Annotated in this window: 226 protein-coding genes, 5 tRNA genes, 5 pseudogenes and 1 riboswitch (1 of these 237 cut by a window edge); of the genes and pseudogenes, 136 read left to right on the top strand and 100 right to left on the bottom strand. The window is 66.6% G+C overall.

Annotation, left to right across the window (positions count from 1 at the left end; genetic code table 11):
• The 3 genes from A5759_RS14435 to A5759_RS14425 form a co-directional block, all read left to right on the top strand.
• Nucleotides 1-40 carry the end of a FadR/GntR family transcriptional regulator gene (locus tag A5759_RS14435; protein WP_064425111.1) on the top strand. 734 nt of this gene lie to the left of the window's left edge, so 40 of the gene's 774 nt are visible here — the last part of the coding sequence; its start codon lies beyond the left edge, outside the window; the stop codon is at nt 38-40.
• A 9-nt stretch (nt 41-49) separates the two neighbouring features.
• On the top strand, nt 50-955 hold the full coding sequence (locus A5759_RS14430) for an enoyl-CoA hydratase/isomerase family protein (RefSeq protein WP_068198813.1): 906 nt from the start codon (nt 50-52) through the stop codon (nt 953-955).
• A gap of 64 nt (nt 956-1,019) precedes the next feature.
• Complete coding sequence (locus A5759_RS14425) at nt 1,020-2,195, top strand: thiolase family protein (RefSeq protein ID WP_068198810.1); 1,176 nt, start codon at nt 1,020-1,022, stop codon at nt 2,193-2,195.
• Nucleotides 2,196-2,250: 55 nt separating this feature from the next.
• Here the strand turns inward: A5759_RS14425 and A5759_RS14420 are convergent, their stop codons facing one another.
• Nucleotides 2,251-2,988, bottom strand: a complete 738-nt coding sequence (locus A5759_RS14420) for a TetR/AcrR family transcriptional regulator (RefSeq protein ID WP_068198808.1) — start codon at nt 2,986-2,988, stop codon at nt 2,251-2,253.
• Between the two features lie 234 nt (nt 2,989-3,222).
• Here A5759_RS14420 and A5759_RS14415 point away from each other — a divergent pair, with 234 nt between their 5' ends.
• The 10 genes from A5759_RS14415 (at nt 3,223) to A5759_RS14370 (ending at nt 13,629) form a co-directional block, all read left to right on the top strand.
• Entirely contained in the window at nt 3,223-4,020 is a 798-nt protein-coding gene (locus A5759_RS14415) for an SDR family NAD(P)-dependent oxidoreductase (RefSeq protein WP_068198807.1), read from the top strand.
• Nucleotides 4,021-4,062: 42 nt separating this feature from the next.
• A complete protein-coding gene (locus tag A5759_RS14410) occupies nt 4,063-5,070 on the top strand; it encodes a dihydrodipicolinate synthase family protein (RefSeq protein WP_068198805.1) in 1,008 nt (335 codons plus the stop codon).
• Between the two features lie 85 nt (nt 5,071-5,155).
• Nucleotides 5,156-6,013: an enoyl-CoA hydratase gene (locus A5759_RS14405; RefSeq protein ID WP_068198803.1), complete on the top strand. Its 858-nt coding sequence runs from the start codon at nt 5,156-5,158 to the stop codon at nt 6,011-6,013.
• On the top strand, nt 6,010-7,227 hold the full coding sequence (locus A5759_RS14400; protein ID WP_068198800.1) for an amidohydrolase family protein: 1,218 nt from the start codon (nt 6,010-6,012) through the stop codon (nt 7,225-7,227). Before A5759_RS14405 ends, A5759_RS14400 begins: the two co-directional genes overlap by 4 nt.
• A gap of 103 nt (nt 7,228-7,330) precedes the next feature.
• On the top strand, nt 7,331-8,944 hold the full coding sequence (locus A5759_RS14395) for an acyl-CoA synthetase (RefSeq protein ID WP_068198798.1): 1,614 nt from the start codon (nt 7,331-7,333) through the stop codon (nt 8,942-8,944).
• Nucleotides 8,941-9,777, top strand: coding sequence for an amidohydrolase family protein (locus A5759_RS14390; RefSeq protein WP_068198796.1), 837 nt, complete (start codon nt 8,941-8,943; stop codon nt 9,775-9,777). The genes A5759_RS14395 and A5759_RS14390 overlap by 4 nt, the downstream gene beginning before the upstream one ends.
• Entirely contained in the window at nt 9,777-10,823 is a 1,047-nt protein-coding gene (locus tag A5759_RS14385) for an acyl-CoA dehydrogenase family protein (RefSeq protein WP_068198794.1), read from the top strand. Before A5759_RS14390 ends, A5759_RS14385 begins: the two co-directional genes overlap by 1 nt.
• Nucleotides 10,823-12,016 (top strand): acyl-CoA dehydrogenase family protein, encoded by a 1,194-nt coding sequence (locus A5759_RS14380; RefSeq protein WP_068198791.1) that lies wholly within the window; start codon nt 10,823-10,825, stop codon nt 12,014-12,016. The genes A5759_RS14385 and A5759_RS14380 overlap by 1 nt, the downstream gene beginning before the upstream one ends.
• 82 nt (nt 12,017-12,098) lie before the next feature.
• Nucleotides 12,099-13,133 (top strand): NAD-dependent epimerase/dehydratase family protein, encoded by a 1,035-nt coding sequence (locus tag A5759_RS14375; protein WP_068198948.1) that lies wholly within the window; start codon nt 12,099-12,101, stop codon nt 13,131-13,133.
• A gap of 7 nt (nt 13,134-13,140) precedes the next feature.
• Nucleotides 13,141-13,629: a nuclear transport factor 2 family protein gene (locus A5759_RS14370; protein ID WP_068198789.1), complete on the top strand. Its 489-nt coding sequence runs from the start codon at nt 13,141-13,143 to the stop codon at nt 13,627-13,629.
• 11 nt (nt 13,630-13,640) lie between these two features.
• Here A5759_RS14370 and A5759_RS14365 read toward each other — a convergent pair whose 3' ends face one another.
• The 3 genes from A5759_RS14365 to A5759_RS14355 all read right to left on the bottom strand — a co-directional run bounded on the left by A5759_RS14365 (nt 13,641) and on the right by A5759_RS14355 (nt 16,988).
• The gene (locus A5759_RS14365) at nt 13,641-14,465 is read right to left on the bottom strand and encodes an alpha/beta fold hydrolase (protein WP_068198944.1); all 825 of its coding nucleotides are present in this window, start codon (nt 14,463-14,465) and stop codon (nt 13,641-13,643) included.
• Between the two features lie 145 nt (nt 14,466-14,610).
• Entirely contained in the window at nt 14,611-15,840 is a 1,230-nt protein-coding gene (locus tag A5759_RS14360; RefSeq protein ID WP_068198787.1) for an amidohydrolase family protein, read from the bottom strand.
• Between the two features lie 2 nt (nt 15,841-15,842).
• Nucleotides 15,843-16,988 carry a thiolase family protein gene (locus A5759_RS14355; RefSeq protein ID WP_068198785.1) on the bottom strand — a complete coding sequence of 382 codons (1,146 nt, stop codon included), beginning with the start codon at nt 16,986-16,988 and terminating at the stop codon, nt 15,843-15,845.
• A gap of 126 nt (nt 16,989-17,114) precedes the next feature.
• Here A5759_RS14355 and A5759_RS14350 point away from each other — a divergent pair, with 126 nt between their 5' ends.
• Entirely contained in the window at nt 17,115-19,241 is a 2,127-nt protein-coding gene (locus A5759_RS14350; RefSeq protein WP_068198942.1) for a molybdopterin-dependent oxidoreductase, read from the top strand.
• 79 nt (nt 19,242-19,320) lie between these two features.
• Here the strand turns inward: A5759_RS14350 and A5759_RS14345 are convergent, their stop codons facing one another.
• Nucleotides 19,321-20,535, bottom strand: coding sequence for a CaiB/BaiF CoA-transferase family protein (locus A5759_RS14345; protein WP_066842966.1), 1,215 nt, complete (start codon nt 20,533-20,535; stop codon nt 19,321-19,323).
• Between the two features lie 192 nt (nt 20,536-20,727).
• On the opposite strand from A5759_RS14345, the gene A5759_RS14340 reads away from it, so the two are divergent.
• On the top strand, nt 20,728-22,206 hold the full coding sequence (locus tag A5759_RS14340) for an aldehyde dehydrogenase family protein (RefSeq protein WP_369816205.1): 1,479 nt from the start codon (nt 20,728-20,730) through the stop codon (nt 22,204-22,206).
• Here the strand turns inward: A5759_RS14340 and A5759_RS14335 are convergent.
• The 3 genes from A5759_RS14335 to A5759_RS14325 all read right to left on the bottom strand — a co-directional run bounded on the left by A5759_RS14335 (nt 22,190) and on the right by A5759_RS14325 (nt 24,917).
• The gene (locus A5759_RS14335) at nt 22,190-22,831 is read right to left on the bottom strand and encodes a TetR/AcrR family transcriptional regulator (RefSeq protein ID WP_068198781.1); all 642 of its coding nucleotides are present in this window, start codon (nt 22,829-22,831) and stop codon (nt 22,190-22,192) included. The two genes, A5759_RS14340 and A5759_RS14335, sit on opposite strands and share 17 nt — an antisense overlap.
• Nucleotides 22,832-22,834: 3 nt before the next feature.
• The gene (locus tag A5759_RS14330) at nt 22,835-24,043 is read right to left on the bottom strand and encodes a cytochrome P450 (RefSeq protein ID WP_068198779.1); all 1,209 of its coding nucleotides are present in this window, start codon (nt 24,041-24,043) and stop codon (nt 22,835-22,837) included.
• A 67-nt stretch (nt 24,044-24,110) separates the two neighbouring features.
• Nucleotides 24,111-24,917 (bottom strand): SDR family oxidoreductase, encoded by an 807-nt coding sequence (locus tag A5759_RS14325; RefSeq protein ID WP_068198777.1) that lies wholly within the window; start codon nt 24,915-24,917, stop codon nt 24,111-24,113.
• A 283-nt stretch (nt 24,918-25,200) separates the two neighbouring features.
• Here A5759_RS14325 and A5759_RS14320 point away from each other — a divergent pair.
• Nucleotides 25,201-25,557, top strand: a pseudogene (locus tag A5759_RS14320) (aldehyde dehydrogenase family protein); the annotation flags it as partial.
• Here the strand turns inward: A5759_RS14320 and A5759_RS14315 are convergent.
• Genes A5759_RS14315 through A5759_RS14305 form a run of 3 tightly spaced genes read right to left on the bottom strand, consistent with a single transcriptional unit; the run spans nt 25,541 to nt 28,837 of the window.
• Nucleotides 25,541-27,196 carry an acyl-CoA synthetase gene (locus tag A5759_RS14315; protein WP_068198772.1) on the bottom strand — a complete coding sequence of 552 codons (1,656 nt, stop codon included), beginning with the start codon at nt 27,194-27,196 and terminating at the stop codon, nt 25,541-25,543. The pseudogene A5759_RS14320 and the gene A5759_RS14315 sit on opposite strands and share 17 nt — an antisense overlap.
• An 8-nt stretch (nt 27,197-27,204) precedes the next feature.
• The gene (locus A5759_RS14310; RefSeq protein WP_068198770.1) at nt 27,205-27,819 is read right to left on the bottom strand and encodes a PaaI family thioesterase; all 615 of its coding nucleotides are present in this window, start codon (nt 27,817-27,819) and stop codon (nt 27,205-27,207) included.
• A 19-nt stretch (nt 27,820-27,838) separates the two neighbouring features.
• A complete protein-coding gene (locus A5759_RS14305) occupies nt 27,839-28,837 on the bottom strand; it encodes an aromatic ring-hydroxylating dioxygenase subunit alpha (RefSeq protein WP_068198767.1) in 999 nt (332 codons plus the stop codon).
• Between the two features lie 158 nt (nt 28,838-28,995).
• On the opposite strand from A5759_RS14305, the gene A5759_RS14300 reads away from it, so the two are divergent.
• Genes A5759_RS14300 through A5759_RS14280 form a run of 5 tightly spaced genes read left to right on the top strand, consistent with a single transcriptional unit; the run spans nt 28,996 to nt 34,244 of the window.
• Nucleotides 28,996-30,621 (top strand): NAD(P)/FAD-dependent oxidoreductase, encoded by a 1,626-nt coding sequence (locus A5759_RS14300; protein WP_068198764.1) that lies wholly within the window; start codon nt 28,996-28,998, stop codon nt 30,619-30,621.
• Nucleotides 30,618-31,727 carry an alpha/beta hydrolase gene (locus tag A5759_RS14295; RefSeq protein ID WP_068198762.1) on the top strand — a complete coding sequence of 370 codons (1,110 nt, stop codon included), beginning with the start codon at nt 30,618-30,620 and terminating at the stop codon, nt 31,725-31,727. The genes A5759_RS14300 and A5759_RS14295 overlap by 4 nt, the downstream gene beginning before the upstream one ends.
• Nucleotides 31,724-32,791, top strand: coding sequence for a phosphotransferase (locus A5759_RS14290; protein ID WP_068198759.1), 1,068 nt, complete (start codon nt 31,724-31,726; stop codon nt 32,789-32,791). Before A5759_RS14295 ends, A5759_RS14290 begins: the two co-directional genes overlap by 4 nt.
• A complete protein-coding gene (locus A5759_RS14285) occupies nt 32,788-33,165 on the top strand; it encodes a nuclear transport factor 2 family protein (RefSeq protein WP_064398356.1) in 378 nt (125 codons plus the stop codon). Before A5759_RS14290 ends, A5759_RS14285 begins: the two co-directional genes overlap by 4 nt.
• Nucleotides 33,166-33,197: 32 nt before the next feature.
• Nucleotides 33,198-34,244, top strand: coding sequence for a TIGR03857 family LLM class F420-dependent oxidoreductase (locus A5759_RS14280; RefSeq protein ID WP_068198754.1), 1,047 nt, complete (start codon nt 33,198-33,200; stop codon nt 34,242-34,244).
• A gap of 155 nt (nt 34,245-34,399) precedes the next feature.
• On the opposite strand, the gene A5759_RS14275 is transcribed toward A5759_RS14280, so the two are convergent.
• Complete coding sequence (locus A5759_RS14275) at nt 34,400-35,896, bottom strand: acyl-CoA carboxylase subunit beta (RefSeq protein WP_068198751.1); 1,497 nt, start codon at nt 35,894-35,896, stop codon at nt 34,400-34,402.
• Nucleotides 35,897-35,982: 86 nt separating this feature from the next.
• On the opposite strand from A5759_RS14275, the gene A5759_RS14270 reads away from it, so the two are divergent.
• From A5759_RS14270 to A5759_RS14260, 3 genes are all read left to right on the top strand, one after another.
• Nucleotides 35,983-37,011 (top strand): LLM class F420-dependent oxidoreductase, encoded by a 1,029-nt coding sequence (locus A5759_RS14270; RefSeq protein ID WP_068198748.1) that lies wholly within the window; start codon nt 35,983-35,985, stop codon nt 37,009-37,011.
• 36 nt (nt 37,012-37,047) lie between these two features.
• The gene (locus A5759_RS14265) at nt 37,048-38,271 is read left to right on the top strand and encodes a cytochrome P450 (RefSeq protein WP_068198746.1); all 1,224 of its coding nucleotides are present in this window, start codon (nt 37,048-37,050) and stop codon (nt 38,269-38,271) included.
• 116 nt (nt 38,272-38,387) lie between these two features.
• Nucleotides 38,388-38,969: a carboxymuconolactone decarboxylase family protein gene (locus A5759_RS14260; protein ID WP_068198744.1), complete on the top strand. Its 582-nt coding sequence runs from the start codon at nt 38,388-38,390 to the stop codon at nt 38,967-38,969.
• Nucleotides 38,970-38,990: 21 nt separating this feature from the next.
• Here A5759_RS14260 and A5759_RS25660 read toward each other — a convergent pair whose 3' ends face one another.
• The 4 genes from A5759_RS25660 to A5759_RS14245 all read right to left on the bottom strand — a co-directional run bounded on the left by A5759_RS25660 (nt 38,991) and on the right by A5759_RS14245 (nt 44,729).
• A complete protein-coding gene (locus A5759_RS25660; RefSeq protein WP_082962124.1) occupies nt 38,991-39,194 on the bottom strand; it encodes a YbdD/YjiX family protein in 204 nt (67 codons plus the stop codon).
• Nucleotides 39,137-41,431 carry a carbon starvation CstA family protein gene (locus tag A5759_RS14255; protein WP_068198741.1) on the bottom strand — a complete coding sequence of 765 codons (2,295 nt, stop codon included), beginning with the start codon at nt 41,429-41,431 and terminating at the stop codon, nt 39,137-39,139. The genes A5759_RS25660 and A5759_RS14255 overlap by 58 nt, the downstream gene beginning before the upstream one ends.
• 50 nt (nt 41,432-41,481) lie before the next feature.
• Nucleotides 41,482-43,056 (bottom strand): ATP-dependent DNA ligase, encoded by a 1,575-nt coding sequence (locus A5759_RS14250; RefSeq protein WP_068198738.1) that lies wholly within the window; start codon nt 43,054-43,056, stop codon nt 41,482-41,484.
• Between the two features lie 131 nt (nt 43,057-43,187).
• Nucleotides 43,188-44,729 (bottom strand): molybdopterin-dependent oxidoreductase, encoded by a 1,542-nt coding sequence (locus A5759_RS14245; protein ID WP_068198736.1) that lies wholly within the window; start codon nt 44,727-44,729, stop codon nt 43,188-43,190.
• A 103-nt stretch (nt 44,730-44,832) separates the two neighbouring features.
• On the opposite strand from A5759_RS14245, the gene A5759_RS14240 reads away from it, so the two are divergent.
• Together A5759_RS14240 and A5759_RS14235 are read left to right on the top strand one after the other, a co-directional pair.
• Nucleotides 44,833-45,600, top strand: a complete 768-nt coding sequence (locus tag A5759_RS14240; protein ID WP_064401607.1) for an SDR family NAD(P)-dependent oxidoreductase — start codon at nt 44,833-44,835, stop codon at nt 45,598-45,600.
• Between the two features lie 118 nt (nt 45,601-45,718).
• The gene (locus A5759_RS14235; protein ID WP_068198731.1) at nt 45,719-46,783 is read left to right on the top strand and encodes a phosphotransferase family protein; all 1,065 of its coding nucleotides are present in this window, start codon (nt 45,719-45,721) and stop codon (nt 46,781-46,783) included.
• Here A5759_RS14235 and A5759_RS14230 read toward each other — a convergent pair.
• Nucleotides 46,780-47,529 carry a sulfite exporter TauE/SafE family protein gene (locus tag A5759_RS14230; protein WP_082962123.1) on the bottom strand — a complete coding sequence of 250 codons (750 nt, stop codon included), beginning with the start codon at nt 47,527-47,529 and terminating at the stop codon, nt 46,780-46,782. The genes A5759_RS14235 and A5759_RS14230 overlap by 4 nt on opposite strands.
• Before the next feature lie 269 nt (nt 47,530-47,798).
• On the opposite strand from A5759_RS14230, the gene A5759_RS14225 reads away from it, so the two are divergent.
• The gene (locus tag A5759_RS14225) at nt 47,799-48,293 is read left to right on the top strand and encodes a homocitrate synthase (protein WP_068198730.1); all 495 of its coding nucleotides are present in this window, start codon (nt 47,799-47,801) and stop codon (nt 48,291-48,293) included.
• Between the two features lie 88 nt (nt 48,294-48,381).
• Here A5759_RS14225 and A5759_RS14220 read toward each other — a convergent pair whose 3' ends face one another.
• The gene (locus A5759_RS14220; RefSeq protein WP_068198727.1) at nt 48,382-49,866 is read right to left on the bottom strand and encodes a cytochrome P450; all 1,485 of its coding nucleotides are present in this window, start codon (nt 49,864-49,866) and stop codon (nt 48,382-48,384) included.
• Between the two features lie 117 nt (nt 49,867-49,983).
• Here A5759_RS14220 and A5759_RS14215 point away from each other — a divergent pair, with 117 nt between their 5' ends.
• Together A5759_RS14215 and A5759_RS14210 are read left to right on the top strand one after the other, a co-directional pair.
• Entirely contained in the window at nt 49,984-50,619 is a 636-nt protein-coding gene (locus tag A5759_RS14215; RefSeq protein WP_066842373.1) for a TetR/AcrR family transcriptional regulator, read from the top strand.
• Between the two features lie 24 nt (nt 50,620-50,643).
• On the top strand, nt 50,644-51,504 hold the full coding sequence (locus A5759_RS14210; RefSeq protein WP_068198724.1) for an SDR family oxidoreductase: 861 nt from the start codon (nt 50,644-50,646) through the stop codon (nt 51,502-51,504).
• Here the strand turns inward: A5759_RS14210 and A5759_RS14205 are convergent.
• The 3 genes from A5759_RS14205 to A5759_RS14195 form a co-directional block, all read right to left on the bottom strand.
• Nucleotides 51,501-52,691, bottom strand: coding sequence for an AAA family ATPase (locus tag A5759_RS14205; protein ID WP_068198938.1), 1,191 nt, complete (start codon nt 52,689-52,691; stop codon nt 51,501-51,503). The two genes, A5759_RS14210 and A5759_RS14205, sit on opposite strands and share 4 nt — an antisense overlap.
• A 1-nt stretch (nt 52,692) precedes the next feature.
• Nucleotides 52,693-53,763 (bottom strand): DNA polymerase IV, encoded by a 1,071-nt coding sequence (locus A5759_RS14200; RefSeq protein ID WP_068198722.1) that lies wholly within the window; start codon nt 53,761-53,763, stop codon nt 52,693-52,695.
• A gap of 92 nt (nt 53,764-53,855) precedes the next feature.
• Nucleotides 53,856-54,464, bottom strand: a complete 609-nt coding sequence (locus A5759_RS14195; RefSeq protein ID WP_068198719.1) for a TetR/AcrR family transcriptional regulator — start codon at nt 54,462-54,464, stop codon at nt 53,856-53,858.
• Nucleotides 54,465-54,550: 86 nt separating this feature from the next.
• On the opposite strand from A5759_RS14195, the gene A5759_RS14190 reads away from it, so the two are divergent.
• From A5759_RS14190 to nrdE, 4 genes are all read left to right on the top strand, one after another.
• On the top strand, nt 54,551-55,114 hold the full coding sequence (locus A5759_RS14190; RefSeq protein ID WP_068198716.1) for an NAD(P)H-dependent oxidoreductase: 564 nt from the start codon (nt 54,551-54,553) through the stop codon (nt 55,112-55,114).
• 494 nt (nt 55,115-55,608) lie between these two features.
• Nucleotides 55,609-55,857: a redoxin NrdH gene (locus A5759_RS14185; protein ID WP_064348903.1), complete on the top strand. Its 249-nt coding sequence runs from the start codon at nt 55,609-55,611 to the stop codon at nt 55,855-55,857.
• Nucleotides 55,858-55,907: 50 nt separating this feature from the next.
• Complete coding sequence (gene nrdI, locus A5759_RS14180; RefSeq protein WP_068198713.1) at nt 55,908-56,351, top strand: class Ib ribonucleoside-diphosphate reductase assembly flavoprotein NrdI; 444 nt, start codon at nt 55,908-55,910, stop codon at nt 56,349-56,351.
• Nucleotides 56,352-56,368: 17 nt separating this feature from the next.
• Complete coding sequence (gene nrdE / locus A5759_RS14175; protein WP_197506042.1) at nt 56,369-58,486, top strand: class 1b ribonucleoside-diphosphate reductase subunit alpha; 2,118 nt, start codon at nt 56,369-56,371, stop codon at nt 58,484-58,486.
• A gap of 78 nt (nt 58,487-58,564) precedes the next feature.
• Here nrdE and A5759_RS14170 read toward each other — a convergent pair whose 3' ends face one another.
• The gene (locus A5759_RS14170; protein WP_068198707.1) at nt 58,565-58,867 is read right to left on the bottom strand and encodes a hypothetical protein; all 303 of its coding nucleotides are present in this window, start codon (nt 58,865-58,867) and stop codon (nt 58,565-58,567) included.
• 251 nt (nt 58,868-59,118) lie between these two features.
• Here A5759_RS14170 and A5759_RS14165 point away from each other — a divergent pair, with 251 nt between their 5' ends.
• The 6 genes from A5759_RS14165 to A5759_RS14140 are packed head-to-tail and all read left to right on the top strand — an operon-like array spanning nt 59,119 to nt 62,913.
• Nucleotides 59,119-59,583: a hypothetical protein gene (locus A5759_RS14165; protein ID WP_068198704.1), complete on the top strand. Its 465-nt coding sequence runs from the start codon at nt 59,119-59,121 to the stop codon at nt 59,581-59,583.
• Nucleotides 59,584-59,590: 7 nt separating this feature from the next.
• Nucleotides 59,591-60,283: an ABC transporter ATP-binding protein gene (locus A5759_RS14160; RefSeq protein WP_068198702.1), complete on the top strand. Its 693-nt coding sequence runs from the start codon at nt 59,591-59,593 to the stop codon at nt 60,281-60,283.
• A complete protein-coding gene (locus A5759_RS14155) occupies nt 60,250-61,059 on the top strand; it encodes an ABC transporter (protein ID WP_068198699.1) in 810 nt (269 codons plus the stop codon). The genes A5759_RS14160 and A5759_RS14155 overlap by 34 nt, the downstream gene beginning before the upstream one ends.
• Nucleotides 61,056-61,859 carry a class I SAM-dependent methyltransferase gene (locus A5759_RS14150; RefSeq protein ID WP_068198696.1) on the top strand — a complete coding sequence of 268 codons (804 nt, stop codon included), beginning with the start codon at nt 61,056-61,058 and terminating at the stop codon, nt 61,857-61,859. Before A5759_RS14155 ends, A5759_RS14150 begins: the two co-directional genes overlap by 4 nt.
• A 12-nt stretch (nt 61,860-61,871) precedes the next feature.
• On the top strand, nt 61,872-62,546 hold the full coding sequence (locus tag A5759_RS14145; RefSeq protein WP_068198693.1) for a metalloregulator ArsR/SmtB family transcription factor: 675 nt from the start codon (nt 61,872-61,874) through the stop codon (nt 62,544-62,546).
• Between the two features lie 25 nt (nt 62,547-62,571).
• Entirely contained in the window at nt 62,572-62,913 is a 342-nt protein-coding gene (locus A5759_RS14140) for a cupin (protein ID WP_066842393.1), read from the top strand.
• 15 nt (nt 62,914-62,928) lie between these two features.
• On the opposite strand, the gene A5759_RS14135 is transcribed toward A5759_RS14140, so the two are convergent.
• Nucleotides 62,929-64,110 (bottom strand): NAD(P)/FAD-dependent oxidoreductase, encoded by a 1,182-nt coding sequence (locus A5759_RS14135; protein ID WP_064398415.1) that lies wholly within the window; start codon nt 64,108-64,110, stop codon nt 62,929-62,931.
• Between the two features lie 150 nt (nt 64,111-64,260).
• Between A5759_RS14135 and A5759_RS14130 the strand changes: the two genes are divergently transcribed.
• The 6 genes from A5759_RS14130 to A5759_RS26120 all read left to right on the top strand — a co-directional run bounded on the left by A5759_RS14130 (nt 64,261) and on the right by A5759_RS26120 (nt 70,656).
• Nucleotides 64,261-65,001: a TetR/AcrR family transcriptional regulator gene (locus tag A5759_RS14130; protein ID WP_068198691.1), complete on the top strand. Its 741-nt coding sequence runs from the start codon at nt 64,261-64,263 to the stop codon at nt 64,999-65,001.
• Between the two features lie 116 nt (nt 65,002-65,117).
• On the top strand, nt 65,118-66,644 hold the full coding sequence (locus A5759_RS14125; RefSeq protein ID WP_068198688.1) for an NAD(P)/FAD-dependent oxidoreductase: 1,527 nt from the start codon (nt 65,118-65,120) through the stop codon (nt 66,642-66,644).
• A gap of 217 nt (nt 66,645-66,861) precedes the next feature.
• Entirely contained in the window at nt 66,862-67,824 is a 963-nt protein-coding gene (gene nrdF / locus A5759_RS14120) for a class 1b ribonucleoside-diphosphate reductase subunit beta (protein WP_066809467.1), read from the top strand.
• Nucleotides 67,825-67,953: 129 nt separating this feature from the next.
• Complete coding sequence (locus tag A5759_RS14115) at nt 67,954-69,045, top strand: tyrosine-type recombinase/integrase (protein ID WP_066809465.1); 1,092 nt, start codon at nt 67,954-67,956, stop codon at nt 69,043-69,045.
• A gap of 257 nt (nt 69,046-69,302) precedes the next feature.
• Nucleotides 69,303-69,527, top strand: coding sequence for an AlpA family transcriptional regulator (locus A5759_RS26125; protein WP_066809463.1), 225 nt, complete (start codon nt 69,303-69,305; stop codon nt 69,525-69,527).
• A 232-nt stretch (nt 69,528-69,759) separates the two neighbouring features.
• The gene (locus A5759_RS26120) at nt 69,760-70,656 is read left to right on the top strand and encodes a protein rep (RefSeq protein WP_068198685.1); all 897 of its coding nucleotides are present in this window, start codon (nt 69,760-69,762) and stop codon (nt 70,654-70,656) included.
• Nucleotides 70,657-71,074: 418 nt separating this feature from the next.
• Here A5759_RS26120 and A5759_RS14100 read toward each other — a convergent pair whose 3' ends face one another.
• From A5759_RS14100 to A5759_RS14085, 4 genes are all read right to left on the bottom strand, one after another.
• Nucleotides 71,075-74,488 carry a DEAD/DEAH box helicase family protein gene (locus A5759_RS14100; protein ID WP_066809457.1) on the bottom strand — a complete coding sequence of 1,138 codons (3,414 nt, stop codon included), beginning with the start codon at nt 74,486-74,488 and terminating at the stop codon, nt 71,075-71,077.
• Nucleotides 74,489-74,499: 11 nt separating this feature from the next.
• Nucleotides 74,500-75,657: a restriction endonuclease subunit S gene (locus tag A5759_RS14095; protein ID WP_066809454.1), complete on the bottom strand. Its 1,158-nt coding sequence runs from the start codon at nt 75,655-75,657 to the stop codon at nt 74,500-74,502.
• Complete coding sequence (locus tag A5759_RS14090; protein ID WP_066810089.1) at nt 75,654-77,114, bottom strand: class I SAM-dependent DNA methyltransferase; 1,461 nt, start codon at nt 77,112-77,114, stop codon at nt 75,654-75,656. The genes A5759_RS14095 and A5759_RS14090 overlap by 4 nt, the downstream gene beginning before the upstream one ends.
• A 234-nt stretch (nt 77,115-77,348) precedes the next feature.
• Nucleotides 77,349-79,106, bottom strand: a complete 1,758-nt coding sequence (locus tag A5759_RS14085; RefSeq protein WP_066809451.1) for a hypothetical protein — start codon at nt 79,104-79,106, stop codon at nt 77,349-77,351.
• Nucleotides 79,107-79,387: 281 nt separating this feature from the next.
• On the opposite strand from A5759_RS14085, the gene A5759_RS14080 reads away from it, so the two are divergent.
• Nucleotides 79,388-79,942, top strand: a complete 555-nt coding sequence (locus tag A5759_RS14080; protein WP_068198683.1) for a recombinase family protein — start codon at nt 79,388-79,390, stop codon at nt 79,940-79,942.
• Between the two features lie 49 nt (nt 79,943-79,991).
• Here the strand turns inward: A5759_RS14080 and A5759_RS14075 are convergent, their stop codons facing one another.
• The gene (locus A5759_RS14075) at nt 79,992-80,810 is read right to left on the bottom strand and encodes a hypothetical protein (protein ID WP_066809445.1); all 819 of its coding nucleotides are present in this window, start codon (nt 80,808-80,810) and stop codon (nt 79,992-79,994) included.
• Between the two features lie 177 nt (nt 80,811-80,987).
• On the opposite strand from A5759_RS14075, the gene A5759_RS14070 reads away from it, so the two are divergent.
• Nucleotides 80,988-81,518: a hypothetical protein gene (locus tag A5759_RS14070; RefSeq protein ID WP_156616917.1), complete on the top strand. Its 531-nt coding sequence runs from the start codon at nt 80,988-80,990 to the stop codon at nt 81,516-81,518.
• Nucleotides 81,519-81,592: 74 nt separating this feature from the next.
• On the opposite strand, the gene A5759_RS14065 is transcribed toward A5759_RS14070, so the two are convergent.
• Nucleotides 81,593-82,009, bottom strand: a complete 417-nt coding sequence (locus A5759_RS14065; protein WP_083997598.1) for a hypothetical protein — start codon at nt 82,007-82,009, stop codon at nt 81,593-81,595.
• Nucleotides 82,010-82,286: 277 nt separating this feature from the next.
• On the opposite strand from A5759_RS14065, the pseudogene A5759_RS26575 reads away from it, so the two are divergent.
• Nucleotides 82,287-82,379: pseudogene (locus A5759_RS26575) on the top strand (hypothetical protein); the annotation flags it as partial.
• Nucleotides 82,380-82,391: 12 nt separating this feature from the next.
• On the opposite strand, the gene A5759_RS14060 reads toward A5759_RS26575, so the two are convergent.
• Nucleotides 82,392-83,108 carry a GAF domain-containing protein gene (locus A5759_RS14060; RefSeq protein ID WP_066845107.1) on the bottom strand — a complete coding sequence of 239 codons (717 nt, stop codon included), beginning with the start codon at nt 83,106-83,108 and terminating at the stop codon, nt 82,392-82,394.
• Between the two features lie 71 nt (nt 83,109-83,179).
• Here A5759_RS14060 and A5759_RS14055 point away from each other — a divergent pair, with 71 nt between their 5' ends.
• The 3 genes from A5759_RS14055 (at nt 83,180) to A5759_RS14045 (ending at nt 87,426) form a co-directional block, all read left to right on the top strand.
• The gene (locus tag A5759_RS14055; protein WP_369816203.1) at nt 83,180-86,353 is read left to right on the top strand and encodes a LuxR C-terminal-related transcriptional regulator; all 3,174 of its coding nucleotides are present in this window, start codon (nt 83,180-83,182) and stop codon (nt 86,351-86,353) included.
• A 27-nt stretch (nt 86,354-86,380) separates the two neighbouring features.
• Nucleotides 86,381-86,680: a hypothetical protein gene (locus A5759_RS14050; RefSeq protein WP_068198932.1), complete on the top strand. Its 300-nt coding sequence runs from the start codon at nt 86,381-86,383 to the stop codon at nt 86,678-86,680.
• Nucleotides 86,681-86,970: 290 nt separating this feature from the next.
• Nucleotides 86,971-87,426, top strand: a complete 456-nt coding sequence (locus A5759_RS14045; protein ID WP_064427337.1) for a hypothetical protein — start codon at nt 86,971-86,973, stop codon at nt 87,424-87,426.
• A 9-nt stretch (nt 87,427-87,435) separates the two neighbouring features.
• Here the strand turns inward: A5759_RS14045 and A5759_RS14040 are convergent, their stop codons facing one another.
• From A5759_RS14040 to A5759_RS14030, 3 genes are all read right to left on the bottom strand, one after another.
• Nucleotides 87,436-88,479, bottom strand: a complete 1,044-nt coding sequence (locus A5759_RS14040; RefSeq protein WP_068198681.1) for an NAD(P)-dependent alcohol dehydrogenase — start codon at nt 88,477-88,479, stop codon at nt 87,436-87,438.
• Between the two features lie 133 nt (nt 88,480-88,612).
• The gene (locus tag A5759_RS14035; RefSeq protein ID WP_066810082.1) at nt 88,613-88,888 is read right to left on the bottom strand and encodes a YciI family protein; all 276 of its coding nucleotides are present in this window, start codon (nt 88,886-88,888) and stop codon (nt 88,613-88,615) included.
• Nucleotides 88,889-88,898: 10 nt separating this feature from the next.
• Nucleotides 88,899-90,014, bottom strand: coding sequence for an iron-siderophore ABC transporter substrate-binding protein (locus tag A5759_RS14030; protein ID WP_068198678.1), 1,116 nt, complete (start codon nt 90,012-90,014; stop codon nt 88,899-88,901).
• 158 nt (nt 90,015-90,172) lie between these two features.
• Here A5759_RS14030 and ctaD point away from each other — a divergent pair, with 158 nt between their 5' ends.
• Nucleotides 90,173-91,921 carry a cytochrome c oxidase subunit I gene (gene ctaD, locus A5759_RS14025; RefSeq protein WP_197506040.1) on the top strand — a complete coding sequence of 583 codons (1,749 nt, stop codon included), beginning with the start codon at nt 90,173-90,175 and terminating at the stop codon, nt 91,919-91,921.
• A gap of 30 nt (nt 91,922-91,951) precedes the next feature.
• Here ctaD and A5759_RS14020 read toward each other — a convergent pair whose 3' ends face one another.
• From A5759_RS14020 to A5759_RS13995, 6 genes are all read right to left on the bottom strand, one after another.
• The gene (locus A5759_RS14020; protein ID WP_064419371.1) at nt 91,952-92,938 is read right to left on the bottom strand and encodes an NAD(P)-dependent oxidoreductase; all 987 of its coding nucleotides are present in this window, start codon (nt 92,936-92,938) and stop codon (nt 91,952-91,954) included.
• 76 nt (nt 92,939-93,014) lie between these two features.
• Nucleotides 93,015-93,485, bottom strand: coding sequence for a (2Fe-2S)-binding protein (locus A5759_RS14015; RefSeq protein ID WP_064399152.1), 471 nt, complete (start codon nt 93,483-93,485; stop codon nt 93,015-93,017).
• Entirely contained in the window at nt 93,478-94,353 is an 876-nt protein-coding gene (locus A5759_RS14010) for a xanthine dehydrogenase family protein subunit M (RefSeq protein WP_068198672.1), read from the bottom strand. The genes A5759_RS14015 and A5759_RS14010 overlap by 8 nt, the downstream gene beginning before the upstream one ends.
• The gene (locus A5759_RS14005) at nt 94,350-95,057 is read right to left on the bottom strand and encodes an SRPBCC family protein (RefSeq protein WP_064419373.1); all 708 of its coding nucleotides are present in this window, start codon (nt 95,055-95,057) and stop codon (nt 94,350-94,352) included. The genes A5759_RS14010 and A5759_RS14005 overlap by 4 nt, the downstream gene beginning before the upstream one ends.
• 14 nt (nt 95,058-95,071) lie before the next feature.
• Nucleotides 95,072-97,435, bottom strand: a complete 2,364-nt coding sequence (locus A5759_RS14000) for a xanthine dehydrogenase family protein molybdopterin-binding subunit (protein WP_064419374.1) — start codon at nt 97,433-97,435, stop codon at nt 95,072-95,074.
• 74 nt (nt 97,436-97,509) lie between these two features.
• The gene (locus A5759_RS13995) at nt 97,510-98,631 is read right to left on the bottom strand and encodes an XdhC family protein (protein WP_064419375.1); all 1,122 of its coding nucleotides are present in this window, start codon (nt 98,629-98,631) and stop codon (nt 97,510-97,512) included.
• Nucleotides 98,632-98,763: 132 nt separating this feature from the next.
• Between A5759_RS13995 and A5759_RS13990 the strand changes: the two genes are divergently transcribed.
• Both A5759_RS13990 and A5759_RS13985 read left to right on the top strand, forming a co-directional pair.
• Nucleotides 98,764-99,636 carry an alpha/beta fold hydrolase gene (locus tag A5759_RS13990; RefSeq protein WP_231984636.1) on the top strand — a complete coding sequence of 291 codons (873 nt, stop codon included), beginning with the start codon at nt 98,764-98,766 and terminating at the stop codon, nt 99,634-99,636.
• 4 nt (nt 99,637-99,640) lie between these two features.
• Nucleotides 99,641-101,104, top strand: coding sequence for a wax ester/triacylglycerol synthase family O-acyltransferase (locus A5759_RS13985; protein ID WP_068198669.1), 1,464 nt, complete (start codon nt 99,641-99,643; stop codon nt 101,102-101,104).
• Here A5759_RS13985 and A5759_RS13980 read toward each other — a convergent pair.
• On the bottom strand, nt 101,061-102,305 hold the full coding sequence (locus tag A5759_RS13980) for a cytochrome P450 (protein ID WP_068198667.1): 1,245 nt from the start codon (nt 102,303-102,305) through the stop codon (nt 101,061-101,063). The genes A5759_RS13985 and A5759_RS13980 overlap by 44 nt on opposite strands.
• A 94-nt stretch (nt 102,306-102,399) precedes the next feature.
• On the opposite strand from A5759_RS13980, the gene A5759_RS13975 reads away from it, so the two are divergent.
• Together A5759_RS13975 and A5759_RS13970 are read left to right on the top strand one after the other, a co-directional pair.
• Nucleotides 102,400-103,059, top strand: coding sequence for a M15 family metallopeptidase (locus tag A5759_RS13975; protein ID WP_068198664.1), 660 nt, complete (start codon nt 102,400-102,402; stop codon nt 103,057-103,059).
• 207 nt (nt 103,060-103,266) lie between these two features.
• Nucleotides 103,267-104,190: pseudogene (locus A5759_RS13970) on the top strand (spinster family MFS transporter); the annotation flags it as partial.
• A 33-nt stretch (nt 104,191-104,223) separates the two neighbouring features.
• Here the strand turns inward: A5759_RS13970 and A5759_RS13965 are convergent.
• Complete coding sequence (locus A5759_RS13965) at nt 104,224-105,900, bottom strand: alpha-amylase family protein (RefSeq protein WP_068198662.1); 1,677 nt, start codon at nt 105,898-105,900, stop codon at nt 104,224-104,226.
• Nucleotides 105,897-106,871 (bottom strand): TIGR03885 family FMN-dependent LLM class oxidoreductase, encoded by a 975-nt coding sequence (locus A5759_RS13960; protein ID WP_068198659.1) that lies wholly within the window; start codon nt 106,869-106,871, stop codon nt 105,897-105,899. Before A5759_RS13960 ends, A5759_RS13965 begins: the two co-directional genes overlap by 4 nt.
• 69 nt (nt 106,872-106,940) lie before the next feature.
• Here A5759_RS13960 and A5759_RS13955 point away from each other — a divergent pair, with 69 nt between their 5' ends.
• The 9 genes and pseudogenes from A5759_RS13955 to metE all read left to right on the top strand — a co-directional run bounded on the left by A5759_RS13955 (nt 106,941) and on the right by metE (nt 116,838).
• On the top strand, nt 106,941-107,975 hold the full coding sequence (locus tag A5759_RS13955; RefSeq protein WP_156616927.1) for an NADP-dependent oxidoreductase: 1,035 nt from the start codon (nt 106,941-106,943) through the stop codon (nt 107,973-107,975).
• A 76-nt stretch (nt 107,976-108,051) separates the two neighbouring features.
• Nucleotides 108,052-108,792: pseudogene (locus tag A5759_RS13950) on the top strand (cutinase family protein); the annotation flags it as partial.
• 192 nt (nt 108,793-108,984) lie between these two features.
• The gene (locus A5759_RS13945) at nt 108,985-109,365 is read left to right on the top strand and encodes a carboxymuconolactone decarboxylase family protein (RefSeq protein ID WP_068198929.1); all 381 of its coding nucleotides are present in this window, start codon (nt 108,985-108,987) and stop codon (nt 109,363-109,365) included.
• Nucleotides 109,366-109,373: 8 nt separating this feature from the next.
• Nucleotides 109,374-110,249, top strand: a complete 876-nt coding sequence (locus A5759_RS13940; RefSeq protein ID WP_068198650.1) for an NAD(P)-dependent oxidoreductase — start codon at nt 109,374-109,376, stop codon at nt 110,247-110,249.
• A gap of 30 nt (nt 110,250-110,279) precedes the next feature.
• Nucleotides 110,280-110,828 carry a hypothetical protein gene (locus tag A5759_RS13935; protein ID WP_068198926.1) on the top strand — a complete coding sequence of 183 codons (549 nt, stop codon included), beginning with the start codon at nt 110,280-110,282 and terminating at the stop codon, nt 110,826-110,828.
• 118 nt (nt 110,829-110,946) lie between these two features.
• Nucleotides 110,947-112,362, top strand: a complete 1,416-nt coding sequence (locus tag A5759_RS13930) for a PepSY domain-containing protein (RefSeq protein WP_068198647.1) — start codon at nt 110,947-110,949, stop codon at nt 112,360-112,362.
• Nucleotides 112,355-112,876, top strand: a complete 522-nt coding sequence (locus A5759_RS13925) for a copper chaperone PCu(A)C (RefSeq protein ID WP_068198644.1) — start codon at nt 112,355-112,357, stop codon at nt 112,874-112,876. Before A5759_RS13930 ends, A5759_RS13925 begins: the two co-directional genes overlap by 8 nt.
• On the top strand, nt 112,869-114,080 hold the full coding sequence (locus A5759_RS13920; protein ID WP_068198923.1) for a Dyp-type peroxidase: 1,212 nt from the start codon (nt 112,869-112,871) through the stop codon (nt 114,078-114,080). The genes A5759_RS13925 and A5759_RS13920 overlap by 8 nt, the downstream gene beginning before the upstream one ends.
• Before the next feature lie 158 nt (nt 114,081-114,238).
• Nucleotides 114,239-114,448: riboswitch (cobalamin riboswitch) on the top strand.
• Nucleotides 114,449-114,570: 122 nt separating this feature from the next.
• Complete coding sequence (gene metE / locus A5759_RS13915) at nt 114,571-116,838, top strand: 5-methyltetrahydropteroyltriglutamate--homocysteine S-methyltransferase (protein WP_197506032.1); 2,268 nt, start codon at nt 114,571-114,573, stop codon at nt 116,836-116,838.
• A gap of 40 nt (nt 116,839-116,878) precedes the next feature.
• Here metE and A5759_RS13910 read toward each other — a convergent pair whose 3' ends face one another.
• A complete protein-coding gene (locus A5759_RS13910) occupies nt 116,879-117,295 on the bottom strand; it encodes a DUF5313 domain-containing protein (RefSeq protein WP_068198640.1) in 417 nt (138 codons plus the stop codon).
• Nucleotides 117,296-117,314: 19 nt separating this feature from the next.
• Nucleotides 117,315-117,815, bottom strand: a complete 501-nt coding sequence (locus A5759_RS13905; protein WP_068198637.1) for a MarR family winged helix-turn-helix transcriptional regulator — start codon at nt 117,813-117,815, stop codon at nt 117,315-117,317.
• Nucleotides 117,816-117,906: 91 nt separating this feature from the next.
• On the opposite strand from A5759_RS13905, the gene A5759_RS26115 reads away from it, so the two are divergent.
• Nucleotides 117,907-118,062 carry a hypothetical protein gene (locus A5759_RS26115; RefSeq protein WP_165595971.1) on the top strand — a complete coding sequence of 52 codons (156 nt, stop codon included), beginning with the start codon at nt 117,907-117,909 and terminating at the stop codon, nt 118,060-118,062.
• On the opposite strand, the gene A5759_RS13900 is transcribed toward A5759_RS26115, so the two are convergent.
• Nucleotides 118,063-119,223, bottom strand: a complete 1,161-nt coding sequence (locus A5759_RS13900; RefSeq protein WP_068198634.1) for a SpoIIE family protein phosphatase — start codon at nt 119,221-119,223, stop codon at nt 118,063-118,065.
• The gene (locus tag A5759_RS13895) at nt 119,220-120,020 is read right to left on the bottom strand and encodes an alpha/beta fold hydrolase (protein ID WP_068198631.1); all 801 of its coding nucleotides are present in this window, start codon (nt 120,018-120,020) and stop codon (nt 119,220-119,222) included. Before A5759_RS13895 ends, A5759_RS13900 begins: the two co-directional genes overlap by 4 nt.
• Nucleotides 120,021-120,169: 149 nt before the next feature.
• Here A5759_RS13895 and A5759_RS13890 point away from each other — a divergent pair, with 149 nt between their 5' ends.
• From A5759_RS13890 to A5759_RS13880, 4 genes are all read left to right on the top strand, one after another.
• Nucleotides 120,170-120,955 carry a SigB/SigF/SigG family RNA polymerase sigma factor gene (locus A5759_RS13890; RefSeq protein WP_082962117.1) on the top strand — a complete coding sequence of 262 codons (786 nt, stop codon included), beginning with the start codon at nt 120,170-120,172 and terminating at the stop codon, nt 120,953-120,955.
• Nucleotides 120,956-121,090: 135 nt separating this feature from the next.
• Nucleotides 121,091-121,163 (top strand) — tRNA-Thr (locus A5759_RS13885).
• 33 nt (nt 121,164-121,196) lie between these two features.
• Nucleotides 121,197-121,604: an HNH endonuclease signature motif containing protein gene (locus tag A5759_RS25655; RefSeq protein ID WP_082962116.1), complete on the top strand. Its 408-nt coding sequence runs from the start codon at nt 121,197-121,199 to the stop codon at nt 121,602-121,604.
• 48 nt (nt 121,605-121,652) lie between these two features.
• Complete coding sequence (locus A5759_RS13880) at nt 121,653-121,979, top strand: hypothetical protein (RefSeq protein WP_068198627.1); 327 nt, start codon at nt 121,653-121,655, stop codon at nt 121,977-121,979.
• Between the two features lie 2 nt (nt 121,980-121,981).
• On the opposite strand, the gene A5759_RS13875 is transcribed toward A5759_RS13880, so the two are convergent.
• Complete coding sequence (locus A5759_RS13875; RefSeq protein WP_068198623.1) at nt 121,982-122,803, bottom strand: hypothetical protein; 822 nt, start codon at nt 122,801-122,803, stop codon at nt 121,982-121,984.
• Nucleotides 122,804-122,903: 100 nt separating this feature from the next.
• Between A5759_RS13875 and A5759_RS13870 the strand changes: the two genes are divergently transcribed.
• Complete coding sequence (locus tag A5759_RS13870) at nt 122,904-123,617, top strand: response regulator transcription factor (protein WP_197506038.1); 714 nt, start codon at nt 122,904-122,906, stop codon at nt 123,615-123,617.
• Between the two features lie 161 nt (nt 123,618-123,778).
• Nucleotides 123,779-125,197, top strand: a complete 1,419-nt coding sequence (locus A5759_RS13865; RefSeq protein WP_068198613.1) for a cell wall metabolism sensor histidine kinase WalK — start codon at nt 123,779-123,781, stop codon at nt 125,195-125,197.
• Here A5759_RS13865 and A5759_RS13860 read toward each other — a convergent pair.
• From A5759_RS13860 to A5759_RS13815, 10 genes are all read right to left on the bottom strand, one after another.
• Entirely contained in the window at nt 125,185-125,589 is a 405-nt protein-coding gene (locus tag A5759_RS13860; RefSeq protein ID WP_068198916.1) for an HIT family protein, read from the bottom strand. The genes A5759_RS13865 and A5759_RS13860 overlap by 13 nt on opposite strands.
• Before the next feature lie 59 nt (nt 125,590-125,648).
• A complete protein-coding gene (locus tag A5759_RS13855) occupies nt 125,649-126,527 on the bottom strand; it encodes an SDR family NAD(P)-dependent oxidoreductase (protein WP_068198611.1) in 879 nt (292 codons plus the stop codon).
• Nucleotides 126,517-126,963 (bottom strand): ketosteroid isomerase family protein, encoded by a 447-nt coding sequence (locus tag A5759_RS13850; protein ID WP_068198609.1) that lies wholly within the window; start codon nt 126,961-126,963, stop codon nt 126,517-126,519. Before A5759_RS13850 ends, A5759_RS13855 begins: the two co-directional genes overlap by 11 nt.
• A gap of 5 nt (nt 126,964-126,968) precedes the next feature.
• Entirely contained in the window at nt 126,969-128,096 is a 1,128-nt protein-coding gene (locus tag A5759_RS13845; RefSeq protein WP_064395181.1) for an NDMA-dependent alcohol dehydrogenase, read from the bottom strand.
• Between the two features lie 91 nt (nt 128,097-128,187).
• Complete coding sequence (locus A5759_RS13840) at nt 128,188-128,733, bottom strand: hypothetical protein (protein WP_068198606.1); 546 nt, start codon at nt 128,731-128,733, stop codon at nt 128,188-128,190.
• A 2-nt stretch (nt 128,734-128,735) separates the two neighbouring features.
• Complete coding sequence (locus tag A5759_RS13835) at nt 128,736-128,945, bottom strand: ferredoxin (RefSeq protein WP_068198604.1); 210 nt, start codon at nt 128,943-128,945, stop codon at nt 128,736-128,738.
• A 9-nt stretch (nt 128,946-128,954) separates the two neighbouring features.
• Nucleotides 128,955-130,307, bottom strand: coding sequence for a cytochrome P450 (locus tag A5759_RS13830; RefSeq protein ID WP_068198603.1), 1,353 nt, complete (start codon nt 130,305-130,307; stop codon nt 128,955-128,957).
• Entirely contained in the window at nt 130,304-131,131 is an 828-nt protein-coding gene (locus tag A5759_RS13825) for an SDR family oxidoreductase (RefSeq protein WP_064395185.1), read from the bottom strand. The genes A5759_RS13830 and A5759_RS13825 overlap by 4 nt, the downstream gene beginning before the upstream one ends.
• Nucleotides 131,131-132,339, bottom strand: coding sequence for a cytochrome P450 (locus tag A5759_RS13820; protein ID WP_066844393.1), 1,209 nt, complete (start codon nt 132,337-132,339; stop codon nt 131,131-131,133). The genes A5759_RS13825 and A5759_RS13820 overlap by 1 nt, the downstream gene beginning before the upstream one ends.
• On the bottom strand, nt 132,336-132,944 hold the full coding sequence (locus A5759_RS13815) for a TetR/AcrR family transcriptional regulator (RefSeq protein WP_068198602.1): 609 nt from the start codon (nt 132,942-132,944) through the stop codon (nt 132,336-132,338). The genes A5759_RS13820 and A5759_RS13815 overlap by 4 nt, the downstream gene beginning before the upstream one ends.
• Nucleotides 132,945-133,083: 139 nt before the next feature.
• On the opposite strand from A5759_RS13815, the gene A5759_RS13810 reads away from it, so the two are divergent.
• From A5759_RS13810 to A5759_RS13790, 5 genes are all read left to right on the top strand, one after another.
• Nucleotides 133,084-134,550: an aldehyde dehydrogenase gene (locus A5759_RS13810; RefSeq protein ID WP_068198914.1), complete on the top strand. Its 1,467-nt coding sequence runs from the start codon at nt 133,084-133,086 to the stop codon at nt 134,548-134,550.
• 85 nt (nt 134,551-134,635) lie between these two features.
• On the top strand, nt 134,636-135,397 hold the full coding sequence (locus A5759_RS13805) for an SDR family oxidoreductase (protein WP_066844387.1): 762 nt from the start codon (nt 134,636-134,638) through the stop codon (nt 135,395-135,397).
• Nucleotides 135,394-136,245, top strand: a complete 852-nt coding sequence (locus A5759_RS13800) for an NAD(P)-dependent oxidoreductase (RefSeq protein ID WP_082962115.1) — start codon at nt 135,394-135,396, stop codon at nt 136,243-136,245. Before A5759_RS13805 ends, A5759_RS13800 begins: the two co-directional genes overlap by 4 nt.
• Nucleotides 136,246-136,247: 2 nt before the next feature.
• On the top strand, nt 136,248-136,679 hold the full coding sequence (locus A5759_RS13795; RefSeq protein ID WP_068198597.1) for a carboxymuconolactone decarboxylase family protein: 432 nt from the start codon (nt 136,248-136,250) through the stop codon (nt 136,677-136,679).
• Nucleotides 136,669-137,895 carry a hypothetical protein gene (locus A5759_RS13790; RefSeq protein WP_068198586.1) on the top strand — a complete coding sequence of 409 codons (1,227 nt, stop codon included), beginning with the start codon at nt 136,669-136,671 and terminating at the stop codon, nt 137,893-137,895. The genes A5759_RS13795 and A5759_RS13790 overlap by 11 nt, the downstream gene beginning before the upstream one ends.
• A gap of 31 nt (nt 137,896-137,926) precedes the next feature.
• Here the strand turns inward: A5759_RS13790 and A5759_RS13785 are convergent, their stop codons facing one another.
• From A5759_RS13785 to A5759_RS13775, 3 genes are read right to left on the bottom strand one after another with little or no spacing between them, the layout of a single operon-like run.
• The gene (locus A5759_RS13785) at nt 137,927-138,427 is read right to left on the bottom strand and encodes an EspA/EspE family type VII secretion system effector (RefSeq protein WP_066844502.1); all 501 of its coding nucleotides are present in this window, start codon (nt 138,425-138,427) and stop codon (nt 137,927-137,929) included.
• A gap of 52 nt (nt 138,428-138,479) precedes the next feature.
• On the bottom strand, nt 138,480-139,088 hold the full coding sequence (locus tag A5759_RS13780; RefSeq protein ID WP_066844379.1) for a TetR/AcrR family transcriptional regulator: 609 nt from the start codon (nt 139,086-139,088) through the stop codon (nt 138,480-138,482).
• Between the two features lie 27 nt (nt 139,089-139,115).
• The gene (locus A5759_RS13775) at nt 139,116-140,405 is read right to left on the bottom strand and encodes a cytochrome P450 (RefSeq protein ID WP_369816198.1); all 1,290 of its coding nucleotides are present in this window, start codon (nt 140,403-140,405) and stop codon (nt 139,116-139,118) included.
• A 91-nt stretch (nt 140,406-140,496) separates the two neighbouring features.
• On the opposite strand from A5759_RS13775, the gene purD reads away from it, so the two are divergent.
• Entirely contained in the window at nt 140,497-141,765 is a 1,269-nt protein-coding gene (gene purD, locus A5759_RS13770) for a phosphoribosylamine--glycine ligase (protein ID WP_068198581.1), read from the top strand.
• On the opposite strand, the gene A5759_RS13765 is transcribed toward purD, so the two are convergent.
• Nucleotides 141,762-142,586: an alpha/beta hydrolase family protein gene (locus A5759_RS13765; protein WP_197506037.1), complete on the bottom strand. Its 825-nt coding sequence runs from the start codon at nt 142,584-142,586 to the stop codon at nt 141,762-141,764. The genes purD and A5759_RS13765 overlap by 4 nt on opposite strands.
• A 127-nt stretch (nt 142,587-142,713) precedes the next feature.
• Between A5759_RS13765 and A5759_RS13760 the strand changes: the two genes are divergently transcribed.
• Nucleotides 142,714-143,343: a TetR/AcrR family transcriptional regulator gene (locus A5759_RS13760; protein ID WP_064395196.1), complete on the top strand. Its 630-nt coding sequence runs from the start codon at nt 142,714-142,716 to the stop codon at nt 143,341-143,343.
• Nucleotides 143,344-143,422: 79 nt separating this feature from the next.
• Nucleotides 143,423-144,841: an APC family permease gene (locus tag A5759_RS13755; protein ID WP_066844366.1), complete on the top strand. Its 1,419-nt coding sequence runs from the start codon at nt 143,423-143,425 to the stop codon at nt 144,839-144,841.
• Here A5759_RS13755 and A5759_RS13750 read toward each other — a convergent pair.
• Nucleotides 144,838-145,701, bottom strand: coding sequence for a DUF429 domain-containing protein (locus A5759_RS13750; protein WP_068198573.1), 864 nt, complete (start codon nt 145,699-145,701; stop codon nt 144,838-144,840). The two genes, A5759_RS13755 and A5759_RS13750, sit on opposite strands and share 4 nt — an antisense overlap.
• Nucleotides 145,702-145,741: 40 nt before the next feature.
• On the opposite strand from A5759_RS13750, the gene purB reads away from it, so the two are divergent.
• From purB to A5759_RS13730, 4 genes are read left to right on the top strand one after another with little or no spacing between them, the layout of a single operon-like run.
• Nucleotides 145,742-147,160 carry an adenylosuccinate lyase gene (purB, locus tag A5759_RS13745; protein ID WP_068198570.1) on the top strand — a complete coding sequence of 473 codons (1,419 nt, stop codon included), beginning with the start codon at nt 145,742-145,744 and terminating at the stop codon, nt 147,158-147,160.
• A complete protein-coding gene (locus tag A5759_RS13740) occupies nt 147,157-148,401 on the top strand; it encodes a cytochrome P450 (protein WP_068198568.1) in 1,245 nt (414 codons plus the stop codon). Before purB ends, A5759_RS13740 begins: the two co-directional genes overlap by 4 nt.
• A gap of 10 nt (nt 148,402-148,411) precedes the next feature.
• Entirely contained in the window at nt 148,412-149,374 is a 963-nt protein-coding gene (locus A5759_RS13735; protein WP_369816197.1) for a tellurite resistance/C4-dicarboxylate transporter family protein, read from the top strand.
• Entirely contained in the window at nt 149,361-149,936 is a 576-nt protein-coding gene (locus A5759_RS13730; RefSeq protein WP_068198565.1) for a DUF1707 domain-containing protein, read from the top strand. The genes A5759_RS13735 and A5759_RS13730 overlap by 14 nt, the downstream gene beginning before the upstream one ends.
• Here A5759_RS13730 and A5759_RS13725 read toward each other — a convergent pair.
• Nucleotides 149,916-150,797 carry a type IV toxin-antitoxin system AbiEi family antitoxin domain-containing protein gene (locus tag A5759_RS13725; RefSeq protein ID WP_068198561.1) on the bottom strand — a complete coding sequence of 294 codons (882 nt, stop codon included), beginning with the start codon at nt 150,795-150,797 and terminating at the stop codon, nt 149,916-149,918. The genes A5759_RS13730 and A5759_RS13725 overlap by 21 nt on opposite strands.
• A 110-nt stretch (nt 150,798-150,907) precedes the next feature.
• Nucleotides 150,908-151,525, bottom strand: coding sequence for a hypothetical protein (locus A5759_RS13720; protein ID WP_064395203.1), 618 nt, complete (start codon nt 151,523-151,525; stop codon nt 150,908-150,910).
• A gap of 31 nt (nt 151,526-151,556) precedes the next feature.
• Here A5759_RS13720 and A5759_RS13715 point away from each other — a divergent pair, with 31 nt between their 5' ends.
• Both A5759_RS13715 and A5759_RS13710 read left to right on the top strand, forming a co-directional pair.
• On the top strand, nt 151,557-152,456 hold the full coding sequence (locus tag A5759_RS13715; RefSeq protein WP_068198557.1) for a phosphoribosylaminoimidazolesuccinocarboxamide synthase: 900 nt from the start codon (nt 151,557-151,559) through the stop codon (nt 152,454-152,456).
• Nucleotides 152,457-152,485: 29 nt separating this feature from the next.
• Nucleotides 152,486-154,591: a S9 family peptidase gene (locus tag A5759_RS13710; RefSeq protein WP_068198907.1), complete on the top strand. Its 2,106-nt coding sequence runs from the start codon at nt 152,486-152,488 to the stop codon at nt 154,589-154,591.
• Here A5759_RS13710 and A5759_RS13705 read toward each other — a convergent pair.
• Nucleotides 154,550-154,999, bottom strand: coding sequence for a DoxX family protein (locus A5759_RS13705; protein WP_068198555.1), 450 nt, complete (start codon nt 154,997-154,999; stop codon nt 154,550-154,552). The genes A5759_RS13710 and A5759_RS13705 overlap by 42 nt on opposite strands.
• An 83-nt stretch (nt 155,000-155,082) precedes the next feature.
• On the opposite strand from A5759_RS13705, the gene A5759_RS13700 reads away from it, so the two are divergent.
• The 4 genes from A5759_RS13700 to A5759_RS13685 all read left to right on the top strand — a co-directional run bounded on the left by A5759_RS13700 (nt 155,083) and on the right by A5759_RS13685 (nt 158,583).
• A complete protein-coding gene (locus A5759_RS13700) occupies nt 155,083-155,640 on the top strand; it encodes a TetR/AcrR family transcriptional regulator (RefSeq protein ID WP_068198552.1) in 558 nt (185 codons plus the stop codon).
• A gap of 9 nt (nt 155,641-155,649) precedes the next feature.
• Complete coding sequence (locus tag A5759_RS13695; RefSeq protein ID WP_068198549.1) at nt 155,650-156,147, top strand: glutathione peroxidase; 498 nt, start codon at nt 155,650-155,652, stop codon at nt 156,145-156,147.
• A 69-nt stretch (nt 156,148-156,216) separates the two neighbouring features.
• Nucleotides 156,217-156,921, top strand: coding sequence for a DUF2334 domain-containing protein (locus A5759_RS13690; protein ID WP_068198547.1), 705 nt, complete (start codon nt 156,217-156,219; stop codon nt 156,919-156,921).
• A gap of 24 nt (nt 156,922-156,945) precedes the next feature.
• A complete protein-coding gene (locus A5759_RS13685) occupies nt 156,946-158,583 on the top strand; it encodes an FAD-binding dehydrogenase (RefSeq protein ID WP_068198905.1) in 1,638 nt (545 codons plus the stop codon).
• A gap of 16 nt (nt 158,584-158,599) precedes the next feature.
• On the opposite strand, the gene A5759_RS13680 is transcribed toward A5759_RS13685, so the two are convergent.
• Nucleotides 158,600-159,253: an MBL fold metallo-hydrolase gene (locus A5759_RS13680; RefSeq protein ID WP_068198541.1), complete on the bottom strand. Its 654-nt coding sequence runs from the start codon at nt 159,251-159,253 to the stop codon at nt 158,600-158,602.
• 46 nt (nt 159,254-159,299) lie between these two features.
• On the opposite strand from A5759_RS13680, the gene A5759_RS13675 reads away from it, so the two are divergent.
• The 3 genes from A5759_RS13675 to purQ are packed head-to-tail and all read left to right on the top strand — an operon-like array spanning nt 159,300 to nt 160,923.
• Entirely contained in the window at nt 159,300-159,977 is a 678-nt protein-coding gene (locus A5759_RS13675; RefSeq protein ID WP_068198537.1) for an ATPase, read from the top strand.
• A gap of 35 nt (nt 159,978-160,012) precedes the next feature.
• Nucleotides 160,013-160,252 (top strand): phosphoribosylformylglycinamidine synthase subunit PurS, encoded by a 240-nt coding sequence (purS, locus tag A5759_RS13670; RefSeq protein WP_064348053.1) that lies wholly within the window; start codon nt 160,013-160,015, stop codon nt 160,250-160,252.
• Nucleotides 160,249-160,923 carry a phosphoribosylformylglycinamidine synthase subunit PurQ gene (purQ, locus tag A5759_RS13665; protein WP_068198534.1) on the top strand — a complete coding sequence of 225 codons (675 nt, stop codon included), beginning with the start codon at nt 160,249-160,251 and terminating at the stop codon, nt 160,921-160,923. The genes purS and purQ overlap by 4 nt, the downstream gene beginning before the upstream one ends.
• 14 nt (nt 160,924-160,937) lie before the next feature.
• Here purQ and A5759_RS13660 read toward each other — a convergent pair whose 3' ends face one another.
• Nucleotides 160,938-161,735 (bottom strand): family 1 encapsulin nanocompartment shell protein, encoded by a 798-nt coding sequence (locus A5759_RS13660; RefSeq protein ID WP_068198529.1) that lies wholly within the window; start codon nt 161,733-161,735, stop codon nt 160,938-160,940.
• Nucleotides 161,735-162,769, bottom strand: a complete 1,035-nt coding sequence (locus A5759_RS13655; RefSeq protein WP_068198525.1) for a Dyp-type peroxidase — start codon at nt 162,767-162,769, stop codon at nt 161,735-161,737. Before A5759_RS13655 ends, A5759_RS13660 begins: the two co-directional genes overlap by 1 nt.
• Nucleotides 162,770-162,818: 49 nt before the next feature.
• On the opposite strand from A5759_RS13655, the gene A5759_RS13650 reads away from it, so the two are divergent.
• From A5759_RS13650 to A5759_RS13620, 7 genes are all read left to right on the top strand, one after another.
• Nucleotides 162,819-164,090 carry a M18 family aminopeptidase gene (locus tag A5759_RS13650; RefSeq protein ID WP_068198523.1) on the top strand — a complete coding sequence of 424 codons (1,272 nt, stop codon included), beginning with the start codon at nt 162,819-162,821 and terminating at the stop codon, nt 164,088-164,090.
• Nucleotides 164,091-164,104: 14 nt separating this feature from the next.
• Nucleotides 164,105-164,461 (top strand): VOC family protein, encoded by a 357-nt coding sequence (locus A5759_RS13645; RefSeq protein ID WP_068198518.1) that lies wholly within the window; start codon nt 164,105-164,107, stop codon nt 164,459-164,461.
• A gap of 124 nt (nt 164,462-164,585) precedes the next feature.
• Entirely contained in the window at nt 164,586-165,620 is a 1,035-nt protein-coding gene (locus A5759_RS13640) for a serine hydrolase (protein ID WP_156616925.1), read from the top strand.
• Between the two features lie 69 nt (nt 165,621-165,689).
• Nucleotides 165,690-167,984, top strand: coding sequence for a phosphoribosylformylglycinamidine synthase subunit PurL (gene purL, locus A5759_RS13635; RefSeq protein ID WP_197506036.1), 2,295 nt, complete (start codon nt 165,690-165,692; stop codon nt 167,982-167,984).
• Entirely contained in the window at nt 167,981-169,705 is a 1,725-nt protein-coding gene (locus tag A5759_RS13630) for an alpha/beta-hydrolase family protein (RefSeq protein WP_068198509.1), read from the top strand. Before purL ends, A5759_RS13630 begins: the two co-directional genes overlap by 4 nt.
• Nucleotides 169,705-170,328 carry a CPBP family intramembrane glutamic endopeptidase gene (locus A5759_RS13625; protein ID WP_068198504.1) on the top strand — a complete coding sequence of 208 codons (624 nt, stop codon included), beginning with the start codon at nt 169,705-169,707 and terminating at the stop codon, nt 170,326-170,328. Before A5759_RS13630 ends, A5759_RS13625 begins: the two co-directional genes overlap by 1 nt.
• Nucleotides 170,325-171,116 carry an SDR family NAD(P)-dependent oxidoreductase gene (locus tag A5759_RS13620; protein WP_068198500.1) on the top strand — a complete coding sequence of 264 codons (792 nt, stop codon included), beginning with the start codon at nt 170,325-170,327 and terminating at the stop codon, nt 171,114-171,116. The genes A5759_RS13625 and A5759_RS13620 overlap by 4 nt, the downstream gene beginning before the upstream one ends.
• A 5-nt stretch (nt 171,117-171,121) precedes the next feature.
• Here the strand turns inward: A5759_RS13620 and A5759_RS13615 are convergent, their stop codons facing one another.
• Nucleotides 171,122-172,330 carry an MCE family protein gene (locus tag A5759_RS13615; RefSeq protein ID WP_068198498.1) on the bottom strand — a complete coding sequence of 403 codons (1,209 nt, stop codon included), beginning with the start codon at nt 172,328-172,330 and terminating at the stop codon, nt 171,122-171,124.
• A 16-nt stretch (nt 172,331-172,346) separates the two neighbouring features.
• Here A5759_RS13615 and A5759_RS13610 point away from each other — a divergent pair, with 16 nt between their 5' ends.
• A complete protein-coding gene (locus A5759_RS13610) occupies nt 172,347-172,778 on the top strand; it encodes a sterol carrier family protein (protein WP_068198495.1) in 432 nt (143 codons plus the stop codon).
• Here the strand turns inward: A5759_RS13610 and A5759_RS13605 are convergent.
• Complete coding sequence (locus tag A5759_RS13605) at nt 172,744-173,160, bottom strand: hypothetical protein (protein WP_068198493.1); 417 nt, start codon at nt 173,158-173,160, stop codon at nt 172,744-172,746. The genes A5759_RS13610 and A5759_RS13605 overlap by 35 nt on opposite strands.
• A 326-nt stretch (nt 173,161-173,486) precedes the next feature.
• On the opposite strand from A5759_RS13605, the gene purF reads away from it, so the two are divergent.
• Nucleotides 173,487-175,016 carry an amidophosphoribosyltransferase gene (gene purF, locus A5759_RS13600; RefSeq protein ID WP_064348064.1) on the top strand — a complete coding sequence of 510 codons (1,530 nt, stop codon included), beginning with the start codon at nt 173,487-173,489 and terminating at the stop codon, nt 175,014-175,016.
• A 19-nt stretch (nt 175,017-175,035) separates the two neighbouring features.
• On the opposite strand, the gene A5759_RS13595 is transcribed toward purF, so the two are convergent.
• The gene (locus A5759_RS13595) at nt 175,036-175,992 is read right to left on the bottom strand and encodes an NAD(P)H-binding protein (protein ID WP_068198490.1); all 957 of its coding nucleotides are present in this window, start codon (nt 175,990-175,992) and stop codon (nt 175,036-175,038) included.
• Nucleotides 175,993-176,017: 25 nt separating this feature from the next.
• On the bottom strand, nt 176,018-176,461 hold the full coding sequence (locus A5759_RS13590; protein WP_068198488.1) for a cupin: 444 nt from the start codon (nt 176,459-176,461) through the stop codon (nt 176,018-176,020).
• A 108-nt stretch (nt 176,462-176,569) separates the two neighbouring features.
• Here A5759_RS13590 and purM point away from each other — a divergent pair, with 108 nt between their 5' ends.
• Nucleotides 176,570-177,643 (top strand): phosphoribosylformylglycinamidine cyclo-ligase, encoded by a 1,074-nt coding sequence (purM, locus tag A5759_RS13585; RefSeq protein WP_064424988.1) that lies wholly within the window; start codon nt 176,570-176,572, stop codon nt 177,641-177,643.
• A gap of 3 nt (nt 177,644-177,646) precedes the next feature.
• On the opposite strand, the gene A5759_RS13580 is transcribed toward purM, so the two are convergent.
• Both A5759_RS13580 and A5759_RS13575 read right to left on the bottom strand, forming a co-directional pair.
• Nucleotides 177,647-177,826, bottom strand: a complete 180-nt coding sequence (locus tag A5759_RS13580) for a DUF3073 domain-containing protein (protein WP_064395225.1) — start codon at nt 177,824-177,826, stop codon at nt 177,647-177,649.
• 122 nt (nt 177,827-177,948) lie between these two features.
• Nucleotides 177,949-179,028: a folate-binding protein YgfZ gene (locus A5759_RS13575; protein ID WP_068198486.1), complete on the bottom strand. Its 1,080-nt coding sequence runs from the start codon at nt 179,026-179,028 to the stop codon at nt 177,949-177,951.
• A 51-nt stretch (nt 179,029-179,079) separates the two neighbouring features.
• On the opposite strand from A5759_RS13575, the gene A5759_RS13570 reads away from it, so the two are divergent.
• Both A5759_RS13570 and A5759_RS13565 read left to right on the top strand, forming a co-directional pair.
• The gene (locus A5759_RS13570; protein ID WP_068198484.1) at nt 179,080-179,967 is read left to right on the top strand and encodes an aminodeoxychorismate lyase; all 888 of its coding nucleotides are present in this window, start codon (nt 179,080-179,082) and stop codon (nt 179,965-179,967) included.
• Nucleotides 179,968-180,297: 330 nt separating this feature from the next.
• Complete coding sequence (locus A5759_RS13565) at nt 180,298-181,143, top strand: ABC transporter substrate-binding protein (protein WP_068198481.1); 846 nt, start codon at nt 180,298-180,300, stop codon at nt 181,141-181,143.
• On the opposite strand, the gene A5759_RS13560 is transcribed toward A5759_RS13565, so the two are convergent.
• From A5759_RS13560 to lmeA, 8 genes are all read right to left on the bottom strand, one after another.
• Complete coding sequence (locus A5759_RS13560; RefSeq protein ID WP_068198476.1) at nt 181,140-181,451, bottom strand: hypothetical protein; 312 nt, start codon at nt 181,449-181,451, stop codon at nt 181,140-181,142. The two genes, A5759_RS13565 and A5759_RS13560, sit on opposite strands and share 4 nt — an antisense overlap.
• A complete protein-coding gene (locus A5759_RS13555) occupies nt 181,451-182,080 on the bottom strand; it encodes an FABP family protein (protein ID WP_068198473.1) in 630 nt (209 codons plus the stop codon). Before A5759_RS13555 ends, A5759_RS13560 begins: the two co-directional genes overlap by 1 nt.
• 225 nt (nt 182,081-182,305) lie before the next feature.
• Nucleotides 182,306-182,608, bottom strand: coding sequence for a DUF1416 domain-containing protein (locus A5759_RS13550; RefSeq protein WP_068198470.1), 303 nt, complete (start codon nt 182,606-182,608; stop codon nt 182,306-182,308).
• 1 nt (nt 182,609) lies between these two features.
• The gene (locus A5759_RS13545) at nt 182,610-183,443 is read right to left on the bottom strand and encodes a sulfurtransferase (protein WP_066844278.1); all 834 of its coding nucleotides are present in this window, start codon (nt 183,441-183,443) and stop codon (nt 182,610-182,612) included.
• Nucleotides 183,444-183,479: 36 nt separating this feature from the next.
• Nucleotides 183,480-183,956 carry a DUF4395 domain-containing protein gene (locus A5759_RS13540; protein ID WP_156616924.1) on the bottom strand — a complete coding sequence of 159 codons (477 nt, stop codon included), beginning with the start codon at nt 183,954-183,956 and terminating at the stop codon, nt 183,480-183,482.
• Between the two features lie 107 nt (nt 183,957-184,063).
• Nucleotides 184,064-184,156: an Ms5788A family Cys-rich leader peptide gene (locus tag A5759_RS26570; RefSeq protein ID WP_369816201.1), complete on the bottom strand. Its 93-nt coding sequence runs from the start codon at nt 184,154-184,156 to the stop codon at nt 184,064-184,066.
• Nucleotides 184,157-184,185: 29 nt separating this feature from the next.
• Nucleotides 184,186-184,608 carry a thioredoxin family protein gene (locus A5759_RS13535; protein ID WP_068198464.1) on the bottom strand — a complete coding sequence of 141 codons (423 nt, stop codon included), beginning with the start codon at nt 184,606-184,608 and terminating at the stop codon, nt 184,186-184,188.
• A complete protein-coding gene (gene lmeA / locus A5759_RS13530; RefSeq protein ID WP_231984633.1) occupies nt 184,605-185,420 on the bottom strand; it encodes a mannan chain length control protein LmeA in 816 nt (271 codons plus the stop codon). Before lmeA ends, A5759_RS13535 begins: the two co-directional genes overlap by 4 nt.
• 160 nt (nt 185,421-185,580) lie before the next feature.
• Between lmeA and A5759_RS13525 the strand changes: the two genes are divergently transcribed.
• From A5759_RS13525 to pstB, 6 genes are all read left to right on the top strand, one after another.
• On the top strand, nt 185,581-186,360 hold the full coding sequence (locus A5759_RS13525) for a response regulator transcription factor (protein ID WP_068198899.1): 780 nt from the start codon (nt 185,581-185,583) through the stop codon (nt 186,358-186,360).
• The gene (mshD, locus tag A5759_RS13520; protein ID WP_068198461.1) at nt 186,357-187,250 is read left to right on the top strand and encodes a mycothiol synthase; all 894 of its coding nucleotides are present in this window, start codon (nt 186,357-186,359) and stop codon (nt 187,248-187,250) included. The genes A5759_RS13525 and mshD overlap by 4 nt, the downstream gene beginning before the upstream one ends.
• 124 nt (nt 187,251-187,374) lie before the next feature.
• Nucleotides 187,375-188,508, top strand: a complete 1,134-nt coding sequence (pstS, locus tag A5759_RS13515) for a phosphate ABC transporter substrate-binding protein PstS (protein ID WP_068198898.1) — start codon at nt 187,375-187,377, stop codon at nt 188,506-188,508.
• Between the two features lie 48 nt (nt 188,509-188,556).
• Complete coding sequence (gene pstC / locus A5759_RS13510; RefSeq protein ID WP_068198458.1) at nt 188,557-189,600, top strand: phosphate ABC transporter permease subunit PstC; 1,044 nt, start codon at nt 188,557-188,559, stop codon at nt 189,598-189,600.
• Complete coding sequence (gene pstA / locus A5759_RS26335) at nt 189,597-190,511, top strand: phosphate ABC transporter permease PstA (RefSeq protein WP_068198454.1); 915 nt, start codon at nt 189,597-189,599, stop codon at nt 190,509-190,511. Before pstC ends, pstA begins: the two co-directional genes overlap by 4 nt.
• Before the next feature lie 9 nt (nt 190,512-190,520).
• Nucleotides 190,521-191,297, top strand: coding sequence for a phosphate ABC transporter ATP-binding protein PstB (gene pstB / locus A5759_RS26330; protein WP_068198452.1), 777 nt, complete (start codon nt 190,521-190,523; stop codon nt 191,295-191,297).
• Between the two features lie 18 nt (nt 191,298-191,315).
• Here the strand turns inward: pstB and phoU are convergent, their stop codons facing one another.
• From phoU to A5759_RS13480, 4 genes are all read right to left on the bottom strand, one after another.
• Nucleotides 191,316-191,984, bottom strand: a complete 669-nt coding sequence (gene phoU / locus A5759_RS13495; protein WP_068198449.1) for a phosphate signaling complex protein PhoU — start codon at nt 191,982-191,984, stop codon at nt 191,316-191,318.
• A gap of 94 nt (nt 191,985-192,078) precedes the next feature.
• Entirely contained in the window at nt 192,079-194,196 is a 2,118-nt protein-coding gene (locus A5759_RS13490) for an LCP family protein (protein WP_068198445.1), read from the bottom strand.
• A gap of 185 nt (nt 194,197-194,381) precedes the next feature.
• Nucleotides 194,382-195,542, bottom strand: a complete 1,161-nt coding sequence (dusB, locus tag A5759_RS13485) for a tRNA dihydrouridine synthase DusB (RefSeq protein ID WP_068198442.1) — start codon at nt 195,540-195,542, stop codon at nt 194,382-194,384.
• Nucleotides 195,539-196,537 carry an acyl-ACP desaturase gene (locus tag A5759_RS13480; protein ID WP_064348081.1) on the bottom strand — a complete coding sequence of 333 codons (999 nt, stop codon included), beginning with the start codon at nt 196,535-196,537 and terminating at the stop codon, nt 195,539-195,541. The genes dusB and A5759_RS13480 overlap by 4 nt, the downstream gene beginning before the upstream one ends.
• A 212-nt stretch (nt 196,538-196,749) precedes the next feature.
• Between A5759_RS13480 and A5759_RS13475 the strand changes: the two genes are divergently transcribed.
• The 3 genes from A5759_RS13475 (at nt 196,750) to A5759_RS13465 (ending at nt 198,327) form a co-directional block, all read left to right on the top strand.
• The gene (locus A5759_RS13475) at nt 196,750-197,208 is read left to right on the top strand and encodes a hypothetical protein (RefSeq protein ID WP_231984632.1); all 459 of its coding nucleotides are present in this window, start codon (nt 196,750-196,752) and stop codon (nt 197,206-197,208) included.
• A gap of 122 nt (nt 197,209-197,330) precedes the next feature.
• Nucleotides 197,331-197,753, top strand: a complete 423-nt coding sequence (locus A5759_RS13470; protein WP_231984631.1) for a hypothetical protein — start codon at nt 197,331-197,333, stop codon at nt 197,751-197,753.
• Between the two features lie 157 nt (nt 197,754-197,910).
• The gene (locus tag A5759_RS13465) at nt 197,911-198,327 is read left to right on the top strand and encodes a hypothetical protein (protein ID WP_156616913.1); all 417 of its coding nucleotides are present in this window, start codon (nt 197,911-197,913) and stop codon (nt 198,325-198,327) included.
• Between the two features lie 6 nt (nt 198,328-198,333).
• Here A5759_RS13465 and A5759_RS13460 read toward each other — a convergent pair whose 3' ends face one another.
• Nucleotides 198,334-198,918 (bottom strand): TetR/AcrR family transcriptional regulator, encoded by a 585-nt coding sequence (locus tag A5759_RS13460; protein WP_068198437.1) that lies wholly within the window; start codon nt 198,916-198,918, stop codon nt 198,334-198,336.
• A gap of 70 nt (nt 198,919-198,988) precedes the next feature.
• Here A5759_RS13460 and A5759_RS13455 point away from each other — a divergent pair, with 70 nt between their 5' ends.
• Together A5759_RS13455 and A5759_RS13450 are read left to right on the top strand one after the other, a co-directional pair.
• The gene (locus A5759_RS13455) at nt 198,989-200,023 is read left to right on the top strand and encodes an oxygenase MpaB family protein (RefSeq protein ID WP_068198434.1); all 1,035 of its coding nucleotides are present in this window, start codon (nt 198,989-198,991) and stop codon (nt 200,021-200,023) included.
• A gap of 73 nt (nt 200,024-200,096) precedes the next feature.
• The gene (locus tag A5759_RS13450; protein WP_156616912.1) at nt 200,097-200,330 is read left to right on the top strand and encodes a hypothetical protein; all 234 of its coding nucleotides are present in this window, start codon (nt 200,097-200,099) and stop codon (nt 200,328-200,330) included.
• Between the two features lie 155 nt (nt 200,331-200,485).
• Here A5759_RS13450 and A5759_RS13445 read toward each other — a convergent pair.
• Nucleotides 200,486-200,558 (bottom strand) — tRNA-Lys (locus A5759_RS13445).
• Between the two features lie 122 nt (nt 200,559-200,680).
• Between A5759_RS13445 and A5759_RS13440 the strand changes: the two genes are divergently transcribed.
• The 4 genes from A5759_RS13440 to A5759_RS13425 all read left to right on the top strand — a co-directional run bounded on the left by A5759_RS13440 (nt 200,681) and on the right by A5759_RS13425 (nt 202,543).
• Nucleotides 200,681-200,753 (top strand) — tRNA-Glu (locus tag A5759_RS13440).
• A gap of 33 nt (nt 200,754-200,786) precedes the next feature.
• Nucleotides 200,787-200,863 (top strand) — tRNA-Asp (locus A5759_RS13435).
• Nucleotides 200,864-200,905: 42 nt separating this feature from the next.
• A tRNA-Phe gene (locus A5759_RS13430) sits at nt 200,906-200,979 on the top strand.
• Between the two features lie 724 nt (nt 200,980-201,703).
• On the top strand, nt 201,704-202,543 hold the full coding sequence (locus tag A5759_RS13425) for an SDR family oxidoreductase (RefSeq protein WP_068198431.1): 840 nt from the start codon (nt 201,704-201,706) through the stop codon (nt 202,541-202,543).
• Here the strand turns inward: A5759_RS13425 and A5759_RS13420 are convergent, their stop codons facing one another.
• Genes A5759_RS13420 through A5759_RS13410 form a run of 3 tightly spaced genes read right to left on the bottom strand, consistent with a single transcriptional unit; the run spans nt 202,544 to nt 204,307 of the window.
• Complete coding sequence (locus A5759_RS13420; RefSeq protein ID WP_068198429.1) at nt 202,544-203,332, bottom strand: MBL fold metallo-hydrolase; 789 nt, start codon at nt 203,330-203,332, stop codon at nt 202,544-202,546.
• A complete protein-coding gene (locus A5759_RS13415; protein WP_068198426.1) occupies nt 203,329-203,787 on the bottom strand; it encodes an ester cyclase in 459 nt (152 codons plus the stop codon). The genes A5759_RS13420 and A5759_RS13415 overlap by 4 nt, the downstream gene beginning before the upstream one ends.
• A gap of 25 nt (nt 203,788-203,812) precedes the next feature.
• Entirely contained in the window at nt 203,813-204,307 is a 495-nt protein-coding gene (locus A5759_RS13410; RefSeq protein ID WP_064397526.1) for a DUF2834 domain-containing protein, read from the bottom strand.
• A gap of 71 nt (nt 204,308-204,378) precedes the next feature.
• On the opposite strand from A5759_RS13410, the gene A5759_RS13405 reads away from it, so the two are divergent.
• From A5759_RS13405 to A5759_RS13395, 3 genes are read left to right on the top strand one after another with little or no spacing between them, the layout of a single operon-like run.
• Nucleotides 204,379-204,975: a TetR/AcrR family transcriptional regulator gene (locus tag A5759_RS13405; protein ID WP_068198424.1), complete on the top strand. Its 597-nt coding sequence runs from the start codon at nt 204,379-204,381 to the stop codon at nt 204,973-204,975.
• Between the two features lie 48 nt (nt 204,976-205,023).
• A complete protein-coding gene (locus A5759_RS13400; protein ID WP_068198421.1) occupies nt 205,024-206,586 on the top strand; it encodes an NAD(P)/FAD-dependent oxidoreductase in 1,563 nt (520 codons plus the stop codon).
• Nucleotides 206,587-206,625: 39 nt separating this feature from the next.
• Nucleotides 206,626-207,612 (top strand): NAD-dependent epimerase/dehydratase family protein, encoded by a 987-nt coding sequence (locus A5759_RS13395; protein ID WP_068198417.1) that lies wholly within the window; start codon nt 206,626-206,628, stop codon nt 207,610-207,612.
• A gap of 1 nt (nt 207,613) precedes the next feature.
• Here A5759_RS13395 and A5759_RS13390 read toward each other — a convergent pair whose 3' ends face one another.
• Together A5759_RS13390 and A5759_RS13385 are read right to left on the bottom strand one after the other, a co-directional pair.
• Nucleotides 207,614-207,802: a hypothetical protein gene (locus tag A5759_RS13390; protein WP_064397517.1), complete on the bottom strand. Its 189-nt coding sequence runs from the start codon at nt 207,800-207,802 to the stop codon at nt 207,614-207,616.
• Between the two features lie 248 nt (nt 207,803-208,050).
• Nucleotides 208,051-208,494, bottom strand: a complete 444-nt coding sequence (locus tag A5759_RS13385; protein ID WP_064397515.1) for a nuclear transport factor 2 family protein — start codon at nt 208,492-208,494, stop codon at nt 208,051-208,053.
• A 32-nt stretch (nt 208,495-208,526) separates the two neighbouring features.
• Between A5759_RS13385 and A5759_RS13380 the strand changes: the two genes are divergently transcribed.
• From A5759_RS13380 to A5759_RS13365, 4 genes are read left to right on the top strand one after another with little or no spacing between them, the layout of a single operon-like run.
• Nucleotides 208,527-208,967, top strand: coding sequence for an SRPBCC family protein (locus A5759_RS13380; RefSeq protein ID WP_064397513.1), 441 nt, complete (start codon nt 208,527-208,529; stop codon nt 208,965-208,967).
• Nucleotides 208,968-209,005: 38 nt separating this feature from the next.
• On the top strand, nt 209,006-209,449 hold the full coding sequence (locus A5759_RS13375; RefSeq protein ID WP_064397511.1) for an SRPBCC family protein: 444 nt from the start codon (nt 209,006-209,008) through the stop codon (nt 209,447-209,449).
• Between the two features lie 10 nt (nt 209,450-209,459).
• Complete coding sequence (locus A5759_RS13370) at nt 209,460-210,539, top strand: CaiB/BaiF CoA-transferase family protein (RefSeq protein WP_082962114.1); 1,080 nt, start codon at nt 209,460-209,462, stop codon at nt 210,537-210,539.
• 58 nt (nt 210,540-210,597) lie between these two features.
• Nucleotides 210,598-211,038 (top strand): SRPBCC family protein, encoded by a 441-nt coding sequence (locus A5759_RS13365; protein ID WP_064397507.1) that lies wholly within the window; start codon nt 210,598-210,600, stop codon nt 211,036-211,038.
• Here A5759_RS13365 and A5759_RS13360 read toward each other — a convergent pair.
• Nucleotides 211,031-212,227: a pyridoxal phosphate-dependent aminotransferase gene (locus A5759_RS13360; protein ID WP_068198412.1), complete on the bottom strand. Its 1,197-nt coding sequence runs from the start codon at nt 212,225-212,227 to the stop codon at nt 211,031-211,033. The genes A5759_RS13365 and A5759_RS13360 overlap by 8 nt on opposite strands.
• Nucleotides 212,228-212,423: 196 nt before the next feature.
• Between A5759_RS13360 and A5759_RS13355 the strand changes: the two genes are divergently transcribed.
• The 3 genes from A5759_RS13355 to A5759_RS13345 all read left to right on the top strand — a co-directional run bounded on the left by A5759_RS13355 (nt 212,424) and on the right by A5759_RS13345 (nt 217,392).
• On the top strand, nt 212,424-213,635 hold the full coding sequence (locus A5759_RS13355; RefSeq protein WP_064397504.1) for an acetyl-CoA C-acetyltransferase: 1,212 nt from the start codon (nt 212,424-212,426) through the stop codon (nt 213,633-213,635).
• A 28-nt stretch (nt 213,636-213,663) separates the two neighbouring features.
• The gene (locus tag A5759_RS13350; RefSeq protein WP_068198409.1) at nt 213,664-215,808 is read left to right on the top strand and encodes a 3-hydroxyacyl-CoA dehydrogenase NAD-binding domain-containing protein; all 2,145 of its coding nucleotides are present in this window, start codon (nt 213,664-213,666) and stop codon (nt 215,806-215,808) included.
• A 102-nt stretch (nt 215,809-215,910) separates the two neighbouring features.
• Complete coding sequence (locus A5759_RS13345; RefSeq protein ID WP_082962127.1) at nt 215,911-217,392, top strand: class I adenylate-forming enzyme family protein; 1,482 nt, start codon at nt 215,911-215,913, stop codon at nt 217,390-217,392.
• Here A5759_RS13345 and A5759_RS13340 read toward each other — a convergent pair.
• Nucleotides 217,389-217,814: a pyridoxamine 5'-phosphate oxidase family protein gene (locus A5759_RS13340; protein WP_066850544.1), complete on the bottom strand. Its 426-nt coding sequence runs from the start codon at nt 217,812-217,814 to the stop codon at nt 217,389-217,391. The two genes, A5759_RS13345 and A5759_RS13340, sit on opposite strands and share 4 nt — an antisense overlap.
• 46 nt (nt 217,815-217,860) lie before the next feature.
• Nucleotides 217,861-218,070, bottom strand: a complete 210-nt coding sequence (locus A5759_RS25935; protein WP_126315811.1) for a hypothetical protein — start codon at nt 218,068-218,070, stop codon at nt 217,861-217,863.
• A 314-nt stretch (nt 218,071-218,384) separates the two neighbouring features.
• On the opposite strand from A5759_RS25935, the gene A5759_RS13335 reads away from it, so the two are divergent.
• Entirely contained in the window at nt 218,385-219,377 is a 993-nt protein-coding gene (locus A5759_RS13335) for an LLM class F420-dependent oxidoreductase (RefSeq protein ID WP_068198403.1), read from the top strand.
• 18 nt (nt 219,378-219,395) lie between these two features.
• Here the strand turns inward: A5759_RS13335 and A5759_RS13330 are convergent, their stop codons facing one another.
• Nucleotides 219,396-219,992 carry a hypothetical protein gene (locus tag A5759_RS13330; RefSeq protein WP_068198400.1) on the bottom strand — a complete coding sequence of 199 codons (597 nt, stop codon included), beginning with the start codon at nt 219,990-219,992 and terminating at the stop codon, nt 219,396-219,398.
• Between the two features lie 141 nt (nt 219,993-220,133).
• Between A5759_RS13330 and A5759_RS13325 the strand changes: the two genes are divergently transcribed.
• Entirely contained in the window at nt 220,134-220,478 is a 345-nt protein-coding gene (locus A5759_RS13325; RefSeq protein WP_064397489.1) for a hypothetical protein, read from the top strand.
• 15 nt (nt 220,479-220,493) lie between these two features.
• Here the strand turns inward: A5759_RS13325 and A5759_RS13320 are convergent, their stop codons facing one another.
• Complete coding sequence (locus A5759_RS13320) at nt 220,494-222,143, bottom strand: DNA repair helicase XPB (protein WP_066850538.1); 1,650 nt, start codon at nt 222,141-222,143, stop codon at nt 220,494-220,496.
• 99 nt (nt 222,144-222,242) lie between these two features.
• Nucleotides 222,243-224,501 (bottom strand): helicase-associated domain-containing protein, encoded by a 2,259-nt coding sequence (locus A5759_RS13315; protein WP_068198398.1) that lies wholly within the window; start codon nt 224,499-224,501, stop codon nt 222,243-222,245.
• A gap of 65 nt (nt 224,502-224,566) precedes the next feature.
• On the opposite strand from A5759_RS13315, the gene A5759_RS13310 reads away from it, so the two are divergent.
• From A5759_RS13310 to A5759_RS13295, 4 genes are read left to right on the top strand one after another with little or no spacing between them, the layout of a single operon-like run.
• Nucleotides 224,567-224,758, top strand: a complete 192-nt coding sequence (locus tag A5759_RS13310) for a hypothetical protein (protein WP_094295626.1) — start codon at nt 224,567-224,569, stop codon at nt 224,756-224,758.
• The gene (moaC, locus tag A5759_RS13305; protein ID WP_082962113.1) at nt 224,759-225,235 is read left to right on the top strand and encodes a cyclic pyranopterin monophosphate synthase MoaC; all 477 of its coding nucleotides are present in this window, start codon (nt 224,759-224,761) and stop codon (nt 225,233-225,235) included.
• Nucleotides 225,235-225,711: a molybdenum cofactor biosynthesis protein B gene (locus A5759_RS13300; protein WP_197506031.1), complete on the top strand. Its 477-nt coding sequence runs from the start codon at nt 225,235-225,237 to the stop codon at nt 225,709-225,711. Before moaC ends, A5759_RS13300 begins: the two co-directional genes overlap by 1 nt.
• Entirely contained in the window at nt 225,708-226,136 is a 429-nt protein-coding gene (locus A5759_RS13295; RefSeq protein WP_068198392.1) for a molybdenum cofactor biosynthesis protein MoaE, read from the top strand. The genes A5759_RS13300 and A5759_RS13295 overlap by 4 nt, the downstream gene beginning before the upstream one ends.
• Before the next feature lie 86 nt (nt 226,137-226,222).
• Here the strand turns inward: A5759_RS13295 and A5759_RS26110 are convergent.
• Nucleotides 226,223-226,813, bottom strand: a pseudogene (locus A5759_RS26110) (transglycosylase); the annotation flags it as partial.

Raw genomic sequence — 226,813 nt, 5'->3', positions numbered from 1 at the left:
CAAAACCATTGAGGCCAAGCTCATTTCCGACGTTCAGTGAGGACACCCCATGACCACCGCCGATGACCGCGTGCTGTTCGACGTCGACCGCGACAAGCGGATCGCGACCATCACGCTGAACAACCCCGCCCAGCGCAACTCCTACGACGCGGCGATGCGCGAGACCGTCGGCCGCCACCTCGACCAGGTCGCCGAGGACGACGACATCACCGTCGTGCTGCTGCGCGGCGCCGAAGGGGTGTTCAGCACGGGCGCGGACATGAACAACGCCTACGGCTGGTATGGCGATGAGCGCTCGCGCGAAGAGCGGAAAGCAACCGATGAACGCTCGGCGCAAGCCAAGCGACGTCCGAGCCAACGCCGACGACTGACGGTGGACCGCAAGTCGTTTGGCTTCTACCACAACTTCATGGGCTTCCCGAAGGTCACGGTGGGGGAGATCAGCGGATACGCCCTCGGGGGCGGCTTCGAGATGGCGTTGATGACCGACATCTCCGTCATCGCCCGCACTACCAAGATCGGCATGCCTGCCACCCGGTTCCTGGGCCCCGCGCTGGGCAGCCTGCACATGTTCTTCCACCGGCTCGGCCCGGTGCTGGCGCGCCGGCTGCTGTTGACCGGCGACATCATCGAAGCCGCCGAGGTCGAACATCTCGGCGTCTTCACCGAGACCTGCGAGGCCGACCAGGTGACCAAGCGGGCCCGGTACTGGGCGGAGAAGGCGGCCAAGATGCCCGCCGACGGCGTCGTGATCGCCAAGGAGGCGTTCCGGCTCGTCGAGCAGAGCCAGGCCTACCAGGGCGAGGAAGTGGCGAGCTACCTTTTCCACGCGTACGGGACGAACCTGCAGTTCGCAGAGGGTGAGTTCAACTTCGTCAAGACCCGCGCCCAGCACGGCACCAAGGAGGCGTTCCGGCTGCGTGACGAGCATTTCCACGTGCCCGAGCCCGAGTAGCGGGGTCCGCTACAGTATCTGTTAGTTTTGTAACGTCGTTAACGTCGAAACCCGAGGTAGAAACATGGGAACACCCGTCATCGTCGGTGCCGCCAGGACCGCGATCGGCCGATCCTTCAAGGGGACGCTGGTCAACACCCCGCCGGAGACGCTGATCACCGCCGTCCTGCCGGAGGTGATCCGTCGCTCGGGCATCGACCCCAACGACATCGACGACCTGATCTTCGCCGAATCCCATTACGGCGGAGGCGATCTGGCGCGCTATGCGGCCGATGCGGCTGGACTGCCAGATGTCCCGGGCCAGTCGGTGAACCGGCACTGCGCCGGCAGCCTCACCGCGATCGGCAATGCCGCCGCGCAGATCGGCTCCGGGATGGAACGTGCGCTGATCGCAGGCGGCGTGCAGTCGCTGTCGATGACGCCGCTGGTCAACTGGCGTATTCCGGGGCCTGAGCTGAAGTTCGAAGAGAAGTGGATGCCGCCCACCCACGTCGAGACACCGGACGCTCCGACGCGCGACATGTCGATCACCGTCGGGTGGAACACCGCGCAGTCGGTCGGCATCACGCGCGAGGAGATGGACGCCTGGGCGGCGCGGTCGCACCAGCGCGCGATCGCCGCGATCGACGCGGGCAAGTTCGTCGACGAGATCGTTCCGCTGAAGGTGCAGCAGTTCGACGGCTCGGTCACCGAGTTCAGCGTCGACGAGCACCCGCGCCGCGACACCACGGTCGAGAAGCTGGCCGGCCTCAAACCGCTGCACCCCGAGATCGAGGGCTTCTCGATCACCGCGGGCAACAGCAGCGGCACCAACGACGCGGCGGCCGCGGTCGCCCTCGTCGACAGCGATTACGCCGCCGCCAACAACCTGACGAAGCTGGCCACCGTGAAGGCCTGGGCCGCGGCGGGTGTGCCCCCGCGCGACTGCGGGCTCGGTGCGGTGAAGGTGATCGGCAAGGTGCTCGACCGCGCCGGCCTCAAGCCGTCCGACGTCACGCTGTGGGAGATCAACGAGGCGTTCGCGTCGGTGCCGATCGCGGCGTGCCGCGAGTACGGCATCGACGAAAAGCTGGTGAACTTCTCCGGAAGCGGGTGCAGCCTCGGCCATCCCATCGCGGCATCGGGTGCGCGGATGGTCACCACGCTGGTCTACGAATTGCAGCGGCGTGGAGGCGGAATCGGTGTCGCGGCGATGTGCGCAGGCGGCGGCCAGGGCGGCGCGGTCGTCGTCGAGGTCTAGCAGGCTTGGGTGTAGTTGGTTGCGGTGAGCGCGACCAACTACACCGAACCCGCATCTAGCGCTTGCGGGTGGTCTTCTTCGCCGACTTCGCGCCGGCGTCGTCGATCAGGCGTTGCGCCCGGTCGAGGATGCACTCGAGACCGAACTCGAAGTTCTTGTCATCGGCCGCACCGATGTGGTGGCCCTTCTCGGTGACCAGCGCCAGCAGCGGTGTGCTGTCGGCGTCGATGCTCATGCTCTCCTCGAGATCACTCGGGCCCTCGTTGGCGGCACGATTCTTCTCCCGAAGACGGTGCAACACAACGGATCCGCGGACGTGCACCGAGACAGCGGAGTAGGTGTCGAACGCGTCCTCGGCCGACAGGCCCGCTTCGACAAGGCCCGCGATCGCCTTCTCGACCTCCTGCACGCCCAGCTTGGCCACCCGCGGACTCAACGCCGACCGGATGAGGATCAGGTCGCACAGAATCGGGTTGCCCATGAACGTCTTCCGCATGGTGCGCGCATGGTTGCGCAACGTCTCGCGCCAGTCCTTGGCCTCCACGTAAGGCGTGGCGAACACGTACTGGCGAAGTGCGCGGTCGGTCATCGCGTTGAGCAGATCGTCCTTCTTGCGGAAGTACCAGTAGATGCTGGTGACGCCGACGCCCAGATGCTTGCCGAGCAATGGCATGGACAGGTTGTCGATGCCCACCTGTTCGGCGAGTTCGAAGGCGCCCTTGATGATGTCGTCGGGATTGATCGATCCGCGCTCGCGTCGTTGACGCTTCTCCGCGGTCGCCTGCCTTGCCACTAGGGCACCTCCATCGAATAAGCCGCGCGCGCAGCCCCCCGTGAAGCGGGGTTGGTGGACTTGAATGTACCGTCAGCCGCCTCTGATCTGCGCCAATGCAGGTGTGTCGCGGCTGCGCCGTTGCCGACAACCATACCGGGAGCCATTCCGTCGCCCGCCTCCACGGTGATTTCCCTGTTCTACTGTAAGTCCTATAGTAAGCTTTTCTACGCAATCGGGTGAGCGAAAGGCCGCATGGACCTCGGGCTGAAGGACGCCACCGCTGTCGTCGTCGGCGGCGGGCGCGGAATGGGTTTTGCGACGGCACGCTGCCTGGCCGAGGACGGGGCCAAGGTCGCGGTTGTGGGGCGGACGCCGGATGTCCTCCAAGACGCGGCGACCGCTCTCGCCGAGATCGGCAGCCCGGACACCTTCGCGCTGAGCGCTGACACCACCGACGCCGATCAGGTGCAGCGCGCCTTCGACGAAGTCGCGCAGCGCTGGGACGGCCGACTCAACATCCTGATCAATGCCGTCGGCCCCGACGCGGTGGGCACCTTCGAGGACCTGACCGACGAGCAGTGGCGCATCGCATTCGACAGCGGCGTGATGGGCATGGTGCACTGCGTGCGCTCGGCGCTACCGCTCTTGCGCGCGGCCGAATGGGCACGCGTGGTCAACTTCTCCGCCCATTCGACGCAACGGCAGAGTGTGATCCTGCCCGCCTACACCGCCGCCAAAGCGGCGCTGACGAGCATCTCGAAGAACCTGTCGCTGCTGCTGGCTAAGGACGAAATCATGGTCAACGTGGTTTCTCCGGGCAGCATCGCCTCCGAAGCGCTGATCGGCTGGGCCGAGTCGGTGGGCGTCGACGGCAACGATCCGTACGCGTTGATGTCCGCGATCGGCGAGCATTTCGGCCACCCGGCGCATCTCCCGCGGGCGGGACTGCCCGACGAAATCGCGCCGGTCGTCGCATTTCTCGCGTCGCGCCGCAACTCGTATATGACCGGTGCCAACGTCAACGTCGACGGGGGCTCAGATTTCACCTGAGCCTTCACGTGAGATTCATCGGAATCGGCTGAGGAGGTCATCGTGGCTTCGGCGAAGGACGCCCGGGAGTGGGCTCGCAATCATCTGCGCGGCATCGGTGATTCGCTCTACACGCCGTTCTGCGGTGTCGACGGCGACGACATCGACTGGGACGCCTACCGGACGTTGGTGCGGCACTGCGTCGGTGCGTTGAATCATCCGCTGTTGTGGTGCACGAGCGGTATCGCCGAGTTCTGGGCGCTGACGATCGACGAGCGAAAGCGGTTGCTGGAGGTCGCGATCGAGGAGGGCCGCGCCGCCAACCCCGACGTCGTGGTGCAGGCGTGCACCGCGGCGACGGCGGCCAAGGACTGCCTCGAGCTCACCCGCCACGCGCAGGAAGCCGGCGCCGACATCGTCTACATCCAAACCCCGATGATGGAGGCGCACGGCGGACAGGGCGTGCTGAACTTCTTCCGCTACATCGCCGACCGCACCGACATCGCACTGGGCATGTTCAATTCTCCCTCTTCGGGCTACGTGCTGACGCCGGCCGAAAGCGCTGCCATCTACGACGAGATCCCGGCGGTCTGCGCGACGAAGGAGGGCGCGTTCCGCCCCATGGCCAGCAGGATGCTGCACGAGTTGGCGCCGGATCTCGCGGTATGGGAATGCGACAAGAACGTGTACCGCGCGGGGTGGCTGCGCGACGGAATCGTCTGCCCCGCGCAGCTCGGGACTGCCGGCTACCTGTTCGAAACCCCGGAGCGACGCGTGTTCAGCGAGTACTGGGAGCTGATCGTCAACGACAAACTCGTGGAGGCGATGGACCACGCCCGTGAGTCCGGTCTCGACCAGTTCGACCTCGACATGGGCTCATGGTTCACCTGCTATCCCGGGCGCCCCGACTACTTCACCCACTGGGGCGGGGCATTCAAGTACGCGGCGTCGGTGCTCGGCCTGCCGATCGGACAGTATCCGCATTCCCGGCCGCCGCAGGCGCAGCTACCCGGTGAGGCGAAAACTCAGATCGACGCTGCGTATCGGCGGCTCGGGCTGGTCGACGGCTAGCTGGGCGACGGTTGCGGAAGGCACTACCGATAGGTGTACAGTATGAGCATTCACAGAGCTTGCGCCGCTGGAAGGGGACTGCTGGGTGAGCGCTCCTGACCAAGTCACCGACGCCCACTCCGACTCCGAGGCCGCGCCGGTCCGCTACGACGTGTTAGACACCGGGGTCGCACTGCTCACGCTCAACCGGCCCGACCGGATGAACGGGTGGGGTGGCGGGCTCGCCGGCACGTTCTACGAACGCATAGACGACGCCGAGGCGGACCCCGCGGTGCGCGCGATCGTGGTCACCGGCAGCGGCCGCGCGTTCTGCGCCGGAGCCGACATGGGGGACCTGACGACGATCAGCGCCGCGACGGTCGATGCCGCCGCCGACACCGACGTCGGAAAGCTGGTCGGCGCCCGGCATCCGCATTTTCTGATGGGCATCCGCAAGCCCGTCGTCGCCGCGATCAACGGCGCCTGCGCGGGCATGGGCCTGACTCTCGCCCTGGCGTGCGACGTGCGCTTCGCGGCCGAGGGCGCCAAGTTCACCACGTCGTTCGCCCGGCGCGGGTTGATCGCCGAATACGGCATCTCCTGGATCCTGCCGCGCATCGTCGGCACCGGCGTGGCCATGGACCTGCTGTTGTCCGGCCGGGTGTTCTTCGCCGACGAGGCCGCCCGGCTGGGTGTGGTCAACGACGTGGTGGCGCCGCAGGAGTTGCTCCCGCACGCGATCGGCTATGCCGAGGACATCGCCGCCAACTGTGCGCCCAGTTCGCTGGCGGTGATCAAACAACAGGTGTACGCAGACAGCATGCGCGATGTCTTCGACGCCAGCGACCACGCCGAGAAGCTGATGCACGAGTCGATGACCCGACCCGATTTCCTCGAGGGCATCACGAGTTTCTTCGAGAAGCGCCCGCCGAACTTTCCGCCGATCAAGGAGGACACGCCATGACTTCCCCGAAACCGCTCGACTACATGGCGATCGACGTCGACAACCACTACTACGAGCCGATCGACGCGTTCACCCGGCACCTGCCCAAGGAGTTCAAACGCCGTGGGGTGCAGATGCTTACCGACGGCAAGCGCACCTACGCCGTGATGGGCGGCGTGGTCAACCACTTCATCCCCAACCCGACGTTCGACCCGATCATCGAGCCGGGGTGCCTGGATCTGTTGTTCCGCGGCGAAATCCCCGACGGGGTGGATCCGGCCTCGCTGATGAAGGTCGACCGGTTGGGGGACCACCCCGAGTACCAGAACCGCGACGCCCGGGTGAAGATCCTCGACAAGCAGAACCTCGAAACGGTGTTCATGCTGCCGACATTCGCGTGCGGGGTCGAGGAGGCCCTCAAACACGACATCGAGGCCACCATGGCGTCGGTGCACGCGTTCAACCTCTGGCTCGACGAGGACTGGGGTTTCGACCGGCCCGACCACCGGTTCATCTCGGCGCCGATCGTCTCGCTGGCCGATCCCGACAAGGCCGTCGAGGAAGTCGAATTCGTGCTCGGCCGTGGCGCCAAGACGGTGTGCGTGCGGCCCGCGCCGGTACCCGGTCTGGTCAAGCCGCGCTCGCTGGGTGACCCGCTGCACGACCCGGTGTGGGCGCAACTGGCCGAAGCCGGTGTGCCGGTGATCTTCCACCTGTCCGACAGCGGTTACCTCGCGATCGCCGCATTGTGGGGTGGAAAAGCGACGTTCGAGGGTTTCGGGAAGAAGGACCCGCTCGACCAGGTCCTGCTCGACGACCGCGCGATCCACGACACGATGGCGTCGATGATCGTGCACCAGGTCTTCACCCGCCACCCGAAGCTCAAGGTGGCCAGCATCGAGAACGGCTCCTACTTCGTCTACCGCTTGATCAAACGGCTCAAGAAGGCGGCGAACACAGCGCCGTACCACTTCAAGGAAGACCCGGTCGAACAGTTGCGCAACAACGTCTGGATCGCCCCCTACTACGAGGACGACGTCAAACTGCTGGCCGAGACCATCGGCGTGGACAAGATCCTGTTCGGCTCGGACTGGCCCCACGGTGAGGGCCTCGCCGATCCGATGGCGTTCACCGCCGACATCCCGCAGTTCCCAGAGTTCAGCGTCGAAGACACCCGAAAGGTGATGCGCGACAACGCACTGGACCTGCTCGGCGTGAACGTTCCGGCCGTGTGATGCCGACCGGAATCGGAATCAGGCGCCACTGTGCGGTTTCATCCGGACATGGCCGCGTGTCGCGGATGAAACCGCACAACGGGAACCCCGGGGGCGCTGGCAGATGAGCGAGTGGACGATCGGAGGGGTTCTCGACGCGATCGCCCAGGCGGTACCCGATCGGGTGATGACGGTGTGCGGCAGCCGGCGCAGCACCTTCGGTGAATCGGCGGACCGCACCGGCCGCCTCGCCAACTATCTGGCCGCACACGGGCTCGGGGCACACCGCGAACGCGACGAACTGCAGAACTGGGAGTGCGGACAAGACCGCGTCGCGCTGCTCATGCACAACGATCTGTACCCGGACATGGTGATCGGATGCCTGAAGGCGCGGACGGTCCCGGTCAACGTCAACTACAACTACACCCCGCGCGAGGTCGCCGAACTCCTCGATTACCTGCGTCCGCGCGCGGTCATCTACCACCGGTCGTTCGGCCCGAAGTTCGCCGACGTGCTGCCACCCGCTTCGGCCGACCTGTTGATCGAGATCGACGACGACACTTCCGTACGACAGCTCGCCGACGCCGTCACACTCGATGATGTTCTCGCGCAAGGCGATAGCGACGCCGACATCGCCGCCTCGCCCGACGATGTGATGATGGTGTGCACCGGCGGCACGACCGGCAGGCCCAAGGGGGTGATGTGGCGGCAGAGCGACACCTACGTCATCTCGATGAACGGGGCCGACCACGAGTCGGTCGACGAGATCCACGCCAAGGTCGCGCACGGCGGTCAGGCCTGGTTCGCGGTCTCGCCGCTGATGCATGCGGCGGGGATGTGGACGGCGTTCGCCGCCCTGCTCAACGGCCTGCCCGTGATCCTCTACGACCGAACGCGATTCGACGCGCGGGCAGTGCTGGAAACCGCCCAGCGGGAGAAGGTCGGTCTGATGACGATGGTCGGCGACGCCTACGCGGCGCCGTTGGTCGAGGAGCTGCGCCGCGGGACGTACGACCTGTCGTCCTTGTTCGCGATCGGGACCGGCGGGGCGGCCACCAATCCGAAACATCAACGCGCCCTGCTGGAGTTGCTGCCTCAGATCACCCTCATCAACGGGTACGGGTCCTCCGAGACCGGCAACGTCGGATTCGGCCGCAGCCAGCGCGGCGAGCAGAAGGAGACCTTCGAGTTGCGCGAGGGCGCGCTGGTGTTGTCCGAGGACTACCGGCGCTTCCTCGAGCCGGGTGAGGACGAGATCGGTTTCGTCGCGCGCGGCGGCCGGATCCCGCTCGGCTACTTCGACGACGAGCCGGCGACGCGCCGGACCTTCCCGGTGGTCGACGGTCAGCGCGTGGTGATCTCGGGTGACCGCGGATCGTTGGCCGCCGACGGCACGCTGCGGTTGTTCGGACGCGATTCATTGGTCGTCAACACGGGAGGCGAGAAGGTGTTCGTCGAGGAGGTCGAAGAGGTGCTGCGCGCGCATCCGGCGATATCCGACGCCCTGGTGGTGGGGCGGCCGAGCGAGCGGTGGGGTGAGGAGATCGTGGCGCTCGTTTCGCTGCGCGACGGCGCCGAAGCCGCTCACGAGCCGTTGCACGCGCACTGCACGTCGAGCCTGGCCCGGTTCAAGGCGCCGAAGGAGTTCATCTTCGTCGACCAGGTTCGTCGGCTCGGAAACGGCAAGCCCGACTATCGCTGGGCCAAAGCCGCTGCGACACAACAGGTGAGCGCATGAGCACGCGGGCCATTGACTGTCTGGTCAACGTTCACTTCGGTGAGACCGAACAGCAGCCGACGTGGATGCTCAAGGTCCGCGACGACTACTTCAAGGGGCCACAGTCGATGTTCGCCCCCGTCGACCTCGGGGAACTGCTCGAGGAGATGGACGAGCAGGGGGTCCAGAAGGCGATCCTGATGGACAGCATCGCCAAACCCTCGACCACGGCGCGCAAGTTCGTCGACGCCAGACCCGACAGGTTCGCGCTGGCGATCGGCGGGGTCAACCTGCTGCGGCCGATCCCGTCGCTGCGCGAGTTGGCGGCCGTCGTCACCGACTTGCCGGTGGCGTATGCGGCGGTGGGACCGAGCTTTTGGGGCGACGGGCAATACCCGCCCAGCGACGCCGTGTACTACCCGCTCTACACCAAGTGCGCCGAACTCGGGCTGCCGCTGTGCGTCAACACCGGGATCCCCGGCCCACCGATCCCCGGCGAGGTGCAGAACCCGATCCACCTCGACCGCGTCTGCGTGCGATTTCCCGAACTCAAACTGTGCATGATCCACGGCGCCGATCCGTGGTGGGACGTCGCGATCCGCTTGCTGATCAAATACCAGAACCTTCGCCTGATGACGTCGGCGTGGTCGCCGAAGCGGCTGCCTGACATCCTGCTGCACTACATGCGCACCCGTGGACCCAACAAGGTGATCTACGCGTCGGACTGGCCGGTGCTCAAGATGCGTCGGGTCGTGCCCGAGGCGCTCGCTCTTGACCTGCCGGCCGAGGTGCTGGACAACTACTTGTACAACAACGCGCAGGAGTTCTTCTTCGGCGCCGACGAGGAGCAGTGATGGACCGCTACGAACTGCGCAGGCTCGACTACAGCCTGTCGGATGATCACCAGGCGCTGCAGGCGGCGTACAAGGACTTCTTCAAGACGCACTGTTCGATCGAGACCGTCCGCGCCGCAGAGGCATCCGGCTTCGACAAGAGCCTCTGGGAGCGGCTGTGCACGATGGGCGCGACCACGATGGCCCTTCCCGAGGACGTGGGCGGCGACGGTGCCACGCTGGTCGATCTGACCTTGTTGGCCGAGGAGATCGGCCGTTCGCTGGCGCCGGTGCCGTGGATCGACCACGTGAGCGCGGCGCGCCTGCTCGGCCGACTCGGCGCGACCGACCCCGACATCGTGAGCGGTACGCAGATCGTCGGGCTCGACCCTGCGCAGGACAGCGCTTCCGGTGTGCGCCTGCTGCCGAGCGGATCGGTTGCCGACCACATCGTGCTGCGCGACGGAGACGACGTCGTCAAGCTGACGTTCGCCACCCGACCCACCAAGGTCGACAACATCGGCCGCCTGCCCATGGCGTGGATCGACCCGGCCGCCGCAGACACCCGCACCGTCCTGGCCAGCGGGACCGATGCGCTCGCGGAGTACCAACGGGCACTGGACGAATGGCGGGTGCTGACCGGCGCGGCGCTCGTCGGTCTGGTCGAGGAGACGATGACGATCGCCGCGGAGTTCGCCAAATCGCGCTACACCCTCGGAGTGCCCATCTCGACACTGCAGGCGATCTCGCATCCACTGGCCAACATCGCGATCACGGTGCAGGGCGGGCGCAACCTGGCTCGCCGCGCCGCATGGTTCCTCGACAACGAACCCGACGAGCGGCGTGAACTGGCGCCGTCGGCGTTCGTGTTCATGGCCGAAGAGGCGTCCAAGGCCGCCACGATGGCGGTGCAGGTTCAAGGCGGGCTCGGGGTGTCGGCGGAGGCCGCCGCCAGTGCCTACCTGCTGCGTGCCCGCGGGTGGGCGCTCGCCGGGGGAGACCCGGCCGCCAGCGCCAAGTACATCGCAGGCATCGTCGCGGCTCGCGAGAGCGGAGAGGGCAAGTAATGGATTTCTCACGGGTCGAACTCTCCGAAGAGGACCAGGCGTTCCTCGAGGAGTCGCGCGCCTTCCTGCGCGAGATCGTCACCGAGGACGTCATCCGGCGCGACCGTGAGACCGGCGACAACTTCGACGAGGGCGTGCATTTGGCGCTGGGCAAGGCCGGATACCTTGCCCGCGAATGGAAGCCCGAGTCCGAGGGCGGGTTCAACCGGGTTCGGCGGCGCATCTGGGAGCTGGAGAAGCGCCGTGCCCACGTGCCATGGGTGACGTTCGGCACCACGGCCATGATCGCCCGGTCGGTCGACAAGTTCGGCTCAGCCGAACTCAAGGCCGAGGTGATGCCGCGGGTATACACGGGCGAGGTCCGGCTTTGCCTCGGCTACACCGAACCCGAGGGCGGATCCGACGTGGCCACGTGCAAGACCAGGGCCGTGCGCGACGGCGACGGGTGGGTTATCAACGGCTCCAAGATGTTCACCACCGGCGCGCACAACTGCCAGTACGTCTTCCTGATCACCAACACCGATCCCGACGCACCGAAACACAAGAGCCTCACCATGTTTCTGGTTCCGCTCGACTCGCCGGGCATCGAGATCCAGGGCATCCGCACCGTCGATGGCGACCGGACGAACATCGTCTACTACAGCGACGTACGCGTCGACGACAAGTACCGTCTCGGCGAGGTCAACGACGGCTGGACGGTGGTGCGCGAACCGCTCAACGTCGAGCACGGCGCGGTCGAGGCGGCCGCCGACGGCCTTCAGGACGTTTCGATCATGATGCACCAGGCCAACACCATGGCCGCCGCCGTCGACAAGGCCGCCGCCAAGGTCACTGAGCCGGATCCCAACGGCCGCAGGCTGATCGATGACGGGTCGGTCGCATACCGTTTGGGCCGCAGTGTCGCCCGCATGGAGGCGTCGTTCTCGGCCACCAGCATCTTCGGTCGGGTGACCTTGGCGCAGACGATGCGCGACATCTCACCGGATCTGATGGACATGCTCGGTACTGCGGCCTCGCTGCCGCTGGGCACCGACGGGGCCGCCGATGACGGCGCGGCCGAGTACGTGTACCGCTTCGCGCCACTGGTCGGAATCTACGGCGGCACGCTGGAGGTGTTCCGCAACATGATCGCCCAGTACGTGCTCGGCCTCGGCAAGCCCGCATACGCCCCGCCGGCCAGGAAAGCCTCCTAACCTTGTTTTCGCGAGCGTCCGTGTTTGCACACGACACGCCGCGAAAATGTGACAATTTTCGGTCGCTCGCGAGGTGGAGAACATGACAGAAACGCCGCCGACAGCCACACCGCCCGCCCGCCGCGCGCTGGTGATGGGTCCGAGCGGTTTCGTCGGTTCCCACGTCACACGCAAACTCGCCGAACGCGGCGACGACGTCCGGGTGTATCTGCGTCAGACGAGCTCGACGGTGGCGATCGACGACCTCGACGTCGAACGCTGTTACGGCGATCTCTACGACGAGGAAGCGCTTCGCGCGGCGATGGCCGACCGCGACGTCGTCTACTACTGCGTCGTCGACACCCGATTCCATCTGAGCGACCCGGCCCCGTTGTTCGAGACCAACGTCAACTGCCTGCGCCGCGTGCTCGACATCGCGGCGAAGGCCGGGCTGCACCGGTTCGTCTTCTGCAGCACCATCGGCACGATCGCACTCGGTGACGGGAGCCGCCCGGTGACCGAGGACATGCCCTTCGACTGGGGAGACAAGGGCGGTGCGTACATCGAATCGCGCCGCCAGGCCGAGGAACTGGTCCTGTCCTACGCCCGCGACCGTGGCCTTCCCGCCGTGGTGATGAACGTGTCCAACCCGTACGGGCCCCGCGACTGGCAACCGCACCAGGGGCTGATGGTGCAGTACGCGGCGCTCGGCAAGATCCCGGCCTACATCAAAGGCGTGTCCACCGAGGTCGTCGGTATCGAAGACGTCGCCGAGGCGTTCCTGCTCGCCGGCGAACGCGGCGCGGTCGGCGAGCGCTACATCATCTCCGAGAGCTACATGCCGATGCGCGACATGCTCACGACGGCGGCCAGGGCGGTCGGGGCCAAGGGACCGCGATTCGGAGTCCCGCTTCCCGTGGTCTACGCGGCGGTGCGGGTCGCAGGCGCGCTGGCCCGACTGTTGCGGCGAGAACTCCCGATCAACACAACCGGTATTCGGCTCTTGCACATCATGGCGCCTGCAGACCACAGTAAGGCGACCCGAGAACTCGGCTGGCAGCCGCGGCCCACCGCAGAGTCGCTCGAGCGGGCCGCGCATTTTTACGTCGAACAGGCGAAGAAGACGACCGCAAGATGACCAAGAGATGACCGAAGCCGACCTCGTCGAGATCGAGGCGATCAAACAACTGAAGGCCCGCTACTGCCGTCTCCTCGACACCAAAGACTGGGCGTCATGGCGGGCCCTGTTCGCCGACGACTTCCTCAGCGACACTTCCCCTGCCGGTGGGAAGGTGATCCAGGGCGCCGACGACTTCGTCGCGTTCACCCGTAAGAGCCTGCGCAGTCAGGTCACCGTCCATCAGGTGCACGCCCCTGAGATCGAGCTGACCTCACCGACGACGGCACGCGGCGTATGGGCTCTCGAAGACGTCGTGCGCTTCGGCCCCGGCGTCAACCTGCGCGGCTACGGCCACTATCACGAGACCTACGAGAAGATCGACGGGCAGTGGCGCTTCACCAGTTCGACGTTGACACGCCTGCGCGAAGACGTCTTCAACGGCCTTGTCGCCGTGTACATCTCCCCCCGCGTGCGCAAGCTCATCATGGCGGCCTCCCGCCGCGCGATGAAGTGAGCCGCCCGCGGTCAGGACCGGATGAACTCCAGCAGGTCGGGGTTGATGACGTCGTGGTGGGTGACGAACGCGCCGTGCGGAAAGCCGGGGTAAGTCTTCAAGGTTCCGTTCGGCAGTAGCTTCGCCGACAGCGGACCGGAGTTCTCGTACGGCACGATCTGATCGTCGTCGCCGTGCATCACCAGGACCGGAATGGTGATCTTCTTCAGGTCCTCGGTGAAATCGGTCTGCGAGAACGCGACGATGCCGTCGTAGTGTGCCTTGGCGCCGCCCATCATGCCCTGGCGCCACCAGTTCTCGATGATCGCTTCCGACGGTTCTATGCCCGGGCGGTTGAACCCGTAGAACGGGCCGGCGGCCAGCGAGCGATAGAACTCCGAGCGGTTCGCCGCCAACTGCGCCTGCAGATCGTCGAACACGTCCTTGGGCAGGCCACCGGGGTTGGCGTCCGTCTTGACCATCAGCGGCGGAACGGAACTGATCAGCACCGCCTTGGCCGCACGCGACTGCCCGTGCCGGGCCAGATAATGCGCCACCTCGCCACCGCCGGTGGAGTGGCCGATGTGGACCGCGTCGTGCAGATCGAGGTGCTCGACGACGGCGGCGAGATCGTCGGCGTAGTGGTCCATGTCGTGGCCGTCGGCGACCTGCGCCGAGCGGCCATGCCCACGGCGGTCGTGGGCGACCACGCGGTACCCGTGTTGCAGGAAGAACACCATCTGCGTGTCCCAGTCGTCGGCCGACAGCGGCCAACCGTGGCTGAACACGATCGGCTGACCCGACCCCCAGTCCTTGAAGAAGATCTCGACGCCGTCGTTCGTGGTGATCGTGGGCATGGTGGCTCCTTCCGGGAACATCCGGTCATGCGCACTCTGCCACGCCATGTCCTCCCGCGCGAGCGTGCGAGTCTGCACAGGACACGCCAGTCACGAGCGACACTGCACGCACGCTCACCCCGCGGTGACTGTGCGCATCCCGCGGTCAGGCGTTCGACAGCGCGGGCGGTCTGACGGCGTCCGGGTCCGGGTTCGCGATCGGCAGGCCCATGAACCGGCGTGCGTTGTCGCCCATGAAGTCGTAGGTGCGACGCACGTCCATGCCCTCGGCGTACTTCCAGAACCCCTTGGGTTCCGCGAGCCCCTCCGGGTGCGGGTAGTCCGAACCGAACAGCACCTTGTCCCAGCCCACGGTGTCGACGACGTCGGACACGCAGCCCTCCCAGAACGGGCTCACCCAGATATTGCGCCGGAACACCTCATGAGGATGCTCACCGAAGTTCTGCGGCATCTTGCGGTAAAGGTCGCCGAAGTCCTTGAACAGCGGCTCGATCCAGGAGCTGCCGTTCTCGACGCTGGCGACGCGCAGCTTCGGGAAGCGCGTCAGCGTGCCGTGACAGATGAGGGCGGTGATCATGTCGGCGATCTCGCGGTGTCCCAGCACCATCCACCGAAACGCGCTCTGCGCCATGAAGTTCTGGGTATAGGGCGGTTCCCACTGCCCGACGTAGTCGTCGAGCGGCGGATAGCTGGCGTGCAACACGATGGGTAACCCGGCCGCTTCGACGTCGCGCCAGAACGGGTCGAACTCGGGCAGCGCCGGTGAGCGCCAACCGTGCAGCCCCCGAACCGGTCCCGGTTTGATCAGCGCGACCTTGGCGCCGTTGGCGAGGATGTATTCCAGTTCGCGTTGCGCGCCGTCGACTTCGGAGAGGTTGATGATAGGCGTGGAGAAGATCCGGTCGTCGTAGTTGAAGGTCCAGTGCTCGGCCATCCACTGGTTGAGCGCATGGATGACCGCGAGGCTGAGTTGGGGATCGTCGGCGGTGGCGTGTTCGATGAGGCTGGCCAGGGTCGGGTAGTTCAGCGCCTCGACGACACCTTGGCGGTCGAGTTCGGCGACGCGGTCGACCGGGTTGCGGGTGGCCGCGGGTGCTTCGATCGCCGGGCCTTGCATTTCGCGCAGTGTCAGCCCGTCGGTGTTCTCACCGGCGAAGAACTTCTCGTGAGCGCCGGGCGCCGCCACCCGTTCGAATGTCGGGTTGGGGATGAAGTCGTTGACGCGGTTGTTGATGACGACGCGGGTATGCCGACCAATCTGCGCGAATTGCACCGCCCGCGAGTACTTGTCGGGCAGGTACTTGACCAGCGCGTCGGCGGTCTCGTACATGTGCTGGTCGGCGTCGAAGATCGGCGCATCGGTGAACTGGGTCATGGTCACCTCGTCAGGATCGTCGCGGCGGCGGTTCCGGGTGCGCCGTAAAGCTGCGCGAAGCCGACCTTCGGCTCGCCGGGCACCTGGCGGTCGCCGGCTTCGCCGCGCAATTGGCGGACCAATTCGTGGATCTGGCGCAGGCCCGATGCACCGATCGGCTCACCGTTGGCGATCAGCCCGCCGTCGGTGTTGATGGGCAGCGGCCCGGTGATCTCGGTGGCCCCGTCGGCCAACAGCTTCTCCTGGTCGCCGTCGGCGCAGAAGCCGCATTCGGCCATGTGAATGATCTCGGCGCCGGCGTCGGTGTCCTGCAACTGGATGACGTCGACGTCCTGCGGTGCCACACCGGCCTTTTCGAACGCGGCTTTCGCGGCGTAGACGGTGGGTGCGACATCCTCTTCGACGGGTGCGAACGTGGTGTTCACCTCGTAGGCGCCGTATTTGCGCGTCCGGACCTCGACCGCCCGCAGATACACGGGTTTGGTGGTGTAGCGCTCGGCGATGTCGGCACGACACATCACGACGGCGGCCGCTCCTTCGTCGGGTGCGCAGAACATGTACTGGGTGAGCGGATAGTTGAGCATCGTCGAGCTGAGGATCTGGTCCTCCGGGATGGGTTTGCGCCGGAACGCATTGGGGTTGCGCGCGCCGTTGCGAAAATTCTTGGCCGCCACCTTGGCCAGTGTCTGCTGGGAGATGCCGTGCTCGTGCAGATAGCGGTTGGCCTTCATTCCGAAGAACTGGGTGGTGAGGTACTGGCCGTTCTCGGCGTACCAGCGCGGCATCCCGACCAGGGCGGGGTCTTCGGTGAACGCACCGCGCGGGTGTTTGTCCAGCCCGACCGCGATGCCGATGTCGTAGTCGCCCAACCGGATTCCGTCGGCGCACGCCTTGGCGGCGCTGGCCGCGGTGGCGCAGGCGTTGAACACGTTGGTGAAAGGGATCCCCGACAACCCCACCATGCCGACGATCGCGTCGGGGTTGGCGACGGTCCAGCTACCCCCGGTTGCGAACTGCACGTCCTTCCACTCGACACCGGCGTCGGCGACGGCGGCGAAGATCGCGTCGACGCCCATCTCCATCGCGGACTTGCCTTCGAAACGCCCGAAGGGATGCAGTCCGACACCGATGATGGCCACGTCGTGCATGCCTGATCCTCTCTGGTCAACGCCGATTCGACGTGTAACTGTAACTCTTACAGTATCGTAGTCGGCGTGGCGCCGGTCATCGAGAACAAGCCGACCTTCTGCCGGATCTGCGAGCCGTTGTGCGGAATGATCGCGACGGTCGAGGACGGTCGCCTGGTGGCGCTGCGCCCGGACAAGGAGCACCCGCTGTCGGCCGGCTTCGCATGCCAGAAGGGCATCGCGTTCACCGAGGTCGTCAACGATCCGGATCGGGTGACGCGGCCGCTGCGCCGCGGACCGTCCGGCTTCGAAGAAGTGACGTGGGACGAGGCGATGGCCGACATCGCCGACCGCCTGTCGCGAATCCTGCGCCGTCGCGGCTCCGGCGCGGTGGGCTGGTACATGGGCAATCCGGGGGCCTTCAGTTACGCGCACACCTTCGCGGCGCTGTTGTTCATAAAGGGTCTCGGCCGCCACGGGCACTACTTCACCGCGTCGTCGCAGGACACCAACAGCAGGCTCATCGCGAGCCAGCTGCTCTACGGGGTTCCCACGTCGGTACCGATTCCGGATCTGACGCGAACCGACCTGCTGGTGATGATGGGCGCGAATCCGGTTGTGTCACACGGCAGTTTCCTGACGGCGCCGCGGATCAAGGACCGCATGCACGACGTCGTCAAGCGTGGTGGGCGCGTGGTGATCGTCGACCCGCGGCGCAGCGAGACCGCGGTGGCGTTCGAATGGCTCGGCATTGTGCCGGACACCGACTCGCTGCTGCTGCTCTCGCTGCTGCACGTGATGTTCGCCGACGACCTGGTTGACGTGGCCGCGGTGAAACGCAAGGCCGACGGCGTGGACTGGCTGCGCGACCTGTGCAGGCCCTTCACCCCGGAGTCGACGTCAGCGCGAACCGGGATCGACGCGGACAGCGTGCGGGGCTTGGCGCGCGACCTGGTCACCACACCGCGCGCGGCCGTCTACGGCAGGCTCGGCACCTGCGTCGGCAGCCACGGCACGCTGACCACGTACCTGATCGACGCGGTGAACCTGGTGGCAGGCAATCTCGACGTGCCGGGCGGTTCGGTGTTCAGCTCCATGCACACCGTCGGCCAGAAGTGGCAGAACGTCGCGATGGGCGCCGTGATGCGCCGGTCCTACCGGCGCAAGCGCTCTCGGTTCGGCGCGATCCCGAGCGCGATCGGTTCGGAGCCTGCCGCGCTGATGGCCAAGGAGATCACGACACCGGGTGAGCGCCAGATCCGGGCGATGTTCGTTTCGGCAGGCAATCCCGTGCTGTCGGTGCCCAACGGTGAGGAACTCGAGGCGGCGTTCGGTGAGCTGGAGCTGTCGGTCGCGCTCGACTTCTACGTCACCGAGACGAGCGCGCAGTGCGACTACATCCTGCCTGTGACGACGATGTACGAGCGCGACGACTTCCCGTATACGTTCCAGGCGTTTCAGGCCACGCCGTTTCGCCAAGCGACCGAAGCCGTGCTGGCCCCGGTGGGCGACGCCCGCGGAGAGTGGGACATCGTCGAGGAGCTGGCTCGGCGGCTGGCGCGTCGAGTACCCGCGTTCGCAGCGTTCTCCGGTGTGCGAAAACTCGGGCGGCTGTTGGGTTTTGAAACGTCGCCGCGGGCGATGATCGACGCCCTGGTGCGGATGTCGGAGGGCGGCGACAGGTTCGGTCTGCGCCGCGGCGGGCTGTCGCTGCGACGGCTGACCGAGCAGCATCCGCACGGCGTCGTGGTCGCACCGCACATCCGCACGGGTGTGCTGCGCGAAGCTGTCGGCTACCTGTCGCGGCGGGTTCGGCTGACCCATCCGGGGATTGCCGCCGAGACCGACAAGTTGTCGCGGCGGGCGCTGCCCGACGGCTACCCGCTGCGGATGATCGGGTTGCGCGAGCCGCGCTCGGAGAACTCGTGGATGCACAACTCGCCGTTGTTGATGCGGGGTGACCGTCGCCAGCATGCGCTGATGCATGTCGACGACGCGGCCGAGAAGTCCATCGTCGACGGCGACGAGGTGCAGATCGCCTCACCCTACGGCGCCATCACCGTGCCGGTGCTGACGACGAAGGACCTCGTGCCCGGCGTCGTCGCGGTGCCACACGGTTGGGGCCACAAGGGAACCGGAAGCTGGCGGGTGGCCAACCGGGCCGGCGGCGCGAACGTCAACCAGCTGACGTCCAGCGACCCCGCCGATGTCGAGGCGCTGTCCGGGATGGCGTGGCTGACCGGGGTGCCGATTCGGGTGTCGCGGGTCTCGTAGCTGCCGCGAGCGACCGCGCAATGCACACGTGCGACGGCGTGTCGGCGGGCAAACACGGTCGCTCGCGCAACAAGGAAGCTCAGGCGATGGCGCCCTTTTCCTTCAGCGCTTCGATGCGGTCCCAGTCCATGCCGATATCCATCAGCACCAGCTCGGTGTGCTCGCTGGCCTGCGGTGCGCGCGTCGTCTCCAGCGGCTCGTGGTTGAACTGCACCGGGCCGCGGACGACCTTGAAGGGCTCGCCCCCGTCGGCCGCCTCGACCTCGACCACCATGTCGTTGGCGAGGGCCTGCTCGTCTGTGGTCAGATCGAGGAAGCTCTGGAACGGCGCCCACTGGCCCTTCATGGTCTTCAGCCGTTGACGCCAGTACTCGAACGGCTTGCTGCGGATCTTCTCCCGAATCAATTCGACTGCGGCCGCGGCGTTCTCGATCAACGGCATCACGTCGCCGAAGCGAGGATCGTCGGCGAGTTCGGGCAGTTCCAGATGCTCGAACGCGTCGCGGATGTAACCGGTCGGGCTGACGATGCAGAGGTTGATCGTGCCGCCGTCGGAGGTGAGATAGTTGGCCATGAACGGATTCACGCTCGGGCCCGCGGCATCCGGCATCAGCGAGCGCATGGTCTCGCCGGTCTCCATACCCTGCGTCACGCTGGCCCCGCCGGCCCACCACGCCGTGCTCAGCAGCGAAACGTCGAGCTCGACCGCCTCGCCGGTACGCATCCGGTGAAACAGCGCGGCCGAGATCCCACCCGCGATGTTCATCCCGCCAATCGAGTCGCCGAACGCCGGGATGCCCTGCGACAGCGCACCGCCGATCTCCTCGGGGGTCAAGGCGTGGCCGACGCCGCTGCGGGTCCAGAAGGCGGTGCCGTCGAAACCACCGGCGTCGCGCTCGGGCCCCTTGTCGCCGTATGCGCTGCCGCGCGCGTAGATGATGTCAGGGTTTGCGGCGCGAATGTGCTCGACGTCGAACTTGTTCTTCTGCCGTTGCGCGGGAAGGTAATTGGTGAGGAAGACGTCCGAGGTCTTGGCGATCTCGTAGAGCACCTCCTGACCCTCGGGCGTCGACACGTCGATGCCCACACTGCGCTTACCGCGGTTGGGGTGCTCGATCAGTGGATGGCGGTTGGGGTCGAGTTGGAATCCGCCCATGTTGATGAAGCCGCGTTGGGTGTCGCCGCGCACCGGGTGTTCGACCTTGATGACGTCGGCGCCCCAGTCGGCGAGAATCGCCCCCGCTGCGGGAACGAACGTGAACTGTGCGACCTCGAGGACGCGCACGCCCTCCATGACCTTGACCAAAATCGGCTCCTCGTACCCGGCGCTCCGGCTGTTGTATAAACTTACTGTAAGCATTACAGTTAGTCGTCCCGCAGTGAGAGTCTACGAGGTAGCCGCTTGAGCTCCGCCAGGAATCCAGAGGAACGGACCGAGACCAGCATCGACGTCGGCAAGCGAGCGGCGGGTCGCGCCGAATCGCGGATGCTCATCGACGGACAACTTGTGCAGGCCGCCTCCGGCGCACAGTTCGACAACCTGAGCCCGGCCACCGGCCGACTGCTAGGCAGCACGGCCGCCGCCGAGGCCGAGGACATGGACCGCGCGATTGCGGCCGCCCGCCGTGCCTTCGATGAGACCGACTGGGCCACCAATCGACGCCTGCGCGCGCGCTGCCTGGATCAGCTGCAGTTCGCGATCGAAGCCGAGCAGGAGGAGCTGCGCGAGGAGCTGATCGCCGAGGTCGGCGCTCCGGTGATGACAACCCGGTCCGCACAACTGGATTGGCCATTGGCCGACGGCCTCCGGTACCCCGCGCGGCTGATGCTCGACTTCGGATGGGAGCGAACGCTCGACGGAGGCGGGCTGTTCGGCGAGCGCAACGTGCGTACGGTGATCAAGGAACCGGTCGGCGTCGTCGCCGCGATCACCCCGTCCAACTTCCCGATCGAGGTGATCCTCAACAAGCTCGGGCCCGCGCTCGCGACCGGCAACACCGTCGTGCTCAAGCCGGATCCGAACACACCGTGGAACGCCACCCGGCTCGGCCGGCTCATCGCCGAGCACACCGACATCCCGCCCGGTGTCGTCAACGTGGTGCCCACACCGTCCAACGATGTCGCCGCGCTGCTCGGCACCGATCCCCGCGTCGACATGATCTCGTTCACCGGCTCGACAGACGTCGGCAAGCGCTTGATGCGGCAGGGCGCCGACACGATGAAGCGGATGTTTCTGGAACTGGGCGGCAAGTCCGTGTCGATCATGCTCGACGACGCCCCGCCCGCGGCGATCGTCGGGTCGGCGGTGGGAGTGTGCGTGCATGCGGGTCAGGCCTGTGCGGCCACGACGCGCATGCTTGTGCACCGGTCGCGCTACGACGAGGCCGTCGCCACGGTCACCGCCGCCTATCAGGGTGTGCCGGTAGGCGATCCGGTCCAGCCCGACACGTTGGTGGGACCGGTGATCAGCGCCGCGCAGAAGAAGCGGGTCCTCGACGCGATCGAGCAGGCCCGTGCGGACGGTGCCGAGATCGCCGCGGGCGGCGGGCCCGTCGCGAACCTCCCCGACCATCTGGCGGACGGCCATTACGTGGCGCCGACGGTGATCGTCGGCGTCGGCAACGATGCGGCGATCGCGCAGCAGGAAGTATTCGGTCCGGTCCTGGTGGTGCTGCCGTTCGATGACGACGACGAGGCGGTGCGGATCGCCAACGACAGCGCATACGGGTTGGCGGGCGCGGTTTCGTCGCGCTCACTGGAGCGCGGGATGGCGATCGCTCGTCGCATCCGCACCGGTTCGTTCGGCGTGAACGGAGGCATGTTCTATGGGGCCGATGCGCCGTTCGGCGGGTTCAAGAGCAGCGGTGTCGGAAGACAGTGCGGCGTCGAAGGTTTCGAACAGTACCTGGAGTCCAAGACGGTCGCCTACCGCGCGTCCAAGAGCGGTGCTACGCCGCCGCGATGATCGCCTCGGCATGGTCGAGGATGCTGTCGAGGATGTAGCCGAAGTCGACGTCGTCGGCGAACCCGATGTAGCGGCCGCCGTCGGCGCGCTGGGCGGGAAAGCCCTCCGTTCGTTCCTGCAGACGCTCGAGAACCACCGAACCCCGGATGTGCACCGAGATCGCGCCATACGTCTCGGCGGCCTGGTCGACCGTGAGCCCCGCTTCGACCAGCGCCCCGATCGGCTGCCCCAGTTTCTGCAGCGCACCGTGCATCGCATGGTGTCCGAACTGCCCGCGGATCAGCACCAGATCGCAGAGGATGGGGTCCGCACGGAACCGCTTACGCATGGTCAAGGCGTGGTCGCGCAACGACTCTCGCCAGTTCGACGCCGAGATGGTCGGCACCGTGAACTCGAACCGCTCCAGCGCCCGGTCGGTCATCGCGTCGAGCAGATCGTCCTTGCGGCGGAAGTACCAGTAGATGCTGGTGACGCCGACGCCGAGGTGCTTGGCGAGTTGCGGCATGCTCAGGTTCTCGATCGAGACCTCTTGTGCGACCTGCAGTGCGCCCTCGAGGATCTCATCGGCACTGATCGAGCCGCGGTCACGGCGCTGGCGGGTACGGCCGCCCGCGGCTTTGGCCACCGATCAGCCGGCCGGATCGAACGTCACGGGCAACGCCGTGGGTGAGCGGAAGGGTTGGCCGGCGATGTGGGGGTTGTCGTCGGTGACGAGTTCGATGTTGGTCAGCCGGTCCAGTAGGGATTCCATCGCGACCCGGGTCTCCATGCGCGCTAGATGCAGGCCCATACAGGTGTGCTCGCCCGCCGCGAAGGAGATGTGCGGTGTCCGCTTGCGGAAGATGTCGAACTCCTCGGAGAGTTCCCACCGGTTTTCGTCGCGGTTGGCCGATCCGATGCATACGTCGATCACCGAACCCTCGGGGATGGTGACACCGCCGAGTTCGGTTTCCTCGGTCGCGTAGCGCTGCACGGTGGTCAACGGCGTCTCGAACCGCAGGCCTTCTTCGATGGCCGGCGAGATGAGCTCCCGGTCGGCCTGTACTGCTGAGAACTGCTCAGGGTGGGTGAGCAACAGGTACAGCAGGTTTCCCGACGACCGGTAAGTGGTCTCCAGCCCCGCGGGCAGCAGGAGCCGCAGGAACGAGTAGATGGACTCGTCGCTGAGCTTCTCGCCGTCGATCTCGGCGGTGACCAGATCGCCGATGATGTCCTCGGTCGGCTTGGACCTGCGCTTGTCGATCTGCGCCAGGAAGTAGTCCTTCAGCGCGGCGGACGCCTCGAATGCGCGCTTGTACCGGACGTGGTAGCTGATCAATTCGACGGCCCGCTTGCGGAACCACGGCAGGTCCTCCTCGGGCAGGCCGAGCAGCTTGGAGATGACGCGGGTCGGGAACTCGAATGTGAATTCCCGAACCAGGTCTGCGCTCCCGTGGTCGATGAACTCGTCGATCAGCGCGGTGACCACCGGGCGCACGACCTCGGGTTCCCAGCGCGCCAACGACTTCGACTTGAACGCCGAGGACACCAGGTTGCGGTGGTCCCAGTGCTTCTTGCCCTCCATCGCCAGGATGGTCGGCCCGATGAACAGGCCGATGGTGTTGTCGTAGATGTGTGAGTTGAACACCTTGCCGTCGCGGAAGACCCGGTTGACCGCGTCGAAAGACACGGCCGCATAGAGGTTTTCCGGCATCGCCTCCGGCGCCTGGGACCAGTCCATGACGCTGCCGCGAAACACGCCGCTGGTTTCCCGCCGCTTCTGCGCGAACATCGGGTAGGGGTCTCGCAGCAGGTCGAAGGTTTCGTCGACCGTGACGTCCTGCACGGGGCTATCCACGAATGATCTCCCTCGTCTGGTCCGGACACGTAACGAGCATGGGTACTGTAAAGCTTACAGTATAGGGCTACGTGACGATAGGTGCAGGCTGGGGAAGTTGCACCGGTGCGCCCGCGAGCATCGAGTTGACGAAGCCGGCGTCGACCTGCAGATCCTGGCCGGTGATCCACCGCGCCTGCGGGGACCCGAGGAACGAGATCACCGGCACGATGTCGTCGACCGATGCATGGCGCCCGACGGTCGCCTTGCACATGTCCAAGACCTCTTTGCCCATGGTCTGTTCGAAGTCGGTGAGGATAGGAGTCTCGACCGGGCCGGGGCTCACGGTGTTGACCCGCACGCCGTACGTCGTCCATGCCGGGCCCGCAAGTCGTTTGGCGTACAGGATCGCCGCCTGCTTGGACGTGCTGTACACCGGGTAGTCCGGATCCTGCTCGGCCTGCCAGCGCTCTACGGCGTCGGCGTCGCTGAGTTCGAGCAGGCCGTTCAGGGTGTCGATGCGCTGGTCCCATCCGAGCGCGGCGGTGGAGGCGACCGCGACGATCGACCCGCCTCGGCGCATTCGGGGGAGCATGCCTTCGATGACCAGTCGCATGCCGAGGTAGTTGACCTTGAGCACGTCGGCAGCCGGCGCGGTGCCGGGGACGCCCGCGACGTGCGCCAGCATGTCCCAGCCGGACCCGATCGAGTCGATCAGACCCCGGATGTCTGCCGGATCGCGCAGATCGCAGCGGGCGGATTCGGAGGCGGGCGTGCAGTGGTCGCGGACGTCGACGGCGAGGACGTGATCGCCGCGCTCGTGCAAGTGCGTCGCGAGAGCTGCCCCGATGCCCGACCCCGCGCCGACTACGACGACTTTGCGCTTCTCCGTCATCTCATCCGTTCCCTTCGCGGCCGAGTGGTGTCGGCGTACTATTCGAATGGCCGACTGTAAGCACGACAGTAAACAATTCGGGTGCGGCAGACAATCACTTGCGGAGATGGTGGTGCGATGAGCGAGAGCACAATTCAAGTCAGCGCAACCCAAAGCGCCCCGCGGGAGGCGATGTCAGCCGTTGTCGAACGCCAACGGAGCGCATTCCTGACCGACGGCCCGCCGAGTGCTGCCGAACGGCGCCATCGCATCAACCGGTTGCTGTCGCTGGTGCTGGACAACGCTCAACCGGCGGCCCTCACCTCTGATCGCATACTGGTACGGACCCGACCACGCCGAGTTTCGGCGCTTCGTACGCGGCACTCGCAGCGGCGGCGTGGCGCGCAATGACTTCGCCGCGCAGATGATTCCGTCGGCGGCACCGTTCGGGGGAGTGGGGCGCAGCGGGACGGGCGCCTACCACGGCAAAGCGGGGTTCGACGCGTTCAGTCACCACCGCACGGTCGTCGGCACCGACCTGCCGTTCACCATCACCGGACGCGCGGCGCCGCCGTTCACACCGTCGATGCGGGCGACGACCGCGCTCGGACTGCGTCTGGCGCGCAACCGGACCAGGCGTCGGCTCAGGCGTTCGCGCTGATCGCCTGCTCCCGGGCCCAGCGGTAGTCGGCCTTGCCCGCGGGGCTGCGTTCGATCGCGGGGCGGAACACCACGGCTTTCGGAAGTTTATAGCGCGCAATGGAATTCGCAGCGTGGTCGATGAGTTCCTGGGCGTCGGCGCTGGCACCCTCGCTGAGCGCGACGACCGCGACCACCTCCTGGCCCCACCGGTCGCTGGGCCGGCCCGCCACCACGACGTCTGCGACCGCGGGATGTGACAGCAGCGCGGTCTCGACCTCTTCGGCGAAGATCTTCTCGCCGCCGGAGTTGATGGTGACCGAATCGCGGCCCAGCAGTTCGATCGACCCGTCGGCCTGATGGCGGGCACGGTCGCCCGGAATCGAGTAGCGCACACCGTCGATCACCGGGAAGGTCTTGGCGGTCTTGTCCGCATCGCCCTTGTATCCCAACGGCACATAACCCCGCTGCGCCAACCATCCGATGCCGTCGTGGCCGGGTTCGAGGATCGCGGTGAAGTCCTCGGACGCGACGAAGGTATCGGGACCCGCGTTGAACTGGCCGGTCGACACCGCACCGGGGGCCGACATGTGGTTCATCTGGATGCCGGTCTCCGAGGACCCCACACCGTCCATCACGATGAGGCCGGGTTTGACGTCGATGAGCCGTTGTTTGGCGGTCGGCGTGAGCAGCGCTCCGCCGTTGGCCACCACGGCCAGCGACGACAGGTCGGCCGAACTGCGCTCGATCGCGTCGGCGAGCGGACGTGCCACCGCATCGCCGACCACCTGCACCACGAGGACTTTCTCCCGCTCGATCGTCTCCACCACCTCGTCGACGTCGAGGCTGGCGGGATTCGCGGTGAACACGATGGTCTGGCCCGTCGTCATCGCGGTCATCGCCGCCCACTGGGCCGCGCCGTGCATGAGTGGCGGCAGGGTGAGGATCTTGGTGCCGGGGCCTTCGGTGACCCGCTTGGCAATGTCGTCGAGTGAGGTGATGAGCTCGCCGGTGGCCATGTTGCGGCCCCCGAACGAGGTCATGAAGATGTCGTGCTGACGCCACAGCACACCCTTCGGCATGCCCGTCGTGCCGCCGGTGTAAAGCACGTAGAGGTCGTCGGGAGAGGCTTCGATGGGCGGCAACACCGCGGTGCCCGAGCCGACGATCGACTCATAGTCGACTGCGCCGTCGAGCAGATCGTTGCCCGACTCGTCGGCGATCTGGATGAGCACCCGAAGGTTCGGCAGACCCGGGAGGACCTCGGCGACGCGCGGCGCGAACGTCGCGTGATACAGCAGCGCACTGGCGCCGGAATCGTTGAGCAGATACTGCAATTCGTTCTTGACGTAGCGGTAGTTGACGTTGAACGGTGCGACCCGGGCCCGCCACGAGCCGAGCATGCCTTCGATGTACTCGGGGCCGTTGTAGGCGTAGATGCCCAGCAGGTCCTGGCCCACCTCGTGGCCAGCGAGCTCGGAACGCTCGACATGGCAACCGAGCCCGCGGCTGTGCAGGAACGCGGCCAGGCGGTTGGCCCGCTCGACGACCTGGGCGTAGGTGTATCGGCGATCGCCTTGGACGATGAACTCTCGGTCGCCGATCACGGCGGCGACGGTGTCGGCGGCGGCCGGGACGGTGAACTGTGTGGTCACAGACATCGCGCCTTTCAAGGCTGGTGGGCAAGCAGTTTGATCATCAGACCGTTGGCCTCGGATAGTACGTTGCCGTCCGCGTCCGTCATCGCCGCCCTCACGAACAGTTTCCGCCCCTCGACCGAGTCGATCCATGCCCGGGCCTCGAGCGGCGCCTCGATCGGCGTCACCCGTCGGTAGTCCACATGCAGGTAGGCGGTGCGGCTGTCGGGTCGGCCCGCCGCCGACACCACCATGCCGAAATGCCAGTCATAGAACAGCGGTATGACGCCGCCGTGCACGGCCTCGTTGCCCCCGACGTGGAAGCGGCTGAAGTACCCGCGCATGATGACCTCGTCCGGTCCGGACGTCGCGACCTGCCACGGCGGCATCAACGGATGGCCGTTACCGGGCAGGTTGGGCGCCCGGCCCGCGGGGGCGACGCCGGCGGGAGCCTGGTGTGCTTCGAGGCGTTCGCACATGTCCTCGAGCAGTGCGGCCGAGTCGTTCCACAGCGCGGCGTCGGGATCGGTGGAGACCGTGATGTTCTGCAGTCGGCGCAGCGCCGAGATGAACCGGCCCATCTCCGGAGTACCCAGAGTCGGCTTCACCCTGGCGAATTCGCGGATGTGGTCCTCGGTGTCGGTCACTGCTCGGCTACCGCGGGCTTCATACCGTTGCGGGGACGTCGTAGAACTGTGTCGCCCACTTCCGCAGCGCCATATACGGTTTCGCGTCCGTGCGGGACAGGGCGGGGTTTTCGATGTATTCCTGGTAACGCCAGATGTTCAGGTCGTCCCATACCGTCCCCATGAACTGGCGCTCGACCTTGCGGCGCACCTCCTCGGGCGGGATGTCGGAGGTGTCACCGGGCAGTCGCGGCCACCAGATCGAATAGAACATGTCCGAATAGCCGTCCTCGATCGGGGTGCACGCGAAGATCAGCCGGTGGTTCGACGAGCCCTCGAACGCGCTGATCGCGAATCCGAGACCGGACAGGTGGCTGTGGATGTAGAGCGCCATCTTGTCCGGGTCGTCGCTGGAGGTGTCGGGCCACCCGGTCAGGAACCGCCACTCCTCGTCGACGATCTCCCAGTCGAGGCATTTGGGGGTGACGGTCGCGTGATGCACGTAGTGGAAGTGTGCGCTGTCTGGGCCGTTTTCGGCGACGATTTGCGGATGCACCGGCTCGCGTTCCGCGCGGCTCGAAAACTCCGGGTACGGGCGGTAATACGCGTCTTCGTCGATCGGGAACTGCGGAAACTTCTTGAACAGGTCCGGCAGTTCCCACCGCGGCGGCTCGCCTTCGGGGTGATGCCAGGCGAACACGCAGCCGTACTGCTCGCGCACCGGAAAGACGCGTAGGCGCAGCGCCTTGTTGGGCCGGTCGGGCTGGTAGGGGATGTAGCGGTTGGTGCCGTCCGGGCCCCATCGCCAGCCGTGGAAGGGGCATTCGACGCAATCGCCGACGACCTTGCCGCCGTGGCCGATGTGCGCGCCGAGATGCCGGCAGTGCGCAGAGAGGACGTGCAGTTCGCCCGCCTCGTCGCGGTAGGCGACCAGGTCTTCGCCGAAGTACCGCAGCGGCCGCGTCTCACCCGCGGGGAACTCCGCGGACCAGCCGATCATGAACCAGCCAGTGACCTTCCAGGTGAACGGTACTTTCATCCCGCGCCGCCTCCCATGTCCGCGTAGTAATGGAAGAGCTTACAGTAGCGGTTTCAGGAGCAGCGACGATCCGGCGGGGTTCACCGAAATCGACCTGCGATCCGGCGCAATACTGTAATAGTTACAGTATCTCCACTTCTTGACGTGAGGGCACACCTGTGACGACATCCGATTCCACCCGCTTCGACGCGATCATCGTCGGGGCCGGGTTCTCCGGGCTGTACGCGCTGCATCGACTGCGCGAGCAGGGGTTGCGCACCGTCATCCTGGAGAAGGCCGAGAACGTCGGGGGCACATGGCTGTTCAACCGGTATCCCGGTGCGCGCTGTGACATCGAGAGCATCGAGTACTCCTACAGCTTCTCCGAGGAGATCGAGCAGGAGTGGGTGTGGACCGAGACGATGCCGCGCCAGCCCGAGATCGAGGCCTACTTGAACTTCGTCGCCGACCGACTCGATCTCCGCCGCGACATCCGATTCCACACCGAGGTCACCGCGATGACCTTCGACGAGGCCGCCTCCGAGTGGGAGGTGCGGACCGCGGACGGGCAGGCGTTCGTCGCGCCGTTCGTCGTGGCGGCGACGGGGATCCTGTCGGTGCCGAAGGAACCGGAGATCCCCGGCATGGGTGCCTTCGAGGGGGTTTCGCTGTTCACGAGTCGGTGGCCGAAGCACGACGTGGACTTGGCCGGCAAACGGGTCGGTGTGATCGGGACGGGTTCGACCGGGGTACAGCTGATCCCGGTCGTGGCTGAACAGGCCGGCCACCTCACCGTGTTCCAGCGATCGCCGGCCTACACGCTGCCGTGGGAGGTCCGCCGGTTCGACGACGGCGAGCTCGACGAGCTGAAGGCCAATTACGCCGAGATCCGCGCGGCGCAACGAGAACACGCGGTGGGTGCGGCCCGGCTGAGTGCGTTCTCGGTGATGTTCGAGATGATGACCAAACCGCCGCTGAAGTCCGCGTCGCGCGACGAACAACTGCGCGCCGTCGAGGAGGGCGGCATCATAGGTGCGCTCAGCTGGGGCGACGTGTTCTTCGACATCGAAGCCAACCAGATGGCGGCCAAGCTCTACGGCGAGGCGGTGGCGCGCATCGTCAAGAATCCCGAGACCGCCGCGGCGCTGACCCCGTCGCACCCGTTCGGGTGTAAGCGCCCGATCATCGACCAGGGCTATTACGAGACGTTCAACCGCGACAATGTGACGCTGGTCGACCTGCGCAAGGGTCCGATCGTGGAGGTCACCCCGACGGGCATCCGAACGGAACAGGCCGACCACGAGCTTGACGTGATCATCTACGCGACCGGCTTCGACGCGATGACCGGGGCGATGACGCGGATCGCGGTGACCGGGCGCGACGCGCTGTCCCTCGGTGATTTCTGGACGACCGAGGGGCCGTACGCATACCTGGGGATCGCGGTGGCGGGCTTCCCCAACCTGTTCATCATCCAGGCGCCCGGGAGCCCCGCCCCGGCAAGCAATTTCGTGACCGCGCTCGAACAGCACGTCGAGTGGATCGGCGACTGCATTGGGTACCTGAGAGCCAACGGGTATCGCAGCATCGAAGCATTGCCGGACGCGCAACGCGAGTGGATCGAACACGCGACATCGCTGGTGGCACCGACGGTGCTCGACCATCCGTCGTGCAACTCCTGGTACAACGGCGGCAACGTACCGGGCAAGAAGCGGATGTACATGGGCTACACCGCGGGCATTCCGGAGTACCGGCGTCGCTGCGACGAGGTCGCCGATGCCGGTTACACCGGGTTCAAGCTGGCATGAGACCGGCCGAACGCGCATACCGCATCGGGCGAGACTTCGCCGGTGTCGTGCCGCGAGCCCACGCCGCGGTGGCTGCGCCCGGCGACTGGAGGCCGCTGTCGCGCAGCGGTGCCCGGCAGCTCGGTGAGGTCATGCTCGACGAACTGGCGCTGACCGGAATGACGCTGACCGCACCTCCACCGCGTCTGGAGCGCACGGTCGAGTCCTGCGCGGCCGCTGCAGAGGAACTGGCCGGCTTGGGCATGGGGGGCGTGCACGTCGAGCCGGATGAACTGCGGCCCAGAATGATCCGGCAGCGCCGGTTCGGCCGATCCCGATACGAACAACTGACCTTCGAGCACGACCCCCAGCTGCCATCATCGCTGCAAGGGTTCGGCGGCCCCGCCACGGCGGTGGTCCATCTGTGCCGCAGCGGCGACGAGACCCGGCCGTGGTTGGTGTGGGTGCACGGGGCCGGCCAAGGATTGCCGATCGACCTGGTGTTCTCGCGGGCGCGACGGCTGCAGGAACGCTTCGGGTACAACATCGCTTTGCCGGTGCAGCCCGGATGCGGCGTCCGGCGTGACCGGTGGCCGACCTATCCGAACATGGATCCGCTGAACAACCTGGCGGGCATGATCCGCGTGGTGTCGGAGGTGCGGGCGGTGCTCGGCTGGCTGCGGCCGCAGGCGAGTGCGGTTGTGGTGTCGGGGGTTTCGATGGGCAGCCCCGTGGCGGGCCTGGTCTCACACCTCGAAGACGTCGACGCCGTCGCGGTCTACACCCCGATCTTCGGGCTGAACGCGATGATCGCCGCACACCTGGGGCGGTGGGGACCGTCGGTGCGCGACACGGTCGACCTGTTGCGGTCAGAGCCCGTCGAGCGCGTGATGTCGGTCGTGGACTACCAGGCCGTGGAGCCCACGGCTCCGCCGGAGCGTCGGCTCATCGTCGGGGCGTGGCACGACCAGATGGCGCGACGGGAGCCGGCCGAGCGACTGCACGAGCGGTGGGGCGGCGAACTGTTCTGGCACCGGGGCAGCCACGTCGGCCACCTGTTCGCGGGCGGTGTGCAGCGGGCCTCGGAACGCTTCCTCAGGGCGGTCAGCGGAAGCGGGGCGCGATGACGGCGAGTACGGCCGCCGCGGTGCCCGGTGGAATCGACGAGATCGACGCCGCGTGGTTGACCGAAGCGCTCCGTACCGACGCGGGGCTGGACGGCGCGACGGTCGACGAGATCCGCGCCGAGCAGATCGCGATGGACAGCGGGTTCTCGTCACTGCTGTACCGGCTGCACCTGACCGGCACCGCGGTGCCGTCCACATTGATCGCCAAGCTTCCCGCGGTGTCGGAGGCGCGCGGCGCGATGGAGCTGCTGGGCGGCTACCGGCGCGAGGTGTCCTTCTACCGTGACGTCGCCGGGCGGGCGCCGATGGACACACCGCGGGTGTACACCGCCCGGATGGCCGATGACGGCGTCGATTTCGTGCTGCTGCTCGAAGACCTCTCAGCGTGGGACAACGCCGATCACCTGGCGGGGCTGACGATGGACCGGGCCCGCATCTGCATCGGAGAACTGGCCGGCCTGCATGCGTGGTCGGGTGAACCGGCTGTGCTCGAGCAGTTTCCGAGCATCGACACCCCTATCGCGAGGGACCTGCTGCTGCCGGCGTTCGGGCCGGGATGGGAGATCTACCGGGCGCAGACCGCGGTGCGAGTCCCGCCCGCTGTGGCGGCGTTCGCGGAACGCTTCGCCGAACGCGCGGTCACGGCGCTGCCCGTGCTCGCCGAACGGGACATGGTGCTGCACGGCGATATCCGGGCCGACAACCTCTTCTTCTCCGGCGACCGGATGAAGGTGGTCGACTTCCAGTTCACCGCCCGCGGCGCGGGCGCGGCCGACATCGCGTACCTCGTCACCCAGGGCCTGCCGACCGACGTCCGGGAAGGCCACGACGAGGCGCTGCTGCGTGAGTACCTCGACTTCATCGCCGCGCACGGATCTGCATACGAATTCGAGGAGGCGTGGCGGCACTACCGCTTCGCCGCGGTCTATCTGATGGTGCTGCCGGTCATCACGCTCAACGGGTGGGACGCGTTGCCGGAACGGTCCCGGCGACTGTGCTTGACGCTCACCGACCGCGCCGTGGCCGCGATCGATGCCATCGACGCCCTGGAGGTGTTCTCATGAGCCGGTCCGCACGCGAGGTGGTGGAGTTGTACAACCTGGTGGCGTGGAACAAGGCGGACTTTGCACTGGCCGAGGAACTGTTGGGCGAGACGGTGATTCGCCACGAAGTGGGGGAGCCGGCGCATGTCTTGACGCACGAGCAGGCGGTGCGACGGGTGGTCGATATGTGGCAGGTCTCGGAGAGCATCCGCTTCGACCTGAACCTCGTGGTGGCGGGCGACGACGGTGAGCACGTCGCGATCGTCTACCAGTCACCGATCACGATGAAGGACGGGACGCAGACCACGATCGGCAGTATGGAAGTCTTCCGGGTGGTCGACGGCAGGATCGTCGAGGTGTGGAACTGCGGCTACAAGCAAGGAGTGTGGGCGTGATCCGGCGGGCAGGAGCGAAGCGATATGGGGAAATGAGCGACGAACAAGTGCTCGACGAACTGGGCTACTACCTGTTGGCGGGCGCCGGGGGTGAGGGTCCGGCCACGTTGATGGACGAGGCCCGCCGCGGCGAGGAGCTCGGGTTCGGCACCGCGTTCATCTCCGAACGATGGAACGTCAAGGAAGCGTCGTCGTTGGTGGGTGCGGCGTGCGCGGTCACATCGCGCATGCAGATCGCCACGGCGGCAACGAATCACAACACACGTCATCCGTTGATCACCGGATCGTGGGCCACGACGATGCACCGCCTCTCGGGCGGCCGCTTCACCTTGGGCATCGGGCGCGGGGTCGCGGCGATGTACGCGGCGTTCGGCATTCCGTCGGTCACGACCGCGCAGATGGAGGATTTCGCCCAGGTCATGCGTCGGCTGTGGAACGGCGAGGTGATCTTCAACCACGACGGCCCGATCGGCAAGTATCAGGTGCTGTTCCTCGATCCGGACTTCCGCGAAGACATCCGGCTGGCGATCGTGGCGTTCGGACCGCAGACGCTGGCGCTGGGCGGACGGGCGTTCGACGACGTCGTCCTGCACACCTACTTCACTCCCGAGACCCTGCAGCGCGCCGTGAAGACGGTCAAGGACGCCGCCGAGAAGGCGGGCCGCGATCCGTCGAGCGTGCGGGTGTGGTCATGCTTTGCCACGGTTGGCGACCACCTACCCGAAGAGCTGCGGTTGAAGAAGACGGTGGCCCGGCTGGCGACTTACCTGCAGGGCTACGGTGATCTCCTGGTCAGCACCAACGGCTGGGATCCCGCTGTACTGCAACGCTTCCGCGACGACAAGGTCGTACAGTCGATCCCCGGCGGTATCGACCACAAGGCGTCGGCCGAGCAGATCGAGCACATCGCGAACCTGATCCCCGACGAATGGTTGGAGCCGTCGGCCACCGGATCGGCCCGGGAGTGCGTCGAGCGCATCCGCAAGGAGTTCGACTACGGCGCCGACGCGCTGATCATGCACGGCGCGACGCCCGACGAACTGGAACCGATCGTCGCCGCCTACCGCGCGTCACTGTGAACTGCCCCATCTGCGCGAGCGTGCGCGTCTGTCGGCGACACGCCGCGGAAAATGCGCACCACGCGCACGCTCACCGGCCCGCGGCCCTGCGCATTCGCGGGAGATATGGCGGCGTGTCATGGGCAAACACGGACGCTCGCGCAGGAACCTGGAGGTCAGGGCGTGATGACCGTGCGGGCGACCGGTTCGGGGGCGGACTGGCGGCTGTAGACCGCCCGCTGCAGCCCCCACAGCAGCGCGTTGCGGGTCTCCTCGGGATGGATCAGGTCGTCGAAACCGAGGTGACCCGCCGAGCGGAACGACGCCTCGACCTCCATCTGCCGAAGCCGCGCCTCGACATCCTCGGCGGCGTGTGACGCCTTGCTGAGTGCGGCCGCGCTCATCGCGCCCATCGTTGCGCCCGGATAGGCGAACGTCGCGCTCTGGTTGTCAAATCCCAACAGCGACATCACCATCGAGCCGAAACCGTACGCCTTGCGCAGCGTGACGTGCAGCTTGATCGTCGTCGCCGCGGTCTGCGCGGCGAACATCCGCGCGCCGCTGCGCAGCACGCCCGCCTTCTCCGAGCGGCTCCCGGGCAGCATGCCGGGGTTGTCGGCGAGGAACACGATCGGCAGGTGGAACGAGTCGGCGACGGTGATGAAGTGCGCCGCTTTGTCCGCGGCGTCGGCGTCGATGGAACCGGCGATCACCTGCGGTTGGTTGGCCACCACCGCGACGGGGTGGCCGCCGAGATGGGCCAGCGCACAGATGATCGCGGGCCCGAACTTCGGCTGAACCTCGAACCAGTCGGTGCGGTCGAAGACGACGTCGAGCACGCGCCGCATGTCATAGACGCGCCGATTGCCGCGGGGCACAAGCTCGAGCAGCTCCGGGGTGCTCCGCGGGGCGGCCGCCTCATCAGCGGGAAGTGAATCCGGATACGACCACGCGCTGGCCGGAAAGTACGACAGGTAGCGGCGGATGTCGTCGAGCACGGCTTCGTCGTCCTCGGCGATATTGTGGATCACGCCGCTGGCGATCGCGACCGTCGGACCGCCGAGGTCCTCCTTCGAGATATCCTCGCCCGTCGACTCTTTCACCACGGGCGGGCCGGCGGTGAAGATGGCGCCCTGCCGGCTCATGATCGTCCAGTCGCAGACCGGTGCGACCAGCGCGCCGTGTCCGGCCGACGGCCCGAGCAGACCGGCGACCATCGGCACCTTGCCCGAACACTGGGCCTGGGCGAGAAGGTCAGTCGGTGTGCGGCCGTAGTGCTCGCCGCTGGGGCGAAAGCCCGCGCCCTCCAGCAGCATCACCAGCGGCACCTTGTCGCGCACGGCCAACTCCGCCAATCGGTACCGCTTGGAGTTTCCGCCGGGGCCGATGCTGCCCGCCAGCGTCGTGAAATCTTCGGCGCCGATCATCACCGGCTTGCCGTCGAGAAAGCCGGAGCCGGCGACGATGCCGTCGGCGGCGATGTCACCGCCGACCAATGTGCCGAACTCGCGGAACGTACCCTTGTCGAGCAGATACTCGATGCGCGCGCGGGCGTCGAGCTTGCCTTTGTCGCGGTGCTTGGCGACCCGCTCGGCGCCGCCCATGTCGTATGCGGTCTGGCGCCGCCGCGACAGCTCGTCGAGCGTGGCATGCCAATCCTCGGCCTTGGTCATCACAACTCCTGTCCATGGATAGGCGATCGTCGCACCGGCATGACCTCGTTGACCATACTGAATTGCTTACTGTAGCGTCTACGACCATGCTTAGCGGCGCCGGCCTGAAGGTCGACGGGGCGGTCTCCAGTCGGCTCGCCGACGTGGCCGAAACGGCGGGCACGCTGCAGCGGCGCGGGTACGACGGGTGCTGGACGGCCGAGGTGGCCCACGACCCGTTCCTACCGTTGACGCTCGCCGCCGAGCACACCGAAACACTGGATCTCGGCACCAGCATCGCGGTGGCGTTCGCCCGAAACCCCATGACCGTGGCCAACATCGGCTGGGATCTGCAGGACTATTCGCGGGGCCGGCTCATCGTGGGTCTGGGTTCACAGATCCGGCCCCACATCGAGAAGCGGTTCAGCATGCCGTGGAGCCAACCCGTGCGCCGCATGGGCGAATTCGTGCACGCGATGCGCGAGATCTGGACGTGCTGGCGCGACGGTTCGCGGCTGCGGTTCGAGGGCGACTTCTACACGCACAAGCTGATGACGCCGATGTTCACTCCCGAACCGCACGACTACGGGTTCCCGAAGGTGTTCATCGCCGCGGTGGGCGAGGCGATGACCGAGATGGCCGGCGAGGTGGCCGACGGCGTTCTGGCCCATGCCTTCACGACTAAACGCTACTTCGAAGAGGTCACCATCCCGGCGCTCGAGCGCGGTATGGCCCGATCGGGCAGGCGGCGCAGCGACTTTCAGGTGTCCTGTCCGATTTTCGTGGTGACCGGCGCCGACGAGCGCGAGGTCACCGACGCCGCCGTCGCCACCCGCAAGCAGATCGCCTTCTACGGGTCGACCCCGGCCTATCGCAAAGTGCTTGCGCTGCACGGGTGGGGCGATCTGCACGACGAACTGCACCGACTCAGCCTCGCCGGGGAGTGGGACGCGATGGGCACGCTGATCGACGACCAGATTCTGGAGGCATTCGCGGTCGTCGCCCCGATCGACAAGCTGGCGGCCAAGATCGCAGACCGGTGCGACGGCGTGATCGACCGGGTGATGATCGGATTCCCGCGCTCGATCGACGAAACGACGATAGTTGCCGTGCTGGAGGACGTGCGCGGCAGGTGACGGTTCGGCAGAGGAGTTCTTGTGAGCACACCGATTATGGACGAGGCGGCCAGGGTCTTCGCCACCCCGCAGGCCTACACCGATGAAACCAAACTGCATGACGCGCTGACGCATCTGCGCGCCAACGCGCCCGTCTCGTGGGTGGACGTGCCGAACTACCGCCCGTTCTGGGCGATCACCAAGCACGCCGACATCATGGACATCGAGCGGGCCAACACGCTCTTCACCAATCATCCGCGGCCGGTATTGGTCACCGAAGAGGGCGACGAGCAGCAGGCGGCGATCGGCGTACGCACCCTGATTCACATGGACGATCCGCAGCATCGCGTGGTGCGTGCCATCGGGGCCGACTGGTTTCGACCGAAGGCGATGCGCGCGTTGAAGATCCGCGTCGACGAACTCGCCAAGGTGTACGTCGACAAGATGTTGGACATCGGCACCGAGTGCGACTTCGTCCAGCAGGTCGCGGTGAACTTCCCGCTGTACGTCATCATGTCGTTGCTGGGTATCCCGGAGTCGGACTTCCCGCTGATGCTCAAGCTCACCCAGGAGTTGTTCGGCAGTGACGACGACGAGTTCAAGCGGGGTACGGACCAGGCCGACCAGATGTCGGCGCTGGTCGAGATGTTCGAGTACTTCACCGCGCTGACCGCGTCGCGCCGCGAGAACCCGACCGCTGACCTCGCATCAGCGATCGCCAACGCGACCATCGACGGCGAACCGCTGTCGGACATCGACACGATCTCTTATTACGCGATCATCGCCGCGGCGGGGCACGACACCACCAGCGCGACCATCTCCGGCGGGATGCTGGCGCTCATCGAGAACCCCGAGCAACGGTACAAACTGTGTCGCGACCTCGACAGGATGCCGCTGGCGGTCGAGGAGATGATCCGCTGGGTCACACCGGTGAAGGCGTTCATGCGGACGGCCGCCGAGGACACCACCGTGCGCGGGGTGCCGATCGCGGCGGGGGAATCGGTTCTGCTGTCCTACGTCTCGGGCAATCGTGACGAGGATGTGTTCGACGATCCCTTCCGCTTCGACATCGCTCGCGACCCGAACAAGCACGTCGCGTTCGGGTACGGCGTGCACTTCTGCCTGGGGGCGGCGTTGGCCCGCATGGAGGTCAACAGCTTCTACAGCGAGCTGCTGCCCCGCCTGAAGGGTGTCGAGCTGGCGGGCCGCCCCGAGTATGTGGCGACGACCTTCGTCGGCGGGCTCAAACACCTGCCGATCCGCTATTCACTGACGGCCTGAGCGGAAGCCCGGTCACTCGCCGAATCGGTTGTCGGCCCGCGCTTGGTTTGACCCACGGTGGCGCCCGCGCGAGATATCGTGGCCCCACCCGAGAACCGCTGCGATGTGAGGTGGCCATGTCCCGAGTTGCGCCGTCGACGGCCTTTGCTGCGATTCCGACCGACGATCTGGGCCAAGGTGATCGGATCAACCTCGGCGTGGCCTCGATACTCGGCCATCGGCCCGACGTCGCTGCCGCGCTGGGCTCGCTTCGGGCCGCGCTGCAATCCAGTGGCACCCTGTCGCCGAGGCTCGTGGAGCTCGTGCGGCTGCGCATCGCGTTCCACAACCAGTGCCGCAGTTGCATGTCGGTGCGTTACCAGAGTGCGGTCGATGCCGGGCTCACCGAGGACGCGGTCTGCTCACTGGAACGTCCCGAGGAGGCCGACGACCTGTCAGACGCCGAGCGCAACGCGCTGCGGTTCGCCGATCTGTTCGCCACCGACCACCTCGCGATCGACGATGCCGTCTACGACGACCTTCGGCACCACTTCACCGAAGAGGAACTCGTCGAACTCGGCGTGCATTGTGCGTACGCGGTGGGCATGGGCCGATTGGCCGCGACGTGGGCCGTCACCGACGATGTCCCCAGCGCGTTCCGGAGCGCCAAAACGACTGCGGCACCCTGGATTTCCGAGGGGGTCGTCGCCTCGGGCTAGCCGTGGAGGTCGAAAGCCAGGTCAGCAGCAGCGCGCACCCGGATTGGCCTCGGCTGCGGCGTGCCGCATCCGCCAGTAGTCCCGCTCGGAGAGCACCGGTTCACCCGGATGGGTCCGCAACCGGTACTCGACGTACCGGCGGTAGTGGGTGTCGCCCATCAGGTCGCCTACGAATGTGCGCCAGTACGAACCGATTTTGCGTGCGCTTTCGGTAACGCGTCCCATTGCTTGGCCACCTCCTTCTCCGGCTTGGTCATGAGCAGGTCCGAGGGCGCGAAGATCCGGGACGGCACCGGTTCGTCCTCGGTCGTCGGCGGTGCGGTGCCGCGAAGCGTCCGGATCACCATGATCACCCCGGTGATGAACACGATCAGCACCAGCAGTGCGAACACGATCGACAGTGTGCCCTGGATGAACGTGTTGCGGATGACCGCGTCGAGCTCGCCGGCGTCCTTGGCCGCGCCGAACGCCGTCTCACCGGCGTCCTTCGCGTTGCGGTACTGGAAGTGCTGAGTCCAGTAGCCGACCTTCGGATCGCCGGAGAAGATCTTCTGCCACGACGCCGTCATCGTCACGATCAGATCCCACAGCAACGGGATCGCCGGTATCCAAGCCCATTTCAGTAGGCCCTTCTTCACCACCACCACGGTCACGACCGTCAAGGCGATCGCGGCCAGCAACTGGTTGGCGATACCGAACAGCGGGAACAGCGTGTTGATGCCACCGAGCGGGTCGGTGACGCCCATCAGCAGGATGCTGCCCCAACCCGCCACCACGGCCAGGCTGCAGATCCACGCTCCCACACGCCAACTCGGGTCCTTCAGCTTGCGCAGCGGACCTCCGAGGTTGCTCAGACCGTCGGAGAGCATGAACCGCGCGACCCGGGTGCCCGCGTCCACGGTGGTGAGGATGAACAGCGCCTCGAACATGATCGCGAAGTGGTACCAGAACGCCTTGAGCGCATCACCGCCGAAGACCTTGCTCAGCACCTCCGACATCCCGAACGCCAGTGTGGGCGCACCGCCGGTCCTCGACACGATCGACTCTTCGCCGACACTCTCGGCGGCTTGAGTGATCTGCTCGGCGGTGACCGGCGGGCCCTCGATCGGCAGGCTGTTGACATAGGCCGCCGCGGTCTCGGCGGTGGAACCGGTCGAGGCCGCGGGCGCGTTGATCGCGAAGTACAGATGCTGATTGAGGATGGCCGCGGTGATCAACGCCATGATCGCGACGAACGACTCGGTGATCATGCCGCCGTAGCCGATCAGGCGCATCTGGCCTTCTTTTTCGAGCAGTTTGGGGGTGGTGCCCGACGAGATCAGCGCATGAAAGCCCGACAGCGCACCGCACGCGATCGTGATGAACAAGAAGGGGAACAGCGATCCGGCGAACACCGGACCGGTGCCCTCAGCGGCGAACGCCGAGATCGCCGGGGCCTCCATGACCGGGCGAGCGAGCACGATGCCGACTGCCAGCAGTGCGATGGTGCCGACCTTCATGAACGTCGACAGGTAGTCGCGCGGTGCGAGCAGGAACCACACCGGCAGCACCGACGCGGCGAATCCGTAGATGATGAGGGCCCACGACAGGCTCACCTTCGACAGCGTGAACCATTCCGTGCCCCAGGCGGTTTCGGCGACCCACCCGCCGGAGGCGACCGCGAGCAGCAGCAGCGCGACGCCGATGAGCGACACCTCCGACACCCGGCCCGGCCGCAGGAACCTCAGGTACAGGCCCATAAAGATCGCGATCGGGATCGTCATGGCGATCGAGAAGACGCCCCACGGGCTCTCGGCGAGCGCACCCACGACCACCAGGGCCAGCACCGCCAGCAGGATCACCATGATGACGAGCACGCCGACGATGGCGGCCACACCGCCGATCGTCCCGAGTTCGTCGCGGGCCATCTGTCCCAGCGAGCGGCCCCGCCGACGCGTCGAGATCGCCAACACCAGATAGTCCTGGACGCAGCCCGCGACGACCGCGCCGATGATGATCCAGATGGTTCCCGGCAGGTAGCCCATCTGCATGGCGAGGACGGGTCCGACGAGCGGGCCCGCGCCGGCGATCGCGGCGAAGTGGTGTCCGAACAACACCCGCCGGTCGGTGGGCATGTAGTCCGTGCCGTTCTCGAATAGCTCGGCGGGAGTGGCATGGTCGTCGCGCGGACGCACGATCTTCATCTCGATGAGCCGGGCGTAGAACCGGAAGCCGATCACGTAGGTGCAGATCGCGGCGATGACGAACCAAACGGCGTTGACGGTTTCTCCGCGGAAGAACGCGATCACCGCCCACGCGACCGCGCCGAGCAGGGCGATGACGCCGAAGATGATCCGGTGCCGGACCGTGATCGGCGACCGGTCGATGATCGCGACCGGCGGCAGATCCTTGTCGGTGCGGATATAGGTGACGTCGCCCTCGGTTTCCTCTGTGCGCTCTGCGGGAGCGGTCGGAGATGCCATGTGCCGATCTTTTCACCGGCGGCGCCGACGACGTGTCAAAACCGCGGGCTTCAGCTTCCGCGCTGGTAGAACGCCCGCACCGTGTCGATGGTGTCGGCTTCTGCGGGGCTCTTGTCGTCGCGGTACCGCAGCACCCTGGCGAACCGCAGGGCCATACCGCCGGGGTACCGCGTCGACGTCTGCACGCCGTCGAACGCGATCTCGACGACCTGCTCGGGTCTGACCCGCACCACACGGCCGGCTGAGCCGGCCAGATAGCCGGAATCGTCGGTCGGTCCGTCGGCCAACTCGAGGAACCGGGTGGTCTGCCACTCGAGCATGGCGTCGGTCATACCCTTGAAAGTCTTTCCAAGCATGACGAATTCGCCCGTCTGCGGATCCCGTGCGCCGAGGTGGATGTTGGACAACTTGCCGGTGCGACGGCCCGAACCCCACTCGACCGCGAGCACCACCAGGTCGAGGGTGTGTACGGGTTTGACCTTGAGCCAGCCGGCTCCGCGTCGCCCCGCCTCGTACGGCGCGGTCAACGACTTGGCCATGACGCCCTCGTGGCCGGCGGCCAGCGTCACCTCGAGAAACTCGCGCGCCTGTTCGACGTCGTCGGTGACGAGGCGGTCGACGCGGTGCAGCTTCGGAACGAGCGCGTCGAGCACCTCGATGCGTTCACCGGTGGGTTTGTCGAGCAGGTCGACGCCGTCGACATGCAGCAGGTCGAAGACGAAGACCGACAGCGGTTGGGCCGCCGCGGCGGCGGCGATGTCGGCGGAGCGACCGAACCGCGATGCCGTCACCTGGAAGCGGTGCGGCCGCCCGTCAGGTTTAAGTGCGATCGCCTCGGCGTCGGCGATCACGGTTGTGACCGGCAACGCCAGCACGGCGTCGGCGACCTCCGGGAGGCGTGCGGTCACGTCGTCGAGGCTTCGGGTGTAGATCGATACCTCATCGCCTCGCCGATGCACCTGCACCCGCGCGCCGTCCAGCTTCGCTTCGAAAACTGCTGTGCCGCCGAGACGTTCGAGTGCCTCGGCCACGCCGACTGCGGTCTGCGCCAGCATCGGGCCGACCGGACGGCCGACCGTCAGCGTGAACCGCTCCAGTGCGGCCTCCCCGATGGTCAGGGCGGCGGCCGCGACCGCGGGCAGGTCACCACCGAGCATCGCGGCACGGCGCACCGCGGCGGCCGGGAGGCCGGCGGCCTTGGCGACCGCATCGGCCATCACGCCGACGAGTGCGCCCTGGCGCAGCTCACCGCCCAGCAGCCGACGCAGGAACGTCTGTTCCTCGGCGGTCGCGGCGCCGAACAGCCCGGCGAGCAGTTCGGCGCGCCGTGCCTGCGAGCCCTTGCCCGCGACTTGCCCGATCTCGGTGAACCGCGCATGGACGTCGGGCACCGTCAACGATGCGGACTCCGCCGGGCGCGGTAGCGAGCGCAGCGAGGCCCACCCGACACCGATCTGCCGTTGCGGCAGCTCACCGGAGAGCCACGACACCACGACCGCGACCTGATCGGCGTCGCCTTCCTCGCCGGCGCGGCCCAGCAGATCGGCGATTCGAGCCGTTTTGGCCAGCCGCGACGAGGACGCACCGACCTCGGCGGACGCCGTGGCGACGTCGAGTAACTGCACGGGTTCAGCCTGACACGCCGATCCGACATTGTTGAGCCGCGAGAGGTCATCCGTCGGGCGCGAGTGACCGCAATTGCACGCCTTTTAGCGGCGTGTCGAGGGACAGACACGGTCGCTCGCGCCAGAGAAAACTAGGTGACTTCGAAGTCGACGCTGTGCCAGCCGGTGGCGCCGTCGGGGATCGGTTGGGCAATCGCGGCGGTCTGTGTCGCGCCGGTGTTGTCGGTGGCCCGGACCGTGATGGTGTGCGGTCCCGGCTGAGTGGCCTGCCACGGGAAACTCCACAGCCGCCAGGTCTCGTTCGAGTAGGCGGCGCCGAGTTCGGCCTGTTGCCAGTCGCCCTGGCGGTCGGGTCCGTCGACGCGCACCTCGACGTTGCGCACCCCGCGGTTCTGCGCCCACGCCACCCCACCGAACGTCACCTCCCCGCGGGGCACGTCTTGACCACTGCGCGGCACGTCGATCCGCGACTCGGTCTTGATCGGCCCGCGCGGCGACCATCCCAGACGCGTCCAGTAGGCCTGGGCGCGGTCGAACCGCGTCACCTCGAGGTCGACCACCCACTTCGTCGCCGAGACATACCCGTACAGCCCGGGAACCACCAGGCGGGCGGGATAACCGTGCTCGGTCGGCAACGGTTCGCCGTTCATGCCGACCGCCAGCAGTGAGCCCCGGTCGTCGGTGAGCGCCTCGACCGGAGTGCCCGCGGTGAACCCGTCGATCGACATCGACAGCACCATGTCCGCGTCACGGTGAATCCCGGCTTCTGCCAACAGGTCTGATACGCGGTATCCCGTCCACGTGGCGTTGCCGATGAGATCACCGCCGACCGGGTTCGACACACACGTGAGCGTCACCACTTTCTCGACCACGTCGAATTGGTCGAGATCGTCGAAGCGCAAGGTGATTTCGCGATCGACCATGCCGTGGATCCGCAGCTGCCAGTTCTCGCGACTCAACTGCGGCACGCTCAGCGCGGTGTCGATCCGGTAGAAGTCGGCGTTGTTGGTGACGAACGACGCCAGCCCGACACCTTTCGGCTGCACCGTCGCCGGGATCGGGGGAGCGGCGACGTCGACCGGCGGCAGCGCGAATGCCGTGCGGTCACCGGAGACCGAGGTCGTGAGGCGCGACAGCACTACGCCGCCCACTCCGGTCAGCGCGCCAGCCCCGAGGAAGCCCAGCGTGATCAACGACAGCCGTCGGCCGGGATCGGGCCCGTCGTCGCCGGCCTGCCCGGCGTCGTCGGTGAACCGCCCCGATGTCAGCAGCCGAAGCACCGCGACGCCGCAGGCGGCGCCGACCACCGTGGGCAGGGTGTCCAACAGGGTCGCCCCAGCACGCGAGAGCACCGCCGCGCACCCGGCGACGCCGGCCGCCACGATCGCGACGCTGCCGATCGGAAAGCGCCGCGTCTCCAACGCCGCGGTGGCGGCGGCCACGACGGCGATCACCGCGAGCACGAGCATCGACAGGACGAGTTTGTCCGCCATGCCGAAGGTCTGGATCGCCCACTCCTTGACCGGACCGGGCGTCAGGTCGATGACCGCCGACCCGACGGCGGTACGAGAGTCGGCCCGCGGTCCGACGAAGACGGCGAGCAGTTGGGTCACGCCCAGCGCGACGGCGGCTGCGGCGATGCCGCCGATCGCCTTGGTGCTGCGCGACGTCATGCCGCTCAAAGTACTCACGTTGGCGACCCGACGGGCTTACCGAACGGTGACGTCAGCTAGGTTGCTTTACGAATCGAGCTCTTTTTGGAAAGGGGAGACCCAGGTGGAGATTTCTGGCAAGAAGGCCATCGTCGTCGGCGGAGCGTCGGGCTTCGGCAAGGCGACGGCCGAGTTGCTGGCTCAACGCGGCGCGGACGTGGCGGTTCTGGACCGCCCGCAGTCGAAGGGCAAGGAAGTGGCCGACGCTATCGGTGGCTCCTTCTTCGAGGTGGACGTCACCGACTTCGAGGGCACCGAGAAGGTGCTGCAGCAGGCGATCGACAAGCTCGGCGGGCTGCACATCATCGTGACGACGGCCGGTGGCGGCGCCGCCGAGCGCACGGTCAAGAAGGACGGCCCGCATAGCCTCGACACGTTCCGTAAGTGCGTGGACCTCAACCTCATCGGCACGTTCAACATCAGCAGGCTGGCCGGTTGGCAGATGAGCCAGCAGGATCTTGTCGACGACGAGCAGGAAGAGCGCGGCGTCATCATCAACACCGCCTCGATCGCGGCGTTCGAGGGCCAGATCGGGCAGGTCGCCTACACCGCGTCCAAGGCCGCGATCGCCGGGATGTGCCTGACGATGGCCCGCGACATGGGCAGCCTGGGCATCCGGGCGCTGGCGATCGCGCCGAGCCTGTTCGCCACGGGTCTGACCGAGGGCATTCCCGACGAGTTCGCCAAGGCACTGACCAAGGACGCGGCGTTCCCGAAGCGGCTCGGCAAGCCGGAGGAGTACGCCAAGCTGGTGGCCGCGATCGTCGAGAACCCGATGCTCAACGGCCAGTGCCTGCGCCTGGACGCCGGCCAGCGCTTCGCCCCCAAGTAGAGGTGTGATTTCGGTGTAGTTGGTTGCCCTCACCGCCACCAACTACACCGAAATCGCAGATAGGGTGAGGCGGCCGACTCCCGTGCCGCTTCCGCGATCCATTTGACACGATGGCTGCATGCCCGACGACGCGCATCGCCTTCCGACACTGAATCACGATGACCAGGCCGCGCTGCAGCAGTGGGTGCGCGCGCAGGGTCTGGGGACGACGGTCAGCGACGTCGAACCGCTGACCGGCGGGACGCAGAACATCGTGGTGCGCCTGCTGATCGACGACCGGCCCATGGTGCTTCGTCGACCGCCCGCGCATCCGCGGCCGACGAGCGACAAGACGATGCTGCGCGAGATCGCGGCGTTGCGGACGTTGGCGGGGACACCGGTGCCGCATCCCGGATTCATCGCCGGCTGTGAGGATCTCAGCGTCCTCGGCGTGGTCTTCTACCTGATGGAAGTGGTCGACGGCTTCAACCCCGGTGACGACATGTCCGAGGCCTACGTGCGCGATCCGGCGATGCGCCATCAAGTGGGGTTGTCGTATGCGGCGAGCCTGGCCGCGCTCGGGCAGGTCGAATGGGAGGGCAGCCCGCTAGCCGAGCTCAAACGGCCCGGATCCTTTCTGGAGCGTCAGGTTCCGCAGTTCCTCCGGCTGCTCGAAAGCTACCGGCACGACCGATACGACCCCGAGTCGCTGGCGGTGACCGAACTCGCTGAGTGGCTCGCGTCGAACCTGCCGCCGGAGGGTCGTCCGGGTGTCCTGCACGGTGACCCGCATCTGAGCAATGTGCTGCTGCGTCGCGACACGCCAGAGGTGGCGGCGTTCGTCGACTGGGAGATGTGTACGGTCGGCGATCCGCTGCTCGATCTGGGCTGGATGCTGATCTGCTGGCCGCTGGAGACCAACACGATCACCGCGGGCGCAGAGCTCGCCGCACTGGGCGGACTGGCCACCCGTCGCGAACTTCTCGACGCTTACCTCGAAGCCGGCGGCCGCGAAACATCAAGCCTCGATTGGTATGTCGCGATGGCGTGCTTCAAGCTGGGGATCGTGATCGAGGGCACCTGGTCGCGGTTCCTGATCGGTCAGGCGAGCCGGGACGCGGGGGAGCGGTTGCATGCCAACGCCCAGAACCTCATCGATCTCGGCAAGCGGGTGATCAAGGGCGACAGCCCCTTCGAGCTCTAGGCGTAGGTGTCGATCGCCAGCTGGACGGCCAGCGCTACGCCGGCTGCGCCGATCACGATACGCAACGGCCCCGCGGGTGCATGCCGCACGACGACCGGCCCGAGCCGGGAGCCGATCAGACAGCCCAAGCCTAGCACCAACATCGCACCCCACTGCACCGGCGCCAGCATCGCGAACACCACGGCCGCCACGAGGTTCGCCACACCCAGGATCACGTTCTTGCCCGCGTTGGCCTCCGCGAGCGAGGCGTGGCCGGTGCGCAACAGGAGCGCGAGCAGCAGCACACCCGCGGCAGCACCGAAATAGCCGCCGTAGATACAGATCAGGAACACCGCGGTCGCCTCGATGACCACCGCCGCACGGCGACGCCCCGTGCTCGGCTCGTCACCGGGAGCCCGGCGGGGCAGCAGGATCGCGACCGAGGCGACCGCGAGCAGAATCGGCACCGATCTCTCGAAGCCCTCGGCGGGCGTGGTGAGCAGCAGCGCGGCGCCGGCCACACCACCGAACACCGCGATCGGTGCGGTGCGCAGGATCCACCTGCCCTGCCCCTTGAGTTCAGGACGCGACCCCAACACCGAGCCGATCCCGTTGAACACGAGCGCCACGGTGTTCGTCACATTGGCGGTGACCGGGGGCAACCCGAAGAGCAGCAGTGCGGGATAGGTGGCCACCGAGGCCAACCCGGCGATGCTGCCGGTGAGCCCGCCGAGAACGCCGGCGGCGAACAGCAGGGCCCACGTCATCGAAGGTCACGCTACGGCCGGCGCGTGGCGTCCGAAGATTCGAGGCGCTGTGATCTGCCTCGCTCGGGCGCCGTCAGTCAGACCTGAAGAACTGACGGTCAGTTTGCGAACGGTTTTTCCTTTGCGGCCCGGTCGGTGGTTGTCTACGATCGAACGCGTGCCGAGGCGACTCGTAGTAGCAACCCGCAGCGGGGTCTGATCTGACCGACCCCTCGCTGTGGGTCGTCGCTACGTAGTCGGTCACTTCTCTTCGAAGAAAAGACCGGCACATGACCTCGTTCGCAACACAATCCGCTACCAGCGCAGCACCGTCGGCATTCGCGGCCTCTCTCGACGCCCCGCCGCCCCGCGGTCTGCGCGAGGAGGCCGACGCGATGTCTTTCGACACCTTTCTCGCCGAGTACGCGCCCACGTCGGGACCGGTGAGGCTGGGCAACTGGAGCTGCGCCGACGGCAGTCGCCCCGCCAACCGGCTGGGCCCACGCAACTATCAGGCGACGCTGGCCATCGGAGATCGCATCTGCACGACGACAGCGGCCGCACCCGGCCCCGTCGCCGCACTGACCTCGATGCTCTACGACCGCGGGATCTCGGTGGAGATGACCGCCTTTCACCAGGTGAGCGCCGGTCAGCGCACCGCCACCTTCATCCGCGGCTCGGACGGGCTGAAGTCGGAGTGGGCGATGGGGCTGTCCGAGGACGCCACGCAGTCGGCGTTGAGCGCCGTCATCGCGTGTGCGAACCGCCTACTGGTGGCGTCCTGACCGCCGCCTGATCGCCGCGAAAATTGCATTCCGGCAGGCCCTCATTCGAACAATCGCTGCTGGAATGCCATTTCGCGGCAACGACGGGTCAGTGCAGCGGGCGCAGCACGATGTGCATGCCGTCCTTGGGCACCGGCATGCCGCCGTAATCCCACTCGGTCGTGTAGTCCGGGCGGGGCAGTTCGAGCCGGTACTTGCGCAGCAGCCGGTGCAGGATCGTCTTGACCTCCAGCTGGCCGAAGGTCATGCCGATGCACTTGTGCGCGCCGCCGCCGAAGGGGCTGAACGCGTAGCGGTGCTGCTTGTGCTCGTTGCGCGGCTCGGTGAACCGCAACGGGTCGAACTTCATCGGGTCGGGGTAGAACTCCTCGAGCCGGTGGTTCATCCCCGGATAGGCGATGACGTTGGTGCCCTTCGGCAGGTAGTAGCCGAGCAACTCGGTGTCGCGCACGGTTTGGCGCATGGCCCACTGCACCGGCGTCACCAGGCGGATCGACTCGTTCATCACCAGATCCAGCGACTCGAGCTTGTCCAGCGACTCGATGTCGGCAGGCCCGTCGCCGAGGCGATCGGACTCCTCGCGGCAGCGTTCCTGCCACTCGGGATGCTTGGCGAGGTGGTAGATCATCGTCGTCGCCGTCGAGGTGGACGTGTCATGCGCGGCCATCATCAAGAAGATCATGTGGTTGACGATGTCCTCGTCGGAGAACTTGTTGCCGTCCTCGTCCTCGGTATGGCACAGCACCGTCAACAGATCCGAGCCGTCCTTGCCGCGGCGTTCCTTGACCCGCTCCTCGAAGTACTCCTCGAGCAGCTGGCGGGCCTGCATGCCGCGCCACCAGGTGAACGGGCGCACGGGTTTGCGGATGATCGCGTTGCCGGCGCGGGTGGTGGTGGTGAACGCCTGGTTGACCTTGGTGACCAGTTCCTTGTCGGAGCCGGGTTCGTGGCCCATGAACACCATCGAGGCGATGTCGAGGGTCAGTTCCTTCATCGCCGGGTACATCAGGAAGCGCCCGTCGTTGACGACCCACTCGTTGGCGATCACCTGCGAGACCACTTGGTCGACCTGCTCCTGGTATCCGACCAGCCGGGAGCGGACGAACGCCTCTTGCATGATGCGCCGGTGGAACATGTGCTCCTCGAAGTCCAGGAGCATCAGGCCGCGATGGAAGAACGGCCCGATCACCGGAACCCAGCCCTGCTGGGAGAAGTCCTTGTTGCGGTTGGAGTAGACGGCCTGAGCGGCGTCGGGGCCGAGCGCCGCGACGGCGGGCAGCGCAGGCGAGTCGGCGTAGTACAGCGGGCCATACTTGCGGTAGACGTGCAGCAGGTAGTCCGGTCCGCCACGGAACATCTCGATCATGTGCCCGAGGATCGGCAGACCGGCGTCGCCGATCACCGGCTTGAGATCGCTGCCCGGGGGCGGCTCGGCCATCGGCTTCTGTGGGAAGTCCGTGTTGAGCAGCTTGCGCTCAACGATTCCCATGCCGGGGAAGTTGTTGAACGACGGGGTCAACCGGCGTTTGGCCTGGTCGAGCAGATAGTCCGTCGTGCTGATCGTCGCGGTCATTCACGAGCTCCTGTGCAATGGAATGTGGCCGTTGTCACTCTCATCACCATCCTGGATGGCAGACTTGACGCATGTCAAGTTTTGTTCTGGCGCGGCGCGGTGCAAAGGTCTAGGGCGATGAGCGCCCAACCAGCATCGCAAACGCGTCGCAGCCGCGGTGACCGGCAGCGTGACGCAATCCTCAGCGCCGTGCGCGACCTGGTGCAGCAACAGCCGTTCGCGGACCTGTCGGTCAGCGCGATCAGCGAACACGCCGGCGTCGCCCGTTCCGGGTTCTACTTCTACTTCGACTCCAAGTACGCGGTGCTCGCCGAGATCCTGGCCGGCGCCGGCGAGATGCTCGACAGCCTCACCCACCACTTCGCACCCCGCGAGCCGGGGGAGACGCCCGAGGCGTTCGCGAAACGGATGGTGGGCAGCGCGGCGGCGGTGTACGCCAACGACGATCCGGTGCTGACCGCGTGTGCGGTCGCCCGCAACACCGACGCCAAGATCCGCGAGATGATGGACGACTTCTACGACGGCATCATCGACAAGCTGATCGCGCTGCTGGAGAACGACGCCGACGCGCGCCCGATCTCCGGTGACCTCCCCGCGCTCGTCCGGACACTGGCCGCGACGACGACGATGACGCTGACGCACGACAGCACGTTCGTCGGCCGCGGCATCGACCCCCGCCGGGCCGTCGACACGCTCGAGCGGTTGTGGGTCGCGGCGTTTTGGGGACACATGCAGCCATCCGGCCAGCCATAGGCCGGGGTCAGTATCCTCACCGCCATGGCGCACACCGGGTATGCGAACAAGCGTTGTTTTCTGACCGGGGCCGCCAGCGGCATCGGCCGCGCGACCGCGTTGAAGCTGGCCGCCGAGGGCGCCGAGCTCTATCTGACCGACCGCGACGCCGAAGGTCTGGAGAAGACCGTCGCCGACGCGCGCGCCCTGGGCGCCGAAGTGGCCGAGTACCGCGCCCTTGATATCTCCGACTACGACGCGGTGGTCGCGTTCGCCGACGACATCCACTCGCGTCACCCGGCGATGGACATCGTGATGAACATCGCCGGGGTATCGGCGTGGGGCACCGTCTCGACGCTGACGCACCAACACTGGAAGTCCATGGTCGATATCAACCTGATGGGACCGATCCACGTCATCGAGGCGTTCGTGCCGCGGATGGTCGCGGCAGGCACGGGCGGCCACATCGTCAACGTGTCCTCGGCGGCCGGGCTGGTCGCGCTGCCCTGGCATGCGGCCTACAGTGCGAGCAAGTTCGGGCTGCGCGGCATGTCCGAAGTGCTGCGCTTCGATTTGGCTCGCCACCGCATCGGGGTGTCGGTGGTGGTTCCGGGCGCGGTGAAAACGCCTCTGGTGCAGACGGTTCAGATCGCCGGCGTCGACCGCGAAGACCCGCGGGTCAAGAAGTGGACCGACCGCTTCAGCGGTCACGCGGTCTCACCCGAGCGCGCCGCCGAGTGCATCCTCAAAGGCGTGCGGCGCAACCGGTTCCTGATCTACACCTCGACCGACATCAGGGCGCTCTATCTGTTCAAGCGCACCATGTGGTGGCCGTACAGCGTCGCGATGCGCGGGGCGAACGTGTTGTTCACCAAGGCACTGCGACCCTCAGCGCAACGCGGTTAGCGCTTACCCCAGTCCCACGCGGGCATGGTCAGCATGCCGAGGCCCTCGACCCGTGTTTCGCCGAGGTTCTTGTACAACGGGATCTCCACTGCGGCCGCCTCCCTTTCGGGGTCCTCGCCGACGGGCACGGTGTCGAGGTGTCCGAGTAGGGCCTCGGAATGGGTGACGACGACGACCTGCGTGGTGTCGGCCGCGGCGCGGACCAACGACGCCAGCGGGCCCACCAGGTCGGGGTGCAGGGATGTCTCCGGTTCGTTGAGCACCATCAGCGACGGTGGCCGCGGGCTCAGTAGCGCAGCGGCCCATAGAAGGAATCGCAGTGTGCCGTCGGATAATTCGGCAGCCCGCAGCGGTCGCAGCATACCCGGCTGATGCAGCTGCAGATCGAACAGCCCGTCGTGCCCGGCTATGGTCACCGTCGCGCCGTCGAAGGCCTCGGCAATGGCCCGTTGGAGGTCGTCGTGGCCGGCCTCGATGACGGTCTGGATCGCGGCGGCCAGGTCGCTGCCGTCGTCGGAGAGTACGGGTGTGCGGGTCCCGACCGTGCGTTGCCGCGAGGGCGCCGCGGGGTCGACGCGAAACCCGTCGTAGAACCGCCAATTGCGCAACCGGTCCCGCACCGCGGCAAGTTCCGGATGCGCACCCGGATGGGCGTATTCGGCGAGCACACTGCGGTAGGCCGGAAGTGCTTGCGTCACTTTGTCGAATCCGCGTCCGTTTTCGGCGCGCGCCTCGACGTAGTCACGGGTCCGGCGCACCAGGGTCGAACTGTTGCGCATGACGGGGCCGGCGAACACCGCCTCACGTTTGATCTCCGGATCGAGTGAGAATAGCGATTCAGGGCCCGCCATCTGACGAAGGCCGAGGTCGACGAGGTATCCGAAGTCGTCTGCGGCGAAACCCATTTCGAGTGACACCGGACCCGTGCGCGTCGTGCCTTGCACTTGACCGGTGCGGCGCGCCCCGCGGAGTTGTTCAGGACCCGCCCACAGCACCGACTGCAGTCCACCCTCTCGGGCGAGCGATCCGATCACCTCGCCGCGGCCGCAGTCGGCGAGCAGGCGCAACGCCCGATACAGCGACGACTTACCGGTCCCGTTGGCGCCGGTGACCACGGTCAGCTGCGCGAGCGGCAGCACGATCTCGCGCAGCGAGCGATAGCCGCGGATGGCCACCGTGGTGAGCACCTCAGTACCCGCCTTCCGGCGGCGCCAGTTCGAGTCGCACACCCAACAACCGGACAGGGCGGTCGAGTTCGAACTGGGCGAGTATGTCGAGTGCCGTTCGGGTGACGTGCGTTTCGTCCACCGTGGGTTCGGGCAGCTTGCGGATCTTGGTCCTGGTGTAGAAGGTCTTGGTTCGCACCGTCACCGCCACCCGGGTGACGACCCGATTCTGCTCGACGATCTCGCTCAGGGTCTGTCGCGCCAAATCGACGACCGCGGTGTTCATCTCGTCGCGCTCGGTCAGGTCGCGGGGGAAGGTGATGACGTGGCTGCGCGACCGCGGCACCCATGGTGCGGCGCTGACGTCGGTGTCGCCGCCGCCCTTGGCCAGCAGCAGGATCCACAGCCCGGTGGTCGGGCCGAAAGTCTCAGTGAGCACCGTAGCGTCGGTGCCTGCGAGGTCGGCGACGGTGCTGATGCCCATCGTCGCAAGCTTTTTCGCTGTCTTCGGGCCGATTCCCCAGAGCGCGTCGACTTCACGGTCGCCCATCACGGCCATCCAGTTCTCGTCGGTGAGTTGGTACACCCCCGCCGACTCACCGGGCTCGCGTCTCGGCTTGGCGAAACCGGTCGCGACCTTGGCGCGCTGCTTGTTGTCGCTGATCCCCACCGAGCACGACAGACCCGTTTCGGCGGCGATCACCTCGCGGATCCGCTCGGCGAACTCGAACGGACTGTGCGAGTCGTCCAGCTCGGCGCCGACGTAGGCCTCATCCCAACCCCACACCTCCACCGGATGGCCGAAGTCGCGCAGCAAGCCCATGACCTCCTCGGAGGCTTCGTCGTAGGCATCGGTGTCCAACGGAAGGAACGTCGCTTCCGGGCACTTGCGGGCGGCGCTGCGCAACGGCATGCCCGCCCGCACGCCGTACGCCCTGGCCGGATACGACGCACACGTCACGACCTTGCGGGGCTCGTTCGGGTCGCCGTTGCCGCCAACGACGATCGGCAGACCGGCGAGTTGCGGCTTGCGGCGGATTTCGACGGCGGCCTGGAACTGGTCGAGATCGACGTGCAGGACCCAGCGCCTCATCGGGGCCTTCTGCTCTTCGCGCAAACGCTCATCGGGGCCTTCTCCTCTTCGCGCAAGCGCTCATCGGGGCCTTCTCCTCTTCGCGCAAGCGCTCATCGGCCGCACAGCTTGCGCGCCACCGACTCCCACGCATCACCGAGCGACTCGATCGTCGCGCCGCGCTCTTGGAGCTGATGCCACACATAGTCCGCGTCGAGCAACGCCACCAGCGCGGCGGCCTGTGCATCGAGGTCGCCTGTCGTGCCCGCGGATTCGAGCAGGACCCGAACGTGGCGATGGTGCAGCGTCGCGGGGGTGGTGAACCGCATCTGGGGGTCCCGGTTGGCGTCGGACAGCAGCGCGTGATGTTTGTGGACGAACGTCAACCGATCCCGGCCGTAGGCCAGCAGCCGCTCGAGCGGCGGCGCGCCGGGACCCAGAGGCGGCGGACCGAACAGGAACGCTTCCTGATGTGCCTTTTCGTCCTCGTCGAGCAGCACGATCATCAACCCGGCGCGGCTGCCGAATCGGCGGAACAGGGTGCCCTTGCCGACGCCTGCCGCGGTGGCGATGTCGTCGGTGGTGACCGAGTCGGCACCCCGTTCGGCGATGAGACGGCGTGCGGCGTCCAGAAGTAAGGTGCGGTTGCGCGCCGCGTCACCGCGTTCTTGTGGAGTCTGGTTCGTGACCGGCAGCTCGTTGAGCGGGCGAGGGGCGGCCATGTCAGCAGTTTAGTTCAGACGGAATAATTCGGACCATAGTCCGGTTCTCTTGTGCGAAGATTCCACCGGACGAAGGGACCCGAAAGATGGCGGACACCGCGAAGGTGAACGTGCTGGTGTTGCTGGGCAGCCTGCGGGCGGCGTCGATCAACCGGCAGTTGGTCGAACTCGCACTGGAAACCGCGCCCGACGGTGTTGGTCTGGACTTCTTCGACCGGCTGGGCGAGTTGCCGTTCTACAACGAGGACATCGACAACGACACCGAACGCGGGGGAGCGGCCGACCCCGTGGCGGCGCTGCGCCAAGCTGCCGCCGATGCCGACGCCGCGTTGGTCGTGACCCCCGAGTACAACGGCAGCATCCCGGGCGTGCTCAAGAACGCGATCGACTGGTTGTCGCGGCCGTACGGCAACAGCGCGCTCAAGGACAAGCCGCTCGCGGTCGTCGGTGCGGCCCTCGGGCGGTACGGCGGCCAGTGGGCGCACGACGAAACCCGTAAGAGCTTCGCCATCGCCGGACCGCGGGTCGTCGAGGATCTCAGGCTGTCGGTGCCGAGCAAGGCGTTCGACGGAAGGCATCCGCGGGAGAACGCCGAGGTGGCGGCGAACCTGCGCGACGTCATCGAGAAGCTGGTTGCCGAAATCGGCTGACCGTGTGGCGCGGACAGCCCCGTCGAGCCCGTCCTGAGAAGCCCGCGGCGGCTTTGCTGGCGTGATTCCATGTCCGGCCCTGTTGTCGGTACCGGCTGCTATATCTGGCGAATCGCCGGCCGCATCGAGCGCGGCGGGCGCGACACACCCTCGGTGTGACGTGCGACACGCCGAGGCGCGCCGCCTCACAAAGCTTACGACCTGGGAATTCCAGAATTGTTATTCAGAACATCTGGTATTCCTTCGCAATGTCGGACACTAGGTGTAGTGTTTCGAAGCACCGACAGGCCCCACGATTCCCAAGCTTTCCGAGGGCCGGCCGGAGCCCCCGACCCGGGTTGTCTGGAATTTCCAGCCACGGCGGCGGTGGCCTCGGACGGCAGGAATTTTCCGGGTCTGCGGGTTGCTGAAATTCCATGAATCTCGGCAACAAGAAGTGTCCGACCAGTTGCCAGCCAGCGTGCAGGGCCAGTTGTAGAGGAGCCGAACCGCAGATGACTCAGCACTCGATCACCGTGTACACGAAGCCCGCATGCGTGCAGTGCAACGCCACCTACAAGGCGTTGGACAAGCAGGGCATCGCCTACGAGACCGTCGACATCAGCCTCGACAGCGAAGCCCGCGACTACGTAATGGCGCTGGGATACCTGCAGGCCCCGGTCGTCGTGGCCGGCAACGAGCACTGGTCGGGCTTCCGGCCCGACCGCATCAAGGCGCTCGGGGCGGTCGCGGCAACGGCTTAGGCGGCTCAGCCGGCCGACGGGTACTCGACGGGCAGAAAGGGGGGCGCGTGATGGGCAACCTCGTGTACTTCTCCAGCGTCTCGGAGAACACCCACCGCTTCGTCCAGAAGCTGGACCTGCCCGCGATCCGCATTCCGCTGCACGGGCGCATCGAGGTCGACGAGCCCTACGTGTTGGTCCTGCCCACCTACGGCGGCGGGCGGGCCACGCCGGACATCAACGACGGTGGCTATGTGCCCAAGCAGGTCATCGCGTTCCTCAACAATGAACACAACCGGTCGTTGATCCGCGGCGTCATCGCCGCGGGCAACAACAACTTCGGCGCCGAATTCGCCTACGCGGGCAATGTCGTGTCCCGCAAGTGCGGCGTTCCGTACCTGTACCGCTTCGAACTGATGGGAACCCCGGACGACGTCGCCGCCGTCCGTTCGGGTTTGGAAGACTTTTGGAAGGACCAGACGTGTCACCAACCGTCACAGCTGCAGAGCCTGTAACGTCCGCGCCGGCAACGCTGCCCGGCGAGACGGACTACCACGCGCTCAACGCGATGCTGAATCTGTACGACGCCGACGGCAAGATTCAGTTCGACAAGGATGTGCTGGCCGCGCGTGAGTACTTCCTGCAGCATGTCAACCAGAACACGGTCTTCTTCCACAACCAGGACGAGAAGCTCGACTACCTGATCCAGAAGGAGTACTACGAGCGCGAGGTGCTCGACCAGTACTCGCGTAACTTCGTCAAGACGCTGCTGGATCGGGCGTACGCCAAGAAGTTTCGGTTCCCGACGTTCCTCGGTGCGTTCAAGTACTACACCTCCTACACGCTGAAGACCTTCGACGGAAAGCGGTACCTCGAGCGCTTCGAGGACCGCGTCGTCATGGTGGCGCTCACCCTCGCGGCCGGGGACACCACGCTGGCCGAGAAGCTCGTCGACGAGATCATCGACGGCCGCTTTCAGCCGGCTACGCCGACGTTCCTCAACTCGGGCAAGAAGCAGCGCGGTGAGCCGGTCAGCTGTTTCCTCCTTCGCATCGAGGACAACATGGAGTCGATCGGACGCTCCATCAACTCGGCGCTGCAGCTGTCCAAGCGCGGCGGCGGAGTCGCGTTGCTGCTGACCAACATTCGGGAACACGGCGCACCGATCAAGAACATCGAGAACCAAAGCTCGGGTGTCATCCCGATCATGAAGCTGCTCGAGGACTCGTTCTCCTACGCCAATCAGCTCGGTGCGCGCCAGGGCGCCGGTGCGGTGTACCTGCACGCCCACCATCCCGATATCTACCGGTTCCTCGACACCAAGCGCGAGAACGCCGACGAGAAGATCCGGATCAAGACGCTGAGCCTGGGCGTGGTGATCCCCGACATCACGTTCGAGCTGGCCAAGAAGAACGAGGACATGTACCTGTTCTCGCCGTATGACGTCGAGCGGGTCTACGGTTTGCCGTTCGCCGACATCTCGGTCACCGAGAAGTACTACGAGATGGTCGATGACAGCCGCATCCGCAAGACGAAGATCAAGGCGCGCGAGTTCTTCCAGACGCTGGCCGAGCTGCAGTTCGAGTCGGGCTACCCGTACATCATGTTCGAGGACACGGTGAACCGGTCGAACCCGATCGACGGCAAGATCACCCACTCGAACCTGTGCTCGGAGATCCTGCAGGTGTCGACTCCGTCGGAGTTCAACGAGGACTTGTCCTACAAGAAGATCGGCAAGGACATCTCGTGCAACCTGGGTTCGCTGAACATCGCCAAGGCGATGGACTCGCCGGACTTCGCGCAGACCATCGAGGTGGCCATCCGTGCGCTGACCGCGGTGAGCGATCAGACGCACATCACCTCGGTGCCGTCGATCGAGCAGGGCAACAACGACTCTCATGCGATCGGTCTCGGCCAGATGAACCTGCACGGGTACCTGGCCCGCGAGCGGATCTTCTACGGTTCCGAAGAGGGTGTGGATTTCACGAACATCTACTTCTACACGGTGCTGTATCACGCGCTGCGGGCGTCGAATCGCATTGCGATCGAACGGGGTAGCGCGTTCAAGGGATTCGAGAAGTCGAAGTACAAGTCGGGGGAGTTCTTCGACAAGTACACCGAGCAGGTGTGGGAGCCCAAGACCGACAAGGTTCGTCAGCTCTTCGCCGATGCCGGCATCCGGATTCCCGACCAGGAGGACTGGAATCGGCTGAAGGAGTCGGTGCAGCAGCACGGCATCTACAACCAGAACCTGCAGGCCGTGCCGCCGACGGGGTCGATCAGCTACATCAACCACTCGACCAGCTCGATCCACCCGATCGCCAGCAAGGTCGAGATCCGCAAGGAAGGCAAGATCGGCCGCGTCTACTACCCGGCGCCCTACATGACCAACGACAACCTGGAGTACTTCCAGGACGCGTACGAGATCGGGTACGAGAAGGTCATCGACACCTACGCCGCGGCCACCCAACATGTGGACCAGGGTCTGAGCCTGACGCTGTTCTTCAAGGACACGGCCACCACGCGCGATGTGAACAAGGCGCAGATCTACGCCTGGCGCAAGGGCATCAAGACGCTGTACTACATCCGGTTGCGCCAGATGGCCTTGGAGGGCACTGAGGTGGAGGGCTGCGTCAGCTGCATGTTGTAGGACCGCCACGCCGAGTGTCGGTTTGAGACACGCAGTGTGCGGATCAGCCGTGCACTAATCCGACACTCGGCGAGCGCTTCAGCCCAAGGCAAGAGTGGGCAGGCGGTCCACCCGCGTCAGCACCCGGTGCTTCGGCGGAACGCCGGGGCCGGTCTGGGCCTCCTCTGGCTTCGCCTCGTGGTCTATCCAGCATTCGCCGGTTCTCTCGTCGTAGTCGCCGCCGTAGAACACGCAGCACACGCCGAGACCGTCGGTGTCCTGGTGGTCCGCCGCGCACTCCCAGAAGTCGTCGCTGACGGGAACGGCGCCAGCGGTTGCGGCCAGTCCGAGGGCGACGCCGACTGCCGTCACCGCGGTCGCCAGAAGTCGTGTGATGGTCATGCCGTAGAGCCTGCTGCCCAGGCGTTCGTGGCGAAACGGGGTGCCCGCCGCAGCCTTTCGACCGCCTCTGAGGGCCAGCCGTGCATTGCGGTTAGGGGAATAGGGGGCGTGTCGTCGCCGAGCGCACGGTTCCGAACATAAAAGGATGAATGGAAGTACCCGTACGCCCCGCGTAAAAGGTAAGGCTTGCCTCAGCTGACACTGGCGTTTACATTAACCGAAAAGATTTCCTCTAAATAGGAGTCCGGTTGATGCTCAAGCGCTTGTGCGTTCTCGCGGCGACGATGATCGCCGCCGCCACGTTTGCTCCAGCGGCGCATGCCCAGCCCGCTCCCGCGCATGAGTTCGCGATCACCTCCGATGTCCCGACCCTTGCCGAACTCGACGCGCAGATCCGGCTGCTGGTCGGCACTCCCGCCCCGGACGCGGTCAAGGCCGCTCAGCTCGAAGGCGGCGAGCGGGCAGTGGTGGTGCCGAAGATGGTCTACCGGATCGGTTTCTTCCGCCCGCCGCGCGGTTCGAGCGCGGTGACCGGTCCCGAGACCCACGACGGCGATCGCCACACCGCGATCATCAACGCCAGTAGGCAGGGGGCGCCGACCGTGCGCGTAGAAGCCGAATGGCGCCGGATCGACGGTCAGTGGAAGCTGGCGAGCAAGTCGCTGTGCAACGGCATCAAGACTCTCGGCCTGCCGATCCCGTGCAATTTCGAATGATGTCCGCGTGATCGAAGTCGTTGGGTTGACGAAGTCGTTCGGACCGCACCGCGCCGTCGACGACGTCACCGTCACCTTTCCCGCCGGCGCCGTCACCGCGCTGCTCGGCCTCAACGGTGCGGGCAAGACCACGCTGCTGCGGTTGCTGGCCGGGCTGACCCGTCCCGACAGCGGGACGATCTCGGTGTGCGGACAGCGCCCCGGCCACGACCCACGCCTGCTGGGATTCCACCTGGGCCCGACCTCCATGAACCCCCGTCACACCGTGCAACGCCACTTGTTTTGGCTCGCAGCACTCTCGGGCATCGACGGCGCACGCCTCGACGAGGTCGTCCGCGAGACCGAACTGCACGACTACCGGTCGATGCGCATCGACCGGCTGTCACTGGGCATGCGGCAACGCGTGGCCATCGCCGCCACGCTGCTGGCCGACCCGCAGACACTGCTGTTCGACGAACCCCTCAACGGTCTCGACGTTCCCGGCATCGTCTGGTTCCGGTCCCTACTTCGTCAACTCGCCGACCAGGGGCGCACGGTCGTCGTTGCCACCCATCTGCTCGGCGAGGTGGCGCTGACCGCCGATCACGTCGCGGTGCTCAGCCGCGGCCGGATGCAGGCCGCCGGCGAGCTGTCGCAGTTGACGCCTAACGGTGCCGACGCCCGGCAATGGCTCGAAGAAATCCTGCTGGAGTGCGCGTGAGCACCGTCGCGGTGGCGCGCAGCGCGCGTGCCGAGATCATCCGCACCGGCGGGCGCAGCCGGCTGTGGACGGTGGTGGCGCCCGCGGCGGTGATCGTCCCGGTGGTAATCACGTTCGGCATCGCGCTCGTGGCGGAGTCGTTCGCGCGGATCCCCGGCCAGATCTCGGTGCTGCAGGTGACGACCTCGAACGCGGCCTACTGGGTCATCACGATCACCGTCGCGCTGGTGGCCGTTGCGGGAGCCGACGGTCAGGCCGCTGAAAGCCGGTACGGCGCAGGCGAACACGTACGCCTCGCCATTCCGCAGGCCTGGCCGGTGTTGCTCGGCCGGTGGGTGTTCTACGGTGCTCTGGGCGCGCTGGTGGCCATCGCGACCCTCGTCGTGGTGCTCGCGGGCCTACCTGCGGTCGCGCCGATGGTCTATGGACCGGTGTCGCTGACCGACGATGTCGGGCTGCGACTGTTGTGGACGGTGCCGATGCTGGCGCTGTTCGCGGCGGGGGCGGGTGTGGGAGTCGGGGCCCTCACCCGCTCGCCGCTCGCCGCGGTCGGCGGCATCCTGCTGTGGGCGTTCGTAGCCGAAACCGCGGCCGGTTATCTGCCGAGCGGAGCGACGCTCCAGCGTTTCATGCCCCTGTTGAACGCGGTGTACGCCACCGGACAGGACACCGTACTCACGCCGCCGTGGGGCCAGACCGGCGCTCTGCTCTACGCATGCTCAGTTTTCACGGCGATCTTCATGATCGCCGCCGTGGGAAGGACAATCCGAAGATGACAGGCAAAGAATCACTTCCGCTCGCGCAGCGGTCCGATGCGGACCTGCCGGGCCACTGGCTGCTGGCCCGGCTGGGCAAGCGGGTGCTGCGGCCGGGCGGACTCGAGCTGACCAGCCGGCTGCTCGCGGCCGCCAAGATCGGCGGCGCCGACGTCGTCGAACTCGGTCCGGGTCTGGGCCGCACCGCCACCGACATCGTCGCCCAACAGCCGCGCTCCTACGTCGGGGTCGACGACACCGCCGCCACCAGTGAGACGGTGCGCGCGGTTGTCGCCCCCGTCGACGGCAAGGTCGTGGTGGCCAACGCCGCCGAGACCGGATTGCCTTCGGGCAGCGCGGATGTGGTGATCGGTGAGGCGATGCTGACGATGCAGGGCGACCGCGACAAGCGTGCGATCGTCGCCGAGGCCTTCCGGGTGCTGCGGCCTGGCGGCCGCTACGCGATCCACGAACTGGGTCTGCAGCCCGATGACCTCCCGCAGGACACCAAGGACGTGATCCGCCGGGACATGGCGCGCGCGATCAAGGTCAACGCGCGGCCGCTGACGACGTCGGAATGGGTGGCGCTGCTGACCGAGGCCGGCTTCGAAATCGTGACCGTCGACCACGCGAAGATGGCGCTGCTCAATCCGGCGCGGGTCCTGGCCGACGAGGGGTTCACCGGTGCGCTGCGGATCGTCGGCAACCTGATCGCGAGGCCCGCGGCGCGCAAGCGGGTGATCGGAATGCGCAAGACGTTCCACCGCTATCGACGCGCACTGACCGCGGTTGCGGTGGTAGGTGTCGTGCCGACGTCGTGACAGACTCGAACCATGCCAGTGTCGCGCCACGACCTCGATGCGCAGCCGGAGCGGGCGGCAGGTCAGCAGCGCCAGAACGTGTTGAGCTTGGTGAAGAACGCCGCCGACCCAGTCGACGCCCAACAAGTCGCCGACGCGCTGCAGATCCACATCACCACGGCCCGCTTCCACCTGACGACGCTGGAGGAGCAGGGCTTCATCCGGCGGGGCAACGCGACCAAGGCCGGCCGAGCGGGCCGACCGCGGCTCACCTACGAGCCGGCGCCCCGGTTCGATTACGCCGACATCGTGTCGCTGTTCGCCGCGCATCTGGGCGGAACGGTGCAGGAGCGCGAACAACGTGCTCTGCAGATCGGTGCGGACCTGGCCCATCGGGTCCGGTTGGCCCGCAGGCGACCCGAGGCCACGATCGCCGACATGGTGGTCGCCAGCCTCAACGAACTCGGCTTCCAGGTTCGTTCGTTGCTGACCTCGTTCGGCGAAGTGACGGTGCAGATCTGCACGTGTCCGCTGGCCGAGGTGGCCGCGTCGGCGCCGGAAGTCGTGCGCGGCATCCAGCAGGGCCTCATCCAAGAGGTGATCAACCTGAACGCCGACGCCGTCGGCGCGCGCTATCAGGCGTCCGTCACGCCCGACCCGCACGGTGGCTCGTGCGAAGTCAGTTTGGTATTGCGCCCCGAACGGTGAATGTCGGGGCGAGAAGGGAAGACTCATGACCGCGACAACCGCGCTGTCGTTACAACAGCTCGCCGACGAGCAACTCGCCGCCGCGAAGGCCGCTTCGTCGGGCCGTTCCGCGCAGACCGTGTACGGCGGCAGCGGGCGCACGCTACGTCAGACCGTGTTGGCACTGACCGCCGACCATGGCCTGGATGACCACGAAAGCCCCGGGGAGGCAACGCTGTTGGTGTTGCGAGGCCGGGTGCAGCTGCGGTCGGTGAGCTCCTCGGTGGAGGGCAGCACAGGAGACTACCTCCCGATACCGCACGAACGTCACAGCCTTGCCGCTCTCGAGGATTCGGCGGTGTTGTTGACGGTCGTCGCCAAGAAGTGAGCCAGGCCTACGGTCTCACTTGATGGTGTGCTGCGGGCCTTGGGCCTTCTTGTAGAGAGCCTTGAGCATCCGGTCGCGGAACATCGCGTTGTCGATGAGCTTCACCCCGGCGTTGGCCAGCTTGGGTTGTCCGATCAACTTGTGCATGTAGCGGCCGCGGCGATATTCGCGGCCCCACGCGGCCTCCATGCGCTGCGCGTAGTTCGTGAAGTCGTCCGGCCCGCCGTTCTGCAGGGCCGCGATCGCGCATTCGCCTGCGGCCAAGCCGGATTCGAGCGCTTTGGAGATGCCCGCGCCTGAGGCCGGTTTGCCCGCACCCAGCGAGTCGCCGGTGAACAGGACGCCCGGGCGCCACGGCGGCCACGCGGTGAATCCCATGGGCAGTCGCCACGCCCGCACGCTCTTGTTCTTCTTGAGTTCCTCGATCGGCGGTAGGTCCCAGTCACGCGGCAGGGTGCGGAGAAAATCGCCGAGGAACTGCGTGGCGTTGATCGACTGCCAGTTCTTGTAGCTGTTGACGTAGCCCAGCCCGATGTTGAAGATGCCGTTGCCCATCGGGAACACCCAGCCGTACCCGGGCAGCTGGTCGCCCTCAAAGACGAGCTTGAGATAGATGTCGAGGCTGTCGGAGTCGGGCCGGTTGGCGTGCATCTCGGAGCGGATCGCGATCGCCGAGTAGCCGTTGTACTCGGAGTCGATCTTGAGGGCTCGCTTGATCGGGGAGTAGGCGCCGTCGGCGGCGATCACCGCGTCGCCGTAGACCTTTTCGCCGCTCTTGAGCGCCACTCCCACGACGCGACCCTTCTCGAGGATCGGCCCGGAAACCTCCGCGCCCTGGCGCACCTCGGCACCCGCGGACTCGGCGTGCTTGAGCAGCGTGGTGTCGAGGCGCTCGCGACTCACGGTGTGGCCGTGGTCGGGCATACCGGGCCGCTTCGGGAACGACAGTTCCCACTCGCTCGGACTGAAGACCGTCACGCGATTCACCCGGTGATAGGTGGCCACCTCGTCGGCCAGTCCCATCTTCTGCAGATAACTCACCGCGCGGGCGGTTAGCCCGTCGCCGCAGGGCTTGGCCCGCGGGAACTCGGCCTTGTCCAGAACCACGACCCTCGCGCCGGTCTGAGCGGCCTGCCACGCGGCTGCCGAGCCGGAGGGCCCGCCACCTGCGATGACCAGGTCGTATTGCTGCGTCATGAAACTCGTCTCGTCGATCGGCTGTCGCAGCGATATTACCCGCGCTGCGTCAGCCTCTCTTGTCGGACGGAGTTGCCCAGAGATGGCCTCCGTAACCGCATGTGACCTGGTCTGAGCAGGTCAGCAGTGCTTGAGCGGTAGAGTGACCGGGTGCGACGAGCGGGCAGGCCACGGTCGAGTGGCGAGCCGGGTGTCAAGGTGGACGCCCGCAGCGAGCGCTGGCGCGAGCACCGCAAAAAGGTGCGCGCCGAGATCGTCGACGCCGCCTTCCGCGCCATCGACCGGCTGGGTCCCAACGTCAGCGTGCGCGAGATCGCCGAAGAGGCCGGCACCGCCAAACCCAAGATCTACCGCCACTTCACCGACAAGTCCGACATGTTCGGCGAGATCGGCCAGCGCATGCGAGACATGTTGTGGGCGGCGATCATCCCGTCTATCGACGTGGAGCACGACTCCGCACGCCAGATCGTCGGGCGTGGGGTCGGGCACTACGTCGAGCTGGTCGAACAGCACCCCAACGTGGTGCGGTTCCTGTTGCAGGGCCGGTTCGCCGACAAGTCGGCCGCCGCGATGACGACCGTCAACCGGGGCAGCGAGATCACGCTGGCCGTCGCCGAGATGATCAGCGAGGAACTCAAGGATCTGGCGCCGGATCCGGCGGCCTTCGAGCTCGCGGCGTATGCGATCTTCGGTACCGCGGCATCGGCGACGGACTGGTGGCTGGGCGACGATGACGACGGCACCCGCCGCATGCCCGCCGAGCAGTTCGTCGCGCACATGACCACGATCATGGTCGGCGCGATCAACGGCACCGCCGAGCTGCTCGGCATCCAGATCGACCCTGACCAGCCGATCAACACCGCCGTTCGCAAGCAGCAGCCCGTCGCCTGACCCCGGCGTTGACACCGCTTCGCGCGCACCGGAGACTGGAAAGTACCCAGTACCGGCGTTCCCAGGATGTGCCCACCACGGAGGGTGCACGCGTCAGCTGGGGTATAGGGGAGACCATGACGGTTGCCGAGCAGACGGCTGAGGACACCACTGCCCAACAACCGGTGCACACCCGCGCCCTGATCATCGGCACCGGCTTCTCCGGTCTCGGAATGGCCATTGCGCTGCAACGCCAGAACGTCGACTTCCTGATGCTGGAGAAGGCCGACGAGATCGGTGGCACCTGGCGCGACAACACCTACCCCGGGTGCGCCTGCGACATCCCTTCGCACATGTACTCGTTCTCGTTCGAGCCCAAGGCCGACTGGCGTCACATGTGGTCGTTTCAGCCGGAGATCTTCGACTACCTCAAGGGCGTGACCGACAAGTACGGGCTGCGTCGCTACATCCGGTTCGGTGCCCACGTCGACCGTGCCCATTGGGACGACAACGAACTGCGCTGGCACGTCTTCACCAAGGACGGCCGCGAGTTCGTCGCGCAGTTCGTCGTCTCGGGGGCGGGCGGTCTGCACATCCCGTTCGTCCCGGAATTCCCCGGGCTCGACGAATTCGCCGGTGCCACTTTTCATTCCGCCGAGTGGGACCATGACGTCGATCTGACCGGCAAACGGGTGGCGGTGATCGGCACTGGTGCGAGTGCGATTCAGATCGTGCCGGAGATCGTCAAGGACGTCGGTGCGCTGCATCTCTATCAGCGCACGCCCGCATGGGTGATGCCGCGGCCCAACAACCCGATTCCGCGATGGGCGCGCGACCTGTTCACCAACGTGCCCGGCACCCGGCAACTTATGCGCGCGGCCATCTACTGGATCCACGAGGGCGTCGGTTTCGCGATGACGCGCGAGCCGCGGCTGCTGAAAATCGGTGAGCTGCTGGGTAAGTGGAACATCAACAAGTCGATCAAGGACCGCGACCTGCGCCGCAAGCTGACGCCTAACTACCGGGCCGGTTGTAAGCGAATCCTGAACTCCGACACCTACTATCGCGGCATCGCCGACCCGAAGACCGACGTCGTCACCGACGCCATCGAGCGGTTCACGCCGACGGGCATCGTCACCGCCGACGGCGTCGAAAGGGCAACCGACGTCGTCGTGTTCGCCACCGGATTCCACGTCACCGACTCCTATACGTACGTCCACATCAAGGGCCCGCGTGGCGAGGACCTGGTGGACCGCTGGAACCGCGAGGGCATCGCGGCGCTGCGCGGCATCACGGTCGCCGACATGCCGAACCTGTTCTTCCTGCTCGGGCCCAACACCGCGCTGGGGCACAACTCGGTGGTGTTCATGATCGAGTCGCAGATCCGCTACGCCGCGCAGGCGATCGCGGCCGTCGACCGGGCCGGCGCGCAGGCGTTGGCGCCGACCCGCGAGGCGCAGGACCGCTACAACGAGCAGCTGCAGGACGAACTGTCCGGGACCGTGTGGAGCACCGGCGGCTGTCAGAGCTGGTATCTCGACGAGCACGGCGTGAACCGGACACTGTGGAGCGGCATGACATGGCAGTACTGGTTGGCCACCCGCAAGTTCGACAAGTCCGAGTATCGGTTCTTCGGAGGGCAGCGCGCGTCGCTGGCTGCCTAGTGTGCGCTGAGATCGCGATTTCGGCCGATTCGGTGCGCAGAGTCGATCAGAATGCACACTGGCCGCAGCGGTAACTCGTCGGCGGGAACGACACGCCAACACACGATGTTGTGTTAGCCGTGGATGTCGTCCCCCAGGGGTAGTGTCGATGTCGGGCGACAGAACCGCGGCAAGCGGACCAAAGACCAGGTGAAATGGGGTTCTCGTGAGTGATGGCATGAAGCTGATTGACCGTGTCTCGGCGATCAACTGGAACCGTCTCCAGGACGAGAAGGATGCCGAGGTTTGGGACCGGCTGACGGGCAACTTCTGGTTGCCGGAGAAGGTGCCGGTCTCCAATGACATTCCGTCGTGGAACACGCTCAACGACCACGAGAAGCAGTTGACGATGCGGGTGTTCACCGGCCTGACGCTGCTCGACACCATCCAGGGCACGGTCGGGGCAGTCAGCCTGATCCCCGACGCGCTGACCCCGCACGAGGAAGCCGTCTACACCAACATCGCGTTCATGGAGTCGGTGCACGCACGCAGCTACAGCAACATCTTCTCGACGTTGTGCTCGACGGCCGAGATCGACGACGCGTTCCGCTGGTCGGAGGAGAACCCGAACCTGCAGCGCAAGGCCGAGATCGTCATGCAGTACTACAAGGGTGACGAGCCGCTCAAGCGCAAGGTGGCCTCGACGCTGCTGGAGAGCTTCCTGTTCTACTCCGGGTTCTACCTGCCGATGTACTGGAGCAGTCGGGCCAAGCTGACCAACACCGCCGACATGATCCGGTTGATCATTCGCGACGAGGCTGTGCACGGCTACTACATCGGCTACAAGTTCCAGCGCGGTCTGGCACTCGAGGACGCGGCCAAGCAGGCCGAACTGAAGGACTACACCTATGAGCTGCTGTTCGAGCTCTACGACAACGAGGTCGAGTACACCCAGGACCTCTACGACGGAGTCGGCCTGACCGAGGACGTCAAGAAGTTCCTGCGCTACAACGCCAACAAGGCGCTGATGAACCTCGGCTACGAGGCGTTGTTCCCGCGGGACGAGACCGACGTCAACCCAGCGATTCTGTCGGCGCTGTCACCCAACGCCGACGAGAACCACGACTTCTTCTCCGGCTCGGGGTCGAGTTACGTGATCGGCAAGGCCGTCGTGACCGAAGACGAGGACTGGAACTTCTAAACTCCCTGTCAGAGTGCTGTTCTGCGGCATGTCGTCGTCTAACCGCTAAGCCGCGCAGCGGCTCACCCGAGGTCGACACTCCGACACTCTTGCCCACATTTTGCCCACATTGCTCTACGGTATGGACACATGGCCGTGGTGCGCGCATATGAGACCAAGCAGGGTAAGCGGTACCGGGTTCGGTACCGCACTCCCGACAATCGGCAGACCGATAAGCGTGGGTTCAGGACCAAGCGCGAGGCGGAGCGGTTCGCCAACACCGTCGAGGTAGCCAAGCTGCGGGGCGAGTACGTCAACCCTGCCGACGCCCGCGTCACCCTCGATGCCCTCGGGAAGGGCTGGCTCGAGCGTCAGCGAGGCTACCTGAAGCCATCCGGCTACGCCGTAATGGAGACGACGTGGCGGGTGAGGGTGCAGCCGCGCTGGGGCCACGTCGCCCTAGGGGACATCAAGCCGACCGCTGTGCAAGCCTGGTTGGCCGAGCTCGGCCAGGCCACCGAGGACAAGAAGGCGATCGGTGCTGCAGCGATCAAGCGTGCCCACCATGTCCTGTCGCGCATACTGGCCGACGCTGTGCGCGACAACCTAATCCCCAAGAACCCTGCCGCCGGTTTGACGTTGCCCCGCACTTCACGCAAGGCCCGGGTCTATCTCAACCACCAGCAAGTCGACGCCTTGGCCGATGCTGCGGGGGAGAACGGCACCCTCGTGCTTCTGCTGGCGTACACCGGGCTGCGCTGGGGTGAGGCAGTAGGCCTGCGGGTAAGAGATCTGGACCTGCTGCGCAAGCGTGCGCTGATCCATGAGAACGCTGTGCAGTCGGGGACGGCCATTCACGTAGGCATGCCCAAGGCCCACAAGCAGCGATCTGTACCGCTGTCCGAGTTCCTTGTGTCGCTGTTGGCACGCCAGTGTGAAGGAAAGCAGCGCGGTGACCTTCTGTTCGGTGAGGGTGAGCACCTACGCCGTCCCCATCCCGTCTCGGGCTGGTTCGCAAAGGCCGTGACCGCCTCCGAGGTGCCACGGCTGACACCGCACGACTTGCGGCACACCGCAGCCTCGTTGGCTGTGTCGGCGGGTGCAAATGTCAAGGCCGTCCAGCGGATGCTCGGACATGCCAGTGCGGCAATGACGTTGGATATTTACGCCGAACTCTTCGACGACGACCTGGAGGCAGTCGCCAGCGCGCTCGATAAGGCCCGCACCGCCAGCACGTCATAGTCCGTTACCTAATTGTGACCTAGGGCATGTCGGCAATCTCACAATTGCCAGCGATTGCCGCAAACTCGCACCTCGAGGATTTCTGGGGCGGACTCGACGCCTATCGGCTTTCTGTCGGCTTCCCATCGACTTCCTGTTGGCTTCCTATTGTATTGCCTCTCAGTACTTTTCGTATCTTGACGTGCCGATTTCTGAGCGTACGTTGCGTGTCATGCCGCGTTAATTCGCGACGGACAACACGAAAGGCAGCAACGTAAATGGCAACCACTTCGACCGTAGGCAGCGCTCCGCACACCGGCTTGGCCAAGGCTTCCGAGGTCGCCGCGTATTTATTAACCACTCCTAATCAGCTGTCCCGGCTGCGCTTTGAGGGCCACGGGCCGAAGTACGTCAAATTGGGTCGGTCGGTTCGTTACCGCTGGGAGGACGTGCATAGCTGGGTCGAGGCCAACGTGCAGGCCACCGTCGTAGGGACTAAGTGATTACCCGGTCCTACCATCGTCAGACCGGCAGCAACGTGTTCAATAACGTCGCCGATTTCGACGAGTGGGTCGCAGTCGAGAAGGTTGAGGGCGAGCTCGGCGGTGTGATGTGACCAACCGCCAGCCGCATGCTTATCTGGAGCCTCGCGACGTGGTCGAAGAATATCGGCCTCGTAGACATCGATTTCCGCATGCCGCCGTCGAGATGCGCACGACATGGAGTGGGTAGCGGGTGGCGGCCCGCTCCGCTGGGCCGACCCCCGAGCGCGACCGCCTGCGCTTCTTGATCGATGAACGGCTGAGTCTCACGGGGCATCGGCGCATTGACAGCGAGCGCCTCAAGGACCTCAGGACCTTCGCGAGTTATCTGACTGACCATCAAGAACAAAGAGGATGTGGGCGCGTCATCCGCAAGGGACGTGCGGGGTCTGCCACGGAAGTTCTCCACGTCACGACTTCCTGCAAGCGGAAGTGGCAGTGCCCCGTGTGCGCGTTTCGGGCATCGAGGGTCGAAGCGCGAAAAATGGAGTGCAGGCTCGTGCAGTGGACCTCGAAGGGTGGTCAGATCGCGTTCCTGACTCTGACCCAGGCCCATCGGCGGCAAGATGCCCTAGACGTGCTGTGGGCTCGCCTAGAGCACGGATGGCAGGCTGTCACGACCGGCAGGGCTTGGGAGCGTGACAAGGCCCGGTATGGGATTCGTGGCTTCCAGCGTGTGACTGAAATCGTCCACTCGCACAATGGCTGGAACCCGCACTACCACGTGATCTTGTTGATTGATCGTGCGCCTGCCCGCGACGATCTGGACCCCATGCTGACGGCGCTGGCGACACGGTTCATGCGCGGCGTGCGTGACGGGGGCGGCGACGCCGAGCTATCGGGTCAGCACCTGCGCTTCGCTTCTTCTCATAGCCTCGGCGAGTTGTCGCGCTATTGCTTCAAGGGGTTGACCGTTCAGCAGTCCAGTCAAGGAGCGCGAACGCCCATGGCGGTCCTCAACGACCTTGAAGCGACCGGCAAGGGGGTTGACCTATGGATCGAGTTCAATGACGCCACCCATAGGGGACGTCGCCAGATGAGCGTGTCACGTGGCATCGATAAGGTCTGCGCCGCTGGGCCGCTACCTTGATTACTAAGGGAAACTGTTCCACCCGCACGAGGATAGGGCGGTTGTGTCGCTATATTCGCCGTGCAACGGCTCGCGTTCGGGTTAGCTTGTGGAAGAGATTCCTACGCGGTACGCCCTATTCGTTCAACTGTCGGTCTGTCGTAGAACATCGGCGCGTAACACTCCAAATTCGTTGGCCGAGCGCGCGTTTTCACTATAGGTGCGAGCCGAAGAGGCGTTGTAAGCGCAGTTGGCTGAATCACAACCTATCCATCGGGCTGTTGAGGAACTATGGGCTCGCCGTTGATTCGCTATAGCGCAACTTTGGGCTGCCTGGTTGTCCTGCGAGGGCTTTAGCGGGGCCCTGCAGATCCCCGGGCAAGTTTGCCAGGAGAGCACCCTGCGCCATCAGCAGATTGAAGGCGTCGAGGTAGCTTTTTTAGATCGCCCGGTCGGACGGCAGCGCATTAGCCCGGACAGTGTTGAGGATATCGACGATATTGTCGACGTCCGTGTCGTCGAACATCGACTCGGGTCCTGTGGCTGCGTAGTCGCTGTAGGGGGACTCGTAAAGCCGAGCTGCCTCCATGACGCCGTTGGCGGTCAGCTCGTCGACGATCAGGTTGATGAAGTGCAGCTGATTCGCGCTGAACCTGGTGCCGTCGAGGTAGCGAGCGAAGGCCTCTAGGGCGGCCTGGTGGTCGAGGCCGACGAGGGACCGGATGAACACGCCAAGGCCACGGGATTGCTCCTTGGCTTGGGTGATGGTCTCGGCATCCCCGGCATCGCTGTCGATCAGCATCTGCTCCAGGGCCTGCAGATCGTCGGGGGTGAGGGGTTTGTTGCGGCGCAGCCGCTGCAGGGCGATGTGGTCCTGGTGCTGCTTGAGGTACGCAGCGGCCTTGGCGCGGAATCTCTCCCAGTCGGTGCCGGGGGTGATGCCTGCCAACTCGACGATCGTGGACTCGGTCAGCTCGTCCTGGAACGAGGTGTAGACGACGTCCTTCTTGCCCTTGTCGAGGAACTGCAGCAGCCCGCGCAGGCGTCGGCGGGCCACCTCCAGCATGGGCAGGGTGATGTCGACCCACCACCCGTCGCTGGCGACCTCATCGAGCAGCTCCTGTTGGGCGGCCACCGAGGGAATCGTGGTCTTGCTGAGCAGACCGGCGGCGATGTTCTGCACCTGCTCGCGCAGCCGCTCCGCAACCCCGGTCTCCCCTTGCAGTTGAGCAAGTTGGCGGCGCAGGATCAACAGGTCGAACCGCTTGGCATCCTCCTCGTCGTTGGTGTGCGTCGAGGGCAGCCCGGCGAGGTTCTGCGCAATCTGCTCCGCAGAGTCGGAGGTCATCGGGGTCCAGGCCGACCACTGCGCGTAGTGCTCGACGAGCTGGCGGTGTGGCCGCACCAGGAAGTTGTCCAGGTTCATCCCCGCGACGGTGGCGTGGAGGTGGCGGGCGACATCGAAGCGCAGTCCGTGTTCGGTTTCGGTGCCTGACCCCTCGGGCGGCTCGGTGCCCTCGGGCTTGTCGCGGGCGTCCAGCTCGGTGATCAGGCCCAGCCGGGTCTCGAAGAGCCGCTGGGTCAGTGACTTCTGCAAGGAGCCTTCCGAGCTGGGCAAGTCTTGGCTGAAGAACTCCAGGTTGCCGCAGAAGTCGAACACGTAGAAGTTCTGCTTGTCTCTGCCCGGTCCGAACAGGTCAGGACGCAGCCGGGTGCCGCGTCCGATCATTTGCCAGAACTTCGTCTTGGATCGCACCGGCTTGAAGAAGACCAGGTTCACGACCTCGGGTACGTCGATGCCGGTATCAAGCATGTCCACCGAGATGGCGATGTGGGGTGCCTTCTCGGGGATGGAAAAGTCGTCGATCAGGCTTTGCGCGTAGCTCAGGCCATGAGTGATGACCCGAGCGAAGTGCCCGGCGTATTCGGGGTACTGGATGTCGAACCGCTGCGCGATGAACTCTGCATGCCGCTGGTTCTTGGCGAAGATGATGGTCTTGCCCAGTCGGTCGCCCTCACTGACCTTTTGACCCCTATCCATCAGGGTGGCCAGCACCTGGTCGACGGTGTCCTCGTTAAACAGGAAGCGGTTGATCTCGTCTGCCGAGACTTCGTCGGGTGGGCCGTCCTCCCCCCACTCCAGCGCGTCCCACTCGTCTTTCTCCTCTTCCGTCAGATCCGAGTACTTGATGCCCTGGCGCAGGAACTTGGTGCCCACCGATACCCCCACCGCTGGCACCAGGAAGCCCTCGTTGACCGCGTCGTCGAGGCTGTAGGCGTCGGTGGGCACGCCGTCTTCGAGATGAAAGAGCCGGTAGGTGTTGTGGTCGACCTCGTCCTTCGGGGTCGCGGTCAGCCCGACAAGCAGGGAGTCAAACCAGGAGAAGATGGCCCGGTACTTCTGGTAGACCGACCGGTGCGCCTCGTCGATGACCACCAGATCGAAGTGACCGGGCCCGAACACCCTCTTGCCCGCGTCGGTGTTGTTGATCAGGTTCATCATCGTCGGGTACGTGCACACGTACACCCGCCCGTCGCTGACCTTCTCGGTCACCAAGTTCACCGTCGTTACGTCTGGCAGGTGGGCTTTGAAGGCGTTGGCTGCCTGCACTACCAGCGCGGTGCGGTCGGCCAGGAACAGCACGTTCTTGACCCACCCGGCCTCCATCAGCTGCTTGACCAACGCGATTACGGTTCTCGTCTTCCCAGCGCCCGTCGCCATCACCAGCAACGCTTGGCGCTGCTTGGCCATGAAGGCCTCGTCGACGGCCCGGATCGCGTGGTGCTGGTAGTGGCGCTCCACGATCGCCGAGTCGATCACCGCCTCGGTCAGCGACTTGCGTGCGTGACGGCGGTGCAGCAGCAGCTCCAGCTCGTTGCGGGTGAAGAAGCCCTGCACGTCACGAGGTGGGTAGCCGCCCCCGTCGTCCCACAGCCAGTGCTGGTAGCCGTTGGTGTAGAAGATCACCGGCCGCCGCCCGTACATCGCCTCTAGCCGGTCGGCGTACAGCTTGGCCTGTTGCTGCCCCAACTGCGGACTCTTGGTGGTGCGCTTGGCCTCCACGACGGCCAGCGGCAACCCGTCCCCGCCCCACAGCACGTAGTCGACGTAGCCCTTGCCGTCGGTGGTGGGCATGCCCGTGACTTCGAACTCGCGGTCCTGCTTGTCGGTCAGGGGCCAGCCCGCCTCCGCCAGCAGGACGTCGATGAACCGGTCGCGGGTGTCGGCCTCGGAGTAGTCGCGATCGTCAACCTTCTGATTGGCGGCCTGCGCCGCCTGAATCTGCTCACGCAGCGCGGCGATCTCGGCGTCCTTGGCCGCCGCCAGCTCGTCCTTCTCGGCTAGGGCCTTAGCGTGCGCTTCGTCCTGCTCCTGGAACTTCTTGGCGAGTTGCGCTACTTCTTCCCGCGTGAGCGGGGCGGCCTTCTTGGCCAGCGCGGAATCGAAGGCCGCCTTCAGCGGCACCGCCTGCGGGTGGGTTGAGTGGTGGAAGGCCGCCCACACCATGACGTGGTGCAGCTCCCGCAGCGCGTCTAGAGCCGCCCGAGGCGGGATCGGCTTCTGGTCGTGCACCGCGTGGTTGCCCAGCTTGCGGATTAAGTTCAGTTTCGTCGCGATTCCAGTGCCGACCTTGGACTTGAAGCGGGCGTCGTTGATCCGCGCCGATAGGTCGTCCTGATAGGGCACCGGCAGCGCCACGACGTCGTAGAGGTACTTCACCAGGTGCTCGACCGCCCGGCGGCTGTACATGCAAGCCGACCGAGGATCGCTGAGCGCGTAGCTCTCGGCGCGGGCGCAGTCGGCCTGTATCTCCGGCCAGTCAGTCAGCTTCAGGAAGGCGAAGTTCGACATCGTACCGTCGCTCAGAGCTGACCCGCGAAGGCGCGTGATTGGAGCGATGGAAGCAGTGCGTCTACGTAGGAGGCCGACTCCTTTGCTCTCAACGTGAACTCATCGATGCTATTCAGCCCCTCCGTGAATCGGTCCTGGATGGACAACGGGGGAACGGGCACCTGGACACGAGACAGATTGGACTGGCTGACCCCGAAGATCGTGGTTCCTGTGACGATCTTTGCTATCGCACCGCGCCGAAAAGCCCTGTTATTGAGCAGATGGAAGAGATACCTAGTACGAACGACGCTCGCGTTCGGCGTCAACTTAATAAGCGACGACTCGTATAACAGTGGCTCCGTGGATTGCGGAACGAGACAGGGCTTGGCAGCACCGGAATAGTTCAGGGAGCGTCGAGCAACTAGTAGGTCGTGGTCCGCCACGCAGTACTTCTCGATCTCGGCGTCGGATGCACGCACCCGTTTCAGGTCGCCGCGTTCCACTTGGTCGTAGAACACGTCGCTCATGTGGACCATTTCGACGCCGTCAGGACCATAGGAGTTTTTGGGGAAGTATGCGCCGTTCGACAGGCCCGATTCCGTGAGGTCAGCCAGATGATGAGTCGGCCATCCTCGGGGGTTGTGTACCGGATCGCCGAAGACCTCAAGGAAAAGCGACTGAGCTACCTCACCGAGCTGTGCGAGGACCTTGGAGCGACAGGTCCTGATGGCATCGGCCTGGTCGAGGATTGCGGCGATCCGCTGCTGCTCATCAAGCGGCGGCAGCGGAATCTCCATCTCGTTGATGTCCAAACGGTTCACCTGGAGGAACGTTGCGCCTCGGCCCTTTGCCCTGAGACGGTCAGCAGAGTGGCCGAGCCAGTGCCAGAGATAGTTCGGGTCGAGTGTGTCAAAGGGACGGAGACCTGCGACGCCCCGCCCAAGACAGTAGGGGCGGTCAGACCAAACTCGTTCACCTATCGAAGCGCGGATGCCCAAGATGATGTCGCCTTGGCGGGAGACTTTGCCTGGCGCGGTTGTGAACTTCTTGACCATCGGTGTTGCTTCGGCGAAGTCTCCAGCACCGGCTACGAGTGGTAGGCCCTCACCCTTGTCGTTGTACGAATCACCTGGTGGGGCCTGACCCATGGTGATCTGGCACACGTCTCCGAGGAGAACCACGTCGCTCACGACAGCATTGCCTTCAGGTCGTCCAGGCCCTGCTTGATTTCCGCCTCCAACTTCTCGATGTCGGCGATGATCTCCAGTGGGGGCCGATGCTCGACGTCGTCGTGGACAGTCTCTTTGTACCGGTTGAGAGATAGGTCGTAGCCCTGGGCGACGATGTCACCCTTCGGTACGCAGAAAGACTGGTCGGTTCGCGCTCGGTCCCGTTCGGTGGCGGTGCGCTGTGTCCAGCGAGTGAGGACGTCGGGTAAGTCGTTGGCCTCGACAGGCGTGCGCTTGTCGTCGAGGGAGTAGCCGTCGGCCCGGACGTCGTAGAACCAGACCTGGTCGGTACCGCCCGAGTTGGTCTTCGTGAACAACAAGATGGCCGTCGACACCCCGGCGTAGGGCCGGAATACCCCCGAGGGCAGCTTCACCACGCCGTCGAGCTTCTGATCCTCGACCAGGATGCGGCGCAAAGCCTTGTGGGCCGTCGAGGACCCGAACAACACACCATCCGGCACGATGACCGCCGCACGACCACCGGGCTTGAGCAGCCTCAAGAACAGCGCCAGGAACAGCAACTCGGTCTTCTTGGTCTTGACGACCCGTTGCAGGTCCTTGGACGTCGACTCGTAATCCAGGCTCCCGGCAAACGGAGGGTTAGCCAGGATGACGGTGTACTTCTCCTGCTCGCCGCTGGCTCCCTCGGACAGGGAGTCGCGGTAGCGGATGTCGGGGGACTCCACGCCGTGCAGCAACATGTTCATGCTGCCGATGCGGAGCATCGTGGCGTCGAAGTCGTAGCCGTGGAACATGCTGCGGTGGAAGTGCTGGCGCTGAGCAGCATCGGTCAGCACGGCGTGGTGGTTGTCGCGCAGGTATTCGGCGGCGGCCACCAGGAAGCCCGCTGTGCCGCAGGCCGGGTCGCAGATCTCGTCGGAGGGCTGGGGCGCGACCATGTCGACCATCAGCTTGATGATGGGGCGCGGGGTGCGGAACTGGCCGTTCTGACCTGCTGTGGCGATCTTGGCCAGCATGTACTCGTAGAGGTCGCCGTTGGTGTCACGGTCGTCCATCGGGATGTCGTCGAGCAGGTCGACCACCCGCGACAGCAGCTGTGGGGTGGGGATGGTGAACCTGGCGTCCTTCATGTGCTCGCCGTAGGTGGACCCGTCGCCGCCGAGGTTGCGCAGGAAGGGGAACACCTTCTCTCCGACGGTCTTGTACATCAGCGCTGGTTCGTCGTTCTTGAAGACTGACCAGCGCAGGTCCTGCTGGTCCGGGTTGAAGGTGAGACGCTCGGCGGGCTTGCCGCTGCGGCGGGCTTTGTTCTCGGCCAAGGTGTCCAGGTCGTCGAGGCGGCGGATGAACAAGAGGTAGGTGATCTGCTCGATCACCTCAAGCGGGTTCGCGATGCCGCCGGACCAGAAGGCGTCCCACACCCGGTCGACCTTGTTCTTCAACTCGCCGGTGATCACGTCCTGCCCCCTGTTGCCTGCCGGTGCAGCGAACACTATATGGATCTCGACACTGACCACGGTTCTACACACGTAATGGGCGGCGTTCAAAGGATGAAGGCAACGGATACGGGTGAATCGAGTACATCGCCTCCCGTACCAGCTGGTCGCCGTCGGTCCCGAGTGTTGATGTGTTTCTGGCGATCACGTCGGTTTGTGGCTCGTCCGTTGAGAAGACGCGGACTTCAGTCTTCGTCAAGCGAGTTCGTACGAGTCGTCCTCGGACACACCGGGCTGGTCGACGCCCCATAGAGTCCATTGCGCAAGATTGCGCCGTACCACCTGGTCGGGCGAGTCGTTGGCGAGTGTGAGATAGAAGTATGGGTCGTCGCCGGGTCGAAAACGAACCTCGAACCCCTCGGCGTTACCCGCATCGAGAGCAGCGATGGCCTCGTCGCCGTTGATAGCCGTTGCCTGCGTGTGGAGTGCATAGACATCACCGATAAGTAGTTCGCGTCCCGCTATCTCAACCGCGTACGGTCCAGCGGGCCAAACGATCGACTGTGGCTGTAGCAGCGGTGCTCGGACTTCGGGAGTGTCCACTCCGGTCATGCCGAGAGTGAAGACACGGGCACGCGGCGACGCGACGATGTGGCCTTCGATGAGGAGCCTCGCGACGCGCAACTTGACTCGGTCACCGGGGTGGATCTCGTCCGGGATGTCAAAGAAGTGGTTGGTGTGACGCTGGACGACGTCGAGGTCGTAGGCGAACTGCTCGATCGCTAGCAGGTCCCCGTCGTAGTCGCTGGCGGTCCTGGGGCCGTTGGTTTGCACTCTAGCGACCACCTCACCGTCGATCGCGAAGTTTAGGCGGGTGGCGAAGCAAATAACGCGGCGCGTCGACAGCACGTCCTCCACCACCGAAGGCCGAACGCTGTCGTAGTTCAGTTTGAGGTCGAGTCCTGGTGCCGGGAAGTCCGCGCCTGCGTCTTCGGCGACTTCGATGTGATGGGGCAATCGGAGCCGTACATCGAGGTGGCCACTGCAGAAGGCGGCTTCGATGGAACCGCCGATTGTGCCCGGAGCTGAGTGAGTAATGCGGCCCTCGAAGCTGGCGACAACTTCGTCGTCTTGAAACGCACGTACCGCAAGGCGCTTCCCAATTGCCGGTCCTGAAGGCGGTGAGATGAACTCAACCGCTCCGGGTGGGTAGTCACCTGCGATGAAGTCCGGGCCACCCAACCTCACCGACCGAACGACATCCCCTGGGATGCGCAGCCGTCCGGACGGCGCGTATCCGAGGGCTTGCAGGATTTGCTGTTGTAGGTCCTGGTGTTCCTCCCCAAGCTGATTGAGTTCAACAGCGAACTCGATGGGGTTCCGCGTGGCCGCGTCGGAATTGCGGGGGCTGATCGTTACGGAGGTGGCGTCGTCGGAGTTAGCGAAACCAACCTTCCAGTCCATATCGGCGGCGTTGGCGAGTTGGCCAAGGTTCTTCACGCGGGCCGCGAGATCCGGCAGGCCACCGGCCAGAGTCGCCGTCTCCTGTCCGAAGTCTCGCGCCATCTCCCTTAGCTCGCTGGTGGCGTTTCGCAGTGCCCAGCGTTCGATGTGGGGTGCTTCCGCTAACCACACGTCTAACTCATCACGGTCGGTAACGGTGATCACCGGCGGCTTCTTGCCGCTGTTGAGGTTCTTTACGAACTCCACCTCCGGGTTGGAGCAGACTCGGGGTACCACGAGGGTCCACTTGGCTGGTGAGTGCTTCAATGCCCGTCTGAACGACCGTGTGATCTGTGTTCTGCGAGCACGCCAAACGGACGAGAATCCCTCGGGGAAGTACTTGAGCTGCAATATCCACAGTCGCCCACCGTCGAGAGTGATCTCGATGTCGATCCCCTCGTCACCGCCAACGCCATTCACAGCACGTACCGAATCACCGAAACGGTGTCGGACCATGGCTTCCACGACACGGTCGAACGTGGGCTGTCCCAAGGTGGCCCAGTCGAGCATGACCAGCGATTTTACGCGCACCTCAGACGAAGCAGCGCGGTCGAGGTAGCGACGCGCCGAACGGCGTAACCCGTTTGATGAGACCTGTCACAGCGTGTCGAAGCATGATTCAGCAAGAAGGCTGGTTTCTCAAAAACGATGGTTTGTTGAGAGCGAGACGATGCCGTAAGCCAAACCACCTCACCTGGCACTATGTCGATCGCCCGCTGTCTAGAAAACCCGTCTCATAACTGTTATTCTCATAACCGCGATAGTTATGGGTTTTTGAGACAGGAGATGTGATGGCCAGCATCGGGTACGCGAGGGTTTCGACCGCCGACCAGAACATGGCGCTCCAGCTCGACGCCTTGCGCGAGGCCGGAGTCGATCGCGTCTTCAGCGACCAAGGCGTATCCGGCTCGATATCGGCTCGACCGGGTCTCGATGCCTGCCTCGATCACCTCCGCGAAGGTGACGTCCTCATCGTCTGGAAGCTCGACCGCCTCGGACGCAATACCCAACACGTCCTGGCCGTGGTCGAGGACCTGATGTCGCGCGGGATCGGTTTCCGCAGCATCACTGAGGGCCTCCACACCGAGGGTGCGATGGGCAAGGCCATGCTCACAATCATGGCTGCCTTCGCGCAGCTTGAGCGGGACACGATGATTGAACGAACTCGCGCCGGACTCGCTGCAGCAGCAGCCAACGGACGCAAGGGCGGTCGTCCCCGCAAGGTCGACGACGCTGCCGCCGCCAAGGCGCGCAGCATGAAGGAGAAGGGCATCAACGCCACCGATATTGCCAAGATTCTCGGGGTCTCCCGAGCCACGGTGTACCGGTACCTGGATGCCGCGTAACTCAGCTTTCGCCCCGCCACAAGTTGCTTAATGTGGGCGTCAGACGGCTCTAATTCTCCTTGGCCAGGGAGATCAACTGAAGAATTGCATCTCGAAGATCACGAGCCGAAAAGGGACTGGTCCATCTGGTGACGATCACTGGCTCTGCCCGCTTCGTAAGCGCTTCGCTTAGCTCACTGACGCTTGGTGACAGCGGTGCATTGGTGACTACCAGAAGAGGCAGACCCTGGCCCCGCATCCGGTCCGCCATAGTCAGCAGCTCTCGATGGCTGAGCGGCCCTTTGGCCCGATATTTCACTGCGACTGCGACTGCGACCCCGTCCGCATCAAAGTAGAAGTCGTAGGGGGCCTCTGACGTCGGCGATTCGAAGACCTTGTGGGGATATAGATTGTGAACTGCGGTGAAGACATCACGTTCGTAGCCTCGGGCGCTGGCGAACGACGTCTCTTTCCAGGACCCTTCAACGATCGCCGCTGCGTCCTCGTAGGCGTTCGCTGCCTCTGCGGTAGGCGCGTTCTCTGCTTGTTCAGTCAATTCTCGTCGAATCCGCCTCTTGGTCAGTTCGAGTGTCTGTTCACCCGATGACAACTTGACCAGTGGCGTTCCCTGAGTGCCGATCACCAGGAACGCGAGCGCAATCACGAGTAGGCCAGCGGTACCAGCCTGATTGTCCGAGGTGAAAACAGCGACAGCGCCACCACCGACTGCGGCAAGTCCGATTAGAAGTGCCACCGCACGTTCCCAGACGGCCAGCTGAGCACTGTCATCAGGCACATCGGGCGCAGGGTCGGGGGCGTCATGATCCCGATCTGAACTCATCTCGCCTTTCGATTTCTCCGTGAGGTACCCGTAGGGCACCCGGTCCACGACTGAAACTCTGAGTGAAGCCGGTACTTTCTGTCCAGCCGGTACGAGAAGCTGAAGGTCGATCGCTTGAGCCGCATGCCTGCTGGCCTACATCATCACGCAGTGGTGCTCAGCTAACTTGACTGAGTGGACTTGGTGCAGTGGCTCCCAGCTCTGGCTGGCCTCGGTGTGGGTGGTGTGATCATCGGCTGGGCAGGTGCAGGCAAGGCTCGCCGGGAGGTGCGCAGTGCTGTCCTCAAGGCTCTCGCCTCGACTGAGACCACACGGTGGCACGGATTGGCCGACTCCCGCGACTACCAGCACTTCCGTGCTGCACTTCACGAACTAGAGACGGCTGCACTAATCGCCCGCATACCAAGGCTGGCGGTTCAGCACTACACCGTTTTCGCTGAAGCCGCCCGTCACCTCAGCGACGACAGCTTCGAGGACAGAGATGGCGACGAGGAGCTGGGTGCTGGTGGCATCGACGGTTACTTCGCTAGGGTCGTCTCAGATGCAGCAGAAATCGTCACGAAGCTCGCCTGGCGTCCGTGGATCTCACGACTCCGATACCGGATGGACCTGAGACGGCTGCGCAATCGAGCAGCCGCAATCGCGGTCGATGAGCTTCCTATCAGGTCGCAGCTCGCCAGCGTGCAGTACTCGCAGGGACGACTCCCTAGTCCGCTCGGTGAGCTGGTCGACAAACAATTCCCCACCAGTACCTGAGCCAGAGGGGCCTGATTGCTATTCCAGCTGGCTCGGCAGGAAGGCTTTCTGGTGGCAACTTCATATGCCGACTGCTACTCGTCGCCTACGATCCCTCTCTCGGCGGGCGCGTCAAGGCCGTAGTCCCGACGCAGCCGACCGATGAGTTGTAGAGCCTGCTTGCGCAGGCGATCGTCCTCAGCTCGGTCCTCTTCCTGCATTCGTCGGGCTTTCTCTACCGCCGCGTCCAACTCCGCGTTGTACTCGTCGAGGTGGTCGGCGATTGCCTCCAGTGTGGTGTCCTCGATGAGCGCCCACATCCGGTCAGTGTCTTCGCCGATTACGCCGAAATCCCGCAGTGCCAGACGTTCGTACTCGGTCACAGGCCGACTGAATCCGACGATGACCGGATACAGATCCGGATTACCGCCATGCAGCGTCCGGTGAGTCTTGAATGCTGAATCGGGCAGTTGGATCGAGATCATACGTAGCGGTGCGTCCAGGTATGACATGGCCGTCCTCCCGTGAGTGTTCCTCCCGAGACCGGAGACTACGTCGAGCGTCCGACGTTCGGTTCCTTAAGGAGCTATAGAGCACCTATAAGCCTGGAGCGCACTTATAGAAGAAGGCAAACAACTACAAGTCCCCGGGCCCGGCCTACACGTTTCGGCGGAGGCGGCTGCGTGCCCACATTTTGCCCACAATCTGGCGGATATTTCAGGTATCTGGAGGTATCGGCAGATATGACAATTCGCAGGCTAAACGGGTTTTCGCCCATCTGACCACATAGCTGCGCAGAACCACGACTTCTTCTCCGGTTCGGGGTCGAGCTACGTGATCGGCAAGGCCGTCGTCACCGAAGACGAGGACTGGGACTTCTAGCCGGCTACGAGGTCAGTCCGGATTCACGCCGAACAGGCGCGCGCGCAGCACCATAACGAAGTCCTCCATCACCTGGACATGGCCGGGCATCCATTGGCGAGGCCGGGTGTCCCAGGCGATGAGCGTGCCGATCGTGTGTCCCTGGGCGTCCGTCAGGGGGAAGCCCGCGTAAGCCACGACGACACCCTCCTTCACCGCCCAATGGTCGCGCAGTAGCGGTTCCTTCCGGGCATCGGCGACGACGAGCGGCTTGCCGGTGACGAGAACCTCGCGTCCGAGAGAACCCTTCAAAGGGCCTTGCCGTCTGACCGCCATTTCGCCGGTCAGACCGATTGCGCTGCACATGTACTGGGTGTCGCGATCGATCAGTGTCACCGCGGCTGACGGCACCCCGACCGCGGCCACCACCATGCCGACGATGCGGTCGAGGCTGCGGGCGCGTTCCGCGTTGAGCAAACCACTGTCATAGAGCGCGCGCAGTCGGTCGGGGTCGGAGATGACGGCACCCTCGGCGAGGGCTGTGACCGGGTCGTGCGTGTCCAGGTTCAACGTTTTGACGTGCGCCATGAGTTCGCGCACATCGCCCTCACCGCGGCGCGCCCGTTCGATGATCATCCGAGCGGCGACGGCGCGGCCGATGTATGTCTCGATGGATTCGCCGACCCTGTCTGCCTCCTCGATCAGAGCGGCATTCAGCCACTCGTCGAAGCCCGGCAACGTCGGCGCCATGACGTCAACGCTACGCGCAGCGGGTGCAATTATCCCGCGTCGGAAAGCGCATTCGTTTCGCCGAACTGACCATGGCGAGCGCGCGGCGCATCACTTCAAACAACGGGCTGCGCGACTCCGTTCGACGGCAGATTACGCCGGTCACCCGAAACGCGTATTCGTCGCCTACACCCGCGAGATGCGCTCGCCATGAGGGGCCCTGGCGGCGCGGCGTGGCGGTTACCAAACCGTCCGAGATGCCGTGCATTGCAGCGTCATTCGCGTGCACAGCCGCAGTCGGAGCTGGCTCATGCGAAACGAGCGCGTGTGTGCAGGTAACCCGGGCCACGTTCAGCGCTCACGGATCTGTCGAGAACCAGCGAACCTCGCTGCGTTGTGGCTTATCGTTGGCGACACAACCGATCAGCGATGGGGACGGGGGAAGGGCGCCGATGTTGGTGGGCGGTCCGAGCCAGTCTGACGTGGAGTTCAGCGGGTCGCACTCGGTAACTCGACTCGCCGAGCAGTCCGCCGTGACAGCGTTTCTGGACAGCGCTGCCGTTACCGCGACGGGGCTCGTCATCGACGGGGAACCGGGAATCGGCAAAACGACGCTGTATCGTGACGCCGTCAAAGCCGCTGAGGCACGCGGGTTCAAAGTCCTGACAGCACAAGGTGATCCGGGTGAAGTGACGTTTTCCTTCGCTGCCCTCTCGGATCTTCTTGCAGGCGTCGATCACGAATCATTCGAGTGTCTGTCCTCGACTCAGCGGGCGACGGTGAACAGCCTCCTGCTTGACGATCACGCCCCTGCTGCGACCGACGAACGGGGCGCTGCGGCGGCGTTTCAGTCGGTGGTGCAGTGGTTGTCGGCCCGCACACCGGTACTAATCGCGATTGACGACGGGCAGTGGATCGACACGCCGAGCGCCACGGCCATTCGGTATGTGGCGCGGCGGGTGCAGGGTCCGGTCGGCATCCTCGCCACGACCCGCAGCGGAGAGCCCGGATCTCTTGAAGCGCAGCTACGCCTGCAGATGGCTCATCCAGACGCCCTCCGCCGCGTCCATATGACGCCACTGACCATGGGCGGCCTTCACGCGCTGGTCGCCAAGCGTCATGGCCGAGTCCTACCCCGGCCCCAGATGCGCAGAATCCAAGAAATCTCCGGCGGCAACCCGTTTTACGCCCTGGAACTGGTCCGAGCCGTGGAGGACGGTCGCGGGATCGACGGGACGCTTCCGGAGACGCTGGCCGCAATCGTCGCGGCCCGGCTGCAAGGACTGGAACAGGGGGCAGCCCCGCTGTTGCTGGCCGCCGCCTGCGCGACGAAACCGACCGTTGCGATGGTCTCGCACGCGACGGGCGTCGACGAAGAACGCGTCGTGGAACTGCTGGAACGTGGGGAGGCCGCACGCGTCGTTTCCGTCGTCGGAACGGCCATCGAGTTTTCGCATGCGCTGCTGTCGGCCGGCGTTTACGACGCCGCCCAACCTGCCGACCGCCGAGCGATGCACCGTCGGCTGGCTGAGCTTGTCGAAACGCCTGAACTAAAGGCCCGCCATCTCGCGCTAGCGGCTACCAGCGCCGACCCGGCAACGTTGGCGGCCCTCGACGCCGCAGCAGTCGCGACCCGCGAGCACGGAGCGCCGACCGCCGCGGCCGAACTCGTCGAACTTGCGATCGCGCTGGGTGGTGGCGACCCCATACGGCGGATCCTCGCCGCGCGCTATCACTTCGACGCCGGTGCCATTGCCGCGGCGCGCCAGCACCTCAAGGGGCTCTCTGACGACCTTCCGCCAGGCGCCATCCGCGGCGCGGTGGTGATCCTGCAGGGCGCGATCGACGGTTACGACGGTTCGTTCACCGCGGCCGTCGAAGGTCTGACTCGGGGCTTGGAGGACGCTGCTGAGAGCTTGCACCTTCGGCTGCAGGCGCTGATGACTCTCGCGCCCGCCACAGGTATCACGGGTGACTTCGAGCAGGCGCTCGCCTACGCGCGGGAGGCCGTCGACGTCGCCGACCAGATTCCCGACACGGCTTTCCAGAGCCAAGCGCGCGCACTGGCGGCCATGCTGCACTTCCAGTACGGGCGCGGCATCGAGGAACAGACGATCACCGAGGCTCTCCGTCTGCAAGGCAGCACACCGTTTGGGCACGTCCACCATCGAGCCGACGCGGTCAAAGCCGTGATCGACGCCGGTACCGGCGATCTGCAGCAGGCCCGGCAGGTGATGCAGGCGCTGAGGGAGCACGCTGCCGATCGAGGCAACGAGATCGACGCGATCTGGGTCGACACCCAGGCGACGATGATCAACATCTGGTCAGGCCGATACGACGATGCCGCCACGATCGCCGAAGAGGCGACCCGACGAGCCGAAGAGATCGACGGCCACCACCCCCGGGTGTTCGCGGCGAGTTGCCGCGCCGCAGTCGCCGCCTACACCGGACGTGAACAAGAAGCCCGCGAGGCGGCCGATCTGGCGATCGCCATAGCGCACGCAACCGGCGGAATCTATCTGGCCCGATCGCCCCTCACCAGCCTCGGATTTCTCGAGACCTCGCTCGGCAACTACACCGCAGCCATCGGCGCCTTCGATCCTCTGCTGCGTACGTTCGACCCCGCCCATGACACCGAGCTGATCAGCGGCGGCTACCTCCCCGACGCCATCGAGGCGTTGACCGCACTCGGCAGGCTCGACGAGGCGCAGCCGCTGATCGAAGCCCTTGAAACGAACGGGAACCGACTCCAGCGGCCGTGGATGCTCGCCACCGGCGCGCGTGGACGCTGTCTATGGCTTGCCGCGCGAGGCGACCTGCCGGCTGCCGAGGCGACGGCCCATACCGCCCTCGAGCACCACCGCGAACTACCCATGCCGTTCGAGACGGCCCGCACCCAGCTGGTGTTGGGTCAGGTACAGCGGCGACGACGCCACAGAAAACCGGCCGAGGAACAGCTGGTGGCCGCCCATCACACTTTCGAACAGCTCGGTGCACCGCTGTGGGTACGTCGCACCGCCGCCGAGCTGAACCATCTGAAGCGCAGTACGACTCGTGGGGCGGGCCTCACACCGGCCGAAGAGCGCGTTGCGCGCCGTGCCGCAGACGGGTTGTCCAACCGGGAGATCGCTGCAGAACTCTTCATATCGCCGAAGACGGTGGAGATGAACTTGAGCAACGTCTACCGCAAACTCGGCATCCGCTCACGCTCCCAGCTGCACACCCATCTGCCGGACGCCAATACCAGGGAAATCCCCGGTACCTAAATCGTCGGCAATCAATATTCTCCGGTGGTGACCACTCATCTCGACCGGCAACGCTGTTTCCTCACCGAGTGGTATCAACCGCGGCTCAGGACCTCGCAGCTCGAGGACCTCACCACCGCACTCGAGCACAGCGCGCGGGGGATGGCCGCTGAGGGCGAGCCGATCGAACTGCTCATCACGGTGGCCGCGGCCGGCGATGAGATTCTCTACGGAGTCTTCCGATCCGATACCGCCGAAACCGTCGCACACACCTGCCGGGAAGCCGGTCTGCCAGCCGACCGCATCAGCGTCGTCCACGCCCGCCTCACCGCAGGGCGCGAATCTTGAACGGCGGCGCGCGTCCCCGCCAAGGCCAGGGAAATCCCTATATTCCCTGCACCCGGCACCACATAGTGTCGACTCTGCTCCGTGAGCCGCGGAGGGGACGGCTCACGGAGCTCGACTCGTAGTTGGGTCGGGCTGCGTAGTCGGCACGGCCGGTGTGGCCGAAGGCGAGGACTCGGACCGCCAAACCTGCGCCGACCGGCCGACTTCGCAAGAAATTGGCCTGTCACGATCAGCCCCGTGAGACGATTCCCGGCTGAAGGTAATGGCGTAGTGCGACGGTGGAGACGGGCATGATTCGGCGGGCAGTGACGGCTTTGGGTGTCTCCATTCTCGGCGCGGTGGTCCTGGCGCCGCCGGCGGCTGCCGATACGGGACAGCTGGTGCTTCTGCAGTCGGGCACGATCCGCTGCCTGGTGAGTGCTGACGACGTGAAGCGCGGCGGTGGACCGATCGTGGTATGTCAGCGTGTCGACGGCCAACCATGGGGTCAGGCTCCGTGGGAGACATCGAAATTCAACAACCGGCTCAACCTCGCCGTTGTGCGTGGCACCGGTCAAATGTACTGGGAGCGGGGCGTCGTCCCTGCAGCGAACGAAACCCCCGGCGGAGACATCGTCGTGGACGCCGGGCAGACATATCACGTCGAAGGCTGGACCATTCAAGACGAGAATCTGCGGACCCGCATCACTTATGACGCCACCGGTCACGGACTTTTCGTCAACGCCGGAGATGTTCGCCAATTCTGATCGGCCCTATTAGCGCAGTGACTGCGTATCGATCACGAAGCGGTAGCGCACATCGCTGGCCACCACCCGCTCATAGGCCTCGTTGATGTAATCGGGTGTGATGACCTCGATCTCGGGTCGCACCCCGTGCTCGGCGCAGAAGTCGAGCATCTCCTGCGTCTCGGCGATACCGCCGATCAGCGATCCCGCGAGACGACGCCGACCGGAGATCAGCGCGCCGGCGGGTACCGACATGGGCTGCTCCGGCATACCCAACTCGACCATCGTGCCGTCGAGTGCGAGCAGTCCGAGATAGCGGCCCAAGTTGAGGTTGGCCGACACCGTGTTCAGGATCAGGTCGAACGATCCGCGCAGCGTGGAGAACGTCTCCGGGTCAGAGGTTGCGTAGTACTCGTCGGCACCAAGGCGCAGCCCGTCCTCCATCTTCTTCAGCGACTGGCTCAGCACCGTCACATGTGCGCCCATCGCGTGCGCGAGCTTGACGCCCATGTGGCCCAGCCCGCCCAGACCGATGACCGCCACGCGGGTTCCTGGACCCGCATTCCAGTGGCGCAGAGGCGAATACAACGTGATCCCTGCGCACAGCAGCGGCGCCGCCGCGTCGAGCGGGAGGCTGTCGGGGATGCGCAGCACATAGTTCTCGTCCACCACGATCGCGCCGCTGTAGCCGCCCTGTGTCGGCTCACCGTCACGACCGATCGCGTTGTAGGTGCCGACCATGCCCTTGGCGCAGTACTGTTCCTCGCCCGCGCGACACTGCGCGCATTCGCGGCAGGAATCGACGAAGCAACCGACGCCGACGCGGTCGCCGACCCTGAATCCCGTGACCTCCGAACCGACCTCGGTGACGATACCGGCGATCTCGTGCCCGGGAACCACGGGATAGTTCGCGCGGCCCCACTCGTCGCGGACGGTGTGAATGTCGGAATGACAGATGCCCGCGAAGTGGATGTCGAACGCCACGTCGTGCGGTCCGACCTCGCGTCGGGTGATGGTGGTTTCGACCAGTGGTTCGGACGCCGACGGTGCGGCATATGCGGCGACGGTGCTCATTACGACCTTCTTCTTTTCGTTCCGATTGACTATCGACAAAGCCGTCGCTGATGCTGCGACCGGCCTGCAACGACCAACAGGGCGGCTTGCCCCGATGATTCCTGCCGAAGCTGTGAGTTTTCTCCCAGGCCCGCTAGAGACCGGTGGCCCGGAACGCCCCGTTGAACGACAGCCGTTCGTATCGCGCGACGCCGGCGGCCGTATAGGGATCACGGGCGACGATGTCCTGCGCCTGCTCGGCATCCATGTCGCCGGTGATCAGAACGGCGCCCGACTCGTCCTCCAGGCGGCCCGCCAACACGATCCGGCCGGCGCTGACCTCGTCCTTGAGCCATTCGAGGTGAGCGGGCCGGGTTTCGTTGGCGACCTCGGGCGGTTGCAGATAGGTCGATTTCAGGACGTGGAACACGTCGACCACGCTAATTGATCGGGGCGTTGAGCCATTGCAGGTCGGCGAGCATGCCGCGTGCGGCCACGATGTTCTCTCCGGTCTGCCACACCTCGTTGTTGACCGCGAAGACCCGGCCGTCCCGCGTCGCGCCCAGCTTCTTCCACGCATTGCTCTCGAACACCGCGGGCGCGCGGTCGCGCGCAGCCGGCGAGTCGAAGGACACGTAGACGATGTCGCCGTCGGCGATCGACAGCTCGGGATTGTCGGCGAGGTCCGTGTCGGTGACTCCAACCTCGATGTAGGGCTTGTCGGTGAAGCGTTGTGTCACAGGGCGATCGACGCCGACGTCGGCCAGCACGCTGCCCGGGAAGGTCTCGACGCCGTAGACGCGCATCGTGGTGTCGGTGAGCTGCACGACCGAGGCCTGGAAGTGGGTGGCGTCGTTGTCGGCGCCGGTCTTGTCGGCCGCGCGGTCGAATCCCTCGACCAACCCGTTCGCGGCGTCCTGTCGTCCGGTCGCGGCGCCCACGGTGCGCAGGTTGTCCTGCCACGCCGCGCCGGGCGGGCCGGAAAACACCGTCGGCGCGATGTCGGACAGCGGCCCGAAGGCTTCGGGCGTCAACCCCTGAGAACCAAGGATCAAGTCGGGTGCGGCTGCCCGGATGCCGTCGAGGTCCGGTTCGCTGCGGGTGCCGACGCCCGGTACGTCGTGAATGACCTGGCCCAGGTACGACGGTTGGCTGTCTGAGCCGTCGGGCAGCGCCGCGGCCACGATCCGCGACTGCAGTCCCAACGCGCACAAAGCGTCGAGCTGATCGCCGGACAGCACCACGATGCGCTGTGGATCGGCGCGCACCAGGGTCTCGCCCGCGGCGTGGCGCACCATGCGCTCGGGGGGACCCGGGTCCACCGGTGTGGGTTCGGCCGGACACGATTCGTCTGGGCGCCGCTGATTGCCCAGCACCCCGGCGCCGGCGATGCTCGTCGTGCTGGTGACGATCGTCTGCGGGGCGGCGGTGCCTGACGACTCCCCATCGGGGGAGCCGCAGCCGCTCATCACGGTCATGCCGACGGCGGTCGCGAGCGCGGCCAGGCCCAGCATCCTGGCGGCCACGAGGCCCCTGCGCGCTCGGCCGATCAACACGTCGCCGACGGTAACATCCGGCCAGCTCCCGGGCAGGAAGCCGCGTGCTGGCAAATTACGACGCTTTGTAGGACCCCCGAGCATTCATGATCGGCGGACCGCTAGGATTCATCGAGACAACCCCGGGGATGTCCCGACCTGGATGTATGGAGGACCTGTTGGTAGCCGAAGCGCCCCCTATCGGAGAACTCGAGGTACGGCGTCCGTTCCCGGAGCGACTCGGCCCCAAGGGCAACCTGATCTACAAGCTCATCACCACCACCGATCACAAGATGATCGGCATCATGTACTGCGTCGCCTGCTTCATCTTCTTCTTCATCGGCGGGCTGATGGCGCTGTTCATGCGGACCGAGCTGGCGATGCCGGGACTGCAGTTCCTGTCCAACGAGCAGTTCAACCAGCTGTTCACCATGCACGGCACGGTGATGTTGCTGTTCTACGCGACCCCGATCGTGTTCGGCTTCGCCAACCTGGTGCTGCCGCTGCAGATCGGCGCCCCCGACGTCGCGTTCCCCCGGCTGAACGCCCTGTCGTTCTGGCTGTTCGTGTTCGGCGCCCTGATCGCGATCTCCGGTTTCATCACCCCCGGTGGCGCGGCCGACTTCGGCTGGACGGCGTACGCGCCGCTGAGCAACGCGATCCACTCACCGGGCGCCGGCGGTGACCTGTGGATCCTGGGTCTGGCCGTGGCCGGTCTGGGCACCATCCTCGGCGGGGTCAACATGATCACGACCGTGGTGTGCATGCGCGCACCCGGTATGACGATGTTCCGGATGCCGATCTTCACCTGGAACATCCTGGTGACGTCGATCCTGGTGCTGCTGGCCTTCCCGTTGCTGACCGCCGCGCTGTTCGGGCTGGCGGCCGACCGCCACCTCGGCGCGCACATCTACGATCCCGCCAACGGCGGTGTGCTGCTGTATCAGCACTTGTTCTGGTACTTCGGCCACCCCGAGGTGTACATCGTGGCGCTGCCGTTCTTCGGCATCGTCACCGAAATATTCCCCGTCTTCAGCCGCAAGCCGATCTTCGGCTACACCACCCTGATCTACGCCACCCTGGGCATCGCCGCGTTGTCCGTCGTGGTGTGGGCGCACCACATGTACGCGACGGGCGCCGTGCTGTTGCCGTTTTTCTCGTTCACCACCTATCTGATAGCCGTGCCCACCGGGATCAAGTTCTTCAACTGGATAGGCACGATGTGGAAGGGCCAGCTGACATTCGAGACACCGATGCTGTTCTCGATCGGGTTCATGCTCACCTTCCTCCTCGGTGGACTCACCGGCGTGATGCTGGCCAGCCCGCCGCTGGACTTCCACGTCTCCGACACCTACTTCTTGATCGCGCATTTCCACTACGTGTTGTTCGGGACCATCGTGTTCGCGACCTATGCGGGGATCTACTTCTGGTTCCCGAAGATGACGGGCCGGTTGCTCGACGAACGGTTGGGCAAGCTGCACTTCTGGCTCACGTTCATCGGTTTCCACACCACGTTTTTGGTGCAGCACTGGCTCGGTAACGAAGGCATGCCTCGTCGCTACGCCGACTACCTACCGTCCGATGGGTTCGTACCGCTCAATGTGGTGTCGACGATCGGGGCGTTCATCCTGGGTATCTCGATGCTCCCGTTCGTCTGGAACGTGTTCAAGAGCTGGCGCTACGGCGAGCCGGTCACGGTCGACGATCCGTGGGGGTATGGAAACTCGCTGGAGTGGGCGACGTCGTGTCCGCCGCCGCGCCACAACTTCACCGAGCTGCCCCGGATCCGTTCGGAGCGGCCGGCTTTCGAGCTGCACTATCCCCACATGGTGGACCGGATGCGAGCCGAGTCGCATATCGGTAAGCACGCAACGGCGGGTGAATCGCCGTCCGGTTTCGGCCCCCGCACAGAGCCCGACCGCAGCTGACCGGGCGGCTGCTCAGCCGGTCCGAACCAGTTACGGAACCGATTGCTGCCGTTCGAAAGTCGCGATGATGGCCTCGATCGGCGATCGCCACGTCACGCCGAGGTCGCCGGTGGTGGCGGAGTCGTCGGTCGGCGTCGCGGCGGTGAGCAACAGTGCCGCCTCATAGGTGAGGCCGTCGCCAAGGTCGACGACGCCGGACAGCGCCTCTCCGACGATGCTGAGGCCTCGAAATATGCTCTGGCTGACCGGGATTCGCCGGAATCGCCGTTTCGTGCCATTCTCCAGGGCCGAGATCATGTCGTCGAACGCGATCAACTCGCCACCGCACACGTAGCGGCGCGGTCCGCGGCCGGGAACGAACAACGCGGCGTGCACGTCGGCGACATCGCGAACGTCGATCATCTGCATCCCTCCGCGCAGTCGCGGCGCCACGCCCCATCGCACCAGGGGCGCCCACCCGCGCTCGGTGACGCCCGCGGCGGTGTGGAACGCCGGGCCCACCACACTCGACGGGTAGGTGATGACGACCGGCGCGCCCTGCTCCTGCAGCCGCCGTGCCACGCGGTCGGCGTAGGCCTTGGTCTGCGCGTAGGGACTGCGACCGGGCGCGGTGGGCGTATCGGGACCGATGACGCCGTTGGGTGGCGGGAACAGCGCGCTGTAGCTGCTGACCAACACGACGGGGTCCAACCCGCCGGCCACCGCGCGCGTCAGCACCGCTTCGGTGGCATGGGCGTTGACCTCCCACATCAGCGTGCTGCGGCGCTTGTCGGTGCCGACGACGCCGGCGCCGTGCAGCACCGCGTCGCAGCCGTCGAGGAGCCCCTCGACGGTGGCGGTCTGCCGGATGTCGCCGCTGACCGTCTCGACGTCACCGATCTCGGCGAGTTTGGCCAGGACCGGCGCGCCTTCCGCGTCGGGCGCGATGAGCAGGCGCACGCGGTGGCCGGCAGAAAGCAGGGCACGCACGCAGTGGGCGCCGACGTACCCGGTGCCCCCGGTGACGGCGATCAGCATGGTTCTCCTCGGGTCTCGAAGAAGGTGCCGATCGTATAGGAGTCGGCGCGGCGGCCCGCCGACGACATGGGCGGCCTCAGGTCATCTCGGCGGCACGGTGTACCGCGTTGACGATCCCCTGATAACCCGTGCACCGGCAGAAGTTGCCCGACAAACCCTCGCGGATCTCTTCGTCGCTCGGCTTGGGATTGTCACGCAGCAACGCGGTGATGGAGGTGACGAAGCCCGGGGTGCAGAAACCGCACTGCAGCCCGTGGCATTCGCGCAGGGCGGCTTGCACCGGCGACAGTTCACCGTCGGCGCCGCCGATGCCCTCGACGGTGGTGACCTCCATACCCTCGGCCTGCACGGCGAAGATCAGGCAGGCGCGCACCGCGTCGCCGTCGAGCAGCACCGTGCAGGCACCACAGGCGCCGTGCTCACATCCGAGGTGTGTTCCGGTCAAGCCACACTTCTCCCGCAGGAAGTCCGCGAGTGTGAGGCGCGGTTCCACGGTCGCGGCGAACGTGCGCCCGTTGACCGTCATTTCGACCGGCATCTCATGCATCGCGTGCCTCCGTGATGGCGCCGGACCAGGCGCGGGCGACCATCGTCGCCCCGACCTTGGCCCGGTAGGTGGCCGACCCCTGCAGGTCGGATGGGATGTCCTCGAGCCCGGACAGCGCGAGCCGCCCGACCTCTTCGGCGCTGATCTCGTCGACCGGTCGACCCGTGACGGCCTCTTCGGCGGCGCTGCCTCGCAGCGGTGTCGAGCCCAGACCCAACAAGCCGATGCCGCAACGGCTTACCCGGTCATCGTCGTCGAGTTCGACCGCCACCGCGGCGCCGGCGATCGCGAAATCGCCGTGGCGGCGGGCGAATTCCTCCAGCGCGAAACCCGACCGCCCGCCCCAGACGGGGAAGTGCACCGCGGTCAACATCTCCCCGGGCGCCAGTGAGGTCTCCCAAAGGCCGGTGAAGAAGTCCGTCGCAGCGATCTGCCGGAATCCCGTCGACGAGACGACATCCATCTGTGCGTCGAGCGCGAGCGCGACCGCCGCGTACTCCGCCGCAGGGTCGGCGTGCGCGATGGCGCCGCCGAGCGTGCCCCTGGTGCGGATCTGGAAGTGCCCGATGTGCGGGGTGGCCAGCGTCAGCAGCGGAACCGATTCCGCCGCTTCGTCATCCATTCCGACGAACGAGTGCGGGGTGCCCGCCGCGACGCGTACCGCGCCGTCGACCAGGTCGATGCTGCGAAGCTCTTCGATGCGGGAGATGTCAATGAGGTTGTCGAAGTGCGTCAAGCGCATCGCCAGCATCGGCACCAGACTCTGACCGCCCGCAAGGATTTTCGCGTCCTCGCCGTATTCGGCGAGCATGTCCACCGCCTCCTTCACCGATTCGGGGCGGTGGTAGGTGAACGGAGCGGCTTTCACGGCCGCAGCCGCTCGGTCGGCGCGCTCAGCAGTCGCACTAGGGCGGACTGCAGGTCGTCGGCCAGCACGGTGGTGGGGCTCTTCCTGCGGCGCCGCCCGATCAGGAAGCCCATCGCCACGCCGCCGGCGAGTGCGGCCACGACGGGTGCGGCCCGCTTGGCCATCGGCAGCGCAACGACTTTGAGCATGTCGATGGAATCACCGGTGTCGGGCTGAGCCGCAACCGCCGCCGTCTCCGTGGTCGGTGCGCTCGTCGCGGCGCCGCCGAGAAGATCCGATTCGAGGTTCTTGGCGAATTGTCCGATCAGGTTCGTCGACACGTCGGTCAGTACGCCGCGGCCGAACTGAGCGGCCTTCCCCGAGATGGTCAAGTCCGTGGTGATCGTGACGCTGGTCGCGTCACCCTCGTCCTTGAGTTGCGCGGTCACGAGCGCGGCCGCGTTACCACTGCCGCGGGTCTCCTTACCCTGCGCCTTGATGACAACACGGCGAGCGGCCTTGTCGCGCTCCTCGAACAACGCATCGCCCTTGTAAGACACCGTGATCGGACCGACCTTGACCTTCACCGCGCCGGTGAAGGCGTCGCCGTCGACCGACAACAGCTGAGCACCCGGAATGCACGGCGCGACGCGTTCGACGTCGTTGAGTGCCTCCCATGCCGTGTCCACCGGCACGGCGACCCGGAATTCGTTGTTGAGTTCCACTGTGGCTGCGTTCCTTACTTCTGGGCGTTCTCGATGGCCTCGACGATCGCGGCGGGGCTGGCGGGTAGGCGGGTCAGCGTGACACCGAGCGGTGCCAGGGCATCGTTGATCGCGTTGATGACGGCGGGTGTCGAACCGATCGCGCCGCCCTCGCCGACGCCCTTGTATCCGCCGACGCCGGGTCCGGGGATCTCCACGTGCCCGTACTCGATCGGGGGCACCTCGGTGGCCGTCGGCAGCAGGTAGTCGACGAACGTGCTCGACAGCGGGTTGCCGTCGTCGTCGTAGGCCATGTCCTCGAGCAGCGCACCGCCGATGCCCTGCACGGTGCCGCCGGCGATCTGACCCTCGACCACGTTGGGGTTGATCATCGGGCCGACGTCTTCGCTGACGATGTAGCGGGTGAGGGTGACCCGCCCGGTCTCGATGTCGACCTCGCACGTGCAGGCATGGGTGGCGTTCGCCCAGTGGATCATCGCCTCCGGTGGTGAGGCGAACCGCGCGGTCGCCTCCAACGACGACGAGACACCAGGCGGCAACTGCTGCGGCTCGTAGTACGCCCGGTAGGCGAGATCAGCGAAAGTCACGCTCTTGTCCGGGTTTCCGGCCACCACGGCCCGCGAGCCGGTCAGCTCCACCTCGGCCTCGTCGACCTCCAGGCGCGGTGCGGCCATCGCGATGATCTGCTTGCGCAGCAGCGCTCCCGCCTCGGCGACCGCACCCGCGGTCATCGGACCGCTGCGACTGCCCTGGGTGCCCGCGCCGTACGGGGTGACCGCGGTGTCGCCCTGGATCGTCGACACGTCGGCGATCTCGGCGCCCAGCGCGTCGGCGGTCAACTGCACGACGGTGGTTTCGAGGCTGTTGCCGGTCGACCCGCCGTTGACGTAGACGTTGATCTTGCCGGTGGGCTCCATCCGGATGGTGCAGCCCTCGGTGCCCAGGTGTCCGGTCGCGGCGCCGGTCGGTTCGATGTAGGCCGAGAACCCCAGGCCGATGTAGCGGCCCTCGGCCAGCGCATCGGCCTGTTCCTTGCGGAAACCCTCGTGGTCGAGGATCTTCACCGCCTGCTCGAAGGTGTCGGCGGGCGCGACGTGGTCGTAGGGCATGCCGTTGGGGTTGAAGTAGGGCATCTCATCGCCGCGCAGGATGTTGCGCCTGCGCAGTTCGACGGGATCCATGTCCAGCTTGCGCGCGGCGATGTCGAAAAGCACTTCGCGGGCCAGGGTTTCGTACTGCCAGGGGCCGCGGTACGCGTGCAGGCCGGCGGTGTTGGAGAACACGGTCTTGTAGTTGAAGCTGGCCTTCGGCACCCGGTACGGGCCCGGGAAGAACATGCCGACCGCGGCGGTGGTCAGCACCGGGTACGGGGTGGGGTAGGCGCCGATGTCGTAGGCGAAGTCGATGTCGACGGCGAGGATGGTGCCCTCTTCGTCGAGGGCCATCCGCGCGGTGCCGTCGACGTGGCGGGCCTGACCCGCCGACATCAGGTTCTCGCGGCGGTCCTCGATCCACTTCAAGGCCGCGGAGCTCAATTGCGCGTTCGACGCCGCGGAGACCTTGCGCGCGGCCAGCATGATGCACATGTCCTCGCGCATCGGCACGACCTTCTGGCCGAAGCCACCCCCGGTGTCGCGCATGATGACCCGCACGTTGTGCGCCGGAATGCCCAGCAGCCGGGCGCAGAACGCCCGCAACTCGTGGGGCGTCTGCGTCGACGCCCACAGGGTCAGTTCCTCGGTCGCAGGCGTCCACTCGACGACCATGCCGCGGCACTCGATAGGCACTGGCGCGTGGATCTGCTGATAGACGTTCGCCGACGCGACGCAGGCGGCGGTGGCGAACGTCTCCTCGTCGGGCGGCGCTCCGCCCATGCCGCCCGCGACGTTGTCGGGGTAGGCCTCATGCACGACCACCGACGACCCGACGGCTTTCGTGAAGTCGGCGACCGCGGGCAATGGCTCGTAGTCGACGTCGACGAGATCGACGGCGTCCTCGGCGAGGTAGCGGCTGTCGGCCACGACGAGCGCGACCGGATCGCCGACGAACTTCACCTCGCCTTCGGCCAGCGGCGGGCGCGGGGTGTCCGGGATGTCCTTGCCCGCGACCGCGTGCCAGGACTCCTTGACGTCGGGATTGAGGTCGTCGGCGGTGAACACCGCGTGTACCCCCGGCATGGCCAGCGCGGCCGACGCATCGATGCCGTTGATCTTCGCCCTGGCGAACGGGCTGCGCACGAAGCACGCGTGCAGCATCCCGGGCCGCACGACGTCGTCGACGAAAGTGCCTCGGCCGGTGAGAAGCCGGTTGTCCTCGACGCGCGCGACTCGGGTTCCTGCGTAACGGGTCGCGACCTTCTCCGCTGAAGCAGAAGTCACCGGTTCACCCTTCTCCTCGCCGTGTAAAGAGTGACGTTATCGCATTCGAGAACGACATTTCCATAGGCGTTGTCTCATCCCTCATGGTGGATGCGTCCTGCCGTATCGCTCAGCGGACGGCCGCCGCCGCCCCACCTGCGGGCGATGATTTCGGCCGCGATCGACACCGCGGTCTCCTCGGGTGTGCGCGCGCCGAGGTCCAGGCCGATCGGGCTGGCCAACCGGGTCAGGTCGGCGTCGGTGATGCCGCACTCGCGCAACCGGCGCAACCGGTCGTCGTGCGTGCGGCGCGATCCCATCACGCCGATGTAACCGACCTCGGGGAGGCCGAGTGCGACCTGGAGCACGGGGACGTCGAACTTCGGATCGTGGGTGAGTACGCAGATCGCGGTGCGGGCGTCGATGGCACCCTGCTCCGCCTGCTCTGCGAGGTAGCGGTCGGGCCACATCACCACGACCTCATCGGCGCCGGGAAAGCGGGCCGGTGTGGCGAACACGGGACGGGCGTCGCACACGGTGACGCGATATCCGAGCAGGGCGCCCTGCTGGGCGAGCGCGGCTGCGAAGTCGATCGCCCCGAAGATCAGCATCCGCGGCGGCGGCGCGTGGCTGGCGACGAACACCTCCATGCCCGTCTCCTGGCGCTGGCCGTCGGGGCCGTACGACAACACGCCCGTGCGACCGACGGCGAGCAACCCGCGCGCGTCGTCCGTGACGGCGGCGTCGACGCGCGCCGAACCCAGCGATCCGTCGACCGAATCCGTGCCGATCACCAGGCGGCGCCCGATCCGGTCGGCGTCGGGGTGCGCGATGACGGTGGCCACCGCGGTGGGGCGGTGTGCGGCGATGTCGTCGGCGACCGCCTGCAACTGCGGGAAGCTGTCGCGTGACACCGCCTCGGCGAAGATGTCGATGATGCCGCCGCACGTCAGCCCCACCGCGAATGCGTCGTCGTCGCTGATTCCGTAGCGCTGCAGCTCGGGGCGCCCCGAGGCGACGACCTCGTTGACCAGTTCGTAGACGGCGGCCTCGACGCAGCCACCGGACACCGAACCGGCGACCGAACCGTCGGGGCTGACCACCATGGTCGCCCCGGGTTGTCGCGGCGCCGAGCGGATCGTGCGCACGACGGTGGCCACACCGGCGGCGCCGCCGGACCGCCACACGGTCAGCAACTCCTCGAGCACCTCGCGCACGCTCGCAGTCTAAGCCCGAGACGCTGTGCAAGTGCTCAGCGGGAAGGGGCGCGAACGCCAGACGGCACGAAATGTTCGCTCTATCGTTGGAGCATCGCCTGGAATCTGCCCATACCACTGTCCATTCCGCGGTTGCCGTCGTTACCCGCGTTGGCCTCGGCTGCCGACGTCCCTGAAGGCCGGATGGTGGAGCTCCCCGGCCGCGGTACGACGTACGTCGTCGACTCGGGGCCGCGCGACGGCCCCGTTTTCATGTTGCTGCACTCGGTCGCATGCACGGGTGTCATGACGTGGTATCCCGCGCTGGATGCACTGCAGGAATTCGGTCGCGTGGTCGTGTTCGACCAGCGCGGTCATGGTCAAGGCATCACGGCGCACCGGTTTCTGCTCGAGGACTGCGCCGACGATGTCGCCGCTCTGGCCGATGCCCTGGGCATCCCGACGTTCGTGCCGGTCGGGTATTCGATGGGTTCGCTTGTGGCCCAACTGGTCTGGAAGCGCCACCCGGCACGCGTCGACGGGTTGGTGTTGTGCGCCGCGGCAGCGGCGGTCAACCGGGCCAGCTACGAGCGGATCGCAACGGGCGTGTTCGCCGCGCTGCTCGAATCGCTGAGCCCGCCCGCGAGGCGACTCTCACCCGCTGCGATGGTGGGCCCCGGCGCGTTGCAGAACCACCAGTGGCTGCTCAACCAGGTGCGTAGTACCTCGCCCGGCGCGATCACCCGGGCCCTGGCCGAAGTCATCCGCTTCGATTCGACGACATGGATCCACGAGGTCGACGTCCCCACGGCGGTGGTCGTGACGACGCGCGACCGGGCCTTCGGGGTGCAACGGCAGCGATGGCTGGCGAGCCGGATACCCGACGCCGAAACCGTCGACGTCGCCGCCGGTCACGCCGGATGCACGTTCGCCTCCGACAAATTCGTCGAGGCGCTCGTGACGGCGACCGAGTCGGTCAGCAGACGCCTCCCGCCGATCGGGCGGTACAGGACCGCCGAAGGCTAGCGACGTGAAGCGCCTCAGCGGCTGGGACTCGCTGCTGCTGTCCAGCGAGACGCCGAACGTGCACCAGCACACGCTCAAGATCGCGGTGGTCGACACTTCGCAGTTCGAGGGCGAGCCGACCTTCGACGCATTTCTCGAGACGTTCCGCGAGCGCCTGCCTGACCTCGATCCCTTCCGGTACGAACTCGTCGACGTTCCACTGCACCTGCATCGGCCGGTGTGGCGGCAAGGCGCCGACATCGACTTCGGCTACCACGTCCGCAAAGTAGCCGTTCCTGACCCGTACGGGCGCGCGGGACTCGACGCGCTGATCGGTCAGATCGCGAGCACGCCCCTGGATCGCAGCCGGCCGCTGTGGGAGCTGTACTACGCCGAAGGTCTCGCCGAGAACCGCGTTGCGGTGATCGGCAAGGTGCACCACGCGTTGGCCGACGGCGTCGCGTCGGCGAACCTGATGGCCCGTGCGATGGAATGGCCGGGCACCGGCGCGGGTGGTTCCCGTTCGGGAGGCGACGCCGAATCACTGTCGGCAGCCGCTCTGCTCGCGTTCGCGGTACGGGATCACCTCCGCCAACTCGCGGGCCTGCCCGGCGTTCTCAAAGAGGTTGTCGTCGGCGCCTACCGCCTGCAGCGGCGAGCGCGTGCGCGCCGTCACCATCCCGAACTCGCCGAACGGTTCAAACCGCCCCCCACCTTCCTCAACCGCAAGCTCTCGGCCGGGCGCGCGTTCGCGACCGCCACGCTCTCACTCGATGAGGTCAGAGCGACGAGCAAACATCTCGAGGCGACCGTCAACGACGTGGTCCTCGCGATCGCCGCCGGCGGACTGCGCACGTTGCTCATCGAGCGTGACGGGAGCGCCGACGACGCGCTGATCGCCTCGGTTCCCGCCGCGACCGACACCTCACCGGACCGCATCACCGGCAACGAGTTGAGCACCATGCTGGTGTCTTTGCCGGTGCAGATCGCCGACCCGTTGGAAAGGCTGCGCCTGATCCGCACGGCCACGCGGATGGCCAAGGAGGACAACGAGTCGCTGGGCCCCGCCACCGTGGGCAAGGGGCTGCGGTACGTACCGCCCGCGGCGGCGCGCGCCACCTTCCGATGGATGTCGCGACGCGAGGCGCCCAACCAGTTGTTCAACCTGATCGTGTCGAACGTGCCCGGGCCCCGCGAGCGCGGCCGGATCGCCGGAGCCGTCGTCACCGAGATCTACTCGGTCGGTCCACTGGCCGCCGGTTCGGCCATGAACATGACGGTGTGGAGCTACGTCGACCAGCTCAACGTCTCGGTGCTCTGCGACGACCTGGCGTTCGACGACGTCCACACCGCGACGGACGCGTTCATCGCCGCCTTCGCCGAACTCCGCGCGGCCGCCGGCCTTGGCCAGACCACCACCGAGATGGCCGGAGCTCTGCCGCAGGTCAGCGTGGGTCGAACTCGATCGGAAGCGTCGCAGGGCCGGTGATGCCGACCAGCGGCTTCCACATCGCGGGGCCTGCGCGGCGCAGATCGCGCACGCGGCTGCTCATCACGACCAGCGCCTCGGCCAGTTCACGACGGGCCAGGTTCGCGCCGAGGCAGTAGTGCGCGCCCGCGCCGAAGGTCTGCATCGGCGCGGCACCCTGCCGGGTGATGTCCAGACGGTCGGCGTCGTCGTACACGGCCGGATCGCGGTTCGCACTTGCCGTGTTGATCAGCACGAAGGTGCCCGCCGGGATGGTCACGCCGCCGTAGGTGACGTCCTCGACCGTCATCCGCATCGCGCCGAACACCACCGGGTAGAACCGCATCAGTTCCTCGACGGCGTTCATCGCGAGCTCGGGGTGCTCGGCCAGCAGCTCCCACTGATCGGGGTGGTCGCACAGCACGTCCACCGCGGCCGCGAGCTGGTTGCGGGTGGTGTCGGTGCCCGCCATCAGGATTCCCGCCGCGAGCATGCGCAGTTCCTCGATGCTCAACCGGTCCCCGTCATCCTCGGCGCGGATCAACTCCGAGATCAGGTCGTCGGTGAGCGTCGTGCGGCGCTCCGCGACCATCCCGTCGATGTAGTCGTCGAGTTCGGCCCACGCCTGCAGGATCAGCGGCGCGTGTTCGGCCGCGTTCCATTCGAAAAGCTTGAAGAAGTCATCGGCCCACTCGGAGAACAACTTCCAATCCTCGCGCGGGGCACCGAGCAGCTCGGCGATGACCGGAACCGGATACGGACGTGCGATGTCCTCCACGACCTCGCACCGTCCCGACGCCACCAGCGGATCCACCAGATCCGTGATGACTGTGGTGATCGTCGTCTCCAGCCGTCCCACCGAGCGCGGCGTGAACGCCTTGCAGACCAGGCGCCGAAGCCGCGAGTGGGTTTCACCGTTGACGCTGAGGAGCGTCGTGACGGCGCGATCCCACAGCGGGCCGGAGGTGATGCCCTGGGCCTCCAGACCGAGTCCCGGCGGCACGCACATGCGGTGGTCGCGCAGGGCCGCCCGGACCGTCTCGTAGCTCAACAACTCGGGCCCGTGAGCGCCCATCGCGACCGGTCCCGCGTTGCGGGCCACGGTGATCCGCCGGTGTGCTTCGTATGCGTCGGTCGCGTCCTCATACGAGAGGGTCGGCAGGTCGGCCTCGAAGACCGTCGGGCTTGGCCGGTTCGTGTCCACGTTGACGGTGACGCTCATGGTGACCTCCTCGGCGTGACGACACTTCGATGCTCGGCCGCGCCGGGGAAGCGGACTAGCGTAGGCGACTACTCCAGTCCGGAAGTGAGGCGATATGCGTAGTGCCTGGGCGGGTCCGGCGTTGGCCGTCGTCCTCGCGTGGCCGGCAGGCGTGGCGTCGGCGACACCGGATGCGCCCGTGCCCCCGGTGTCCGATGCGGCGCGGGCGGCCGGGCTCGTCGATGTCCGCACTGTCGTGCCCGACGCGGTGATCGACCTGCGGTACGCGACGGCGGACAACTTCGTCGGCGAGCAGCTGTATCCCGCCAATGCGCGCTGCCTCGTCGACGAGTCGATGGCGCCCGGCTTGGCCGCGGCCGCCGACGTGTTGCGCCCCGGCGGCGAGGTGCTGGTGTTCTGGGATTGCTATCGGCCGCACGACGTTCAGGTGCGGATGTTCGAGGCGGTCTCCGATCCCGGATGGGTGGCCCGGCCGGGGCCCTATGCGAGCAGCCATGAAGCGGCGTTGTCGGTCGATGTGACCTTGGCCCGTGACGGCACCCTCGTCGACATGGGCACCGGTTTCGACGAGTTCACCGCGCGCGCCAACGCGTATGCCACCGACGGGGTCAGCGCGGCGGCACAGGCCAACCGCAAGCGATTGCGCGACGCGATGGCCGCGGGCGGGCTCACCGTGTACACCGGCGAGTGGTGGCATTTCGACGCGCCGGGTGCGGACCGGCAGCGCCCGATACTCGACGTCCCCGTGAGCTAGCTGCTGGCCAGGTACGTTAGGCGGCGGCCGGATCGGCGGTCATGGCTTGGCAGTACGAGCACAGGTTCGGCCCGAGTGTCGGGTAACCACATCCGCCGCAGATCGCGACCGCGGTAAGTTCATCGGCTTCGGGCATGCCGGTTATTTACCCTCTTGCAATCCAATTAATCCCGTAGTTGAGACGAAGTCTGGGAAGCTGCCCACGACATGGCTACTGCAGAGCTCGCCCAGGCCAGCGGCACCCACAGCACGCGGCGAGCCTGGGCTGCGGTCGCGTTGCTCGCGCTCGTCGGGACGCTGAACTACGCGGACCGGTTCCTGCCCGCGGTCCTCGCCGAACCGATCCGGGCGGAACTGGAGCTGTCCGATACCGCGCTCGGCGTAATCAACGGGTTCGGCTTCCTGGCCGTGTACGCCGTGCTCGGCCTGCTGATCGCCCGGATCGCCGACCGCGGTGCGTTCGGGCTGGTGGTGTCGACGTGCCTGACGTTGTGGGGCGCGATGACGATGCTGGGCGGTGCGGTGCAGTCAGGCTTCCAACTGGCGCTCACCCGCGTGGGCGTGGCGATCGGGGAGGCCGGCAGCACACCGGCCGCACACGCGTATGTGGCGCGCAACTTCGCGCCGCAGCGTCGTGCCGCACCGCTGGCGGTGATCACGCTCGCGATTCCGCTCGCCAGCGCGGCCAGCCTGATCGGCGGCGGTCTCCTGGCGCAAACCTTGGGCTGGCGGATGGCGTTCGTGGTCATGGGTGCGATCAGCGTGGCGTTCGCGCCGCTGGTCCTCATCGCGCTCGGGCGCAGGCAGTCGATGCCCGCCACGACGGGAGTCGACGACATCGATGTCCCCGCCAAGGCCTGGGATCTGCTGCGCAAAGGCAGCTTCGTGGGCGTCGTCGTGGGAGCGTCGTGCATCTCGGTGGCTGGTTACTCGTTGACGGCGTTCGCTCCCGCGTATCTGGTCCGCACCCGCGGTATGGAGTTGGGCGAGGTCGGGGTGCACTACGGCATCGCTAGCGGGCTCACGGGCATCCTCGGCCTTCTGGTCGTCGGCCGGGTCGCCGACCGGTTGTCGGCCTCCGATCCGCGGTGGCTGCTGTGGCTGGTGGCCGCGATCGTCTGTTACCTCCTGGCGAGTCGGAGGTTCGTCCGCGAGATCGTCGACTCAGATGATCGGCGGGTCGTCGGGGCGCACTAGCCGCAGCCACCGGTAGCCGTAGGGTTCCAGGCCGATCTCGATGCGGCCTTTGTCGTCAAGCTCGTGTTCGGTGAGATCGTCGAGCAGGTCGACCAGCTTGCAGCCCGGCGCGTCGTCGAGTCGGATCGGCACGAGGCAGCCTTCGGCGCCGAAATTGTGCAGCGCGACCATCGCCCATCCCGACTTCTCGCGACAGACGTGGGCCAGCACGGCGGGATTCGGTTGGTCCAGGATCTCGGGCGTTGACCATCCGATCTCCGGCTGCGACCGGTACGTGTAGATCAGATTGCGCATGAACCACCAGAACGACTGGTGGTCGTGGCGCTGGTCGGCGGCGTTGACCCGATCGGGACCGAACATGCCGTCGGGCTGGGGCCGGGGCAGCTTGCGCTTGGCAGCCTTGGAGAAGCCACCGTTGACACCGCTGGTCCACTGCATCGGGGTGCGCACCGCGAAGCGTCCCTCGACGTCGAGGTTCTCGGCCATGCCGATCTCCTCTCCGTAGAACAGGACCGGGGTGCCGGGCATCGAGAACATCAGCGAGTAGACCATCCGCATCCGCCGCTCATCGCCGCCGAGCATGGCCGGTAGCCGCCTGCGCAGGCCGCGGCCGTAGAGCTGCATGTCCGGGTCGGGCCCGAAGGCGTCGAAAATCTCCTGGCGCTCGTCGTCGCTCAGTTTGTCGAGGGTCAGCTCATCGTGGTTGCGCACGAAGTTGGCCCACTGGCTTGTGATGTCGAGCGGCGGTCGTTGCATCAGTGCCTCGGCGATGGGTCGGGCGTCGCCGCGCGCCATGGACAGGTAGACGTTCTGCATGCCGATGAAGTCGAACTGCATGTTGAGCCCGTCTCCGTCGGGGCCGCCGAAGAACGACTTCTGGTCCGGATAGCCGACGTTCACCTCGCCGAGCAGCACCGCGTCGCCGACCCGTCGGGTGACGAAGTTGCGCACGTCGCCGAGGTACTCGTACGGGTCGAAGACCCCGGGATCGCCGGGTGCGCCGTCGCGGGCGAAGAGGAACGGGACGGCGTCGACCCGGAAACCGGATACCCCCAGCTCGAGCCAGAAGCCGAGCACCCGCGAGATCTCCTCCTGCACAACCGGATTGGCGATGTTCAGGTCCGGCTGGTGTTTGAGGAAGTGGTGCAGGTACCACTCGTCGGTTTTCGGGTCGCGCTCCCAGAGGCTGTCCTCCTTGTCGGGGAACACGACGTCCTTCTTGCTCGACTTGGGTTTCGTCGCGCTCCACACGTAGTAGTCGCGATACGGGTCGTCGGTGCTGCGGCAGGCGGACTTGAACCACGGGTGGCGGTCCGAGGTGTGGTTCATGACGAAGTCGACGATCACCCGGATCCCGCAGGACTTGGCGGTGCGCACGAGTTCGACGAAGTCACCGTGCGTTCCCAGTCGCGGGTCGACACCGAAGAAGTCGACGATGTCGTAGCCGTCGTCGACCCGGCCGGTGGGGTAGAAGGGCATGAGCCACAGACACGTCACACCCAGGTCGGCGAGGTACTCGATGCGCTCGGTCATCCCGCGGATGTCGCCGCAGCCGTCGCCGTCCCAGTCGTAGAAGGTCTCGACGTCGGCGCAGTAGAAGACCGCGTTCTTCCACCACAGGTCGCCGGTCTCGATCTTCCTCACGCGGAGACCGCCGTCGGATTGAGCCGGGGCAGCACGTGTTCGCCGAACGCGTCGATGAAGCCGGTCTGCTGTTGTCCGACGAAGTGCAGGTACAACTCGTCCCAGCCCTGCTCAAGATCCTGCTGCAGCCACTCGACATGCTTGCCCAGATCGCTTGAGATACGGACCGATTGGTGCATCTGCTCGGGGGTGACCTCCTCGCCCATGACGTCGAACGCCTCGACCGTCTCGGTGTCCCAGCAGACCGGGGGATCGAACACGTTGCTGCGCCACTGGTCGTGGGCGATCGCGAGCGCCTCGTCCTCCGACGGGGCCCAGCTGAGGTGAATCTGCAACCGCGTGGGCCCGCGGCCGCCGGCGTCACGGTAGGCCCGAAGGACCTTCTCCAGCGCTTCCCTCGACTGGTTCACGGTGACGAGCCCGTCGGCCCAGGAGGCATGTCGGGCGGCGGTTTCCGGCGTGACGGCTGGGCCGACGAGATCGGGGATCTTGTCGGGTCGGGTCCACAGCCGCGCGCGATTGACCTGGACCAGCCCTTGGTGGCTGACCTCGTCACCGCCCAGCAACCGTCTGATCACGTCGACGCACTCGACGAGGCGCTGGTCGCGCACCTCTTTGCGCGGCCATTCGTCGCCGGTGATCCGCTCGTTTGAGGCCTCACCCGAGCCGAGCGCCGCCCAGATCCGGCCCGGGAACATCTGCGCGAGCGTCGCGATGGCCTGGGCGACGATCGCGGGGTGGTACCGCTGCCCGGGCGCGTTGACCACTCCGAACGGCAGCTGCGTGGTGGCCAGTGCCGCGCCGAGGAAGGCCCACGCGAAACCGGACTCGCCTTGTCGCTCACTCCAGGGGCTGAAGTGGTCCGATGACATGGCTGCGGTGAAACCCGCCTGTTCGGCGCGCTGGACGTCGCACAGCAATTGCGCCGGACTGATCTGCTCGTGCGAGCAGTGGAAACCGATGACCGTCATGGGTCACCGCGTACCCGTTCTTCGCCGCTCTTACGTGAACGTCAGCCGATGGACGGTAGGTTCGCCTTCGTGGCCGAGCTGATGAACCGCCAGATCGTGTTGCGCCGCAGGCCCGTCGGGCTGGTCCAGCCCGCCGACACCGAGTTGATCACCGCGCCTGCGCCCGAGCCAGCCGACGGTGAGGCGTTGGTGCGCACGACCTACGTCGGCATCGACGCCGCCGCCCGCACCTGGCTGAACGACCAGCCCGGCTATCTGCCTCCTGTGCAGCTCGGGGAGGTCATCCGCGCGGCAGGCATCGGTGAGGTCGTGGCGTCCCGATGCGATGCGTACGCCGTCGGCGATGTGGTGACGACGCTGACGGGTTTTCAGGAATACGTGATCAGCCGCGACGACATCTTCACCACGCCGGTGCCCGGTCCCGACGTCGACCAACTTGCGGTGATGTCGGTGTACGGGCCGACCGGCGCGACGGCCTATTTCGGAATGGTCGGGATCGGCAAGCCACAGCCGGGGGAGACCGTGGTGGTGTCGGCGGCCGCGGGTGCCACCGGATCGGTTGCGGGCCAGATCGCCATGATCGCCGGGGCCCGGGTGGTCGGCATCGCCGGCGGACCGGACAAGTGCCGTGCGGTCGTGGAGGATTTCGGGTTCGACGCGTGCATCGACTACCGCGAGGCCAACCTGCCCGCGGCGCTGAAGGAGCACTGCCCCAAGGGCGTCGACGTGTACTTCGACAATGTCGGCGGGCCGATCCTCGACGCGGTGCTCGGCCGCCTGGCGCACAAGGCGCGGGTGGTGTTGTGCGGTGTCATCTCGAGCTACCTGACCGGTGAACATCCCGGCCCGGCCAACTACGTCAACCTGTTGTCGAAGACCGCGCTGATGCAGGGATTCAACGCGCTCGACGAATGGGGGCGGTTCGACGAGGCTTTCGGGCCCCTGCGCCGCTGGGCGGACGAGGGACGACTGGTGCACCGCCAGACGATCTTCGAGGGCATCGAATCCTGCGTCGACGCCATGAATGGCTTGTTCACCGGTGCCAACATCGGCAAGATGTTGGTCAAGATCAGCGAGCCGGGAAGCGGGAAACTTGCCTCGTGAAACGGTTGGTTGGTCGCGAATCAAAGCGGGTATGACGAACGTCGCAATTGGTGGACACACACTGAGGAGTGGTGGCATGGGCGCTCGACGAATCGCTCGGATGCTGAGTCTGGTGGTGCCGTTCGCGGCGCTGCTCGGCGGATCGATTCCCCTTGCGGCGGCCCAACCTCCCCCGCCTCCGCCCCCTGCGCCTGCCCCGCCGCCCGCTTGTCCGGATGTGCAGGTGGTGTTCGCGCGCGGGACCGGCGAGCCGATTGGTGTCGGCGGGGTCGGGCAGGCGTTCGTCGACCAGCTGCGCGCCCAGGCCGGCCCACGATCGATCGACGTCTACCCGGTTAACTACGTGGCCAGCGGCGACTTCGGCAACCGCATCCAGTTCGCACGCACGGTCGTCGACGGGATCCGCGATGCGGGACAGAAAGTCGAGTCGACGGCGGCGGCATGCCCCGATACCGACATCGTGCTCGGCGGATTCTCACAAGGCGCTGCGGTCGCCGGATACGTGACTTCCGCCGAGATCCCCGAGGAGATCCCCGCCGAGTACCGCGAGTTCATCCCCGAGCCGATGTCCGAGGAAGTCGGCGACCACGTTGCCGCTGTCGTGCTGTTCGGCAGGCCCTCGGATCAGTTCCTGACCGATGCCGGCGCGCCCGCGATCGTCATCGGACCGTCGTATCAGGACAAGACGTTGGATCTGTGCGCCGAGGGCGACACGATCTGCAACGGCGCTCCCATCGGTCTTCCAAGCTTCGCGCACAACTCCTACATCGTGAACGGGATGGCCGCCGAGGGTGCGGCCTACGCGGTGGCGCGTCTCGAGCCGGCTCCGGCACCCCCGCCGCCTCCGGCCCCAGCGCCGGCTCCGGCGCCGTTGGCCGCGCCCGCACCACCACCGCCGCCTCCGGCCCCCGCGCCGTTCGCGGCACCCGCAACCGCGCCCGCAGCGCCGCCCCCGGCCCCCGCACCTGCCGGCTGAGCACTGCTCGTCGCGGTCTGCCACTCTCGAGTGGTGGACCAAGACGTGTACGACAAGGGCCGCGAGATCCGCACGGCGGTGCTCGGTGAGGCCTATGTGCAGAAGGCGGCAGACAGTGCCGACGATTTCACCGGGCCGTTCCAGGATTTGGTGACCGAGTACTGCTGGGGAGCGGTTTGGGGACGCGACGGCCTGTCCCACAAGACGCGCAGCATGCTCAACCTTGCGATGCTCGCGGCGTTGAACCGCCCCAACGAGCTTCGCACCCACGTCCGAGGCGCCCTGACCAACGGCGTAACCCCCGAAGAGATCCGCGAGATCTTCATGCAGGTCGCGGTGTACGCAGGTGTGCCCGCCGCGGTGGAGGCCTTCCGCACCGCGTGCGCCGCCTTCGACGACGCCGAACAGCGGTAGGGCGCGGCATGGACATCGGATTCGTCGGACTCGGCAACATGGGCTTCCCGATGGCGGACCGCCTGCGGGCGGCCGGGCATCGGGTGGTCGTCTGCGACGCCCGCCCCGAGGTGGTCGACAGGGCGGTTGAAGCCGGTGCCGAGCGGGCGGCCTCGGCGCGCGAGGTCGCCGACCGCGCGCCGACGATACTGGCGAGCCTGCCGAGCCCGCAGGCGTCTGAGTCCGTCGCCGCCGAGATCGCCTGCGGGACCGTCGTCGAGCGTTTCGTCGACCTGTCGACGGTGGGAGGCCAAGCCGCGCAGCGCAACAACGCGCTGTTGGCCGAGCGCGGGATCGCGGCGCTCGACAGTCCCGTGAGCGGCGGTGTGCACGGGGCCGAGGCGGGCACCCTGGCCATCATGGTGTCGGGGCCGCGAGCTCACTACCAGACGTGCGCACCGCTGTTCGAAACACTCGGGCGGGCGACGTTCGTCGGTGAGAAGCCCGGCGCTGCGCAGACGATGAAGCTCATCAACAACGTCATCGCCGCGACGACACTGGCTGTCACCGCCGAGGCGATGGTGGCCGGTGTGAAGGCCGGACTCGACGCCCAGGTGATGATCGACGTCCTCAACGCCGGTTCCGGTGGCACTCACGCCAGTCGGGACAAGTTCCCGCGGGCGGTGCTGCCCCGCACATTCGACTACGGCTTCGCGACGGGGTTGATGGTCAAGGACGTCCGGCTCTACCTCGACGAGGCCAGGGCGCTGGGCCTGCCGACCGAACTCGCCGACGCCGTGGGCCAGGTCTGGGAGGCGACGATGGCCAGCGAGGGAGCCGAATCGGACTTCACCGCGGTGGTGAAACCCATCGAAGCCGCCGCGGGGGTCGTGGTCGAGGGGTGACCCGGTGGCGCCGACGGTAGAGTAATGCAGGTGAACACGCCGAAGTCGCGCGCACGTTGGCTGCGCGGGGGTCTGGTCGGATCGTGTTCTGCCGTCTTGACCGCGACCGCGCATACGTTCGCCGGCGGTCAGCTCCCCGCGGGATCGGCGCTGATCGTCGCGATGCTCGTCTGCGCCACCGTGGGCGCCGTGGTCGCCCGACCCGCGCTCGACGGTCGTCACGGGCGATTGCTCGGCGCCGTCGGCGTCCTGAGCCTCGCGCAACTCCTCGGCCACTTGTCCTTCGTCATCGCCGGTGGGCACGTGCACTCGGCCGCCGCCCTGGGCCTGACGCCCGCGATGACCGCGGCCCATATCGGGGCCGCCGTCATCCTGGGAACAGCGATCGCGGCTGTCGAATACCTCTACGTCGTCTGCGTATCGGTGCTGCAGTGGCTGCGAATCTTCGCCACGTCCGGACTGCGCCCGCGCGCGCGGCGGGTACACCGTGTCGTTAAAACCGTTGTCGCCGAATCCGTCCTGTTGAGTTGCGGGCTCGGCATGCGCGCTCCGCCACTGAGGTTGGCAACGGCGGCTTAGCCCCGCCGCGCACCGAGATCGAACCGCGACAGGCGTCGCGGCTTTCGACGTAACTCACCCACCTCAATTTCCGGCTCGACGAGTGCCCGCCGGGCCGCCGGCTAAAGGTCCGCCATTCATGACAACGACCCCCACTCTCGGCACGCCCGCGCGTCAGCGTCAGCGCGGCGTGCGTCCTCTGTTACTGCGATTGCATTTCTATGCCGGCGTTTTCGTCGGTCCGTTCATTCTGATCGCCGCTGTCACCGGCTTGTTGTACGCGGTGATTCCCCAGATCGACGACGCGGTCTACCGCGAGAAGGTCACCGTCGACAGCATCGGGGAGCACCGACTCCCGCTGGCCGAACAGCTGCGCGCCGTGCGTGCCGCATACCCCGAAGGGATGGTGGAGCAGATCGGCCCGCCCGTCGCGGCCGATGACACCACGCGGGTCGTACTCGCGGTCGACGACGTTCCGCCCGACTATGCGAGAACGGTGTTCGTCGACCCGTACAGCGGTGAGATCCGTGGCGCGCTGACCACCTACGGTCAGTGGCTGCCGGTGCGCGCGTGGTTCGACGAGTTGCACCGCAACCTGCATCTCGGTGCCGTGGGCCGCAACTACAGCGAGCTTGCGGCGAGCTGGCTGTGGGTGATCGCGCTCGCGGGTCTGTCGCTGTGGTACCTGCATCGCCGCGACACCAAGAAGCTGCGTCGCATCGCGCTTCCCGACCGCGACAAGCCGGACCGTCGCCGCACCCTGTCCTGGCATGGCGCGGTAGGAGTTTGGATCATCGTTGCGCTGCTCGGGCTGTCGGTCACCGGCATCACCTGGTCGCGCTACGGCGGTGAGACGGTCAATCTTCTGCAGGAAAGGCTGAACACCACAGCGCCGTTGGTGGACACCGCGCTCATGCAGTCGGCCGACACCGACGCGGGTCATGGGCAGCACCACGGGGGGGCCGTCGTCGGCAGCGGTGACGCCGCGCTACACGGTGCGGACACCGCGTTGAGCGCGGCCCGCGCCGCGGGACTGTCCGGCCCGATGTGGATGTACCCTCCGAGCGCCGACGGCCAGGGTTGGGAAGTCGCGGAGAACAAGCGCGACTGGCCCACTCGGTACGACGCGGTCTCGGTGGATCCCGATACCGGAGCGATCATCGACCGGGTCAATCAGGCCGAGTGGCCGTTTCTGGCCAAGCTCACCAACTGGGCGATCGACGCGCACATGGGTGTGTTGTTCGGGGTCGTGAACCAGATCGTGTTGGCGCTCACCGCGATCGGGCTGATCACGATCGTCGTTCGCGGTTACCTCATGTGGTGGCAACGCAGGCCGACAAAGGGTTCGACGTGGGCGGCCGGTCGTCCGCCGCTGCGAGGCGTCCTGCGCGGTCTGCACCCGGGGGTGATCGCGTTGCTCGTCGTTGGTGCACTAGCGGTGGGTTGGGCGTTGCCGTTGTTCGGTCTCAGCCTCGCCGCATTCGTGGTCGTCGACCTCATCGTCGCAGCGGTCAAGAAGCGGGGCACCGAGCAGGAGGCGAACGTCGATGTCTAACAGGATCTATCACGCACTGGTACTTCTCATCACTGCGACTGTCGTGGCGGCTTGCACGGCACACGGCCAACACGACGAAGGGCCGATGTCTTCGGAGGTAACGCTCGCCGACCAGTGGGCCAGCGCGGCCGAGACCGGTATGGCCGCGGTGTTCGGCATACTCGCCAACGCCGGACACCACGACGCGCGCATCGTCTCGGGGCGCTCGGATGCGGCCGGGCGGGTCGAGGTGCACGAAGTGGCGGCCGATGGGGGCGCCAGGACGATGCGCCCCAAAGACGGGGGCCTGGTGATCCCGGCCGGAGGCTCACACGCCCTGGTGCCGGGCGGTGACCACCTGATGCTGATGGACCTCAAACAGCCGCTGCTGCCCGGTTCTGAGGTGACGTTGACCGTCGAGTTCGAGGACGGGTCGACGCTGCCGGTAACCGCCCAGGTGCGTGACTTCGCCGGTGCCAACGAGGATTACCAGCCGGCCACGGGCGGATCCGCAGCACACCATGACCATGGTTGACGGCGTGGCCGAGGGTCGATTACACCTCAACCGGCGTCGTCTTCTCGCGGGCAGCGCCGTCGCGGTGGCGGCGGGGGCGACGCTGAGCCACAGCGGCATTGCACAATCCGCTGTTGCTGCCGACGCCGTTGACCGGGCCGTCGAACCGTTTCACGGGCGGCATCAGGCCGGTGTCGCGACGTCCCCGCAGGCGCATGCGTTGTTCGTCGCACTCGACCTCGAACCGCATCCTCATCGCGGCCCGCGGGAGACGTTGGCAGCCGTGCTGAGACTGTGGACGTCGGACGCCGAACGATTGACTCAAGGCACTCCCGCGCTGGCCGACACCGAACCCGAACTGGCGCAACGGCCGGCCAGGCTCACCGTCACCGTCGGAGTCGGACCGGGACTGTTCGACCGGATCGGGCTCGGGAATCGGCGCCCGCGGGCGGTCGCCGATCCGCCGGCCTTCGCCACCGACCGCCTCGAACCGCAGTGGTGCGGCGGTGACCTCCTGCTGCAGATCTGTGCCGACGACCCGATCACCGTCGCGCACACCAGCCGGGTGCTGCTGAAGAACGTGCGCGCCATGACCCGGCAGCGATGGCGGCAGACGGGATTCCGGCAAGCAGCGGGCTCGGGTGCGCACAGCATGCGAAATCTGATGGGTCAGATCGACGGCACCGCCAACATCGTTGACGAGGCAGGTTTCGATCGGCACGTGTGGGACGACGGTGACGACCAGCCGTGGTTCGCCGGGGGTACGACGCTGGTGTTGCGCCGCATCCGCGCGGAGATGGACACCTGGGACGAGCTCGACCGAACCAGCAAGGAACTCAGCGTCGGTCGTCGCCTCGACAGCGGCGCGCCGTTGACCGGGAGCCGGGAGGACGACGTTCCGGACTTCGACGCGGCCGAAGACGGTATACCGGTGATCCCGCCGAACGCGCATATCGCACTGGCCCGACCGCACAGCGACGACGAACGATTTCTTCGCCGACCCTACAACTACGACGACGCGCCGCCCGCCGGGCGTCTCACCGACAGTGGGCTCATTTTCGCTGCGTACCAACGTGACCCGGACGAACAGTTCACCCCGGTGCAGCGGCGGCTCGCTGCGGCCGATGCGCTGAACGAGTGGATCACCACCATCGGGTCGGCGACGTTCACGATCCTGCCGGGAGTCGAGTCGGGTGGTTACCTGGGCCAGACGCTGTTGTCCTAGGCCTCGGATCAGGATTCTCGACGCGATCAACGCCGCACGGGACAGCGCCGATCGCCATGTGCTGGAGGCAGGAAGATCCCTGACCGAGTGGCTTGCCGGGCGGTAGGGGTAGGCTGGTCGCGCAGCTGGTTTGCGGGCGAACCGATCTCGGAATCGAGGGAGGGCCGTCGGCATCGAGTGCCGCACGCCGATCCGGGTGCGGTGCGAGAGGGAACTCCGGTGAGAATCCGGGACTGTCCCGCAGCGGTATGCAGGAACGACCGCCGTCAACAGCACTGGCCCCACCGGCTGGGAAGCGACGGCCATTAGGTGCACGACCATGTGCGAGCCTGCGAGTCCGAAGACCTGCCAGATGTACCGGGCGCGCCGCGTCCGGTGGTTTATCGCCTCGTGGAATGGGCTGTGGCCGAAGCGGGTTGCGTATGGCGTGTCCGCGCTCGGCACGACACCTCCGGCGATGAACATCCGCCGTACCGATGAGGACGTCGTCATGACCGCAACACCGTTCTACGCCACCATCCTCGGTTCCCCGCGCATCGGCCCGAACCGTGAACTCAAACGAGCCGTCGAGAAGTACTGGGCGGGGACCGTCGGACGCGACGAACTCGAGTCCGTGGCCGCCGAACTGCGCCGCGACACCTGGGAGGCGCTCGTCACCGCGGGACTGGATTCCGTTCCGGTGAACACGTTCTCCTACTACGACCAGATGCTCGACACCGCAGCCATGGCGGGTGCGTTGCCCCCGCGGGTCGCGGACGTGTCCGATGAAATGGACCGCTATTTCGCCGCCGCGCGCGGCAACGACGAGATCGCCCCGCTGGAGATGACGAAGTGGTTCGACACCAACTACCACTACATCGTGCCCGAACTCGGTCCGGACACGCATTTCGCGCTGAACCCGACCAAGATTCTCAGTGAACTCGAAGAAGCTCGGGCCCAGGGTATTCCGGCTCGTCCTGTGGTCATCGGACCGATCACGTTCCTTGCCCTGAGCAAGGCGGTGGACGGAGCCGACGCGCCGATCGACCGGCTCGCCGAGTTGACCGTGGTGTACGGGGAGCTGCTGGCACTTCTCGCCGGGCAGGGCGTCGAGTGGGTGCAGATCGACGAACCCGTTCTGGTGACCGACTTCGTCGACACCGCAGCCGAACTCGCCGAGCGCACCTACGCGCAGCTCGGGCGGCTGACCGAGCGGCCGGCGATCTTGGTGGCCACCTACTTCGGAGAGCTCGCCGATGCCTTGCCCGCGCTCGCGCGAACGCCGGTCGAAGGGATCGGTGTCGACCTCGTCGCGGGCGGCGTGCCCGCGGTCGCCGCTGTGCCCGAACTGGCCGACAAACTCCTCGTCGCCGGTGTCGTCGACGGCCGCAACATTTGGCGTACCGACCTGGAATCGGCTCTCGGCACCCTGACAACACTGCGGGGGTCGGCGCAGCACGTCGCGGCTTCGACGTCGTGCTCGACGCTGCACGTTCCGTACACGCTCGATGCGGAGCCCTCTATCGACGGCGCCTTGCGGAGCTGGTTGGCGTTCGGCTTCGAAAAGGTGACCGAGGTCGTGGCGCTCGCCCGCGGCTTGAAGGACGGACGCGAGGCGATCGACGGTGAGATCGCGGCGTCCAACGCGGCCATCGCGTCGCGGCGCGCCGATACCCGGTTGCACAACGACGATGTACGAGCGCGGATCTCAGCCATCACCGCATCCGGTGCCGAACGCGGTCCCGCCGACCAGCGTCGCGCGGCGCAGCAGGCGCGGCTGGACCTGCCCGTCCTGCCGACGACGACCATCGGGTCATACCCGCAGACATCGGCGATCCGGGTGGCCCGAGCGGACCTGCGCGCGGGCAGGATCGACGCCGCCGAGTACAGGCGCCGGATGCAGGCCGAAATCGCCGGCGTCATCGGGCTGCAGGAGGAGATCGGTCTGGACGTGCTGGTGCACGGCGAGCCCGAGCGCAACGACATGGTGCAGTACTTCGCCGAGCAGCTCGACGGATTCTTCACCACACAGAACGGCTGGGTGCAGTCCTACGGCAGCCGGTGCGTTCGCCCGCCGATCCTGTACGGCGACGTCAGCCGACCCGACCCGATGACGGTCGAATGGATCACCTATGCGCAGTCACTGACCGACAAGCCGGTCAAGGGCATGCTGACCGGACCCGTGACGATCCTGGCGTGGTCGTTCGTGCGCGACGACCAGCCGTTAGCGCAGACGGCGGCCCAAGTGGCGCTGGCGATTCGCGAGGAGACCATCGATCTGCAGTCGGCGGGTATCGCGATCATCCAGGTCGACGAGCCAGCGCTTCGCGAGCTGCTGCCCCTGCGCTCCAAGGACAAGGATGCCTATCTGCGCTGGGCGGTCGACGCATTCCGGTTGTCGACATCGGGTGTCGATGACTCGACACAGATCCACACGCACCTGTGCTACTCGGAGTTCGGCGAGGTGATCGGCGCAATCGCCGATCTCGATGCCGATGTGACGTCCATCGAGGCGGCGCGTTCGCACCTGGAGGTGCTCGGCGACCTCAACGCGGCCGGGTTCGCCAACAGCGTCGGCCCCGGCGTGTACGACATCCATTCGCCGCGGGTACCCGCGGTCGGCGAGATGGCTTCTGCGCTGCGAGAAGCGTTGAACTCCGTTCCCGCCGAGCGTCTTTGGGTGAACCCGGACTGCGGTCTGAAGACGCGCAGGACCGACGAGGTGACCGCCTCGTTGCGCAACCTGGTCGCCGCGGCGAACGAGGTTCGTCCTCACTGATCACCGGGCGACTGCACGCGCAGCCGACGACTCAGTGTGGTTAGAAGGGGCTGCTGTTCTGCTGCCAGCGCGCCTCTTCGGGGCGCGGGCCGAAGCGGCGAATGTAGTCCTCGTGCATCCGCGCGTCCTTCTTGCGCTTGATCTCGTCGACCAGGTTCTGGTCCAGGCCGTGTTGCGTCAGACGGTGCCGACGCCAGATCTTGTTGAGCGCGAGTGCCATGAGGATCGCCCAGATGTAGAGCGGCGCAGTCATTTCCAGGTGTACGTACAGCGACGCCGGGAGCAACCAGAACGGGGCGAGCACGAACAGAGGTGGAATCGCCATCCGAATCATGTGGCGGCGCAGCGCGCCAGGACCGGCCAGGTCGCGCGCCACCCATTCGCGCATGGAGTCCGGAAGCCGGCGTCCATACGAATAGGTGATGTATTGAACGATGTTGGGGCGGGCGGCAGCCACGAATCCTCCTTGAGAGTAGTCAGTTGTCGAGTGCGCCCGCGGCGAGGGCGGCGGTGTTCACACGGTTCAACACGTTGCGAAGCGTTTCGAGTTCGTCCAGGTCCACACCCAGGCGCTCGACGACCGCAGGCGGTATCTCCAGCGCGCGGCGCCGTAACCGCACACCTTCCTCGGTGAGCCGCACGTCCGTGGCCCGCTCGTCGACGGCGCTGCGTGCCCTGGTGATGAAGCCGAGCGACTCGAGGCGTTTCAGCATCGGGGACAGTGTCGCCGAGTCGAGTTGCAAAGCGCTCGCGATGTCCTTCACCGACAGCGGTTTTGTGGGCGGCTCTGCGGCCTCTGAGGTCTTGTAGTGGTCCCACAGCGCCAGCATGACGAGGTACTGAGGGTGGGTGAGGCCGAGCGGTTCGAGCAGGGGGCGGTATATCGCCAGCACGGCCCGGTTCGTGACCGCTAGCGCGAAGCAGACTTGCTGCTCGAGTGCGAGCGGGTCGACCCGGGCCGGAGTTGATGTGGACACAACTCCATCGTGGCCAAATAGTTAGGGTCCTAGCAATGTACTTCTGGTCACACGGGGTTTTGTCCGAGGGCGGGCGGTCGATCCTTGTCGAATGTCAACGCCGAATGACCCGCCCGCTACTCCGATGGACGCCACCAAGGCGACCGAGGAACAACGTGCATTGCAGGACGACCTGGACCACCGCGACGACGATCCGGAGGCCCCCGGTGGGCATCAGGACCGCCACGACGTCGCCGACGAGACCTGACTAGGCGTTCGCCGGCACCCCCAGCGCGAGCACCGCGGCGTCGTCCTTGACTCCGGGCCCGAAGCTGGTGAGCAGTTCCTTCAACGCGTTGACGATGGTGTCGGCGGTGGCGGGTGCGCGGGCGTCGACGAAGGCGAGCAGGGCACCCTCGTCGTCGTAGCGCTGATGGCCGATTCCGGTGCTCGCCTCGGTCAGACCGTCGGTGTAGAGCACCAAGGTGTCCCCGGGCACCAAGTGAAATCTGTGAGCGACGAACCGCGCGTCATCGGTGATCCCGGCGGCATGGCCACCGACGGTGTCGGCGTAATAGGCCGATCCGTCGGCGCTGAGAAGCAGCGGCGGGGGATGACCGCCGCTGGCCAGGGATACGTCGAAACCGTCGCCGCGCATGGTGAGGCTGCCGTCGATCACCGTGCACAATCGATTGCCGCCGATCTCGACATCCTGCATCAGCACCGAATTGAGTACGTGAAGCGCCTTCACCGGATCGTGGTCGGCGACCGCGGCCGAGCGAAGCACGTACCGTGCCAGACCGGCGACCACCGCGGCGTCGACGCCCTTTCCGGCGACATCGCCGAGGAAGAAACCCCACGTGGAGCGTGACAGCGGGAACAGATCATAGAAGTCGCCGCCGACGTCGTCGTCCGACGCGGTGTGGTAGTACGCGGCGGCGTCCAGTCCCGGCGGCGGTGCGAGAAGCGGCGGAAGCAGTGAGCGGCGCAAGGTTTCGGCGAACGCCTGCACCCGGCTGCGCTCGGTCTCGGCGCGCTCGCGCTGCGCCAGCAGCTCCTGCTCGTACGATCGCCGATCCTTGGCGTCGACCGCGCTGACGCGCAACAGTTCTGGATGTCCTTCGGCGTCGTAGGCCATGTTGGCGGTGAGGAATATCGGTAGCCGCGTGCCGTCGGCGGTCAGGAAATCCAGCGTCACGCCATCGAGCTTTCCGCTCATCCGCAGGATCGCCCGGAAATGGGTGTCGTAGTGCAAGCGCCCGCCGACGGTCAACAGGTCTGTGATCAGCTTGCCGTGCAGGTGTTTTCGCTCATAGCCGAGCCAGTTGGCCAGGGTGGCGTTGGCTCGGATGATGCGGCCGTTGGGATGGGCGATCGCGTTTCCGGTGGGCGCGTTCTCCCAGTGGTCGTCGAGATCCAGCCCGGTCATGTCGGTTGGGCGAACTCGGCGATCGCTTGAGCCGTGGCGTCCGGATCGCTGACGTGGGGGCAATGGCCGGTCGCACCGAGTGTGACCAGCCGGCTACCGGAAATGTGTTGGTGTACATAGGCTCCCACGGATGCCGGTGCGATCGCGTCCTCGGAACACTCCAGGATCAGCGTGGGTACCGACACCCGTGGCAGGTCGGCGCGGTTGTCGGACAAGAACGTCGCGCGGGCGAACACCCGCGCGCAGTCGGGATTGGTTCGGCAGAACGACGCCTCGAGTTCCTCGGCGAGCTCCGGCCGGTCGGAATTACCCATGATCACCGGGGCCATGGCATGCGACCAGCCAAGGTAATTCAGTTCCAGGGACTCCAGAAGTTCGTCGATGTCAGCTCTGGAGAATCCGCCGCGGTAGCCGTCGTCGTCGATGTAGCGAGGCGACGGCGTGACCATGACGAGCTTGGCGATCCGGTCGGGCTCGGTGATGACCGCGAGGACACCGATGATCGCCGCCACCGAGTGGCCGACGAACACCACGTCGCGCAGATCAAGGTCGCGCAGAATCTCGACGACGTCGTCGGCGTAGCCGTCCAGCGACGAGTACTTGGTGTCGTCCCACGCCTTGAGGTCCGAGGCCCCGGAGCCGACGTGGTCCATCAACACAATGCGAAATTCAGACTGCAGCCGGTCGACGATGAGCCGCCACAGGTTCTGGTCACACCCGAAACCGTGGGCTAGGAACAGCGTCGGACCGCTCTGGTTTCCAACGATCTTGATGTTGTTCCGGGTCCAAACGTCCATGACCAGCAGCTTAAAAGCCACCGACCATCGACTGTGCCTCCCGCCCGGGCTGTCAGGGCGTTTCGGCTGGTCATTACGGGGGTATACGTGCTCGATCAGGTTCAGATCCGCGAGCCCGCATTGAAATTCTTCGAGGGACGGACGTACCCGTGGCTGGACCAAATTCCGATTATTCCGATGTGACGGAGATGTTCCGTCACCTCAAAACACTGGATGAGGGGTCGGGTGCCTACCACCGGCAACGCGATTTGATCTGTGAGCGTTGCCTGCCGCTCGCCGATCACATCGCACGTCGTTATCGCAATCGCGGTGAGTCGCACGAAGATCTTGTGCAGGCAGCGCGTGTCGGGCTGGTCAATGCGCTCAATCGATTCGACGTCGACAACGGAGCAGAATTCCTGTCGTTCGCCGTACCGACGATGATGGGCGAGGTTCGTCGGCACTTCCGGGACCACGCGTGGGCGGTGAAGGTCCCGCGCACCGTCAAAGACCTCCAGATGCGGGTGAACAAGGCCACCGCGAAGCTGGCGCAGGGCTTGGGGCGCGCACCGACCGCGAGCGAAATCGCCGAGGATCTCGGCGTCGATCGCGAACAGGTGGTGCAAGCGGTGATCGCCGGGTCGAACTATTCGACGCTGTCGACCGACATACCGGCGATGCGCGATGACGATTCGGCCTCCATAGGGGACAGTTTCGGCGGTGACGACGCCGGCTTCGACAAGGTACTCGACGTCGAGACCGTGCGGCCGTTGATCGCGGCCCTACCGACCCGCGAACGCGACGTGCTGACGCTGCGCTTCTTCGAGGACATGACGCAGAGTCAAATCGCGGCGCAGGTCGGTTGTTCGCAAATGCATGTATCGCGCCTGCTCGCAAAGGCGTTGGAGACGTTGAGAAGTCAGGTCAAAGCATCTTTCCTCGCCGCTGCGAGCTGATGGGGTTAGGGGCGTACGCCGAGACATACATCGCAAGCAGGGAGCGGGTGAACCGCTGACCGGTTGCTTGGGCTCGGACTGCCCTAAGAATCGAATGGGTGCGCCGTCGTAGAATGGCCGAGGCTCACCGAGTCGGCCGCGTTAGCTCAGTTGGTAGAGCATCGCCCTTGTAAGGCGAATGTCGAGAGTTCGAGTCTCTCACGCGGCTCCGTATGTCAGCCGACCTGATTAGGGTCGCGCTATGTCGAAGACGTGTCGCGGGTGCGGCCGCGAGTTGGTTGGCCGTAAACAGAAAGTCTTCTGCTCCAGTGCATGTCAGCAGTCACATCGCCGGCGGGTACTTCTGAATGCTTGGCTCGAGTCCGGCGTCTGCGGACGCACCTCCTACCAGGGCAACTTCGTTCGGGACCACCTACTTGAACAGCAGGCCAGCCGTTGCGCAATCTGTGGCATCACGGCTGAGTGGAATGGCTCGACGCTCGCTCTGATAATCGACCACATAAATGGCGACGCGACCGACAACCGCCGTGAAAACCTGCGGCTTCTCTGCCCGAACTGCGACAGTCAACTGCCGACCTATAAGGCGAGGAATCGAGGCAGCGGCCGTTACTACCGGCGACAGCGGTACGCCGACGGCCAGTCGTATTGACGCGCGGCCGCGTTTATCGGGTCACCGGTTCGGGGAACTCCGCTCCCCGTGACTGTCAAGGACGATCTGCTCAGCGACTTCCCGCACGTGTATCCCAGACTCGAGCGGCCCGAGGTCGAACGGCTACTCACGCTGCTCGACAAGAGCGCGAGCACCGAAGGCGGCCTCGGTCTCAGCATCGCCACCGCCATCAAGCCGCTAGTCCCCGAGGTTGCCGCGCGGATCGAGTCCTACAAGCAAACCGATGTCGACGACTATGTGCGGATGCTGCGGGGCGCGGCTGTGCTGCTGCTGCAGCGTTGGCAGCCCGAAGACCAGCCCCCGACTCCGGAGAGCGTGTCAGCGGCGATCGAGGCGGTCGAAGCCGACGCCTGAGCTCACTCCTCGACGTCGATGATGCGTTGAGAGGTCACCGTCCTCGACGTCGAACGGGCCCGCGGCCGGCGACCGGGCAACGGGATCCGGTCGGCGATATTGCTCAATGGGTTGACGACTTGGCTTAACGTCACGACGGCATCGTGGAGGGCGTCGATCGTCGGCGCCAGCGCCTCGAGACCGGGCGCCAACCGGTTCAGCGTGTCCGCGACGTCGGCCAGCTTGAGCAGCGGACCGTCCGGATCGGTGAGCGTGTCCAACAGGCCGTCCTCGGCCAGTAAGCGGTCGGCCACGCCGTCCTCGCGCAGCACCCGCTCCACGAGGCCATCGTTGGCCAGTAGCTGATCGGCCAGCCCGCCCGGGGCGATCACCCGCGACAGTGCGCCGTCGTCGGTGGTCATGCGGTCCACCAGGCCGCCTTCGGCCATCAGCTGGTCCACCAGCCCGCCGGGGGCCACCGCCCGGGCGACCGCACCGTTCTCCGCGGTCACGCGATCCAGCAGGCCACCCTCGGTGGTCAGCTGGTCGACCAGTCCGCCCGGTCGCAGCAGTCGGTCCAGAGGTCCGTTGGGTGCCAACGCCCGGCCCAGCGGGGCGTCGTCGTCCATCAGGCGTGCCAGTCGGTTCGCCCGCTCGACAGCGTCGTTCAGGCCGAGCATGGTGGCGAACGACGCCGATCCGGGCCCATCCTCGACGGCGTCGCCGAGCGTGCGCTGCGCCATGCTCACCGCCCCGGTCGCCATGGCCAGGCCCGCGTCGGCGACGGCCAGGGCGGCTCGCGCCGGTGCGGTCGCGATATCGGTCAGCGCTTTGCCGAAGTTCATCACCTCAGTCTATGGACGGCGCAAGATGAAGACTCACAGGAAGTACACAGCCTGCTGGCAGGAACATCACCGGCGAGAGACGGACAGTGAATAGGTGGCCATGCCTGCACTACCCGAGAACACACCGGAGGCCAAGGTCCTCGTCGTCGACGACGAGGCCAACATCGTCGAACTCTTGTCCGTCAGCCTGAAGTTCCAGGGGTTCGAGGTCTACACCGCCTCCAACGGAGCCGCCGCGCTGGACAAGGCGCGTGAGGTACGCCCGGACGCAGTCATCCTCGACGTGATGATGCCCGGGATGGACGGTTTCGGGCTTCTGCGACGGCTGCGCGCCGACGGTATCGACGCCCCGGCGCTGTTCCTCACTGCGCGCGACTCGCTCCAGGACAAGATCGCCGGCCTCACCCTCGGCGGTGACGACTACGTGACCAAACCGTTCAGCCTCGAAGAGGTGGTGGCCCGGTTGCGGGTGATCCTGCGCCGCTCCGGCCGTGGTGTCGAGGAGCCTCGCAACTCGCGGTTGTCCTTCTCCGACATCGAACTCGACGAGGACACCCATGAGGTGTGGAAGGCGGGGGAGCCGGTGTCGCTGTCGCCGACGGAGTTCACGTTGCTGCGGTACTTCATCATCAACGCGGGGACGGTGCTGTCCAAGCCCAAGATCCTCGACCACGTCTGGCGCTACGACTTCGGCGGCGACGTCAACGTCGTCGAGTCCTACGTGTCCTATCTCCGGCGAAAAATCGACACGGGCGAAAAGCGCCTGTTGCACACGTTGCGCGGCGTGGGGTACGTGCTCCGCGAGCCACGGTGATGAGCGCTTGCGCGAAGAACAGACAACCGTGATGAGCGCTTGCGCGAAGAACAGACAACCGTGATGAGCGCTTGCGCGAGGAACAGACAACCCGTGATGAGCGCTTGCGCGAAGAACGGCAGTGCGCGACGAGGAACCGAACGCGCGCCGACAATGGGTAGATGACCGCACGCGTGCCGCTGAGGGTGGCGCTGGTGGCGGCCACCCTGCTGCTGGTGGCGTGCGGTCTGCTCGCATCCGGCGTGGCGGTCACCACGATCCTGCGCCACACACTGAGCAACCGCGTCGACCAAGACCTGCTCGACGCTTCGCGAGGGTGGGCCCAGGCGCCGCGCCAGGGGTCCGACGATGCGCTGGAGAGCCCCAACCCCGCACGGCCACCGACGAATTTCTATGTCCGCGGCGTCGGAGCCGACGGCCACATCTGGATTGCCGTCAACGACCGAGATGCCGAACCGGCGCTGCCCGCCGACAACGACGTGGGTTCGGAACCGGTCACCATCGGCTCGCTGCACGGCTCCGATGTGCAGTGGCGCGCGATGACGGTCCGCAGCCCCGACGGGGTGGTCACCGTCGCCGTCGACTTCTCCGCTGTGCAGACCACAGTGCGCGAGTTGATTTACGCACAGGTCGGGATCGGGCTGGCGGTGCTGGTGGTGCTCGGGGTGGTCGGCTATGCGGTGGTGCACCGCAGCCTGCGTCCGCTGGTCGAAGTCGAGCAGACTGCGGCGGCGATCGCGGCCGGCGAATTCGATCGCCGTGTCCCCCAGCGTGATCCGCGTACCGAGGTGGGCCGGCTGTCGTCAGCGCTCAACGGCATGCTCGCCCAGATCCAGACCGCCATGGCGGCCTCTGAGGCCTCCGCCGAGCAGGCCCGCAGTTCCGAGGAGCGGATGCGACGGTTCATCACCGACGCCAGCCACGAGCTCCGCACGCCGCTGACCACCATCCGTGGATTCGCCGAGTTGTACCGGCAGGGCGCGGTGCGCGACGTCGAGATGCTGATGAGCCGCATCGAGAGTGAGTCCGGCCGGATGGGCTTGCTCGTGGACGACCTTCTGCTTCTCGCCCGCCTCGACGCGCAGCGCCCGCTTGAGCGCCGGCGCGTCGATCTGCTGACCCTTGCCACCGACGCGGTCCACGACGGGCGCTCCATCGCCCCCAAGCGAGCGATCAGGTTGGAGGTGCTCGATGGGCCCGGCACCCCGGAAGTGCTTGGCGACGAAGCCCGGCTGCGCCAGGTGCTGGGCAACCTGATGGGCAACGCGCTTCAGCACACTCCAGAAACCGCCGGGGTGACGGTGCGGGTGGGCACCGCGGGTGACCGCGCGGTGCTGGAGGTGTGCGACGAGGGGCCGGGTATGACGGAAGACGACGCGCAACGGGTGTTCGAACGGTTTTATCGCGCAGACTCGTCGCGCACCCGGGCGAGCGGCGGCACCGGGCTGGGACTGTCGATCGTCGACTCGTTGGTTCTGGCCCACGGCGGAACGGTCGACGTCACCACCGCGCCGGGGCAGGGGTGCACGTTTCGGGTCAGCCTGCCGCGCATTGTCGATGTGGCGGCTCAGGTCAGCTGAGCCAGTGCCGCCTTGATTTTGGTCTGGGCCTCGTCGAGGGACTCCTGCGACGGGTTCTGGTCGGCGTTGGCGAATCCGAAATCGGCGAGGTCGCTGGTGGGGAAGACGTGCACGTGCAGATGAGGCACTTCCATCCCGGCGATGATCACACCGGCCCGTTCGGCGGGGAACGCCTTGACCACGGCCTTACCGATCAGCTGTGACACCTCCATGACGCGGCCGAAGACCGCGGGCTCGACGTCCTGCCAGTTGTCGATCTCGGCTCGCGGCACAACGAGCGTGTGGCCCTGGGTGATCGGGGCGATCGTCAGGAAGGCGACGATGTCGTCGTCCTCGTAGACGAACCGGCCTGGTAGCTCCCCGTTGATGATCTTCGTGAACACGCTCGCCATGGCGTCGAGCATAGTGAGCGACGCGCAGCGGTCGAGGGCGCGTCGGCTATCCGCGGCCGTCAGCTTTGTCCGGCATTCGGTCGGATGTGGTCGTGGAGCTCGGCGACGGACCAGGGCGGGGTGTCGTGGTGGTCGCGGTAGGCCAGAATCGTCGGCGTCGGCCTGTCGAAGCGCCCGACGAACCCGCCGGCGGCGATGAAGATCTGTCCGGTCACGTCCCTGGCCAGGTCACTCGCCAGATAGGCGTAAGTCGGGGCGACGTACGCCGGCGGCGCGGCGTCGAGGGCACCTCGCATGCTCACGTCGTCCAACAGGCCGCGACGGTTCAGGTCGGCGATGTGCGCCTCGTAATCCGCTCCGGTGGAAAGCCGCGTCCTGGCGCCGGGACAGACGACGTTCGCGCGCACGCCGTGCTCCTTGAGTTCGGCGGCGATCGCCAGGGTCAGCCCGTTGACGCCGCCCTTGCCCGCCGGATACCCCGTACCGCCGTAGTCGCCGAGGAACGCGAACGAACTCGTGTTCACGATCGCGCCTCCGCCCTGGGCGACCATCCTGGGCGCGGCGGCTCGGCAAGTCTCGAAGGCCGTATTGAGATGTGCGTCGATCAACTCGCGGAATTGGCCCGACGTGACCGTGAGGATCGACGATCCGACTGGCTCAGCTGTGCCCGCACAGTTGATCAGGATGTCGATGCGACCGAACTCCTGAACGCACGTGTCGATCAGGTGTTCGGCGATCTCCGGATCGGCGGGCGAGCCGGGGATCCCGTGCGCGCCCGGAATCCGTTGCGTCGCTTGCACTACGGCGTCCCGATCACGGCCGTTGACGACCACCCCGGCACCATCGGCAGCGAGCAGTTGAGCCACCGCCAGCCCCACGCCGCGCGATCCGCCGACGACGACCGCGCCACGCCCGGACAGTGACGGGCTACTTGGCATCCGTTGACTGGCTGGCCGCCTGACCGAACTGCATCATGTCCATGTTCCAGTAGCCACGAAGGTTGGTGAGCAGACCGGCGTCGTTGACCTTGTAGGTGAACACTCCGCGCACCGTGCTGGTCATCCCCTTGTCGAACTTGCTGCGCAGCACCAGGATATGAGCCACCTCGTGCGGGGAACTGGACGGAAAAGTCTCTTCGCAGGTGATCCGCAGGTCGTTGGAGGCGATGTTGGCATCGTAGAAGCCGGACACCGCCTCCTTCCCGCGAATTCCCGTGCCGTCGGGGTTGGTGAAGGACTGCCCAATCGGATCCTCGATGACGACATCGTCGGCCATCAGGGCCAACCAGCCCTCTTTGTCGTGAGAGTGCACGCATCTCCACGAATTGTGGGAGGCCGCCAAAGCCGGTGTCTTCTCGACGGTTTCCTGAGCCATGAGCTCTACCGGTCGTCGTCGGTGTAGCGAATGACGCCGCGAATGTTCCTGCCCTCGAGCATGTCGGAGTAACCGTCGTTGATCTGCTCCAGCTTGTACTGCCGGGTGACCATGTCGTCGAGGTTCAGCTTGCCTGCCTTGTACATCGACAGCAGCTGCGGGATGTCGTAGTGCGGGTTGCCGCCACCGAAGATGGTGCCCTGCAAGTTCTTCTGGAGCAGGGTCAGCATCGCCAGGTTGAGGTTCACCTCGGTATCGAGCAGGCTGCCGATGGCGGTGACCACGCAGGTGCCACCCTTGGCGGTCAAACTGAGGTAGTTCTCGACGTCCTTGCCGTGCAGCTCGCCCACGGTGATGATCACCTTGTGGGCCATCAGTCCCCAGGTGACCTCGCCGATACCGGCCATCGCGGACTCCCAATCCGGATAAGCATGTGTGGCACCGAATTTGAGCGCCTGGTCACGCTTCCACTCCACCGGGTCGATCGCGAATATGCGACGTGCGCCCGCGGTGACTGCGCCCTGCAGGGCGCCCATGCCGACGCCGCCGACGCCGACGATCGCCACGTCCTCACCGGGCCGGATGTCACCGCTGCGGACAGCCGAGCCGTAGCCGGTGGTGATGCCGCAACCGACCAGGCACGCAACCTCGAACGGGATCGACTCGTCGATCTTCACCACCGAACTCTTGTGTACGACCATGTAGGGCGAGAACGTGCCCAGCAGGGTCATCGGGAAGACGGGTTGTCCCTTGGCGTGGATGCGGTGGGTGCCATCGGAGACCGCGGTGCCCCCGAGCAGACCGGCGCCGAGGTCGCAGAGGTTGCGCATCCCGGCCTGACACGACGGACAGTTGCCGCAGGACGGGATGAACGACATCACGACGTGATCGCCGGGCTTGAGGTCTTCGACGCCCGGACCGACCTCGGTGACGATGCCCGCGCCCTCGTGGCCACCGAGCACCGGGAAACCGGCCATCGGGATGCCGCCGGTCACCAGGTGGTGGTCGGAGTGGCACATCCCCGACGCTTCCATCTGCACCTTGACCTCGTCCTTGACGGGGTCCCCGATTTCGATCTCCTCGATCGACCACGGCTGGTTGAACTCCCAGATGAGAGCACCTTTTGTCTTCATTGGAACGTGCCTTCCGCTAGTACCGGTGACCTCAGACTAGAGGCAGTAGTTAGGTAGGTCACACCCACCCCCAATCAACTGCTTGGCCGGGTCACCAGATCGGTACCGGGGCCTGGCCGAGGGGGTAGTAACCGGGCAACTTCTCGCCGGCCAGGGAGCGCTCGATGCGCTTCTGCATTCCGGGCGACAGGTCGCCGGACTCGATCAGTTTCGCGTACCCCTTGGCGACGTGGCCGAAATCGAAGAAGTCGCGCTGCCATTCGATCTTCAGGTCGGCGTTGAGCCGAAACCAGCTGCCCCCGATACCGTAGATCTCGTCGATGGTGCCGTCGGACTTGTTCGCGACCTGCTTCCAGAAGCCGACGATCTCGCCCTGCTTGTCGTCCACGAGCACCTTCTGGTACTCGTAAACCCAGTTCTCCAGGCCCTCCATCTCCAAACCCAAGGCGATTTCGCGTATCTGATCCACGCCGACACACATCACGTCTTCCTTGGGGCCGATGTTCCAGCCGTAGGTCGCGTCATCGGTGTAGAACTCGGCCAACGGTTTCCAGTCGCCGTTGCGTTCGGCGTCGCGGTTGGCCTCCAGCCACTGCTCGACCCACTTGTCGAGCGCTTCGCGGGGTAGTGACGGCATTGTCATTCTCCTGTTTCTTTGATCATCAGTGCTTGGGTCGGGCACATGTCGACCGCGTTCTGTATCTCGTCGCGGGCGTCGTCGGGCGGTTCGGCATCGAGGATCTCGACCTTGCCGCGTTTGGGCACCCGAAAGTAGTCGGGCGCCTCGAGCTCACACATCGCGTGGCCCTGACACAGGTCAAGATCCACTTCGACTCTGTAGGAACCCATCTGCGGTGCCTACTTGCTCCGCCGTCGATACCGCGCCTTCGCGGGCCGCTGCAGCTGCACCACCATCTTCGAGTGGTCGTTGCGATAGCTGTCAGCCGGTTGCGCCATCTCGAACTCATACTCGCGCAACAGGACCGAGAAGATCGCCTTGATCTGCATCTGGGCGAACGCCGCGCCGACGCAACGGTGCCTGCCCGCGCCGAACGGAATCCACGTCCAGCGGTTCACGATGTCGGCCTGTTCAGGCTTGTTGTAGCGTTCCGGATTGAAACCGTCGGGATCCGGGAAGTCCTCGGGAATCCGGTTGCTGATCGCCGGCGAGGCAGCCACGAAGTCGCCCTCGTGAATGGGGAAGCCCGCTACCTCGAATTCGCCCTGGGCCACCCGCATCAAGATGATCAGCGGCGGGTGCAGCCGCAGTGTCTCCTTGACGACGTTGTCCAGCAACGGAATCTGGCGCAGCGCATGGAAGCTGACTTCCTGACCGTCGGCGTAGAGCTCGTCGAGCTCGGCCTGGACCTTGGCGTAGATCTCGGGGTGGCGGATCAGCTCGATCAGGGTCCACGCCGAGGTTCCCGAACTGGTGTGGTGCCCGGCGAACATCAGCGAGATGAACATGCCGGTGACCTCGTCGGCCGAGAACCGCGGATTGCCGTCCTCGTCCTTGATCGACACCAGCACATCGAGCATGTCGCGGTCGGACTTGTCCTCCGGCGGATTGGCCACCCGCTGGTTCATGATCTCCTGCACCAGCGCAACGAGTTTCACGCGCGCCTCGTCGCGGCGCTGGAAGCTTTCGATCGGCAGGTAGGGGTCGACGTAGCACAGCGGGTCGGTGCCGCGCTCGAGATCGTGGTAGTACTCGGCGAACCGGTGGTCGAGCTGGTTGCGGAACTTCAGCCCGATCAGGCAGGCCGTCGAGGTGTAGATGGTCAACTCGGCGAAGAAGTCGAGCAGCTCGATCTCGCCCTCGTCGCCCCAGTCGGCGATCATCTTCTTGACTTCGCCCTCGATGGTGGTCGCGTGGCCCTTCATGTGCTCACCGCGCAGCGCCGAATTGTGCAGCATCTCCTTGCGACGCTCGGGGCTTGCGTCGAACACCACACCCTTGCCGAAGATCGGCGTCATAAACGGATAGGCCTCGGCCTGGTCGAGATCCTCGTCGGCCGAACGGAAGAAGAACTCGTTGGCCTCGGCGCCGGACAGCAGGATGACGTGCTTGTCCACCAACTGGAACCAGCCGACGTCACCGCACTCGTCGCGGACCCGTTGCATCAAGCCGATCGGGTCGGTGCGGAACTCCTCGAGGTGTCCGTGCTCTTCTTCACCACCGGAAACCCGGGGCACGATCGCGGTCGTCATGACTTCAGGTTCTCCTCGTTCAACTTGAGTTGCTGGCGTTCCGCCGGCGCGGTGGCCAGCGGCGCCTCGGGCTGAAGTTCCATGTTGGCGATGAACCCGCCGCGAGGTGTCTCCGCCACGAAGGTGATGGCCCTGGCCAGGTCAGCCGCCCGCAGGAAGTAGTCGTGCCGGGCCTGGCCCCACTTCGCCCAATCCTCGAGTGCCGGGCCGATCTTCTCGGCGGGCAGACTCCAGCCCATGCTGGTCTTCGTCGGGCCGGGGTGCACGATCGAGGCGCGCACGCCGGTGCCCTCCAGTTCCATCTGGAAGTTGTTGACCATGGCCAGAAGTGCCGCCTTCGCCGCCCCGTAGGCGCCCATGTGCGGCCGCTGGCGCAGCGCCACATCGGATCCCACGAAGATCAGGTCGCCGCGCTGGCGCGCGAGCATGCCCGGGAGCACCGCCGACGCCAGCCGGTTGGCCCCGACGAGGTGGATCTGCAGCTGCGACTCGAACTCGTCGGTGCTGATCTCGGCCAGCTTGCCGAAGTAGGTGTCACCGGCACCGGCCACTAATACCTCGATCTCGCCGAGTGCCTCCACCGATTGGGCGACAAACGTTTTCACCGAGTTAGGGTCGGTGACGTCGAGATGGAACCCGACGGCCTCGCCGCCGTCGGCGTTGATCTTGCCGACGATGTCTTCGAGTTTCTCGACGCGACGGGCGCCCAGCGCGACCGGGAAGCCGCGCGCGGCCATCTCGATCGCCGTCGCCTCTCCGATTCCGGATGAGGCGCCGGCGACGATGACGGGTCGTCGTTCGGGCAGGGGGTCGAACCGGGGCATCAGACAGTCTCCACAGTGATGGGAAGGTGAGCGAATCCGCGGACATTGCTCGAGTGGACGCGGACGGCGTTGGCCTCGTCCACCTCGTATCCGCGGATTCGCTTGAACAACTCGGTCAATGCGACCTTGGCCTCCATCCGCGCCAGGTGCGCACCGAGGCAGAAGTGGGCACCGCTGCCGAAACTCATGAGCTTGGACCCTATTTCGCGGCCGATGAGGAAACGGTCGGGGTCCTCGAACACCCGCTCGTCGCGGTGAGCCGACCCGGGCAGCAACAGCAACACGTCACCGTCGGGGATGGTGGTGTCGTACAACGTCAGCTCGCCCGAGACCGTGCGCGCGAGGATCTGGCTCGAGGTGTCGTATCGCAGCGTTTCCTCGACCCAGAGCGGAATCCGCTGCAGGTCGGCGTAGACCGGAGTCAACTGGTCGGGGTTCCGGTGGCCCCAGAAGGCCGCATTGGCAAGCAGTTTCGTGGTGGTCTCATTACCGGCGATCACCATCAGGAACATGAAGCCGATGATCTCGTCGTCGGTGAGCCGGTCGCCGTCGATCTCGGCCTCCAGCAGCGCGGTGGTCAGGTCGTCGCTCGGCTCCTTGCGGCGTTCGGCCACCATGCCCTGGTAGTAGACGATCAGGTTGATCGACGCCTCCACGGCCGAGGGCGGTACGTCGGTGACACCCTCGTCGCGGTGCATGACACCGTCGGCCCACGCGCGCACCTGGTCGCGATCGGGCTCCGGCACACCCATGAGCTCCGAGATGACGTCCATCGGCAGCTTGCCCGCGAATTCGCCGACGTAGTCGACGGTCTCGTTCGAGCGTGCCTTGTCCAACATGACATCGAGGTGCTGCACGGCGATCTCGGTGACGCGCGGCTCCAACTCGCGGATGCGCCGAGGCGTGAAACCTTTCGACACCAGTGTGCGCAGTCGCAAGTGGTCGGGGTCGTCCATCGCCAGGAAGGACATGGTCTTGGAGGCGTGCGGTCCGCGGGACGCGGGATCCAGCGATACGCCGAACTTGTTCGACAACGTGGTGCTGTTGCGGAAACCCTGCAGGACATCCTGGTGCCGCGACAGGGCCCAGAAGCCGAGTTCGTCGTTGCGATACAGCGGTGCCTCGTCCCGCAGCCGCTTGTAGTACGGATACGGATCCTCGTGGAAGTCGTAGTCGTATGGGTCAAGCACGATTTCGCTGATGGTCACTGCTCGTCTCCCAAGATGAGGCCGACGACGTAGCTGAGCCGGTCGGCGATCTGGTGGTAGGTGAAGACGCCGCTACCCGCGTTGACCAGCGCGCCGAAGAACGTCATCTCCAGGGCGGCCAATGCGCGCGGGTCGGCCTCTGGTCCCATGGCCGAGCGGATGCGGCGGTGGATCTCGGCACCGATGCGGTCGCGTACCGCGCGCACCGCGGAGTCGCTACCGCTGAGCAGCGCGGTCGTGCACGCCGCCGCGACCTCGGGTTCGTCGGCGACCATCAGCGCCATCGCGCGCAGAGTCTTCTCGACGCGGGCGACCCGGCTGTCGTTGACGTCGGTGAAGTACGGCACCTGACGCATCAGGTCCAGGTACACCTCGGCGATCAGGTGGTTCTTCGACGAGAAGTAGGTGTAGGCGGTGGCCGGGGCGACCTTGGCCCTGGCGGCGACGGCGCGCACCGTCAGGTCGGCGTAGGAGGATTCGCGCAGCATCTCGACACCGGCGGTGAGCACCTTGCGGAACGTCTCCTCCTGGCGACGGTTCCGCGGTGTCTCGGCGGTGCTGACAGGCGCCGGGCCTGGGACCGCAACCACGGGCTCGCTGGACACCTGTCCAAGTTATCGGACACGGGCTCGGCTCCGCAAGTATGCAGCTAGTAAACGCTACGCTTGCCAGCCGCACTGCGAGGGGACTATCGTTCGGTCCAACAATTCGGACACTTGTCCAGCAATGGTGAACGGAGACGGCATGGCTGTGCTGGCGAATCGGGAAAGTCAGCTGCTCATCGACGGCAAGCTCGTCGCGGGAAGCGGCGGGTCGTTTGAAACCGTCAACCCCGCCACCGAGGAAGTGCTGGGTGTCGCGGCCGACGCCACCGCCGACGACATGGGTCGTGCGATCGAGGCGGCCAGGCGCGCCTTCGACGAGACCGACTGGTCGACCGACACCGACTTGCGGGTGCGTTGCCTTCGCCAGCTGCAGGCCGTCCTGAAGGAGCACATCGAGGAACTGCGCGAGATCACGATCGGCGAGGTGGGAGCGCCCCGGATGTTGACGTCGGCGGCTCAGCTCGAGGGACCGGTCGACGATCTGAGCTTCTGCGCCGACACCGCCGAGTCCTACGAGTGGAACACCGATCTCGGGGTCGCGTCGCCGATGGGCATCAAGACCCGCCGCCGCCTCGCCCGCGAGGCCGTCGGCGTCGTCGGCGCCATCACCCCGTGGAACTTCCCGCACCAGATCAACCTGGCCAAGATCGGCCCGGCGTTGGCCGCCGGCAACACCATCGTGCTCAAGCCGGCCCCGGACACCCCGTGGTGTGCGGCCGCGGTCGGCGAGTTGATCGCCGAGCACACCGACATCCCGCCGGGCGTGGTCAACATCGTCACCTCCAGCGATCACGGGGTCGGTGCGCTGCTGTCCAAAGACCCACGGGTGGACATGGTCTCGTTCACCGGGTCGACGGCGACCGGTCGTAGCGTGATGGCCGATGCCGCCGCGACGATCAAGAAGGTGTTCCTGGAACTGGGCGGCAAGTCGGCGTTCCTCGTGCTCGACGACGCCGACCTGGCCGCCGCCTGCTCGATGTCGGCGTTCACCGCGTCGATGCACGCCGGACAGGGATGCGCCATCACCACCCGACTGGTGGTACCGCGGGCTCGCTACGACGAGGCGGTGGAGGCCGCGGCGGCGACGATGGGCGGACTCAAGCCGGGCGACCCTCAGGACGCCGGAACCATCTGCGGCCCACTCATTTCCGCGCGCCAGCGCGACCGCGTTCAGGGCTACCTCGACTCGGCGATCGACGAGGGCGGCAAGTTCGCCGTCGGCGGTGGCCGCCCCGCCGATCGCGATACCGGCTTCTTCATCGAGCCCACCGTCATCGCCGGGCTGGACAACAACGCCAAGGTCTCGCGGGAGGAGATCTTCGGACCGGTGCTGACGGTCATCGCCCACGACGGCGACGACGACGCGGTCCGCATCGCCAACGATTCGGCCTACGGCCTTTCAGGCACGGTGTTCTCGGCCGACGAAGAACGCGCGAACCGGGTCGCGGCACGGATGCGGGTCGGCACGGTCAACATCAACGGCGGCGTCTGGTATTCGGCGGATATGCCGTTCGGCGGATACAAGCAGTCCGGGCTGGGTCGCGAGATGGGACTGGCCGGCTTCGAGGAATACCTGGAAATCAAGGCGATCGCTACGGCGGTGTGACGATCACGCCGAACGTGGGTTACCCACACGAAAAACGTCGCGAAGCGTGACACAACCCCACATTCGGCAACGAGGAAGGAACACGATGGGGCTCTACGAGGACCAGTTCAAGGACAAGGTGGCGATCGTCACCGGCGCCGGCGGCGGTATCGGCCAAGCGTATGCCGAGGCGCTGGCGCGCGAGGGCGCCGCAGTGGTGGTTGCCGACATCAACACCGAGGGCGCCCAGAAGGTGGCCGACGGCATCAAGGGCGAGGGCGGCAGCGCGCTCGCCGTGCGTGTCGACGTCTCCGACCCGGAATCGGCGAAGGAGATGGCCGCGCAGACGCTTTCGGAGTTCGGCGGTATCGACTACCTGGTGAACAACGCCGCGATCTTCGGCGGCATGAAACTGGACTTCCTGATCACCGTGGACTGGGACTACTACAAGAAGTTCATGAGCGTGAACATGGACGGCGCGTTGATCTGCACCCGGGCGGTGTACAAGAAGATGGCCAAACGCGGCGGCGGGGCGATCGTCAACCAATCCTCGACGGCGGCGTGGCTGTACTCGAATTTCTACGGTCTGGCCAAGGTCGGGGTCAACGGGCTGACCCAGCAGCTGGCGACCGAGCTGGGCGGGCAGAACATCCGGGTCAACGCGATCGCGCCGGGCCCCATCGATACCGAGGCCAACCGCACCACCACGCCTCAGGAGATGGTCGCGGACATCGTCAAGGGAATCCCGTTGTCGCGCATGGGACAACCGGAGGACCTGGTCGGCATGTGCCTGTTCCTGCTGTCGGATCAAGCCAAGTGGATCACCGGTCAGATCTTCAACGTCGACGGCGGGCAGATCATCAGGTGAGCGACGACGTCAAGCTGGGATACATCGGCCTGGGCAACCAGGGCGCGCCGATGGCCAAGCGTCTGGTCGACTGGCCCGGCGGGCTGGTCGTGTTCGACGTGCGTACCGAGGCGATGACCCCGTTGGTCGAGCTCGGCGCCGGTGTTGCCGACAGCGTCGCCGATGTCGCGAAGGCCGACATCATCAGCGTCACCGTGCTCAACGATGCCCAGGTGCGCGACGTGGTGGGCCAACTCGGCGAACACGCCGCGCCGGGCACCGTGATCGCGATCCACTCGACGATCGAGCCCGACACGGCCGGCGAGCTCGCCGAGCAGTTGCGCGACAAGGGGATTCACATCGTCGACGCGCCGGTGAGCGGGGGCGCCGGGGCGGCCGACAAGGGTGAGCTGGCCGTGATGGTCGGCGCCGACGACGAGGCGTTCGCCAAGGTCAAACCCGTGTTCAAGAAGTGGGCGTCGCTGGTGGTCCGGGCCGGTGAACCCGGGGCGGGAACCCGGATGAAGCTGGCCCGCAATATGTTGACCTTCATCGGTTTCGCGGCATCGTGTGAGGCGATGCGGCTCGCCGAGGCGGCGGGGCTGGACCTGCAGAAGCTTGGTCGGGTAGTGCGGCACAGCGACGCGCAGAGCGGTGGGCCGGGCGCGATCATCGTGCGCGACGACATGAGTGACCTCACGCCGGACCACTGGCTGTACGACATGTTCACGCACACGCGTGGACTCGCAGAAAAAGACCTCAGCCTGGCGCTCGCGCTGGGCGAGGCCACCGGGACCGAACTCCCGCTGGCCGAGATCGCTCTGCAGAACCTGGCCGCCGGGCTCGGCGTGCCGCACACGAAGGAGTGACGATGGACGAGTTGCGCCGCAAGGGCCTCGAGAAGATGAACGAGGTCTACGGCTGGGAGATGCCCAACATCGAGGGTGATCCGTATTTCGACCTCACCGTCGACCACCTCTTCGGCACCATCTGGTCGCGCCCCGGGCTGTCGATGCGCGACAAGCGGATCATGACGCTGACCGCCGTGACCGCCGTCGGGAACTCCGACCTCGCCGAAATTCAGGCCAACGCAGCGCTGGCCAACGGTGAGATGACCGAGGACGAGCTCAAGGAGATGGCCGTCTTCCTGACCCACTACCTCGGGTTCCCGCTGGGCTCCAAGCTCGACGGCGCGGTCAGCAAGGTGATCAAGAACCGCAAGAAGCGTCCGGCGGAAGACAAGAAGGCCAATGTGAACGCCGCGGTGAAGATGCATTCCGGTGGGACGGTCCATGACGAGTAGGTATGCGTCCCTGTCGCGGGAAGAACTCGCGGTCCTGCTGCCCGAGCTGCTGCTGATCGGTCAATTGATCGACCGGTCCGGAATGGCCTGGATCATCGCAAATTTCGGCCGCGAGGAGATGTTGCAGGTCGCGATCGAGGAGTGGATGGGCGCCAGCCCGATCTACGCCAAACGCATGCAGCGGGCGCTGGACTTCGAGGGTGACGACGTCGTCACGATCTTCAAAGGCATGCAGCTCGACATCGGCGCCCCACCGCAGTTCATGGACTTCCGCTACACCGTGCACGACCGGTGGCACGGCGAGTTCCACCTCGACCACTGCGGCGCGCTGCTCGACGTGGAGCCGATGGGCGAGGACTACGTGCGCGGCATGTGCCACGACATCGAGGACCCGACGTTCGACGCGACCGCGGCCGCCACCAACCGTCGCGCGCAGATCCGTCCGATCCACCGGCCTCCACGCACACCGGCCGACCGGCATCCGCACTGTGCGTGGACGGTCGTGATCGACGAGTCCTATCCCGAGGTGGACGATCACCCGGTGTTGGACGTGATGCGCCGAACCCGCGCCGCCAGAACCGAATTCGATCCAATCAACCGCGATGACGAGGGCCGGTCGGACTACTCGGGACCGCTGGTGTCGGACTTCGACTTCGGGGCGTTCTCACACTCGGCGTTGGTGCGCATTGCCGACGAGGTGACCCTGCAGATGCACCTGCTGAACTTGTCGTTCGTGATCGCGGTGGGCAAGCGCGCGGGCACCAACACCGAACTGGCGACCGAGATCTGCACCAAACAGCTGATCGGCATCGCCGGCATCGCCGCCGAACGCATCCACCGCGCGCTGAGACTGCCCGGCGGCGTCGAAGGCGCCGTGCGCACACTGCAGTGGCATCCGATGCTCAACCCGGCGGCCTATGTGGACGCCGAGTTCGGTCCGGATGTGGTGCACGTGCGGCGTTCGGCGGCGCACGAGGACGGCGCGTGGGTGTCGCTGGTGACCCCCGACGAGGTGCGTCCGATGCAGGCCGCCGTCACGGCGATCGACAAGCATCTCGATGTCGAGGTCACCGGCACCGCCCAGGAGTGGACCGCGCGGGTCGTCGAGACGGACAGCGAAGCCAAGGAATTCTCCGAGGTGTCGGTTGTCAGGGTCAGCGGCGGTTCGACATGGGAGTTCGAAGACCGCAAGTCATTGCCGTTGACCGTGCTCTGAGCCTCGTGGTCAGCGGGGCGCACCCGTCTGTTCAGCGCGCGGATCTACCGAGTTCCTCGTACTCCGCACCGAGTGTGCGCATCCTGGCCGCAATGGCAGCGAGGTCGCTGTGTGAGCGCTGGATGATCTCGGCGACCTCGCCTGCGCCCTTGCTGACCACCGGCCACAGCATCTGTTGGCCGGCCGGGGTTTCGGGCGTCGTCGCCGCCGCGTCCAGCACCCACTGACGGACCGCGTCGAGCTCACGCCTGCCGGCCGCGACCACCGCGGCCGACCTGTCCACCTCGGCCGCGAGGCGGCGATCCAGGTCGGCCAATGCCCCCAGAGCCCTTGCCTGCCTGGCGTTCCGGTCTCGATAGCCCTCGGCGCCCGCGCCCGTCCAATCCGAACCCGGTGTCGCTGACTCCACCTCGTCCCGCAGGGATTCCAGGCGGGCGCTGTGGTCCAGCCCGCCGCCGTCCTGCGGGATGCCCTCACCGAACGTCGCGCGCGCCCGCGCCCACGTCGAGAGGAAGGCATCGACGACACTCACGATCGTGAGTTTACGGCCCGCCAGACGGCCGGCCGAGCACCAATTGCGGCGCCTAGCGGGCCGCGGTCGGAGCGGCCACGGACGCGCCGACCCAGCGACGCAGGTAGCTCCGCAGCTCGGGGCCGCGGCGCGGGGGACGCCCCGGGTCGATGACGAACGACTGGATGATCCGCAGCAGGTGTTCGGCCAGTTCGTCGAGGTCGTGGTCGTCGAACCCCTGCGCGGCCCAGTCGACGTCGAAGCGGCGCAGCATCGAATTGGCGAATTCCAACGCCACATCCGAGGTGACCGTCTGGCTGAACTCGCTGGCCCGCGCGGGCATCAGCAACAGTCCCATATGTTTGTCCTGTGGCAGCCACTCCAGCGCGGTGGCGATGCCCTCGGCGACCGCCTCCTGCGGGTCGGTCAACCCCTGCAGGTGGTCGGCGAGCCGGTCTAGAAAGCCGGTGGCCGCACGCTGTGCTGAGGCCTGAAGCAGCGCGTCGGTGCTGGGAAAGTACCGGTACACCGTCTGCCGCGTCACCCCGAGTGTGCGCGCGACGTCGCTGATCGAGAACTCGGCACCGCGCGCGTCGATCGCCTTGCCCGCCGCGTCGAGGATTCGGGCCACCGCCTCCTCATCCGTCGACGGCGCCGAGCCGGACCAACCGTGAGTGCGCACGGCGAAAATCCTACTCAGCTCGCCCGGTCAGCCGGTGTAAGCGACCTGCAGGTCCTTGACGCCGTTGATCCAGCCCGACCGAAGGCGCTGAGGCTCACCGGCTTTGGCAATTCCGGGGATCTGGTCGGCGATCTCGTTGAAGATCAGCTTGATCTCCATGCGGGCCAGGTTCGCGCCGATGCAGTAGTGGGCGCCGTTGCCCCCGAAACCGAGGTGCGGATTGGGGTCGCGCGAGATGTTGAACCGGAACGGCTGGTCGAAGACCTCTTCGTCGAAGTTGGCCGAGCTGTAGAACAGGCCCACCCGCTGGCCCTCGCGGATCGTGACACCGGCGAGTTCGGTGTCGGCCAGCGCGGTCCGCTGGAAGCAGTGCACCGGGGTGGCCCACCGCACGATCTCGTCGGCCGCGGTCGCGGGCCTGTCGCGCTTGAACAGCTCCCACTGCTCGGGATTCTCGAAGAACGCGTTCATACCGTGGGTCATCGCGTTTCGGGTCGTCTCGTTTCCGGCGACCGCCAGCAGGATCACGAAGAACGCGAACTCCACATCGTCGAGCGACTCCCCATCGAGGTCGGCCTCGATCAGCCGGGTCACGATGTCGTCGGCCGGGCACCGACGGCGCTCCTCGGCCATCGCGTAGGCGTATCCCATCAGCTCCGCATTGGCGGCGGTCGGATCGGAGTCGAAGTCGGGGTCGTCGGTGTTCATGATCGCGTTGGTCCATCCAAACAACTTCTCGCGATCGGCCTCGGGCACACCGATCAGGTCGGCGATGGCCAGCAGCGGCAGGCGCATCGCGATGTCGTCGACGAAATTGCCACTGCCCTTTTGCTTTGCCTCGGCGACGATTTCGCGTGCGGCGGTCGCCAACCGCTCCTCGAGCATGGTGATTGCGCGCGGGGTGAACAACCGCGACACGAGTTTGCGCAGCCTCGTGTGTTCGGGCGCGTCGTGGTTGATCAGCAGCGCCTTGGTGAGCTCGAGCTGATCCGAGGTGACGCCCTCGGGAAGGCGCATCACCGCCCCCTTGCGGTTGGTCGACCACAGCTCGCCGTTGCGCGAGATGGCCTTGATGTCGTCGTGGCGGCTGATCACCCAGTAGCCGCCGTCATCGAAGATCGACTCGGGCTGCTCGTTCCACCACACCGGCGCGGTCTTGCGCAGCTGGGCGAATTCGGTGACGGGGATACCGCGCAGCAGCACCTCGGGGTCGGTGAAGTCAAACCCGGGCTGGGGGTACCTCCCGCTTGCGGGGGAGCGCATCGCGCCTTGGGGACTGGCACCGTCGGGTCCGAACGGGCATGTGGCCTGCGTCATACACAAGACCATACACTGATTAGTCAAGTGTATGGCCTAACTAGCGTCGTCGACCGAACCGAGATCGAGACTGCGGTTAGGGTGAGCAATTGTGCGAGTCCTGGTAATCGGATCCGGTGCCCGTGAACATGCGTTGCTGCTGGCGTTGCAGCGTGACCCGCAGGTCGAAGACCTATCGATCGCGCCGGGCAATGCGGGTACCGCCGCGATCGCCGACCAGTACGACGTCGACATCACCTCAGGTGAGGCCGTCGCCAGGCTGGCGCAGCGGCTGGAGGTCGACCTCGTCGTCATCGGGCCGGAAGTACCGCTGGTGCTCGGCGTCGCCGATGCGGTGCGCAGCGCCGGGATCGCCTGCTTCGGGCCGAGCAAGGACGCGGCCCGCATCGAGGGTTCGAAGGCGTTCGGCAAGGAGTTGATGACGGCCTCCGGTGTGCGCACCGCCAGGAGCGAGGTCGTCGACAACCCCGCTCACCTCGACGCGGCGCTCGACCGCTTCGGCCCCGACAGCGGCGAGGCCGCATGGGTGGTCAAGGACGACGGTCTGGCCGCGGGCAAGGGTGTGGTGGTCACCGCCGATCGCGCGGCCGCCAGGGCTCATGCCGCGGGCCTGCTCGACGCCGGACATCCGGTGCTGCTCGAGTCGTACCTCGACGGCCCGGAGGTGTCGCTGTTCTGCGTCGTCGACGGCGAGACCGTGGTGCCTATGCTGCCCGCGCAGGACTTCAAACGGGTCGGCGACAACGACACCGGACCCAACACCGGCGGTATGGGGGCCTACGCGCCGCTGCCGTGGCTGCCCGAGGACATGGTCACCCACATCGTCGACGATATCGTGAAACCCGTTGCCACCGAACTGGTCAAGCGCGGTAGTTCGTTCTCGGGGTTGCTCTACGCCGGTCTGTCGATCACCTCACGAGGCCCGGCGGTGATCGAATTCAATTGCCGCTTCGGCGATCCCGAGACCCAGCCGGTGCTGGCCCTGCTGGAGACGCCGCTGGGTCAACTGCTGTACGCGGCCGCAACGGGCAGCCTCGCCGACGAGCCGCCGCTGCAGTGGCGCGACGGCGCAGCCGTGACCGTGGTGTTGGCCGCGGAGAACTACCCGTCTCGCCCGCGTGTCGGTGACGTGATCGTCGGTGCCGAGGTCGACGGTGTGCTGCACGCGGGCACGAGTCGTCGCGAGGACGGTGCCGTCGTGTCCTCGGGAGGCCGCGTGCTCTCCATCGTGGGCACCGGCGCGGATCTGTCGGCAGCGCGTGAGGCCGCCTACCAGGTGATCGAATCGATTCGGCTGCCGGGCAGCCACTTTCGCAGAGACATCGCCCTTGCCGCGGCCGAGGGGCGCATCAGCGTCTAAGACGTCAGCAGCGGGGCCATCCAGGACAACTCGGCGGGCAGCTGCGCGCTCCAGAACCCGGCATCGTGCCCACCCGGCGAGAAGCCGCCCGCGGGCGGATTCGGCAGCTGCGCGATGAACTCCTTGGTCGCCGAGTAGAACGGATCGCCGGTCCCGCAGTCGATCCGGATCGGAATCGACGCCAGCGCCGGCAGGCCCCAAACACTGTTGGCGGCATAGTCTTCCGCGCTGTCGAACGCACCGGGCGCGGCGGCTCCGGGGGACGTCCACAGCGCGGGGCTGACGGCGCAGATCGCGGCGGTGCGGGCGGGGCCGAGCCGCGCCCCGAGCAGCAGCGCCCCGTAGCCGCCCATCGACCAGCCCAGGAAGCCGACTCGTGAGGTGTCCAAACCTTGTGAGCCCAGCATCGGGATCAGCTCGTCGAGCACCATCGCCCCGGAGTCCTCACCGGAGGCCCGCTTGTGCCAGTAGCTTCCACCGCCGTCGACGGCGACGACCGCGAAGGGCGGCAGGCCCGCGGCGACCGCCTCGGCCAAGCCCTGCTCCACACCGCCGGCCATCACACCCGCTGCGTCCTGCCCCTTACCGTGCAGCGCGATGACCGGACGCAGCGGCGCGGTTTGACCGGGCGGACGGGCGATCGCCCAGTTGGTCGTATGCCCGCCCCGGGCCGCCGAGACGAAGGACCCGTCGACGTAGGTGGGTGCGGCGGGTGCGGCCGGGGCCGCGGGCGCCATCCGCAGCGCCGCCACTCCGGCGGCCGCGCCGACCCCGAGGCGCAGAAGCGAACGGCGGCTCAGTTCGGGCATGGCGGCCATGATGCCATCGCGGGTTGTCTGCCCGACAAGCGGCGGCTGGCCCGTCGCACCAGAAACACCAGCCCCGACTTCGGTTCGAAAACCTGACGATTAGGCGAAAGCGCGATGGTAGGGCCGCCCGACTGGCAGCATGCTAAAGGTGACGGCAGCGGTCACTCCCAAGGGAGAACGTCGACGCTTTGCGCTGGTCAGCGCCGCTGCCGATCTGCTGTGCGAGGGCGGCTTCGACGCGGTGCGACATCGCGCTGTGGCCCGTCGCGCCGGCCTGCCGCTGGCGTCGACGACCTACTACTTCTCGTCGCTGGACGATCTGATCGCCAGGGCCGTCGAATACGTCGGCGAGCGTGAGGCCGAGCAGTTGCGCGCCCGGGTGGCGATGCTGTCGCGGCGCCGCCGAGGCGCGGAGTCGACCGCCGACATCCTGGTGGATCTGTTGGTCGACGACGTGGCGGGGCAACGGGTCAGCGAGCAGCTGATCTCACGCTACGAGCGCTACATCGCGTGCGCGCGCCACCCGATGCTGCGCGACATCCAACGGCGAATCATGCGCCAGCGCACCGATGCCGTCATCGAGGTCATCGAGCGGTCGGGTCGCTCGGTGCGCGCCGAGTACCTCACCGCGTTGGTCAACGCGGTCGACGGTGCGGTGGTGGCGGCGCTCGTCGCCGAGGGTGACGGGCCTCGCGCAACAGCACGCGCGACGCTGATCGACGTGATAGACGTGTTGGCACCAATCGACGAGCGAGTGGCGCAGGTGTGACGTAGTAGGAGGCCGATGAGCGCTTGCGCGAAGAGCAAAGGACATCGATGAGCGCTTGCGCGAAGAGCAAAGGGCAGCGATGAGTACGCCGACCGACACGCAACCGGAACTTCGGCGGGTCATGGGTCCGGGGTTGTTGCTGCTGTTCATCGTCGGTGACATCCTCGGTACCGGTGTCTACGCGCTGACCGGTCAGGTCGCCGGGGAAGTGGGAGGGGCGGCGTGGCTGCCGTTCCTGCTCGCGTTCGCCATCGCCACCGTCACGGCGTTCTCCTATCTGGAGCTTGTCACCAAGTACCCGCAAGCCGCGGGCGCAGCGTTGTACGCGCACAAGGCATTCGGGATCCAGTTCTTCACATTCCTGGTCGCGTTCGTGGTGATGTGTTCCGGTATCACGTCGGCCTCGACCGCATCACAGGCGTTCGCGGCCAACCTGATCAAGGGGTTCGGCCTGGATTGGGGTAAGGCGGGCGTCACGCTCATCGCCCTGAGCTTCATGGCCGTCCTCGCCGCGATCAACCTGCGCGGCGTCAGTGAGAGCGTCAAACTCAACGTCGGCCTGACCATCATTGAGATCAGCGGTCTGCTGCTGGTGATCTTCGTAGGTCTGTGGGCCTTCACCCAGGCCGGCGACCACGACTTCTCACGCATCGTGATGTTCGAAAGCAGCGAGGAACGAAGCACATTCGTCGCGATCACCGCGGCGACCTCGCTTGCCTTCTTCGCAATGGTCGGGTTCGAGGACTCGGTCAACATGGCCGAGGAGACCAAAGACCCCGTCCGGATCTTCCCGAAGGTCTTGTTGACCGGCCTGAGTATCGCGGGTGTCGTGTACATCCTGGTGTCGATCATCGCGGTGGCGATGGTGCCGATCGGCGAATTGAGGGAGAGCAGCACCCCACTGGTGAGCGTGGTCGAGGCCGCCGCACCGGGCCTTCCGATCGACGAGTTGTTCCCGTTCATCACGATGTTCGCGGTTTCGAACACCGCGCTGATCAACATGCTGATGGCCAGCCGGTTGATCTACGGCATGGCACGCCAGCATGTACTGCCGCCGGTTCTGGGCTCGGTGCACCGGACCCGCCACACCCCCTGGGTGGCAATCATTTTCACCACCATCATCGCGTTCGGGCTGATCTTCTACGTCTCGGCGTTCGCGAGCAGCAAGGCGCTCTCGGTGCTCGGCGGCACCACATCGCTGCTGCTGTTGGCGGTGTTCGCGACGGTCAACGTCGCGGTGTTGGTCCTGCGTCGCGATGTCCCCGAGGATGACAGGCACTTCCGAACACCCACGGTCCTGCCCATCATCGGTTTCATCACGTCGGTGTATTTGGTGACGCCCTTGTCGGGCCGCCCGGGCACGCAGTATCTGCTGGGCGGGATCCTGGTGGTGATCGGAATCGTGCTCTTCCTCATCACGATGGTGATCAACAGGCGACTCGGCATCAAGGACGCGGGCATCAATGATCCGACTCAGCTCGCGCAGTCGCCGGACTAACCGCCCAACTGCCTGCGGATCTCGGTCAGTTCGCGCTGAGCTCGCTCGATCAGTTGTTGAACCTGCTCCAGGCGCGGTAACACGTCGCCGCCCTCGGGGTTGGCCGCCGCACGGGCCCGGGGAGCGGGCGTCAGCCCCGGCGGTAGTGCGGGCGTGACGATGTAGCCGCCATCGCGGTCGCCGTAGATCGTGACGTCCTCGCGCCGCCGCTCGAAGTACAGCGCGACGTACGCGCAGAGCACCGCGTCGACGGGATCCTCACAAGCGTTCAGCTGGAAGGCTCGATCGCTGGCCTCGATCCGTTTGCGAAGTTCGAGCCAGGCGGGGCTGCTGCGCACGCGAAGCCGCGGTGTCGCGTCGTTCAACCCCTCGATCAGCCCCACCATTCTCAGCAGCTCGTCCTTGCGCTTGGCGACATCCTTGGCGCGCCGCTTGTACTTGAGCGTCTTACCGAGTTTGAACAGCGAGATCGTCGCCGCGTGCGGATAGACCTCGATCGCGCGCCGGTCGCCGCGCGACAGCGGGTCGGGATCCAGGCCCAATCGTCGGCAGAGCACCTCGGCGCGGGGTGGATCGAAGAGACGGTTGCCCGTGTTCGCGGGCTGGGCGGTCGCCTCGAACGGTGCGAAGTCCCGGTTGTAGAGCGTCTCGCCGAGCCGATACCCGCTGGGGTTGTTGACGATGAGCGGCGCGTCGATGCCCACGACGCATGGGCCATCGACAAACGGCGCGAGGGCCGCCTCGATGTCGTCGTCGCTGACCGCCGCGCCCACCTGCACGAGCCGTCCGTCGTCGTCGAGGACTGCCACCCCGGATTGATTTCCCTCCGCCCACGCGAGATCGAGCCCAACGAAGTACATGGGACCAGCCTGCACTACCCGGGTCGTAAGCTGAGTGTTTGTGACGATCCCCAACGTGCTGGCCAACCGGTACGCCAGCGAGGACATGGTGGCGATCTGGTCTCCGGAAGCCAAGGTCGTCGCGGAGCGCCGGCTGTGGCTGGCGGTGCTTCGCGCCCAGGCCGAACTGGGCGTCGATGTGCCCTCCGGCGTGGTCGACGACTACGAGCGGGTGCTCGAACAGGTCGACCTCGGATCGATCGCCGCCCGCGAGCGCGTGCTGCGCCACGACGTCAAGGCGCGCATCGAGGAGTTCAACGCGCTGGCCGGCCACGAGCACGTGCACAAGGGCATGACGAGTCGCGACTTGACCGAGAACGTCGAGCAGCTCCAGATTCGGCGCTCGCTGGAACTGGTGCACTCCCACGGAGTGGCGGTGGTGGCCCGGCTGGCCGAGCGCGCCGTGCTTTATCGTGACCTGGTGATGGCCGGCCGCAGCCACAACGTCGCGGCACAGGCCACCACACTGGGCAAGCGGTTCGCCTCGGCGGCCGAGGAGTTGCTGATCGCGCTGCAGCGCCTGCGCTCGTTGATCGACCGCTACCCGTTGCGCGGGGTGAAGGGTCCGATGGGCACCGCCCAGGACATGCTCGACCTGTTCGGTGGTGACGCCTCGCGGCTGGCCGAGCTCGAGCGGCGCGTCGCCGAATTCCTGGGTTTCACCGAGATTTTCACCAGTGTCGGGCAGGTGTACCCGCGCTCACTAGACCACGACGTCGTCTCCGCGCTGGTGCAGGTGGGCGCAGGACCGTCGTCGCTGGCGCAGACCATTCGGCTGATGGCCGGCCACGAACTGGTGACCGAGGGCTTTGCGCCCGGGCAGGTGGGGTCGTCGGCGATGCCGCACAAGATGAACACGCGTTCGTGTGAACGGGTCAACGGGATGCAGGTGGTGCTGCGCGGCTACGGCTCCATGGCCGCCGAACTGGCTGGCGCGCAATGGAATGAGGGCGACGTGTTCTGCTCGGTGGTGCGCCGCGTGGCGCTGCCGGATGCGTTCTTCGCCGTCGATGGACAGATCGAGACGTTCCTGACGGTGCTCGACGAGTTCGGCGCCTATCCCGCGGTGATTCAGCGCGAACTGGATCGCTACCTGCCGTTCCTGGCGACGACGCGGATCCTCATCGCCGCGGTCCGTGCCGGGGTGGGCCGCGAAACCGCGCACGAGGTCATCAAGGAGCACGCCGTCGCGGTGGCGTTGGCCATGCGGGAGAAGGGTCGAGAACCCGATCTGCTGGATCGGTTGGCGGCCGATTCGCGGCTGCCGCTGGACCGGCCGGCGCTCGACGCGGCGCTGGCCGACAAGCAGGCGTTCACCGGTGCGGCAGGCGATCAGGTGGACCGCGTGGTTGCGGCGGTCGACGAGTTGGTGAGCCGCTATCCCGAAGCGGCCAAGTACACTTCGGGTGCCATCTTGTGACACTGGGCGGGATCGATTTCACCGATCTGGACAACTTCGCGAACGGTTTTCCACACGAGCTGTTCGCGTTGCATCGGCGCGAGGCCCCGGTGTACTGGCACGAGCCGACCGAGCACACGCCCGACGGCGAGGGATTCTGGTCCGTGGCCACCTATGCCGAAACGCTTGCGGTGTTTCGTGATCCGCAGACCTTCTCGTCGGTGACCGGCGGCTCCCGGCCCTACGGCGGCACGCTGCTGCAGGATCTGGCGATCGCCGGTCAGGTGCTCAACATGATGGACGACCCGCGGCATTCGCAGATCCGGCGGCTGGTCAGCTCCGGCCTGACGCCGCGGATGATCCGCAGGGTCGAAGACGATCTTCGTTCGCGGGCGCGACGCCTGCTGGATTGCGTCTCGCCTGGCGAGCCGTTTGACTTCCTGGTCGACGTGGCGGCCGAGTTGCCGATGCAGATGATCTGCATCCTGCTGGGAGTTCCGGAGTCTGAACGACATTGGCTGTTTCACGCCATCGAGCCGCAGTTCGACTTCGGAGGATCACGAAAAGCGTCTGTCGGCCAGTTGACCGCCGAAGAAGCGGGTTCGCGGATGTACACCTACGGACAGGAGTTGATCGCCGCCAAGCGCGCCTCGCCGACCGACGACATGTTGTCAGTGGTCGCGAACGCGTGCCTGGACGGCGCCGAGGACGACGGTGCGCTGGCTTCGGCCTCCCTTTCGGAAATAGAGCTTTACCTGTTCTTCAGCCTGTTGTTCAGTGCGGGTGCCGAGACGACACGCAACGCGGTGGCGGGCGGCCTGCTGGCGTTGATCGAGAACCCCAACTCGCTGACCGCGCTGCGCGGCGACTTCGCGTTGCTGGGTTCGGCGGTCGAGGAGATGGTGCGCTGGTCGTCGCCCTCACCGTCCAAGCGGCGCACCGCAACTCGCGACGTGACGTTGGGGGGATGCGAGATCGAGGCCGGGCAGAAGGTCCAGATCTGGGAGGGTTCGGCCAATCGCGACGATGCGGTGTTCACCGAACCCGACGTGTTCAACATCGCGCGTCAGCCCAATCCGCACCTGGGCTTCGGCCAGGGTGTGCACTACTGTCTGGGCGCGAACCTGGCGCGGCTCGAGCTACGTGTGTTGTTCGAAGAGTTGCTGACCCGCTTCTCCGAAGCCCGTCTGGTCAAACCCGTCGAATGGACGCGGAGCAATCGGCACACCGGTATCCGCCATCTGGTAGTCGAGCTGCGGTGAGCGGCTGGCGGTGAGGCCCGACGCGTTCGCGTTCGTGATGGCGACCGGTATCGTCTCCATCGCCGCGGTCGACCACGGTTTGACGTACGTCAGTGGCGCTCTGGCCGTGCTGGCTGTCCTTGCGTTGCTGGTTCTCGTTGCTGCAGCTGTGGTTTCGTGGCTTCGGCGGCCGCCCGATTTGTCTGACCTCGATGTGACAATCGGCTTGTTCACGTTCGTGGCGGCGTGTGCGGTGCTCGACAGCCGGTTGATGGCGAACTCGGCGATCATGTGGGCTCTGGCCGTACCTGCCGCGCTGGTGTGGTCGGTGTTGATCGTCCTGACAGCGCGCAACTTCGCGAGTCGGTCCTGGACGGAACTGCAGGGGCGGGCACGCGGGGCGTGGGAACTGTGCAGCGTCGGCTCGTCCGGTTTGGCGATCGTCGCGGTCGCCCTTGCGCACGACACGGGGTGGCATGCCTTACTGCTGATCGCCGTCGCGATATGGATCGTTGCCCTCGCGATTTACGGGGTCATGACCGCGCTGATCCTGGCGCGTGCGTTCGCTGCGCGTCTGGATCCCGGTGGGTTCGAGCCCGACGCGTGGATACTGATGGGTGGGCTCGCGATCGCGACGTTGGCCGGCGACCATATCCATCGCGCAGGCATCGACGCCGTTCTTGGGGTGACCGTCGCGACGTGGTGTCTGGCGTCGGCATGGATTCCGCCGCTCGTGTACTTCGCTGTGCGGCACCTCGGACGGCCGGATGCCCGGCGGTTCGCCGGCGTGTGGTGGGCGATGGTCTTCCCGCTGGGCATGTACTCGGCGGCCTGCCACGCCATGGCGGTAGAGACCGGATGGCATGGCCTGCCGACGATTTCGCTAGTGTTCTTCTGGATAGCGTTTGCTGCGTGGATCGCTGTCTCGATCACCGGAGTGCTGCGAGTGAGCGCGCGGTTCCGCCACCTACCCTCGGGGCATGGACATCGATGACGCGAACGTGCGGATTTCTGACGCCGACCGCGATCATGTGAGGCAACTGCTCGAACGGGCAGTCGGCCAAGGCATGCTCACGCTCGATGAGTTCAGCGAGCGGATCGACGCCGTGCTTGCCGCGCGGACCCGCGGCGAGCTGCGCAAGGTGATCGCCGACCTGCCCTTCACGGATGCGATGCAGCCCGTTGCGGTCGGCGGCGAACAGCTGCGCGGTCGGATGTCGTCGATCTCGCGACGCGGACCGTGGACGGTACCTGCGCGCATCGACCTCAACACCCGGATGTGCGACACCACGCTCGACTTCACCGCCGCGACGTTACAGAGCCCGACCGTCGTCCTGGACATCGACGACTACCTCAGCTCGACGGAGTTGATCCTGCCCGACGGCGCCACGGCCGACCTCAACGGTGTCGAAACATTCGCAGGCAGCACCACTCTCAAGGTGCCGTACGGCCCGCCCTCGCAGAGGCTGCATCTCGTGGCGCGCGGCCGGGTGCGATTCGGGTCGGTGACTGCGCGCTATCCGTTCGGTCACACGTTACGGCGCATGTTGGGATGAGGGGTGTTGACCGGTCGCGGCGCCCACCTCGGCGATCACCCGCTCGGGATACGCCGTCAAGTCAAGCCAGGTGAAACGCAACACTTTCCAGTTCAACAGCGCGATCACGTTCTGCCGGTTGCGGTCGATCTGGAATGCCTCGCTGTCGGTGTGGAACGCCCAACCGTCAACCTCGATCGCCACCTTCGCTCGGGTGAATGCGACGTCAACCTTGTAGCCACCGACGGGATGGTTCGTCTTCCAGCCGGTGAATCCGGCGTCGCGCAGGAGCTTCACGAAAAGTCGTTCGGCTTCGGAACGCGCACCGTCTTCGGCCGCACGAAGCAGTCGCCGTGCGGCCGGTGAACCGTGTCTGCCCTTGTTGCGCAGATGCGCGCGCCATAGTTGGGCGAGCTCGAGATGACGGTGGAGGGCGGCGTCCATCAGTTTCGGTCCGCCGCCGCGTCGGACCGCGGCTTCGATCACGGTCAGCGGCATGGCGGTGACCCGCAGCCCGGCCCGCTCGACGACGTCACGGGGTGACAGATCGCGCCGCCGCAGCCGGGCGCCGGGTCTCGGTCGGTAGTTGCTCACCCGCGGAACCGTGATCTCGACTTTGTCCGGGGCGAACCGGGTGATCCCGTGCCACCATGCCGCCGCCAATCCGCTGGCTGTCGCTCGCGGACCGAGAGACCACACCGCAGCCCTGATGCGTGCGGAGTCGGTGAAGGCTCGGTCATTGGCGAAGAACACCCCGGGCGAACACCGAAGCCAATGGCCCGATCGCACACGCCGATTTACCGCGTGCCTGCTGAGGCCGCACTGTCGAGCCTGCGCCAGCGTGATCACACCGTCGTGCTGCCGAAGATGGTCGTCGAGCATGTTCCAGTTCGACGCGTCGGCGCCTCCGGACGGTTCCCTCGGGGCGATTTGTGCACATCCGGGAGCGGTGAGCGCTCCTCGATGTGCACAAATCGCGGCGGCGGAGCCAGTTAGAGGTGGCGGGCGACTCCTGACGAGCGCAACTCCAGCGCCGCGAGTCCGCGGATCGCGTCGGCATCGTGCAGGCGCCACGCCTCGACGGGATCGGCGTGCACGGCGACCAGCTTGGCCAGCGGCCGGTTCGCGAGCGCTCGCAACGCCAACAGCTGCTCACCAGCGGGGGTGCGGGCCAGCGTGATCGCGGTCCACTTACGGCGGAAGAAGCGCAGCCGAAGGTACAGCCACGGCATCGCGACGAACAGGATCGGCGGTGCGGCCACCGCAAGCGCCAGTACCCACGCCAACCACGACGCCGTGGTGTCGAGGCTGTGACCCGCGCCTGCGATGTCGAGTGCTGCCTCACTGGCCGCGCGCAACGGCTTGCTGAGCGCGTCGCCGATCAGCGGGAAGTCGTCGGTGCGCTCGCCGGCCGCGTCCAGGTTGTCGGCGACACCGTTGGCGCCGGTCTCGACCTGGCGGCCCACCGCCGCGATCGTAGAGACCGCCGAATGCACAGCCATGCCGACCAGCACCCACACCGTGGTCCAGGCGACCACCACGAAGTCACTGACGAGCTGGGCCAAGATCCGCGTCGGCGTGGTGGCATAGGGGATAAACCGCGAAGTCATGGAACTAGATGCTGCCCGATAGGCTGGCCCGATGCGCCCCGCTCTGTCCGACTACCAACATCTGGCCAGCGGCAAGGTTCGCGAACTGTATCGCGTGGACGGCGAGACGCTGCTCTTTGTGGCCAGCGACCGCATCTCCGCCTACGACTACGTCCTCGACTCGCAGATCCCCGACAAGGGCCGCATCCTGACGGCGATGAGCGTGTTCTTCTTCGACCTGTTGAGCCGGACCGCAGGCACGCCCAATCACCTCGCCGGTCCACCCGACGACGAGCGCATCCCCGCCGACGTGCTCGGCCGCGCGCTGGTCGTACAGGAGCTCGAGATGTTGCCGGTGGAGGCGGTGGCCCGCGGCTACCTCACCGGCTCGGGGCTGATCGACTATCAGAAGACGGGCGCGGTATGCGGTATTCCGCTTCCCGCCGGGCTGGTCGAGGCCAGCAGGTTCGACGAGCCGCTGTTCACCCCCGCGACCAAAGCCGAACTGGGCCAACACGATGAGAACATCTCGTTCGACGACGTGGTCAAGCTGATCGGTGAGCAGCGGGCCGAACAACTGCGCGATCGGACACTGGAGACTTACCGCCGCGGCGCCGAGCATGCTCTGACCACGGGAATCATCGTCGCCGACACCAAATTCGAGTTCGGCGTGGACGAGGACGGCGAACTGCGACTGGCCGACGAGGTGTTCACCCCCGACTCGAGCAGGTACTGGCGGGCCGACGATTGGAAAGAAGGCGTCGTGCAGAACAGCTTCGACAAGCAGTTCGTCCGCAACTGGCTCACCTCTGAAGAGTCGGGATGGGACCGCGGCGGCGATACCCCTCCGCCACCACTGCCGCCGGACGTCGTCGGATCCACTCGCGCCCGCTACATCGAAGCCTACGAACGCATTTCGGGTCTGAAGTTCGACGACTGGATCGGTGCATGAGCGACGCTTGCGGAGCGAATCAACAGATGATGAAGCCGCCGGTGGCCAAGCGCGTCGACACCCGGCGTGAGCATCACGGCGACGTGTTCCTCGATCCCTACGAGTGGCTGCGCGACAAGACCAGCCCCGAGGTGATCGCGCATCTGGAGGCCGAGAACGCCTACACCGAGCATGTCACCGAGCACCTTGCGTCTCTGCGACAGGCCATCTTCGACGAGATCAAGGCTCGCACCAAGGAGACCGACCTCTCTGTACCGACCAGGCGCGACGCGTGGTGGTACTACGGCCGCAGCTTCGAGGGCAAGCAGTACAGTGTGCACTGCCGTTGCCCTGTCGCCGATCTCGACGACTGGACGCCCCCGGTGCTCGACGAGAACACCGAGATCCCCGGCGAACAGGTCCTGCTGGACGAGAACGTCGAGGCCGAAGGCCACGAGTTCTTCTCGCTCGGCGCCGCCTCGGTCAGCTTGGACGGCAACATCCTCGCCTTCTCGGTCGACCTCAAAGGTGACGAGCGGTACACGCTGCGGTTCAAGGACTTACGCACCGGTGAACTATACGAGGACACCATCGCCGGTATCGGTCCGGGCGCGACGTGGGCGGCCGACAACCGCACGCTCTACTACTCGACCCTCGACGAGGCGTGGCGCCCGGACACCATCTGGCGACACCGCCTCGGCTCGGGCCAGCCCGCGCAGAAGGTCTACAACGAACCCGACGAACGGTACTGGCTCGGCGTCGGGCGCACCCGCAGCGACAAGTACGTCATCATCGCCGCCGGCAGCGCCGTCACCTCCGAGGTGCGCTACGCGGACGCGACCGACCCGGACGCCGAATTCACGATCGTCTGGCCGCGCCGCGACTTCGTCGAGTACTCCGTCGAGCACGCCGTCGTGGGCGGCGAGGACCGGTTTCTCATCCTGCACAACGACGGTGCCGAGAACTTCACCCTGGTCGAGGTGCCAGTCGGCGACCCCACTGCGGTGCGTACCCTGATCGAACACCGCGCCGACGTCCGCCTCGATTCGGTCGACGCTTTCGAAAAGCACCTCGTCGTCAGCTACCGCAGTGAGGCGCTGCCGAGGATCCAGCTCTGGCCCCTCCATCCCGGCGGCGAATACGGCAGTCCCGAAGACTTCACCTTCGAATCCGAGCTGACGTCGGCGGGACTGAGCGCCAACCCCAACTGGAGCGCACCCAAACTACGCATCGGCTCCACCTCCTACACCACCCCGGTGCGCATCTACGACGTCGACCTGGCCACCGGCGAACGGACGCTGCTACGCGAACAGCCCGTGCTCGGCGACTACCGGCCCGAAGACTATGTGGAGCGGCGTGATTGGGCGACCGCGCCGGACGGTGTGCGGATACCGATCTCGATCGTGCACAAGATCGGCTTGCAGTATCCGGCGCCCACGCTGCTGTACGGCTACGGCGCCTACGAGGCCTGCGAAGATCCGCGGTTCTCCATCGCGCGACTGTCGTTGCTCGACCGTGGAATGGTGTTCGCGGTCGCGCACGTCCGGGGCGGCGGCGAACTCGGCCGGCCATGGTATGAGCACGGCAAGATGCTCGAGAAGAAGAACAGCTTCACCGATTTCATCGCCGCCGCACAGCATCTCGTGCACACCGACGTCACCCGGCCGGAGAACCTCGTGGCCTACGGGGGCAGCGCGGGCGGTCTGCTCGTCGGCGCCGTTGCCAACATGGCTCCGGAGCTGTTCGCGGGCGTCCTCGCGGTGGTGCCGTTCGTCGACCCGCTCACCACGATCCTCGACCCGTCGCTACCGCTGACGGTCACCGAGTGGGACGAGTGGGGAAACCCGTTGGAGAGCAAGGACGTCTACGAGTACATGAAGTCCTACTCGCCCTACGAGAACGTCGAGGCGAGGAATTACCCGCGCATACTTGCCATGACGTCGCTCAACGACACCCGGGTGTACTACGTCGAACCGGCGAAATGGGTGGCCGCGCTTCGCCATGCCAAGACCGACAGTCATCCCGTACTGCTGAAGACGGAGATGAATGCCGGCCACGGCGGTATCAGCGGGCGATACGAACGCTGGAAGGAAACCGCATTCCAGTACGCCTGGCTACTGGACGCTGCCCAGGCCGATCACGAGCGCCGCCCCTAGAAACACGATCTGCTCGGCGGTGCGCAGGTCCAGCCGGGTCGTCATCGACTTCGGCGGGTCGGGCATCCGTGCCGCGTAGACGTTGGCCGGGAACATCGCGATCATCAGCACGAAAAGGCCGACCGCTGCGGTGGCGCGGGTGGGCGGATAGAGCAGACCCACCGCGCCGACGAGTTCGAGCACACCGGTGACGGTGACCAGCAGCGCCGGGGCGGGTAGTCGTGGCGGAACGATTGCGATCATGTCGCGGCGCAGCGGGTTGACGAAGTGCGCGACGCCGGTGAGCGCGAACATCGCGGCCAGTCCGACGGCGATCGCCGACGGCCAGCTGTCGACGTAGTCCACGCCCGACAAGCCGACCAGGCGGGCACCGAGCGTCCCGACTATCAGCGTGACCAGTACAGCCATGACGAACTCCAATCTTGACAGTGACTAGTTGCCAAGGTAGGCACCAATCTAGCCAGTGTCAAGATTTCGGCTATGATGGCCGCATGAGCAGGGCGTCCTATCACCACGGCGATCTGAAGGCCGTCATCCTCGCCGAGGCGGCGAGCCTGGTCGCCCAGCGCGGCGCCGACGGAATCTCGCTGCGTGAGCTCGCACGGGTCGCGGGGGTGTCGCATGCCGCGCCCGCACACCACTTCACCGACCGGCGCGGGCTGTTCACCGCGCTGGCCGCGCAGGGCTGGCGCAAGCTGGCCGTTGCGCTCGGCGAGGCAAAGCCGGAATTCATCGATGCCGCACTGGCATACGTGCGGTTCGCACTCGACCATCCCGGGCACTACGCGGTGATGTTCGACCGCTCGCTCGTCGACCCGGGCGACGCGGAGTTGAAATCGGCCCGGGATGCGGCGGGTGCGCAACTGAGGCAGGGTGTCGGCACCCTCGACGATCCGCGCGCCGCAGAGGACCCTCAGGCGGCGGCGCTCGCGGCCTGGTCACTGGTACACGGCTTTTCGCTGTTGTGGCTCAACAAGGCGATCGACGCCGACGGTGATCCGGTGGCCACCGTGCACCGGGTCGCGGGCATGCTGTTCGAGACCGGGTAACGTGCGGGCATGCCCCAGACTCCGCTGACCGACATCGCTGTGACCACCCTCGACGGCCGCGACACCACGCTCGGCGAACTGGCCGACGGCGCCGCGCTGGTGGTCAACGTCGCCTCCAAATGCGGTCTGACTCCGCAGTACACCGCGCTCGAACAGTTGGCCAAGGACTACCGCGACCGCGGGCTGACCGTGATCGGCGTGCCGTGCAACCAGTTCATGGGCCAGGAGCCCGGTTCGGCCGAGGAAATTCAGCAGTTCTGCTCGACGACGTACGGCGTGACGTTCCCCTTGCTGGCCAAGACCGACGTCAACGGCGCCGACCGGCACCCGCTGTACGCCGAGTTGACCAAGACGCCCGACGACAGCGGTGAGGCCGGCGACATCCAGTGGAACTTCGAGAAGTTCCTGCTCGCACCGGGCGGAACGGTCGTCAAGCGGTTCCGGCCGCGCACCGAACCCGACGCCCCCGAGGTGATCGCGGCCATCGAGGGCGTCCTGCCGCAATAGCGTTCGATGGCCACCTGCCGTCAGCGTGTTGTAAACCGTTGCGACACCTGAGGTTGCCACACTGACGGCGTGGCAGGACAGCTGATCGTCTCCCTCTCCGGCATCACCGAGCGCACGATGCCCGACGTCGCAGACTTCTGCGCGCAGCTCGACGCCCGGGGTGTGCCGGTTTCGTTGCTGGTGGCGCCGAGGATCGAGGGCGGCTATCGGCTCGAGGAAGACGGCGCCGCCGTCGAGTGGCTCGCCGCCCGGCGGGACTGCGGTGACGCCATCGTGTTACACGGCTTCGACGAAGCCGCGACCAAGAAGCGCCGCGGCGAGTTCGCGACGCTGCCCGCACACGAGGCCGGCCTGCGGCTGATGGCCGCCGACCGCGTGATGGAGCACATGGATTTGCGTACCCGGCTGTTCGCGGCGCCGGGATGGGCCGTATCCGATGGCACCGCACTGATGTTGCCACGCAGGGGCTTTCGTCTTCTCGCCGGACTGACCGACATCACCGATTTGGTCCGCGGAGCGGCTGTGCGGTCGCGCGTGCTCGGTGTCGGTGAAGGCTTCCTGCGCGAACCGTGGTGGTGCCGCACGCTGGTGCTGTCGGCCGAGCGGACGGCCCGGCGAGGCGGAATCGTACGAGTCGCCGTCGCCGCCCGCCACTTGCGCAGGCCGGGCATCAGACACGCGATGCTCGACGCCGTCGACCTCGCACTCATGCACCGATGCGTGCCCGATGTCTACAAGTGGTGTCCGGACGCCGCAATGACCGCCGCCGCTTAGCACCCGCCCGCTAACGTGGCGGCCATGGCAGATGCTGACGTCATCGTCGTCGGAGCCGGGCTGGCGGGTCTGGTGGCGGCCTGCGAGTTGGTCGAGCGCGGCCGGCGCGTACTGATCGTCGACCAGGAGAACGCCAACAACATCGGCGGCCAGGCGTACTGGTCGTTCGGCGGGCTGTTCTTCGTCGACAGCCCGGAGCAGCGGCGGCTGGGTATCCGCGACAGCCACGAGCTGGCGCTTCAAGACTGGCTCGGCTCGGCGGGCTTCGACCGGCCGGAGGACCACTGGCCGCGCCAATGGGCGTACGCCTACGTCGATTTCGCCGCCGGCGAGAAGCGCGGCTGGCTGCGTGAACGCGGCCTGCAGACGTTCCCGCTCGTCGGGTGGGCCGAGCGCGGCGGATATGACGCGCGCGGACACGGCAACTCGGTGCCGCGATTCCACATCACCTGGGGCACCGGCCCCGCGATCGTCGACATCTTCGCTCGCCGGCTGACCGGGCGGGTCCGGTACGCGCACCGGCACAAGGTCGACGAGCTCATCGTCTCCAACGGTGCCGTCGTCGGCGTACGCGGAACGGTGCTCGAACCCTCCGACGCGGTGCGCGGCGTGGCCACCTCGCGAGAACCGGTCGGACAGTTCGAATTTCGCGCCCAGGCGGTGATCGTCGCCAGTGGCGGTATCGGGGGAAACCACGACCTGGTGCGGCAGAACTGGCCCAACCGGATGGGCCGCGTGCCCGAACAGCTGCTGTCCGGTGTGCCCGCACACGTCGACGGGCGCATGATCGGTATCACCGAAGCGGCGGGGGCGCGGGTGATCAACCGTGACCGCATGTGGCACTACACCGAGGGCATCACGAATTACGACCCGATCTGGCCGCTGCACGGGATCCGCATCCTGCCCGGGCCGTCGTCACTGTGGTTGGACGCCAACGGCAACCGGCTGCCGTCGCCGTTGTATCCCGGCTTCGACACGCTCGGCACGCTCGAACACATCGCGCAGACCGGCCAGGACTACACCTGGTTCATCCTCAACGCCCGCATCATCGCCAAGGAGTTCGCGCTGTCGGGTCAGGAACAGAACCCCGACCTCACCGGTCGCAGCATCCGCGACGTGTTGGCGCGGGTCCGTGCCGGGGCGCCTGCGCCCGTGCAGGCGTTCGTCGACCGTGGTGTCGACTTCGTCAGCGCCGACTCGCTGCGCGGCCTGGTGTCGGCGATGAACGACGTCCCCGATGTGCTGCCGCTGGACTACGCGACCGTCGAGGCCGAGGTCACCGCCCGCGACCGCGAGGTGGCCAACAAATTCACCAAGGACACGCAGATCGCCTCGATCCGCGTGGCACGCAACTACCTCGGCGACCGCGTCAGCCGCGTCGTGGCACCGCACCGGTTGACCGATCCCAAGGCAGGACCGCTGATCGCGGTGAAGTTGCACATTCTCACGCGAAAGTCGTTGGGCGGATTGGAAACCGATCTCGACGCGCGCGTGCTCAAGCCCGACGGCAACGTGTTCGACGGCTTGTTCGCCGCCGGGGAGGCGGCGGGCTTCGGCGGTGGCGGGGTGCACGGTTATCGGTCGCTGGAGGGCACATTTCTCGGCGGTTGTGTGTTCTCCGGGCGTGCGGCGGGGCGCGCGGCCGCACGCGACACGGCCTGACTTCAGCAACCGCGAGTCAGAATTGCGTGCCGTCCTCGGGTTCGAGCACCTGGAAATCGGTGTCGGTCATCTCGGTGAGCCGGCTGTAGAAGATCCCGCGGGCGCTCGGATCGATGATGCCCTGATGGATGGGCACAGCATGCGTCGGCGCCACCTCGCGCAGATAATCGACCGCTTCGGAGATTTTCATCCACGGCGCGGCCGCGGGGGTGGCGAGCACGTCGACCGGTTCGCCGGGCGCGTACAGGGCGTCACCGGGATGCATGAGCCGGGCGCGATGGGTCCCGTCGTCGACGAGGTAGGAGATGTTGTCGATGACCGGCAGCTCCGGGTGGATCACCGCGTGCTTGCCGCCGACGCCCCGCACGGTCAGGTGGTCGATGGAAAGGACGTCGCCGACGTTGACCGCGCGCCAGGGGTCGCCGAGTTGCGCGGCGGTCTGCGGATCGGCGTACAAGGCGGCCTGTGGGTTGGCGTCGAGCAGGGCCGGCAGCCGCTCGGTGTCGGCGTGATCGGGATGCTGATGGGTGACCAGGATCGCCGACAGGCCGGTGATGCCCTCGAATCCGTGCGAAAAGACGCCGGGGTCGAACAGGATGGTCGCTTCGTCGCCGGAATCGCTCTTGAAACTGGCCAGTAAGCAGGAATGTCCGAAATGGGTCAATTGCATGCCTATATTGTGGCGGCGCCGGCCGTGTTCAGGGGGTAGTTGAGTCGTGCGATTGCTGCTTGCAGTGGCCCTCGCCGCGTTCGGCGTGGCGTTGACGGTCGGCCCTGTGCCCGGCCCACCCGCGCGGGCGGTCCCCGGCGTATGCCCGCCGATCTGCGATGCGATCCCGGATGTGGCATGGCCCGCCTCCAGCGCGCTGCCGCTTGCCTCGGTGTACCGGTGGCCGGGGCTGGCCGGGCTGGCGGTCACCGCCCCCGCGCCGCGGTTTCTGTTCGAGGAACTCTGCGCCAGCCCGCCCGTGCCTGCCGACCCGCGCGACTACGTCGTGGCTGCCAGGGCGCAAGTGACCAATCCGGCTGGTCAGTGGCATTTGCGGGCGCAGGTGCTGCACTGGCGCGGGGACGTCGCGCACAACGGACCCCTCACCCGCTCGGTGCTCGGCTCGGCGCAGTTGCGGCTGCGGACCTGCCAGTTGACGGCGCCTCTGGTGTCGCCGTCGATCACCACCGCCGATCCCGAGCGCCTCGCCGCGGTGATCAGTGTCTCGGGACAGAAGGTGGTGCACCAGTATCTGCTGGCCCATCCCACCAGCGGCAGCCTCGTCGAACTCGCACTGTGGTCGACGCTGCCCCTGCAGGTGCCATGGCCGCCGATGCCCGACGCGCAAGTGCTCGACGCGCTGGCCGCCCCGTTGTGCGACGCGTATCTCGGTTCGTGCCGGTGAGTCGCGCGCGACGGAACCGCCGGTACAGTTGACGCGTGGCAAGGGTGGTGGTGCACGTGATGCCCAAGGCCGAGATCCTCGACCCGCAGGGGCAGGCGATCGTCGGCGCATTGGGCCGTCTGGGCTTCAACGGCGTCTCAGATGTTCGGCAGGGCAAGCGTTTTGAGCTCGAGGTCGACGACAGCATCGACGACGACACCCTGGCCGAGATCGCGGAATCGCTGCTGGCGAACACCGTGATCGAGGACTGGTCGGTCAGCAGGGAGCAATCATGACGGCACGTGTGGGCGTCATCACATTTCCGGGCACCCTCGACGACGTCGACGCCGCGCGCGCCGTTCGGTTGGCAGGCGCCGAGCCCGTTTCGCTGTGGCATGCCGACGCCGATCTGAAGAGCGTCGACGCCGTGGTGGTGCCCGGCGGGTTCTCCTACGGGGACTATCTGCGCGCCGGAGCGATCGCGAAGTTCGCACCGGTGATGGGCGAGGTCATCCGGGCTGCCGATGGCGGCATGCCGGTTCTGGGGATCTGCAACGGTTTTCAGGTGCTGTGCGAGTCCGGCCTGTTGCCGGGCGCGTTGACCCGCAACGTCGGGCTGCACTTCGTCTGCCGCGACATCTGGTTGGAAGTGGCGTCGAACTCTTCGGCGTGGACATCGCGGTACGAGGCCGGCGCCGACGTGCTGATTCCGCTGAAGTCCGGCGAGGGCCGGTACGTGGCCAGCGACAAGGTGCTCGACGAGCTCGAGGGCGAAGGTCGCGTGGTGTTCCGGTACCGCGACAACCCCAACGGCTCACAGCGCAACATCGCAGGCATCAGCTCGGCCAACGGACGCGTCGTGGGCCTGATGCCGCATCCCGAACACGCCACCGAGGCGCTGACCGGACCGTCTGACGACGGGCTGGGCCTTTTCTACAGCGCACTCGACGGCGTCCTCAGCGCCTAGCACGCGGAGGAAGGTCACGGGGTCAGGGCCACCGAGGCCTCGGCGGTGTAGCACAGGAACGTCAGCGTCTCCTCCAGATACAGCTGCACGGTTCCCGCGTCGTGCGACAGGTAGCCGATCGACACGTCGGTGCCCAGCTGCAGGTCGAAATCGCCTCCACGCGTTGACAACACGAACGCACCGTCGATGGCGGGCGCCCAGATGATGTCGCCGTCGACCAGCCGGTTGAGGTGCTCGCGGATCGGATAGCCGTGCTGCGTGGTTTCGCTGACCTTCGTGTACACCTCTGCCGACAGCAGTACCGAATACGGCCCGTCCACACCGGAGAGCCGCAACTCGGAAAGCGCCTGGGAGATGACGTCGGGAATATCGCGCTCGTCGTCGGGCAGCGCGAGCGCAGTGTTGGAACTGCACGCCCGGATGCCTTCGATCGACGCCGCTTCATAACCCTCGAAGATCGCCCGGTCCTCGGCGAACGCCAGTTTCATGGCCGCGTCCTTGACCGGATCCCAGTCCGAGTCCCGCGAACCGCGCTCGACATCGTCGATCGCGGCGCGCGACACCGTGAACGGCACGCGCAGTCGCACCAGCGGTTTGGCCTCCCGCAGGTGCGCGACCACGCCGTCGCCCGGAGGCGTCACGTCACGCAGGTGGCCGGTGCTGATCGCTGCCTTGACGGGCCCACCCGGCTCGCTGACGTCCACCACACGACGACCGGCGATGTGGCGCTTGAACGTTCGTGTCGCCTCGAGCTCGATCTCGGCCCAGGCCTCCTCGGTGACCGGCGCAAGGTCGCGGTACAGGTTGTTCATCAGCGGGTTCCTTTCAGGCTGCCGATGGCCAGCGAGCCCTCGTATTCGGCGGAGGTGGCCACGGGCGGCGCCGGTTCGTCCTGATCGGCGCCGACCGAATTGGGCAGTGGGGGAGGATCGTCGAGGAAGTCGAGGATCGGGGTGAAGAACACGCCGCCCGTCAACGCGGTCGAGAAGTCCAGGATGCGATCGGTGTTGCCGGGCGGGTCGCCGAGGAACATGTTGTTGAGCATCTGCTCGGTGACGACCGGCGTCCGCGAATACCCGATGAAGTAGGTGCCGAACTCGCCCTTGCCGACCTGTCCGAACGGCATGTTGTGCCGCACGATCTTCAGTTCGTTGCCGTCGTCGTCGGTGATCACGTTGAGCGCGACATGGGAATCGGCCGGTTTGACCGCATCGTCGAGTTCGATGTCGTCGAGCTTGGTGCGCCCGATCACCCGCTCCTGGTCCTCCACCGACAGCGAGTTCCACGCGGCCATGTGGTGCACGTACTTCTGCACGTGCACATAACAGCCGCCCGCGAAATCGGGGTCCTCGTCGCCGATCTGGGTGGCCGAGCGCGCGAGCGGACCGTCGGGGTTCTCGGTGCCGTCGACGAAACCCATCAGGTCGCGGTTGTCGAAGAACCTGAAGCCGTGCGTCTCGTCGACGATCGCGATCGCACCGTCCATGGCATCGACCAGCTTGGTGGCCAGCTCGAAGCAGACGTCCATCGACTCCGCCCGGATATGGAACAACACGTCGCCCTCGGTGGCCGGGGCGTGGTGGCGGTCGCCGCGGATCTCGGTGAAGGGGTGCAGTTCGGCCGGTCGAGGGCCGGTGAACAGCCGGTCCCAGGCCTTCGAGCCGATCGAGGTGACCGCCGATAGCCGCTTGGCTGGGTCGCGGAAACCTATGGCCCGCACCAGCCCCGAGATATCGGGCAACGTGTCGTGCACGATTGTCTCCCCACCGTCGACGATCGTCGCCACCAGGAAGACGGCCGCAGGCGTCAACGGTTCGAGCACCGGTTGTGGCTGGATCTCGGGCACAACTGGACCCTAGCGTCATTGATCTTGATTCACCGGTAAAGATGAAGGAATGGCAGCTAGCCCCCAGAGCCTCTGCGAGTTCATCGACGCGTCGCCGTCGCCATACCACGTCTGCGAGACGGCTGCGTCGCGCCTGCGCGAGGCCGGCTTTCGCGAACTGTCCGAAGCCGACGCCTGGCCCACCCACGGCGACTTCTTCGTCGTGCGGGCCGGATCGCTGATCGCCTGGCGGACCAACGGGGGCAGCCGTAACACCCCGTTTCGGATCGTCGGCGCCCACACCGACAGCCCCAACCTTCGGGTCAAACAGCACCCTGACCGGTTCGTCGCCGGCTGGCGGGTGGTCGCGCTGCAGCCTTACGGCGGCGTGTGGCTGAACTCGTGGCTCGACCGTGATCTGGGGATCAGCGGCCGGTTGTCGGTGCGCACCGGCAGCGGACTGGTGCACCGGCTCATTCGGATCGACGAGCCGATCCTGCGGGTGCCGCAGCTGGCCATCCACCTCGCCGAGGACCGCAAGGCCGTCGAGCTGAACCCGCAGCGCCACGTCAACGCGGTGTGGGGCACAGACCCTGCAGGCCAGAAGGGACCGAGGTCCTTCCTCGATCACGTGGCCGAGCAAGCAAAGGTGGCGGCCGACGACGTGCTGGGCGCCGACCTGATGACCCATGACCTGGCCCCGTCGCGGCTCGTCGGCGCCGACCGCGACCTGGTGAGCGCCCCGCGGCTGGACAACCAGGCGACCTGCTACGCGGGGATGGAGGCGTTCCTGGCGGCCGAGCCGAGCGGATATTCGCCGGTGCTGGTGCTCTTCGACCACGAGGAGGTCGGCTCGCAGTCCGACCACGGCGCCCAGTCCGACCTGCTGTTGACCGTGCTCGAGCGCATCACGCTCAGCGCGGGCGGCGGGCGCGAGGACTTCCTGCGGCGCCTGCCCGGCTCGATGGTGGCGTCCGGCGACATGGCGCACGCCACGCACCCGAACTACCCGGAGCGCCACGAACCGGGACACCTGATCGAGGTCAATGCGGGACCGGTGCTCAAGGTGCAGCCGAACCTTCGGTACGCCACCGATGGGCGCACCGCCGCGGCGTTCGCGCTGGCGTGCGCGCAAGCCGGGGTGCCGCTGCAGCGTTACGAACACCGGGCCGACCTTCCGTGCGGGTCGACGGTGGGGCCGATGACCGCGGCGCGCACCGGCATCCCGACCGTCGACGTCGGTGCTCCGCAGCTGGCCATGCATTCCGCTCGGGAGGTGATGGGCGCCGGCGACGTCACCGCCTATGCCGCGGCGTTGACAGCGTTTCTGTCACCGCGGTGATCTAGGGTCGGCGCATGACCCTCGCCGTGTTCAACGTCACCTTCGACAGCACCGACCCAGACCGGCTCGCCGAGTGGTGGGCCCGTGCGCTGGGCGGCGAGGTAAACCCAATGGCACCAGGCTTTTTCGTGACGGTCTCGCAACCGGGCAGCGCTACCGGCCTCGGCTTCCAAAAGGTTGACGATCCCACCCCGGGTAAGAATCGTCTCCATCTCGACCTCGGCGCCGACGACATCGAGCCGGAGGTCAGGCGGCTCGTCGACCTCGGGGCCACCGAACTCGGGCGGCACAGCATGGGTGATTTCGGATGGGTGGTGCTGGCCGATCCGGACAGCAACCAGTTCTGCGTCGGCTCGGCCGACCACCCCTGATCGCACGCGCCGTAACCGGGACCGCTGAATGTTTTGCGGGTGTAAACCAGGCGCGCCCCCTAACGTCGATTTTGTGACGCGACCGGTCCGTGCGGCGACGGCGGCTCTCGCGGCCGCGCTGCTGATGAGCGCCTGCGCAGCCGAAGCGCCCGCACCCCCCGCCGAGACAGCGGTCGAATCCGACGATCGCCCCGCCCGCAGCCAGGGCGTGCTGGTCGACGGTGTCGCAGACGGCGCTCCGGGGTGCTCCGCGGCGGTGGGGGTCGAGGGCGCCGTGGTCTGGGCCGGAGCCCGCGGCCTCGCGGACATCGCCACTGGCGCCGATCTGACCACTGACACCGCGTTCGACATCGCCTCGGTCTCCAAACAGTTCACGGCGACCGCCGTCCTGCTGCTGGTGGACCGGCACCAGCTCGCGCTCGACGACACCTTGGCGACGCACGTGGCGGGACTTCCGCCGTGGGCCGCCGGCGTCACCATCGGGCAGCTGATGCATCAGACCAGCGGGATCCCCGATTACATGGGGCTGCTCGAAGACGCCGGTTTCAACTTGACCGACCGCACCACGAACGCCGACACCCTGAGGGCGCTGGGGGCCGTGACTGAACTCGATTTCGAGCCCGGCACGGAGTTCGAGTACTCGAACTCGAACTACGTGCTGCTGGCCGAGATCGTCGAACGGACGGCGCGGCAACCGCTCTCGGCATTTCTGTCGGCGCGGATCTTCTGGCCGCTCGAGCTGGACATGGTCCTCGACCCCGCCGCTCCGGTCCCCGGCGCCGCGGTCCCTTATACGGGCGCCGACGGCGAATTCGCGCCAGCGCGCACCGCATGGCTGCAGGTCGGTGACGGGTCGATCCAGACCGCGCCGAGCCAGCTGGTGCGCTGGGCGGACAACTACCGCACCGGCGAAGTCGGCGGTCGGACGTTGCTCGACGCCCAGCTCGCCGGGGCGGTCGAGACCGGAGACGGCGACCGGTACGGTGCGGGCATCTACGAGTACGCCAACGGCGCGCTCGGCCACGACGGAGCCTGGGGCGGCTTTGTCACCGACTTCCGGATCGATCGCGACCGGCGTACGTCGGTGGCGGTGAGCTGCAACAGCGACACGCAGGATCCGAGCGCCCTCGCCGACGCGCTCGCCCGGATCTGGGGCTGAGCGCGTGTCGGGTGCCTGAGACGGCGGACAACCTAGAATGGCCTCGTGACGTCGGAGCTAACCCATGCCTTGAACACTGTAGACACCGTCGACAGAGCCGCCGCCACCCCCGACCATCCCCAGCCCTTCCGCGAACTCGGCCTCAAGGGCGACGAGTATCAGCGGATCCGCGAAATCCTGGGCCGCAGGCCGACCGACGCCGAACTGGCGATGTATTCGGTGATGTGGAGCGAACACTGTTCGTACAAGTCGTCGAAGGTGCACCTGCGCTACTTCGGCGAGACCACCACCGACGAAATGCGCAAGACAATGCTGGCCGGTATCGGCGAGAACGCCGGCGTCGTCGACATCGGTGACGGCTGGGCCGCCACCTTCAAGGTGGAGTCACACAACCACCCGTCCTACATCGAGCCCTACCAGGGCGCGGCCACCGGCGTCGGCGGCATTGTCCGCGACATCATGGCCATGGGCGCGCGCCCGGTCGCGGTGATGGACCAGTTGCGCTTCGGCGCGCCCGACGCACCCGACACCCGCCGCGTCGTCGACGGGGTGGTACGCGGCATCGGCGGCTACGGCAACTCGTTGGGACTGCCCAACATCGGCGGCGAGACCGTGTTCGACGCGTCCTACGGCGGCAACCCGTTGGTCAACGCGCTGTGTGTGGGGGTGCTGCGCAAAGAGGACCTGCACCTGGCGTTCGCGTCCGGCACCGGCAACAAGATCATCCTGTTCGGTGCCCGCACCGGCCTCGACGGCATCGGCGGCGTGAGCGTGCTGGCGTCCGAGACGTTCGGCGGGGACGAGAGCGGTGCTGCGGGACGCAAGAAGCTGCCCAGTGTCCAGGTGGGCGACCCGTTCATGGAGAAGGTGCTCATCGAGTGCTGTCTCGAGCTTTACGCAGGCGGCCTCGTGGTCGGTATCCAGGACCTCGGGGGAGCCGGATTATCTTGCGCCACATCTGAACTCGCTTCGGCCGGTGACGGTGGTATGCGCATCGAGTTGGATGCGGTGCCGTTGCGCGCGGCGAACATGACGCCCGCCGAGATCCTGTCGAGCGAGTCGCAGGAACGCATGTGCGCTGTCGTCACGCCCGAGAACGTCGAGGCGTTCATGGCCGTCTGCCGTAAGTGGGAGGTGCTGGCCACGGTCATCGGCGAGGTCACCGACGGCGATCGCCTGCAGATCACCTGGCACGGCGAGACCGTCGTCGACGTACCGCCGCGCACCGTCGCGCACGAAGGCCCGGTCTATGAGCGGCCGGTGCAGCGGCCCGAGACACAGGACGCGCTCAACGCCGACACCACCGCCAAGCTGCCGCGGCCTTCGACGGGTGATGAGCTCAAGGCGACTCTGCTTGCGCTGCTTGGCAGTCCACACCTGTGCAGCCGCGCGTTCATCACCGAGCAGTACGACCGCTACGTGCGGGGCAACACCGTGCTGGCCGAAGACGCCGACGGCGGCCTGTTGCGTGTCGACGAGACCACGGGCCGCGGCATCGCTCTCTCGACCGACGCGTCGGGTCGTTACACCGCGCTCGACCCCTACACCGGCGCGCAGCTGGCGCTGGCCGAGGCCTACCGCAACGTCGCGGTCACCGGTGCGACACCGGTCGCGGTGACCAACTGCCTGAACTTCGGCTCACCGGAGGATCCCGGGGTCATGTGGCAGTTCAGCCAGGCCGTGCGCGGGTTGGCCGACGGCGCTGCGGCGCTGGGGATTCCAGTGACCGGCGGCAACGTGAGCTTCTACAACCAGACCGGCACCACCGCGATCCTGCCCACCCCGGTGGTCGGTGTGCTCGGGGTGATCGACGACGTCAAACGTCGCATTCCGACCGGCTTCGGCGATGAACCCGGCGAGACGTTGATGCTCCTGGGCGACACCCGCGACGAGTTCGACGGGTCGATCTGGGCGCAGGTCACCGCCGATCACCTGGGCGGGTTGCCGCCGAAGGTGGACCTCGCGCGCGAGAAACTGCTCGCCGAGGTGCTCACCGCCGCGTCGCGCGACGGCCTGGTCTCCGCGGCGCACGACCTGTCCGAGGGCGGCCTGATCCAGGCCGTCGTCGAGGCCGCGCTTCGCGGCGAAACCGGTTGTCGCATCGTGCTTCCCGAGGAATGGCAGGACGGCACAGATCCGTTCACGTTCCTGTTCTCTGAATCGGCGGGACGGGTCCTTGTCGCGGTGCCGCGCACCGAGGAGAGCCGCTTCCGCGCGATGTGCGAGGCTCGCGGACTGCCGGCCACGCGCATCGGCGTGGTGGACCAGGCCAGCGAGGCGATCGAGGTTCAGGGCCTGTTCACCGTCACTCTGGAGGACCTGCGCAGCACGTCGGAGAGCGTGCTGCCCAGGTTGTTCGGGTGAGTGAGACCACCCGACAACAGCACCCCATATATGTCTGGGCGTGGCGCCTGCTCCGCCTCGACTTCGTCGGAATCGCGTTCAGCGCGCTGTTCTTCTGCCTGTCGCTGACCCCCTCGCTGTTACCCCGGGACTGGCTGTTCGCGGGCCTGATCGGCGGCATCAACGCCGCCATCGGCTACGGTATCGGCGTCTTCATCGCAAAGATGTTGCGCCGCTTCGTGTTACGACGGGTCAACTGGTGGCCCCCGCCGAAGCGGGTGCTGTGGGTGGCCAAGAGTGCCACGGTGATGCTGGCCCTCGGGGCCAGCATCCTCATGGTGATCCCCGCCGCCGCCTGGCAGCGGCAGGTGTCGGCGGTAATGGGCATGGAAGGTCCCACCACGTTCGGATATCTGCGCACGCTGGTGCTCGCGGCGTTCGTCGGTGCGGCGTGCGTGGCCACCGCCCGCGTGCTGCTCGACATCATCAAGACGATGGCCCGGTTCTTCATCCGCCGGTGGCATCTACACGACGAAGTGGCATTGTTCATCGGCACCGCGATCGTCGTGGTGCTCGCCATCATGCTGATCAACGGTGTGCTGGTTCGTGGATTCCTCGCCGGTGCCAACCGCGTGTTCCAGCCGCAGAACACCACGACCAGGGCAGGCGTCGTCCAGCCGCTCGAACCCGAAAAGTCGGGCAGCCCGGAGTCGTTCGCAGCCTGGGACACCCTGGGTTATCAGGGTCGCAACTTCGTGGCGACCGGGCCGGACGCCGAGGAACTCACCGAGCTGAACGGCACACCCGCCAAGGAGCCCATCCGCGTGTACGTCGGCCTGCAGACCGCCGACACCGACGAGCAGCGGATGGCGGTGTTGCTCAGCGAACTCGAGCGTACGGGCGCCTTCGAACGCGAGCTGCTGGTGATCGTTCCCACCACCGGCACCGGCTGGATCAATCCCGTTGCGGCGCGATCGCTGGAGATGATGTACAACGGCGACACCGCTCTGGTGGGTTCGCAGTACTCCTTCCTGCCGAGCTGGATCTCCTTCCTCGGCGACCAGCAGAAGTCGATGAAATCCGGGCGCATGATGATCGACGCCATCCATCAACGTTGGGAACAACTTCCGCGGGACCGGCGACCCAAGCTCGTGCTCTACGGGGAGAGCCTCGGCTCGATGGCGGGCCAGGGTGCGTTCGACTGGCTGCCCGACATCTCGCGGATGGGCTTCTCGTCGGTGCTGTGGGTGGGCCCGCCGAACGCGAGCCCGCTGTGGAGCGCGATCACCGCGCGGCGTGATCCCCGAACCCCCGAAGTCGAACCTCGCTACGACAACGGCCGCACCGTGCGCTTCTCGCAGGCCACCGATCCCGCGCAGATCGCGAAGGTCGCCGCCACGCCGTGGGAGGGTACGCGTGTGTTGTTCCTGCAGCACCCCTCCGATCCGGTCGTGTGGTGGTCGACCGACCTTCTGTTCACCCGGCCGGACTGGTTGCGCGAACCGCCCGGCATCGACCGCACCGCATCGATGCGGTGGTATCCGATCGTCACCTTCGGACAGGTCGCCGCCGATATGACGAATGCGAGTTCGGTGCCGGGCGGCCACGGCCACAACTACGGCGACCTGGTGCTCGACGGGTGGGCCGCGGTCGCGCCGCCGCCAGGGTGGACTCCCGAGGACACCGAACGGATCCGCACCGCCCTGAGCAAGACCGAGTCCGAGGACGGGCCCGAATACTGATGGGAGCGGGGAGGTTTCGGGCGCTCGCCGTTGCGGTCGCGTTGGTGGGATGGAGCTTCATCGCGCCCCGGGTGCGGTTCCATCCGATGTGGAATGCCGCGTTGGGCGCAGGCGTCTACGCGCTCGCGCGTCCTCCGCTCGGGTTGCGCCCACCGGCGCTGTGGTCGGGCCTGCGCTACGGGCTGGCCGCCGCCGCGCCGATCGCGTTGGGAGTCGCCGTCGGCACCGCGATCCCGTCGGTGCGGCGCGGAATGGCCGCCCGAGAACTGCCCGACCATCCCGTGCGGTGGATGGCGCTCGACATCCCGATCGGCACCGTCTGGCCCGAGGAGGTCGCCTACCGCGCCACGTTGGGCCACACCGCCGAGACCGCGTTCCAGCCTGCGGGCGGGCGCCTGCTGCAAGCGGTGGCGTTCGGTCTCTGGCACATCATGGACGCCCGCATCACGCGCAACCCGGTGCTGGGCACCGTGCTGTTCACCGGCGTCGCGGGCTGGTTGTTCGGGTGGTTGCACGCGCGGTCGGGCAGCGTCGTGGCGCCGATGCTGGCCCATCTGGCCGCCAACGAAGCCGCGGCATTGGCGGCACTGGCCGTGCAGCGGCGCATAGAGTCCCGGTCATGAGCACAGCAGGGCGAGCCCGTTCGCGCACCTTCGTCGTGACCGGTGCGGCATCGGGTATCGGCCTGGCCACCGCGAGGCGCCTGCTCGCCGAGGGCGGCACCGTGATCGGCGCGGACGTGGTCGAGCCACGCGAGAACCCGGGCGACGGTTTCGAGTTCGTCAGCGCCGACGTCACCGACGAGACCGCGGTCGCCTCCGTCTTCGCCGCGGTGAGTGGTCGCCTCGACGGTGTCGTGCACGCCGCTGGGGTGGCCGGCGGCGGGCCGGTACACCTGCTCGAGCGCGCAGAGTGGGACCGCGTCATCGCGGTCAACCTCACCGGGACGTTCCTGGTGGTCAAGGCCGCGCTGGCGAAGATGATCCAACAACCGCGGGCAGACGGTGAGCGCGGGTCGATCGTCACGCTGGCCAGCGTCGAAGGGCTGGAGGGCACGGCAGGCGGCAGCAGCTACAACGCCGCCAAAGGGGGTGTCGTGATCCTGACCAAGAACATCGCAGTCGACTACGGCCCTAGCGGTATCCGCGCCAACGCCATCTGCCCCGGCTTCATCGACACCCCGATGCTGGAAAGCGTGATGGGACTGGAGGGTATGGAGGGCCCGCTGCAGTCCATCACCGAAGAACATGCTTTGCAAAGGCGCGGCAGGCCGGACGAGATCGCGTCGGTCGCAGCGTTTCTCGTCTCACCCGATGCGTCGTTCGTCACCGGTCAGGCGATCGCGGTCGACGGCGGTTACACCGCCGGGCGCGACCACGGCGTGGTGAAACTGTTCGGCTTCCCCGACTGAGGCTCTCAGGGATTGATGGTCAGCTCGCCGATCTGGCGGCCCCACACGTACTCGATGAACATCGGCTGGCCGAGTTCGAGGTGGTTGTACGGGGCGATGCTGGCACCGGTGTCCATCACCAGGTACGGCGTCGGATACAGGTCACGGGTGATGTCCTGCCAGCAGCCCGGCCGGCCTTCCGGCCCGCCCCTCGCGTTGACCCGCGGCAGGTTGTCCGGGTAGATGTACGGGTTGCCTGCGCCGGCCAGGATGCCGCCACCGCCCGTCAGCGAATACCCGTTGCCGCCCAACGTCTTCGCCACTCGGGGCTGCACTTCGGCGTACTTGCGGATGGTGCACACGATCGCGGGGCTGTGGTGGTCGAACAGCTGTGCCGTCGGCACCAGGTCTGCGGCGCCGCGCACGAGATAGGGGCCGCCGCGTTCGATGGTGTCGGCCGCGACGTCGGCGAAACCGAGTGCTGCCATCAGGGCGGTGTCGATGTCGGTGCGGTGCTCGTTGAACGTGCGGGCGGAGGCCGCGGCGTTCCGCAATCCGTCCCACAGGTCCACCGACGCGTCGGCGTAGACCTCGGCGAGATCGGCCAGCAGGCGAGTGTCGGTGCGGATGGCCGGCATCCGTGCGTTGAGGTCGTCGAGGATCCGGTCGCCGTTCACCAGCGAGTCGCCGAAACCGCTGCCGCCGAGGCCGCTCAGCGCTTCGGCCGTCGCCGCCAACGTCTGGTTCAGCTTGATCGGGTCGACCTTCTCGGCGAGCGCGATGACCGTCTCGAAAACGGTGTTGAACTCGGTCGTCACCGCGGATGCCTCGATCACAGCCCCGGCCGAGATATGTTGTGCCGAGGCATCGTCCGGAGACTCCAGCGAGACGTACTTGTTGCCGAACACGGTGGTGGCCCGAATCTCGGCCGTCACGTTTGCCGGAATGCGTTCCAGATAGCGCGGATTGACGTTCAACGACAACTCCGCCGGCTTCCCTGCGGCATTGTGGACATGGGAGATTGCGCTGACCCGGCCGATTTCGACTCCGTTGTAGGTCACCTTGGCTCCCCGTTCGACCACCAGACCCGCGCGCGGCGACAGCACGGTCAGCTGCGCCTTGCGGCTCAGGTCGCCGCGGAACTGGAGGTAGAGCAGGCTCGCCGCAACGGTCGCGACGATCAACAGCACCGCACCGGCCACCTTGTACGGCGGCTTGTGACGGTCGACAAACACTTTGAGACAGTAGGTTATGGCCGCCCGTCACACAGCCGATCCGGCGAAGACCCGCGCCGCGGTGGAAGCGCTCGTCGACTGGCTGCGCGATGACTCGCGGGCGGCACCGTCGCGCACCCAACTCGGCGAGGCGGTCCGGTTGACGGCGCGCACGCTCGCGGCGTCGGCGCCGGGTTCCAGCGTCGAGGTTCGCGTGCCGCCGTTCGTCGCGGTGCAGTGCATCGAAGGCCCGGCGCACCGGCGCGGTAACCCGCCCAACGTGGTCGAAACCGATCCGCGGACGTGGCTGCTGTTGGCGACCGGCCTGGCCACCATGGCCGACGCCGCAGCAGACGGCACGCTGGTCATGTCGGGCTCACGCGCCGCTGAGATCGCCGACTGGCTACCGATACTGCGGCTCTGGCCGGCGACGGTCACCGGAAGTACGGATAGTCCTGAACCCAGTTGAAGCCGCGGGTGCGCAGCGGAAAGCTGTTGTGGTCCATTCGCCGCAACGACATGGCGACCGGCCTGCCGTCGAGGTGCCCGTGAAGACGCAGCTGGTCCGGGGTGAGCCGCTCGACCGTTAGGGTGGCGGTGCCGGACACTTCGAGCGTGCCCGCAGTGTCGTCGAAAAGCGCAGGCGCCGAGACTAACTCGCCGTTCATGCGTTGATACGTCACCAGCTCGGGTTGGTCGAAGACCACACGCTGCCAACGTTGCTCGTCGGTGGTCATCGGTGGGTGCAAGGCGCCGTCGAGGTGAAATTCGGTGACCGACCAGATGCCGTATGCGTCGTGCTTGGCGCGTCCGCCGCCGTACGACTGCCAGCCCTGCCAAGTCAACGCCACGCCTCCGATCGGTACCCAGCCCCCAGCAGGGCCTGCACCACTGCCGCGATCCGGTTGGCTAGGCGCCACGGGGTCGCTGCACATCGTCGGTGTCCTTGGGCATGTCCGGGTCCGGCAACGGCCACTTCGGTCGCGGACACGGTCGCTTCCACCAATTGTCGGCCCGGATGTTCAGGGGGTCGCGATAGGCGTGGGGTGCGGCCGTGAAGGTGACTATCGACGGCCGTCCTGAACGTGTCCCACGACACGCCCCGCAGGTGCGAAGCTGTTCAGGAATGCCCGTAGACTCGTGGCATCAGCCACCCTCCCCTCGGAGCAGCCCTATCGTGACCGGCGAGCAGACGGATACGGATAACGAACCCCGCGAAGAGTGCGGCGTATTCGGCGTCTGGGCGCCGGGTGAAGAGGTCGCCAAGCTCACGTACTACGGCTTGTACGCCCTGCAACACCGCGGGCAGGAGGCGGCGGGCATCGCCGTCGCCGACGGCTCTCAGGTGCTGGTCTTCAAGGATCTGGGCCTGGTGAGCCAGGTGTTCGACGAGCAGACGCTGGCCGCGATGGAAGGCCACGTCGCGATCGGGCACTGTCGCTATTCGACCACCGGGTCGACCACGTGGGAGAACGCCCAGCCGGTATTCCGCAACACCTCGGCCGGCACCGGCGTGGCCCTGGGACACAACGGCAACCTCGTGAACGCCGCCGAGTTGGCGGCCCGGGCCCGTGAGGCCGGGCTGCTCGACACCAGGGGCGCTCCGGTGGCGACCACCGACTCCGACATCCTCGGCGCCCTGCTGGCCCACGGTGCGGCCGATTCGACGCTCGAGCAGGCCGCTCTCGAACTGCTGCCCACGGTGCGCGGCGCGTTCTGTCTGACGTGGATGGACGAAAACACCCTGTATGCGGCCCGCGACCCGTACGGAGTGCGGCCGCTGGCGCTGGGGCGGTTGGACCGCGGCTGGGTCGTCGCCTCGGAGACCGCGGCGCTCGATATCGTCGGCGCCTCCTTCGTCCGCGACATCGAACCGGGCGAGCTGCTGGCGATCGACGCCGACGGGGTGCGATCCACCCGCTTCGCCAGCCCCGAGCCCAAGGGCTGCGTCTTCGAATACGTCTATCTCGCGCGGCCCGACAGCACGCTGGCCGGGCGATCGGTGCACGCGACGCGCGTCGACATCGGGCGCCGGCTGGCCAGGGAGATGCCGGTCGAGGCCGACCTGGTGATCGGCGTGCCGGAGTCGGGCACACCCGCCGCGGTGGGCTACGCGCAGGAGTCCGGAATCCCGTACGGCCAGGGCCTGATGAAGAACGCCTATGTCGGGCGCACCTTCATCCAGCCGTCCCAGACCATCCGTCAACTGGGCATCCGGCTCAAGCTCAACCCGCTCAAGGAGGTGATCCGCGGGCGGCGCCTGATCGTCGTCGACGATTCGATCGTCCGCGGCAACACCCAGCGCGCCCTGATCCGGATGCTGCGGGAGGCGGGGGCGGTCGAGGTGCACGTGCGCATCGCATCCCCGCCCGTGAAGTGGCCGTGCTTCTACGGCATCGACTTCGCCACCCCGGCCGAGCTGATCGCCAACGCCGTCGACGACGAGAACGAGATGCTCGAGGCGGTGCGCCACGCGATCGGTGCCGACACGCTTGGCTACATCTCCAAGCAGGGCATGATCGCGGCCACCGAACAGCCCGCATCGCGGTTGTGCAGCGCATGCTTCGACGGCAAGTACCCGATCGAGTTGCCGGGCGAATCGGCGTTGGGCAAGAACGTGATCGAACACATGCTCTCGACCGCCGCCAAGAGCGGTATCCCGCTGCAGTCCGGCAACGACAACGTCTCGGCGCTTCGTCGTCCGTAGCTGCAACCGTCGCCCGTAACTACGTCCCCACGTGCGCCCAGTGCGGATCGGTCGGTAACGGCCCCCTCTTCAGGGCTTTGGCCACCGCTTCCCGGTAACCGGTGAGACCGCCGTCGGGCGGCGCGATGACGTCGTCGATGTCGTGGTCGGCCTTCACCGCGTCACACTCCAGCGACTCCACCAGCGGGCGCGCCAGCCCGCCGGGGAGCGGGGTCACCAACCCGATCCACCAGCTCGCGATTGTCGGTGTGAGCCAAGGCAATACGACCATCATGCGGCGTCGGCGTCCCGCAACCTCGGCGTACACCTGCATCGCCTCGCCGTACTCGAAGACGTCCGGCCCGCCAATGTCCCACGTGCGCGACGTGGGCACCGGCGCCGTGGCGGCCTCCGCCAGATAGTGCAATGCATCGTCGATCGCGATGGGCTGGATCTTGTTGTGCACCCACTTCGGCGTGGTCATCAGCGGCAGCCGGTTGGTCAGGTGGCGGATCATCTCGAACGACGCCGAACCCGCACCGATCACGATGCCGGCCTGCAAGACCACGGTCTCGATCCCGGACTCGAGCAGGATCTCGCCGACGTCGGTCCGGGACTGAAGGTGCGGGGAGAGATCGGCTCCCGCGGGGTGCAGTCCGCTCAGGTACACCAGTCGCTTGACGCCCACATCGCGGGCGGCGGCAACGACGTTGCGGGCCGAGCGGGCCTCCTCGTCGACGAAATTGGACGAGCTGCCCATCGAATGCACCAGGTAGTAGACGACGTCGCTGCCGGCGAACGCTTCTCGCAGCGAGTTGGCGTCCCCGAGGTCGCCGCGTGCCACCTCGACCCGGTCGCGCCACGGCACAGCGTCGAGTTTGTCGGGGTTGCGCGCCAGCGCACGTACCGTGTGGCCGCGGTCGAGCAACGCGGGCACCAACCGGCCACCGATGTAGCCGGTCGCTCCGGTCACCAAGCAACGGATCTCGTCAGTCACCCCGCCGGGATCGCCGATTTGGGCGTCAGGCAAACCCGCAACCGGGATCGGGCATGTCAACCGACAGCGGTGTGCCAGTGGGCTTGATGTAGAGCACCCACATCACCAGTGGCGCCGGGCCCAGGTTGCGGCCGATGTGCACGTTGCCAGGACCGGTGGCCTCGGTGATCGGTGCGCCCGGCGGATAGACGCCGTCGGGCGCGCAGTTGGCCGCGGCGTCATGGGTGAGCGTGCCCTCGCGGATCACCCCGTACACCCGGCCGTCGTGATAGTGCCAGCCGGTGCTGCCGCCGGGCGCGATGGTGATCTCGCGGGTGACGTAGTCGATTCCGTCGACCGTCGCCTCCGAGAGCGTCCTTGCTTGCACGCCGGACGACGGCGTCGCGGCCGCTTCGGCCTGGCCGAACAACGCGATGGCGACCGTCACCGACGCGCACAGGGCAGAGGCGGACCAGCGAACTGTTGTCATGAGCGGTCAGATTGGCACACCGTGGGCAACCGCGCGACATCTCGGCCGGAGTGGAGACCGCCGTAGGCGGTTACCGCGGCGCGGCGAACACCGGTAGCCTTTACCGCGATGACCGAACGCGCCGAACCTGCCGGCATCTCCTACGCGTCGGCCGGGGTCGACATCGAAGCCGGTGACCGCGCCGTCGAACTCCTCAAACCGCTCGCCGAGAAGGCGACCCGACCCGAGGTGCGCGGCGGTATCGGCGGCTTCGCCGGACTGTTCGCGCTGCGCGGCGGCTACCGGGAGCCGGTGCTGGCCTCCTCCACCGACGGAGTCGGCACCAAGCTGGTGGTGGCCCAGGCCATGGACAAGCACGACACCGTCGGAATCGACCTGGTCGCGATGGTCGTCGACGATCTGGTCGTCTGCGGTGCCGAACCGCTGTTTCTACAGGACTACATCGCGGTGGGCCGCACGGTTCCCGAGCGGATCAGCGAACTAGTGGCAGGCATCGCCAATGGCTGCCTGCAGGCCGGTTGCGCACTGCTCGGCGGTGAGACGGCCGAACATCCCGGTCTGATGGCGCCCGACCACTACGACATCTCGGCGACCGGGGTGGGCGTGGTCGAGGCCGATGACGTGCTCGGCCCTGATCGGGTCAAGCCCGGCGACGTGCTGATCGCGATGGCCTCGACGGGCTTGCACTCGAACGGATACTCGCTGGCGCGCAAGGTGCTGCTCGAGATCGACCGGATGAACCTGGCCGGCCATGTCGAAGAGTTCGGCCGCACTCTGGGCGAGGAGCTTCTGGAGCCGACCCGGATCTATGCCAAGGATTGTCTGGCGCTGGCCGCCGAAACCCAGGTTCGCACGTTCTGCCATGTCACCGGCGGCGGGTTGGCCGGAAACCTCGAGCGCGTGATCCCGCATGGTCTGGTCGCCGAAATCGACCGTGGCACGTGGACTCCGGCACCGGTGTTCGCGATGATCGGGCAGCGCGGACGGGTCGAGCGCGTCGAGATGGAGCGGACCTTCAACATGGGCGTCGGGATGGTCGCGATTGTCGCGCCCGAAGACACCGACCGCGCCCTGGCGATCCTGACCGCGCGCCACCTGAACTGCTGGACGCTGGGAACGGTCAAAAAGGGCGGTAAGGACGGCCCACGAGCCGAGCTCGTCGGGCAGCACCCGCGCTTTTAGGGGTCAGCGACGCCAGTCGTCCTCGTCGACCCACTCGTCGGCCACCGGATCGGTGCCGTTCAGGTCGTTCTCGGAAGCGCCCGACAGCTCTTGCTGAAGCCGCTTTAAGTCGGTCTGTGGTGAGCTGTACTTAAGCTCACGAGCAACCTTGGTCTGCTTTGCCTTCGCCCGGCCGCGGCCCATGGGGGGACCCCCTCGCGCAATAACGGAGCGGCCCAATTGTTAGGCGGCTCCGATCTGATCTGTTTTTTATCGTCCTGCCAACACTTTAGCGTGCTTGGCCTCGCGGCGCTGGCAGGGCCTCGTCACGGCCGCGCCCCGCCGCGGAGCTGCTCGACCGCCCGCCGCCCGGCACCTGCGACGTCGGGTGGCGGAAGCGAGTCCGCGTCGATGACGGCCGGCACGCCGTCGATGGTCAATTCGGTGTCCGCGGGCAGGCCGCGCTTGAGCAGCGCCAGCGCCACCGGCCCCTCGTCGACGTGGTCGACGACGGTGCCGAGACGCCCGACGGTCCGGCCGCCGGCCAGCACCGGGTCGCCGGTGGCCGGTCGGTCGCTGGAACCGTCGAGGTGCAGCCGGACCAGCATTCGGGGCGGTTTGCCCAGGTTGTGCACCCGCGCGACCGTCTCCTGTCCGCGGTAACAGCCCTTGTCCAAATGCACGGCGGGGCCGATCCAGCCCACCTCGTGCGGGATCGTGCGCTCATCGGTGTCCACTCCCAGGCGCGCCCGCAGCGCGGCGACACGGTGCGCCTCGTATGCCCAGATCCCAGCGGGCCGGATCCCGGCGTCGGTGAGCCGCCGCAGCCACGGCTGCACCTGGTCACGGGGGACGACCAGGTCGAGTTCGACTCCGTCGCCGCGGAGACGACGTAGGAAGCCGCCCTCGGTGAGCGCGACAGCCGTCTGCTGCGCCGGAAGCGAATCGACACCCAGCGCGCCGAGCACCCCACCATCACCCAACCGCGGCCCGAGCAGGGACAACACCGCCAGATCGGCAGGTTCGACCGCGACGTCGGACCAGAACACCATCTTGCGCAGGTAGCCCAACAGCGGCTCGCCGCGCGACGGTTCGGTGTCGAGATAGGTGATGTCGCCGAGTTCGGTCTGCACCCAGTGATCTTCGACACGGCCCTGCCCGTCGAGGCTGAGATTCTCGGTGACCGCGCCGTCGGACAGCTCGCTGACGTGCTGGGTGGTGAGGTTGTGCAGCCACGCCCTGCGGTCAGCGCCCGTGAGCGTGAGTACGGCGCGATGCGAGCGGTCCACCACGACGGCGGCGTCGGCGGCGGCCCGTTGTTCACCCAGCGGATCGCCGTAATGCCATACGGCGCCTGCATCGGGTCCGGTGTCGGGAGCAGGGACGGCGGGTCCAGAAGATGTCACAGGTCAACTCTACGTTCGGCGCGCGACGGCCCACGGCTACGCTGTGGGCCCATGGCTGGCGAACCCGGGGTCGTGGTGACCCTTGACGGGCGACTGCACGACCCCGCGGCGCCGCTGCTGCACGCCGACGACCTCGCGGCTGTGCGCGGCGACGGCGTCTTCGAGACACTGCTGATCCGCGATGGTCGGCCATGCCTGCTCGAAGCCCACCTGTCCCGGCTCACCCAGTCGGCGCGGATGATCGACCTGCCCGACCCCGACCTGCCGCGCTGGCGCTCCGCGGTGTCCGCGGCCGTGGCCCAATGGACGTCGCAGACCGGCGAGGAGGGCGTGCTGCGGCTGGTGTACAGCAGGGGACGGGAAGGCGGTTCGCCCCCGACGGCGTTCGCGACGGTCGGGTCGTTACCCGCGCGAGTGACCGAGGTGCGCCGCAACGGCCTTGCCGCGCTGACGCTGGCGCGCGGACTCGCCTCCGACGGCGCGGATGAGATGCCGTGGCTGCTCGCCGGTGCCAAGACGCTGTCGTACGCGGTGAACATGGCCGCGTTGCGACATGCCGAACGCAGCGGCGCGGGCGACGTGATCTTCGTCGGCACCGACGGGTTCATCCTCGAGGGTCCGCGCTCGACGGTCGTGATCGCCGCGGAGTCCGAGCCCGGTGCGGGCGATATCGCGTTCTTCACACCACCGCCGTGGTTTCCGATCCTGCGCGGCACCACGCAGCAGGCGCTGTTCGACGTCGCCCGCGACAAGGGCTACGACTGCGACTACCGCTCGCTGCGACCAGCGGATCTGCGTACCGCACAGGGTGTTTGGCTGGTGTCGAGCATCACGTTGGCCGCGCGGGTGCACACCCTGGACGGGACACCGCTGACGCTTAGCCCGCTGGCGGCCGAGTTCGCCGAACTCGTCGACGCCGCGATCGTGTGTGATCGCTGAACGCTGAATGGCCCGTAATCCGGTTGTCGCCTCTTGCACGCGCGGGTAGCGTCGCTCGTACACAGGAGAGGAGGTGGTCCGGAATTTTGAGTGACTTATGGACTTGTGAGGTGGCTGCGAGCTAGCAGCGCCAGGGGAATGAGCTGACGGCTCTTCGCGTCCTGCGCGCGCTGGCGAATTCCCCGCAGTCACCCGGCCCCCGAGCCCCTCGGTCTTGTCCGCCAGGAACACACGGCTCGGGGGCCGCCCCATATCTGAAGGCCGAATCGGTAGCGAACCGTTGCACGCCTGGACTCGCGCTTCCCACGTGCGCCGGGCGATGATGCGGCCATGCGCATCGTCAAGAAGCTCGGCGTGCTGCTGACCGCCCTCGCGGCCGTGACGGCCTGTGCGAGCACCGCTGAGCCCTACAGCTCGCCGGACCCGCGGGACTGTCACAAAGACAAGCTGGCGACCCTGTACAAGGGCATCTTCACCTTCGGAACCGATCGGCCGGTGTACCCGCCGTGGTACATGGGAGACAACCCGGCCAACGGGGAAGGCTTCGAATCGGCGCTCGCGTACGCCATCGCGAACCGGCTCGGTTACGCCGCGACAGACGTGCGATGGGTGCGGGTGCCGTTCGGAGAAGCCATCGCCGCGGGCGCGAAATCGTTCGACGCCAACCTGACCCAGTTCTCCATCACCGAACAGCGCAGGGCCGCCGTCGACTTCTCGACGCCGTACTTCGACGTGAACCAAGCCGTGGTCACCGTCAAGGGTTCGCCTGCGGCCGGCGTCAAAAATCTCGATGACCTCAAAATGCTGCGGCTCGGAGCGCAGGTCGGCAGCACCAGTCACACCGCCGCGCTGGCGGTCGGCAAGAGTAGCGCGGTCACGGTGTACAACACCAACGGCGACGCGAAACTCGCGCTCTCCGACGGCGAGATCGACGCGCTGATCGCCGATCTGCCGACCGCGTTCGCGATCGTCGGCGAGTTGCGCGACGGAATGATGGTCGGCCAGCTGCCCGCAGGGGACCAAGCCGCGGAGCAGTTCGGTTTGGTGCTCGCCAAACGCAGCGGGTTGACCGCGTGCATCTCCTCGGTCGTGGACTCGCTACGCGACGACGGCACGCTGGCGCAGTTGCGCGGCGAATGGTTGGCGGATGCAGGGAAGGCCCCGCAACTGGCTTAGCCGGCGGGGCCGGGCGCGAACGTGGCGCACGCCTGCATGGCCTCGTTCCAGGCCTCGGCGTCGACACCGGGTGGCGGGCCGGCAGGTCCTGGCGCAGCGGGTACGCCGTGGTCGCTCAGACACTGCGCCAGTGAACCGTGACCGGCTGGGGTCTCGGACGTGGTGGTCTGGGCGGGGGCTTCGGACGTGGTGGTCTGCGCCGGAGCCGGTGAGGTGGTGGGCTGCTGCTCGTCCGGTGGCTCGGACGCACAACCTGCGAGCGCTGCGGCCGCGGCGGCGATGCCGGCGAAGAACATGATCGCGCGCATCAGCCGGCGAACCTCGACAGCCGGGCCGACAGGTGGGGGACCAGGCCGCCGTCGGCGTCGACGCGCTCCTCGACGTAGGCCAGATCACCGCCCTCGACGATGCCGTACAGCCGTTTGGCGCCACCGACCAGCATCCCGGACTTGCTGCGCGCCAACGCATCGGTGACCAGTTCCCACGACGACTGGGACAGGGGGCGGCCGTAGAACAGCTCGATATAGCCCGCGGAATGGGCCAGCAGCAGTTCGATGGCCTGCGATTCAGAAGGGTCGGCCGGATCGTTGACGAAGCGCCAGAAGCCGGACTCGCGCAGCGTGTGCCCCTCGAAGCCACCCGACTCGCTGAGGCGCCACGAGCGCGCTTCCCAGATCAGGTAGTCGCTGCCGTCATGGGAGGCCACGATCTGCTGGCCGAACCGGTAGTCACCGTCGGCGCCGCGGCCCTCGCCTTCGCCGCGCCAGACACCGACGAGCGGCAGCAGCGCCAGCAGCGCGTCGTCGAGGTTCGCGCCCTCGCGGAGATTGGCGGTGTCGGCAGGTGCGGGAAGATCGCCGAAGGCCGGGATGTTGCGCGCGGCGGTCGTTTTCGCTCGTTCTGCGGCGGCCGCTACTGCGTCGTCTCCGGACGTCACGACTCGTCGGTGATCAGCCGGTACACCGCGTACAACGCGAACCAGGTGATCACCAGGGTCGCGGCTACGAGCAGGAGTTCGAAGAACAGCACCACGGGCACGAGTCTAGTCGGCGGCCGAAGGCAGAGTGCACCAGCCTCCGCATGGCCTCGTGCGCCGAAACTGAACTTGTGTGCGGAGTCCGCGCGGATCTTCGCACACAAGTTCACTTTCGAGCTGAAACGCTCAGGCGACCTTGACGTCGACCTCGTGGATGCCCGCGCCGGAGGGCGCCACGACGGCGTCACCGTTGCCGACCTTCGACAGCGCGCGCAGCGTCCACGTGCCGGGCGCGGCGAAGAACCGGAAATCACCGGTGGCCGACGCGACCACCTCGGCGGTGAACTCGTCAGAGCTGTCCAGAAGGCGCACGAACGCGCCGCCGACGGCCTGTCCCGACCCGTCAACGACGCGGCCGGTGATCACCGTCTCCTTCTCCAAGTCGACGCTGGCGGGCAACGTCAGGCCTTGATTCGGGGCAGAGCACATATCAATTTCCCAACTCGATCGGGGCCCCCACCAGGGAGCCGTATTCGGTCCAACTGCCGTCGTAGTTCTTGACGTTCTTGTGTCCGAGCAGTTCCTGCAGTACGAACCAGGTGTGCGACGAGCGCTCACCGATTCGGCAGTAAGCGATGGTCTCCTTCTCACCGTCCAGCCCGGCCTCGGCGTACAGCTTCTCCAGCGCCTCATCGGATTTGAAGGTGCCGTCGTCGTTGGCCGCCTTGCTCCACGGAACATTGATGGCGCCGGGGATATGCCCGGGTCGCTGGCTCTGCTCCTGGGGCAGGTGCGCAGGAGCCAGGATCTTGCCGGAGAACTCGTCGGGGGAGCGCACGTCGACGAGGTTCTTGCTGTCGATCGCCGCGATCACCTCGTCGCGGAAGGCGCGGATGCTGTTGTCGGGGGCCTTGGCGGTGTAGCTGGTCGCGGGTCGCTTGACCACCTCGGTGGACAGCGGACGTCCGTCGAGCTCCCACTTCTTGCGGCCGCCGTCGAGCAGCTTGACGTCCTGGTGCCCGTACAGCTTGAAGTACCAGTAGGCGTACGCGGCGAACCAGTTGTTGTTGCCGCCGTACAGGACCACGGTGTCGTCGTTCGAGATGCCGCGCTCGCTCAGCAGTTTCGAAAACTGTTCCTGGTCAACGAAATCGCGACGCACCGGGTCTTGGAGGTCGGTCTTCCAGTCGATCTTGACCGCGCCCTCGATGTGGCCGTCGTCGTAGGCGCTGGTGTCTTCGTCGACCTCGACGAACACGATGTTCGGTGCGTTGAGATTGCTCTCGGCCCAGTCGGCCGTGACCAGGACGTCGGAGCGTGCCATAGAGGAAATCCTTTCGATTGCTTCAGGTTTGAAGTTCTATGCGGGTGACGGTGCGCTTGTGTTCTTTCGAACGCGCGCGACGAGCGGGTAGAGCTGGCAGCCCAGGCAGATGCCGAAGGCCGCATTGAGGAACGCCGCCACCAGCGCGAGGCCGGTGGCGATAAGACCGAGCAGCCCGAGGCCGGTCGCGAACCCGACGACGCCGGCCACCGCGAAGACGAGCCCGACGAACTGCGCGAACATCAGCGGCGCCACCGGCTCCTTCTCGCTCACGGGCCCCAGCCGCGGGGCCACGAGCCGAGCGAAGATCAGGCCGTAGGGATGTGAACGCGGCCCGCGCCATGCCCCGACGGCGAACACCGCCGCCTGCAGGCCCAGCACGACCGCCGAGGCCACCGGGCTCACCGGCCACAGCAGCAGGGTTGCCACCAGCACGACGGTCGTGACCCAGGCGGCGAACCGCGGCCCGCGCACGTCCACCTGGTCAGATGTCCGGCTTCGTGTTGTCGACATATCTGTCGTTGACATTCGTGCGCTCCTGTTGCGGTCATGGGCTGGGCTGGGCTGGGAAGGACCACAGGGGTCGCTCCCGAGTGCGGCGCGAAGAAGGGCGCGGCTACTCAGCAGCTGCGACAACAACAGCAAGAACCCGCAACGCGGCACAGATCGACTGCGCGGCGCTTGGTGAGCATCGGCTCGAGGCGGGCGGACACGCCGGACAGCTTACCAATCGACACGGTGATCAAGCCAACAGCGGTTCCAGAGCCGAGCGCAGGTCAGCGGCCTTGGGGACACCGTGAGTCCGATAGCGGGGCCGACCGTCCCTGTCGAACAGGATGGTGGTGGGAAGCGAGAGCACCGAAAGACGCCGCGCCGCCTGCGGGTTGGCGTCGATGTCGATCTCGATGTGGGCGACCGCCGGTAGCTCGGCACAGACCGCGTCGACCACCGTGCGCACCGCGGCGCACGGCCCGCACCACTCGGCAGAGAAGTGCACGACCGTCGGTCCGGTCGTCGACAGGCCGAGGTCGCTGGTGTCGACGTTGGCCGCGTCCTCGCTCGCCGCGCGCAAGCCCGCTCGAAGCGTGAGCAGCCGCCCGATCACGAAAGCCACGCCGAGCGCCGCGATGAGCACGGTGATCGCCAAGACCCAGGAAGAGTTCATGACAGATGGAACTCGGTGAGCGCGACGGATACTTCCTCGGCGATGCCCTCGATGATGATGTCCGAGCCTCGGGCACCCTGCGCGGTCGGCGCCAGCGCGAACGGCAACTTCTGTCCGGGCAGGCTCGCGGTGAACGCGGCCAGCACGGCGTCCTCCTTGTCGTCGGGCACCTCCTGATCGGCCGTGCCGGGGCCGGTCAGCACGCCGGTGGCCGTCATCACCAACGTCGTCTGGTCCGGTCCGGCGACTTCGAGGTCCACCGCGATGCTCACCCTCTCGTGGAAGTCGGCTTTCGTCGGCGTTCCCGTGAACACCACGCCCTTGTTACTGGAGATACCCGATTCCGTGGTGCCGCCCGTGGCGTCGTTGCTCTCTCCCGTCGGCGCCTCGACCAGCAGATCCGGGATGTCCATGAACCGGCCCAGATGCGTCGAGTCGATGATGACGCGGCTCTCGGCCTTGCCGACCCGCAGCGTGGCGTCGGGCTCGACGATCCACGAATCGCCCGGCAGATCGATGTCGTGCAGCGTCGCCTCCAACGACGCCTTGCCGACCACCCGGTTGCCGACGCCGTTCGCCCTGATCTCGACCTCGTCGTAATGACGGTCGGCCGCCTGGGTGGTGAACGGGAACCCGAGGATCGCCACCGACGGGTCGTGTTGCAGGTCAGCGGCGGTGCGCACGCTTCTGGCCAGCCGATATTCGGCGTAGATCGCCGCTCCGAAATCGGCTCCGACGGCGCACAGGGCGACCGCCAGCACCGTCGCCAACACCCCGAGCACCAGCTTGCGCACCCGCACATTCTGGCCCACGGCGGGCTCAACGCTTCGTTCGACGCAGCTGAAGAGCGGGTTGCACGCTATCGTTAGAAAACCATCGCCCCGGTAACGGGCGCATGTCGAGCATGAATCTGGGGAGTCACCGACCGACAAAGATGTCCAGGCGAGGTCCCTATGGCTGTTGGAGGGCCAGTTGGATCTACTGCTATTGACAGTCGACCCACACCCTGAGGCTGTGCTGCCGTCGCTGTCGCTTCTCGCTCACACGGTGCGTACCGCCCCGACCGAGGTGTCGTCGCTTCTGGAGGCGGGCAGCGCCGACGTCGCGATCGTCGACGCACGTACCGACCTCGCCGCGGCCCGCGGGTTGTGCAGGCTGCTGGGCACGACCGGCACCTCGGTGCCGGTGGTGGCCGTCGTCAACGAAGGCGGACTGGTGGCCGTCAACGTCGAGTGGGGTCTTGACGAGATCCTGCTGCCCAGCACCGGGCCCGCCGAGATCGACGCGCGGCTGCGGCTGCTCGTCGGACGCCGCGGCGGAGTGGCCAACCAGGAGAACGTCGGCAAGATCAGCCTCGGCGAACTGGTGATCGACGAGGGCACCTACACCGTCCGCCTTCGCGGCCGCCCCCTCGACCTGACCTACAAGGAATTCGAGCTGCTCAAGTACCTGGCCCAGCACGCCGGCCGGGTCTTCACCCGCGCGCAGCTGCTGCAGGAGGTCTGGGGTTACGACTTCTTCGGCGGCACCCGCACGGTGGATGTGCACGTGCGACGGTTGCGCGCCAAGCTCGGCCCCGAATACGAATCGCTGATCGGCACCGTGCGCAACGTCGGCTACAAGGCGGTCCGACCGGCTCGCGGGCGCGCGTCCACCCCCGAAGCCGCGGTCCCCGACGACATCGACGGCGTGGATTTGGAGACGCCGGACGGTATAGCCGAAGCGTTGGCCGACCCGCTGCGAAGCCCGTGACGGAACTTCTCTGGCGCACCGAACTCTCCGGCGACGAGCAGCGTCGCATCCATGAACTGATCGAGGCCGCCACCTCAGCGGACGGCGTCGCCCCGGTCGGCGAGCAGGTGCTGCGGGAACTGCCGCACGACCGCACCCGCCACCTGGTGGCCCGCGACGACGAGGACATCGTCGGCTATCTGAACCTCGCCGGGGACGATGAGTCGGTGATGGCCGAAGCGGTCGTGCACCCGCGCTCGCGGCGTCGCGGGATCGGTGCGGCGCTGGTGCGAAAGGGCCTCGCCGAGGGCGGAGACGACGCCCGCGTGTGGGCGCACGGCAACCTGGAGGCGGCACGCGCGACCGCCGCCTCGCTCGGGCTGACGGTGGTGCGCGAACTCCTGCAGATGCGGCGTCCGCTGACCGACCTGCCGCCGACACCGACACCCGACGGTGTCCGCATCACCACCTATTCCGGCCCGGCAGAGGACGCCGCGCTGCTGCGGGTCAACAACGCGGCCTTCGTCTGGCACCCCGAACAGGGTGGATGGACCCAGGCCGACATCGACGAGCGCCGTGGCGAACCGTGGTTCGACCCCGACGGTTTGTTCCTGGCCGTCGATGAGGACACCGATGAATTGCTCGGATTTCACTGGACGAAGATCCACGACGCCGACCTCGGCGAGGTCTATGTCGTCGGCGTCGATCCAGCGGCCCAGGGTCGCGGCCTCGGCGCAGTGCTGACCCTGACCGGTCTCCATCACCTCGCCGAGCGACTGTCGGGGAGTGCGGATTCCGCCGTGATGCTTTACGTGGAAGCAGATAACTCCGCGGCGGTGAACACCTACCGAAAGCTCGGCTTCACGGTGTTCTCCGTCGATGCCGCTTATGCGCAGCGTGTCGACCGCTAGCTGGGAAACCACGGCCAACTAACTGAACGTGTTCACCGCCCGTTCACCTGTCATCCGCGATTCGTCCACCGGCGCCGCATACGTTGCCAGGGAGTTCAAGCCGTCCGATTCGAAAGTGGGACTCGTGAAGTTCAACCTTGGCAAGACCACCTGCAGCCCGCTGCTGACCACGTTCTCGGTGGCAGCGATCGCGGCGTTGACCCTGTCGGCGTGTGGCAGCGACAACAACGCCGGGACCACTGCGACCACGGGCGGTGACGGGGCGGCGTCGTCGGTCGAGTGCGGCGGCAAGAACTCCGTCACGGCCGAAGGTTCGACGGCTCAACAGAACGCGATCGCCGAGTTCAACAAGGTCTGGGGCCAGCACTGCCCGGGTAAGAACCTGTCGTACAACCCCACCGGATCCGGCGCCGGACGCGAGCAGTTCATCGCCGGTCAGGTCGATTTCGCCGGATCGGATTCGGCTCTGTCGGGCGATCAGGTCCAGCAGGCCGCCCAGCGCTGCGACGGCAACCCGGCATGGAACCTTCCGCTGGTCTTCGGCCCAGTCGCGTTGGCCTACAACATCGAAGGCGTCGACAAGCTGATTCTCAACGCCGACCTGCTCGCGAAGATCTTCCAGGGACAGATCACCAAGTGGAACGATCCCGCGATCGCTGCGCTCAACGACGGAACCAACCTGCCGGACATCGGCATCACGCCCATCTACCGATCGGACTCCTCCGGAACCACCGACAACTTCCAGAAGTACCTCGCCGCCGCGGCCCCTCAGAGTTGGATCAAGGGCGAGGGCAGCGAGTTCCAGGGCGGTGCCGGCGAAGGCGCCCAGAAGTCGGCAGGCGTCGTGCAGGCCGTGCAGGCGACCGGCGGATCGATCGGCTACGTGGAGAAGGGCTTCGCCGAACAGGGTGGTGTGCCGTTCGCCCAAATCGACAGTGGCGCAGGCGCGGTCGAGCTTACCGATGAGTCGGCCAAGAAGGCGATCGACGTTGCGACGTTCGCCGCGGAGGGCAACGACCTGACGCTCGACTTGAACTCGTTGTACGGGACGAAGGAGCCCGGCGCCTACCCGTTGGTGCTCGCCACGTACGAGATCGTCTGCTCGAAGGGCTACGACCCCGAAACCGCCGCGGCGGTCAAGTCGTTCCTCACGATCTCCGCCAACGACGGCCAGCAGAACCTCTCGCCCGCGGGCTATGTGCCGTTGCCGGACCGCTTCAAGGAACGACTCCTGACATCCATCGAAGCGATTGCCTAGTTTCTTGGCGCGCCGCCGAGGATACGGTGAGGATGGGTCCTGGGACCGATGACCGATAGGCTCGAGGTGACAATCCCCAATCCGTCCGACGCGGGATCGGGTGAAGCGCTCGCTTCACCCTTTCCCGAGCCGACCCCGATAAGCAGCAACCCGTCGGGGAACGCCAAAGAGCGTGTCGGCGACCGGATCTTCCGCGGGCTGGCGGAGGGCTCGGGCGCCTTCATCGTCGCACTGATCGCGGCCATCGGGGCGTTCCTGCTGTGGCGGGCGATTCCGGCGTTGGCGCGCAACGAGGAGAACTTCTTCCTCTACGGCGGCACCTGGAAGACCACCGACACGTCGGCGATGCATTTCGGCATCCTCGATCTGCTGCAGGTGACGGTATTCGTGTCGGTGTTCGCACTCGTTCTGGCGATGCCTGTGGCCCTTGGCATCGCGATTTTTCTGACCCAGTACGCGCCGCGTCGGGTCGCGGGTCCGCTGGCGTACATGGTCGACCTGTTGGCGGCGGTGCCGTCGATCATCTACGGCGTGTGGGGGCTCTACGTCCTGGCCCCGGTGCTCAAACCGGTTGCGTTGTGGCTGAACGAGAACCTCGGCTGGCTGTTCCTCTTCAAGACCGGGACGGCGTCGGTGGCAGGCGGCGGGACGATCTTCACGGCGGGAATCGTGCTGGCGGTGATGATCCTTCCGATCATCACCGCGGTCACGCGCGAGGTGTTCATCCAGACACCGCGGGGCCAGATCGAGGCGGCGCTGGCCCTGGGTGCCACCCGCTGGGAAGTGGTGCGCACGACCGTACTGCCGTTCGGCATGTCCGGTTACATCAGCGGGGCGATGCTCGGCCTCGGCCGTGCGCTGGGCGAGACCATCGCGCTGCTGATCATCCTGCGCGGAACACAGCAAGCGTTCGGGTGGTCGCTGTTTGACGGTGGCTACACCTTTGCGAGCCTGATCGCAGCCACCGCAAGCGAATTCAACGACCAGTACAAGGCGGGCGCCTATATCGCCGCCGGCCTGGTGCTCTTCGTGCTGACGTTCGTGGTGAACTCGCTGGCACGTGCGGCGGTCGCCGGGAAGGGTGCAAAGTGACGTCGACGCTGGACCGGCCGGTCAAGGCGACCACCTTCCAAGGTGTCAGCCTTCGCCGCAAGATGACCAACAACGTCGCGACGATTCTGGTCACACTGAGCGTTCTGATCGCCCTGGTTCCCCTGCTGTGGGTGCTTTACTCGGTGGTCGTCAAGGGTTTCAACTCGCTGACCTCGCCGCAGTGGTTCTGGCACTCACAAGCGGGTATGACGGCGTTCCAGGCGGGCGGAGGGGCGTACCACGCCATCGTGGGCACGCTGCTGCAGGGTTTGGTGTGTGCAGCCATCTCTATTCCGATCGGTGTGTTTGTCGGGATTTATCTCGTCGAGTACGGCGGCGGAACACGATTCGGCAAGGTGACCACGTTCATGGTCGACATCCTCACCGGCGTACCGTCGATCGTCGCAGCGCTGTTCATCTACGCGCTGTGGGTGGCGACGTTCGGCTTCCCGCGGTCCGGCTTCGCGGTGTCGCTGTCCCTGGTGCTGCTGATGATCCCGGTCATCGTGCGCGCGACCGAGGAGATGCTGCGCATCGTGCCGATGGACCTGCGTGAGGCTAGCTATGCCCTCGGCGTGCCGAAGTGGAAAACCATTGTCCGCATTGTGATTCCAACCGCACTATCCGGCATCGTCACGGGAGTCATGTTGGCACTGGCGCGCGTCATGGGTGAGACCGCACCGCTGCTGGTCCTCGTCGGCTACTCGCAGGCGATGAACTTCGACATGTTCGACGGCTTCATGGGCTCGCTGCCCGGCATGATGTACGACCAGACCTCGGCGGGTGCGGGTGCGAATCCCGTTCCCACGGATCGGTTGTGGGGCGCCGCCCTGACCTTGATCCTGCTGATCGCCTTACTCAACGTCGGGGCGCGAATTCTCGCGAAGGTCTTCGCCCCCAAAAAGGTTTAGGAGATTTCGATGGCCAAGCGCTTAGATCTCAAGGACGTCAACATCTACTACGGCGCGTTTCACGCCGTGGCCGATGTCTCGCTGGCGGTCCCGCCCCGCAACGTGACCGCCTTCATCGGCCCGTCGGGCTGCGGTAAATCCACTGTGCTGCGAACACTGAATCGCATGCACGAGGTCATCCCCGGTGCGCGCGTCGAGGGCTCGGTGCTGCTCGACGGTGAGAACATCTACGGCGCCGGGGTCGACCCGGTCGGTGTGCGCAAGACCATCGGCATGGTGTTCCAGCGGCCAAACCCTTTCCCCACCATGTCGATTCGCGACAACGTGGTCGCCGGACTCAAGCTCCAAGGCGTGCGCAACAAGAAAACACTGGACGAGGTGGCCGAGCGGTCGCTGCGCGGTGCCAACCTGTGGAACGAGGTCAAGGACCGGTTGGACAAGCCCGGCGGCGGACTGTCCGGTGGGCAGCAGCAGCGGCTGTGCATCGCTCGCGCGATCGCCGTTGAGCCTGACGTGCTGCTGATGGACGAGCCGTGCTCGGCACTTGACCCGATCTCGACGCTGGCGATCGAGGATCTGATCGCCACGCTCAAGCAGGAGTTCACGATCGTCATCGTCACGCACAACATGCAACAGGCGGCACGGGTGAGCGATCAGACCGCGTTCTTCAACCTCGAGGCCACAGGTAAGCCCGGCCGGCTCATCGAGATCGACGACACCGAGAAGATCTTCTCGAACCCGTCCCAGAAGGCGACCGAGGACTACATCTCAGGGCGCTTCGGCTGAGCCGCCCGAACGCCCGCGTCACCGCGACGCGGGCATATCCACTTCGGTGGGGTGCTTACCGGTGACCTGGAAGATCACCCGCCGGGCGACCTCGACGGCGTGGTCGGCGAACCGCTCGTAGAAGCGACCGAGCAGGGTCACATCCACTGCGGCCGCCACGCCGTGCTTCCACTCCCGATCCATCAACACCGTGAACAAGTGGCGGTGCAGGTCGTCCATCGCATCGTCTTCTTCTCCGATGCGCGCGGCCTTCTCGGGGTCGCGGGTCACCAGGACCTCCTGGGCGCTGTTGCCCAATTCCACCGCGAGACGGCCCATCTCGGCGAAGTATCCGTTCACCTCTTCGGGCAGTGCATGCTGGGGGTGGCGGCGACGGGCGATCTTGGCGACGTGCAGCGCGAGGGCACCCATACGGTCCACGTCGGCGACGATCTGGATCGAACCGACGATGGCCCGAAGGTCGCCCGCCACCGGCGCCTGCAAGGCGAGCAGTACGAACGCCGACTCCTCGGCCCGTGCGCTCATCTGGGCGATCTGTTCGTGGTCGGTGATGACCTGTTCGGCCAGCACGAGATCGGCTTGCAGCAGGGCCTGGGTGGCGCGCTCCATCGCCGCGCCCGCCAGCCCGCACATCTCTCCGAGCTGGGTGGTCAGAGCCTCCAACTGCTCGTGATACGCAGTACGCATGTCTCCACCCTACGGGCATCGCCACCGAAACGGCATGAAGCGAGCGGTGAACGAAAGGTGAACCCCACCTGCTGAAACGCCGTGACCGGCGCGGTTACTCGCAGCTGGTGTCGGCTGCGTTCGTGACCGCGAGATCCTCCGGGAGCTGCGTCGGGGTGCTCCTGGACCCGCGCACGACGTGCACCTGGACCGGGGAGCCGCTCGGTGACGGCGGGGTGACGGTGTGGAAGTCGCTGCCCAGCACCACGCGCACGGTGTCGCCCATCCCCGTCGTTCGCTCCACCTTGGCATTGGCGAAGGAGGACGCCACCGTGGCCGCCGCCTCTTCGTTGCCCGGTGAGAAGAACACCGTCGTCGAATCCAGCGGACTCGGGTAGTCGTCGGGGGAGGTGACGTTGAAACCGTGGGTCTGCAGTTCGCTGGCCGCGGTCGCGGCGAGACCGTTCTCCCCGGTGGAGTTCGATACCTGGACCGTGATGTCGGCCGGATCGGTGGTGATCGCGTCCACGAGCTCACCCGACGGCGCGGCGTCATGGGTCGGCGCGGCCGACTCGGGCTGGGCGCTGGTCGACGACTCGGGCGTCCCGGGCGCCGGGGTGTTGTCGGCGTTCTTCTCCTCAGGCAGTGGATCGTCGTTGATGATCGCGTCGAAGATCGCCCGGGTGTCCTCCTCGCGCAGGTGCTCGTTGCCGTACTCGTCCATGTAGCCCGTCGTCGGCACGGTCAGGAACGTGATCCGGCCGGCGGCGATGCCCTGGATCGACTGGCCGAGCGTGACGAGGTCCTTGGTGTCCATGTTGTCGACATAGCTGTCGTTGATGAACATGTTGACCACGTTGTTGAGCTTGGACAGCGAGAAGAACACCTCTTTGGAGATCATCGAGCGCATCAGCGACGACAAGAACAGCTGCTGGCGTTTGATCCGCCCATAGTCGCCGTTGGTCTCCGTGGTCACCTGGCGGGCGCGCACGTACTGAAGAGCCGTGTGTCCGTCGACCATCTGCCGACCCGCGTGGGGAAGCACCGTTCCGAGCTCGTAGTCCTCGAGCGGCGTGGTGCTACACACCTCGACTCCGCCGAGGGCGTCCACCATCTTCGAGAATCCGGCGAAATCCACTGCCATGAAACGGTTTATCGAAAGGCCGGACATCTTCTGAATGACCTTGACCAGACACTTGGGTCCGCCGACGGCGTACGCCGAATTCAGCTTGTACTCGGTGTAGACCTCCTCGGCGCCGTACATCGGCGACTCGGGGTCGGTGATCGGACCGTAGTTGCCGGTCTTGGGATCCCACGGCTCGCACTTCATCGGCTCGATCGCGAGGTCCCGCGGAAACGACACCGCCACAACACGTTCCCGGTTCGCCGGAATGTTCACCAGCATGACGGTGTCCGAGCGCGCGCCCGCGGCGTCCTCGGTGGTGCCCGCGCCCATGTCGCTGTTCTCGCCGAGCCGGCTGTCGACACCGACGATCAGGAAGTTCTCGTCACCGAATTGCGCGTTGGGGTCCAGGATGTCGCGAGAATCGGGGTCCAGCGCGGAGATCCGGTTCATCATGTTGTTCTTCGCCGACTGCCACTGCCACGCCCCGCCGGTCATCGCGAGTGCGAGCACGGCGATCAGCGCGGCGATCGCGCGTCCGGCGATGAGCGTGCGGCGCCGACGTTTGCGGGGCTTCGCCGGCCTGCCGGCGGTGGCCGCATGCGCCGCGGGCACCCGGCTGGGCCTGCGAATGAGAGCGAGGTCGGGCAGCTCCGCACCGGCGCGGACGACCGGCAGGATCTCGGTGTCGCAGTCGTTGTCCTCGCTGGAAGCGGACGGCTCCGATTCGTACAGTCCGGCTGGTTCGCCGGGGTCATCCGGTGAGTCCGGCCCCGCCGGTGCGTCGGGCACCGCCGCGATGATCTCGGTGGGCGGTGCCGGCGGCTCGGGAGGCTCTGGTGCGCGGCGGCGCCGACGCCGCAGTTCGGGGGGCACCGCGCCGTCACCGGACAACTTGGCGATGAGGTCGGCGACGGTCACGCCGTCGGTGTGGTTACCCGTGGACTCGGGTTCGGCAGCTTCGGCCTCCGGCGGCTCCTGCCGGCGAGGAAGGTCCGCACGCTCCCAGGGCGCAGCGCCCGGCGCGGGCCGTTGGCTGCGGGTCAGCCACCGGTTGTCACCGTCGGTGGGGTCGGGAGGGCCAGGAGTGGCGTTATCGCCGTCACTCATGTCCTACCGGCCTCCGACTCTCGACATGTGCAGCTCAGGGGCGAACACGGCACCGCGCGCCATTGCAACGGCACTTGGGTGACTCCGCGACGGGAGCGCATTACGAACGAGACTCATATCGTACTGAGACATCCTGAGAGATGTGATGTCAGAGTCGTCTCGGGACGGAGACGACTGGGAGACGGCTACCCACCGGAGTGCATGACCTCGGCACCGGCAGGCACCGTGCAGTCGTCGGGATCGGCCAGCCAGCCCTCGGGCAATGCCACCGAGGCAGCAGAACCCTGGCGGCCGCGTGGACCGGTTGCGGCGTCGGGGAAAGGCACGTCGGCATCGAGCCTGCTGAGCAGTTCCTCGAGCTCGGAAAGGGATTTGACCAGCGCCAACGCCCGTCGCAGGTCGGCGCCGGCGGGGAATCCGTGCAGGTACCAGGCGACATGCTTGCGGATGTCGCGCATGCCCTTGTCCTCACCGAAATGGGCTGCCAACAGTTCACCGTGACGCACGATGATCGACGCCACCTCGCCGAGCGTGGGCGGTGCGGGCGCGGGACGCCCCGTGAACGCAGCCGACAGTTCGGCGAACAACCAGGGCCTGCCCAGACAGCCGCGACCGATCACCACACCGTCGCATCCGGTGGCCGACATCATCGCCAGCGCGTCGGAGGCTTCGAAGATGTCGCCGTTGCCCAGCACGGGTACGCCCGTGACGTGCGCTTTGAGCGCCGCGATCTGGTCCCAGTCCGCCTTGCCGGAGTAGCGCTGAGCCGCGGTCCGCGCGTGCAGGGCCACCGCTGCGGCGCCCTCCTCGGCGGCGATCCTGCCGGCGTCCAGGTGGGTGCGGTGCCCGTCGTCGATCCCGATGCGGAACTTCACCGTCACGGGGATCTCGGTGCCCTCGGTCGCGCGGACCGCCGCGGCGACGATCTGCCCGAAAAGCCTGCGCTTGTACGGCAGGGCAGCACCCCCGCCGCGCCGGGTGACCTTGGGCACCGGGCAGCCGAAGTTCATGTCGATGTGGTCGGCCAGACCTTCGTCGACGATCATCTTCGCCGCGGCGTAGGTGTTCTGAGGGTCGACCGAGTACAGCTGCAGCGAGCGCGGGGTCTCGTCGGGCGCGAACGTCACCATGTGCATGGTTCCCGGATGCCGCTCGACCAGAGCTCGCGCAGTGACCATCTCGCACACGTACAAGCCGCTGACCGTGCCCGCTTTGGCCAGCTCGAGTTCGCGGCACAGGGTGCGGAACGCGACGTTGGTCACACCGGCCATCGGCGCCAGTACGACCGGGCTGCGGAGCCGTATCGGGCCGATCAGCAGTTCGCGCTCGTCGGCCAGGACCGTCATGAGGGCGAGGAGGCCAGAACCTTCTTCGCGGAGAGCTTCTCGGCCTTGCGCGCCTCGCGCTCGAGGCGACGCTGCTTGGATTCCTCGAACTTCTGCGAGGCCTCCTCCAGCTCCTCGACGAGCACACCGAGGTCGTCGCGCATGCGCGCGGCCTCACCGGTGAAGTCTTCGCGTTCGAAGATCCGCCACTTCTTGAGCACCGGCATCACCACATCGTCGAGGTGGATACGCGGATCGTAGACACCGCCGACGGCGATGATGACGGCCTTGCGGCGGAACTCGGGAACCGTGTAACCGGGCATCTTGAAGTTGCGCAGCACGCGGTGAAGACAGTGCATCGCCTGGTCGGGCGCGATGTCGAAGCCGGCTTCGGAGACGTCCCGGTAGAAGATCATGTGCAGGTTCTCATCGGCCGACACCCGAGCCAGCAGCTGGTCAGCCACGGTCTCGTTGCACGCCTTGCCGGTGTTGCGGTGCGAGACGCGGGTCGCCAACTCCTGGAAGGTCACGTAGATGACCGAGTCGAAGAGGCTCTCCGCGAAGAGGTCGCCCTGCTGGTTCTGACCGGGGGAGAAGCCGCGGGTGACCTGCTCGACGCGCAGCTGTTCCAGCTGCACGGGGTCGACCGAACGGGTGACGACGAGGTAGTCGCGCAGTGCGATGCCGTGCCGGTTCTCCTCGGCGGTCCACCGGTTGACCCACTGGCCCCATGCGCCGTCCATGCCCATGTTCATCGCGATCTCGCGGTGATACGACGGCAGGTTGTCCTCGGTCAGCAGGTTCTGGATCATCGCCACCTGGGCGACTTCCGACAGTTGCGACTGCTCGGGATCCCAATCCTGGCCGCCCAGTGCGTAGTAGTTCTTGCCGTCCGACCACGGGATGTAGTCGTGCGGATTCCAGTCCTTACGCATCGACAAGTGCCGGTTGAGGTACTTCTCGACGACAGGTTCGAGCTCATGCAGCAGATGTAGGTCAGTCAAATTCTCGTGCATTGATCCTTACTCCTTCTCGCGTGCGAGAGCCCCACCCATTAGATATCTGTACCCGTTGGTTGCACTCAATATATCTGTGTCCCCCGGTGACATCAAGTTCCGCGCAACAGTGTCACAACCGCCTCATGAGTCGCATCCGTCGATGTAGTATCCCCGTCGGGCAAACACCTACGCCCTGAATTTGGCATCACCGGAGACTCGGAGGACGGGCGTTGCTCAAGTTGCGGCATCTGTGGGCAGGCGCGGCCGTCGCCGCGGTAGCGGCGGGTACCGCGCTCGTGGGAGCGGGCCAGGCCGCCGCGGTCCCCGACGTCGTCGACCGCCCCTATAAGGACGCCAAGAAGATCATCCAGCAGTACGGCGGCAACGCCGTGGTCGCAACGCGGGTCGGGAGCAGCGCCGACGAAGGCAACTGCCTGGTGACGAACGCGTGGGATGCCGCTGTTCGCCGCCCGAACTCGCGGGGGCGCCCGGTCTCCAACAGCGATGTCATGGTGGCCCTGAACTGCAATGCCGCGGTCGCCTCGCCCGGCGCGCCGGGCAACTCTGCGATGAGCCCCGTCGGCCGCGACGCCAAGGCCGAGCAGCAACGTCAGCAGGCGAAAGCCGCGCGCGAGGCGGCGAGGCTGGAAGAGCAGGAACTGGCCGCACCCGTCACGCCGGACAACTGAGTTCTCGCCCGTCCGACCTCCACAACCGGCGCTTCGCTCCGGTGGCGGTGTGTACCGAACCGCAATAGACTGCCACCAGCGTTTACACGGCGGTCATCGCCCGGACACGGAGGTTGGGGCACGTGAAGAAGATCCTCTCCATCGGCTTCATGTCGGCGATGAGCGTTGCGGCGTCGGCTGTCGTCTTGGGTTCGGGTGTTGCCTCGGCCGCTCCCAGCGTCGTGGGCATGAAGTATTCCGACGCTCAGGAACAGATCGAGAACGCCGGCGGGACGGCAGTGGTCGCCTCCCGGGTCGGCGACAAGCTCGACCTTGGCGATTGCATCGTCACCAATATCTGGGACTCGTCGTTCCTGCGGATCAGCCAGGCCGACTCGAACGAGATGTCTGTCGCGCTGAACTGCGCCGGCGAATACGCGACCGCCACCAATCCCGGTGCCTCCGTTGCCAATCCGCTCGGGCGAGCGGCCAAGTCCAAGGCCGAGCAGGAAGCTGCCAAGCAGGAACTGAGTGAGCTGGAAGCGCCCGTCACGCCTGACGAGTAACGCGGGCTTCACAAAGCTCAACTGTTTTCACCCGCCGTCAACCTCGACGCATCGCGACGTTCACACCGCCCCGTGAGGGTGGCGTGGAATCCACGCCCCGGGGTGGACGGCACCCGTCAGCGCCGCTCCGGAGCACACTCACGGAGGCGAGCAGACGATGCGAATGCGAATGTTGGGGATCAGCGCGGTCGGTGCGGCGGTGTCGGCGATGCCCTTGTTCGGCACGGCGACGGCGGCAGCCGCCCCGGACGTCGTGGGCCAGACCTACTCCGACGCGGTTTCGGCGATCGAGGAGGAGGGCGGCACGGCGGTGGTCGCCGCCCGCGTGGGGGACAAACTCGATCAAGGCGACTGCATCGTCACCAACGCCTGGGACGCGTCGTTTCTTCGCATCGACGCCTCAGGCAGCCAGGTTCACCTCGCGCTGAACTGTGCGGGTGGTTATGCGACGGCGACGAATCCCGGCGCGTCGGTTGCCAATCCGCTCGGTCGGGAGGCCAAGTCCAAGGCCGAAGAGGAAGCCGCCAACGCGGAGCAGGAAGAGCTGGAAGCACCGGTCACGCCCGACGAGTAGGCCGGTCTAGTAGCTCGACACCCGGCCGAGCAGCATCTCGACGCAGTAGTCGATGAAGTGCTCTCGCGTGGCGGCCAGCCGGCCGTTGAGGTAGGCGGTGAACAGCGCGGTCAGGGCCCCGATCAGCCCGGTGGCGGTCATCGCCGCGCGTTCGGGATCGGTGATGCGGGTGAGTTTGCGCTGCAGTAGCTCGATGAAGCTGGGCATCCACTCGGCGCCCGACCGCGTCAGCACCGGTTCGCTGGCCGGCGCGAGCAGCAGCACCCGGCCCCGGGTCGGGTCGTCGACCATCAAGGCGACGAACCGCTCGACGGCGTCGCGCGGGGTTTCGGCCGAGGTCAAAGTGGACATGGCTTTGGCGCAGACGTCGTCGTACACGGCGCGGACGAATTCGTCGCGGTCGGTGAAACTTTCGTAGAAGTAGCGCTCGGTCAACCCGGCCGCCCGGCATACGGCGCGGACAGTGAGGGACGAGCCCTCGGCGGCACCGAGAAGCTCCACTCCCGCGGCGATGAGTTCGTCGCGGCGAAGCACCTGACGGTCCTGCAACGGCACGCCCGACCATCGGCCCCGTCTTTGACCCGAAGGCACATCCCTCCTAAGCTCGGTATGACAACGCCCGTAGTCAGAAATCCTGCTACCTCCGGACGGAAGTACACCAGTGACTCAAGATACGTCTGAAACGTGCCCCGTGTCCCGGGAGCGCCACCCGTCGGGAGGGCAGGACGACGCTTCCTCGCTGGCTGCGGGCTGTCCGGTGACCTCCGGCGGCTACGACGCACCGCCGCTGCCGCTGGGTCCCGACTCGCTGACGTGGCGGTACTTCGGTCAGTGGACCGGCCTGTTTCAGGGCACCTGGGCGGGCTCGATGCAGAACATGCACCCGCAGTTGGGCGCCGCGGTGCAGGAGCACTCGATCTTCTTCCTGGAGCGGATTCCGCGGCTGCTGCGTTCGATCTACCCGATCGGCGGCGTGGTGTTCGACGGTGATCGCGCACCGAGGACAGGCGCGGAGGTCCGCGACTACCACATCGGCATCAAGGGCACCGACGAGCGCGGCCGAAGGTACAGCGCGCTCAACCCCGACGTCTTCTACTGGGCGCACGCGACGTTCTTCAAGTCGACCCTGCTGGCCGCCGAGAAGTTCGGCGGCGGGCTGACCGAGGCCCAGAAGCGGCAGCTGTTCGACGAACACATCACCTGGTACCGGATGTACGGGATGAGCATGCGGCCCGTGCCCAAGACGTGGGAAGAATTCCAGGAGTACTGGGATCACATGTGCAACAACGTCTTGGAGAACAACTGGGCCGCCCGCGAGGTGATGGATCTCTCGACGATGCCCAAACACCCTTCGCTGGAGTGGGTTCCGGATCCGTTGTGGCGGCTGAACCTCAAAGTGATGCAGCGCTTTCTGACGTTCATGACCGTCGCCCTCTACGATCCGCCGGTTCGGGAGCTGATGGGTTACACCTGGTCACCTCGACAGGAGTGGTTGCACCGGCGCTTCTGCGATGTTGTGACGCTGGCGACCAAGGTGTTGCCCAAGCGGTGGCTGATGCATCCGCGCAAGCGTTCCGCGATGGACCGTGCCACGGGTCGGCTGCCTGCAGACGCGCCGCTGGTCGAGACGCCGGCGCGCAACCTCCCGCCAGTCGAGTACCGGGGTCAGCCGCAGTTCTATTGCCCGCAGGTCTGATTCGGCGATTAGGCGCGAGAAGTGCTGCCGATCAGGCCGGTCGGTTATGTCGACGCCGCGCGGTGATTCGTCGATGGCAATTCGCGCAGCGAACTTCACACTTCGCGATCTCGGCTTGTATGGCGGCCAGGTTCCAGCCGGCGCGCGCCATCGCTCCGACGTCACGGAGCTTGTTTCCTGTCACGTGGTCGAACTCGAGCACCACGACGTCATCTTCACCGCAATCGACGCACGGGTGGGTCAGCAAGTACTGCAGAACGTATGCCTTGGCGCCTGCGATCGCCTTCTGTTTGCCGTCGCGGCGTGACGGATTCTTTTCAGGTGTTCGCCGGTAGTACGCCCGGTTGTACTCGCGTCGGCAGTCGGGACAATACGTGCCATTGAACGCGGGGCGATCCTGGCGGCAGCGCGGACAGCGGCTGGATGTCACGCTACGGTTCTACCTTCAGTACCCGACAACAGTGCCCCCACCAGGGCTCGAACCTGGGACCTGCGGATTAAAAGTCCGTAGCTCTACCAACTGAGCTATAGGGGCGCGATGGACAGGATACTGGGTGACCCGCGTCGGCCTCGTTTGAGGATTCGGGTGCCGATAACCTAAGCTATCGAAGCTCCCAACGTCATCGCGTTGCGAGTACCCCGGAGAGATTCGGCTGGGCCCCCTTCGTCTAGCGGCCTAGGACGCCGCCCTTTCAAGGCGGTAGCGCGGGTTCGAATCCCGTAGGGGGTACACGCAGCGACCCGTACGATGGGACGCAAGCAAGGCCCTGTGGCGCAGTTGGTTAGCGCGCCGCCCTGTCACGGCGGAGGTCGCGGGTTCGAGTCCCGTCAGGGTCGCCATTGCGGCGAGGCATCTGGGTTACGCCCGAGCGGTGCCTTCCGGGCCAGGTAGCTCAGTTGGTACGAGCGTCCGCCTGAAAAGCGGAAGGTCGCCGGTTCGATCCCGGCCCTGGCCACCTCAGAGGTTATTTCTGCCTTCGATCCAATGCCTCGGCTACTTCGGTGAGCACTCGGCCACGATTCACGATCATGGGCTGAAGCCTTTAGTCAGAATCTCGCCCGGTTCCGAGCTGAGGTGTCGGGACGGATGAGAAAACGCCCCTCCCCGAGGGATTTTCTTACCCAGACGGAATCCGACGGGCTGGAACCGGCGATCATCGGCAGAGGGCTGTGTTCTCAACGCCCCGGCTGCGCCGACGACCACCTTGCGACGGGCCCCCGACGCAGCCGATCCCGTACCCGCCACCCTCGGTCGGCTACCCACAAACCCATCCCCGCCACACAAAATCTGACGTCGCCGGCAACACTCCGCTTCGACCTCGGCGCAAGGCACAGATCGAAGGCGACCCCGCGGTTTACTCGAGGCGGGGTGCCCGAGGTCAGTTCTGGCCGTCGAAATACCGCTGCAAATTGGGGTTACTCGGCTCCGGATACGCACCCGGTTGACGATCTTGCGAATGAACGGCTGAGTCGAAGGCGGCAATGTCGGTCGTGAAGCCACAACTTCCTCGCCGTCTCCACGACCTTTACCGTCGCGTCGGGGCCTCCGCGCAGCGCGTGACCTTCCGCGTACTGCACGCCGCCCAGCATGTAGGCGCGCGGACTGAATAGCCCTTGTCATGCGCGGTACCTACGCGTACCGTATCGGTACCTTCGTGTACCACCAGAGCGGGAGTCGCCATGAGCAAGCAGCGTAGGACGATCAGCGGTCGGACTGCGGTCATCACCGGCGCGGCATCCGGCATCGGACGCGCACTGGCGCAGCGGCTCTCGTCGTACAGCTGCCCGGCGGCCATCGCCGACGTCAACGAACAGGGGCTCAAGGAGACCGAGGCGTCGCTGCGGGGTCCGGCGCTGCTGAAGGTCCTGGATGTGAGCGATGCCTCGGCGCAACGCGACTTCGCCGCCGAGGTGCGCGCGTGGGCGCCACGGCCGATCGGGGCGGTGTTCAACAACGCCGGTGTCGCGCTGGGCTCCACGGTGCTCGACGCCGTCGTCGACGATGACGACTGGTTGTGGAACATCAACTTTCACGGCGTGGTGAACGGCACCAGGGCGTTCCTGCCCATTCTCGTCGAGCAGGACGAGGGCGTGATTGTCAATACCTCGAGCGTCTTCGGCTTGGTCGGCATGCCGGGCCAAAGCGCCTACTGCTCAGCGAAATTCGCGGTCCGCGGGTTCACCGACTCGTTGCGCCAGGAGTTGCGGGGGACCGGCGTGTCCGCCGTCAACGTGCACCCCGGAGGTGTGAACACCAACATCGTGCGCAACGGTCGATTCCGCGACGAGCCGGGCGGACCCACCAAGGACCAGGTGGTCGCGGAGTTCGCGGCGATGACCAGAACCCAGCCGGACAAGGCGGCCGAGATCATCCATCGCGGCGTAGAGGCGGGCAAGTCCCGAATCCTCGTCGGCCCGGACGCTTACATGTTCGACGCCCTGGCCCGGATCGCGCCGACGCGCTACTTCGACGTGCTCGAGCGCATGGAGGCCGCGCTGCGCAAGCGCGCCGCGAAGTAGTTACGCGGTCTCCTTCGCGTACTGCAGCAGCCCCGGATCATGTGAGCACAGCAAAAGCAGATCGGGTTCGCCGCGTCGGTATAACTCGGTCAGCCGAGCGTGGTTGTCGCGCACCTGTTTACGGTCGAACGCCGCGACCTTCTCGAACGCGCCGAGCGCCGGTGGGATCCGCGGCGGGCCGCCGATGGTGTCGGGATGGTAGAAGGCGTCCCCACAGTGCAGAAGCCAGCGATGGCCCGCGTCGACGGCCACGCAGGCATGCCCGCGGGTGTGGCCGGGCAGCGACATCAGCACGATGCCCGGCGAGACTTCGGTCAGCTCCTTGGCCGCGGCGAACCCGCGCCATCTCTCGCCGGCGGGAGTGTGCTCGACGATCTTGGGACCGTGCTCCCACTGGGCCGATCGGAACCGGAAGCGTTCACCCCGAGTCGGCGGGTGCATTGCTCCCAGTACTTCCGCGGCGGTGCAGTGGATTTCGGCGTGAGGGAAGTCTGAGATCCCGCCGATGTGGTCGATGTCGAAATGCGTGACCACGATGTGGCGGACGTCTTCGCGGCGAAAGCCCAGCCGTTCGACCTGCCGCACGGCGGTCTCGTCGGGGTCGAAGAACGGCCGGAAGAAGCGGCGGGTGAGGCCGGTGCGCCGCGCCGGCTCCGCACAGTCGGCCAACCCGTATCCACTGTCGACGAGCACCAGCCCGTTGTCGGTCTCAACGAGAAGCACATGGCAGACCAGGACGGGGACGCCCCACGGATGCATCGATCCGCAGTTGAGATGGTGAACCTTCATGGGGCGGCTCCGGTGAGCAACTCGGTGCGGCCGATCTGTGTCACGAGGCTCGCGGAGTCGAAGTAGATCCGCTCGTTGACGATGCGGTCGTCCTCGAAGAAGAACACCGCGGCCACCGGTACGCGGAAGGCCCTACCTGTCGGCGGCAGTCCGTAGAACTTGCCCAGATTCGTTCCCAGCAAGTCGAATTCGACGATCACGGCGTCATCGGCGACGTGGAACCGGACGTTGTCGTGGCGCTGATCGGGGAACGCGGTGCGCGTGCTCCGGTAGTAGGCCATGACCTCGTCGTCGCCGTCGAAGACTTGGCCGGTGGCCATGATCTCGTAGTGCGGCCGTCCCCCGGACTCGTTCTTGAACGTCGCGAGGGTGGCGTCGAACTCCTTGGTGACCTCGGTGTCCATGTGCACACGGATCACCTCGAGTCGGCGTTTGCGCAGCGCGTCGGTGGTCATGAACGCACTGTACGACCGGGCGTTGTCAGGCCGGTGACGTGACCTCCGCGGCGATCGACTGATGCCGGTGCTGCCGCTCGATCGTCGCGAGATAGAACGCCCAGGCGAATGCCGAACTGGCGAACAGGATGAAGCCCAGGTACAGCCAGGCGTGTTTGACGTCGCGCCTGCGGCCGTCGACGAGCAACCACGCGGGGAACAACAGCAAGCTCATGATCGTGTAGTCCTGGCTGGCGGAACTGGCGGCCGGGTTGTCGTAGCCGAGCGCGATGAACTCCGACCAGCTGCCCGGACCCCATACGAAGTTGTGCAGCCCCCCTGCCGGCGCGTACTCGGCCACGAACTGGTTGTTGAAGTAGTAGCCGAGGATGACCGAGGCAATTCCGGCGACGTAGTAGAACAACTCGAGCTTCGTGACGCGCGGACCAGAGGCGTAGCGCGCGAAGATCGCAGGATTCGCCTTGACGATGACGGCCAGCGTCGCGAACCCGAGGACAAGGTGAATGATCAACGAAACCATGATCGGAGTTTCTCACCCCAAGGCGAAGTTTTGTCAATATTGACATAACTTGTTTCGGGTACTTTCAGCACATGCCCCGTCCGGCCCAGACCGCGCGCAGCGAGCGCACCCGCGAAGCGCTGCGGAAAGCGGCGGTCGTACGGTTCCTCGCGCAGGGAGTCGAGGAGACGTCGGCCGAACAGATCGCGGCCGACGCCGGTGTGTCCTTGCGGACCTTCTATCGCCACTTCGCCTCCAAACACGATCTGCTGTTCGCCGACTACGCCGGACTTGATTGGTTCCGTTCGGCGCTGGCCGCCCGCGATCCCCAGGAGCCGATCGTCGATGCGGTGCACAGCGCGATCATGGCCCGCCCGTATGACGACTGGGCTGTTGCGCAAACCGCCGCGCTGCGCGCGCAGGAGCTCGAACCCGGTCGGGTGGTGCGGCACATGCGTCAGGTGGAGGCCGACTTCGCCGAGGTGATCGCCGAACACCTCGCCGAGGCCCTTCCATCCGGCGCCAAGACCGACGAGCGGATGCGGATCACGGTCACCGCCCGGTGCATCGCCGCCGCGGTGTTCGGCGCGATGGAGGTGTGGATGCTCGGTGACGAGCGCTCGCTTCCCGAGCTGTCCCGGCTCACCGGCGAAGCCCTTCGCTCGCTGGCCGAAGGCATCACCGGATGACGTTTTGTCATTATTGACAAAACTTGGGACAGCTGTCAGCCTCAGCCCATGAGCGACTTCGACGCCATCGTCATCGGTGCGGGACACAACGGATTGACCGCGGCCACCGTGCTTCAGAAGGCCGGTATGCGCACGCTCTGCCTGGACGCGAAGCTCTACGCCGGAGGCATGGCGTCCACGGTCGAGTTGTTCGACGGCTTCAAGTTCGAAATCGCGGGCTCGGTCCAGATCCCGACCTCGGCGGTGGTCAGCCGAGAACTCGGACTCGATGCGCTGCCCACAGTCGACCTCGACGTGATGTCGGTGTCGCTGCGAGGCGTGGGCGACGAACCGTTGGTCTACTACACCGACCCGGTGAAGCTTCTGACACACATCAACGAGGTGCACGGCGCAGAAGCCGTCAACGGCATGGCCGGGTTGATGGCGTGGTGTCAGGCGCCCACTCGGGCGTTGGGCCGGTTCGACGCGGGCCAGCCCCCGAAGTCACTGGACGAGATGTATGCCTGCGCGACAGACGAATTCGAGCGATCGACGATCACCGACCTGCTGTTCGGTTCGGTCACCGACGTACTCGACCGCTACCTGCCGGACAAGGAGAAGAACGGTGCGTTGCGCGGCATGCTGTCGCTGCTGGCATGCAACACCACCTACCGGGGGCCGGCCACACCGGGCACGGCTGCCGCACTCGCCTACGGCTTCGCCGTGCCCGACGAGAACGCGTTGTTGGTCAAGAAGCTTCGAGGCGGCATCGGAGCCCTCACGTCGCATCTGTGCGAGGTGTTCACTGCCAACGGCGGAGAACTCCGGTTGCGAAGCAAAGTCGCGGAGGTCACCGTCGCCGACGGCAAGGTCACCGGGGTGCGGCTCGAGGACGGCACATCGCTGTCGGCCCCGATCGTCATCTCCGGCGTCGCGCCCGATTTGACGGTCAACGGCCTCGTCGACCCCAACGCGGTTCCCGCAGATGTGCGGGACCGCTTCTCACGTCTGGACCACCGGGGCAGCTATCTGCAGATGCACTTCGCGCTCGACGGCATTCCGGAGTTCGCGCCGCCCTACGAGCTGCTGAACGACCCCGCCATGCAGTCCAACATCGGAATCTTCAGCACCCCTGAGGAACTCCAACAACAGTGGGAGGATGCCCGGCGCGGCATCGTGCCCACCGACCCGTCGATCGCCCTGCAGATTCCGTCGGTCAACGATCCGGGCCTGGCGCCGCCGGGCAAGCATGCGGCCTCCGCGTTCTCGCTGTGGTTCCCCATCCAAGAGGGCGAACACGGCTACGGCGAGATGAAGGTCGAAATGGGCCGGCGGGTGATCGACAAGATCACTCGGCTGGCGCCGAACTTCGAGAGCCTCATCATCCGGCACACGACGTTCACGCCCAAACACATGGGCACCATGTTCGGCGCTCCGGGTGGGGACTACTGCCACGGGCTGATCCACCCCGACCAGATGGGGCCGAATCGGCCGGGCCCCAAAGGCTATGTCGATCAACCGATTCCGATCGATGGGCTGTACCTCGGCAGCGCCGGTTGCCACGGCGGCCCGGGCATCACGTTCGTCCCCGGCTACAACGCGGCCAAGCAGGCGCTGGCCGATGTGCGCTGAGCCCGTTTCTCACCGGTCCGCACCGGGAATGCGGCCTGCATGGGAATCACGGTGGCCGTCACGGGGCCCACGGGGGAAATCGGCAAATCGGCAGTAGAAGCGCTCGAACGTGTCGCGGACGTCGACGAGATCATCGGAATGGCTCGTCGCCCCTTCGACCCGGCCGAGCACGGCTGGTCGAAGACGACCTATCTCCAGGGCGACATCCTCGACCGCGAGGCCGTCGACGCGCTCGTCGGACGCGCGGACGTCGTGGTCCATCTCGCGTTCATCATCATGGGCTCGCGGGAGGAGAGCGCCCGCATCAACCTGGCCGGCACCCGCAACGTCTTCGAGGCGACGGTCGCCGCGGCCCGCACGCGGCGGCTGGTGTACACGTCGTCGGTCGCCGCTTACGGCTATCACAGCGACAACCCGGTACCGCTCACCGAAGACGTGCCGCCGCGGGGGTCACCCGAGCACTACTACTCCGAGCAGAAGGCCGAGTGCGAAGCGGCGCTCGCCGACATCGTCGGCGGGACATCGCTGGAGGTGTATGTGCTGCGGCCCTGCATCGTCGCCGGTCCCAAGGCGCCGGCGCTGGCCGACGCCATGCCGTGGACGCATCTGCCCCGCCCGGTCAAGCGCATGTCCGACGCGCTTCCACTGCTCAAGGTGCCGGTGCCCGATCCCGGCATACCGTTGCAGCTGGTGCATCACGACGATGTCGCGGCCGCCATCGCCGCCGCGGCCACCACCACGTCGGCGCCGCCGGGCGCTTACAACATCGCGGGCGACGGCCTGATCACGGTGTCCGACGTCGCCCGCGAACTGGGTGCCCGACCGATACCGGTGCCCAAGGTCACGGTGACCGCGGCGGCCGGTGTCGTCGCCCGGCTGCCGTTCGTGCCGTCGGCGCTGGAGTGGTTGCACATCGGCCGCACATCGGTGGTCATGGATACGAGCAAGGCGAAGGCTCAGCTCGGCTGGGAGCCGAAATACACCTCCGCGCAGACGCTCACGGAGTTGGCCGACGCGCTGCGCTGAGTCACTGCGTGTGGTCGCCGGTGTCGGCCGGGCCGGTCGGTGTCGCACCACCTTCGTCCGACCAGTCGACGCCTTCTTCGTCAGTGGCGTCGGTGCCCCGTGCCGGGTCGCTCTGCACGTCGTCGTCGGCGTTTGAGGGCCCGGCGTCGGTCTCGACGGTGCCGGGGTTGTCCTTCTTGTCATCGCTCACCGGCGCTATATACCCGCCGAGCCGGCGTTTCAGTCCCTGCTTGCGCGCGGCGAGTCCCGTCGATTTCTGCGGCAGGGTCGTGATCGGCGAACTTTTACAGCCCTGTTGCAGATTTCGCGTGCTAAGGCGGTGCCGCCGGGTTGAAATTCTTAGGCACGTCGATTTCTGCGGCAGGGTCGTGATCGGCGAACTTTTACAGCCCTGTTGCAGATTTCGCGCCCCGACGGTGGGGCGGTGGTGCCGCCGGGCTAGCGCGCCATCGTGGAATTCGGTGCGCTCCAGTCGGTGGAGACGAATCGGTGGCGGATCAACCAGTCGTCGCCGACCGGAGCGAACACATCGCGGTAGCGCCCATAGTGGTCGAGGCCGATCTCGGTGAACACCGTGAAATAACAGGAGACCCGCGCCTCTTCGCGCGTCGCTTCGGTGAAGCGGATGTTTGTCACGTTGTGGCGCACGATGCGCTTGACGTCCGACTTGGATGCCGCCGCGTTCGGCGCCGCGACGGCACCGCCCAGATAGTCCACGATCGCGTTACGGCCCCGCGCAGGCTCGGTGCCCCGCACCTCGAGGACACCGTCATCGCAGAAGGCGGCGGCAAGTTCGGGCAGACGCAGTGCGTCGCCCGACCAGTTGTACCGGGCCAGGGTGTCCCTGATGCGTTCCCGTGCGCAAAGCTCCCAAAGTTCCATGCGGTCAACCGTAACGGGGCTAATCTCGCGCCATGGCTACCAGCGATTCCCGTGAGGTCGTGATCGACGCGAGCCCGGCCGAAATTCTCGACGTCATCGCCGACGTCGAGTCCGCGCCGGACTGGTCTCCCCAGCACCAGGGCGCCGAGGTTCTCGACAGGGACGCCGACGGGCGGCCCGGCCGCGTACGGCTGAAGTTGAAGACCATGGGCATCTCCGACGAGCAGGTCGTGCAGTACACGTGGGGTGAGAACACGGCGGGCTGGACACTGCTGGAATCCAGCCAGCTGAAAACGCAAAGCGCGACGTACACGCTCACACCCGACGGCGACAAGACGAAGGTCCGCTTCGAAATCACCGTCGACCCCGCGGTGCCGATTCCCGGGTTCGTTCTGAAGCGTGCGATGAAGGGCGGTCTGGAGGCTGCGACCGACGGTCTGCGCAAGCAGGTCCTCAAGCTCAAGCGGAGCTGACCGGTTTCGACGCCGGCCGGGTTGGCAATGAAACCGGCATGGCTGTCACCGAAACTCGCGAGGTCGTCATCGACGCGACACCGCAGGAGATCCTCGACGTTCTGACCGACCTCGAGTCGCTGACCGAGTGGTCCTCAGCGCATCAGAAGGTCGAGATCCTCGAACGCGACGACGAGGGCCGCCCCCGCAAGTCACGTCAGGTCGTCAAGATCGTCGGCGTCTCCGATGAGCAGGTGCTCAACTACACCGTCCACGACGACGGCGTCAGCTGGAGTCTGGAGAGTTCCAAACAGCAACGCGCGCAGCAAGGTCGGTACACGCTCACCCCCGACGGCGATACGACGAAGGTTCACTTCGAGCTCATGGTCGACCCGCTGGTGCCGCTGCCCGGCTTCCTGATCAAGAAGGGCGCCAGAGGATTGATGGAGACGGCCACCGACGGGCTGCGCAAACGAGTACGTCAGGTCAAGAGTCGCGGATAGTCTGCCCCGTGTGGCGACGGCGGGACCCCTTGCGGGAGTGAAGGTCATCGAACTGGGCGGCATCGGCCCCGGACCCCACGCCGGAATGGTGCTCGCCGATCTCGGCGCCGACGTGGTGCGCGTGCGCCGACCCGGCGGGCTGCAGATGCCGCCGGAGAACGTCGACCTGTTGCACCGCGGCAAGCGTGTCGTCGACCTGGATGTGAAGGCGGACCCGGCCACGCTGCTGAAGCTCGTCGCCAAGGCCGACGTCCTCATCGATGCGTTTCGCCCCGGGACATGTGAGCGGCTCGGCATCGGACCCCACGACTGCGCAGGGGTCAACCCTCGGCTGATCTTCGCCAGGATCACGGGTTGGGGTCAGCACGGACCGCTGGCCCAGACCGCGGGTCACGACATCAATTACCTGTCGCAGAGCGGTGCGCTGTCGGCGATCGGATACCGCGACCGGCCGCCGGTCGTGCCGCTGAACCTGGTCGCCGACTTCGGCGGCGGCTCCATGCTCGCGCTGGTGGGCATCGTGGCCGCGCTGTACGAACGGGAGCACTCCGGTGTGGGTCAGGTGGTCGACGCGGCGATGGTCGACGGCGTGGCCGTGCTGACGCAGGTCGCGTGGACGATGAAGTCGACCGGCGCGCTGCACGACGAACGTGAGTCGTTCCTGCTCGATGGCAGCGCCCCGTTCTACCGCACCTACGAGACCGCCGACGGTAAGCACATGGCAGTCGGCGCGATCGAACCGCAGTTCTACGCGCAACTGTTGACCGGGCTCGGGCTCGGCGCCGACGAGCTCCCACCGCAAATGGACCGCGAGTCGTTTCCAGAAATGCACAGGCTGTTCGCTGAGCGCTTTGCGCGCAAGACCCGCGACGAATGGACGGCGATCTTTTCGGGTACCGACGCGTGCGTCACGCCGGTGCTGACGTGGACCGAGGCGGCGCGCAGCGGCCATTTGCGTGCGCGGTCAACGTTGGTGCAGGCCAACGGGGTAGACCAGGCCGCGCCGGCGCCTCGGTTTTCGCGCACCCCAGCGGGTCCCGTTGGAGCACCTCCGCAGGATGCGACTGACCTAATTGATATTGACTGGTAATACTAATTTGCTGAAAAAGCCTATGCGCTAGGCAGTGGAGTTAGCTACGATTTGCCGCATGGCTGTGCAGGCGTCGAGGGAAGTGGTCTTCGAGGCGCCCAAAGACGCGATCATGGACGCACTCGCCGATATCGATGCCGTGCCCACGTGGTCGCCCGTTCACAAGCACGCCGAGGTGCTCGACCGTCATCCCGACGGCCGCCCGCATCACGTCAAGGCGACGTTCAAAATCATGGGCGTCACCGACAAGGAGTTCCTCGAGTACCACTGGGGCGAGGACTGGGTGGTCTGGGACGCCAAGGCGACGATGCAACAACGCGGGCAGCACGGCGAGTACAACCTCACCCCCATCGGCGAGGACCGCACCCGGGTCCGCTTCGACATCATCATCGACCTGGCGGCGCCGATTCCGGAGTTCCTGCTTCGCCGCGCCAAGAAGATGGTGCTCGACGTCGCGACCGAGAATCTGCGGCGCCGGGTGATGGCCGCGGTTACGTAGTTTCTCGCCCGCCCGCCCGCAGCACCTCGAGCCGACGGATCGCCTCGTCGAGGGTCTCGTCGCGTTTGCAGAAGGCGAAGCGCACCAAGTGGTTCCATGCACCGGCGTGCTCGGCGCCCGGGTCGCAGAACGCCGACATCGGAATCGCTGCCACACCCGCACGATGAGGCAGCTCGGAGCAGAACGCGGTGCTGTCGCTGAATCCGAGCGGACGCGGGTCGGCACACAGGAAGTAGGTGCCGAAGCTCTCGTGCACCTCGAAGCCGAGGTCGGACAGCGCCCCACCCAATCGGTCTCGCTTGCGCTGCAAGGACTCCCGCAGCGAGTCGACCCACGCGTCCTCGTTGTTCAGGGCGTGCGCCACCGCGGGCTGGAACGGTGCGCCGCCGACGTACGACAGGTACTGCTTGGCTGCGCGCACACCGGCGATGAGATCAGCTGGGCCGCATGCCCATCCGATCTTCCAGCCGGTGACGTTGAACATTTTGGCCGCGCTCGAGATCGTGATCGTGCGCTCGGCCATGCCGGGGTAGTTGGCCAGCGGCAGATGCCGTCGGCCGGGGAAGTCGGAGTACACCAAGTGCTCGTAGACCTCGTCGGTGATCACGAGCAGGTCGGCCTCGACGGCCAGTTCGGCCAGCGCGCGCAGTTCGTTGTCGCCGGCCACCATCCCGGTGGGGTTGTGCGGCGAGTTGACGATCAGCGCTTTGGTGTTGGGTGTGACGGCCTTTCGCAGCCCATCGACATCGATACCGAAGCCGCGGCCGTCCTGAACCATCGGGACGGCGCGCCGCTGGCAGCCCGCCATCGCGATGACGGGGGAGTAGGAGTCGTAGAACGGCTCGATCAGCAGCACCTCGGAACCGGGTTCGACGAGCCCGATGACCGCGGCCGCGATTGCTTCAGTCGCGCCGACGGTCACCAGGACCTCGGTGTCGGGGTCGTATTCGGTTCCGTGCGCACGCTTGCGCTGGGCGGCGATCGCTTCACGCAACGGTGCGATACCGAGGCCGGGCGGATACTGGTTGGTGCCGTCGGCGATCGCGCGCTGGGCGATCTCGAGCATGGCGGGCGGGCCGTCCTCGTCGGGAAAGCCCTGCCCGAGGTTGACCGCGCCGATGCGCGCAGCGAGCGCCGACATCTCGGCGAAGATCGTCACCGCATACGGCTGGAGGCGTTCGACGGTCACGGTTGTCGAGCCTAATGCCGGCGCGAACGTGGGTTACCGACACACAATTTTCGAGATCGGTGTGCGGGTAACCCACGTTCGGCGGGACCCGGTTGCCCAACCAACAGGTTGGCCGAGGCTGTTAGGCTGCGGGACAGAGGACTACCGTCCGGATGGACAGGCATCCCGCAACCCAATCTGAACAGGAAAAATCTTCATGTCTGAAGAAGCCTTCATCTACGAGGCGATTCGTACGCCCCGCGGCAAGAACAAGAATGGCGCACTCAACGAGGTCAAGCCCGTCAACCTGGTCGTCGGCCTGATCGAGGAGATCCGCAGCCGCCACCCCGACCTCGACGAGACGCTGATCAGCGACGTCATCCTCGGTTGTGTGTCCCCCGTCGGTGACCAGGGCGGCGACATCGCCCGGACCGCGGCGCTGGTGGCCAAGCTGCCCGAGACCACCGGCGGGTTCCAGCTGAACCGGTTCTGCGCCTCGGGTCTGGAGGCCGTCAACACCGCCGCCCAGAAGGTGCGGTCCGGCTGGGACGACCTGGTGCTCGCCGGCGGTGTCGAGTCGATGAGCCGCGTGCCGATGGGCTCCGACGGCGGCGCATGGGCTTCGGACCCGGAGACGAACTACCGCATCGGATTCGTCCCGCAGGGCATCGGCGCCGATCTGATCGCGACGATCGAGGGCTTCTCCCGCGAGGATGTCGACCGCTACGCGCTGCGCAGCCAGGAGAAAGCCGCCGCGGCCTGGTCGGGCGGCTACTTCGCCAAGTCCGTCGTGCCGGTGCGCGACCAGAACGGCCTCGTGATTCTCGACCACGACGAGCACATGCGCCCCGACACCACGCTCGAGGGCCTCGGTCAGCTCAAGACCGCGTTCGACGGCGTCGGCGCGATGGGCGGGTTCGACGACGTGGCGCTGCAGAAGTATCACTTCGTCGAGAAGATCAACCACGTCCACACCGGCGGCAACAGCTCCGGCATCGTCGACGGCGCCGCGCTGGTGCTCGTCGGCAGTGAAAAGGCGGGCCAGTCGCAGGGCCTGACCCCGCGGGCACGCATCGTGGCCACCGCCACCAGTGGCGCCGATCCGGTCATCATGCTCACCGGTCCGACGCCGGCCACTCGCAAGGTGCTCGACCGTGCCGGCCTGACGGTCGACGACATCGACCTGTTCGAGCTGAACGAGGCGTTCGCCTCGGTGGTTCTGAAGTTCCAGAAGGACCTCGACATCCCCGACGAGAAGCTCAACGTCAACGGTGGCGCCATCGCGATGGGCCACCCGCTGGGCGCCACCGGCGCCATGATCACCGGAACCATGGTCGACGAGCTCGAGCGTCGCAACGCACGGCGTGCGCTGATCACGCTGTGCATCGGCGGCGGCATGGGCGTGGCCACCATCATCGAGCGCGTCTAGCACGAGTCTGAGGGTTTAAGGAAAAAACATGGCAGAGAACACCATTCAGTGGGACAAGGATGCCGACGGCATCGTCACCCTGACGCTCGACGATCCGACCGGCTCGGCCAACGTGATGAACGAGCATTACAAGGAATCCATGCACAATGCCGTCGAAAAGCTTGTTGCGGAAAAGGATTCGATCACCGGCGTCGTCATCACCAGCGCGAAGAAGACCTTCTTCGCCGGCGGTGACCTCAAGGGCATGATGAACGTCGGCCCGGACAACGCCGCCGAAGCGTTCGAAGAGGTCGAGTCCATCAAGGCCGACCTGCGCAAGCTCGAGACGCTGGGCAAGCCGGTCGTGGCGGCCATCAACGGCGCCGCGCTGGGCGGTGGCCTGGAGATTGCGCTGGCCTGCCATCACCGGATCGCCGCCGACGTCAAGGGCTCGGTCATCGGTCTGCCCGAGGTCACGTTGGGTCTGCTGCCCGGCGGTGGCGGCGTGACCCGCACCGTGCGGATGTTCGGCATCCAGAAGGCATTCATGGAGGTGCTGAGCCAGGGCACCCGGTTCAAGCCGGGTAAGGCCAAGGAGGTCGGCCTAGTCGACGAGGTGCTGCCGACGGTGGAGGAGTTGGTGCCCGCAGCCAAGGCGTGGATCAAAGCCAACCCCGACGCGCACACCCAGCCCTGGGATGCCAAGGGGTACAAGATGCCCGGCGGCACGCCGACATCGCCTGGCTTGGCCAGCATCCTGCCGTCGTTCCCGGCGCTGCTGAAGAAGCAACTCAAGGGTGCGCCGATGCCTGCGCCGCGGGCGATCCTCAACGCGGCCGTCGAGGGCGCGCAGGTCGACTTCGACACCGCCAGCCGCATCGAGAGCCGCTACTTCACCCAGCTGGTCACCGGCCAGACGGCCAAGAACATGATCCAGGCGTTCTTCTTCGACCTGCAGGCCATCAACGGTGGCGCGTCGCGGCCCGACGGCATCGAGCCCGTCAAGATCAATAAGATCGGCGTGCTGGGCGCAGGCATGATGGGCGCCGGCATCGCCTACGTATCGGCCAAGGCCGGGTTCGACGTGGTGCTCAAGGACGTCAGCCTCGAAGCCGCCCAGAAGGGCAAGGGCTATTCGGAGAAGCTCGAGGCCAAGGCGCTCGAGCGGGGCAAGACCACCCAGGAGCGCTCCGACGCGCTGCTGGCCCGCATCACGCCGACGGGCGATCCCGCGGACCTGAAGGGTGTCGACTTCGTCGTCGAGGCGGTGTTCGAGGATCAGGACCTCAAGCACAAGGTGTTCCAGGAGATCGAGGACGTCGTCGAGCCCAATGCGCTGCTGGGATCGAACACCTCGACGCTGCCGATCACCGGTTTGGCGACCGGCGTGAAGCGGCAAGAGGACTTCATCGGCATCCACTTCTTCTCGCCGGTCGACAAGATGCCACTGGTGGAGATCATCAAGGGCGAGAAGACCTCTGACGAGGCGTTGGCCCGGGTGTTCGACTACACGCTGGCCATCGGCAAGACCCCGATCGTGGTGAACGACAGTCGCGGCTTCTTCACCAGCCGCGTCATCGGCACCTTCGTCAACGAGGCGCTGGCGATGCTCGGTGAGGGCATTGCGGCGGCGAGCATCGAGCAGGCCGGCTCGCAGGCGGGCTACCCGGCGCCGCCGCTGCAGCTGTCCGACGAGCTCAACCTCGAGCTGATGCACAAGATCGCCGTCGCCACCCGCAAGGGTGTCGAGAGCACGGGCGGCACGTACGAGCCGCACCCGGCCGAGGCGGTCGTCGAGAAGATGATCGAGATCGGACGGCCGTCGCGGCTGAAGGGCGCGGGCTTCTACGAGTACGCCGACGGCAAACGCGTCGGGCTGTGGCCAGGGCTGGCCGACACGTTCAACTCGGGCAGCACCTCGATCCCGTTGCAGGACATGATCGATCGCATGCTCTTTGCCGAGGCGCTGGAAACCCAGAAGTGCCTCGACGAGGGCGTGCTCACGTCGACCGCCGACGCGAACATCGGCTCGATCATGGGTATCGGCTTCCCGCCCTACACCGGTGGTTCGGCGCAGTTCATCGTCGGCTACCAGGGGCCTGGCGGCGTCGGCAAGGAGGCCTTCGTGGCCCGCGCCAAGGAACTCGCGGCCAAGTACGGCGAGCGGTTCAACCCGCCGGCGTCGCTGACCTGACGTCCAACTCCATCGGGCCGAGCGCTCACCGTTGTACGGATTTCGTTTCAACGGTGAGCGCTCGCCGCTTTGACGGATCGGGTGATTCGCTACATTGACGCCGTGCCGGAAAGCTTCACCGACGAGTTCGCGGCCGGGTTGGCCCGCTACGGCGGTAATCCCTGTATCGAGTTCGAGGGGCGCTGGTACAGCGGCGACGAGGTGACGGCATACGGCCATGCCATCGCGCAGGCGCTGCGGGCTGCGGGTGTGCCCGACGATGCCCCGGTCGGTTTGGTGGTCAGGAACCGGTTGCCGCACGCCGCGGCGATCATCGGCTTCCTCGCCGCGGGGCGCACGGTGTCGATGATCTACTCGTTCCAGTCGCCCGAGGCCGTCGGCCGCGACATCGAGGCGCTCGCACTCTCGGCCGTCGTCGCCGACGGTGAGGACTGGACCCCGCCGGTCATCGACGCGGCTCGGCGGGCAGGCAGCGCGGGCGTGGAGATATCGGCGCGCCAACCGGTCGTCGCTGCGGTGCCCGGGCTGGAACGCCGGGATCCGCGACGCGTCCATGCTGAGCCTGAACCCGGTGTCGCACTGCAGATTCTGACGAGCGGCACGACGGGACCGCCGAAGCGCCAGTCGATCAAGACCCCGGTGCTCGAGCGTACGGTGTTCAGCGTCACCAGCGGCGAGACCGCACCGGCCGACGCCCCGCCCGAACTCGCCTACTGGCAGTTCGGCGGAATCGGTGTATGTCAGTTGATCGCCGGTGTGTACAACGGCAGGCGGATCGTGATGCTCGAGCGATTCAGCGTCGAGGACTACGTGAATCTCGTGAAACGGCACCGCATCACCCGTTCGGGTGTGCAGCCCGCCGTCATCCGGATGCTGCTGGACGCCGACGTGGCGAAGGAAGATCTCGCGTCGCTGGACTTCCTGATCAGCGCGTCCGGCCCGCTGGACCCCGAGACCCGCGACGAGTTCGAGGCGAAATACGGTATCCCGATCGTGCTGGCCTACGGCGCAACGGAATTCGCGGGATCGCTGTGCGCATGGTCGCCGGAGATGCAACGCGACTTCGGTTCGGCCAAGCGCGACAGCGTCGGCCGGGCCCTGCCCGACGTCGAGTTGCGCATCGTCGACCCGGACACCGGAGGCGAGCTTGCGGCCGGCGAGCAAGGCCTCCTGGAGGCCAAGGTCGCGCCGATCGGACCGGACTGGATCCGCACCACCGACATCGCCTCGATGGACGACGACGGGTTCGTCACCCTGCATGGAAGGGCCGACGGGGCGATCAACCGCGGTGGGTTCAAGGTCCTGCCGGAAACCGTTCGGCGCGTGCTGATCGCACATCCCGCCGTCCGCGACGCGTGCGTGGTCGGCGTGCGCGACGCGCGCCTGGGCGAGGTGCCGGTGGCAGCCGTCGAGGTGTCGCCGGGGCTGCCGGTGCCCTCCGACGACGAACTTGCCGACCTGGTGCGGCGCTCGCTACCCGTGTACAACGTGCCGGTGGCGTTCACGGTCGTCGACGAACTGCCGCGCAACCCGGCGCTGAAGGTGAGCCTGCCCGCCGTCGCCGCGCTGTTCGAGCCGCGCTAGAACGCCCCGAGGTCAGCCGACAACCAGTGCTGCGGCTTCATGAAGACCACCACGCTCGCGCCGTGCTCGCGGCGGGCGTATTCGAGGTACGCATCGACCTTTTCGGGCGGCAGATAGCGTTTGGTGACCTCGACGAGTCGCTCGTCGGTGCCGGGCTCGATGCGGCTGACCGGGCCGTCGACCGCCACGTACCGAACCGTCGGCTCGAGGCGCTGGACCATCAGCGTGAACTCGCCCTGGCTCTCGATGAGTCGATGCTTGCGAGAGCCGTCGCCGGTGAGCACCCACGGCTCACCGCCGGGCGAGTACTGATACCAGACAGGAACGGTCAGCGGGCCACGCTTGTCACCCGCGCCGACCGACAAGGCGGCGACGTGCGGTTCGGCCAGGAATTGCTCGCGTTCGTCTTTCGACAAAGCCATGACGTCAGGCTAACGCCGGACGCCGACAGAATTCGGGGATCGAGCCTCAGGCGCCGATCCGGGAGAAGAACGCCATCGTGACTATGCCGATGGCGATCGCGACGGGAGTTTGGCCCATCGCCGCCGTGCTGACGATTCCCGCTATCGCGGCGATCGCGATGACCGCCAGCAGCAGGACAGTGAACCACCGAACGTGCACCGCGCCGCCGGGACGCACGGGATGCGCCCTGAACCCGTCTATCGGGTCACGACCCACGACCGCCTCCTCTTTCCTGTGCCTCAGATCACACGAACTGCCTGGTGTGAGCCACACCATACAACAGAAAACGCCGGTCAGCGAAGCGTGTCGAGCTTCTCGAGTGCCTCTGCGGTCGGCGGCGCACCGGGAGTTCTCCGGCGCGAGAGGCTAACGCCCAGTACGGGACTCATGGTGAGTGGAGCTAACTGATACCTTCCGCGCCGCGGCGGCAATGCGGTAACGGCGTCGCGTCCTGAGGTCCGCACGGCGTGAATGGACGCGCTTTGCGACCTGCTGACCCCGGAGGCCCGGTACGCCTAGAGTCGGGTGCCATGCGCTTCGGACTGTTCATCCCGCAGGGCTGGCGACTCGACCTGATCGACATTCCTCCCGCAGACCAGTGGGCGGTCATGCGCGACCTCGCCGCGTATGCCGACGACAGCGACGCGTGGGACTCGCTGTGGGTCTACGACCACTTCCACACCGTGCCGGTGCCCACCACGGAGGCCACCCACGAGGCGTGGACCTTGATGGCCGCCTACGCCGCGACGACGTCGCGCATCAAGCTCGGCCAGATGTGCACGGCGATGAGCTATCGCAACCCGGTCTATCTGGCCAAGGTCGCCGCCACCGCCGACATCATCTCCGGCGGTCGCATCCAAATGGGCATCGGTGGCGGCTGGTACGAACACGAATGGCGTGCCTACGGTTACGGATTCCCGTCGGCCGGGGTGCGGCTGGGGCGCCTCGACGAGGGTGTGCAGATCATGCGCGACGCATGGCGCGACGGGAAGGTGAGTTTCGACGGCAAGCACTACCAGGTCGCCGGGGCGATTGTACAGCCGAAACCCCTGCAGGAGAACGGGATTCCTCTATGGATCGCCGGCGGTGGGGAGAAGGTGACGCTGCGCATCGCGGCGAAATACGCCCAGTACACCAACTTCACTTCTGAGCCAGGGGGTTTCACTCACAAGTCACAGGTGCTGGCCGACCACTGCGGTGAGGTCGGCACCGACTACAACGCGATCGTTCGTTCGGCCAACTTCAACGCGGTGATCGGCGATTCGGAGTCCGACGTCAAAGAACGCGTGGCGAGGCTGCGCGCACGACAGGTCGCCAAGGCCGACGAGGCGGCGGTCGACGCGATGCTGAACTCCGTGTCCGCTCCCGAAGCAGCAAGTGGCACACCCGAACAAGTCATCGAGAAGCTGGACGAGATGCGGCAGCTGGGCTGCGAGTACGCCATCCTCTACTTCCCGGAAGCCGCGTACGACCGCTCGGGTATCGAGATGTTCGAGCAGCAGGTGATTCCCGCCCTCAGCTAGGGCGCGACGAACACCTGATCACGGCGTCGGTGGAATCGGGCCCTCCGGGGGGATCGCCGGACCCGGCGGGGCAGTGTCGTAGTACCCGGGCGGCGGTGGGCCGTCCAACGGGTAGTACCCGGGCGGCAGCGGTGGACCACCTCCGGCGGGCGGTGCCACCGGCGGGCCGTTGGACTCGGGGGCGTTCAACGAGGTGTATCCCGGCGGTAGCTGCGGCGCGGGACCCGCGCCGGGCGGTGGCTGCGCCCCGACCGGTGCCTGGCCGGGCGGCAGTGCGGCGAACCCGTACGGGTCCTGGGCCTGACGCCACGCATCGCGAAGGAAGCCGAGCGGACCTGGGCTCGAACCCTGCCCGTACTGAGGGTTCGCAATCTCGGGCACCGGTGGCGCGCCGACGGGCGGAGGTGCGGGCGGCGGGTCGCCCGGGGCCACAGGAGCGGCGTAGGGCTGGCCCGGCGCAGGCGGCGCGCCGGGAGTTCCGGGGGCGGGGAGGGGCGGGACCTCGGGGTTTGCCGTCGCGAACCCGGCCGACGTCAGCGCACCCAGACCGATGACGACGCCGACGAGTCCGACTTTGACCGCCTGAGCGGGCGTGGCGCGACGGCGACTGGTCATGGGTAAGCAGGCTAGCGCCTCACCGCCTCGGACGCTCATTTACGTCGGTCTCGATGCGGCCGCTTGCGGTGGATGGACCATCACTAAGATTGGCATCTCTGCTGAATTTCCCAATCGACCAGCCCTCGACAGGAAGCCGCGATGAACAAGACCTCGCTGACCGCGCTCGCTCGTGAGCAACTCGAGACGGCCCGCGCCGCCAGTAGCGGACGCAGCGCGCACACGGTCTACGGCGGCCACGAGCATTCGCTGCGTCAGACGCTGATCGCCTTGACCGGCGGCTCGGAACTGACCGAGCACGAGACGAACGGGGAGGCCACCCTGCAGGTCCTGCACGGCCGCGTACGGCTGACCCATGCGTCCGCCAACTGGGAGGGGTCCGAAGGCGACCACATCGTGGTACCCAAGGACCGGCACGGACTACAGGCGCTCGAGGACTCCGCGATCTTGCTGACGGTGTCGAATCCGGTCGGCCCGCACGTATAGCGGGCGCTTGCACGTCTAGATCGCGGGTCCCAACAGGTCGTCGGCGTCCTTGATGACGTAGCCGTAGCCCTGCTCGGCGAGGAACCTTTGACGGTGCGCGGCGTATTCGGCGTCGAGGCTGTCGCGGGAGACGACGGAGTAGAAGATCGCGCCCCCACCGTCGGCCTTGGGTCGCAGCAGCCGCCCCAGGCGTTGAGCCTCTTCCTGACGGGATCCGAAGGTGCCCGAAACCTGCACGGCGACGCTGGCTTCCGGTAGATCGATAGAGAAGTTGGCGACCTTCGACACGACCAGCGTTGAGATCTCACCGCGCCGGAACTGATCGAAAAGCGCCTCGCGCTCCGCGGTTTTCGTCGAACCCTGGATGATCGGCGCGTCGAGCTCTTGGCCGAGTTCCTCGAGCTGGTCGAGGTAGGCGCCGATCACCAACGTCTGTTCGCCCTTGTGTTTGTCGAGGATCGACTTGACCACCGCGATCTTGGTATGCGCCGTCGAGCACAGCTTGTACCGCTCGTCGGGTTCGGCGGTCGCGTACAGCATGCGCTCGTTGTCGGTCATCGTCACCCGCACCTCGATGCACTCGGCGGGCGCGATCCACCCCTGGGCCTCGATGTCCTTCCACGGTGCGTCGTAGCGCTTCGGACCGATCAACGAGAACACGTCCCCCTCGCGGCCGTCCTCACGAATCAGTGTGGCGGTCAGGCCGAGTCGACGACGCGACTGCAGATCGGCCGTCATCCGGAACACCGGTGCGGGCAGCAGGTGCACCTCGTCGTAGATGATCAGCCCCCAGTCGCGGCTGTCGAACAACTCCAGGTGCCGGTACTCGCCTTTGGTGCGCCGAGTGATCACCTGATAGGTGGCGATGGTCACCGGCCGAATCTCCTTACGCTCCCCGGAGTATTCGCCGATTTCGTTCTCCGTGAGCGAGGTCCTGTTGATCAGCTCGCGTTTCCACTGCCGTCCGGCGACGGTGTTGGTCACCAGGATCAGCGTGGTCGCCGAGGCCTTCGCCATCGCGGCCGCGCCGACGAGCGTCTTGCCCGCGCCGCAGGGCAGCACGACGACCCCGGATCCGCCCTCCCAGAACGACTCGGTGGCCATCTGCTGGTAATCGCGAAGGTGCCAGCCGTTCTCCGCCAGGCTGATCGGGTGCTTCTCACCGTCGACGTAACCCGCGAGATCCTCTGCGGGCCAGCCGATCTTGAGAAGCATCTGCTTGACTCGGCCGCGCTCGCTGTTGTGTACCAGGACGGTGTCGTCGTCGATGCGCGCGCCAAGCATCGGCGCGATCTTCTTGTTGCGCAGCACCTCCTCGAGGACGGCGCGGTCCAGGCTCACCAGCATCAGCCCGTGAGCCGGATGTTTGACCAGTTGCAGCCGCCCGTAGCGGGCCATGGTGTCGACGATGTCGACCAGAAGCGGCTGGGGCACCGCGTAGCGGGAGAACGACACCAGCGCGTCGACGACCTGTTCGGCGTCGTGCCCCGCGGCGCGCGCGTTCCACAGCGCCAGCGGGGTGATCCGGTAGGTGTGGATGTGCTCGGGGGCGCGCTCGAGTTCGGCGAACGGGGCGATCGCGGCACGCGCCGCGCCCGCCTGTTCATGGTCGACCTCGAGCAGCACCGTCTTGTCGGACTGCACGATCAGGGGGCCATCGGTCATCCCATCCATTATCCAGACCGCCCCGACCTCCCCACCCGCGAGAGACCGCGGCTGCCCGTCGACACACCCCATGAGCTGGGCATTATGCGGTCGCTCGGTCTACTGCTCGTCGGCGGCGACCACGGAAGTGATGCGGTGGATGGCGAAATCGCGCACCCGCCCCGATGCGGGATCGTATGCCGTCAACTGCCCGCCCCGCACATTGATCGGTGCGACGACACGTTGGGTCGCCACCCCCGCGGGATCGACGTACCCGATCACGACCGACGCCTGCATGTGCGCGGCCTCCTGCAACTGGTTGATCGCCACCGCCGGGTCCAAACGCATACCGCCGGTCGGGGCCGACGCCACCTTGCGCAGCACGGCGACGATTGCACCGAGCGTTTGGCTGGTGGGTGTCGGGGCGAGTCGGTACGTGCGCCGTCGTCCCGGCGGAGCGGGCACCCGTGCGCCCCGGGCTCGAATATCCACGATGGCGCCGGTCGAGTCCTCGGCCGCCGGCGCGAAGCCGGCCTGGCGCAGCGCCGCGAGCACGTCGGAGATCGGCGCCTGCGACACCGCGACCGTCGGCGCGAGCAGGCGCATCTCCAGCGAGTCCGTAGCCGGTGCACCCACCGCCTGTGCGAGCAGCGCTGCGTCCTCGCACCGCACGAACGACGCCGCCATGCCGACACGCAACTGGCCGTGCCTGCGGGCCACATCGTCGATGAGATATGTCAAGCCTTGCGGGACAGGAGTTTTCGAGTGGCGCTTGAAGAAGGCGTGCAGTTCGCCCGCGGTGCGGCCGGTGTCGAGCGCGCGGCGGATCGACGGCTCACTGATCCGGTACACCATCGCCGCGCCCGCCGACTCCACGCTTGCCACCGCGGCAAGTTGTTCGGCCAGCTCTCGCTGCAACGGGCCGGGAACGACGACCGTGAGGTCGGCCTGCAGCAGGAAATGGTCGATCGGTGCGGGCAGCACCTTGTCCATCGCCTTGACGACGTCGTCGGCAGGAGCGTCGGTGAGCAGCGTCCGAGCGGGGGTGGCCAGTGCGCCGCGACCCACCAGTCCCAGCGCATGCGCCTCGGTCAGCAGGTCGGCGACCGGCCCCGGTTGCAACCGGACCCCCCAGCGCGGCCTGCGCCAGATCATCGCCCGCGACGCCTCACCCGCGTCGACGCCCGCGCCGGGCGGCAGGCTCGCGAGCACCTCGAGGAGCAGTCGCCTGTCCAGCGGTGCGGCAGTGGAGAACAGCGAATCAGACAGTGCCGCATAGGGTTTGCCATCAGGACCGCGGTTGCCGATCAAGCTCGGCCGGCCCGGGAGCTCCAGCCAGGTCGTCGCCAACAGGTGCCATTTGACCGCGGTCGGAGATTCGACGAACCGGTCGGATGAGACCGTCGGCGCCCAGTACGGCCCGTCACCGGCCTCGGGTTCGGGTTCGGGCATGCCTGCCGAGATGAGGCCCGCACCCGCGGTCACTTCGAGGATCAGCCCCAGGCGGCGTTCGTCGATGCCGGTGGCCTTGGTCAGTCGTTTGACGTCGCGCACACCGAGCCCACCGCTGCGCAACTCCGGAACCGGTGTGGCACCCAGGGTTTCGAGCACCACCTCGACCTCGCGGAGAAGGTCGAGCGCGGCGCCCGGCGCCACCGCGTCGGCGTCGGCCGCTGTCGTCGTCGACACCACCGGGTCGGGTTCGGTGAGCTGCAGGGGCCCCGGCAGCTCACCGCGCAGCACCTGGCCCACGAGTCGCGGCAGGATCACGGTTTCCGCGTCGACCTGGCGCAGTAGACCGGCGGCCAGCAGCCGCTGCACCGGGCGGTCCGACGGGGTGCCGGGTGCGGCGTCGCGGGTGCGGCCCACCGGTGAACCCTCGAGCAACTTCTGCAGCAGCTCGGACTGTGCCTCGTCGAGTGATTCCAGTCGGGCGGCGATGTCCTGTGGGCTCGCGGCGGTGTCTTCGACCGTGGCCTGTCCGGGGTACCAGGGCAAGCCCGCGACAGCCTCGGCCGCCACCCGGACTGCCGCGTCACCCCACACCAGCCCCCGGTCGCGCAGATCGTCCACGGCGTTCGCGACGGCTGCTTCGGGCGCCCGGTCGCCGATGAGCTCCAGCAGTTTTGTGACCGGGACGGCGGTCGTGTCGGCGTGCAGCACCAGCAGCGCGTCGAGCACAGCGAGCCGCAGGAAGTCGAGGTCGTCGGTGGCGGCCTTGACCGACTGGCGGGCCTGCGCGCGGGCCGCCAGCGCAGCGACCGACCCCGGTGGCGGTTGGGTCAGGTCGGGCCGCAACTCCAGCAGCCGGACGAGCCGGTCGTCGGGGAGATCGGCCAACCAGGCGCCCAGCGGGAGGCCTGATGCGTTCTCGGTCATTGCTGACCAGCGTAAAGGAGTGTGGCGGTGTCGCCACCGGCCGGAGCATTTGCCACAATGTGGGCGTGGCAGACAACAAGGGGAAGAAACGGTACGTCGATCCGGGCTGGCCCGAGGTCGACGGTGACGACGACCACGCGGTGAGCGAGCTGGCCACCGACCGTACCGGCGCGCTGTCGCCCTTCGGCGAGATCACGTTCCCGCTGCCCGCGGACGAACTGCCGTACGTGCACGCGGTGACGGTCGTCAACAAGTAGGTGTCCGAGCCGGCCCGCCTCTCACACGTCGACGAGACCGGCGCGGCGCACATGGTCGACGTCACGGCAAAGGACGTCACCAAGCGCACCGCCGTCGCGGCCGGCACCCTCCGCACGACGGCCGACGTCGTCGCGATGATCGCATCGGGCGGCCTGCCCAAAGGCGACGCGCTGGCCACCGCCCGCGTCGCAGGCATCCTGGCCGCCAAGCGCACCAGTGACCTCATCCCGCTGTGCCATCAGTTGGCGCTCACGGGCGTCGACGTCGACTTCCAGATCGGCGACGCGACGGTTGACATCACTGCGACCGTGCGCAGCACCGACCGCACCGGTGTGGAGATGGAGGCGCTGACCGCGGTGAGCGTGGCCGCGCTGACGATCTACGACATGATCAAGGCCGTCGACCCCGCCGCCCGCATCGACGACATCCGGGTGTTGCGCAAAGAGGGCGGCAAGACCGGAACCTGGACCCGCTGATGCGGTCGGGTCGGGTCGTTGTCGCCTCCACGCGTGCCGCCGCCGGCGTGTACGAGGACCGCAGCGGGCCGATCGTCGTGGGCTGGCTCACCGGCCGTGACATCGACACCCCGGCGCCCGTGGTGGTACCCGACGGCGACGCGGTGGCCGACGCCATCTCTGCCGCGGTTGCCGACGGCGTCGATGTGGTGATCACCTCCGGCGGCACTGGCATCTCGCCGACCGACCGCACCGCCGAGGCCACCGCCGCGCTGGTCGACTATCAGATTCCCGGCCTTGCCGACGCGATCCGTCGGGCCGGCGAGGACAAGGTGCCGACGTCGGTGCTCTCTCGTGGGGTGTGTGGGGTCAAGGACCGCACGCTGATCGTGAACCTGCCCGGATCGCCCGGCGGCGTCAAAGACGGACTGGGTGTGCTCGACCGCGTTCTCGAGCATGCGCTCGATCAGATTCGCGGAAAGGACCACTCGCGATGACGGCGGTGGTGCTGCGTGCCGACCTCTGCGAGGAGACGATCGACTCTGCTGAGCATGAGGCACTGGTCGCCAATGCCTCGGCTGGTGCGGTGGTGAGCTTCTCCGGTGTCGTGCGGGATCACGACGGCGGGCGTTCAGTGCTGCGACTGGAGTATTCGGCGCATCCGTCGGCGCCACAGACGCTCGCGGAGGTGGCCGCGGAGATCGCCGCGGATGCCGACGGCGTCCGGGCTATCGCGGTCAGCCACCGCATCGGGGCCCTTGAGATCGGCGATGCCGCGCTGGTTGCCGCCGTCGCGGCCGATCACCGCGCGGCCGCGTTCCAGACGTGCGCGCGCCTGGTCGACGTGGTCAAGGAACGGTTGCCGGTGTGGAAGCACCAGTTCTTCGCCGACGGCTCCGACGAATGGGTGAACTCCGCGTAGCGGTTCCTCACGCCGAGTGTGGGGTTATGTCACGACGCAGCGCGGAAAACGTGCGTCAACTCCACACTCGATCGCGCGCGGTGTGATCAGGCAGACGGCAGCGGTGCACTCGGCGCAGGTACCGCGGGATCAACCGGCGCAGCCGGAAGATTCGGCGCCTGGCCGCCCGGGGCGTCCGGCGTGGTGAGCGGCCGCTGGGTCAGTGCCAGCAGCGCATCCTTGCCGGTGATGTCCTGCGTCTGAATCGCGTGCCAGATCTCCTTGAGGTAGGAGACGTTCGGGCTGTCAGCCCCGGCCTGGGCGCGGTCGACGGTGGTCCCGGCGGGCAGGTTGTCGGGGCTCGCGAGATGCGGAACACCGGCGTCCACCGCGACCGGATCGACGACAGGCGCGGGCGCAGGGGGCACCTGCGGAGCGGGCTGCAGCGCCGCGTCGACGGGCAGCGACCACAATTCGGGCTGCTGACCCGGGACCGGCACGTCGGGTGCGACGTCCCAGTTGGCCACGGCCTGCGCGTCGACCGGAGGAGCCTCGGGCACCGGCGGGGCCAGCGGATCGAACGGCGCGGGCGGCGCCTCCGGAACGGGGGCGGCCAGCGCGTCGAACTCGGGTGCGGGGGGCGCTTCGGGTGCGGGTGCCGGAGCGGGCGGGGCCTCCGGCTGTCTCTTATACACATC

The sequence above is a fragment of the Mycobacterium sp. 852014-52144_SCH5372336 genome (genome assembly GCF_001665615.1).
Lineage (GTDB): Bacteria > Actinomycetota > Actinomycetes > Mycobacteriales > Mycobacteriaceae > Mycobacterium > Mycobacterium neumannii_A.
This window is presented reverse-complemented; position numbering and strand designations above follow the sequence as displayed.

Bases quoted from the DNA above. Each gene is read 5' to 3' on its own strand.
- A5759_RS14430 (WP_068198813.1), top strand. From the start codon at position 50: ATGACCACCGCCGATGACCGCGTGCTGTTCGACGTCGACCGCGACAAG.
- A5759_RS14425 (WP_068198810.1), top strand. From the start codon at position 1,020: ATGGGAACACCCGTCATCGTCGGTGCCGCCAGGACCGCGATCGGCCGA.
- A5759_RS14415 (WP_068198807.1), top strand. From the start codon at position 3,223: ATGGACCTCGGGCTGAAGGACGCCACCGCTGTCGTCGTCGGCGGCGGG.
- A5759_RS14400 (WP_068198800.1), top strand. From the start codon at position 6,010: ATGACTTCCCCGAAACCGCTCGACTACATGGCGATCGACGTCGACAAC.
- A5759_RS14395 (WP_068198798.1), top strand. From the start codon at position 7,331: ATGAGCGAGTGGACGATCGGAGGGGTTCTCGACGCGATCGCCCAGGCG.
- A5759_RS14390 (WP_068198796.1), top strand. From the start codon at position 8,941: ATGAGCACGCGGGCCATTGACTGTCTGGTCAACGTTCACTTCGGTGAG.
- A5759_RS14385 (WP_068198794.1), top strand. From the start codon at position 9,777: ATGGACCGCTACGAACTGCGCAGGCTCGACTACAGCCTGTCGGATGAT.
- A5759_RS14380 (WP_068198791.1), top strand. From the start codon at position 10,823: ATGGATTTCTCACGGGTCGAACTCTCCGAAGAGGACCAGGCGTTCCTC.
- A5759_RS14375 (WP_068198948.1), top strand. From the start codon at position 12,099: ATGACAGAAACGCCGCCGACAGCCACACCGCCCGCCCGCCGCGCGCTG.
- A5759_RS14370 (WP_068198789.1), top strand. From the start codon at position 13,141: ATGACCGAAGCCGACCTCGTCGAGATCGAGGCGATCAAACAACTGAAG.
- A5759_RS14365 (WP_068198944.1), bottom strand. From the start codon at position 14,465: ATGCCCACGATCACCACGAACGACGGCGTCGAGATCTTCTTCAAGGAC.
- A5759_RS14360 (WP_068198787.1), bottom strand. From the start codon at position 15,840: ATGACCCAGTTCACCGATGCGCCGATCTTCGACGCCGACCAGCACATG.
- A5759_RS14355 (WP_068198785.1), bottom strand. From the start codon at position 16,988: ATGCACGACGTGGCCATCATCGGTGTCGGACTGCATCCCTTCGGGCGT.
- A5759_RS14350 (WP_068198942.1), top strand. From the start codon at position 17,115: ATGATCGCGACGGTCGAGGACGGTCGCCTGGTGGCGCTGCGCCCGGAC.
- A5759_RS14345 (WP_066842966.1), bottom strand. From the start codon at position 20,535: ATGGAGGGCGTGCGCGTCCTCGAGGTCGCACAGTTCACGTTCGTTCCC.
- A5759_RS14340 (WP_369816205.1), top strand. From the start codon at position 20,728: ATGCTCATCGACGGACAACTTGTGCAGGCCGCCTCCGGCGCACAGTTC.
- A5759_RS14325 (WP_068198777.1), bottom strand. From the start codon at position 24,917: ATGACGGAGAAGCGCAAAGTCGTCGTAGTCGGCGCGGGGTCGGGCATC.
- A5759_RS14315 (WP_068198772.1), bottom strand. From the start codon at position 27,196: ATGTCTGTGACCACACAGTTCACCGTCCCGGCCGCCGCCGACACCGTC.
- A5759_RS14305 (WP_068198767.1), bottom strand. From the start codon at position 28,837: ATGAAAGTACCGTTCACCTGGAAGGTCACTGGCTGGTTCATGATCGGC.
- A5759_RS14295 (WP_068198762.1), top strand. From the start codon at position 30,618: ATGAGACCGGCCGAACGCGCATACCGCATCGGGCGAGACTTCGCCGGT.
- A5759_RS14290 (WP_068198759.1), top strand. From the start codon at position 31,724: ATGACGGCGAGTACGGCCGCCGCGGTGCCCGGTGGAATCGACGAGATC.
- A5759_RS14285 (WP_064398356.1), top strand. From the start codon at position 32,788: ATGAGCCGGTCCGCACGCGAGGTGGTGGAGTTGTACAACCTGGTGGCG.
- A5759_RS14280 (WP_068198754.1), top strand. From the start codon at position 33,198: ATGAGCGACGAACAAGTGCTCGACGAACTGGGCTACTACCTGTTGGCG.
- A5759_RS14275 (WP_068198751.1), bottom strand. From the start codon at position 35,896: ATGACCAAGGCCGAGGATTGGCATGCCACGCTCGACGAGCTGTCGCGG.
- A5759_RS14270 (WP_068198748.1), top strand. From the start codon at position 35,983: ATGCTTAGCGGCGCCGGCCTGAAGGTCGACGGGGCGGTCTCCAGTCGG.
- A5759_RS14265 (WP_068198746.1), top strand. From the start codon at position 37,048: ATGGACGAGGCGGCCAGGGTCTTCGCCACCCCGCAGGCCTACACCGAT.
- A5759_RS14260 (WP_068198744.1), top strand. From the start codon at position 38,388: ATGTCCCGAGTTGCGCCGTCGACGGCCTTTGCTGCGATTCCGACCGAC.
- A5759_RS25660 (WP_082962124.1), bottom strand. From the start codon at position 39,194: ATGGGACGCGTTACCGAAAGCGCACGCAAAATCGGTTCGTACTGGCGC.
- A5759_RS14255 (WP_068198741.1), bottom strand. From the start codon at position 41,431: ATGGCATCTCCGACCGCTCCCGCAGAGCGCACAGAGGAAACCGAGGGC.
- A5759_RS14245 (WP_068198736.1), bottom strand. From the start codon at position 44,729: ATGACGTCGCGCAGCACCAAGGCGATCGGCGGCATCGCCGCAGCCGCC.
- A5759_RS14235 (WP_068198731.1), top strand. From the start codon at position 45,719: ATGCCCGACGACGCGCATCGCCTTCCGACACTGAATCACGATGACCAG.
- A5759_RS14230 (WP_082962123.1), bottom strand. From the start codon at position 47,529: ATGACGTGGGCCCTGCTGTTCGCCGCCGGCGTTCTCGGCGGGCTCACC.
- A5759_RS14225 (WP_068198730.1), top strand. From the start codon at position 47,799: ATGACCTCGTTCGCAACACAATCCGCTACCAGCGCAGCACCGTCGGCA.
- A5759_RS14220 (WP_068198727.1), bottom strand. From the start codon at position 49,866: ATGACCGCGACGATCAGCACGACGGACTATCTGCTCGACCAGGCCAAA.
- A5759_RS14215 (WP_066842373.1), top strand. From the start codon at position 49,984: ATGAGCGCCCAACCAGCATCGCAAACGCGTCGCAGCCGCGGTGACCGG.
- A5759_RS14210 (WP_068198724.1), top strand. From the start codon at position 50,644: ATGGCGCACACCGGGTATGCGAACAAGCGTTGTTTTCTGACCGGGGCC.
- A5759_RS14200 (WP_068198722.1), bottom strand. From the start codon at position 53,763: ATGAGGCGCTGGGTCCTGCACGTCGATCTCGACCAGTTCCAGGCCGCC.
- A5759_RS14195 (WP_068198719.1), bottom strand. From the start codon at position 54,464: ATGGCCGCCCCTCGCCCGCTCAACGAGCTGCCGGTCACGAACCAGACT.
- A5759_RS14190 (WP_068198716.1), top strand. From the start codon at position 54,551: ATGGCGGACACCGCGAAGGTGAACGTGCTGGTGTTGCTGGGCAGCCTG.
- A5759_RS14185 (WP_064348903.1), top strand. From the start codon at position 55,609: ATGACTCAGCACTCGATCACCGTGTACACGAAGCCCGCATGCGTGCAG.
- nrdI (WP_068198713.1), top strand. From the start codon at position 55,908: ATGGGCAACCTCGTGTACTTCTCCAGCGTCTCGGAGAACACCCACCGC.
- A5759_RS14170 (WP_068198707.1), bottom strand. From the start codon at position 58,867: ATGACCATCACACGACTTCTGGCGACCGCGGTGACGGCAGTCGGCGTC.
- A5759_RS14165 (WP_068198704.1), top strand. From the start codon at position 59,119: ATGCTCAAGCGCTTGTGCGTTCTCGCGGCGACGATGATCGCCGCCGCC.
- A5759_RS14155 (WP_068198699.1), top strand. From the start codon at position 60,250: ATGGCTCGAAGAAATCCTGCTGGAGTGCGCGTGAGCACCGTCGCGGTG.
- A5759_RS14150 (WP_068198696.1), top strand. From the start codon at position 61,056: ATGACAGGCAAAGAATCACTTCCGCTCGCGCAGCGGTCCGATGCGGAC.
- A5759_RS14145 (WP_068198693.1), top strand. From the start codon at position 61,872: ATGCCAGTGTCGCGCCACGACCTCGATGCGCAGCCGGAGCGGGCGGCA.
- A5759_RS14140 (WP_066842393.1), top strand. From the start codon at position 62,572: ATGACCGCGACAACCGCGCTGTCGTTACAACAGCTCGCCGACGAGCAA.
- A5759_RS14135 (WP_064398415.1), bottom strand. From the start codon at position 64,110: ATGACGCAGCAATACGACCTGGTCATCGCAGGTGGCGGGCCCTCCGGC.
- A5759_RS14125 (WP_068198688.1), top strand. From the start codon at position 65,118: ATGACGGTTGCCGAGCAGACGGCTGAGGACACCACTGCCCAACAACCG.
- nrdF (WP_066809467.1), top strand. From the start codon at position 66,862: ATGAAGCTGATTGACCGTGTCTCGGCGATCAACTGGAACCGTCTCCAG.
- A5759_RS14115 (WP_066809465.1), top strand. From the start codon at position 67,954: ATGGCCGTGGTGCGCGCATATGAGACCAAGCAGGGTAAGCGGTACCGG.
- A5759_RS26125 (WP_066809463.1), top strand. From the start codon at position 69,303: ATGGCAACCACTTCGACCGTAGGCAGCGCTCCGCACACCGGCTTGGCC.
- A5759_RS14100 (WP_066809457.1), bottom strand. From the start codon at position 74,488: ATGTCGAACTTCGCCTTCCTGAAGCTGACTGACTGGCCGGAGATACAG.
- A5759_RS14085 (WP_066809451.1), bottom strand. From the start codon at position 79,106: ATGCTCGACTGGGCCACCTTGGGACAGCCCACGTTCGACCGTGTCGTG.
- A5759_RS14080 (WP_068198683.1), top strand. From the start codon at position 79,388: ATGGCCAGCATCGGGTACGCGAGGGTTTCGACCGCCGACCAGAACATG.
- A5759_RS14065 (WP_083997598.1), bottom strand. From the start codon at position 82,009: ATGTCATACCTGGACGCACCGCTACGTATGATCTCGATCCAACTGCCC.
- A5759_RS14060 (WP_066845107.1), bottom strand. From the start codon at position 83,108: ATGGCGCCGACGTTGCCGGGCTTCGACGAGTGGCTGAATGCCGCTCTG.
- A5759_RS14055 (WP_369816203.1), top strand. From the start codon at position 83,180: ATGGCGAGCGCGCGGCGCATCACTTCAAACAACGGGCTGCGCGACTCC.
- A5759_RS14045 (WP_064427337.1), top strand. From the start codon at position 86,971: ATGATTCGGCGGGCAGTGACGGCTTTGGGTGTCTCCATTCTCGGCGCG.
- A5759_RS14040 (WP_068198681.1), bottom strand. From the start codon at position 88,479: ATGAGCACCGTCGCCGCATATGCCGCACCGTCGGCGTCCGAACCACTG.
- A5759_RS14020 (WP_064419371.1), bottom strand. From the start codon at position 92,938: ATGCTGATCGCCGTCACCGGGGGCACCGGGTACGTCGGCGCCCACTGC.
- A5759_RS14015 (WP_064399152.1), bottom strand. From the start codon at position 93,485: ATGCATGAGATGCCGGTCGAAATGACGGTCAACGGGCGCACGTTCGCC.
- A5759_RS13980 (WP_068198667.1), bottom strand. From the start codon at position 102,305: ATGAGCGTCACCGTCAACGTGGACACGAACCGGCCAAGCCCGACGGTC.
- A5759_RS13975 (WP_068198664.1), top strand. From the start codon at position 102,400: ATGCGTAGTGCCTGGGCGGGTCCGGCGTTGGCCGTCGTCCTCGCGTGG.
- A5759_RS13960 (WP_068198659.1), bottom strand. From the start codon at position 106,871: ATGACGGTCATCGGTTTCCACTGCTCGCACGAGCAGATCAGTCCGGCG.
- A5759_RS13940 (WP_068198650.1), top strand. From the start codon at position 109,374: ATGGACATCGGATTCGTCGGACTCGGCAACATGGGCTTCCCGATGGCG.
- A5759_RS13930 (WP_068198647.1), top strand. From the start codon at position 110,947: ATGACAACGACCCCCACTCTCGGCACGCCCGCGCGTCAGCGTCAGCGC.
- A5759_RS13925 (WP_068198644.1), top strand. From the start codon at position 112,355: ATGTCTAACAGGATCTATCACGCACTGGTACTTCTCATCACTGCGACT.
- A5759_RS13920 (WP_068198923.1), top strand. From the start codon at position 112,869: ATGGTTGACGGCGTGGCCGAGGGTCGATTACACCTCAACCGGCGTCGT.
- metE (WP_197506032.1), top strand. From the start codon at position 114,571: ATGACCGCAACACCGTTCTACGCCACCATCCTCGGTTCCCCGCGCATC.
- A5759_RS26115 (WP_165595971.1), top strand. From the start codon at position 117,907: ATGTCAACGCCGAATGACCCGCCCGCTACTCCGATGGACGCCACCAAG.
- A5759_RS13900 (WP_068198634.1), bottom strand. From the start codon at position 119,223: ATGACCGGGCTGGATCTCGACGACCACTGGGAGAACGCGCCCACCGGA.
- A5759_RS13895 (WP_068198631.1), bottom strand. From the start codon at position 120,020: ATGGACGTTTGGACCCGGAACAACATCAAGATCGTTGGAAACCAGAGC.
- A5759_RS25655 (WP_082962116.1), top strand. From the start codon at position 121,197: ATGTCGAAGACGTGTCGCGGGTGCGGCCGCGAGTTGGTTGGCCGTAAA.
- A5759_RS13875 (WP_068198623.1), bottom strand. From the start codon at position 122,803: ATGAACTTCGGCAAAGCGCTGACCGATATCGCGACCGCACCGGCGCGA.
- A5759_RS13870 (WP_197506038.1), top strand. From the start codon at position 122,904: ATGCCTGCACTACCCGAGAACACACCGGAGGCCAAGGTCCTCGTCGTC.
- A5759_RS13865 (WP_068198613.1), top strand. From the start codon at position 123,779: ATGACCGCACGCGTGCCGCTGAGGGTGGCGCTGGTGGCGGCCACCCTG.
- A5759_RS13860 (WP_068198916.1), bottom strand. From the start codon at position 125,589: ATGGCGAGCGTGTTCACGAAGATCATCAACGGGGAGCTACCAGGCCGG.
- A5759_RS13855 (WP_068198611.1), bottom strand. From the start codon at position 126,527: ATGCCAAGTAGCCCGTCACTGTCCGGGCGTGGCGCGGTCGTCGTCGGC.
- A5759_RS13850 (WP_068198609.1), bottom strand. From the start codon at position 126,963: ATGGCTCAGGAAACCGTCGAGAAGACACCGGCTTTGGCGGCCTCCCAC.
- A5759_RS13845 (WP_064395181.1), bottom strand. From the start codon at position 128,096: ATGAAGACAAAAGGTGCTCTCATCTGGGAGTTCAACCAGCCGTGGTCG.
- A5759_RS13840 (WP_068198606.1), bottom strand. From the start codon at position 128,733: ATGCCGTCACTACCCCGCGAAGCGCTCGACAAGTGGGTCGAGCAGTGG.
- A5759_RS13835 (WP_068198604.1), bottom strand. From the start codon at position 128,945: ATGGGTTCCTACAGAGTCGAAGTGGATCTTGACCTGTGTCAGGGCCAC.
- A5759_RS13830 (WP_068198603.1), bottom strand. From the start codon at position 130,307: ATGACGACCGCGATCGTGCCCCGGGTTTCCGGTGGTGAAGAAGAGCAC.
- A5759_RS13825 (WP_064395185.1), bottom strand. From the start codon at position 131,131: ATGCCCCGGTTCGACCCCCTGCCCGAACGACGACCCGTCATCGTCGCC.
- A5759_RS13810 (WP_068198914.1), top strand. From the start codon at position 133,084: ATGGCTGTGCTGGCGAATCGGGAAAGTCAGCTGCTCATCGACGGCAAG.
- A5759_RS13805 (WP_066844387.1), top strand. From the start codon at position 134,636: ATGGGGCTCTACGAGGACCAGTTCAAGGACAAGGTGGCGATCGTCACC.
- A5759_RS13795 (WP_068198597.1), top strand. From the start codon at position 136,248: ATGGACGAGTTGCGCCGCAAGGGCCTCGAGAAGATGAACGAGGTCTAC.
- A5759_RS13790 (WP_068198586.1), top strand. From the start codon at position 136,669: ATGACGAGTAGGTATGCGTCCCTGTCGCGGGAAGAACTCGCGGTCCTG.
- A5759_RS13775 (WP_369816198.1), bottom strand. From the start codon at position 140,405: ATGACGCAGGCCACATGCCCGTTCGGACCCGACGGTGCCAGTCCCCAA.
- A5759_RS13760 (WP_064395196.1), top strand. From the start codon at position 142,714: ATGCTAAAGGTGACGGCAGCGGTCACTCCCAAGGGAGAACGTCGACGC.
- A5759_RS13755 (WP_066844366.1), top strand. From the start codon at position 143,423: ATGAGTACGCCGACCGACACGCAACCGGAACTTCGGCGGGTCATGGGT.
- A5759_RS13750 (WP_068198573.1), bottom strand. From the start codon at position 145,701: ATGTACTTCGTTGGGCTCGATCTCGCGTGGGCGGAGGGAAATCAATCC.
- A5759_RS13730 (WP_068198565.1), top strand. From the start codon at position 149,361: ATGGACATCGATGACGCGAACGTGCGGATTTCTGACGCCGACCGCGAT.
- A5759_RS13725 (WP_068198561.1), bottom strand. From the start codon at position 150,797: ATGCTCGACGACCATCTTCGGCAGCACGACGGTGTGATCACGCTGGCG.
- A5759_RS13720 (WP_064395203.1), bottom strand. From the start codon at position 151,525: ATGACTTCGCGGTTTATCCCCTATGCCACCACGCCGACGCGGATCTTG.
- A5759_RS13715 (WP_068198557.1), top strand. From the start codon at position 151,557: ATGCGCCCCGCTCTGTCCGACTACCAACATCTGGCCAGCGGCAAGGTT.
- A5759_RS13710 (WP_068198907.1), top strand. From the start codon at position 152,486: ATGAAGCCGCCGGTGGCCAAGCGCGTCGACACCCGGCGTGAGCATCAC.
- A5759_RS13705 (WP_068198555.1), bottom strand. From the start codon at position 154,999: ATGGCTGTACTGGTCACGCTGATAGTCGGGACGCTCGGTGCCCGCCTG.
- A5759_RS13700 (WP_068198552.1), top strand. From the start codon at position 155,083: ATGAGCAGGGCGTCCTATCACCACGGCGATCTGAAGGCCGTCATCCTC.
- A5759_RS13695 (WP_068198549.1), top strand. From the start codon at position 155,650: ATGCCCCAGACTCCGCTGACCGACATCGCTGTGACCACCCTCGACGGC.
- A5759_RS13685 (WP_068198905.1), top strand. From the start codon at position 156,946: ATGGCAGATGCTGACGTCATCGTCGTCGGAGCCGGGCTGGCGGGTCTG.
- A5759_RS13680 (WP_068198541.1), bottom strand. From the start codon at position 159,253: ATGCAATTGACCCATTTCGGACATTCCTGCTTACTGGCCAGTTTCAAG.
- purQ (WP_068198534.1), top strand. From the start codon at position 160,249: ATGACGGCACGTGTGGGCGTCATCACATTTCCGGGCACCCTCGACGAC.
- A5759_RS13660 (WP_068198529.1), bottom strand. From the start codon at position 161,735: ATGAACAACCTGTACCGCGACCTTGCGCCGGTCACCGAGGAGGCCTGG.
- A5759_RS13650 (WP_068198523.1), top strand. From the start codon at position 162,819: ATGGCAGCTAGCCCCCAGAGCCTCTGCGAGTTCATCGACGCGTCGCCG.
- A5759_RS13645 (WP_068198518.1), top strand. From the start codon at position 164,105: ATGACCCTCGCCGTGTTCAACGTCACCTTCGACAGCACCGACCCAGAC.
- A5759_RS13640 (WP_156616925.1), top strand. From the start codon at position 164,586: ATGAGCGCCTGCGCAGCCGAAGCGCCCGCACCCCCCGCCGAGACAGCG.
- A5759_RS13625 (WP_068198504.1), top strand. From the start codon at position 169,705: ATGGGAGCGGGGAGGTTTCGGGCGCTCGCCGTTGCGGTCGCGTTGGTG.
- A5759_RS13620 (WP_068198500.1), top strand. From the start codon at position 170,325: ATGAGCACAGCAGGGCGAGCCCGTTCGCGCACCTTCGTCGTGACCGGT.
- A5759_RS13610 (WP_068198495.1), top strand. From the start codon at position 172,347: ATGGCCGCCCGTCACACAGCCGATCCGGCGAAGACCCGCGCCGCGGTG.
- A5759_RS13590 (WP_068198488.1), bottom strand. From the start codon at position 176,461: ATGACAACAGTTCGCTGGTCCGCCTCTGCCCTGTGCGCGTCGGTGACG.
- purM (WP_064424988.1), top strand. From the start codon at position 176,570: ATGACCGAACGCGCCGAACCTGCCGGCATCTCCTACGCGTCGGCCGGG.
- A5759_RS13580 (WP_064395225.1), bottom strand. From the start codon at position 177,826: ATGGGCCGCGGCCGGGCGAAGGCAAAGCAGACCAAGGTTGCTCGTGAG.
- A5759_RS13570 (WP_068198484.1), top strand. From the start codon at position 179,080: ATGGCTGGCGAACCCGGGGTCGTGGTGACCCTTGACGGGCGACTGCAC.
- A5759_RS13565 (WP_068198481.1), top strand. From the start codon at position 180,298: ATGCGCATCGTCAAGAAGCTCGGCGTGCTGCTGACCGCCCTCGCGGCC.
- A5759_RS13560 (WP_068198476.1), bottom strand. From the start codon at position 181,451: ATGCGCGCGATCATGTTCTTCGCCGGCATCGCCGCCGCGGCCGCAGCG.
- A5759_RS13550 (WP_068198470.1), bottom strand. From the start codon at position 182,608: ATGTGCTCTGCCCCGAATCAAGGCCTGACGTTGCCCGCCAGCGTCGAC.
- A5759_RS13545 (WP_066844278.1), bottom strand. From the start codon at position 183,443: ATGGCACGCTCCGACGTCCTGGTCACGGCCGACTGGGCCGAGAGCAAT.
- A5759_RS13540 (WP_156616924.1), bottom strand. From the start codon at position 183,956: ATGTCGACAACACGAAGCCGGACATCTGACCAGGTGGACGTGCGCGGG.
- A5759_RS13535 (WP_068198464.1), bottom strand. From the start codon at position 184,608: ATGAACTCTTCCTGGGTCTTGGCGATCACCGTGCTCATCGCGGCGCTC.
- pstC (WP_068198458.1), top strand. From the start codon at position 188,557: ATGACCGATAGGCTCGAGGTGACAATCCCCAATCCGTCCGACGCGGGA.
- pstB (WP_068198452.1), top strand. From the start codon at position 190,521: ATGGCCAAGCGCTTAGATCTCAAGGACGTCAACATCTACTACGGCGCG.
- phoU (WP_068198449.1), bottom strand. From the start codon at position 191,984: ATGCGTACTGCGTATCACGAGCAGTTGGAGGCTCTGACCACCCAGCTC.
- A5759_RS13490 (WP_068198445.1), bottom strand. From the start codon at position 194,196: ATGAGTGACGGCGATAACGCCACTCCTGGCCCTCCCGACCCCACCGAC.
- dusB (WP_068198442.1), bottom strand. From the start codon at position 195,542: ATGACGGTCCTGGCCGACGAGCGCGAACTGCTGATCGGCCCGATACGG.
- A5759_RS13480 (WP_064348081.1), bottom strand. From the start codon at position 196,537: ATGCACGAGAATTTGACTGACCTACATCTGCTGCATGAGCTCGAACCT.
- A5759_RS13465 (WP_156616913.1), top strand. From the start codon at position 197,911: ATGCGAATGCGAATGTTGGGGATCAGCGCGGTCGGTGCGGCGGTGTCG.
- A5759_RS13450 (WP_156616912.1), top strand. From the start codon at position 200,097: ATGGCAATTCGCGCAGCGAACTTCACACTTCGCGATCTCGGCTTGTAT.
- A5759_RS13425 (WP_068198431.1), top strand. From the start codon at position 201,704: ATGAGCAAGCAGCGTAGGACGATCAGCGGTCGGACTGCGGTCATCACC.
- A5759_RS13420 (WP_068198429.1), bottom strand. From the start codon at position 203,332: ATGAAGGTTCACCATCTCAACTGCGGATCGATGCATCCGTGGGGCGTC.
- A5759_RS13415 (WP_068198426.1), bottom strand. From the start codon at position 203,787: ATGACCACCGACGCGCTGCGCAAACGCCGACTCGAGGTGATCCGTGTG.
- A5759_RS13410 (WP_064397526.1), bottom strand. From the start codon at position 204,307: ATGGTTTCGTTGATCATTCACCTTGTCCTCGGGTTCGCGACGCTGGCC.
- A5759_RS13405 (WP_068198424.1), top strand. From the start codon at position 204,379: ATGCCCCGTCCGGCCCAGACCGCGCGCAGCGAGCGCACCCGCGAAGCG.
- A5759_RS13400 (WP_068198421.1), top strand. From the start codon at position 205,024: ATGAGCGACTTCGACGCCATCGTCATCGGTGCGGGACACAACGGATTG.
- A5759_RS13395 (WP_068198417.1), top strand. From the start codon at position 206,626: ATGGGAATCACGGTGGCCGTCACGGGGCCCACGGGGGAAATCGGCAAA.
- A5759_RS13385 (WP_064397515.1), bottom strand. From the start codon at position 208,494: ATGGAACTTTGGGAGCTTTGCGCACGGGAACGCATCAGGGACACCCTG.
- A5759_RS13380 (WP_064397513.1), top strand. From the start codon at position 208,527: ATGGCTACCAGCGATTCCCGTGAGGTCGTGATCGACGCGAGCCCGGCC.
- A5759_RS13375 (WP_064397511.1), top strand. From the start codon at position 209,006: ATGGCTGTCACCGAAACTCGCGAGGTCGTCATCGACGCGACACCGCAG.
- A5759_RS13365 (WP_064397507.1), top strand. From the start codon at position 210,598: ATGGCTGTGCAGGCGTCGAGGGAAGTGGTCTTCGAGGCGCCCAAAGAC.
- A5759_RS13355 (WP_064397504.1), top strand. From the start codon at position 212,424: ATGTCTGAAGAAGCCTTCATCTACGAGGCGATTCGTACGCCCCGCGGC.
- A5759_RS13350 (WP_068198409.1), top strand. From the start codon at position 213,664: ATGGCAGAGAACACCATTCAGTGGGACAAGGATGCCGACGGCATCGTC.
- A5759_RS13340 (WP_066850544.1), bottom strand. From the start codon at position 217,814: ATGGCTTTGTCGAAAGACGAACGCGAGCAATTCCTGGCCGAACCGCAC.
- A5759_RS13335 (WP_068198403.1), top strand. From the start codon at position 218,385: ATGCGCTTCGGACTGTTCATCCCGCAGGGCTGGCGACTCGACCTGATC.
- A5759_RS13330 (WP_068198400.1), bottom strand. From the start codon at position 219,992: ATGACCAGTCGCCGTCGCGCCACGCCCGCTCAGGCGGTCAAAGTCGGA.
- A5759_RS13325 (WP_064397489.1), top strand. From the start codon at position 220,134: ATGAACAAGACCTCGCTGACCGCGCTCGCTCGTGAGCAACTCGAGACG.
- A5759_RS13320 (WP_066850538.1), bottom strand. From the start codon at position 222,143: ATGACCGATGGCCCCCTGATCGTGCAGTCCGACAAGACGGTGCTGCTC.
- A5759_RS13315 (WP_068198398.1), bottom strand. From the start codon at position 224,501: ATGACCGAGAACGCATCAGGCCTCCCGCTGGGCGCCTGGTTGGCCGAT.
- A5759_RS13300 (WP_197506031.1), top strand. From the start codon at position 225,235: ATGCGGTCGGGTCGGGTCGTTGTCGCCTCCACGCGTGCCGCCGCCGGC.
- A5759_RS13295 (WP_068198392.1), top strand. From the start codon at position 225,708: ATGACGGCGGTGGTGCTGCGTGCCGACCTCTGCGAGGAGACGATCGAC.